General features: G+C 73.0%; 195 protein-coding genes, 5 tRNA genes, 1 pseudogene and 1 riboswitch (2 of these 202 cut by a window edge). Of the genes and pseudogenes, 78 read left to right on the top strand and 123 right to left on the bottom strand.

The window, feature by feature from the left end; genetic code table 11:
• Window positions 1-353: the end of a spermidine synthase gene (locus BLQ67_RS05310; protein ID WP_092503121.1), read on the top strand. The gene continues 469 nt to the left of window position 1, outside the view; the window shows 353 of its 822 coding nt (coding positions 470-822); its start codon lies beyond the left edge, outside the window; it ends in the stop codon at window positions 351-353.
• 264 nt (window positions 354-617) lie between these two features.
• Here the strand turns inward: BLQ67_RS05310 and BLQ67_RS05315 are convergent, their stop codons facing one another.
• Together BLQ67_RS05315 and BLQ67_RS05320 are read right to left on the bottom strand one after the other, a co-directional pair.
• Complete coding sequence (locus BLQ67_RS05315) at window positions 618-1,064, bottom strand: hypothetical protein (protein WP_157674680.1); 447 nt, start codon at window positions 1,062-1,064, stop codon at window positions 618-620.
• Between the two features lie 172 nt (window positions 1,065-1,236).
• The gene (locus BLQ67_RS05320; RefSeq protein ID WP_092503123.1) at window positions 1,237-1,776 is read right to left on the bottom strand and encodes an NUDIX hydrolase family protein; all 540 of its coding nucleotides are present in this window, start codon (window positions 1,774-1,776) and stop codon (window positions 1,237-1,239) included.
• A 290-nt stretch (window positions 1,777-2,066) separates the two neighbouring features.
• Between BLQ67_RS05320 and BLQ67_RS05325 the strand changes: the two genes are divergently transcribed.
• Both BLQ67_RS05325 and BLQ67_RS05330 read left to right on the top strand, forming a co-directional pair.
• Window positions 2,067-2,498, top strand: a complete 432-nt coding sequence (locus BLQ67_RS05325) for a YdeI/OmpD-associated family protein (RefSeq protein WP_092503125.1) — start codon at window positions 2,067-2,069, stop codon at window positions 2,496-2,498.
• On the top strand, window positions 2,495-3,154 hold the full coding sequence (locus BLQ67_RS05330; protein WP_092503127.1) for an alpha/beta hydrolase: 660 nt from the start codon (window positions 2,495-2,497) through the stop codon (window positions 3,152-3,154). Before BLQ67_RS05325 ends, BLQ67_RS05330 begins: the two co-directional genes overlap by 4 nt.
• Window positions 3,155-3,370: 216 nt before the next feature.
• On the opposite strand, the gene BLQ67_RS05335 is transcribed toward BLQ67_RS05330, so the two are convergent.
• Together BLQ67_RS05335 and BLQ67_RS05340 are read right to left on the bottom strand one after the other, a co-directional pair.
• A complete protein-coding gene (locus BLQ67_RS05335; RefSeq protein ID WP_197674633.1) occupies window positions 3,371-4,051 on the bottom strand; it encodes a LysR family transcriptional regulator substrate-binding protein in 681 nt (226 codons plus the stop codon).
• The gene (locus BLQ67_RS05340) at window positions 4,048-5,064 is read right to left on the bottom strand and encodes a GNAT family N-acetyltransferase (RefSeq protein ID WP_172802253.1); all 1,017 of its coding nucleotides are present in this window, start codon (window positions 5,062-5,064) and stop codon (window positions 4,048-4,050) included. Before BLQ67_RS05340 ends, BLQ67_RS05335 begins: the two co-directional genes overlap by 4 nt.
• Window positions 5,065-5,104: 40 nt before the next feature.
• Here BLQ67_RS05340 and BLQ67_RS05345 point away from each other — a divergent pair, with 40 nt between their 5' ends.
• The 3 genes from BLQ67_RS05345 to BLQ67_RS05355 all read left to right on the top strand — a co-directional run bounded on the left by BLQ67_RS05345 (window position 5,105) and on the right by BLQ67_RS05355 (window position 6,446).
• Complete coding sequence (locus BLQ67_RS05345) at window positions 5,105-5,623, top strand: metallophosphoesterase family protein (protein ID WP_092503131.1); 519 nt, start codon at window positions 5,105-5,107, stop codon at window positions 5,621-5,623.
• A gap of 21 nt (window positions 5,624-5,644) precedes the next feature.
• Window positions 5,645-5,995, top strand: coding sequence for a hypothetical protein (locus tag BLQ67_RS05350; protein ID WP_092503132.1), 351 nt, complete (start codon window positions 5,645-5,647; stop codon window positions 5,993-5,995).
• A 124-nt stretch (window positions 5,996-6,119) separates the two neighbouring features.
• Window positions 6,120-6,446 (top strand): hypothetical protein, encoded by a 327-nt coding sequence (locus BLQ67_RS05355; RefSeq protein ID WP_092503134.1) that lies wholly within the window; start codon window positions 6,120-6,122, stop codon window positions 6,444-6,446.
• Window positions 6,447-6,497: 51 nt separating this feature from the next.
• On the opposite strand, the gene BLQ67_RS05360 is transcribed toward BLQ67_RS05355, so the two are convergent.
• The 4 genes from BLQ67_RS05360 to BLQ67_RS05375 all read right to left on the bottom strand — a co-directional run bounded on the left by BLQ67_RS05360 (window position 6,498) and on the right by BLQ67_RS05375 (window position 8,166).
• Window positions 6,498-6,588, bottom strand: a tRNA-Ser gene (locus tag BLQ67_RS05360).
• A 57-nt stretch (window positions 6,589-6,645) separates the two neighbouring features.
• Window positions 6,646-7,197 carry a GNAT family N-acetyltransferase gene (locus BLQ67_RS05365; RefSeq protein ID WP_092503136.1) on the bottom strand — a complete coding sequence of 184 codons (552 nt, stop codon included), beginning with the start codon at window positions 7,195-7,197 and terminating at the stop codon, window positions 6,646-6,648.
• Window positions 7,194-7,742, bottom strand: a complete 549-nt coding sequence (locus BLQ67_RS05370) for a GNAT family N-acetyltransferase (RefSeq protein WP_092503138.1) — start codon at window positions 7,740-7,742, stop codon at window positions 7,194-7,196. Before BLQ67_RS05370 ends, BLQ67_RS05365 begins: the two co-directional genes overlap by 4 nt.
• 31 nt (window positions 7,743-7,773) lie before the next feature.
• Window positions 7,774-8,166, bottom strand: a complete 393-nt coding sequence (locus BLQ67_RS05375) for a VOC family protein (protein ID WP_092503140.1) — start codon at window positions 8,164-8,166, stop codon at window positions 7,774-7,776.
• Window positions 8,167-8,290: 124 nt separating this feature from the next.
• On the opposite strand from BLQ67_RS05375, the gene radA reads away from it, so the two are divergent.
• Window positions 8,291-9,646 carry a DNA repair protein RadA gene (gene radA / locus BLQ67_RS05380; protein ID WP_092503142.1) on the top strand — a complete coding sequence of 452 codons (1,356 nt, stop codon included), beginning with the start codon at window positions 8,291-8,293 and terminating at the stop codon, window positions 9,644-9,646.
• Window positions 9,647-9,985: 339 nt separating this feature from the next.
• On the opposite strand, the gene BLQ67_RS05385 is transcribed toward radA, so the two are convergent.
• Window positions 9,986-11,530, bottom strand: coding sequence for an APC family permease (locus BLQ67_RS05385; protein ID WP_092503144.1), 1,545 nt, complete (start codon window positions 11,528-11,530; stop codon window positions 9,986-9,988).
• Window positions 11,527-12,924 carry a flavin monoamine oxidase family protein gene (locus BLQ67_RS05390; RefSeq protein WP_092503146.1) on the bottom strand — a complete coding sequence of 466 codons (1,398 nt, stop codon included), beginning with the start codon at window positions 12,922-12,924 and terminating at the stop codon, window positions 11,527-11,529. Before BLQ67_RS05390 ends, BLQ67_RS05385 begins: the two co-directional genes overlap by 4 nt.
• 132 nt (window positions 12,925-13,056) lie before the next feature.
• On the opposite strand from BLQ67_RS05390, the gene BLQ67_RS05395 reads away from it, so the two are divergent.
• Both BLQ67_RS05395 and BLQ67_RS05400 read left to right on the top strand, forming a co-directional pair.
• Window positions 13,057-13,353, top strand: a complete 297-nt coding sequence (locus BLQ67_RS05395; RefSeq protein WP_092503148.1) for a hypothetical protein — start codon at window positions 13,057-13,059, stop codon at window positions 13,351-13,353.
• A gap of 101 nt (window positions 13,354-13,454) precedes the next feature.
• Window positions 13,455-13,733 (top strand): endonuclease VII domain-containing protein, encoded by a 279-nt coding sequence (locus BLQ67_RS05400; RefSeq protein WP_197674634.1) that lies wholly within the window; start codon window positions 13,455-13,457, stop codon window positions 13,731-13,733.
• Window positions 13,734-14,078: 345 nt separating this feature from the next.
• On the opposite strand, the gene BLQ67_RS05405 is transcribed toward BLQ67_RS05400, so the two are convergent.
• Window positions 14,079-14,540, bottom strand: coding sequence for a hypothetical protein (locus BLQ67_RS05405; RefSeq protein WP_092503152.1), 462 nt, complete (start codon window positions 14,538-14,540; stop codon window positions 14,079-14,081).
• Window positions 14,537-15,685 (bottom strand): hypothetical protein, encoded by a 1,149-nt coding sequence (locus BLQ67_RS05410; protein WP_092503154.1) that lies wholly within the window; start codon window positions 15,683-15,685, stop codon window positions 14,537-14,539. Before BLQ67_RS05410 ends, BLQ67_RS05405 begins: the two co-directional genes overlap by 4 nt.
• A gap of 89 nt (window positions 15,686-15,774) precedes the next feature.
• Here BLQ67_RS05410 and BLQ67_RS16830 point away from each other — a divergent pair, with 89 nt between their 5' ends.
• On the top strand, window positions 15,775-15,852 hold the full coding sequence (locus tag BLQ67_RS16830) for a hypothetical protein (protein ID WP_231945221.1): 78 nt from the start codon (window positions 15,775-15,777) through the stop codon (window positions 15,850-15,852).
• A 127-nt stretch (window positions 15,853-15,979) separates the two neighbouring features.
• On the opposite strand, the gene BLQ67_RS05420 is transcribed toward BLQ67_RS16830, so the two are convergent.
• Window positions 15,980-16,645, bottom strand: coding sequence for a hypothetical protein (locus BLQ67_RS05420; RefSeq protein WP_092503156.1), 666 nt, complete (start codon window positions 16,643-16,645; stop codon window positions 15,980-15,982).
• Window positions 16,646-16,672: 27 nt separating this feature from the next.
• Complete coding sequence (locus BLQ67_RS05425) at window positions 16,673-17,173, bottom strand: amino-acid N-acetyltransferase (protein WP_092503158.1); 501 nt, start codon at window positions 17,171-17,173, stop codon at window positions 16,673-16,675.
• 231 nt (window positions 17,174-17,404) lie between these two features.
• On the opposite strand from BLQ67_RS05425, the gene BLQ67_RS05430 reads away from it, so the two are divergent.
• Window positions 17,405-18,352 carry a sensor histidine kinase gene (locus BLQ67_RS05430; RefSeq protein WP_092503160.1) on the top strand — a complete coding sequence of 316 codons (948 nt, stop codon included), beginning with the start codon at window positions 17,405-17,407 and terminating at the stop codon, window positions 18,350-18,352.
• A 10-nt stretch (window positions 18,353-18,362) separates the two neighbouring features.
• On the opposite strand, the gene BLQ67_RS05435 is transcribed toward BLQ67_RS05430, so the two are convergent.
• Both BLQ67_RS05435 and BLQ67_RS05440 read right to left on the bottom strand, forming a co-directional pair.
• Complete coding sequence (locus BLQ67_RS05435; protein ID WP_092503162.1) at window positions 18,363-20,117, bottom strand: hypothetical protein; 1,755 nt, start codon at window positions 20,115-20,117, stop codon at window positions 18,363-18,365.
• Entirely contained in the window at window positions 20,114-20,785 is a 672-nt protein-coding gene (locus BLQ67_RS05440; protein WP_092503164.1) for a response regulator transcription factor, read from the bottom strand. Before BLQ67_RS05440 ends, BLQ67_RS05435 begins: the two co-directional genes overlap by 4 nt.
• Window positions 20,786-20,914: 129 nt before the next feature.
• On the opposite strand from BLQ67_RS05440, the gene BLQ67_RS05445 reads away from it, so the two are divergent.
• Together BLQ67_RS05445 and BLQ67_RS05450 are read left to right on the top strand one after the other, a co-directional pair.
• Window positions 20,915-22,888 (top strand): Hsp70 family protein, encoded by a 1,974-nt coding sequence (locus BLQ67_RS05445; protein WP_157674681.1) that lies wholly within the window; start codon window positions 20,915-20,917, stop codon window positions 22,886-22,888.
• A 129-nt stretch (window positions 22,889-23,017) separates the two neighbouring features.
• Window positions 23,018-23,563, top strand: coding sequence for a sigma-70 family RNA polymerase sigma factor (locus BLQ67_RS05450; protein WP_092503168.1), 546 nt, complete (start codon window positions 23,018-23,020; stop codon window positions 23,561-23,563).
• 270 nt (window positions 23,564-23,833) lie between these two features.
• Here the strand turns inward: BLQ67_RS05450 and BLQ67_RS05455 are convergent, their stop codons facing one another.
• From BLQ67_RS05455 to eccD, 12 genes are all read right to left on the bottom strand, one after another.
• Window positions 23,834-26,824 carry an AAA family ATPase gene (locus tag BLQ67_RS05455; protein WP_092503171.1) on the bottom strand — a complete coding sequence of 997 codons (2,991 nt, stop codon included), beginning with the start codon at window positions 26,822-26,824 and terminating at the stop codon, window positions 23,834-23,836.
• Entirely contained in the window at window positions 26,809-27,429 is a 621-nt protein-coding gene (locus tag BLQ67_RS05460) for a hypothetical protein (RefSeq protein ID WP_157674682.1), read from the bottom strand. Before BLQ67_RS05460 ends, BLQ67_RS05455 begins: the two co-directional genes overlap by 16 nt.
• 10 nt (window positions 27,430-27,439) lie before the next feature.
• On the bottom strand, window positions 27,440-30,289 hold the full coding sequence (locus BLQ67_RS05465) for a hypothetical protein (protein WP_092503175.1): 2,850 nt from the start codon (window positions 30,287-30,289) through the stop codon (window positions 27,440-27,442).
• An 80-nt stretch (window positions 30,290-30,369) separates the two neighbouring features.
• The gene (locus BLQ67_RS05470; RefSeq protein WP_092503177.1) at window positions 30,370-41,019 is read right to left on the bottom strand and encodes a WXG100-like domain-containing protein; all 10,650 of its coding nucleotides are present in this window, start codon (window positions 41,017-41,019) and stop codon (window positions 30,370-30,372) included.
• Between the two features lie 63 nt (window positions 41,020-41,082).
• Complete coding sequence (locus BLQ67_RS05475; protein WP_092503179.1) at window positions 41,083-41,400, bottom strand: WXG100 family type VII secretion target; 318 nt, start codon at window positions 41,398-41,400, stop codon at window positions 41,083-41,085.
• Window positions 41,390-41,791: a YbaB/EbfC family nucleoid-associated protein gene (locus BLQ67_RS05480; RefSeq protein ID WP_092503181.1), complete on the bottom strand. Its 402-nt coding sequence runs from the start codon at window positions 41,789-41,791 to the stop codon at window positions 41,390-41,392. Before BLQ67_RS05480 ends, BLQ67_RS05475 begins: the two co-directional genes overlap by 11 nt.
• Window positions 41,791-44,940 (bottom strand): hypothetical protein, encoded by a 3,150-nt coding sequence (locus tag BLQ67_RS05485; protein ID WP_092503183.1) that lies wholly within the window; start codon window positions 44,938-44,940, stop codon window positions 41,791-41,793. The genes BLQ67_RS05480 and BLQ67_RS05485 overlap by 1 nt, the downstream gene beginning before the upstream one ends.
• Before the next feature lie 45 nt (window positions 44,941-44,985).
• Window positions 44,986-45,318, bottom strand: a complete 333-nt coding sequence (locus BLQ67_RS05490) for a hypothetical protein (RefSeq protein WP_092503185.1) — start codon at window positions 45,316-45,318, stop codon at window positions 44,986-44,988.
• 63 nt (window positions 45,319-45,381) lie between these two features.
• On the bottom strand, window positions 45,382-45,666 hold the full coding sequence (locus tag BLQ67_RS05495; RefSeq protein ID WP_092503187.1) for a WXG100 family type VII secretion target: 285 nt from the start codon (window positions 45,664-45,666) through the stop codon (window positions 45,382-45,384).
• Window positions 45,667-45,695: 29 nt separating this feature from the next.
• Complete coding sequence (locus BLQ67_RS05500) at window positions 45,696-45,989, bottom strand: hypothetical protein (protein WP_092503189.1); 294 nt, start codon at window positions 45,987-45,989, stop codon at window positions 45,696-45,698.
• Between the two features lie 91 nt (window positions 45,990-46,080).
• Window positions 46,081-47,352, bottom strand: a complete 1,272-nt coding sequence (gene eccB / locus BLQ67_RS05505) for a type VII secretion protein EccB (protein ID WP_092503191.1) — start codon at window positions 47,350-47,352, stop codon at window positions 46,081-46,083.
• Between the two features lie 55 nt (window positions 47,353-47,407).
• On the bottom strand, window positions 47,408-48,865 hold the full coding sequence (gene eccD, locus BLQ67_RS05510; protein ID WP_092503193.1) for a type VII secretion integral membrane protein EccD: 1,458 nt from the start codon (window positions 48,863-48,865) through the stop codon (window positions 47,408-47,410).
• Window positions 48,866-48,995: 130 nt separating this feature from the next.
• Between eccD and eccCa the strand changes: the two genes are divergently transcribed.
• The gene (gene eccCa / locus BLQ67_RS05515; RefSeq protein WP_092503195.1) at window positions 48,996-52,976 is read left to right on the top strand and encodes a type VII secretion protein EccCa; all 3,981 of its coding nucleotides are present in this window, start codon (window positions 48,996-48,998) and stop codon (window positions 52,974-52,976) included.
• The gene (locus BLQ67_RS05520; RefSeq protein ID WP_092503197.1) at window positions 52,973-54,127 is read left to right on the top strand and encodes a S8 family serine peptidase; all 1,155 of its coding nucleotides are present in this window, start codon (window positions 52,973-52,975) and stop codon (window positions 54,125-54,127) included. Before eccCa ends, BLQ67_RS05520 begins: the two co-directional genes overlap by 4 nt.
• Window positions 54,128-54,341: 214 nt before the next feature.
• Here BLQ67_RS05520 and BLQ67_RS05525 read toward each other — a convergent pair whose 3' ends face one another.
• Complete coding sequence (locus BLQ67_RS05525; RefSeq protein WP_092503199.1) at window positions 54,342-56,825, bottom strand: ATP-dependent Clp protease ATP-binding subunit; 2,484 nt, start codon at window positions 56,823-56,825, stop codon at window positions 54,342-54,344.
• 154 nt (window positions 56,826-56,979) lie between these two features.
• Between BLQ67_RS05525 and BLQ67_RS05530 the strand changes: the two genes are divergently transcribed.
• Window positions 56,980-58,578, top strand: a complete 1,599-nt coding sequence (locus BLQ67_RS05530) for a CPBP family intramembrane glutamic endopeptidase (RefSeq protein WP_172802254.1) — start codon at window positions 56,980-56,982, stop codon at window positions 58,576-58,578.
• A 46-nt stretch (window positions 58,579-58,624) separates the two neighbouring features.
• Here BLQ67_RS05530 and BLQ67_RS05535 read toward each other — a convergent pair whose 3' ends face one another.
• From BLQ67_RS05535 to tilS, 23 genes are all read right to left on the bottom strand, one after another.
• Window positions 58,625-58,801: a hypothetical protein gene (locus tag BLQ67_RS05535; protein WP_172802255.1), complete on the bottom strand. Its 177-nt coding sequence runs from the start codon at window positions 58,799-58,801 to the stop codon at window positions 58,625-58,627.
• 235 nt (window positions 58,802-59,036) lie between these two features.
• Complete coding sequence (locus BLQ67_RS05540) at window positions 59,037-60,767, bottom strand: lysine--tRNA ligase (protein ID WP_231945176.1); 1,731 nt, start codon at window positions 60,765-60,767, stop codon at window positions 59,037-59,039.
• 61 nt (window positions 60,768-60,828) lie between these two features.
• Window positions 60,829-62,067, bottom strand: coding sequence for a hypothetical protein (locus BLQ67_RS05545; protein WP_092503204.1), 1,239 nt, complete (start codon window positions 62,065-62,067; stop codon window positions 60,829-60,831).
• 118 nt (window positions 62,068-62,185) lie between these two features.
• A complete protein-coding gene (locus BLQ67_RS16685) occupies window positions 62,186-63,034 on the bottom strand; it encodes a hypothetical protein (protein WP_092503206.1) in 849 nt (282 codons plus the stop codon).
• Entirely contained in the window at window positions 63,031-63,615 is a 585-nt protein-coding gene (locus tag BLQ67_RS05555) for an RNA polymerase sigma factor (RefSeq protein WP_231945177.1), read from the bottom strand. Before BLQ67_RS05555 ends, BLQ67_RS16685 begins: the two co-directional genes overlap by 4 nt.
• A gap of 63 nt (window positions 63,616-63,678) precedes the next feature.
• Window positions 63,679-64,380 carry a hypothetical protein gene (locus BLQ67_RS05560; RefSeq protein WP_092503210.1) on the bottom strand — a complete coding sequence of 234 codons (702 nt, stop codon included), beginning with the start codon at window positions 64,378-64,380 and terminating at the stop codon, window positions 63,679-63,681.
• 101 nt (window positions 64,381-64,481) lie between these two features.
• A complete protein-coding gene (panC, locus tag BLQ67_RS05565) occupies window positions 64,482-65,330 on the bottom strand; it encodes a pantoate--beta-alanine ligase (RefSeq protein ID WP_092503212.1) in 849 nt (282 codons plus the stop codon).
• Window positions 65,330-66,040, bottom strand: a complete 711-nt coding sequence (locus tag BLQ67_RS05570; protein WP_092503214.1) for a DUF2520 domain-containing protein — start codon at window positions 66,038-66,040, stop codon at window positions 65,330-65,332. The genes panC and BLQ67_RS05570 overlap by 1 nt, the downstream gene beginning before the upstream one ends.
• Complete coding sequence (locus BLQ67_RS05575; RefSeq protein ID WP_092503216.1) at window positions 66,037-67,932, bottom strand: PH domain-containing protein; 1,896 nt, start codon at window positions 67,930-67,932, stop codon at window positions 66,037-66,039. The genes BLQ67_RS05570 and BLQ67_RS05575 overlap by 4 nt, the downstream gene beginning before the upstream one ends.
• A complete protein-coding gene (locus BLQ67_RS05580) occupies window positions 67,929-68,417 on the bottom strand; it encodes a PH domain-containing protein (protein ID WP_092503218.1) in 489 nt (162 codons plus the stop codon). Before BLQ67_RS05580 ends, BLQ67_RS05575 begins: the two co-directional genes overlap by 4 nt.
• A 269-nt stretch (window positions 68,418-68,686) precedes the next feature.
• Window positions 68,687-69,136 (bottom strand): DUF3180 family protein, encoded by a 450-nt coding sequence (locus BLQ67_RS05585; RefSeq protein ID WP_092503220.1) that lies wholly within the window; start codon window positions 69,134-69,136, stop codon window positions 68,687-68,689.
• A complete protein-coding gene (gene folK / locus BLQ67_RS05590) occupies window positions 69,133-69,639 on the bottom strand; it encodes a 2-amino-4-hydroxy-6-hydroxymethyldihydropteridine diphosphokinase (protein WP_092506791.1) in 507 nt (168 codons plus the stop codon). Before folK ends, BLQ67_RS05585 begins: the two co-directional genes overlap by 4 nt.
• Window positions 69,639-70,814: a dihydropteroate synthase gene (folP, locus tag BLQ67_RS05595; protein ID WP_092503222.1), complete on the bottom strand. Its 1,176-nt coding sequence runs from the start codon at window positions 70,812-70,814 to the stop codon at window positions 69,639-69,641. Before folP ends, folK begins: the two co-directional genes overlap by 1 nt.
• On the bottom strand, window positions 70,811-71,380 hold the full coding sequence (gene folE / locus BLQ67_RS05600) for a GTP cyclohydrolase I FolE (protein ID WP_092503223.1): 570 nt from the start codon (window positions 71,378-71,380) through the stop codon (window positions 70,811-70,813). Before folE ends, folP begins: the two co-directional genes overlap by 4 nt.
• A 2-nt stretch (window positions 71,381-71,382) precedes the next feature.
• Window positions 71,383-73,356, bottom strand: a complete 1,974-nt coding sequence (gene ftsH / locus BLQ67_RS05605; protein WP_092503225.1) for an ATP-dependent zinc metalloprotease FtsH — start codon at window positions 73,354-73,356, stop codon at window positions 71,383-71,385.
• 126 nt (window positions 73,357-73,482) lie between these two features.
• Window positions 73,483-74,049: a hypoxanthine phosphoribosyltransferase gene (gene hpt, locus BLQ67_RS05610; RefSeq protein ID WP_092503227.1), complete on the bottom strand. Its 567-nt coding sequence runs from the start codon at window positions 74,047-74,049 to the stop codon at window positions 73,483-73,485.
• Window positions 74,050-74,094: 45 nt separating this feature from the next.
• Window positions 74,095-74,289 (bottom strand): hypothetical protein, encoded by a 195-nt coding sequence (locus BLQ67_RS05615; protein WP_092503229.1) that lies wholly within the window; start codon window positions 74,287-74,289, stop codon window positions 74,095-74,097.
• A gap of 68 nt (window positions 74,290-74,357) precedes the next feature.
• A complete protein-coding gene (locus BLQ67_RS05620; RefSeq protein ID WP_092503231.1) occupies window positions 74,358-75,095 on the bottom strand; it encodes a hypothetical protein in 738 nt (245 codons plus the stop codon).
• Window positions 75,096-75,130: 35 nt separating this feature from the next.
• Window positions 75,131-75,922: a hypothetical protein gene (locus BLQ67_RS16690; RefSeq protein WP_092503233.1), complete on the bottom strand. Its 792-nt coding sequence runs from the start codon at window positions 75,920-75,922 to the stop codon at window positions 75,131-75,133.
• A 59-nt stretch (window positions 75,923-75,981) separates the two neighbouring features.
• A complete protein-coding gene (locus tag BLQ67_RS05630) occupies window positions 75,982-76,710 on the bottom strand; it encodes a hypothetical protein (protein WP_092503235.1) in 729 nt (242 codons plus the stop codon).
• 17 nt (window positions 76,711-76,727) lie between these two features.
• A complete protein-coding gene (locus BLQ67_RS05635; protein WP_092503237.1) occupies window positions 76,728-77,474 on the bottom strand; it encodes a hypothetical protein in 747 nt (248 codons plus the stop codon).
• Window positions 77,475-77,502: 28 nt separating this feature from the next.
• On the bottom strand, window positions 77,503-78,243 hold the full coding sequence (locus tag BLQ67_RS05640) for a hypothetical protein (RefSeq protein ID WP_092503239.1): 741 nt from the start codon (window positions 78,241-78,243) through the stop codon (window positions 77,503-77,505).
• Window positions 78,244-78,549: 306 nt separating this feature from the next.
• A complete protein-coding gene (gene tilS / locus BLQ67_RS05645; RefSeq protein ID WP_092503241.1) occupies window positions 78,550-79,545 on the bottom strand; it encodes a tRNA lysidine(34) synthetase TilS in 996 nt (331 codons plus the stop codon).
• Window positions 79,546-79,590: 45 nt separating this feature from the next.
• Here tilS and BLQ67_RS05650 point away from each other — a divergent pair, with 45 nt between their 5' ends.
• Window positions 79,591-80,082, top strand: coding sequence for an inorganic diphosphatase (locus BLQ67_RS05650; protein ID WP_092503242.1), 492 nt, complete (start codon window positions 79,591-79,593; stop codon window positions 80,080-80,082).
• Between the two features lie 76 nt (window positions 80,083-80,158).
• On the opposite strand, the gene BLQ67_RS05655 is transcribed toward BLQ67_RS05650, so the two are convergent.
• Window positions 80,159-81,508, bottom strand: a complete 1,350-nt coding sequence (locus BLQ67_RS05655; RefSeq protein ID WP_157674683.1) for a M23 family metallopeptidase — start codon at window positions 81,506-81,508, stop codon at window positions 80,159-80,161.
• Window positions 81,509-81,828: 320 nt separating this feature from the next.
• On the opposite strand from BLQ67_RS05655, the gene BLQ67_RS05660 reads away from it, so the two are divergent.
• From BLQ67_RS05660 to BLQ67_RS05670, 3 genes are all read left to right on the top strand, one after another.
• A tRNA-Glu gene (locus BLQ67_RS05660) sits at window positions 81,829-81,901 on the top strand.
• Window positions 81,902-81,917: 16 nt separating this feature from the next.
• A tRNA-Asp gene (locus BLQ67_RS05665) sits at window positions 81,918-81,992 on the top strand.
• Between the two features lie 65 nt (window positions 81,993-82,057).
• A tRNA-Phe gene (locus BLQ67_RS05670) sits at window positions 82,058-82,130 on the top strand.
• Window positions 82,131-82,220: 90 nt separating this feature from the next.
• Here the strand turns inward: BLQ67_RS05670 and BLQ67_RS05675 are convergent.
• Window positions 82,221-82,616, bottom strand: a complete 396-nt coding sequence (locus BLQ67_RS05675; protein WP_092503245.1) for a hypothetical protein — start codon at window positions 82,614-82,616, stop codon at window positions 82,221-82,223.
• Window positions 82,617-82,655: 39 nt separating this feature from the next.
• Between BLQ67_RS05675 and BLQ67_RS05680 the strand changes: the two genes are divergently transcribed.
• Complete coding sequence (locus BLQ67_RS05680; RefSeq protein WP_092503247.1) at window positions 82,656-82,883, top strand: DUF1653 domain-containing protein; 228 nt, start codon at window positions 82,656-82,658, stop codon at window positions 82,881-82,883.
• Window positions 82,884-82,893: 10 nt separating this feature from the next.
• Here the strand turns inward: BLQ67_RS05680 and BLQ67_RS05685 are convergent, their stop codons facing one another.
• The gene (locus BLQ67_RS05685; RefSeq protein WP_092503249.1) at window positions 82,894-83,478 is read right to left on the bottom strand and encodes a 1-acyl-sn-glycerol-3-phosphate acyltransferase; all 585 of its coding nucleotides are present in this window, start codon (window positions 83,476-83,478) and stop codon (window positions 82,894-82,896) included.
• Between the two features lie 116 nt (window positions 83,479-83,594).
• On the opposite strand from BLQ67_RS05685, the gene BLQ67_RS05690 reads away from it, so the two are divergent.
• On the top strand, window positions 83,595-84,050 hold the full coding sequence (locus tag BLQ67_RS05690) for a hypothetical protein (protein ID WP_092503251.1): 456 nt from the start codon (window positions 83,595-83,597) through the stop codon (window positions 84,048-84,050).
• 121 nt (window positions 84,051-84,171) lie between these two features.
• Here the strand turns inward: BLQ67_RS05690 and BLQ67_RS05695 are convergent, their stop codons facing one another.
• The 3 genes from BLQ67_RS05695 to BLQ67_RS05705 form a co-directional block, all read right to left on the bottom strand.
• Window positions 84,172-84,462, bottom strand: coding sequence for an SHOCT domain-containing protein (locus BLQ67_RS05695; RefSeq protein WP_092503253.1), 291 nt, complete (start codon window positions 84,460-84,462; stop codon window positions 84,172-84,174).
• A 204-nt stretch (window positions 84,463-84,666) separates the two neighbouring features.
• On the bottom strand, window positions 84,667-85,332 hold the full coding sequence (locus BLQ67_RS05700) for a response regulator (protein WP_092503254.1): 666 nt from the start codon (window positions 85,330-85,332) through the stop codon (window positions 84,667-84,669).
• Complete coding sequence (locus BLQ67_RS05705) at window positions 85,329-86,492, bottom strand: sensor histidine kinase (RefSeq protein ID WP_092503256.1); 1,164 nt, start codon at window positions 86,490-86,492, stop codon at window positions 85,329-85,331. The genes BLQ67_RS05700 and BLQ67_RS05705 overlap by 4 nt, the downstream gene beginning before the upstream one ends.
• A gap of 207 nt (window positions 86,493-86,699) precedes the next feature.
• Here BLQ67_RS05705 and BLQ67_RS05710 point away from each other — a divergent pair, with 207 nt between their 5' ends.
• The gene (locus BLQ67_RS05710) at window positions 86,700-87,710 is read left to right on the top strand and encodes an isopenicillin N synthase family dioxygenase (RefSeq protein WP_092503257.1); all 1,011 of its coding nucleotides are present in this window, start codon (window positions 86,700-86,702) and stop codon (window positions 87,708-87,710) included.
• 45 nt (window positions 87,711-87,755) lie between these two features.
• Here the strand turns inward: BLQ67_RS05710 and BLQ67_RS05715 are convergent, their stop codons facing one another.
• Complete coding sequence (locus BLQ67_RS05715; RefSeq protein WP_092503259.1) at window positions 87,756-88,898, bottom strand: pyridoxal phosphate-dependent aminotransferase; 1,143 nt, start codon at window positions 88,896-88,898, stop codon at window positions 87,756-87,758.
• A 182-nt stretch (window positions 88,899-89,080) separates the two neighbouring features.
• Between BLQ67_RS05715 and BLQ67_RS05720 the strand changes: the two genes are divergently transcribed.
• Window positions 89,081-89,446, top strand: a complete 366-nt coding sequence (locus BLQ67_RS05720; protein WP_092503261.1) for a hypothetical protein — start codon at window positions 89,081-89,083, stop codon at window positions 89,444-89,446.
• 56 nt (window positions 89,447-89,502) lie between these two features.
• Here the strand turns inward: BLQ67_RS05720 and BLQ67_RS05725 are convergent, their stop codons facing one another.
• The 3 genes from BLQ67_RS05725 to BLQ67_RS05735 all read right to left on the bottom strand — a co-directional run bounded on the left by BLQ67_RS05725 (window position 89,503) and on the right by BLQ67_RS05735 (window position 93,393).
• Complete coding sequence (locus BLQ67_RS05725) at window positions 89,503-90,417, bottom strand: tetrahydrofolate dehydrogenase/cyclohydrolase catalytic domain-containing protein (protein ID WP_092503263.1); 915 nt, start codon at window positions 90,415-90,417, stop codon at window positions 89,503-89,505.
• Window positions 90,414-91,025: a cyclodeaminase/cyclohydrolase family protein gene (locus BLQ67_RS05730; RefSeq protein ID WP_157674684.1), complete on the bottom strand. Its 612-nt coding sequence runs from the start codon at window positions 91,023-91,025 to the stop codon at window positions 90,414-90,416. The genes BLQ67_RS05725 and BLQ67_RS05730 overlap by 4 nt, the downstream gene beginning before the upstream one ends.
• A 325-nt stretch (window positions 91,026-91,350) precedes the next feature.
• Entirely contained in the window at window positions 91,351-93,393 is a 2,043-nt protein-coding gene (locus BLQ67_RS05735) for an acyl-CoA dehydrogenase family protein (RefSeq protein ID WP_231945222.1), read from the bottom strand.
• A 231-nt stretch (window positions 93,394-93,624) separates the two neighbouring features.
• On the opposite strand from BLQ67_RS05735, the gene BLQ67_RS05740 reads away from it, so the two are divergent.
• Window positions 93,625-94,254, top strand: a complete 630-nt coding sequence (locus BLQ67_RS05740) for a phosphatase PAP2 family protein (RefSeq protein WP_092503266.1) — start codon at window positions 93,625-93,627, stop codon at window positions 94,252-94,254.
• Here the strand turns inward: BLQ67_RS05740 and BLQ67_RS05745 are convergent.
• The 3 genes from BLQ67_RS05745 to BLQ67_RS05755 all read right to left on the bottom strand — a co-directional run bounded on the left by BLQ67_RS05745 (window position 94,251) and on the right by BLQ67_RS05755 (window position 97,131).
• Window positions 94,251-95,669 carry an amidohydrolase gene (locus BLQ67_RS05745; protein ID WP_092503268.1) on the bottom strand — a complete coding sequence of 473 codons (1,419 nt, stop codon included), beginning with the start codon at window positions 95,667-95,669 and terminating at the stop codon, window positions 94,251-94,253. The genes BLQ67_RS05740 and BLQ67_RS05745 overlap by 4 nt on opposite strands.
• A 134-nt stretch (window positions 95,670-95,803) precedes the next feature.
• Complete coding sequence (locus BLQ67_RS05750) at window positions 95,804-96,790, bottom strand: EamA family transporter (RefSeq protein WP_092503270.1); 987 nt, start codon at window positions 96,788-96,790, stop codon at window positions 95,804-95,806.
• Window positions 96,791-96,849: 59 nt separating this feature from the next.
• Window positions 96,850-97,131: a hypothetical protein gene (locus BLQ67_RS05755; protein WP_092503272.1), complete on the bottom strand. Its 282-nt coding sequence runs from the start codon at window positions 97,129-97,131 to the stop codon at window positions 96,850-96,852.
• A 94-nt stretch (window positions 97,132-97,225) separates the two neighbouring features.
• Between BLQ67_RS05755 and BLQ67_RS05760 the strand changes: the two genes are divergently transcribed.
• The 3 genes from BLQ67_RS05760 (at window position 97,226) to BLQ67_RS05770 (ending at window position 100,282) form a co-directional block, all read left to right on the top strand.
• Window positions 97,226-98,203, top strand: a complete 978-nt coding sequence (locus BLQ67_RS05760) for a GlxA family transcriptional regulator (protein WP_092503274.1) — start codon at window positions 97,226-97,228, stop codon at window positions 98,201-98,203.
• Between the two features lie 241 nt (window positions 98,204-98,444).
• Window positions 98,445-99,794 carry a hypothetical protein gene (locus tag BLQ67_RS05765; protein WP_092503276.1) on the top strand — a complete coding sequence of 450 codons (1,350 nt, stop codon included), beginning with the start codon at window positions 98,445-98,447 and terminating at the stop codon, window positions 99,792-99,794.
• An 89-nt stretch (window positions 99,795-99,883) separates the two neighbouring features.
• On the top strand, window positions 99,884-100,282 hold the full coding sequence (locus BLQ67_RS05770; protein ID WP_092503278.1) for a VOC family protein: 399 nt from the start codon (window positions 99,884-99,886) through the stop codon (window positions 100,280-100,282).
• A gap of 6 nt (window positions 100,283-100,288) precedes the next feature.
• Here the strand turns inward: BLQ67_RS05770 and treZ are convergent, their stop codons facing one another.
• The 10 genes from treZ to BLQ67_RS16320 all read right to left on the bottom strand — a co-directional run bounded on the left by treZ (window position 100,289) and on the right by BLQ67_RS16320 (window position 111,270).
• Window positions 100,289-102,070, bottom strand: coding sequence for a malto-oligosyltrehalose trehalohydrolase (treZ, locus tag BLQ67_RS05775; RefSeq protein WP_092503280.1), 1,782 nt, complete (start codon window positions 102,068-102,070; stop codon window positions 100,289-100,291).
• A 63-nt stretch (window positions 102,071-102,133) separates the two neighbouring features.
• A complete protein-coding gene (locus BLQ67_RS05780; RefSeq protein ID WP_092503282.1) occupies window positions 102,134-102,523 on the bottom strand; it encodes a hypothetical protein in 390 nt (129 codons plus the stop codon).
• 68 nt (window positions 102,524-102,591) lie between these two features.
• Window positions 102,592-103,092, bottom strand: coding sequence for a hypothetical protein (locus BLQ67_RS05785; protein ID WP_092503283.1), 501 nt, complete (start codon window positions 103,090-103,092; stop codon window positions 102,592-102,594).
• Between the two features lie 62 nt (window positions 103,093-103,154).
• The gene (locus tag BLQ67_RS05790) at window positions 103,155-103,982 is read right to left on the bottom strand and encodes a hypothetical protein (RefSeq protein ID WP_092503285.1); all 828 of its coding nucleotides are present in this window, start codon (window positions 103,980-103,982) and stop codon (window positions 103,155-103,157) included.
• On the bottom strand, window positions 103,979-104,545 hold the full coding sequence (locus tag BLQ67_RS05795; protein ID WP_092503287.1) for a hypothetical protein: 567 nt from the start codon (window positions 104,543-104,545) through the stop codon (window positions 103,979-103,981). Before BLQ67_RS05795 ends, BLQ67_RS05790 begins: the two co-directional genes overlap by 4 nt.
• Window positions 104,546-104,812: 267 nt before the next feature.
• The gene (gene treY, locus BLQ67_RS05800) at window positions 104,813-107,146 is read right to left on the bottom strand and encodes a malto-oligosyltrehalose synthase (RefSeq protein WP_092503289.1); all 2,334 of its coding nucleotides are present in this window, start codon (window positions 107,144-107,146) and stop codon (window positions 104,813-104,815) included.
• Entirely contained in the window at window positions 107,146-109,407 is a 2,262-nt protein-coding gene (gene glgX, locus BLQ67_RS05805) for a glycogen debranching protein GlgX (protein WP_092503291.1), read from the bottom strand. Before glgX ends, treY begins: the two co-directional genes overlap by 1 nt.
• Window positions 109,408-109,562: 155 nt before the next feature.
• Entirely contained in the window at window positions 109,563-110,045 is a 483-nt protein-coding gene (locus BLQ67_RS05810; RefSeq protein WP_092503293.1) for a YbaK/EbsC family protein, read from the bottom strand.
• 17 nt (window positions 110,046-110,062) lie between these two features.
• The gene (locus BLQ67_RS05815; RefSeq protein ID WP_092503295.1) at window positions 110,063-110,509 is read right to left on the bottom strand and encodes a DoxX family protein; all 447 of its coding nucleotides are present in this window, start codon (window positions 110,507-110,509) and stop codon (window positions 110,063-110,065) included.
• 104 nt (window positions 110,510-110,613) lie between these two features.
• Complete coding sequence (locus BLQ67_RS16320; protein WP_157674685.1) at window positions 110,614-111,270, bottom strand: pentapeptide repeat-containing protein; 657 nt, start codon at window positions 111,268-111,270, stop codon at window positions 110,614-110,616.
• 351 nt (window positions 111,271-111,621) lie between these two features.
• On the opposite strand from BLQ67_RS16320, the gene BLQ67_RS05820 reads away from it, so the two are divergent.
• The 4 genes from BLQ67_RS05820 to BLQ67_RS05835 all read left to right on the top strand — a co-directional run bounded on the left by BLQ67_RS05820 (window position 111,622) and on the right by BLQ67_RS05835 (window position 117,616).
• A complete protein-coding gene (locus BLQ67_RS05820; RefSeq protein ID WP_157674686.1) occupies window positions 111,622-114,603 on the top strand; it encodes an alpha-mannosidase in 2,982 nt (993 codons plus the stop codon).
• On the top strand, window positions 114,600-115,985 hold the full coding sequence (locus BLQ67_RS05825; RefSeq protein ID WP_092503299.1) for an MFS transporter: 1,386 nt from the start codon (window positions 114,600-114,602) through the stop codon (window positions 115,983-115,985). The genes BLQ67_RS05820 and BLQ67_RS05825 overlap by 4 nt, the downstream gene beginning before the upstream one ends.
• Window positions 115,986-116,219: 234 nt before the next feature.
• Entirely contained in the window at window positions 116,220-117,107 is an 888-nt protein-coding gene (locus BLQ67_RS05830; RefSeq protein WP_092503301.1) for an EamA family transporter, read from the top strand.
• A 77-nt stretch (window positions 117,108-117,184) separates the two neighbouring features.
• Complete coding sequence (locus tag BLQ67_RS05835) at window positions 117,185-117,616, top strand: hypothetical protein (protein ID WP_092503303.1); 432 nt, start codon at window positions 117,185-117,187, stop codon at window positions 117,614-117,616.
• 96 nt (window positions 117,617-117,712) lie between these two features.
• On the opposite strand, the gene BLQ67_RS05840 is transcribed toward BLQ67_RS05835, so the two are convergent.
• Window positions 117,713-118,279: a DUF4352 domain-containing protein gene (locus tag BLQ67_RS05840; RefSeq protein WP_092503305.1), complete on the bottom strand. Its 567-nt coding sequence runs from the start codon at window positions 118,277-118,279 to the stop codon at window positions 117,713-117,715.
• Between the two features lie 150 nt (window positions 118,280-118,429).
• On the opposite strand from BLQ67_RS05840, the gene BLQ67_RS05845 reads away from it, so the two are divergent.
• Both BLQ67_RS05845 and BLQ67_RS05850 read left to right on the top strand, forming a co-directional pair.
• Window positions 118,430-119,725: a sensor histidine kinase gene (locus BLQ67_RS05845; RefSeq protein ID WP_092503307.1), complete on the top strand. Its 1,296-nt coding sequence runs from the start codon at window positions 118,430-118,432 to the stop codon at window positions 119,723-119,725.
• Window positions 119,691-120,359, top strand: coding sequence for a response regulator transcription factor (locus tag BLQ67_RS05850; RefSeq protein ID WP_172802257.1), 669 nt, complete (start codon window positions 119,691-119,693; stop codon window positions 120,357-120,359). The genes BLQ67_RS05845 and BLQ67_RS05850 overlap by 35 nt, the downstream gene beginning before the upstream one ends.
• Window positions 120,360-120,376: 17 nt before the next feature.
• Here the strand turns inward: BLQ67_RS05850 and BLQ67_RS05855 are convergent, their stop codons facing one another.
• Window positions 120,377-120,913, bottom strand: coding sequence for an RBBP9/YdeN family alpha/beta hydrolase (locus BLQ67_RS05855; protein WP_157674687.1), 537 nt, complete (start codon window positions 120,911-120,913; stop codon window positions 120,377-120,379).
• Window positions 120,914-120,991: 78 nt separating this feature from the next.
• Here BLQ67_RS05855 and BLQ67_RS05860 point away from each other — a divergent pair, with 78 nt between their 5' ends.
• Complete coding sequence (locus BLQ67_RS05860) at window positions 120,992-121,378, top strand: VOC family protein (RefSeq protein ID WP_092503312.1); 387 nt, start codon at window positions 120,992-120,994, stop codon at window positions 121,376-121,378.
• Between the two features lie 133 nt (window positions 121,379-121,511).
• On the opposite strand, the gene BLQ67_RS05865 is transcribed toward BLQ67_RS05860, so the two are convergent.
• The 8 genes from BLQ67_RS05865 to BLQ67_RS05900 form a co-directional block, all read right to left on the bottom strand.
• Window positions 121,512-122,093: an antibiotic biosynthesis monooxygenase gene (locus tag BLQ67_RS05865; protein ID WP_092503314.1), complete on the bottom strand. Its 582-nt coding sequence runs from the start codon at window positions 122,091-122,093 to the stop codon at window positions 121,512-121,514.
• 120 nt (window positions 122,094-122,213) lie between these two features.
• Window positions 122,214-122,287: transfer RNA gene (locus tag BLQ67_RS05870), tRNA-Gly, on the bottom strand.
• Between the two features lie 268 nt (window positions 122,288-122,555).
• Window positions 122,556-123,710, bottom strand: coding sequence for an ABC transporter permease (locus BLQ67_RS05875; protein WP_092503316.1), 1,155 nt, complete (start codon window positions 123,708-123,710; stop codon window positions 122,556-122,558).
• Between the two features lies 1 nt (window position 123,711).
• Window positions 123,712-124,692, bottom strand: coding sequence for an ABC transporter permease (locus BLQ67_RS05880; protein ID WP_092503318.1), 981 nt, complete (start codon window positions 124,690-124,692; stop codon window positions 123,712-123,714).
• Window positions 124,689-125,480 (bottom strand): ABC transporter ATP-binding protein, encoded by a 792-nt coding sequence (locus BLQ67_RS05885; RefSeq protein ID WP_092503320.1) that lies wholly within the window; start codon window positions 125,478-125,480, stop codon window positions 124,689-124,691. The genes BLQ67_RS05880 and BLQ67_RS05885 overlap by 4 nt, the downstream gene beginning before the upstream one ends.
• Entirely contained in the window at window positions 125,477-126,361 is an 885-nt protein-coding gene (locus tag BLQ67_RS05890) for an ABC transporter ATP-binding protein (RefSeq protein ID WP_092503322.1), read from the bottom strand. The genes BLQ67_RS05885 and BLQ67_RS05890 overlap by 4 nt, the downstream gene beginning before the upstream one ends.
• A 102-nt stretch (window positions 126,362-126,463) precedes the next feature.
• Complete coding sequence (locus BLQ67_RS05895) at window positions 126,464-128,119, bottom strand: ABC transporter substrate-binding protein (protein ID WP_092503324.1); 1,656 nt, start codon at window positions 128,117-128,119, stop codon at window positions 126,464-126,466.
• Window positions 128,116-130,668 carry a beta-glucosidase family protein gene (locus tag BLQ67_RS05900; protein WP_092506793.1) on the bottom strand — a complete coding sequence of 851 codons (2,553 nt, stop codon included), beginning with the start codon at window positions 130,666-130,668 and terminating at the stop codon, window positions 128,116-128,118. Before BLQ67_RS05900 ends, BLQ67_RS05895 begins: the two co-directional genes overlap by 4 nt.
• 78 nt (window positions 130,669-130,746) lie before the next feature.
• On the opposite strand from BLQ67_RS05900, the gene BLQ67_RS05905 reads away from it, so the two are divergent.
• On the top strand, window positions 130,747-131,370 hold the full coding sequence (locus tag BLQ67_RS05905) for a TetR/AcrR family transcriptional regulator (RefSeq protein ID WP_092503326.1): 624 nt from the start codon (window positions 130,747-130,749) through the stop codon (window positions 131,368-131,370).
• Between the two features lie 354 nt (window positions 131,371-131,724).
• On the opposite strand, the gene BLQ67_RS05910 is transcribed toward BLQ67_RS05905, so the two are convergent.
• Both BLQ67_RS05910 and BLQ67_RS05915 read right to left on the bottom strand, forming a co-directional pair.
• Window positions 131,725-132,231, bottom strand: a complete 507-nt coding sequence (locus BLQ67_RS05910) for a DUF1990 family protein (RefSeq protein ID WP_231945180.1) — start codon at window positions 132,229-132,231, stop codon at window positions 131,725-131,727.
• Between the two features lie 112 nt (window positions 132,232-132,343).
• On the bottom strand, window positions 132,344-133,228 hold the full coding sequence (locus tag BLQ67_RS05915) for a TerC family protein (protein WP_092503328.1): 885 nt from the start codon (window positions 133,226-133,228) through the stop codon (window positions 132,344-132,346).
• Window positions 133,229-133,287: 59 nt separating this feature from the next.
• On the opposite strand from BLQ67_RS05915, the gene BLQ67_RS05920 reads away from it, so the two are divergent.
• Window positions 133,288-133,683: a hypothetical protein gene (locus BLQ67_RS05920; RefSeq protein ID WP_092503330.1), complete on the top strand. Its 396-nt coding sequence runs from the start codon at window positions 133,288-133,290 to the stop codon at window positions 133,681-133,683.
• A gap of 52 nt (window positions 133,684-133,735) precedes the next feature.
• Here the strand turns inward: BLQ67_RS05920 and BLQ67_RS05925 are convergent, their stop codons facing one another.
• The 5 genes from BLQ67_RS05925 to BLQ67_RS05950 form a co-directional block, all read right to left on the bottom strand.
• Window positions 133,736-134,785, bottom strand: a complete 1,050-nt coding sequence (locus BLQ67_RS05925) for a lipoate--protein ligase family protein (protein WP_092503332.1) — start codon at window positions 134,783-134,785, stop codon at window positions 133,736-133,738.
• A gap of 79 nt (window positions 134,786-134,864) precedes the next feature.
• On the bottom strand, window positions 134,865-135,428 hold the full coding sequence (locus BLQ67_RS05930) for a hypothetical protein (RefSeq protein WP_092503334.1): 564 nt from the start codon (window positions 135,426-135,428) through the stop codon (window positions 134,865-134,867).
• Window positions 135,429-135,520: 92 nt separating this feature from the next.
• Window positions 135,521-136,429 carry an alpha/beta fold hydrolase gene (locus tag BLQ67_RS05935; protein WP_231945181.1) on the bottom strand — a complete coding sequence of 303 codons (909 nt, stop codon included), beginning with the start codon at window positions 136,427-136,429 and terminating at the stop codon, window positions 135,521-135,523.
• A gap of 286 nt (window positions 136,430-136,715) precedes the next feature.
• Entirely contained in the window at window positions 136,716-138,293 is a 1,578-nt protein-coding gene (locus BLQ67_RS05940) for an MFS transporter (protein WP_092503336.1), read from the bottom strand.
• Between the two features lie 267 nt (window positions 138,294-138,560).
• Window positions 138,561-139,247, bottom strand: coding sequence for a copper homeostasis protein CutC (locus BLQ67_RS05950; RefSeq protein WP_092503340.1), 687 nt, complete (start codon window positions 139,245-139,247; stop codon window positions 138,561-138,563).
• An 81-nt stretch (window positions 139,248-139,328) separates the two neighbouring features.
• On the opposite strand from BLQ67_RS05950, the gene BLQ67_RS05955 reads away from it, so the two are divergent.
• Complete coding sequence (locus BLQ67_RS05955) at window positions 139,329-139,583, top strand: hypothetical protein (protein ID WP_092503342.1); 255 nt, start codon at window positions 139,329-139,331, stop codon at window positions 139,581-139,583.
• Between the two features lie 19 nt (window positions 139,584-139,602).
• On the opposite strand, the gene BLQ67_RS05960 is transcribed toward BLQ67_RS05955, so the two are convergent.
• Both BLQ67_RS05960 and BLQ67_RS05965 read right to left on the bottom strand, forming a co-directional pair.
• Window positions 139,603-141,090: an MFS transporter gene (locus BLQ67_RS05960; RefSeq protein WP_092506796.1), complete on the bottom strand. Its 1,488-nt coding sequence runs from the start codon at window positions 141,088-141,090 to the stop codon at window positions 139,603-139,605.
• A 141-nt stretch (window positions 141,091-141,231) separates the two neighbouring features.
• Window positions 141,232-141,588: an A1S_2505 family phage non-structural protein gene (locus tag BLQ67_RS05965; protein ID WP_231945182.1), complete on the bottom strand. Its 357-nt coding sequence runs from the start codon at window positions 141,586-141,588 to the stop codon at window positions 141,232-141,234.
• Window positions 141,589-141,829: 241 nt separating this feature from the next.
• Here BLQ67_RS05965 and BLQ67_RS05970 point away from each other — a divergent pair, with 241 nt between their 5' ends.
• The 7 genes from BLQ67_RS05970 (at window position 141,830) to BLQ67_RS06000 (ending at window position 148,267) form a co-directional block, all read left to right on the top strand.
• Window positions 141,830-142,984 (top strand): LLM class flavin-dependent oxidoreductase, encoded by a 1,155-nt coding sequence (locus BLQ67_RS05970; protein WP_092506798.1) that lies wholly within the window; start codon window positions 141,830-141,832, stop codon window positions 142,982-142,984.
• Between the two features lie 221 nt (window positions 142,985-143,205).
• The gene (locus tag BLQ67_RS05975; RefSeq protein ID WP_092503343.1) at window positions 143,206-143,829 is read left to right on the top strand and encodes a CE1759 family FMN reductase; all 624 of its coding nucleotides are present in this window, start codon (window positions 143,206-143,208) and stop codon (window positions 143,827-143,829) included.
• Window positions 143,830-143,891: 62 nt separating this feature from the next.
• Window positions 143,892-144,362 carry a MarR family winged helix-turn-helix transcriptional regulator gene (locus BLQ67_RS05980; protein ID WP_231945183.1) on the top strand — a complete coding sequence of 157 codons (471 nt, stop codon included), beginning with the start codon at window positions 143,892-143,894 and terminating at the stop codon, window positions 144,360-144,362.
• 65 nt (window positions 144,363-144,427) lie between these two features.
• Window positions 144,428-144,856, top strand: coding sequence for a MarR family winged helix-turn-helix transcriptional regulator (locus BLQ67_RS05985; protein ID WP_092503345.1), 429 nt, complete (start codon window positions 144,428-144,430; stop codon window positions 144,854-144,856).
• An 88-nt stretch (window positions 144,857-144,944) separates the two neighbouring features.
• Complete coding sequence (locus tag BLQ67_RS05990; RefSeq protein WP_231945184.1) at window positions 144,945-146,210, top strand: MFS transporter; 1,266 nt, start codon at window positions 144,945-144,947, stop codon at window positions 146,208-146,210.
• Window positions 146,211-146,510: 300 nt separating this feature from the next.
• Window positions 146,511-147,086, top strand: a complete 576-nt coding sequence (locus tag BLQ67_RS05995; protein WP_092503347.1) for a nitroreductase family protein — start codon at window positions 146,511-146,513, stop codon at window positions 147,084-147,086.
• A gap of 140 nt (window positions 147,087-147,226) precedes the next feature.
• Window positions 147,227-148,267, top strand: a complete 1,041-nt coding sequence (locus BLQ67_RS06000) for a glutathione S-transferase family protein (protein WP_092506801.1) — start codon at window positions 147,227-147,229, stop codon at window positions 148,265-148,267.
• A gap of 25 nt (window positions 148,268-148,292) precedes the next feature.
• Here BLQ67_RS06000 and BLQ67_RS06005 read toward each other — a convergent pair whose 3' ends face one another.
• Window positions 148,293-149,111, bottom strand: a complete 819-nt coding sequence (locus BLQ67_RS06005) for an LLM class flavin-dependent oxidoreductase (protein ID WP_092503349.1) — start codon at window positions 149,109-149,111, stop codon at window positions 148,293-148,295.
• A 100-nt stretch (window positions 149,112-149,211) separates the two neighbouring features.
• Between BLQ67_RS06005 and BLQ67_RS06010 the strand changes: the two genes are divergently transcribed.
• Window positions 149,212-150,354, top strand: coding sequence for a phosphotransferase (locus BLQ67_RS06010; RefSeq protein ID WP_092503351.1), 1,143 nt, complete (start codon window positions 149,212-149,214; stop codon window positions 150,352-150,354).
• Window positions 150,355-150,679: 325 nt separating this feature from the next.
• Here BLQ67_RS06010 and BLQ67_RS06015 read toward each other — a convergent pair whose 3' ends face one another.
• Both BLQ67_RS06015 and BLQ67_RS06020 read right to left on the bottom strand, forming a co-directional pair.
• Window positions 150,680-151,795 (bottom strand): alcohol dehydrogenase catalytic domain-containing protein, encoded by a 1,116-nt coding sequence (locus BLQ67_RS06015; protein WP_092503354.1) that lies wholly within the window; start codon window positions 151,793-151,795, stop codon window positions 150,680-150,682.
• The gene (locus BLQ67_RS06020; protein WP_092503356.1) at window positions 151,792-153,141 is read right to left on the bottom strand and encodes an MFS transporter; all 1,350 of its coding nucleotides are present in this window, start codon (window positions 153,139-153,141) and stop codon (window positions 151,792-151,794) included. Before BLQ67_RS06020 ends, BLQ67_RS06015 begins: the two co-directional genes overlap by 4 nt.
• Before the next feature lie 243 nt (window positions 153,142-153,384).
• Between BLQ67_RS06020 and BLQ67_RS06025 the strand changes: the two genes are divergently transcribed.
• The 10 genes from BLQ67_RS06025 to BLQ67_RS06070 all read left to right on the top strand — a co-directional run bounded on the left by BLQ67_RS06025 (window position 153,385) and on the right by BLQ67_RS06070 (window position 161,876).
• Complete coding sequence (locus tag BLQ67_RS06025) at window positions 153,385-154,797, top strand: MFS transporter (RefSeq protein WP_092503358.1); 1,413 nt, start codon at window positions 153,385-153,387, stop codon at window positions 154,795-154,797.
• Window positions 154,798-154,808: 11 nt separating this feature from the next.
• Window positions 154,809-155,624, top strand: a complete 816-nt coding sequence (locus BLQ67_RS06030; protein WP_092503360.1) for an N-acyl homoserine lactonase family protein — start codon at window positions 154,809-154,811, stop codon at window positions 155,622-155,624.
• A 49-nt stretch (window positions 155,625-155,673) separates the two neighbouring features.
• Window positions 155,674-156,555: an SDR family NAD(P)-dependent oxidoreductase gene (locus BLQ67_RS06035; protein WP_092503362.1), complete on the top strand. Its 882-nt coding sequence runs from the start codon at window positions 155,674-155,676 to the stop codon at window positions 156,553-156,555.
• The gene (locus BLQ67_RS06040) at window positions 156,552-157,472 is read left to right on the top strand and encodes an NAD(P)-dependent oxidoreductase (protein WP_092503364.1); all 921 of its coding nucleotides are present in this window, start codon (window positions 156,552-156,554) and stop codon (window positions 157,470-157,472) included. The genes BLQ67_RS06035 and BLQ67_RS06040 overlap by 4 nt, the downstream gene beginning before the upstream one ends.
• Window positions 157,469-157,882 carry a cupin domain-containing protein gene (locus tag BLQ67_RS06045; protein WP_092503366.1) on the top strand — a complete coding sequence of 138 codons (414 nt, stop codon included), beginning with the start codon at window positions 157,469-157,471 and terminating at the stop codon, window positions 157,880-157,882. Before BLQ67_RS06040 ends, BLQ67_RS06045 begins: the two co-directional genes overlap by 4 nt.
• Window positions 157,872-158,306 (top strand): carboxymuconolactone decarboxylase family protein, encoded by a 435-nt coding sequence (locus BLQ67_RS06050; protein ID WP_092503368.1) that lies wholly within the window; start codon window positions 157,872-157,874, stop codon window positions 158,304-158,306. Before BLQ67_RS06045 ends, BLQ67_RS06050 begins: the two co-directional genes overlap by 11 nt.
• Window positions 158,303-159,196, top strand: coding sequence for an NAD(P)-dependent oxidoreductase (locus BLQ67_RS06055; RefSeq protein WP_092503370.1), 894 nt, complete (start codon window positions 158,303-158,305; stop codon window positions 159,194-159,196). The genes BLQ67_RS06050 and BLQ67_RS06055 overlap by 4 nt, the downstream gene beginning before the upstream one ends.
• A 10-nt stretch (window positions 159,197-159,206) precedes the next feature.
• Window positions 159,207-159,902 (top strand): GntR family transcriptional regulator, encoded by a 696-nt coding sequence (locus BLQ67_RS06060; RefSeq protein ID WP_197674635.1) that lies wholly within the window; start codon window positions 159,207-159,209, stop codon window positions 159,900-159,902.
• Between the two features lie 121 nt (window positions 159,903-160,023).
• The gene (locus tag BLQ67_RS06065) at window positions 160,024-160,797 is read left to right on the top strand and encodes a carboxymuconolactone decarboxylase family protein (protein WP_092503374.1); all 774 of its coding nucleotides are present in this window, start codon (window positions 160,024-160,026) and stop codon (window positions 160,795-160,797) included.
• Complete coding sequence (locus BLQ67_RS06070; RefSeq protein ID WP_197674636.1) at window positions 160,794-161,876, top strand: Ldh family oxidoreductase; 1,083 nt, start codon at window positions 160,794-160,796, stop codon at window positions 161,874-161,876. The genes BLQ67_RS06065 and BLQ67_RS06070 overlap by 4 nt, the downstream gene beginning before the upstream one ends.
• A gap of 598 nt (window positions 161,877-162,474) precedes the next feature.
• Here the strand turns inward: BLQ67_RS06070 and BLQ67_RS06075 are convergent.
• Window positions 162,475-163,701, bottom strand: a complete 1,227-nt coding sequence (locus tag BLQ67_RS06075; RefSeq protein WP_092503376.1) for an amidohydrolase — start codon at window positions 163,699-163,701, stop codon at window positions 162,475-162,477.
• A gap of 72 nt (window positions 163,702-163,773) precedes the next feature.
• The gene (locus BLQ67_RS06080) at window positions 163,774-165,318 is read right to left on the bottom strand and encodes an AbgT family transporter (protein ID WP_092503378.1); all 1,545 of its coding nucleotides are present in this window, start codon (window positions 165,316-165,318) and stop codon (window positions 163,774-163,776) included.
• A 129-nt stretch (window positions 165,319-165,447) separates the two neighbouring features.
• Here BLQ67_RS06080 and BLQ67_RS06085 point away from each other — a divergent pair, with 129 nt between their 5' ends.
• Both BLQ67_RS06085 and BLQ67_RS06090 read left to right on the top strand, forming a co-directional pair.
• Complete coding sequence (locus BLQ67_RS06085) at window positions 165,448-166,470, top strand: Lrp/AsnC family transcriptional regulator (RefSeq protein WP_172802258.1); 1,023 nt, start codon at window positions 165,448-165,450, stop codon at window positions 166,468-166,470.
• Window positions 166,471-166,530: 60 nt separating this feature from the next.
• Window positions 166,531-166,830: a DUF4287 domain-containing protein gene (locus BLQ67_RS06090; protein ID WP_092503382.1), complete on the top strand. Its 300-nt coding sequence runs from the start codon at window positions 166,531-166,533 to the stop codon at window positions 166,828-166,830.
• 193 nt (window positions 166,831-167,023) lie between these two features.
• On the opposite strand, the gene efeO is transcribed toward BLQ67_RS06090, so the two are convergent.
• Together efeO and efeU are read right to left on the bottom strand one after the other, a co-directional pair.
• Window positions 167,024-168,277, bottom strand: coding sequence for an iron uptake system protein EfeO (gene efeO, locus BLQ67_RS06095; protein ID WP_092503384.1), 1,254 nt, complete (start codon window positions 168,275-168,277; stop codon window positions 167,024-167,026).
• Window positions 168,274-169,149 carry an iron uptake transporter permease EfeU gene (gene efeU / locus BLQ67_RS06100; RefSeq protein WP_092503386.1) on the bottom strand — a complete coding sequence of 292 codons (876 nt, stop codon included), beginning with the start codon at window positions 169,147-169,149 and terminating at the stop codon, window positions 168,274-168,276. Before efeU ends, efeO begins: the two co-directional genes overlap by 4 nt.
• Before the next feature lie 93 nt (window positions 169,150-169,242).
• Between efeU and efeB the strand changes: the two genes are divergently transcribed.
• The gene (gene efeB / locus BLQ67_RS06105) at window positions 169,243-170,508 is read left to right on the top strand and encodes an iron uptake transporter deferrochelatase/peroxidase subunit (RefSeq protein ID WP_231945185.1); all 1,266 of its coding nucleotides are present in this window, start codon (window positions 169,243-169,245) and stop codon (window positions 170,506-170,508) included.
• Window positions 170,509-170,581: 73 nt separating this feature from the next.
• Here efeB and BLQ67_RS06110 read toward each other — a convergent pair whose 3' ends face one another.
• The 9 genes from BLQ67_RS06110 to BLQ67_RS06150 form a co-directional block, all read right to left on the bottom strand.
• Window positions 170,582-188,059 carry a CshA/CshB family fibrillar adhesin-related protein gene (locus tag BLQ67_RS06110; RefSeq protein ID WP_157674688.1) on the bottom strand — a complete coding sequence of 5,826 codons (17,478 nt, stop codon included), beginning with the start codon at window positions 188,057-188,059 and terminating at the stop codon, window positions 170,582-170,584.
• Between the two features lie 342 nt (window positions 188,060-188,401).
• Entirely contained in the window at window positions 188,402-189,346 is a 945-nt protein-coding gene (locus BLQ67_RS06115) for a hypothetical protein (protein WP_092503390.1), read from the bottom strand.
• The gene (locus BLQ67_RS06120; RefSeq protein ID WP_092503392.1) at window positions 189,343-190,920 is read right to left on the bottom strand and encodes an SPFH domain-containing protein; all 1,578 of its coding nucleotides are present in this window, start codon (window positions 190,918-190,920) and stop codon (window positions 189,343-189,345) included. Before BLQ67_RS06120 ends, BLQ67_RS06115 begins: the two co-directional genes overlap by 4 nt.
• A 166-nt stretch (window positions 190,921-191,086) precedes the next feature.
• A complete protein-coding gene (locus BLQ67_RS06125) occupies window positions 191,087-191,905 on the bottom strand; it encodes a hypothetical protein (RefSeq protein WP_092503394.1) in 819 nt (272 codons plus the stop codon).
• A gap of 326 nt (window positions 191,906-192,231) precedes the next feature.
• Complete coding sequence (locus BLQ67_RS06130) at window positions 192,232-193,638, bottom strand: sugar porter family MFS transporter (RefSeq protein WP_092503396.1); 1,407 nt, start codon at window positions 193,636-193,638, stop codon at window positions 192,232-192,234.
• Window positions 193,639-193,893: 255 nt separating this feature from the next.
• On the bottom strand, window positions 193,894-194,838 hold the full coding sequence (locus BLQ67_RS06135; protein ID WP_092503398.1) for a sugar kinase: 945 nt from the start codon (window positions 194,836-194,838) through the stop codon (window positions 193,894-193,896).
• A complete protein-coding gene (gene eda / locus BLQ67_RS06140) occupies window positions 194,835-195,455 on the bottom strand; it encodes a bifunctional 4-hydroxy-2-oxoglutarate aldolase/2-dehydro-3-deoxy-phosphogluconate aldolase (protein ID WP_092503400.1) in 621 nt (206 codons plus the stop codon). The genes BLQ67_RS06135 and eda overlap by 4 nt, the downstream gene beginning before the upstream one ends.
• Complete coding sequence (locus BLQ67_RS06145) at window positions 195,452-196,204, bottom strand: SDR family oxidoreductase (protein WP_092503402.1); 753 nt, start codon at window positions 196,202-196,204, stop codon at window positions 195,452-195,454. The genes eda and BLQ67_RS06145 overlap by 4 nt, the downstream gene beginning before the upstream one ends.
• On the bottom strand, window positions 196,201-197,226 hold the full coding sequence (locus BLQ67_RS06150) for a zinc-dependent alcohol dehydrogenase (RefSeq protein WP_092503404.1): 1,026 nt from the start codon (window positions 197,224-197,226) through the stop codon (window positions 196,201-196,203). Before BLQ67_RS06150 ends, BLQ67_RS06145 begins: the two co-directional genes overlap by 4 nt.
• Before the next feature lie 131 nt (window positions 197,227-197,357).
• On the opposite strand from BLQ67_RS06150, the gene BLQ67_RS06155 reads away from it, so the two are divergent.
• Genes BLQ67_RS06155 through BLQ67_RS06175 form a run of 5 tightly spaced genes read left to right on the top strand, consistent with a single transcriptional unit; the run spans window position 197,358 to window position 201,850 of the window.
• The gene (locus BLQ67_RS06155; protein ID WP_092503406.1) at window positions 197,358-198,371 is read left to right on the top strand and encodes a TRAP transporter substrate-binding protein; all 1,014 of its coding nucleotides are present in this window, start codon (window positions 197,358-197,360) and stop codon (window positions 198,369-198,371) included.
• 2 nt (window positions 198,372-198,373) lie between these two features.
• On the top strand, window positions 198,374-198,901 hold the full coding sequence (locus BLQ67_RS06160; protein WP_092503407.1) for a TRAP transporter small permease: 528 nt from the start codon (window positions 198,374-198,376) through the stop codon (window positions 198,899-198,901).
• A complete protein-coding gene (locus tag BLQ67_RS06165; RefSeq protein WP_092503409.1) occupies window positions 198,898-200,205 on the top strand; it encodes a TRAP transporter large permease in 1,308 nt (435 codons plus the stop codon). The genes BLQ67_RS06160 and BLQ67_RS06165 overlap by 4 nt, the downstream gene beginning before the upstream one ends.
• A 17-nt stretch (window positions 200,206-200,222) precedes the next feature.
• Window positions 200,223-201,056 carry a 5-dehydro-4-deoxy-D-glucuronate isomerase gene (kduI, locus tag BLQ67_RS06170; RefSeq protein ID WP_092503411.1) on the top strand — a complete coding sequence of 278 codons (834 nt, stop codon included), beginning with the start codon at window positions 200,223-200,225 and terminating at the stop codon, window positions 201,054-201,056.
• 14 nt (window positions 201,057-201,070) lie between these two features.
• Window positions 201,071-201,850, top strand: coding sequence for an IclR family transcriptional regulator (locus BLQ67_RS06175; RefSeq protein ID WP_197674637.1), 780 nt, complete (start codon window positions 201,071-201,073; stop codon window positions 201,848-201,850).
• Between the two features lie 25 nt (window positions 201,851-201,875).
• Here the strand turns inward: BLQ67_RS06175 and BLQ67_RS06180 are convergent, their stop codons facing one another.
• The gene (locus BLQ67_RS06180; protein WP_092503413.1) at window positions 201,876-202,193 is read right to left on the bottom strand and encodes a DUF7882 family protein; all 318 of its coding nucleotides are present in this window, start codon (window positions 202,191-202,193) and stop codon (window positions 201,876-201,878) included.
• A 22-nt stretch (window positions 202,194-202,215) separates the two neighbouring features.
• Complete coding sequence (locus BLQ67_RS06185; RefSeq protein ID WP_092503415.1) at window positions 202,216-202,449, bottom strand: hypothetical protein; 234 nt, start codon at window positions 202,447-202,449, stop codon at window positions 202,216-202,218.
• 122 nt (window positions 202,450-202,571) lie between these two features.
• On the opposite strand from BLQ67_RS06185, the gene BLQ67_RS06190 reads away from it, so the two are divergent.
• From BLQ67_RS06190 to BLQ67_RS06205, 4 genes and pseudogenes are all read left to right on the top strand, one after another.
• The gene (locus BLQ67_RS06190; protein ID WP_157674689.1) at window positions 202,572-203,072 is read left to right on the top strand and encodes a MarR family winged helix-turn-helix transcriptional regulator; all 501 of its coding nucleotides are present in this window, start codon (window positions 202,572-202,574) and stop codon (window positions 203,070-203,072) included.
• Between the two features lie 118 nt (window positions 203,073-203,190).
• Window positions 203,191-203,610, top strand: a complete 420-nt coding sequence (locus tag BLQ67_RS06195; RefSeq protein WP_092503419.1) for a hypothetical protein — start codon at window positions 203,191-203,193, stop codon at window positions 203,608-203,610.
• Between the two features lie 13 nt (window positions 203,611-203,623).
• Window positions 203,624-203,878, top strand: a pseudogene (locus tag BLQ67_RS06200) (hypothetical protein); the annotation flags it as partial.
• A complete protein-coding gene (locus BLQ67_RS06205) occupies window positions 203,875-204,219 on the top strand; it encodes a type II toxin-antitoxin system PemK/MazF family toxin (protein WP_092506805.1) in 345 nt (114 codons plus the stop codon). The pseudogene BLQ67_RS06200 and the gene BLQ67_RS06205, both read left to right, overlap by 4 nt.
• Window positions 204,220-204,225: 6 nt before the next feature.
• On the opposite strand, the gene BLQ67_RS06210 is transcribed toward BLQ67_RS06205, so the two are convergent.
• Together BLQ67_RS06210 and BLQ67_RS06215 are read right to left on the bottom strand one after the other, a co-directional pair.
• Window positions 204,226-204,585, bottom strand: coding sequence for a hypothetical protein (locus BLQ67_RS06210; RefSeq protein WP_092503423.1), 360 nt, complete (start codon window positions 204,583-204,585; stop codon window positions 204,226-204,228).
• Between the two features lie 291 nt (window positions 204,586-204,876).
• Window positions 204,877-207,849, bottom strand: a complete 2,973-nt coding sequence (locus BLQ67_RS06215) for a cytochrome P450 (RefSeq protein WP_092506806.1) — start codon at window positions 207,847-207,849, stop codon at window positions 204,877-204,879.
• A gap of 227 nt (window positions 207,850-208,076) precedes the next feature.
• Here BLQ67_RS06215 and BLQ67_RS06220 point away from each other — a divergent pair, with 227 nt between their 5' ends.
• The 4 genes from BLQ67_RS06220 to BLQ67_RS06235 all read left to right on the top strand — a co-directional run bounded on the left by BLQ67_RS06220 (window position 208,077) and on the right by BLQ67_RS06235 (window position 210,703).
• The gene (locus tag BLQ67_RS06220; protein WP_092503425.1) at window positions 208,077-209,000 is read left to right on the top strand and encodes a LysR family transcriptional regulator; all 924 of its coding nucleotides are present in this window, start codon (window positions 208,077-208,079) and stop codon (window positions 208,998-209,000) included.
• Window positions 209,001-209,236: 236 nt separating this feature from the next.
• Window positions 209,237-209,752: an HtaA domain-containing protein gene (locus tag BLQ67_RS06225; RefSeq protein WP_092503427.1), complete on the top strand. Its 516-nt coding sequence runs from the start codon at window positions 209,237-209,239 to the stop codon at window positions 209,750-209,752.
• A gap of 11 nt (window positions 209,753-209,763) precedes the next feature.
• Window positions 209,764-210,144 carry a VOC family protein gene (locus BLQ67_RS06230; protein ID WP_092503429.1) on the top strand — a complete coding sequence of 127 codons (381 nt, stop codon included), beginning with the start codon at window positions 209,764-209,766 and terminating at the stop codon, window positions 210,142-210,144.
• A 97-nt stretch (window positions 210,145-210,241) separates the two neighbouring features.
• Window positions 210,242-210,703 carry an SRPBCC domain-containing protein gene (locus tag BLQ67_RS06235; protein WP_092503431.1) on the top strand — a complete coding sequence of 154 codons (462 nt, stop codon included), beginning with the start codon at window positions 210,242-210,244 and terminating at the stop codon, window positions 210,701-210,703.
• A gap of 3 nt (window positions 210,704-210,706) precedes the next feature.
• On the opposite strand, the gene BLQ67_RS06240 is transcribed toward BLQ67_RS06235, so the two are convergent.
• The 4 genes from BLQ67_RS06240 to BLQ67_RS06255 all read right to left on the bottom strand — a co-directional run bounded on the left by BLQ67_RS06240 (window position 210,707) and on the right by BLQ67_RS06255 (window position 212,551).
• Entirely contained in the window at window positions 210,707-210,961 is a 255-nt protein-coding gene (locus BLQ67_RS06240) for a hypothetical protein (protein WP_092503433.1), read from the bottom strand.
• A gap of 78 nt (window positions 210,962-211,039) precedes the next feature.
• Window positions 211,040-211,315 (bottom strand): DUF1905 domain-containing protein, encoded by a 276-nt coding sequence (locus tag BLQ67_RS06245; protein ID WP_092503435.1) that lies wholly within the window; start codon window positions 211,313-211,315, stop codon window positions 211,040-211,042.
• Between the two features lie 217 nt (window positions 211,316-211,532).
• Entirely contained in the window at window positions 211,533-211,895 is a 363-nt protein-coding gene (locus BLQ67_RS06250) for a VOC family protein (protein ID WP_092503437.1), read from the bottom strand.
• A complete protein-coding gene (locus tag BLQ67_RS06255) occupies window positions 211,892-212,551 on the bottom strand; it encodes a dihydrofolate reductase family protein (RefSeq protein WP_092503439.1) in 660 nt (219 codons plus the stop codon). Before BLQ67_RS06255 ends, BLQ67_RS06250 begins: the two co-directional genes overlap by 4 nt.
• Before the next feature lie 402 nt (window positions 212,552-212,953).
• Between BLQ67_RS06255 and BLQ67_RS06260 the strand changes: the two genes are divergently transcribed.
• Both BLQ67_RS06260 and BLQ67_RS06265 read left to right on the top strand, forming a co-directional pair.
• Window positions 212,954-214,378: a hemolysin family protein gene (locus BLQ67_RS06260; protein ID WP_407922486.1), complete on the top strand. Its 1,425-nt coding sequence runs from the start codon at window positions 212,954-212,956 to the stop codon at window positions 214,376-214,378.
• On the top strand, window positions 214,375-215,394 hold the full coding sequence (locus tag BLQ67_RS06265) for a CNNM domain-containing protein (RefSeq protein WP_092503442.1): 1,020 nt from the start codon (window positions 214,375-214,377) through the stop codon (window positions 215,392-215,394). The genes BLQ67_RS06260 and BLQ67_RS06265 overlap by 4 nt, the downstream gene beginning before the upstream one ends.
• Window positions 215,395-215,525: 131 nt before the next feature.
• On the opposite strand, the gene BLQ67_RS06270 is transcribed toward BLQ67_RS06265, so the two are convergent.
• Complete coding sequence (locus BLQ67_RS06270) at window positions 215,526-216,047, bottom strand: NINE protein (protein WP_092503444.1); 522 nt, start codon at window positions 216,045-216,047, stop codon at window positions 215,526-215,528.
• Window positions 216,048-216,205: 158 nt separating this feature from the next.
• Window positions 216,206-217,189 (bottom strand): D-erythronate dehydrogenase, encoded by a 984-nt coding sequence (gene denD, locus BLQ67_RS06275; RefSeq protein ID WP_092503446.1) that lies wholly within the window; start codon window positions 217,187-217,189, stop codon window positions 216,206-216,208.
• Between the two features lie 269 nt (window positions 217,190-217,458).
• Between denD and BLQ67_RS06280 the strand changes: the two genes are divergently transcribed.
• Complete coding sequence (locus BLQ67_RS06280) at window positions 217,459-218,409, top strand: hypothetical protein (protein ID WP_157674690.1); 951 nt, start codon at window positions 217,459-217,461, stop codon at window positions 218,407-218,409.
• Window positions 218,410-218,412: 3 nt separating this feature from the next.
• Here the strand turns inward: BLQ67_RS06280 and BLQ67_RS06285 are convergent, their stop codons facing one another.
• Complete coding sequence (locus BLQ67_RS06285; protein ID WP_231945186.1) at window positions 218,413-219,411, bottom strand: diacylglycerol/lipid kinase family protein; 999 nt, start codon at window positions 219,409-219,411, stop codon at window positions 218,413-218,415.
• A 269-nt stretch (window positions 219,412-219,680) separates the two neighbouring features.
• Between BLQ67_RS06285 and BLQ67_RS06290 the strand changes: the two genes are divergently transcribed.
• On the top strand, window positions 219,681-220,325 hold the full coding sequence (locus tag BLQ67_RS06290) for a hypothetical protein (protein ID WP_092503452.1): 645 nt from the start codon (window positions 219,681-219,683) through the stop codon (window positions 220,323-220,325).
• A 24-nt stretch (window positions 220,326-220,349) separates the two neighbouring features.
• Here the strand turns inward: BLQ67_RS06290 and BLQ67_RS06295 are convergent, their stop codons facing one another.
• Complete coding sequence (locus tag BLQ67_RS06295; RefSeq protein ID WP_092503454.1) at window positions 220,350-222,365, bottom strand: FAD-dependent monooxygenase; 2,016 nt, start codon at window positions 222,363-222,365, stop codon at window positions 220,350-220,352.
• Window positions 222,366-222,482: 117 nt separating this feature from the next.
• Complete coding sequence (locus BLQ67_RS06300; RefSeq protein WP_092503456.1) at window positions 222,483-222,890, bottom strand: hypothetical protein; 408 nt, start codon at window positions 222,888-222,890, stop codon at window positions 222,483-222,485.
• 67 nt (window positions 222,891-222,957) lie between these two features.
• A riboswitch (SAM riboswitch) is annotated at window positions 222,958-223,073 on the bottom strand.
• A gap of 131 nt (window positions 223,074-223,204) precedes the next feature.
• Between BLQ67_RS06300 and BLQ67_RS06305 the strand changes: the two genes are divergently transcribed.
• A complete protein-coding gene (locus tag BLQ67_RS06305; protein WP_157674691.1) occupies window positions 223,205-224,854 on the top strand; it encodes a DUF726 domain-containing protein in 1,650 nt (549 codons plus the stop codon).
• A gap of 399 nt (window positions 224,855-225,253) precedes the next feature.
• A protein-coding gene (locus tag BLQ67_RS06310) for a DEAD/DEAH box helicase (RefSeq protein WP_092503457.1) crosses the window boundary here: on the top strand, window positions 225,254-228,073 show its 5' portion. It continues 1,839 nt past the right edge of the window; 2,820 of the gene's 4,659 nt are visible here — the first part of the coding sequence; its start codon is at window positions 225,254-225,256; its stop codon lies beyond the right edge, outside the window.

Raw genomic sequence — 228,073 nt, forward strand, 5'->3', positions numbered from 1 at the left:
CCCGCGCTGCGCTCGTACCCGGCGGCCTGCTCGTGGTGAACGGCGTCGCCGGGCCCGAGCTGGACTTCACCGCATCCCACCTCGCGACGCTGTCGGCGGCGTTCGGCCATACGGCGCTCATCGTGCAGGGATCGGTGCTGGCCGGCGCGCGGTTCGGCAACGCGGTGCTGCTCGCGAGCACCTCGCCCATCGCACCCGACGCCATCCGCGCGGCGCTCGCGGGCGACGCGTCGCGGGGCGCGTTCGTGGGCGACGTCTCGCGCATCGTCGGCGACGCCGTGCCGCTGCAGGATGCCGACGAGCGGTGGTCGCCGGAGCCGATCCGCGCGGCGTTCATCCCGCCTGCGGGGTGAGTGCCTCGGGCGTCGCGCATCCGCTGGTCGGCGGCGACCCGTGGCGTGATTGGCGACTTCGACCAGGGTGATCGGCGAGTCGGACACGGTCGAAGTCGCCGATCGGTGGCGGAAGTCGCCGATCCCAGGTCGATTGGCCACTTCGTGTGGTGATTGGCCACTTCGTGCGGTGATTGGCCAGTTCCCGTAGGTGCGCACCGGTCGATTGGTCCACAACTGGACCAATCGGCGTCCGGCATGCAGCACGCGGGAGGCGCCGAGACGTCAGGCGGTCGCCGCGACCTCGCGCGTCGCACGCTCCGCGCGCACGAGGTGGCCCGTGGCGCCCCGCAGCGTGACCGCCGCAGCGCACGCGACGGCGGCCTGCGGCGAGTGGAAGTCGATGCCGCGATCGGCGAGCGCGTCGACGACTCGGCCGGCGACGAGGGTGTCGGCCACGCTCACGCGCAGCGAGCCGTCGGGCCACGCGTCGCCGGCGGCGGCGATCGTGATGGATGCGCGGCGACCGAGCCGCGTCTGCTCGACGAGCACGATCTCGGCGATCTCGTCGGCCGTCTCGAGCGTCGCGGCGAGCACGAGGCCCGCATCCGCGGCGCGCAGCGCGTCGCCCGACTCGCCCGCATCCGCGTCGGCGACGATCACGACGTCGGCGGGGTGGGCGCGCAGCGCCTGCACGCCCCACTCGAACTGGATCTGGTAGTCGGCGGACACGATCGCGAGCGTACGCGCGCACGGTGCGGCGCCGAGCATCCGCATGTCACGCAGCGTCACGGACGCGCGGGAGTCGTTGTGGGGTGCGCTTCTCCTGCTCAGGTGCGGCTCTCGGCGCACCTCAGCAGGAGAGGCGCACCTCGCAACGAGGCACGCCCCACGAGGCGAAGCGTCAGCGCAGCGCGCCGAGGTGCGCGAGGGCCGTGCGCACGAGCGCGCCGCGGCCGCCCTCCATCTCGGAGGTGACGAGCTCGGATGCGGCCTGGTCGGGCGAGAGCCACGTGAGCTCGAGCGCATCCTGCCGCGGCTCGCACGTGCCCGTGACGGGCACGATGAACACGAGCGACACGGCGTGCTGCCGGTCGTCGTGGTACATGCCGTCGCCCGGGATCGGCAGGTACTCGGCGACGTGGAACGGCGTCGGGCACGGCGGCAGCTGCGGGAACGCCATCGGCCCGAGGTCCTTCTCGAGGTGCCGGTCGAGCGCGTCGCGCAGCGTCTCGCCGTGCATGACGCGGCCCGAGACGATCGTGCGCGCGATGCCGCCCGAGGCGCCGACGCGCAGCAGCAGGCCGACGTCGGTGACGCGGCCCTGGCCGTCGAGGCGCACGGGCACGGCCTCCACGTAGAGCATCGGCAGTCGGCGCCTCGCGTCGGCGAGGTCGTCGTCGCTCAGCCATCCGGGATTGCGGTCGGGAGTGCGCACGGACATGCCTCCATCGTGGCATCCCGCGGGCGTCGCGGGCCGTCATGTCGCTCGCGGCGCGCGGATGCGGTCGCGTCGCGGCGGGACTGGTCGCAGATGCACGGGACCGGTCGCAGATGCACGCATGACTGGTCGCAGTTGCACCGAAGCTGCGACCAGTGCGGTGCAACTGCGACCAGTCATCGCCGAACGTGACCCCTCGAGCCAGCCAGGCACCGCATCCCACGTCACCCGGCGGCAACGCGTGCCGCCTATGCTGGCGCCGACAGCGCCGCGTGCGCGCGAGAGGAGCGGGGATGCCCACCTTCACCACGACCCTGCTGACCCAGGGCAACAACGTCGGCATCGAGGTGCCCGAGGACGTCGTGCTCGGCTTCGGCGTCGGCAAGCGCGTGCCCGTCACGGTCACGCTCAACGGCTGCGTCTACCCGTCGACCATCGCCGTCATGGGCGGGAGGTACCTCATCCCGGTGTCGGCGCAGATCCGCGAGGATGCGGGCGTCGCCGGCGGCGAGGAGCACGCCGTGACGCTCGAGCACGACACGTCGAGCCGCGACACCCCCGTGCCCGACGACCTCGCCGCCGCCCTCGACGCCGCCGGCGTGCGGGCCGCGTTCGACGCGCAGTCGCCGTCGAAGCGCAAGGAGCACGTGCGCCAAGTGGAGTCGGCGAAGGCCGAGGACACCCGCGCCCGCCGCGTCGTCAAGGTCGTGGAGTCGCTCGCGTGAGCGCCGACGCCGCACGCGCGACGCATCCGATCGACGCCGACGCCGTGCTGTGGCGCGACGGCGCCGACGGCCGCCCTGGCAGCGACCTGCTCGTCGTCATGCACGGCATCGGCAGCCACGAGGGCGACCTGTTCGCGCTCGCGCCGTTCCTGCCCGACCGCCTCACCATCGCCGCGCTGCGCGCCCCGCTGCAGTACGGCCCCGGCTTCGCCTGGTACGCCGCCGGCAGCCAGATGTCGACCGACTCGTCGCTCATCGACGCATCCGCCCGCGGCGTGCTCGCGTGGCTCGACGGGCTCGGCGACGAGTTCCGCTCGGTCACGCTGCTCGGCTTCTCGCAGGGCGGCGCCATGACGCTGCAGCTGCTGCGCCACGCGCCCGAGCGCTTCGCCGCCGTCGTGCAGCTGTCGGGCTTCTCGTTCGCGGGCACGGCCCCCGGGGATGCGGCGCTCGCCGCCGCCGAGCCGCGCGTGCCCGCGTTCCAGGCGTACGGATCGGCCGACGAGATGATCGCCCGCGAGGCGACGACCCGCACGATCGAGTGGATGCGGGCGCACACCGACGTCGAGGTGCACGAGTACCCGATGGGGCACTCGATCGTGCAGGACGAGCTGCAGGACGTCGTGGCGTTCCTGGATCGGGTGCTGCCGGGCTGACGGAGGCCGCCGTCACGGCTGGCGGCAGCTTCGATTGGTCCACGTGTGGACCGATGAGCGGCGCGCCACCGCAGAAGGTGGCCAATCGACGCAGAAGGTGGCCAATCGACGCAGGAAGTGGCCAATCGATGCGGCGAGGACGGCGCCGGTGGGGCTCGCTTCGAGGCTCGCTGCGCTCGCACCTCACCGAGCGGTCTTGGGGACGAAGCGTCTCGCCTAGCGCGACGACCGGGCCGAGCGGCCGCGCGTGATCGCGACGAGCGCCTGCACGTCGTCGCCGTCGCGCTCCAACCGCCACACGAGCGCGACCGTCGTCGGCGGCAGGTCGGCGACGGGCAGCGAGGCGACGTCGCGGCGCTGGTGCAGGCGCGCGAGCGACTGCGGCATGAGCGCGATGCCCGCACCCGACGCGACGACCTCGACGAGCTCCGACCACGTCATCGTGCCGCGCGCGATCATCGACTCGTCGGCGAGGTCGGCGACGACGACCGACTCGAGGTCCGCCGCCGCGTGGTCCTCGGGCACGACGACGAACGCGCGCTCGTCGTAGAGGCGCACGACGTGCAGGCCGGCCTCGTCGATCGGCAGGCGCACGATCGCGGCATCCGCCTCGCCGGCGCGCAGCGCATCCAGCTGCTGCTCCTCGGCCACGAGCTCGTGCTCGAGGCGCTGCGGCATGCGGTCGACCCACGCGCGGATCCACTTCGCCGGCGTCGCACCCTCGACGTATCGGAGCCGGAACGGCTCGAGCGCGACGGGCTCGGATGCGGGCGCAGCCTCGGCCGCGCGGCGCGCGGGCTTCGGCCTCGCCCGCTTCGCAGCGCCCGCCCCCTGGGCGCGCTTCGCCCCCGGCCGCCCGGGTCGGGCGGGCCGCGGCGCGCGCCCCTTCGGGCTCACCAGGCGCGCTCCAGCACCACGGTCTGCTTCGCGGTCGTGAACCCGAGGCGCTCGTAGAGGCCGACGGCGCCGGTGGGCGACTCGGAGTCGACGTCGAGCACCGCCTTCTCGAGCCCCGCATCCCGCGCCGCCTCGAGCGTGCGCGTGAGCAGACGCGGGGCGATGCCCTGCCCGCGGTGGTCGCGCACGACGCCCACGAGCGCGATGTAGACCGACGAGTAGCCGGCGACCTCGGCGTCGTCGGGGTCGTGCTCGGCGAGGCAGAAGCCGACGATGCGGTCGCCCTCGATCGCGACGGCCGACAGGTCGGAGCGCATGACGTCGCGGTTCGTGAACCGACCCCAGCGCTCGGGCGTCGTGGGCTGCGAGCCCCAGTGGTCGCGGAACGCGTCGTTGCGCGCGATGCGGCCGGCCTCGAACAGGTCGGGCGTGAACGGCACGATCGTGAGGCCGCCGTCGTCCATCGGCACGATCGGCTGCGACAGGTCGCGGTGCAGGTCGGTGAAGTAGCGGGCGATCGTGAAGTCGACGCCCGTCAGGAACGGCACGACCGCCGAGTCGGCCTCGGTGTACGTGTGGATCTGCGCAGGCAGCTCGGAGTCGCCGTGCGCGTGCAGGCGCTCGGCCGCTCGCCGCTCCTCCCACGCGAGCAGCACGGCACCGATGCCCTGCCGCCGCGCCTCGGGCACGACGGTGCCCGCCAGGTACACGCGGCGCACGTCGACCTGCCCGTCGGGCATGACGGCGCTGCCGATCGCCACGATCTCGCCGTCGCGCTCGCCCACGACGAAGTCCTGGGCGACGTCGACATGGCTCGCCTCGAAGTCGTCGAGCACCTCCTGCAGCGGCACCTGGAACTCGGGGTGGTCGACGCGGCCAGACAGGTTGTACGCCGCGTGCATCGCCGGCGCATCCGCGATCGTCGGGCGGCGCCATGCGACGCCCGCGACCGCATCCGGCAGCCCGGACTCGCCGAGGTCGGGGACGCGTGCGGAGATCGGGGCCGTGCTCATGCCTGAAAGCCTACGGGCGCGCACCCACCAGACTGGCCGCATGGCCACGCGCATGCTGCTGCTGTCGGACACGCACCTGCCCGCGCGGGCGAAGGCGCTGCAGCAGCAGGTGTGGGCGCTCGTGGATGCGGTCGACGTCGTCGTGCACGCGGGCGACTGGGTCGACGTCGCCACGCTCGACGCCCTCTCGGCTCGCGCCGCTCGCCTCGTCGGCGTCGCGGGCAACAACGACGGCCCCGAGCTGTGGGCGCGACTCGGCGAGGTCGCGCGCGTCGAGGTGGAGGGAGTGCGGTTCGCGGTCATCCACGAGACGGGAGCCTCCGCAGGTCGCGAGCGCCGCATGGACGAGCGGTTCGGGCCCGGCTCCGACGCGCCTGCCGACGTGCTCGTGTTCGGGCACTCGCACATCCCCTGGGACTCGACCGCCCCATCCGGCCTGCGGCTGCTGAACCCCGGATCCCCGACCGACCGCCGCCGCCAGCCGGTCGGCACCGTCATGACGCTCACGGTCGACGACGGTGCGGTGCGCGACGTCGCGCTCGTCGAGACGCCGCGGTAGCGGCCGCGTACCGTGGGACGCATGCCCCTCATCCTCGTGCCGGCGCCCGGGCTGCCCGCCTGGGCGAGCACCGTGATCATGCTCGTCGTCGTCGCGGCCGGCGTCGTCGGCATCGTGAGCATGATCATGGCGATGCGCCGCAACCGCGACCTGCAGGACGGCGCCCCGCCGCTGCCGCCTCGGCCGTGGTCGCAGCCGTCGGCCGAGACGCCGCTGCCCGGGCCGCCCTCCCCCGTCGCACCCGACGACGTGCCGCTCGAGCAGCGGCTCTCCGAGATCGACGACGCCTACTTCTCGGGCCGCATCGACGCGTCCGAGCGCGAGCGGGCGCGGCGGGCGCTGCTCGGCGACGATCCCGACGAGGAGCGCTGAGGCCTCGAGCCCGCGCGGAGCGATGCGCAGCGCCGCCTCGAGCGCACATCGCAGACGAACATCCTCACAGCATCGCTCGGTGCGCCGTCGGCGACGCCGACCGCACTCGCGAGAGGGTGGAGGCATGACCGACCTGGACGACGCATTCGTGGAGGCGGTCGCCCAGACCGCGCTCGAGATCGACCACCGCGGCACCGACGTGCTGCTGCGAGCCCCCGAGGCGGAGGCCGCCTACGAGGCGGCGACGAGCGGCGACGACGACGAGGCCTCGGCCTTCACGCTCGACGGCGGCGCGGATGCGGTGCTCGAGGTCGTCGTCGGCGGCGAGGTCGTCGGGCTCATCGTGCCCGTCGGCGACGGCTACGGCGTGCTCATGGTGCCCGAGGACGGCGAGGAGCCGTCGGGCGAGCTCGAGACGCTCGAGGACGCGCTCGACGAGCTCGGCGTCTGACCCGAGCCCACACATGCAAGAAGCCCCGACCAGCTGGTCGGGGCTTCTTCGTGGCGGTGACGGTGGGATTTGAACCCACGGTGGAGGGTTACTCCACACAACTTTTCGAGAGTTGCACCTTCGGCCGCTCGGACACGTCACCGCCGACGAGAATACACACGTCGGGGCCGCTCCCCCAAAACGGCGGCCTCGCGAGCCGTCAGGGCGCGGGCAGGATGCGCACGCGCGCGTGGTCGACGAGGGTGCGCGTGGGGTCGGTGTCGGGGTCGTCGAGCGTGGCGCCGTCGGGCTCCCAGCCGTAGCGCGAGTACGCCGCCTCGGCGGGTGCGTTGCCCTCGAGCACCCACAGGTACGCGCGCTCGAAGCCGGCTGCGGCGAGCCGCGCCTCGACCTCGGCCATCATCGCCCGACCGATCCCCGACCGCGCCGCGAGCGGGTCGACGTAGAACCCGGCGAGCTCGCCCCATCCATCGCGCTCGCGTCGGCGCGCGGGGCCGTACGTCGCCCATCCCACGACCTCGCCGTCGCGCTCGGCGACGAGCATCGCGTGGCGCACGTCGCCATCGGTGCCCTCGCCCGCGAGCGAGCGCTCGAGCCAGCGGGTCCACGACGCGGTGCGGTCGGCGACGTCGAGGGCGTCGAGCACGGGCTGGTGGATGAGGCCCGCGTACGCCTGCCGCCAGGCGGTGACGTGGATGCGCGCGACGGCCGCGGCGTCGGCGACGGTCGCGTCGCGGAACGCGAGCGTCACAGCGCCTCCCCCAGGTCGCGGATGCGGCGGCGCTCGAGCAGCGGCACGAGCACGCCGCCGTAGCCGAAGCGCTCGTCGATCCACGTGTGGCCGTCCTCGCGCCAGCCGTGGCGCTCGTAGAAGCCGGCGGCGCGGTCGTTGCCGTCGAGCACGTACAGGCACGCGCGGTCGAAGCCGCCGTCGCGCAGCCGCTGCTCGGCCTCCTGCACGAGGGCGTGGCCGACGCCCGACGACCACGTCGCGGCGAGCGCGTAGATCGCGAAGAGCTGGCCGTGGCCGGGCAGGTCGTCCTGGTCGGTCGGGCCGACGCACGCCCAGCCCACGACGTCGCCGCCGCGCTCGGCGACGAGGTCGACGACGCGCGGGTCGCGGTGGCGCTCGGCCCACGTCTCGGCGCGGCGCTCGGCGTTGCGGTCGACGTCCATGCGGCGCAGCAGCGCCTCGGGCATGAGGTCGGCGTAGGCCGAGCGCCACGTCTCGACCTGCACGATCGAGATCGCGCGGGCGTCGTCGACGGTCGCGGTGCGCACGGTGGTGTCGGCCATCGTTCGACGCTAGCGGGATGCGGCTGGGCGGTCAGGCGCGCGCGACGCGGTGCCGCACGAAGCCGTCCCACCCGGCGGCGTCGATGACGCAGAAGCGGTTGCCCTCGGGATCCTGCATGATCACGTAGTCGGCGTCGTCGGGCTGCTTGTCCCATGGCACGACCTCGGCGCCGAGCGCCTCGAGCCTGGCGACCTCCGCACGCTGATCCTCGGCGTACAGGTCCAGGTGGATGCGCGGCGGCAGCACCCGCTCGCTCGGATGCGCGTCGAGCGACACGTTGGGGCCGGCGCCCGATCGCGAGCGCAGCAGCGCGAAGTCGACGTCGATCGGCTCGCGGGCGACGTAGTCGAGCGCGGCGGTCCAGAACGCGAGTTGCGCGTGCAGGTCGGCGACGCGGATGACGATCGATCCGACCACGAGCATGTCGTCACCCTACGCGCCGCGACGTTCTGAGGTTCTCGGCCCCTTCTGACATCGGAAAGGGCCGAGATCCTCAGAACGTCGGGTGCGAACGGCGGTGTCGGCGGCGGCCGGTACCGTCGGGAGCATGCCCAAGACCGACGCGCGCTTCCGCTGCTCCGAGTGCGGCTGGCAGGCCGCGAAGTGGGTGGGCCGCTGCGGCGAGTGCCAGCAGTGGGGCACGGTCGAGGAGGTCGGCGCGCAGGCTGCCGAGCGCGTGAAGGCTGCGAGCATCCCCGCGTCGCGCATCGCCCGCCCGATCACCGAGATCGACGTGTCGGATGCGCCGCGCTGGGCGACCGGCATCGGCGAGTTCGACCGCGTGCTCGGCGGCGGCATCGTGCCCGGCGCCGCCGTGCTGTGCTCGGGTGAGCCGGGCGTCGGCAAGTCGACGCTGCTGCTCGAGGTCGCGAGCCGTGCCGCGCAGTCGGGGCGGAAGGTGCTGTACGCGAGCGCCGAGGAGTCGGTGGCGCAGGTGCGGCTGCGCGCCGAGCGCACGGGTGCGCTGCAGGATCGCCTCTTCCTCATCGCCGAGACCGACCTCGCGCAGATCATGGGGCAGGTCGCCGCCGTCGAGCCCGACCTGCTGATCGTCGACTCCGTGCAGACCGTCTCGAACGCCGACAACGACGCCATCGCCGGCGGGCCGAGCCAGGTGCGCGACGTCGCGAACGCGCTCACGCGCCTCGCGAAGACCACCGGCATCCCCGTGCTGCTCGTCGGCCACGTCACGAAGGACGGCACGATCGCCGGTCCGCGCGTGCTCGAGCACCTCGTCGACGTCGTCACGCACTTCGACGGCGACCGGCAGACGGCGCTGCGGTTCGTGCGCGCGACGAAGAACCGCTTCGGCCCGACCGACGAGATCGGCTGCTTCGAGATGACCGGCGAGGGCATCGCCGAGGTGCCCGACCCCTCGGGCCTCTTCCTCTCGCGGCAGACGGCACCCGACTCCGGATCGTGCGTCACGGTCGCGCTCGAGGGTCGCCGCGCGATCCCCGTCGAGATCCAGGCGCTCACGGTCACGTCGACGGCGCCGAACCCGCGCCGCGTCGTGAACGGGGTCGACTCGTCGCGCGTCGCGATGCTGCTGGCCGTGCTCGAGAAGCGCGTCGGCCTCAAGCTCGGCGAGCGCGACGTCTACGTGTCGACCGTCGGCGGCATGCGCCTGCGCGAGCCGGGCGTCGACCTGGCGATCGCCCTCGCCATCGTGTCGTCGGTGCGCGACGTACCGCTGCCCGCACGCCTCGTCGCCGTGGGCGAGCTGTCGCTCGCGGGCGAGATCCGACCCGCATCCGCATCCTCGAAGCGCGTCGCCGAGGCCCGCCGCCTCGGCTACGAGCACGTGCTCGACGACTCCGCGGTGCACCTGCGCGGCGCCGTCGAGACGATCACGCTGCTGTCGGATGCCCTGCGCGAGCCCGTGGGCGTGCGCGAGTTCTGACGCGGGCGTCGGGGCTGAGCGCCCGAGTGCCCGCGACGGCGTCGGAAGCCTCGGCCCCCTCCTGGCAGGCGCTCCGTTGCGTTCTGCAGGCGATCCGGGTGGGCGGAGGGAAGATGCCCCTCTGCCACCCCTGATCGCCTGCACAACGCAAGCCACCCGACCCGGACGTTGCGTTTCGCAGGCGATTCCGGGTCTTGAGGGAAGATTCCCCTCCAGAGGCGGAATCGCCTGCAGAACGCAGGAGCGCGACACGAGAGTGGGCCACGGTCCGCGCGACGGGAGATCGCTGCGGAGCCGTGGCCCGGGTGCCCGAGGAGCCGACCCGCTCCTCGAGACGTCTCAGTCCTGCACGCCCTGGGAGGTGACCTCCGTGTCGATCATGCCCGTGGCGGTGCCCGCATCCAACGTCTGCCCGCGGAAGAAGCCGGGCTCGCGGATGCGCTGCACCACCATGACGATCGCGCCGAGCACGAGCACGACGACGCCGAGCACGAACACGAGCCCGAGGCCGCCGATCGACGAGCCCGAGCCGTAGTCGGGGTCCATCGAGTCGACGAGCGTCGTGACGAAGAGCACGCCCAGCACGACGCCACCGACGAGCGGGAAGACGAGCTGGAAGAACACGTTGCGCACGGACGCGAACCAGGTGGTGCGGAAGTACCAGACCGTCGCGAACGCGGTGAGGCCGTAGTAGAAGCAGATCATCATGCCGAGGGCGGTGATGGTGTCCCACAGCACGTTCTCGCTCACGAAGCGCATGACGGCGTAGAACACCGACGCGACGATCGCGGCGACGAGCGTCGCGTAGCCGGGCGTCTTGAAGCGCGACACCTCCGAGAACCGCGACGGCAGCGCGCCGTAGTGGCCCATCGCGAGCAACGTGCGCGCCGGCGACACGAACGTCGACTGCAGCGAGGCCGCCGACGACGACAGCACCGCGAGCGACACGAACGCCGCGAGCGGGCCGAGGATGGGGCCGGCGAGCGCGAAGAAGACGTTGTCCTGGATGTCGGGGTTGCCGAGGCCGAACTCGCCCTCGCCCGTGCCCGCGAACGCGAGGAGCCCCATCGTCAGCAGCAGGTACAGCGCGACGATGACGACGACGGTGATCGTCGCGGCGCGGCCGGGCGTCTTCTCGGGGTCCTTCGTCTCCTCGTTCATCGTGAGGGTGACGTCCCAGCCCCAGAAGATGAAGATCGAGAGCGAGAGGCCCGCGACGAGCGCCGAGACCGAGTCGACCGCGAACGGGTCGAACCACGACAGCGAGACGGGCGTCGCGTCGAACGCGGTGCCGTTCGCGACGTGCACGAACGCCGCGATCGCGAACACGACGAGCACGAGCACCTGGAAGCCCACGAGCACGTACTGCACGCGCTGCGTCGTCTGCATGTCGCGGTACGCGATGAACGTCGCGGCTGCCATGAACGCGAGGCACGTGACGACGTTGACGAGCGGATTCGTCGCGAGCGCCGCGATCTCGGAGGCCCCGGTGATCTGCGCGATGAGCAGGTACAGGAAGTCCACCGCGATGCCGGCGAGGTTCGACAGCACGAGGATCGTCGCGGCGATGAGGCCCCATCCGGCCATCCACCCCACGTACGGGCCGAAGGCGCGCGTCGCCCACGTGAACGACGTGCCGGAGTCGGGGATGACCGAGTTGAGCTCGCGGTAGCCGAACGCGACGAGCAGCATCGGGATGAACCCGAGCAGGATGATCGCGGGCGCCTGCGAGCCGACCGCCGACACCGTGGGCCCGAGCGCCGCCGTGAGCGTGTACGCAGGGGCGATGCACGAGATGCCGATGACGACCGCGCCGACGAGGCCGACCGAGCCCCTGGCGAGGCCCTTCTGGGCGACCTTCTGCGCCGCGATCTGGCCGCTCACGAGCCGACGCCCGCCGAGGTCGAGGCGAGCGCTGCGGCGACGTCGGCCGCGGCGGCCCAGCCCGAGCGGATGCCGCCGTCGACGTGCTGGAAGCCGAGGCCGGCGAAGTCGGAGCAGGCCCAGTGGATGGGGCCGACGGGCGTGCGCTGGTCGGCGCCGTAGCGGCTGAGGCCGCCGAGGTCGTACGAGGCGCCGTACGCGCCGCGCGTCCACTCCTCCGTGCCCCAGTCGGACTCGTAGTAGACGACGGGGTTCGCGGCCTCGGGGCCGTAGTACTCGGCGAGGTCCGCGAGGATGCGCGCCTTGCGCTCCTCGGCGGGCAGGGCGAAGACGCCGTCGGCGTGCTCGTCGGAGACGAAGCCGACGAGCGTGCCGCGCGCATCCTCGTGGTTCGTGTTGTCGTACGCCTCGTGCACGAGCCGGTAGGGGCTGAAGGCTGTGCCCGAGAGGCCATCGGCGCGCCAGAACGGCGTCTCGTAGACGGCGTGCACCTTGATGACGAGGCCGAGGGACAGGTGCTGGTGCAGCTGGTGCTGGCGGCGCGGCAGCGGCGGCTGGTAGTCGATGCGGCCGAAGAGGTTCGGCGGCATGGCGACGATGGCGCGGCGGGCGCGCACGACGACGCGGTCGGACGTGACGACGACGCCGGCGTCGGAGTGCTCGAGGCGGCGCACGGGCGTGCCGGTGCGCACGCGGTCGCCGAGGTTCGCGGCGAGGGTGAGCGGCACCATCTGCAGGCCGCCGACGACGCGCTTGTCGAGGATGAACTCCGAGTCGACGAGGTTCGAGAACGAGCCCGCGGATGCGGCCATGAGCACGGCCTGCAGCGCCGAGAAGGCGTGCGCGGGCTTCGTGAGCATCGCCTCGCCGATGAAGAGGGAGATGTGGCGGCGGGCGACCTCGTCGTCGGACTGCTGCTCGAGCCAGCGCGAGAACGAGACGGTGTCGAGCTCGCGCGCCTTCGGGTGCGCCCACGGGGCGTCGGCGCCGATCTCGGCGACGAGCTCGTCGAGCAGCACGGTGAGGCGCTCCATCTCGGCGACGGTCGCCTCGGCGACGGGCAGCTGCTCGCCGGTGAAGCGGATGCGCTCCCCCGACTCGTCGACGTACACGGAGTCGCCGTCGCGGTAGCGCGAGAACGTCTCGAGCCCGAGGGTCTCGAGGGTCTCGAGCAGCGCGTCCTGGTCGGGCGACACCCACTGGCCGCCGAGCTCGAGCATCGCCCCGTCGATCGTGTCGGTCCAGAGGCGACCGCCGACGCGCTCGCGAGCCTCGAGCACGACGACGTCGTGCCCCGCCTCGACCAGCCTCGTGGCTGCAGAGAGCCCGGCGACGCCGGCTCCGATCACGACGACGTCGGCCTCGACGGTCTCGACCTGCTGCGGATCGCTCATCCGAGATGCTCCTTCACGATGGATGTCGTGGCAGCATACGCCCAGGACGACGGATTCGGTAGCCCCGAGCGCACGCGGCCACCGAATCCGCACTCAGGTTCGGTTGATGCGACACCGCGTAGCCTTCGAGGCATGAAGCCACTCGAGCACACGTCCGCCCTCGGGTGGATCATCGCCCTCTCCGTCATCGGAACGCTGATCTTCCTGTTCGCCACCGTCGCGAGCAATGGGTACGGCGGCCCCTCGCCGGTTTGGATCGGCCTCACGGCATTCTGCGGAGCGTTCTTCGTCCCCGCCGTCGTCGGAAGCATCGTGCTGCACGGCGTCAAGCAGATGCTGACCCAGACCCGTGGCTCCGAGACCGTGGCGACGAGCATCGCGGACTCGACGGTCGCCCCTCCCACGACCGAGCCGCCCGCTGCGATCTGAGATTCCGAGCCGACCCAAGGATGCCGGAGAACCGCATGCCCCGCCCACGTCGTCACGGAACCGTCTACTCGCGGCGGAAGGGATGCACCTGCGAGCCCTGCATGGACGCGGCCCGTGACTTGCAGCTTCGACGCCGATACGGCATCAGCATCGAGCGCTACCGGCAGATGATGACCAATCAGGATGGTCGCTGCAACGCGTGCGGTCTGGAGTGGGAAGGCTGGGAGCAGCGCTTCTCCGTCGACCACGACCATGCCACCGGCAACGTACGCGCCCTGCTCTGCCAGCCGTGCAACCTCGCGTTGGGACACGTCCAGGACGACCCTGAGCGATTGCAGCTCCTGATCGACTACCTCCGCCGCCATTCCTTCGGCTACTGATCGATCTCGGAGCCTGACGGGGAGCACCGTACCGCCGACTTTTCGCCCACAGACTCCGCCCGGGTTTCGACTGCCGGGAAGCGGCTCGCTCTCGCAGCGAGTCGACCTCAGTAGAGAATGACCTCTCCCCCACCGACGGCCGGGCAACAAGAAGGACCACGATCCCCGGAATGACGCGGATCGTGGCCCTGTGGGCTACGAGCAGGAACGACCCTTCGTCACTGATGCTGCGGACTCCTTGCGGACTGAGCGGCGCGCTCGGCGTCCTCGTGCGCGATGCGCACTGCCGCACGTTCCAGCACGCGAGCGGCCCGCGGATCGCCTCGTCGCGGGACATCGCGAACATCAGAACAAGGTCGACGCCTCGGCCTGATCGACCGTGGGGATCAGGCCGCGCTCGGTGGCCTTCTGGAAGAGCCGGAACCGGATCGAGCGCTCGAGTACCTTGGGCGTCTCGCGGTAGTCGATGAAGCAGTGACCGGGTGCGCGGATCTCGTCCGGCTCGAGCGGCGCCGCGGTGTCGTCGATCACGAACACCTCTTCCTCGAGGATCTCAGCAACGGTGAGGCCCATCACAGCGATCGACTCACTCTTTGCGTGCTCGTTGTGCCAGTCCCGGGCATCCTGCGCTGACGCCACGCTCTCGCGCGAGTACGACGGCATCCCCGCGTCTGCAGTGCTTGACCCGAATGCGCTCGTCTGCAGAGCACCGCCCTGCAGCATCCATCCGCAGATCTGCCGCAGGACCAACTCGCCGTCGGGAACGAGCGTCTCGCCCTCACCGAGCTGCAGCGCGACGTCGGTCACGAAGTCTCTCCAGTCACGAAGGCGGCGACAGCACGACGGTTCCGCTCGGGCCTTAGGGTGCCGACGCGGTCGTTCGCGCGCATCTCAAAGAGCTCGAAGGAGCCATCATCGAGGACTTCCACGGCGCGGATCCCCTCGTTGCTGATCCACTCGAACTGCACTCCACCCTCGGGAGTGGGTGCCATCGTCCGAGTGGGGTCGTCCTCAGGCAGTAGACGCAGCAGCGAGTGCGCTGCCTCGAGCGCGTCGGAAGTAATCGCGACACCGCGGCCACCAGCCCAACCGTCCACGAGGGTCGCGAAGCCCGACAAGGCCACGCCTCCCTCCGTGTCGTCGAACTCGACGACGTCGACCGCGGTCGTTTCCCAGAATCGCCAAGGCTCACCCGCCTTGAAACGCATCTCGCCCGTTACGCGAGTCAGCGGCCCCTGCTCCGCCTCGTCGAGAACCTTTTTCAGGTCGGCCAGCGTCTCCGGCGCCGTCTTGTAGTGGGCGAGGATCGGACCGTAGGCATCCGTGTCGAGCGTGAATCGATGCTTGTCGGCGTCGATCCGCGTTACTCGACCCACCACGGTCATCTGCTTGGGGTCCACCTCGACAGCGACTGCCAACGTGGGCGCTTCGAAGAAGTCGTCGCTGAGGACGAGTCGCCCGCCCGCATCCTCGCGCGTCACCGGGGTGATCTCGACGGCGACCGCAGGCTCGCCCTCGAGCTCGACATAGAACTCGATGGCTTGATCGGGCGCGAGAGTCGATCCGATCTCCGCAATCGCGCTTCGGATCTCGTAGGCAGACCCAGGCGGCAAGTCCGGGAGCGACTGACCCGAGTAGGCCGCGGCGATCTGCTCATCGACGGCGTCCTGAGCCTGCTCGATGTACTCGCGGTGCTCCGAGACCTGTTCGAAGGCCAGGAAGACGTCGGCGCTGCCGTCCTCGATGCGCTCGATCGTGAGCGCGAGGGAATCGTCAAACCCGGGAGGCAGGGGCTCCTTCGGGTGGTCCCGCATCCACTCCTGCTCGGCCACGAGACGAACAGCCGCCTGGTACTTCTGTAGCTCGACCAGCGAATCGACCGGGAGCCGGCCACCCTTGAAGCGCTCGCCGGTCAGCCTGATGCGCTTGCTAGAGCGAGCGTCATCAGCCATGCGGTCATGCTAGAGGACACCACCCCGCCGAGATCCTGGGAGCGCGACTGCCGCACCACGACCTCCGGCACCTCTACGCGTCCGGCCTCATCGCCGCCGGCTGCGACGTCGTGATCGTGCAGCGTGCGCTCGGACACTCGACGCCAACGATCACGCTCAACACGTAGCCACCTCTCGCCGACCGCAGAGGACCGCAGAGGACCGCACGCGCGCCGCGGCGGAGGACCTGGCGCGCGCGGTTTGCGGACCATCTGCGACCGGGCCCCGTGCTGCCCAGTGTTTCCGAGGTCAGCGCTAGTACAGGATGACCTGCTGCTCCGACGCGCTCGCGATGCCGGAGACCGTGATCGACAGGTGGTAGCTCGCGCCACCGCCGACGACCTGCTCGCGCGGCGACGCGCACGTCTCGGGCGACGAGGCCGTGCGGTCCCACGTGACCGGCAGCGTGCGCTGCGGCACGCCTGGCGCGAGCTCGACGATCTGGTCGACCTCGTCGACGGGGCAGTCGTCGGAGCGGTAGACGACCTGGTCGCCCGTGCGCACCTGGTACGACTGCTGCGTCGTGCCCACGTTGAGCCTGCACGGGTCGCCCGACACGTTCTGGATCTGGAACGACATCTGCACCTGCTGCCCCGCCGCGTACGTCACCGCATCGGTGATGGGCGTGATGAGCAGCTGCTCGGGCGTGCACGCGGCCGAGCCGTCGCCCTCCTCGGGGATGCCACCGATCGGCGTGTACGGCGGCGCGTCGGTCGGGCTCGGCGTCGGCGTGGGGGTCGGCGAGGGCGTCGTGGATGCGCTGGGCGCGGGATCGGCGGATGCGTCGCCCGACGCATCCCACGGCCGCCACATGAGCGCGATCACCACCAGGGCCGCGACCACGAGCAGCGTCAGCAGCGCGAGGGTGCGACGTCGACGAGCGACGGCCTGCCGCCGCCTGCGCTCCCGATCCGTCGTCACCTGCCAAGGGTAGGCGGCGACAGGGCTCTAGAGGCGCTTCACCATGCGGGTGTTGCCGAGCGTGTTCTGCTTCACGTGCGCCAGGTCGAGGAACTCGGCGATGCCGTCGTCGTTCGAGCGCAGCAGCTGCTGGAACACGTCGGGCGGCACGATCTCCTCCGCGACGGCCTCGAAGCCGTGGCGGCCGAAGAAGTCGGTCTCGAACGTGAGGCAGAAGAGGCGCGTGAGGCCCAGGTCGGCGGCGCGCGCCTGCAGCGCCTCGAGGATGACGTGGCCCACGCCCTTGCCGTGCACGTCGTCGGTGACGGCGATCGTGCGGATCTCGCCGAGGTCCTCCCACATGACGTGCAGCGCGCCGCAGCCGACGACGCGGCCGTCGACCTCGGCGACCACGAACTCCTGCACCGCCTCGAACAGCGTCACGAGCTCCTTGCCCAGCAGGATGCGTCGCTGCACGTACGGCTCGATGAGGTCGCGCATGGCGCGGACGTCGCCCGTGCGGGCATGGCGGACGGCGACTTCGGGCATGCATCCACGCTAGCCCCGGTGGGATGCGGGGGCGGACACCCCAGCAGCTGGTCGAGGAGCGCGCGAGCGCAGCGAGCACGCGTCACGAGACCTCGTGACGTGCGCGCTCGACGCGACCATGCGCATGGCTGGGCGGGAGCGGCGAGTCGCGTGGTCTCGTGACGCGGGCTCGCCCAGGGGCTCGCGCGCTCCTCGACCAGCTGGAGGAAGGGCGGCTGCTAGCGTCGCCGCATGCGCGTCGTCGACCGGGTGGGGGCTGCCCTCACGGCGGCGCTCGTCGCATCCGAGACGCCTCCGCCACCGTCGACGCTCGTCGGCATCGTGGGCGAGGCGATCGGCGCCGACCGGTGCGAGCTGCGCCTCGGCACGAAGGCGCTCAGCTGGAGCGCGCACGATGCCCCGGCGCACGCGCAGGAGGCGACGCTCGTGCTCGGCACGAGCCCCGACGTCGTCGCGACCGTCGCGCCCGCGCACGTCATGCCGTCGCCCGAGGCGTGGCAGCCGCTGCTGCTGCTGCTCACGCCGTACGCGGCCGAGGACGCCACGTGGCATGCGCGGCGCAGGCAGCAGGAGGCCGCGGGCCGCATCGACGACGTGCGGTGGCGCGCATCCGCCGACATGGAGCACGAGCGTCGGCGCCTCGAGCGCGACCTGCACGACGGCGCCCAGCACCACCTCGTGGCGTTGCGCATGGCGCTCGCGCTCGCCGACCACCGGCGCGACCAGCCCGACGCCGAGGCGCGCATCGCGGCGCTCGGCGCGCAGCTCGACGCCGCCGAGGAGCTGCTCATCTCGACGGCGCGCGGCGTGCTGCCGAAGTCGCTCGCGAGCACGGGCCTGCACGGCGCGCTGCGTGCGCTCGAGGCGACCGACGTCATCGTGCAGGCCGACATCCCCCGGCTCATGCCCGCGGTCGAGTCGGCGCTGTACTACCTGGCGCTCGAGGCCGTGAGCAACGCGCACAAGCACGCGCCCGGCGCGACGATCGTCGTCGAGGCGCGGCTCGACGCCGAGCGGGCGCTCGTCGAGGTGCGCGACGACGGCCCCGGCTTCGTCGTCGGCGACGACGTTGGCGGCCTGTCGTACCTCGCGGATCGGATCGAGGCGATCGACGGCACGCTCGAGGTGCGGTCGGCGCCCGGCGCGGGCACGACCGTCACCGCATCCGTGCCGTACTGAGCCGCGAGCCTCAGCGCACCAGCAGGCCGACGGCGCTGCGCTCGAGCACCTCGACGGCCCTGCGACCCGCGCTGCCGAGTCCCGGCCGCGCGGCGACGCGCTGCCAGTGCTCCACGGCCGCGAGCGCCGCGGCGCGCACGCGCTCCTGCTCGGCGTCGACCGGCAGGCCGAGCCGCGTGTGCAGCTCGCCGCCCTCGGCTCCTGCGAGCCGGGCGGCGGATGCGTCGACCACCGCGGGCGCCTCGCCGCGCGCGATCTCGTCGAGCAGCACGTCCTCGACGAGCTCGTGCGCGCCGGCGCGCACCTCGTCGATCTGCCACCGCAGGTCGACGGCGTCGTCGTCGGCGGCGTGCTCCGCGAGTCGTTCGAGCACGCGACGCGCGGCGAGCACGGGCGCGCGGGCCGCGAGCTCGGCGACGGCCTCGGCGGGCGCGATGCCGTCGCGGAACAGCAGCTGCCCCGGTCGCAGCCGAGCGGCGAATCCCGGTCGCGGCGCGAGCGCGCACACCACGGCGTCGATCGCGCCCCAGCGGCCGTCGCGCGCGCGGATCTCGTCGGCGAGCGCCACGTCGGGCGCCGCATCGCACAGCACCGTCTGCACGCCGGGCATCGGCGCGGGCAGCGGCCCCTGCACGACGAGCAGCACGATCGGCGCGACGAGCGCGTCGCGGCACGCCTCGCGCTCGTCGTCGCCGAGCGCCGCGACCTCGACGAGCGTCGCGACCCTGCCGTGCACGGGCCGCGCGGCGATCTGCCGGTTGCCGATCGGCAGCGACGTCACCTCGCCGCGGTCGGGCATCGTCACGGTGACCTCGACGCCGGCGTCTCCCTCGCGCACGCGGGCGACGAGCTCGCCGCCGAGCGACGCGATGCGCTCGGCGTCGGCGACGAGCAGGCGCGCGACGGCAGGGCCATCGAGCGGCGTCGTGCTCGCGACCGTCGCGACGAGCGCGGCCCCGTGGTGCAGCGCCACGGTCGCGGAGGCGCCGGTGCGCGCGATGGCCGTGAGCGTGCCCGCGACCGCGTGGTAGAAGCCCGACTCGATGTCCCAGCCCGCGCGGCGGCCCAGGTCGCCGACGACGTCGACGGGCACCGGCAGCGCCGCGGCGAGCTCGCGCAGCGTCTCCTCGACGCCGCGATCGGGCAGCATCGCAGGGAACACGCCGCGCACGGCGTCGCGCAGGTCGTCGATCAGCCGGTCGGCGAACGCGTGGATGGCAGGCCACTCGAGCGAGTCGGCCGGAGCGGCGAGCATCTCGCGCAGACCGGCGAGGTCGTGCACCGTCGCCGTCGTGATGGTCTCGACGAGGCGGATGCGCTCGCCCTCGCGCACGCGCGCGGCGCGCACCTGCGCGCGCTCCGCATCCGTCTCGCGCTGCAGCGCGTCGCGTCGTGCGCGATCGAGCGTGCGCATGCTGCGGGCGGCGCGCACGGTGGCGCCGAGCCACGCGCACGTCTCGTCGACGAGGCGGCGACGACGCGCGGCCGCGAGGTCGGGGGCGGGCCGGATCTCGAGCACGCCGACGCCGGGCACGAGATGCCGGTCGGGCTCGGCGTGCGACGGGACCGCGCCCTCCTCGATCCACGCGGCGATCTGCTGGTGGTGACCGTCGGCGAAGCGGCGCAGCAGCCGCAGCTGCGGTGCCACGGCCCCGCGCACCGTCAGCCCGCGCGCGAGGTTCTCGAGCAGCGCGAGCGCCAGCGCCTCGCGCGGGGTCGTCGCGAGCACCTCGACGACGTCGCGCGGGGCTGCCTGCGCCGTCATCGGCCCGAGCCGTCGACCTTCTGCGCCTGCAGGTAGCTGAGCACGGCGAGCACCCTGCGGTGGTGCATCGTCGCGTCCTCGGGGATGCCGAGCTTCACGAACAGCGACGCGACATGCTTCTCGACGGCCTTCACCGACACGAAGAGCTCCTCGGCGATCGAACGATTCGCCCGGCCCTCCGCCATGAGTCGCAGCACGTCGAGCTCGCGCTCGCCGAGGGCGCCGATCGCGCCGTCGCGGTGCTCGCCGATCTCGACGAGCCGCGACGCGAGCACCGGCTCGATGACGATCTCGCGGGCGAGGATGCGCTCGAGGGTGTCGTTGAGCATCTGCACGCTCGCGATGCGCTCCTTGAGGCGGTAGCCGATGCCCTCGGTGCCGATCGACAGCATCGTGCGCAGGTAGTGCGACTCGGCGTAGTGCGACAGCAGCAGCAGCCCGATCTGCGGGTGCTGGGCGCGGATCCGCGCGGCCGTCGACAGCCCGCCCTCGTCGCCGGGCGGCATGCGGATGTCGAGCACGGCGATGTCGACGTCGTGCTCGCCGAGCATCGCGAGCAGCTGGTCGCCGTCGTCGAGCGCCGCCACGACCTCGTGGCCGGCGGCGTCGAGCAGCATGACGAGGCCCTCGCGGAAGAGCGTGCCGTCGTCGGCGATCGCGACCCGCATCGCAGCCCCCTCCGCAGCCCTCGCATGCCCGCGGCCACGGGCCCGAAGTTCAGCCTATGGGGACCCTGCCTCGGGAGAGACGCCACACCCGCGTCACATCGGTCGTCTATCGTCTGCTCCGTGGGACCCATGCGATATTCCATCGGCGTAGACCTCGGCACGACCTCCCTCGCGGTCGCGATCGGCGACGACCTGGGCACGCGCGCCGCCCAGCTGTCGCCGGTGCTCACGGAGCCGTCGGTCGCCTTCTGCTCCGCCGATGGCACGATCCTCACCGGCCAGGCAGCGCTCGACGCCGCCGACGGCGACGGCGACGAGACGAGGCTCGTGCGCGGGTTCAAGCGCCGCCTCGGCGACCCGACGCCGATCATCGTCGGCGGCGTGGGCTTCGCACCCGAGGCGCTCATGGCCGCGCAGCTGCGCGACGTCGTGACGCAGATCACCGAGCTGCAGGGCGAGGCGCCCGCGCACGTCGTGCTCACGTGCCCGGCCGCGTGGGGCCCCTACCGACGCGAGCAGTTCGCGCAGATCGCCGAGCTCTCGGGCGTCGCGATCGACGAGATCGTCACCGAGCCCGTCGCGACCGCGACGTCGGTGTCGCGCGAGCGGCCCCTCGACGACGGCGCGATCGTCGCCGTCTTCGACCTCGGCGGCCGCACGTTCGACGCGACCGTGCTGCGGATGGGCGCGGAGGGCCTCGAGGTGCTCGGCAGCCCCGAGGGCGTGGAGCACCTCGGCGGCGACGACTTCGACGACGCCGTGCGCGGCCTGCTCGACCAGCGCGTCGGCGGACGCATCTCGGCGCTCGACGCCGCGAAGCCCGACGAGGCGGCGACGCTCGCCGCGATCGACGAGGCGTGCACGCTCGCCAAGGAGGCGCTGTCGGTGCGCGAGGAGACGGTCGTGCGCCTGCCGCTCGACGGCGCCGACCATCCGATCACCATCATGCGCGCCGACCTCGAGCGCGCCATCCGCCCCGCCGTGGGCCTCGCGGTCGCCGCACTGCTGCGCACGATCCACTCGGCAGGCATCGACGCGGATGCCGTCTCGACCGTGATCCTCGCGGGCGGCTCGTCGCGCATCCCGCTCGTGGCCGAGGAGGTCGCGAGCATCGGCAGGCCCGTCGCCGCGACGCACCACCCCAAGTTCACCGTCGCGCTCGGCGCGGCCGAGCGGGCGCGCACGATCGCGGCGCAGGCGCTCGCCGGCGACGGCGAGGTCGCGCCCGTCGCGGCGCCCACGTTCACGTCGTCGATCACCGTGCCGACCTCGGCGCCCACGGCCCCGGCGGCTGCGCGCGGGCCGTGGCGCCCGCGCATCCACCGCGGATACGCGCTCGTCGCCGGCGTCGCGGTCGCCGCGCTCATCGCCGGCGCGATCGTCGTCGGCGCCATGCTGGGCCGCGCGGGCGGCCTCGACGCCGCGACGCCCGACGCCAACGCGCAGCCGCAGTCGAGCGAGCAGGCCGGCGCCGAGCCGAGCGTGCCGCCCACCCTCACCGCCACGGCGGCGCCCGTGCCCGCGAGCGCGCAGGACGAGACGGAGGCGACCGTCGCGTCGCCCGTCTTCACCGGCGGCAGCTCGACGGCTGGGCTCGACTGGTTCATCCAGTCGGCCGACCCGTCGGGCGCGTGGGGCCTCACGCCCCTGCTCGACGGCGAGGCCATCCGCCCGAACCTCACCCTCACGCAGTCCGACGGCGGCCTGCGGGCGCAGTGGACGAGCGGCGGCCCCGCCCAGCTCTACGCGCAGACGCTCGGCGAGCCCCTCGACCTCAGCGAGATCGCCGACGACGACGGCGCGCTCGTGTTCGACGTCACGATCAACGCCGGCACCGCCGAGCACCTCGAGATCGCCACGCACTGCGGCTACCCGTGCGGCGGCTCCGTCGACATGACGAGCGTGGTCGCCGGCATCGGCCAGGGCGAGACGGTGCACGTCATCATCCCCGTCGAGTGCTTCACGGCGTCGGGCCTGCTGCCCGAGGCCGTCGACACCCCCTTCCTCGCCCTCGGCTCGGGCGACGTCGACATGACGTTCCGCGAGATCCGCTGGGAGAACCTCGCGGGCGCCGACCCTGCGGCGGTGCGCTGCGGGCCATGACGGGCAGGTAGGGACACCCCTACCCGCGGCGTCGGGATGACAGCCCGAGCGGGGGGATGAGCCCAGAGACACCGCCTTCGCGCGGTCGGACGATCGAGAGAGACGTCGACCGACGGGAAGGACGCGCTCATGGCCATCGCCGCAGCACCCCGCAGGACCACCACCGAGGACACGAGGGCGTTCGACGCACTCGTCGCCACGCACCGACCGGGGCTCGTGCGCTACGCCACGCGGCTCATGAGCGGCGACGTCGCCGCCGCCGAGGACGTCGCGCAGGAGACCATGCTGCGCGCCTGGAAGCACCTCGACCGGCTCACCGAGCAGCAGGGATCCGTGCGCGGCTGGCTCACGCGCGTCGCCCACAACATCGCCATGGACCAGCACCGCGCCCGCCGCTCGCGCCCGACCGAGATCGCCTGGACCGAGTTCGACGAGGAGCGCGCCGCGTCGCTCGACGACCCTGCCCGCGAGGTCGAGGACCGCGTGCTCGTGACCGAGCTGCTCGCGCACGTCTCGCCCATCCACCGCTCGACCCTCGCCGAGGTGTACCTCAGCGACCAGACCGCCGCCGCGGCCGCCGCGCGGCTCGGCGTGCCCGTGGGCACCGTGAAGAGCCGCGTGTTCCACGCGCTGCGCACCATGCGCACGCAGGGCGGGGCGGCGCTGGCTGCCTGACGCGACTCGCTCGACGGATGCCCGCCAGGTGCGCCTGGCGGGCATCGTCGTGTGCGGGGGGTCGCCGCTCCCCCACCAGCTGGTCGAGGAGCGCGCGAGCCGCCAGGCGAGCACGCGTCACGAGACCACGCGACCGCCGCTCCTGCCCAGCCGCGCGCCTGGTCGCGTCGAGCGGGTGCGTCGCGTGGTCTCGTGACGGCTCCTCGCTGCGCTCGGGGCCCCCTCGACCAGCTGCTGGGGCGCTCCGCCGCGACGGCAGCGATCAGCGGCTCACGCGCCGATCGCGTCCGGCGACGGCACGTCCTCGGGCAGCAGCAGCACGAGGTCGTCCATCGTGGGGTCCTCGATCGTACGGGTGCGGCGTGCGTGGTTCGCGATCGCCGCATCCATCACCTGGCGCGCGTAGCGGCCGTTGCCGAACGACGCCGTGCGGTCGACCGACGTGAAGTGGCCGCGCAGCGCCGCGACGGTCGAGCCCGTGCACTCGTAGCCCGAGCTCGTCGCGTGCTGGTTCACGATCGTCACGAGCTCGTCGGGCGTGTAGTTCGCGAACCGCACGCGGTGCGAGAAGCGCGAGTCGAGGCCCGGGTTCGTGGCGAGGAACTGGTCCATCTCGCGCTCGTAGCCGGCCGCGATGACCACGACCTCGTCGCGGTGGTCCTCCATGAGCTTCACGAGCGTGTCGACCGACTCCTTGCCGAAGTCGGCGCCGTTGCCGCCGCCCGAGGCGAGCGTGTACGCCTCGTCGATGAACAGCACGCCGCCGCGAGCGCGGTCGAACGCCTCGGTCGTGCGCCTGGCCGTGTGGCCCACGTACTCGCCGACGAGGTCGGCGCGCGACACCTCGGTGACCTGGCCCTGCGCGAGCACGCCGAGCGCCGTGAGCAGCGACCCGTAGAGGCGCGCGACGGTCGTCTTGCCGGTGCCGGGAGGGCCCGCGAAGATCAGGTGCCTGCTGAGGGATGGCGCGGGCAGCCCCGCCGCCTGCCTGCGGCGCGCGGAGGTGAGCAGGTCGACCATGCCCTGCACCTCCTCCTTCACGCCGTCGAGGCCCACGAGCTCGCGCAGGGTGCCGAGCAGCTGCTCGACGCGCTCCTCGTCGACGCGGCCGACGCCGGCGCCGATCGACGAGCCGGGCAGCGGTCCGAGGTCGTCGGGCACGAGGCGCGTGAGGGTGAGCGAGTCGACCTCGGCGGCGTTGCCGAGCCGGTACGCCTGCCTGCCGAGCATCTCCTCGAACACCTTGCGCGCCGTGCGGCCGTTGCCGAACGTCTCGTCGCGCGGCAGCTTCGTGAAGTAGTCGTGCAGCGCAGCGCGCGTCTCGAACTCGAGGCTGTAGTGGTTGCCGCGGCAGAGGTTCTCGACGATCGTGACCATCTCGGCCGACGAGTAGTCGGCGAACTCGATCGTGCGCGAGAAGCGCGACGACAGGCCGGGGTTCGCGGCCATGAACGTACGCATGTCGTTCGTGTAGCCGGCGACGATCACGACGACGTCGTCGCGGTGGTCCTCCATGAGCTTCACGAGCGTGTCGATCGCCTCGCCGCCGAAGTCGTTGCTCGAGCCGCCGTCCTTCGACAGCGCGTACGCCTCGTCGATGAACAGCACGCCGCCGAGCGCCTTGCCGAACTGCTCGGAGGTCTTGATGGCCGTGCCACCGATGACGGCGGCGACGAGGTCGGGGCGCGCGACCTCCACGAGCTGGCCGGTGCGCACGACGCCGAGGGCGGCGAGGATGCGGCCGTACAGGCGCGCGACGGTCGTCTTGCCGGTACCGGGCGAGCCCGCGAACACGAGGTGGCGCGACACGGGCGGCGACGGCAGTCCCGCCTCGGCGCGGCGCTCGGCCATCTGGTGCATGCGCACGAGCGTCTCGACCTGGCGCTTGACGCTGTCGAGGCCGACGAGCTCGTCGAGCTCGGCGAGCAGGCGCTCGAGCTCGTCCTGCCCGGGGCGCTCGGGCGCCTCGCCCGGAGCCTCCTCGCCGCGCGGGCGGGCGGGTGCGCCGTCCTGCGCGTCGTCGTCGTCGACATCCTGGGGCTGCTCGACCTCGACCTCGGCGTCGGGCCCGATGCGCACCTCGTCGGCGACGTCGACCATGCGCGTGCGTCGCAGCGCACCCGTCGCGGAGTCCTGCCAGTCGACGCCGACGCTCGAGCCGCGCACCGAGCCGCCCTCGAGCACGAGCCGCGACGCGTCGCGCGCGACGGCGCCCTCGCCGTCGGCGTCGACGATGCGCACGTTCCTGAGCGACGCCGTCGCGTCGTCGGATGCCGTGACCCCCGTGCCCGCGGCGCGCTCGATCGTGGAGTCGAGGAGCGTGAGCGACGCCGTGCCCGCGACGACGATGGCGTCGTGGCCGGCGCCGCGCAGCTCGCACGCCTCGGCCGTGAGCCGGGCGCGCTCGATGAGGTGCAGCGCGTGCGTCGCGCCGTCGTCGATGCGCACGCGCGACAGCTCGACGACCGCATCCGCCATGCCGACGACGCCCTGGCCGCCGAGGCGCTGCATCGCGACGTCGCGCAGCGTCGCGGATGCGCCGGTCGTGACGAGCAGGCCGATGCCCTCGCCGTCGGCGATGAGCGTGCCGGTGGCGTCGAGGCTCGCGCCGCCCTCGACGGTGACGGCGGCGTTCTCGACCGAGCCGATCGTGCCGCGCACGAGCGTCAGCTGCCCGCCGTCGGCCACGAGCAGGCCGCCCTGCACGGTGTCGACGGCCGCGTCGGTGAGGTGCGCCGAGCTCGGGCCGCGCACGACGAGCGCCGTCGTGGCGATGTCGTGCAGGCGTCCGCCGACGATCTCGGTCTTGCCGCCCTCGTACACGAGCACGCCGGCGCCGGCGTCGTTCATGACGTTCGTGTCGTGCATCGACAGCTGCGCCTCGGCGCGCACGACGAGCGCGACCTCCGTCGACGCCTCGACGGTGCAGTCGTCGAGCGACAGCGCCCCCGACTCGACGTCGACGGCCACGTCGCCGCCCGCGCGCGCGATCGTGACGCCCGAGACGCGCACCTCGACGGCGGCGCCGCGGATCGCGGGGCCCGTGCCGCTCTCGATGCGCACCTCCCCGGCGTCGCCGACGCCCGAGAGCGAGACGACGCGGTCGATCGTGAGCGACTCCCGGTAGAGGCCGGGACGGATCGAGATGACGTCGCCGTCGTTCGCGGCGGCGAGCGCCGACGCGATGGACTGGTGGCAGTCGGGGTTGTCGGCGGCGACCGTGAGCACCGCGCGCTCGGGGGCGATCAGTCGAGTGGCCATGTCGTGCCCTCCCAGGCGTCGGGGCGGATGGCGGCCGACACGCGCCGCCAGGTCTCCGCGTCGATCGGCGCCGCCGGCCCCGCCGCCCGCAGGTGGGCGACGAGCTCGGGGTCGGGCGCGATCCAGTGGTGCTCGAGGTAGTAGGCGACGGCGTCGCTCCAGATCCAGGCGCCGTCGGATCGCAGGTCGGCGGGCACGGCGGCGTCGACGTCGCCGAGGTCGTCGCGCAGCGGCTGCGAGGCGCGCACGACGATCGAGCCGGAGCGCAGCAGCGCGAGCAGCTCCTCGCGCTCGCGCTGGTCGACGATGACGGGGTGGTCGGCCGCGAACCACGGCTTCCCGTCGCGCTGCCCGTCGAAGACGCGGGCGACGCACGGCGGCGGCATGCGACGCCGCGTCGAGAGGCGGCCGGCCACGTCGCGCAGCAGGGTGCGGATGCGGTGCGCGCCGCTCGCCGCCGTCGGCGTCGCGGATGCGGGAGCCGCGGGTGCGGCGGTCGCCGCGTCGGGTGCCGCGGCCTCGACCGGCGCATCCGGCACGTCGGGCTCGACCTGCGACGGCATCGGCTCGTCGTGCTGCTGGGATGCGGGGAGCTCGTGCGTCATGCGATCCACCTCAGGCCGCCAGGGGAAGGTCGCCGAACCAGCGATCGATGGCATGCGTGCCGACCTCGCCGCGAGCCTCCGCTGCCGCCTGCAGTCGCGCGAGCGCCTGCTCGGCATCCGCGCTCTCCTCGGCGAGCAGCAGTCGCGGCGACGGACCCTCGGCGCTGCCGAGCACGCGCAGCCGCACGCCGGCGGGCAGCACGACGTCGGCGGCGCCCGGCGTGCCGTGCAGCACGCGGTCGAGGCGGCGTCCGCTCGTGGTCCAGATGAGCGCCTCCGACGGGCCGGTCGCGGGACCGTCGGCCGCGGCGGCGACGAGCGGCGTGCGCAGCCGCAGGAGCGAGCCGGGCGTGGCGTCGACGCCCGCGGGGATGCCGCGCACCACGACCGAGCGCGCCGTCGGCAGCATCGCGAGCCCCTCGGCGAGGCACGTGTGGAAGTCGAGGTCGTACTCGGCGTGCGGCTCCGTCGCGAACACCCGCACGAGCGAGAGGCCCGTGAGCATCGCGGAGCGGTCGGTCGCGACGCGCATGCCGGGCTGCTGCGCGAGCAGCTGCGCGACGGTGCGGCTCGCGACGTCGTACCGGGAGCCGAGCGCCGAGCGCACGCGATGGCGCTGGTCGGCCGTCGAGCGCACGCCGAGCGGCACGTCGATGGCGGATGCGGTGGGGCGCGGCGCCGGGGCCGGAGCCGGTGCCTGCGCGGGCTCGGGCGCGACGGCGGCCGTCGCGACGACGGGCTCGACCTGCGCTGCGAGGGCGGGCGTCGCCGCCGGCTGGGCGGGCGCCGGTGCCGCGACGCGCTCGGGCGCGGCCTCGCGCTGCTCGCCGACCTCGGTCGTCGGTCGCGCCGTCGCGCCGCGGGTGCCGCCGCCGAGCAGTCGTGTCGCGGCCGATCCCTGCAGCGCCCGCGAGAGCGCGTCGTTCGCTGCGCCGGCGGCGGCCCGCGTCGGCGCTGCGGGGGCGCCGGCCGCAGCGGCCGCGGCAGCGGCGGGCTCGGCCTCCTTGGGCGCGGCCGGTCGCGCCCGCGGCGCCGCAGGAGCTGCCGCCTCGGGCGCGATGGTCGGTGCGGGTGCCGGCGCGGCAGCGGGAGCGGGCGTCTGCTGCGCGTCCGAGGGCAGCGCCGCGTCGTCGGATGCCTCGGCCGGGGTCGGGCGCCGCACGGCGGCCGCGTACCAGGCGGCCGCCGCCGTGTCGACGGTCGGCACGTTCGTGACGTGGGCGTCGCGTGCGCGTCGCGACGCGGCGCCTGCGCTCTCCTCGGGCGCCGGGGCGTCGTCGTCGCCGCCGATGACGGCGTCCACGGTCGCGGGCGCGAGCGATGCGGGCACCGCTGCCGCACGGACGGGGGTGCGCGAGGGCTGCTCGGTCGCGTCGCTACGGCGCTGCGCCCGCGTGCGCTCCGGCTGCACCGTGCGCTCCGGCTGTGCAGGCGCGACGTCGTCGGCCGCTGCGGCATCCGGCTGCTCGGCACGCAGCGACGCGACCGCGACGGCGACGGCGATCGTCGCGAGCTCGACGGCCTCGACCTCGGTGGCGGGCGTCCCCTCGGCGACGGCCTCCGTCGTCGCGGCAGGCGCGACCGGCACGTCGGTGTCGCCGCTCGCGTCGGCCGCGGCGGCGACGATGCGCCCGTCGGCCGTGATCGCGAGCGACTCGGTCGGCGCCCACTCGCCCGGGTACGCGTCGCGCACCACGCGCCTCGCGGCGCCGTCGACGGGATGGATCGTCACGGCGCTGCGCTGCTCGAGCCGCTCGCGCAGCGGCGCGAGCAGCGCGGGCAGCGCCGCGGGCTGCTGCGCGCCATCGCACTGCACGAAGATGCCGAGCGACGCTGCGGGCGCCTCGAGCGCCGCATGGTCGACGAGCGGCTGCCCGGCGGGGCGCACGACGAGGCCGGCGGAGACGACGTGCACGACCCACCGGTCGCCCGCGCGCCGCCTGGTCGTGGGGGTCTCGCCGAGGCGGTACTCGACGGCGTTCGCGGCGACGAGCCCGGGCGGCGGCGCCCACCGCTCGAGCGTCACGGTGCCGTCGGGGGCGCACACGCTCTCGAGGGCGAGCGTCGTCGGCAGCGCATCCTCGTCGCCGTCGATGCGCACGGGGGCGCCGTCGAGCTCGACGCCGTGCGCGACGCGCAGCGGCTGGTCGAGCGCGGCCGCGAGCGACCGCACGACGTCGAGCGGCAGGCTGCCTTGGCCGAAGCCCGCCAGCACGACCGCCGAGCGCGTCTCGACGGGCAGGGATCGCAGCACCGCGAGCAGACGCTCCTCGGTGGGCGCGGGCTCTGAGGGGCTGCCCGCGACGACGAGCAGCTGCCGCTCGCGCACCGCGATGCCCGCGAGCCGCATGGCGTGCCTGGGCGCGGTGCCTGCCGTGATCCACAGGCCGGCCGGGATGTGGGCGGCGCCGCGCAGCGACTCGGGCAGCTGCGACTGCCAGGCGGGCGCGGGGTAGCGTCGCCCGGCGCGCACGCGACCGCCCAACGGGCTCTGCGCGATCCATCCGTCGCCGCCGCCGACCGAGAACAGCGTGCCCTCGCAGCGCACGATGCGCCCCTCGGGCGCGACGACCGAGACGCCGAGCGCCTGCGCGAGGCGCGTGCTCTCGGCCTCGCCGTCGTCGCCGCGCTTCGCGAGGCCCGCCTCGGGCACCACGACCTCGCCGTCGAGGTGCGGCAGCACGGCGTCGACGACCTCGGCGTCGGCGCTGCGCAGCGCATCGCGCAACGCGGGCGTCGCGGTGAGGTACCGGGCGGCGCGCAACGGCGGCAGGCCCTCGAGGACCGCCGTGGCCTCCGCGTCGTCGCTCTCGGCGACGACGATCCCGAAGCCGGTGCGCTGCACGGTGATCGACGTCACGGCACTTCCTTCCCTCAGCACGATCACGCGCCGAGCGTCGGCGGCGGTTCACCGCCGCGCGGCGCGTCCCCCGCGCGTCGTCAGGAGCGGCTGAGCGCGTCGTCGAAGAAGGCCTGCGCGTCGAACGTCGAGCCGTCGCCCGTGAGCGTGCCGTCGGGCAGCACGATGCGGTCCTCGAGCTCGTCGTCCTCCTCGGGCACGAAGCCGCCCGTGGGCGCGTCGGGGATCCAGGTGTCGTGGTGCGGTCGCTCGGGCGTCGTCGGCTCGTCGGTCGCGAGCTCCGGCTCGCGGGGGCGCTCGGTCGACGCGTCGTCGTGCACCGACTCGACGTCGGCCGCGTCGGCCGCGTCGGATGCGTCGGATGCGGGCGCGGGCTGCGCCGACGCCGGCGGCTGCGCCGGGGTCGGCGTCGGCGTCGGGATCGGCGCGGGCGCGACGGGCGGCAGCGGCTCGGATCGCACGGGCGGCACATCCCTGGGGCGCGGCGGCGCGGGGCGCGCCTGCGGCTCGTCGTCCTCGCCCTCCGACGCCGTGAAGTACTCGTTCGCGGTCTCGTACTCGGAGGTGGACTCCGTCTCGACGGCGTCGTCGGCGGCGTCGACCTCGACGTCGCCCTCCTCGGCCGTGAGGTATTCGTCGGCGGTCTCGTACTCCGAGGCGGCGTCGTCGCGGGCGGTCTCGACGGCGGGCGCGGGCGTGGTCGGCGGCGTCGGGGTCGTCGTCGGCGCGTCGTCGTCGGCGAGCGACGCGAGCTCGTCGTCGACCATGCGGTCGGCGTCGTCGTCGGCCTCGTAGCCGTCGTCGACCCGGTCGCTCGGCGCCGGGCGCTCGTCGAGGGCCGTCTCGGTCGCCTGCTCCTCGCGCTGCGCAGCCTCGCGCTCCTGGGCCCGGCGGCGCTCGGCAGCGTCGGCGCGCTCCTCGGCCCGCGCCCTCCGCTCGCGCTCGGCGGCGTCGCGCTCGGCGGCCTCGCGCTGCTGGTCGCGACGCTGCTCGGCAGCCTCGGCACGTCGGCGACGCTCGGCCTCCTGCTCCCTGCGCTCGACGGCCTCGGCGCGGCGGTCGCGCTCCTCCTGACGCTGCTCCTCGCGCTGCTGGTCGTCGGCCTCCCGCTGCTCGGCGTCGCGGCGCCGCTCCTGCTCGCGCCGATCGGCAGCCGCCGCGCGGCGCTCGCGCTCGTCGCGCACCTCGCGCTCCTGACGCTCGACCTCCCGCTGCTCGGCCTCCGCGCGCTCCGCGTCCTGGCGATCCCACTCCCGGCGCTCCGCATCCAGACGCTCCTGCTCGCGGCGCTCCGCGTCCTCGCGCACTCGCTCGCGACGCTGCGCCGCCTCGCGCTCCTGGCGCTCCAGCTCCCGACGCTCCCGCTGCTGGCGCTCGCGCTCCCTGCGCTGCTCCTCCTCGCGGCGGAACCGCGCCAGGCGCTCCTCGGCCTCGCGCCGCTCCGCGTCGCGAGCGCGCTGCGCCGCCGCCTCGCGCTCAGCGCGCGCCGCATCCTCGCGGGCCGCGGCCTCGGCGCGCTCGCGGTCGGCCTCGGCGGCGCGCGCGGCGTCGCCGGCGGTGTCGGCGGGCACCGCGAGCCCGAGCGCCGAGAGCTGCTGCTCCCACACCTGCAGCACGACGGGCACGTCGACCTCGCCGGGCTGCCGCGGTCCCCCACTGCTCACGATCGTCGACGTGCCGGCCGTGATGCGCAGCCGCAGGTGGGCGTCGACGATGAACGAGCGGCCCTTGTGCGTGATCTTCTCCGACGTCTTCACGTCGGTGCCCTGCTCGTCGGTGCGGCTCGTCGAGCTCTTGAACGACGGCGCGAGCACGCCCGCGAGCAGCCCGGCGTCGGTCATGCCCGAGAGCCCGAACGGCAGCGACATGCCGGCGTCGTCGGCGCGCTTCTTCGCCTCCGCGATGCCGACGCCCAGGTCGACGGTGTGCTGCAGCGTCGTCGAGGGCGACGTCGAGCCTGGACGGATGGAAGGCTCGACGAGGCCGCCCGAGATCGACAGGTCGGAGCGCAGGTCGCGGAACGCGCCGCGGCGCGCGATGAGCTCGTCGATGCTGAACGTCTCGCCCGACACGATCCTGGGGATCGCGTTGAACAGCATCGGGTTCGAGATCGCGGTCTGCAGCGCCTCGTCGTAGACGTCGCCCCGACGCGCCCGACCGCCCTTCGCGGCGAGCTTGTCCTCGACCATCGTGCGCACGTCGTCGACGCCGGCGTGGTCCCAGCGCACGGGTCGCCATGCACCGACCGCGGGCAGCTGGTGCTGCTGCGCGGCGCGATCGGGGGCCGGTGGCGAATCGAGCGCATCGGGCGAGTTCGTGGGCTCGAGCATGTCGACGGTGCCGCCCACGGAGATCGGCGCGAGCGGCGTGTGCGAGCCCTTCGTGATCGCACGCGGCAGCAGCGAGTCGAGGGCGCCGCCGACGTGCTCGTGCAGCTCGAGCCGCACGTCGTAGGTCACGGGCACGTGGTGCTGCTCGAGCGACTCGTGCTCGGCCGTCGTGGCGAGCTTCGGCGACTCGGGCCCCGAGGCGCTCGTGTCCCACCGACGGTTGAAGACGGTCCAGTCCTGCTGGGTCGCGGCCTCGCCGCCCGGCAGGTCGTCGACCTCATCGGGCCTGGTGAAGAAGCCGATCCGGCCGTCGGCGCCGATGTTGACGAGGTGGAATCGACCCCGCTTGCGCGTCGCGCCGCCCGAGCGCTCGGTCGAGAGCGTCTCGCCCTGCAGCGACTGCTGCGTCGCCGGGTCGGTGGCGTCGGGCCGATGCGAGACGTCGAGCTCGATCGTGACGGTGCGCTGCGTGAACGGACCGGCGGGCAGCGGCACGGTGATGCGGGTCGGGCCCACCATGGCGTCGCGCACGAAGCCCGAGCCGGAGCTCTGGGTGAGCACGCGGCGCACCTCGCCGAGGATCTGCTGGCGCGTGCGCTCGTCGATGCCCACGGGACGCCAGTTGCGCTCCATGCGGGCGAGCGCATCCTTGGTGATGCGGCTCTCTCCCACGACGGCGTCGGAGTCGTCGCGGAAGGGCGCGAGCGGGTCGGCGGCGGGGGCGGCAGGCGGATTCGCGGGGTTCGCGGGCGGGTTCGCAGGCGGATTCGCGGGGTTCGCGGGCGGGTTCGTCGGATCGCGGGGCGGCAGCGAGCCCAGCTCGATGCCCGCGGGCGTCACGACGGGCGGGGTGGCGACGACGGGCGGGGCGGGGGTCACCGGCGGCGCCGCGGGCGGCGTGGGCGCGTGCTTGACGAGCTCGGGCGGCAGCTCGATGCCGTGCTTCTGCAGCAGCGCGGCGGCCTCGCGCACGGGCAGCTCGACGTCGACGGATGCGGGCTCGTAGCGCGTGTACGACGGGTTGGCGAAGCCGCTGCGCCACCGCCAGCGACGCAGCTCGACCGTGGGCCTGTAGCTGCGCTCGGCGTCGAACCGCAGCACGGCCGTCTCGCCGACCTTCGACCGCTCGCTCGCGGTGCCCGACGAGCGCTCCGCCTCCTTCGACCGGCCGTGCGTGTAGCCGAGCTTCGCGCCGATCTGGGCGAGGAAGTTGTCCTTGCCGCCCGGCGCGGTGGCGCGCACGATGCCGTCGAGCCCGCCGTTCAGGCTCCACTCCTTCGACGTGCCGACGGCGCGGTCGTCGGCCGAGCCGCGCATGAGCGTGCGGTTGTCGCGCGTCGTGACGAACGAGGGGTTGCCGAGCCGCTGCTTGACCTCGACCGAGCCGTGCATGTCGCGGATCTTGCCGGACAGCACCATGTCGCCCGTCGTCACGCCGCGATCGCCGAGGCCCTCGTTCGCGATCGTGCGCAGACCCGCGTCGGAGCCGAGGCCCTGCACGGTCGCGGCCGTCACCTCGCCGGGCTTCGTGAACGGCGAGCGCGTGATCGTCGGGCCCGCGACGGGATCGAACGCGCGCGATCCCCAGCTCGAGAAGTTGCCGCTGCCCAGCGGGCTGCGGTGCTTGGCACCGGTGCCGCTCGTGACGTCGGCTCGCTTCGACAGCGAGGCGTCGAGCAGGCTCGCGTGCGCCTCGTGGCCGCTGACCCGCTCGACCTTCGCGTAGGCACCGAGGTCGGCGGCGTCGATCTCCTGGAACCGCGGGTCGCCCACGTCGCCGACGAACGTCCGCGGACTCGTCGCGTCGGGCGTCGTGCCGTCGAGCTGCGGTCGGCGCACGGCGACGCCATCGATGTCGATCGACTGGCCGAGGTCGGGGCGCTCGACGGTGTGCCGGTCGGCGGTCGGGCCGCTGCCCAGCAGCCTGCCGCCCGCGAGGCCGCGCTGCAGGAAGCTCGGGTCCTTCGTCGACTCGTGCACGACCTTGAGCGTCGTCTTCGTCGGGTGGTAGCCGGCCGGACCGATGCTCGATGCGGCGCGGGTGTCCTTAATCGTGTGCTGCGCGGCGTTCTTCGCCGTGCGCTGATGCCCGCCCGAGAGCTGCAGGATCGCGTTGCCCCAGTTCTTCTCGGCCGTCGGCGATGCAGCCGCGGCCTGCGAGGTGGTCGAGGCGAAGGATGCGATGGCCTGCGACCCGAACGTGAAGCCCTGCGTCGCCTTCGAGTCCATCGTGATCTCGCGCTTGCTCGACACCGACTCCTCGTGCTTCGACGTGCGCGAGTCCGCCGTCGTGCCCACGTCGCCGAGCGTGACGTCGGCCGTGATCGTGATGCGGTGCGTGCGGCCGCCCTCGTGCCACACGGCCGTCGTGCCGTCGGTGGCCGCGTCCTGCATCGAAGCCTTGGCCTTGGCGTCGTCGGCGAACTTCCTCGCCACGGCCTCCCTGCCCTTGTCCGAGAGCTCGAGCCCGTCGCCGATCCGGGTCGACAGGTCGGGCGGCACGGACACGAACGAGTCGCGCGACGGGTCGAAGGTCGACTCCGGGCGGAACGGGCCCTCGTGCATCGTCATGCCCTCGGGCCGCACGGGTCCCGGCAGCCAGAGGCCGCGCGCCGCGGCGTCGGCGATCGGCACCGAGAACGTCGTCTGCACCTCGACCGACCGCGGCGAGCCGAGGCCGAAGCGCGGCTGCACCTGCACGGTGCGGCTGAGGGAGTAGATCGCGACCTTGTCGTCGTCGCTGCGCGCCGACGAGTGCTTCGTCTCCTTCGAGCCGCCGATCTGGCCGCTCGACGTGACGGTGAGACCACCGCCGATGCGCAGGAAGCTGCGCAGGCGGCCACGTGCGCCCGCCGTGGCGCTGAGGTCGACGCCCTTCGACCATCCCGACGAGAACGCCGTGCCGCGCGTAGTCTTGCTACCCCCGTCGGCGATGCCGAGGTAGGCGGTGCGCGGGGCGTCGTCGGTCACCGAGAACGTCGACCGGTCGCCGCGTGCCTTCGCGTCGCCGGATGCGGTGAGGATGCCCGTGAGCGCGTCGACGTCGCGCTGCGAGCGGGGCCGCACCGTGCCGTCGGCGAGGGTCGTGACGCGGCGCGGCCCGATGCCGCGCAGGTCGGCGTTCTGCCACGTCGACGCCTCGCCGGGGACGCGCCCGTCCTGCCTCGGGGCGGTCGCGGACGCGTGCGAGACCTCGGGCATCGTGAGGTTCGCCTCGACGTCGACCTGCGTCGTGCGTCCGTCGGTCGTCAGGTCGAAGGTGACGTCGGCGTGGGCGGGCGTCAGCCCCGCCTTGGGCGCCGCCGTGTCGCGCAGCGTCGACTTGAGCCCGAGGTCGGCGCCCGTCGTCGCCCCGATGCCGAAGGTCGCGGCGGGGAAGCCGGGCGTCGGTCCCATGGCGACCGTGAGCTGCAGCTCGGCCTTCGCGGAGTTGCTCACCGAGGTCTTGTCGGAGCGCTCGACGTCCTGCGTGCGGCTGAAGACGTCGGTGGGCTCCTGCACCTTCGGCGCGGGCTCGGGCTTGGCCTCGCCGTCGGCCGTCGCGTCGGTGCCGCTCGCGCGGTTCGTGCCGTTCGTGCCATCGGCGTCAGTCGCGGCATCGGTCGACGGCTTCGGCGTGACGGCCGCGACCGGCGTCACGGCCGGCATCTGCACGTCGGCCGTGCGCACGGTGGCCGTGCGGCCGTCGACCGTGATCGACCCGGCGTCGAGCACGCCGCGCCAGGCCTCGGCGACCTGCGCATCCGTCGACGTGTCGGTGAGGCCGAGCGCGTCGCGCACGCGGTCGGGCGTGACGCCGAGGTGGTTCGCGACCTGCGTGTGCATGCCGTCGGGATTGCGGATGGACGCGAGCGGCAGGGGCTGCCCTTGCAGCAGGTCGTTCGCCGGGTACGTGTGCTCGGGCAGCTGGCGCTCGCCGTCGGCGATGCGCTCGATCATCCAGAGGTTGCGCGGGTAGAGCGCTGCCCCGTCGCGGTGCACGGCGTCGCCCATGATGCCGTCGTCCGTGTGCACGGCGCTGCGGGTCGCATCCTGCTGGAACACGCGGCGCGGGTCGACCGACTCGTCGGCGAGGCCGAGGGAGTGCAGCAGCTCGTGCGTGTAGACGCTGCCGCGCTCGTCGCTGCGCCAGTGGCGCTGGTCGGTGCCGGTGGGCCGTCGACCGTCGGGGCCGCGTCCCGTCTCGCCGATCTCGTCGACGGGGGCGACGACCTCGATCGTGCTGTGGGCCTCGGCGGCGGTGTCGACGAACTGCACGTCGAGGTGGAACTGGTCGCCGCTCGGCAGGCGGTAGCCCTGGTTGGCGATCGCCTCGACGCTCGTGCGTGCGCGCTCCTTGGCTGCGGTCACGTCGGCGTCGCTCACGCCCTGCCCGCGCTCGAGGTGCACGCGCACCGTGTAGACCTGCACGGCGCGACCGTCGGGCACGACGACGCGGGCGCGGTCGTAGCCGAGGATGCCCTCGAAGCGTGCGAGGCGGCCGCCACGGCCGTCGGTGCGCACGTCGGCCACCCGCAGCGAGACGGTGTGCGGCGTCGCGGATGCGAGCCGCGACCGCCAGTCGGTCTCGGCGATGGGCGTCGCGGTCGGGTCGGCCCAGGGCGCCCTGCGGTCGGGCGCGTGGCGCCATCCCTCGTCGCGCGTCGCGGGGATGCGCGGGTCGGGTCCGCGTCGCGGCGGGGTGGGGCGACGGCGACGGGGCGGCCCCTGCTCGTCCCTCGCACGCAGGCGCGGCGCAGGACGCGGCAGCGGCGGCGGCGTGGGCGCCGTCGAGGTCGGGATGGGCGTCGCGGTCGCCGGCGTGGGCGTGGGCGTCGCGGACTTCGAGGGTGTCGGCAGCGGCGGTGCGGGCGGCACCGTGCTGGGCCGCTGCGACGCCGGCGCCTTCGAGGGGTCGACCTTCGACTCGCGGATCGGGTCGGGCTTCGTGGTGCCGGCGGTGGCCGTCGCCGTCTCCGGACCCTTGCGGCCGGGCACGGGCGCCTGGGCGGTGGACTGCGTCGCGGGCTGCGTCGTCGGCCGCTGCGGCGACTGCTTCGCGGGGGGCGTGGCGCCCTTGGCCGTGCCGGTGGTCGCCGGGGACTGGGTACCGGTCTGGCCCGGAGCCTGCGTGCCGGGGGCCTGCGTGCCGGGGGCCTGCGTGCCGACCGCGGCTGGCGTCGTCGTCGGCGACTGCCCTGCGACCGGCACGGGGGTCGGCGTCGGCGCGGTGCCCGAGGTGCCGTCGTCCGATGCCTGCGCGTCGGTCGCGACGTCGGTGGAGTCGACCGTCGTGATGCTCGACGCGTCGCTGCCGTCGTCGCTGAAGATCGAGTCGACGTCGGTCTCGGTGTCGCTGTCGCTGTCGCTGCGGGCGTCGGCGTCGGCGTCCGCGTGCGTGGCGTCGGGAGCCGGCGCGTCGTCGCGCCGCGGCTGTCCGTCGACGTCGGTGGCCGGATCCTGCGTCGACGGGTCGCGCGCGTCCTGCTGTCCGTCGGGCGTCGTGTCGGTCGTGACCGGCGCGTCGGACGTCGCGTCGACGTCGACGGTGGACGTCGTGTCGGTGGACTGCCCAGGCGTCGGGGTCGGCGCCGGCGTCGTGTTCGACGGCGACGTGCTGCCGGGCGTCGAGGCGGGAGGCGTGGCTGCGGGCGACTGCTCGGTGTCGGTCTGCTCGGTGTCCGACTGCGTCGTGTCCGACTGCGTCGTGTCCGTCGTCGTGTCGGCCTGCGTCGGCGCATCCTGGTCGACTGTGGAGTCCTGCCCGACGGTCGAGTCCTGGCCCACCGTCGGATCCTGGCCGACCGTCGAGTCCTGCCCGACGGTCGAGTCCTGACCCACGGTCGAGTCCTGACCCACGGTCGAGTCCTGACCGACCGTCGAGTCCTGACCCACGGTCGAGTCCTGACCCACCGTCGAGTCCTGCCCGACCGTCGAGTCCTGACCCACCGTCGAGTCCTGCCCGACCGTCGAGTCCTGACCCACCGTCGAGTCCTGACCCACCGTCGAGTCCTGACCCACCGTCGAGTCCTGACCCACCGTCGAGCCCTGACCCACCGTCGAGCCCTGACCCACGGTCGAGTCCTGCCCGACCGTCGAGTCCTGACCCACCGTCGAGTCCTGACCCACCGTCGAGTCCTGACCCACCGTCGAGTCCTGACCCACCGTCGAGCCCTGACCCACCGTCGAGCCCTGACCCACCGTCGAGTCCTGACCCACCGTCGAGTCCTGACCCACCGTCGAGCCCTGACCCACCGTCGAGCCCTGACCCACCGTCGAGCCCTGACCCACCGTCGAGCCCTGACCCACCGTCGAGCCCTGACCCACCGTCGAGCCCTGACCCACCGTCGAGTCCTGACCCACCGTCGAGCCCTGACCCACCGTCGAGCCCTGACCCACCGTCGAGCCCTGACCCACCGTCGAGCCCTGACCCACCGTCGAGCCCTGACCCACGGTCGAGCCCTGACCCACGGTCGAGTCCTGACCCACGGTGGAGTCCTGCTGCGAGCCCGGCGTGGTCGGCCCCTGCTGCTGCGATCCGGGCGGCGTGGCGCCCTGCTGCTGCGCGCCAGGAGGCGTCGATCCTTGCTGCTGCTGCGCGCCATCCTGCTGCGAGCCCGGCGTCGACGGGCCCTGCTCCTGCTGTCCGGACGGGGTCGACGATCCTTGCTCCTGCGACCCGGGGGTCTGGCCGCCGGGCTGCTGCCCTGCCGGAGGGGTCTCGCCCGCGGCGGCCTGCGCCTGCTGTCCCTCGGGATCGGGGCGGCCACCGAGGGGATCGGGCGCGTTCGAGGTGCTGCCCGCGAGCGGGTTCGGCGCGTTCGTGGTGCCGTCGCCCTGCTGGCCACCGGCATCCTGCTGCGAGTCGTCGCGCGGACCCTGCTGCGACCCCGAGCCGTCGACGGGCCCCTGGCCGTCACCCGCGCCCTGGCCGTCGCGCGGTCCCTGGCCGTCACCCGCGCCCTGGCCGTCGCGCGGTCCCTGGCCGATCCCGGAGCCCTGGCCGTTGCCCGAGCCCTGGCTGTTGCCGGAGCTCTGGCCGTTGCCCGGGCCGGACCCGTTCGCGGATCCCTGGCCGCCTCCGAGCCCGGGTCCCGCGCCGAGCCCCGGACCTGCACCGAGACCCGGACCGGCACCCAGGCCGGGGCCGGCGCCGGTGTCGGTGATGGGGGTCTGTCCCGCGCCGGGGTCGGAGCGCGTGCCGCCGTCGCCGCCCGAGCCGCCATCCGACGGTCCCGGGCCCCCGAACGCGGTGCCGGCGTGGTAGCCGGCCGCGGTGCCGAGCCCCGTGCCGATGCTCGACGACGCCGCCGAGAGCACCCCACCGACGCCCACCTGGAAGCCCTCGCCCTGGATGGCGCTGTAGGTGCCCTCGGTCATGACCTCGACGAACGCCTCACCGACGAAGTCGGTCGCGATGTCCTGCGCCGTGTCCTTGATGCCGTGCGGCTTCGGCGCGTCGTTCGAGCCCGTCGTCGGCGGCAGGTCGCCATCGGCGCCCTTGCCCGGCGGCGGCACGTCCACGCCGTCGCCGCCGTCGGCGCCCTTGCCGGGTGGAGGCGTGCCGATGCCATCGCCGACGTCGTCGCCCACGCCCTTGCCGGCGCCCGACCCGATGCCATCGCCGACGTCGTCGCCGATGCCCTTGCCGGCCCCCGAGCCGATGCCGTCGCCGACGTCGTCGCCGACGCCCTTGCCGACGCCCGACCCGACGCCATCGCCGATGCCGTCGCCCGCGCCCTTGCCGAACGCCTTGCCGAGGCCCGCGCCGCCGACGATGACGACGCCGCCGAACATGCCGGCGAGCGCGCCGCCCGCCGCGGCGCCCGACGTCTTGTCGCCATCCCACTCGGTGCGGTTCCCCTCGGCCATCTGCACGAGCTGCGCGACGGCGTCGATCGCGACCTCGCTCAGCACGTTGAACGCGGCACCCTTCGCGATCTCGGCGAGCAGCTTGCGCAGGATCGTGCGGAACAGGATGGTGTACATCGCCTTGCGCGCCGCGAGCCAGGCCATCGACGCGCCGAACGACGGCACGGCCATCGCGATCGCCCACGCGATCTCGGCGATGAGGGCGATGAGCGCGCCGATGAGCGTGTACTTGGTGTACTCGACGTCGAGCGCGAGCTTCTCGAGGAACTGCGAGCTCGACAGCATCGACTCGGCGACCTCGCGCAGCGCGTCGCCCTCGGTGAGCGACGCCACGTACTGGTCGTAGGCGTCGGCGCTCATGCCCGAGAAGCCCTGCTGCGTGGCGGCGAGGTCGCGGCGCATGTCGCCGTCGAGGTCGTTCAGCTCGCGGGCCGCGAGCTCCCAGCCCTGCGCGAGCGCGCGCAGCTGGTCCTCGTTGGCCATGGGGAAGCGCTCGCCCGCGAGCACGAGGAAGAGGTTGGCGGCCTCGTTGCTGACCATGAGCGCCATCGCATCCTCCTCTCCCTCGAGCCCGAGCGGGCATCCCTCCGGGTCCGGCGGACCCGGGTCGCCCTACATCTGGTGCCGGCTCTCGCGCGTCGCGGTGTCGTCGGTCTGCGCGAACTCGCGCGCCACGGTCGCCGTGTCCTCGGCGATCTCCTCGACCGACGACGAGAGCGCGGTCATGAACTCCTTCGCCGCAGCGGCGGCCGGCACGTAGTTCTTGTCGTACGACTCCTTGAAGTCGCCGTCGCCTGCTGCCTGCGGATAGCGCGAGGCGAGCTGGTCGACCGTCGACGAGAGCCCGTGCACGCGGCTCTGCAGCGCGCGGAGCCGCTGCGCGCTCTGACGCAGGCGATCGGGGTCGGCGGCGAACGGCTCAACGCTCATGACGCACCTCCCCGAACTGCGCCACGAGGCCCTGCATCATCGCCGTCATCTCGTCGGCCGACGGCAGGCCGGCCATCGGGTCGAGGCCCTCGGGGCCGTCGCCGTCGGCGAGGAGCGCCTTCGCCTGCTCCTGCACGTCCTGCTGCGCCTGCGCCACGATGGCGACGATCTTCGAGCACAGCTCCTTGGGCGCGAGCTCGCGCCAGGACTGCCCCGTGATCTTGAGCTCGGTGAGCACGCCCTGGGCGTCGACCGTCGCGCTCAGCACGCGATCCTTCGACGTCGCGGTCGCCGTGAGCGCGTCGACCTCGGCCGCACGCTCGGCGAGGTCGGCGCGCGTCTGGCGCACCTCGGCCATCATCTGCTCGATGTCGTCTCCGGTGAGCTGCATCACGATGCTCCCTCCCGCTGCGCTGCCGCAGCCTGCTCCGTCGCGCCGGACTCGGCACGCCGCTTCGCCTCCGGTGCGCGGCCACCGGCCACGCCCGCAGGCACGTGGGCCGGCTGCACCGGCTCGCGCTCCTCGCCGAGCCCGATGACGCCGTTCCCGTCGGCGTTGGTCGTGCCCCAGATCGACTCGTCCTCCGCGAGCCAGGTGTTGCGCTCGCGGTCGCGATCCTTCGACCCCTGCGAACCCGGAGCCATGGGCATCATCGGCATGCCGCCGCCGCCCATGCCACCGCCGGCCATGCCGGCGTTCGAGCCTGCGCCATTGCCTGCGCCGTTGCCCGCGCCGCCGCCGGCACCGAAGGCGCCGTCGTCGCCGCCAGCGCCGCGCGCGCCGAACGCGTCGCTGCTGCCCGCGGCCTCCCCGCCGGGGGTGCCGAAGGATGCGCTGCCGCCGAGGCCGTCGCCCAGACCCGTCCCGGCCCCGCCGAGCGCGCTCGAGGGTAGGCCGCCGAGACCGCCGCCGGGCGAGAATCCGCCTCCGCCTCCGCCTCCGCCTCCGCCGGCGCCGGAACCCGAGCCGGACCCGGACCCGCCGAACGCGGCATCGCCGCCGCTGCCAGCACCGCCGCCAGCCGCGAAGTCGTCCCATGCGCCGGCGCCCGAGCCACCCCACTCGGAGCCCGCACCGTCACCGCTGCCGCCCGCGCCGAACCAGTCGTCGCCGCCCGCGCCGGAGCCACCCCACTCCGAGCCGGCACCGTCGCCGCCGACACCCGAGCCACCCCACTCCGAGCCGGCACCGTCGCCGCCGACACCCGAGCCACCCCAGTTCGAGCCCGCACCGTCGCCGCCCACGCCAGGGCCACCCCACTCCGAGCCGGCACCGTCGCCGCCGACACCCGAGCCACCCCAGTTCGAGCCCGCACCGTCGCCGCCCACGGCAGAGCCACCCCATTCGGAGCCAGCACCGTCGCCGCCGACACCGGAGCCGCCCCAGTTCGAGCCCGCACCGTCGCCGCCCACGCCAGAGCCACCCCATTCGGAGCCAGCGCCATCGCCACCCGCGCCAGAGCCGCTCCAGTCCGAGCCGGCGCCATCGCCACCGACGCCGGAGCCGCCCCACTGCGAGCTCCCACCGTCGTCCTGGCCGATGCCCCCGGAGCCGTCGGACCCCAGAGCGCCATCGCCGCCGAGGCCGCCATCGGGGGTCCACGCCGAGCCGTCGGGCATGACCGAGCCGCCACCGCCGGCGGTGGCCTCCTGGCCGCCGCCGTCGGTGCCGCCGCCACCGCCTGCGCTCGCGCCGCCGCCGTCCTCGTCAGGCGACGTCAGCTCGGAGAACACGTCGTTCGGGTCCGCGAGGTCGGGCATGTCGACGTCGCCGAACGCTCCCGAGCCGCCGTCCTCCTGGTCGGTCGAGCCGGAGCCGCCGTTCTGACCGCCCTGACCGCCGTTCTGGCCGCCGCGGGAGCCGCCGAAGCCGCCACCGCCTCCGCCGCCACCAGCGACGAAGCCCCCGCCGCCCCCGGCGCCGCCGCCGCCCGCGCCGTCCTCGGCCGACCACGAGCCCGCGCCGTCGCCGCCGAGCCCGTCGCTGCCGAGCCCGTCGCCGCCGCCGAAGTCGCCGCCACCGGCGCCGCCGCCACCGACGTCGCCGAACACGCCATCGCCGTTGCCGCTCACCCCGTCGCCGCCACCACCAGCGCCGCCACCGCCGAAGTCGCCAGCGCCACCGCCGCCAGCGCCACCGCCGCCGGCGCCGTCGCCACCGACGTCGCCGAACACGCCATCGCCATTGCCGCTCACGCCGTCGCCGCCACCGCCGGCACCGTCGCCACCACCGCCGATGCCGTCACCGCCGCCGATGTCGCCGCCGAGGCCGTCACCACCGCCGGGACCGTCGCCGAAGACGTCGTCGCCATCGCCACCGATGCCGTCGCCGCCGGGCCCGTCCCCGCCCGCGCCGTCGCCACCGACGCCGTCGCCGCCAGGCCCGTCGCCGAAGATGTCATCCCAGTCGATGTCGGGCGGGCCGTCGCCGCCCGCGCCGTCGCCGCCGATGCCGTCGCCGCCGTCGTAGTCGGCCGTCGTGTCCTCGGGCATCGCAGTCGGGTCCTGCATGTTCTTGAGCGCGCGCAGCGAGGTGCGCATCGTCGTCTCGAGGGTCTGCTGCGCCGTGAACACCTCGGCGGCCATCGTCGCGACCGCGTCGCGGACCAGCTGCGAGATCGCTCGGTTGATGGCGCCGTAGGTCGCCTCGCTCTGCAGGTTGCCGCCGACGCTCGTGAAGCCCTCGGGCGCGAGCCCGCCGCGATCCGCCCACGTGTAGGCGGCGTACACGCCCTTCGCGTGGTCGACCGTCATGCCGTTGCGGCCGCTCGCGCCGGCGCGCCACTTCTGGTCCTCGTCCTCGATGTACTGCACGATGTCCGCCATGACGGCGTTCTTGGCATTCCAGGCCAGGTTGCCCATCGTCGGCCCGTGCGTGTTCCACGTGTTGAGCACCGACGTCATGAAGGTGCGCACCGCCTCGGCGACGGTCTCGAGCCCGGCCGCGACGCCGCCGTCGTCGGTGAGCTGCCGGTGCATGGCCTCGAGCGACTTCTGCTGCGCGGTGAGCTGCGCCAGCAGGGCGGCCGCCGCGGATCCGCGGATCGACGAGTCGTCGGCGCCGAGCGCCGTCGCGAGCGCCGAGATCTGCTCGGCGTTCTGGCCCGTGACCGTCGTGAAGTTCGCGAACAGGGATGCCGCGGTGTCCGTGCGCCTGGCACTGAGGCCGGGCGCGTTGTCGTCGGCGATCGTCTGGACGTTGCGGCGCAGCGCCTGGAATGCATCCGAGAACTCGGGCTGCGGGCCAGGGTTGTCGATGAGCTCGAAGCTGCGGACGTCGTCCTCGTAGTGGTAGTACCCGTACCGCATGTTCGCCGACCATGCGTCGCGGCCGTCACCGCCTGCCGTGCCGGTGATCCATCCGCTCTTGGGATCCTGGTTCGTCTCCAGCACGGCCGCGAGGCCGCTGTCCGGCACGCCGGTCACGAGGCCGAGGAGCGCCTCGAGACCCATGTCGCCCGTCGCGGTCGACCCGGTCGACGAACCCCCTCCGCCCGAGGCTCCGTGGTCGCCCGAGCCGGTCGTCTCGTCGTCGGCCATGTCGTCTCCTCGTGCGCAGGGGGTTCGTGTTCGATGGGTGGGCCGTCAGGCCTGGGCGTCCGCGACGCTCAGGTCGTCGGTCTCCTCGAAGAGCTTCTCCGCCTTCTCCAGCTGGTCGCGGAAGTTCGGGAGCGTCTTGTCGGTGAAGGTGTCGGTGAACGTGCGCACCTGGCCTGCCAGGGCCGACACGTCGTTGCCGACCTGCACGGCGACCTCCCAGCGGGCCTCCGCGGGCTGCGCCCGCAGGTCCGAGCTGATCGCGTAGCCGTCGGTGCCGTAGAGGGCGTCGTCGTTCGTGCGCTCGACGTCCGTGACGAGCTGCTGCACCTTGCGGTACTGCTCACGGTCGAACGCGACTCTCGTGCCTTCGTCTGCCATGGGGTTCTCCTCTCTCGAGAGCGGCCGAGGGGTGCCCGCGAGGTCGCGGGCACCCCGTCGGGCTCAGCTGAAGACGGCTGCGCCTCGCACGTCGCCGTCGAAGAACTCCTCGCGCACGCGCACGGCGGCGTTCTTGATGTTGACGCCCGCCTGCTGCACCTCGGTGTACTCGGTGTTCCAGCGCTGCTGCAGCTCGCCCCACACGGGCAGCGAACGACCCCACTGGGCCTCGCCCATCGGACGGATGGTGTCGTAGATGTTCTGCAGGATCTGCTCCACCTCCTGGCACGACGCGTTGAGCGACTGGTTGGCGGTCTCGAACTGGACGAGGTCGACGTTGAAGGACATTGCGGTTCCTTTCGTGGAGGGGTCGGGGATCAGGCCGCCGCGGAGGCCGCGGTCGACTCGTCGGTGTTGGTGCGCTGCGTGAGGAGCGTCTGGACCTGGGTGTTGAGGACGTCCAGCTTGTTCTTGATGTCGCTGTACTCGCTCTGCCACTCGGTCAGGCGCTGGCGGAGCACCATGCCTGCCTGCGCCTCTGCAGCGGCGGCCATGGTCTGGGTCGCGTCCTCGACGCGGCCGCGGGCGGACTCCATCGCGGAGACCTGCTCCATCGTGCGGGTGATGATCTGTCGAAGCGTGTTCGCCTCGAAGCCGGTGAGCTGTGCCATTGCGTTCTCCTTGGTGTTGGTGTTCTCAGAGTCGTTCGATGGTCAAGGGGTCGGGGTCGGGGGTACGTGCGTCGAAGGGCGGTCTCCTCTCCTACGTCGCGATCGTGGGCCCCGTCGGCAGCAGCGCGAGCAGCGCTGCGGGCACGGCGGGGGAGCTGGTGGCGTCGAGCCCGAGGGCTCCCGCGGTCTCGGCGTCGGCGACGGGGTACTTCGTGCCGTCGTCGCCGACGAGGTAGAGGCCGGCGCCGCTGACGCCGGGGGCCGCGGCGGTCGCGACGAGCAGGCCGGAGCCGGGCGCGACGGCGACGACGCCTGCCGACTCGGCGAGCGCGGCGCCGTCGACGGTCGTGATGCTCGTCTCGCCGTCGGCCCACACCGAGCACGGGGCGAGGCCCGCTGCGATGGCCGTCGGCGGCGTCTCGGGCAGCTCGGACTGCCAGGCGGCCGGATCGGACACCGTCGTGGCGACGAGGTCGCGCGGCGTGATGGTGCGCGGCTCGGGGAGGCCCTGGTCGGGCACGGTCGTGAGCAGCGCCGCGACGGTCTCGGTGATCGGCATGAGGCCGTCCTGCGTGACGACGTAGCGGGCGCCGTCGTCGGTCTCGACGACCTGGCCGAGCGTCGTCGGCTCGCCGGCGATCGCGGGGCCCTCGCCGCCGAGCGTGAGCGCCGACAGGTCGAGGTCGCGGCCGCTGGGGATGGTGTCGAGCCATGCGGCGTCGACCGACAGTGCAGCGTTGGGCTCGAAGCCGATCGCGCGTGCCGCCCACGGGCCGCCGAGCTGCGAGCGCACGCCCTGCCAGACGAGCGACAGCTCGCCGTCGGCGGTCACGAGCACGGCCTCGTCGGCGGCGATGGGCTCGCCGTTCTCGACGGCGCCGATCGCCAGGGTCGTGCCCTCGACGGCCGCGCACGCGGCCCACTCGGGCGACGTCTGCTGCGCACCGGGCAGCTCGTCGGGCAGGCCCGGCGCACCCAGGGCCTCGCCGCGCGGCACCGATGCGAGGTCGTCGCTCGACACCTGGATGACGGCGGGCGGCGCGCCGGCGAGCAGCGCGGCCGACGCGAGGTTCATGACGGGGTGCAGCGTGCCGTCGATGAGCATGTAGCGGCTGCCGGTCGACTCGTCGACGAGCAGCGCGCCGGGCTGCTCGCGCCAGCTGTCGTTCGTGGTGAACAGGAAGATGTTCAGCACCACCACGACGACGAGCGCGGCGGCGGCGACGGCCACGCCGATGCCCATGCCGGTCGACGTGCGACGCAGCGGACGGTCGGGGGCGTCGGGGTCGGAGCGCAGCACGGCGGCCGAGAGGCGCCCGCGCAGGAAGAGGTGCGCATCCACGAGATCACGTCTGCCGTACATGCTCAACCCTCCTTCCTGCCTTCGCTTCGACCACGACCGGACGGCCGCGGATGGTTCACACGAGGTCGGCGACCCACGCGTAGAGGCCGACGACCGCGAGCGCGAGCGCGGGCACGGCGATGGCGCAGAGCCAGTGCATGACGTCGCCCGCCCGGCCCCACGTGGGCGCGAGGCGCTTGCGGGGCAGCAGCAGCGCCGCGACGCACGCGTTGGCGGCGACGACCACGAGGCCGCCGGCGATGAGGATCTGCCACAGCGTGTCGAGGCGCGTCGCCTGCGCGACGGCGAGCACGACGATCGGCATGGCCGCCGCGACGAGCACGGCACCGCGCTGCAACGTCGCGTGCAGCTCGCGCGCCTGCAGCAGCACGCCGAGGCTCGCGGCGACCGAGAGCGCGATGCCCGACCAGTGCGTGTCGAGGGCGAGCACGCACATCGCGGCGCACAGCACGGTCGCCCACGCCATCCACAGCGCGGTCGCCATCGCCTGCGCGATCGTGGCCTTGCGCTCGACCTCGCCGGCGGGCACGGCGTCGAGCCCCGTCTGGAACTCCTTCGTCGACAGCGGCACGGGGTCGACCGCGAGACCGCCCACCCAGGCGGCGAGGCCAGGGATGCCGCGGGCGACCGCGAGGGCGATGAGCACGACGATCGCGGCGCCGGCGACGAGCTCGAGCCGCAGCACGAGGGGCGCGGCGAGGCCGATGACGACGATGATCGACGCGCCCGCGACGGCGAGCAGGGCGGGGCGGATGCCGCCGCGCGCGTAGGCCGCGGCACCGGAGGCGACGCCGGTGGCGGCTGCGGCGACGGCGACGGCTGCGACCGCGGGCGTGCCTGCGTCGGGGAAGAGCGCGGCGGGCAACCCTGCGCCGGCGACGGCGGCGCCGACGACGCCGCTGCCGATGAGCAGCGAGCCGATCGCGTCGTCCCAGAGCCTGCCGACGAGCGAGCCTGCAGCGAGCAGCACGAGCGCGAGCGAGCCGACGACGATCGGCGCGACCGCGCCCGTCGAGGCTGCCGCCGCGACGGCCGCGAGGCATGCGATGGCGCCGGCGGCGAGGGCCGCGCGGCGCGTCCACGTCGCATCCCACGCATCCTCGCGCGCGTCCAGCACCGACTGCACGCCGTCGACGAGGTCGTCGTACTGGGCTTGCGCGAGCGCGCCGGTGCGCGGCCGCAGGTAGAGCACGTCGCCGTCGAGCAGACCGGCGGCGGCGGTGCCGAGGTCCTCGTCGAGGGGCGGATGCCCGAGCCGCTGCAGCACCCAGCCGCCGTGGTCGAGGCCGCGCGTCGCGAGCATGGGGTCGAGGTGGCCGACGATCGTCGGCAGCAGCTCGGCGATGGGGATGTGCGACGGCACGGCCAGCTCGACGCGCGACGTGGGCCCCACGACGCTCAGTCGGCACATGTCGCCGGCGCCGGCCGCAGCCGTGACGGCAGCCTCCGCGGACTGCGCCCGGCCGAGGGCCGGGGTCGAGCTGCTCTCCATGCGCTGTTCGAGCGTCGTCATGCTGTGCACACGCCTCTGCGCTCACCGACGGTTCATCGCATCCGCCGATCCATCGATCCGCTGCGTCGGTGAACCGCAGGAGGGGGTGCCGCGCGTGCTCACGGTGACGCATCCATCGAGGAGACCCGAGATGAGCACCATCCCCTTCCGCAGGCAGCAGCGGGCGAAGCCGCCCGAGATGCCCTCCGGCGACATCGAGCTGCAGGAGCCGCCCTCGCTGCCCGAGCTGCAGCCGAAGGACCCGCTGATGATGCTCATGATGGTGCCGATGATGCTCATCAGCGGCGTCATGATGCTCGTCTTCCTCGGCCAGCGGAACCCGGCGCTCGCCGTCGGCCTCTTCCTCGGCATGCTCGGCCTCGCCGTGCTCATGGTGCTCGTGCAGCTCACGCGCGCCGCCGCCGAGCGCCGCAACACCGTGCGCGGCGACCGCCGCGACTTCATGCGCTACCTCGCGCAGATGCGCGCCAAGGTGCGCGGCGCCGCGGCGCAGCAGCGCTCGTCGCTCACGTGGCGGCACCCCGACCCGGCGTCGCTGTCGAACCTCGCCATGACGGCGCGCCTCTGGGAGCGCCGCGGCAGCCACGGCGACTTCGGCGAGGTGCGCATCGGCACGGGCTCGCACAGCCTCAGCCAGCGCATCACGCCGCTCTCGACGAAGCCGATCGCCGACCTCGAGCCGCTCTCCGCTCGCGCGCTGCGTCGCTTCATCGCCGTGCACGGCTCCGTGCCGCAGCTGCCCGTCTCGCTCTTCCTGCGTCGCCTCGCCGACATCCGCCTCATGGGCGACGACGACGCCGCGCGAGCCATGGTGCGCGCCATGGTCGCGCAGGCCGTCACGGCCCACGCACCCGACGAGCTGCGCATCGCCGTGTGCACGACGACCGAGCGCGCCGACGACTGGGACTGGGTGAAGTGGCTGCCGCACGCGCAGCACCCCAGCAGCCAGGACGGCGCAGGCTCGACGCGCCTGTTCGACGTCGACGTCGCCGACTTCACCGAGCTGCTCGACGGCGACCTCAACGGCCGCTCGCGGTTCGAGCCCGGCGCCGCCCCCACGGCCGACGAGCCGTACCACCTCGTGATCTTCGACGGCGTCGCGCCGCCGCCCGGCTCGCGCATCGCCTCCGCCGGCTACCGCTGCACCACCACGCTCACGCTCGGCGTCGAGGTCGACGAGACCGACACGTCGGGCCTGCTGCTCGACGTGCAGCCCGACGTCGTGCACATGCTGCGCACCGACCGCACCGAGGGCGTGCAGCGCACCGTGCTGTGCACGCCCGACGCGCTGAGCCTCGCAGCGGCGACGGCGCTCGTGCGCGTCATCGCGCCCTACCGCACCGGTGGCCGGTCGGCGGATGCGAGCGAGCCGATGGTCTCGGACTTCGAGCTGCCGACGCTGCTCGGCATCGACGACGTCGACCGCTGGAGCCCGCAGGGCTTCATGCGCGAGCAGCTCGACCGCTCGCGCCTGCGCATCCCCCTCGGCGTCGACGAGCGCGGCCACCCCGTCGACCTCGACATCAAGGAGGCCGCGCAGGGCGGCATGGGCCCGCACGGCCTGCTCATCGGCGCCACGGGATCCGGCAAGTCCGAGCTGCTGCGCACGCTCGTGCTCGGCATGGCGATGACGCACTCGTCGGAGACGCTGAACTTCGTGCTCGTCGACTTCAAGGGCGGCGCGACCTTCCTCGGCCTCGACGAGCTGCCGCACGTGTCGGCGCTCATCACGAACCTCGCCGACGAGGCGACGCTCGTGACCCGCATGCAGGATGCGCTCGCCGGCGAGCTCAACCGCCGCCAGGAGTACCTGCGCGCGGCCGGCAACTACTCGTCGCTGCTCGAGCACGAGAAGGCGCGCCTCGCCGGCGCGCCGCTCGAGGCGATGCCGACGCTCTTCGTGATCGTCGACGAGTTCAGCGAGCTGCTCGCATCCAACCCCGACTTCGCAGAGCTCTTCGTCATGATCGGCCGCCTCGGCCGCTCGCTCGGCGTGCACCTGCTGCTCGCGAGCCAGCGCCTCGAGGACGGCCGCATGACGAAGCTCGAGAGCCACCTCTCGTACCGCATCGGCCTGCGCACGTTCTCGGCGATGGAGAGCCGCAGCGTCATCGGCGTGCCCGACGCGCACCAGCTGCCGAACGCGCCGGGCAACGGCTTCCTGCGCAGCGACGTCGCCACGCTCACCCGCTTCAAGGCCGCGTACGTCTCGGGCACGTACCGACGCCGCACGCGCGAGCAGCGGCAGGAGGAGGTGCGCCAGCAGGTCGTCGTGTTCCGCGCCGAGCGCGTCGCACCGCCCGCGATCGACGAGTCGCTGCAGCCCGCGCTCGAGGATGCGGTGGTGGCGCCCGCGCCCGCCGCGGCCGAGTCGCCCGACGAGACCGTCATGGGCATGATCGTCGACCGCCTCGTCGGCTTCGGCCCGCCCGCGCACCAGGTGTGGCTGCCGCCGCTCGCCGACCCGCCCACGCTCGACCAGCTGCTCCCGCCGCTGCTGCCCGACCCCGACCGCGGCCTGCACGCGATCGGCTGGACCGGATCCGGCCACCTCGCCGTGCCGATCGGCGTCGTCGACAAGCCGTACGAGCAGACGCGCGAGCTGTACGAGATCGACCTCGCCGGCGCGGGCGGCAACGTCGGCGTCGCCGGCGGTCCGCAGTCGGGCAAGACGACGATGCTGCGCACGATGGTCAGCGCGCTCGCGCTCACGCACACGCCCGCCGAGGTGCAGGTCTACTGCATCGACTTCGGTGGCGGTGGCCTCTCGACGCTCGAGTCGCTGCCGCACGTCGGCAGCGTCGCCACCCGCCGTCAGGGCGAGCAGGTGGCGCGCACGATCGCCGAGGTCAGCACGCTGCTGCGCGACCGCGAGCAGTTCTTCACCGACGCATCGCTCGAGGGCATGGCCGAGTACCGTCAGCGCCGCGCGGCGGGCGAGTTCGCCGAGCAGCAGTTCGGCGACGTCTTCCTCGTGGTCGACGGATGGGCTGCGCTGCGCGCCGAGTTCGAGCAGCACGACATGGCGCTGCGCGAGATCGCACGCCAGGGCCTCGCGTACGGCGTGCACGTCATGATCTCCACGAACCGGTGGACCGACGTGCACAGCTCGCTGCGCGACCAGCTCGGCACGCGCGTCGAGCTGAAGCTCGGCGACCCGATCGACTCGGTGCACGGCATGCGCAAGGCCGCGACCGTGCCGCAGCTGCCCGGCCGCGGCATCAACGCCGACGGCATGCACTTCCTCGCCGGCGTGCCGCGCATCGACGGCGCGACGACCGTCGACGGCCTCGCCGCCGCATCCCGCGACCTCGGCGACGCCGTGCGCGAGGCGTGGAGCGGCGTCGTCGCTCCCGAGGTGCGCATGCTGCCCGCCGTGCTCGACGCGGCGCTGCTGCCCGCGCCGACGGCGCCCGGACCGCGCATCGCGCTCGGCCACGGCGAGCAGGACCTCGAGCCCGTGTGGCACGACTTCGCCGCCAAGCCGCACCTCAGCATCGTCGGCGACTCCGCGAGCGGCAAGACGGGCGCGATGCGCCTCATCGCGAGCGGCGTCGTCGACGCGTACTCGGCGGAGGACGCCCGCGTGACGATCATCGACCCGCGCCGCGGCGTCGTGGAGTCGGTGCCCGAGGAGTACCAGTTCGCCACGGCGTTCTCGACGTCGGCGACCGAGCAGGTCGTCGCGAAGCTCGTGGCGGAGCTGCGCGAGCGCGTGCCGAGCGCCGACGTCACGCCCGCGCAGCTGCGCCGCCGCGACTGGTGGAGCGGCCCCGAGCACTTCGTGTTCGTCGACGACTACGACCTCATGCTCGGCACCATGGGCGGGCCGCTCACGCCGCTCGTCGAGCTCATCCCGCAGGCGGGCGACATCGGCCTGCACCTCATCCTCGCCCGCGCGGGCGCCGGATCGAGCCGTACGGCGATGGATGCGGTCATCCGCCGCCTGCACGAGTCGAACACGCCGGAGCTCACGCTGTCGCTGCCCGCATCCGAGCCGCTCACGTTCACGCCCGGTCGCGGCAAGCCGCTGCCTCCCGGCCGTGCGGCGCTGCTCACGCGTCGCGGCGGCGAGGGACTGCAGATCGGCTGGACGGAGCCCGTGGCATGAGGCGCGCAGGGCTCGTCGCGGCTGCGTCGACGCTCGCGGTCGTCGCGAGCGTGCTGCTGCCCGCCGCGACAGCGACGCCCGCCGTCGCGTCGTGCGCGGCGACGTCAGGGTCGCCGGTCATCGAGACGGCGTCGTGGGGCCAGCAGCGGATGGGCGCAGAGCGCGCGTGGCCGCGCACGACGGGCGACGTCGTCGTCGCCGTCGTCGACTCCGGCGTGAGCGCGGCCTCGGCGTCGCTGCAGGGGTCGGTGCTGCCCGGCACCGACCTCGCGGGCGGCACGGGCGACGTCGACTGCTACGGCCGCGGCACGTTCGTGGCGTCGCTCATCGCGGGTCGGCAGGTCGACGGCACCGAGTTCGCCGGCGTCGCGCCCGGCGCGACGATCCTGCCGGTACGCGTCACGAGCGACCCCGACTCCCTCTACCTCTCGAACGACCTGCCCGGACTGCTCGCGCAGGGCATCACGGCCGCCGTGCAGGGCGGCGCACGCGTCATCGCGATGCCGCTCACGTCGGCCGCGAGCTCTGCGGAGCTCGAGCAGGCCGTGCAGGCGGCGGTCGCGGCCGACGTGCTCGTCGTCGCCGCCGCCAACGCCCCCACGACCGACGCGCTCGCGTTCCCCGCGAGCATCGACGGCGTGCTGTCGGTCGCACCGCTCGACGAGGAGGGCGGCGCCGACCCCTCGCAGCTGGGCGCCGTGCCCGATCTGGCTGCGCCGTCCGGTGGGCTCGTCGGCGCGGTGCCGGATGGCGCGGGCCACGTGACGGGCGACGAGGCCGACCTCGCGGTCGCCTACGCCGCCGGCGCCGCTGCGCTCGTGCGCGCCGAGCAGCCGAGCCTCACGGCCGCCGAGGTCGCCGAGCGGCTCATGGCCACGGCCGACGCGCCGACGGCGCCGCTCGCCGAGGGCATGACGAGCGACCCGTCGATCGGCCACGGCGTCGTCGACCCGGTCGCCGCCGTCTCGCGCCTCGACCCCGAGTCGGTCGTCGTCGCGTCGGGCGAGACGCCCGTGCTCGACATGCCCGCCGAGCCCGACGAGCGCCCGTCGGACCTCGCGCTGCTCATCGGCATCGGCCTGCTCGCCGTCGCCGCCGCGGTGCTGGGCCCGGTCGTCGGCATCGTCTCGGTGCGCCGGAAGTCCCAATGACCGTTCCTTGAGATGCGAGCGAAGCGAGCCTCGAAGGGATCCCGACCGAGGTCATCGGCAGGGATCCCTTCGAGGCTCGACCTTCGGGCTCGCACCTCAGGGAGCGGTGGGAACGACCCCTGGAGGCGGGGCGGCGCTCCTCGACCAGCTGGCGGAAACGCCAACGCCCCCGCATCCATCGGATGCGGGGGCGTCGTGCGTGCGAGGGAGCGCGTCAGCTCGCGGTGGCCTCCACGGCCTCCGCAGCGCCGCGCTTGTCCTCGACCGAGAACGTGAACGCGCCGTCGACGAAGTCGACCAGCACGTGCGCGCCCGCGGTGAGCTCGCCGTGCAGGATCTTCTCGCTCAGCACGTCCTCGACCTCGTGCTGCACCGCGCGCCGCAGCGGGCGGGCGCCGAGCGCCGGGTCGTAGCCGAGGTGGATGAGTCGCTCCTTGGCCGCCGTCGCCAGCTCGATCGTCATGTCGCGGTCGAGCATGCGGTCGGCGAGACGCTTCACGAAGAGGTCGACGATCTGCAGCAGCTCCTGCGGCGTCAGCTGCGGGAACACGATCGTCTCGTCGACGCGGTTGAGGAACTCGGGGCGGAAGGACTTCTTCAGCTCCTCGTTGACCTTCGCCCGCATGCGGTCGTAGTCGTTGGCGGTGTCGCCCTCGAGCACGAAGCCCACGGGGCCGCCGGCGATGTCCTTCGTGCCGAGGTTCGTCGTCATGATGATGATCGTGTTCTTGAAGTCGACGACGCGACCCTGACCATCGGTGAGACGACCCTCCTCGAGGATCTGCAGCAGCGAGTTGAAGATGTCGGCGTGCGCCTTCTCGATCTCGTCGAACAGCACGACGGAGAACGGCTTGCGGCGCACCTTCTCGGTGAGCTGGCCGCCCTCGTCGTAGCCGACGAATCCGGGAGGGGCACCGAAGAGGCGCGAGACGGTGTGCTTCTCGCTGTACTCCGACATGTCGAGCGAGATGAGGGCGTCCTCGTCGTCGAACAGGAACTCGGCGAGCGCCTTGGCGAGCTCGGTCTTGCCGACGCCCGTGGGGCCGGCGAAGATGAACGATCCGCCCGGGCGGCGCGGGTCCTTGAGGCCGGCGCGCTGGCGTCGGATCGACTTCGCGAGCACCCCGATGGCCTCGTCCTGGCCGATGACGCGCTCGTGCAGCGCCTTCTCCATGAACACGAGGCGAGCGGACTCCTCCTCGGTGAGCTTGAAGACGGGGATGCCGGTCGCGTTCGCCAGCACCTCGGCGATGATGCCCTCGTCGAGCGTGCCCGTGGGGCCGCCGTCGCCCGAGCGCCACTGCTTCTCGAGGCGCAGGCGCTCGCCGAGGAGGTTCTTCTCCTCGTCGCGCAGGCGTGCGGCACCCTCGAAGTCCTGGTCCTCGATGGCGCGCTCCTTGCGCATGCGCACGTCGGCGATCTTCTCGTCGAACTCGCGCAGCTCCGGCGGGGCCGACAGGATCGACAGGCGCAGGCGGGCGCCGCCCTCGTCGATCAGGTCGATGGCCTTGTCGGGCAGGAAGCGGTCCTGCACGTAGCGGTCGGCGAGGTTCGCCGCCGCCACGAGGGCGCCGTCGGTGATCGTGACCTTGTGGTGCGACTCGTAGCGGTCGCGCAGGCCCTTGAGGATGTTGATCGTGTGCGCGACCGACGGCTCGTTGACCTGGATCGGCTGGAAGCGGCGCTCGAGCGCGGCATCCTTCTCGAAGTGCTTGCGGTACTCGTCGAGCGTCGTCGCGCCGATCGTCTGCAGCTCGCCTCGAGCCAGCAGCGGCTTGAGGATGTTGGCGGCGTCGATCGCGCCCTCGGCAGCGCCGGCGCCGACGAGCGTGTGGATCTCGTCGATGAAGGTGATGATGTCGCCGCGCGTGCGGATCTCCTTCGTCACCTTCTTGAGGCGCTCCTCGAAGTCGCCGCGGTAGCGGCTGCCTGCGATGAGCGAGCCGAGGTCGAGCGTGTAGACCTGCTTCTCCTTGAGCGTCTCGGGCACCTCGCCCTTGACGATCGCCTGCGCGAGGCCCTCGACGACGGCGGTCTTGCCGACGCCGGGCTCGCCGATCAGCACGGGGTTGTTCTTCGAGCGACGCGAGAGGATCTGCATGACCCGCTCGATCTCCTTCTCGCGCCCGATGACGGGGTCGAGCCGGCCCTCGCGTGCGGCCGCCGTCAGGTTGCGGCCGAACTGGTCGAGGATCTGCGACCCCTTCTGCTCGCCGCCCTGCTGCTGCGACTCGCCACCGACGGTGGTCGACTCGCGCGACTGCGTGCCCGAGAGCAGCTGGTTCACGGTCTGGCGCACGCGGTTGAGGTCGGCGCCCAACTTGACGAGCACCTGCGCGGCGACGCCCTCGCCCTCGCGGATGAGGCCGAGCAGCACGTGCTCGGTGCCGATGTAGTTGTGGCCGAGCTGCAGCGCCTCGCGCAGCGACAGCTCGAGCACCTTCTTCGCACGCGGCGTGAAGGGGATGTGCCCGCTCGACTGCTGCGCACCGGTGCCGATGATGTCCTGCACCTGCTCGCGCACGGCGTCGAGCGAGATCCCGAGCTGCTCGAGGGCCTTCGCGGCGATGCCCTCTCCCTCGTGGATGAGGCCGAGCAGGATGTGCTCGGTGCCGATGTAGTTGTGGTTGAGCATCTTCGCCTCTTCTTGGGCGAGGACGACCACACGGCGGGCGCGATCGGTGAACCGTTCGAACATCGCATGCCTCCTGACGTTGGATTCGAGGCTAGACCGAACGCGGGCGTCGCGGAGGCCTGTTCGCTGTCGGCATCGCGCACGGCGTCGCCGCCGGGCCGTCGACGCACAGGTGCGACCGATGCGGGCTGGATACCCTGCCACGCGAGGAGGTCCCGTGAGCCTGGACGACCCGAGTCGAGCCGGCGCGCCGACGCCGCTCGGCCGCCCGCAGCAGCCCGCCGACCCGACCGCAGCGGTCGAGAACCCGGCGACGACCGCCGATCGCGCGCCCGATCGCGTCGTGCCGTCGGGCTTCAGCCGCGGCGAGGATGCGATCTACCAGGCGCAGTGGGGCTCGCAGCAGGCGTGGCAGCCGCCCGTCGCCGCAGCCGCGCCGCCCGCGTGGCAGCAGCCGGCTCCGCCGCCGTCGCGCGCTCGCGTGCCCGCGGCGCTGCCGCTCGAGGGCCAGGTCTACGCGCAGGCGCTGCGCCCGCTCCCCCGCCGCGTCGGTCGCTGGTTCCTCGCGTGGGCGATCGCGATCGGCTTCTTCGCGCTCGGCCAGGTCGTCGCGCTCGCGCTCATGATGCCGAGCATCCTCGCGCTCTTCGACGACCCGCTCGCCGCCGCGAACGATCCGGCGTTCGTCATGGACGCCGTCATGGGCTCGCCCATGGCGTTCCTCGGCATCAACCTGTCGTGGGCGGCGATGATCCCGGGCGCCGTCGTGGCGCTCGCGGCGTACGGCGACAAGGCCATGGGCTTCGCGTTCTCGGTCGCCGGCCGTTGGCGCTGGGGCGCCGTGGGTCGCACGGCGCTCGTCGTCGCGCCGATCTTCGCCGCGTACGTGGGGCTGACGTTCCTCATCGACCCGTCGATCGAGTGGCGCTTCCAGCCCGACTGGCTGCTCGTCGCGATCGTGCTGCTCACGACGCCGCTGCAGTCGTCGGGCGAGGAGTTCGCCTTCCGCGGCATCGTCACGCAGCAGCTGGGCTCGTGGATGCGCAACCCGTGGGTGTCGTCGCTCGTGACGGGCGGCGCGATCGGGCTCGTGTTCGGCCTCGCGCACATCGGCTACCCGCCGCTCGCGATCCTGCAGGTGTCGCTCGTCGGCTTCACCTGCGCCATGCTCACGTTCCGCACCGGCGGCCTCGAGGCCGCGTGCGTCGTGCACACGGCGAACAACGTCTTCATCATGCTGCCGCTCGCGCTCATGGGCGTCTCGCCGTTCTCGACGTCGACGGGCGAGGAGGGACCGTTCTGGATCCAGCTCGTCGCGTTCGCCGCGTGCCTCGCAGCGCTCGGCCTGTCGTACGTCGCGGTGCACCTCATGTCGAAGCGCTGGCAGCGCCGCACCGAGGGTGCGCCCGGCGCCGAGCTGCTGCTGCTCCCGAAGCCGCAGCCGATGCTCGTCGCGCCGGCGATGGCGGGCGCGCCCGCGTACGCGGCGCCCGGGTACGGCGCTCCCGGCTACGGGATGCCGCAGCAGGCACCCGGGTACGCAGCGCCCGGATACGGGATGCCGCAGCAGGCCTGGCAGCAGCCCGCGCCGCAGCAGTGGGCGCCGCAGGCGACGCCGCAGCAGCCATGGGCGCAGCAGCCCGCGGCTCAGCCATGGGCGCAGCCCACGGCACCGCAGCAGGCTTGGCAGGCTGCGCCGGCTCCGGCACCGCATCCCGCCCCCGAGCAGCCCGGATGGGGTGCGCCGGTCGAGGCGACGCCGCAGGAGCCGCCCGCCGAGACGCCGCCGCCCGAGCAGCCTCGCGACGACCGCTGACGCACGAACGCCCGCACCTCACGGTGCGGGCGTCGTCGTCCAGGCGTCAGGCCTTCGGCGGCAAGCCGGCCTTCTCGCGCTCCTCGGCCTCGATCCGGTCGTAGACGCGGCGGGCCGTGCGGTCGGCGCGGAAGATCGAGCGCAGCACGAACCAGAAGACGACGCAGATCACGATGGTCGGGATCAGCGAGAAGATCGCGTTCCCCCAGAAGTCCTGCGGCATGGGTCCATGGTACCGCGCGGCGTGCGACCGGTCCCCGACCAGCTGGTCGAGGAGGCCCCGAGCGCAGCGAGGAGCCGTCACGAGGCCTCGCGACGTGCCCACCCGACGCGACCAGGAGCGCGGTCGAGCAGGAGCTGCGGTCGCGTGGTCTCGTGACGCGTGCTCGCCTGGCGGCTCGCGCGCTCCTCGACCAGCTGGTGAGGAGTCGACGCCTGATGGGACGGGGCCGAGACCGCTACGCCCCCAGCAGCGCCCGCAGGCGCTCCTCGCCGATCGCGAGCAGCAGCGTGGGCAGGCGCGGGCCGGCGTCGCGGTCGACGAGCAGGCGGTAGAGCAGCGTGAAGAACGCGCGCTGCTCGGCGGCGATCTCCTTGTCGCCCTTGACGATGGCCGTCGGCTCGAGGCCGCGCTGCACCTTCACGACGCCGTAGACCTGGTTCGTGAGGCCGTCGATCGACCACGCGTCGCCGATGGCGGGCAGGCCGCCGCCGCCGTCGAGCAGCAGGCCGATCGCCGCACGCTGGCCGGGCTCGAGCGCGTCGAGCGTGTCGGCATCCGGCGCCGCGCGCACGACGGTGCGCTCGTCGGCGGGCATCTGCGTGGCGACCCACGTCTCGACGCGGCCGAGGCGCGGCTGCAGCGTGCCGAGGTCGCCGATCGTCGCATCCACCTGGCGCACGAGGCGCACGAGCTGCTCGGAGTCGCCCGTCGACAGGTCGACGAGCGATGCGAGGGTGCGGAAGGCGACGCGGTGCGGCGTCGACTCGAGCGTCTCGTCGGCCGTGCCGATCGCGCGAGCGTGCGCGGCGATCTCCGCCGCGCCGGCGGTGCCGGCGTCGAGCTTGCGGCCGAGCGCATCCCACTCGTCGTACAGGCGCTGCAGCTCCGAGCCGAAGGCGACGTCGAACGACTGGTTCATGCGGCGGCGCGCGTACTGCCAGCGCAGCACGGGGCCCTCCATGACCTGCAGGGCGTCGATGGGCGCGGGGGCGCCGCCGCGCGACGACGACATCTTCGCGGCGCCACCGAAGCCGACGAACGCGTACATGGGGCCGTAGGGGCGCTCCCAGCCGAACAGCGGCGCGAGCTCGAGGCCGACCTGGAACGACGAGCCGGGCGACTGGTGGTCGACGCCCGAGGGTTCGAACACGACGCGCTCGTACGCCCAGCGCATGGGCCAGTCGACCTTCCACACGAGCTTGCCCGAGCGGTGCTCGCGCAGCAGCACCGTCTCGACGTGGCCGCACTGGCACGTGTACGACAGCTCGGTCGAGTCGTCGTCGTAGGCCGTGATCGTGGTGAGGTCGGTGCCGCACGCCGTGCAGTACGGCTTGTACGGGTAGTACTCGGCGCCGCCCGAGCCGTCGTCCTCCGACGCGGCGCCCGAGCCGGCGTCGAGCGCCTTCTGCAGCTCCTCGTCCTCGTCCTTCGCTGCGGGCAGTGTGCGGAACTGCGCGAGGATCGCGTCGATCTCGCGGCGCTTGCGCATGGCGTCGAGGATCTGCTCGGTGTACGCGCCCGACGTGTACTGCTCGGTCTGCGAGATGCCGCGGTAGCGGATGCCGAGGGCTGCGAAGCCCTCCTCGGCCTGCGTGCGGAAGTGCGCGGCCCACGAGTCGTGCGGCGATCCGGGAGGGGCGGGCACCGACGTGAGCGGCTTGCCGATGTGCTGCGCCCACGACTCGTCGACGCCCTCGATGCCGGCGGGCACCTTGCGGAAGCGGTCGTAGTCGTCCCACGAGATGATGTGCTCGACCTCGAGGCCGCGGCGGCGGATCTCGTCGCCCACGAGGTGCGGGCTCATGACCTCGCGGAAGTTGCCGAGGTGGATGACGCCCGAGGGCGACAGGCCCGAGGCGACGATGGGCGTCGTGCCGAGGCGCGCGGCCTTCTCGATGACCTCGTCTGCGAGCCGCGAGACCCAGTCGTCGCGGACGTCGGCTGCGTTCGGGGTGGGCTCGCTCACGGACATCGATCCTACGGCGACGGGCGGATGCCGACCGCATCCGCCCGTCGCCGCCGTCGCGTCAGACGTTGACCGCCACCGATCGCGCCACCTCGAGCATGACGCCGTGCTCGTACGAGCCGACGAAGCCGACGCCGCCCGGGTAGCGGTGGTAGATGAGTCCCTGCATGTCCGTGCCCCACGGCGTCGTCACCGACAGCAGTCCGCTGCCCGCCAGGATCGAGGGGTCGTAGCAGCCGACCGCGACGTCGGGGGCGCGCAGCAGCGCGACGCCCGTCGTGCCGCCGCCGAAGTCGAACGTCACGAGCTGGATGTCCGCTCCCGGATCGATGGATGCCGTCGCGAACGGGTCGACCGCCTCGCCCGACAGCACCTCGATGGGCACCGGCGAGCCGTTCGGCTGCGCGGGATCGCACCCCCACGGGCCCGACGCCATCCCCGTGCGGATGTCGAGCGCCTGATAGCCGTCGGGCGTCACGAGCGTGACGAACGTGCCGCCCGGACCGCCTGCGACGACGTCATGCGTGACGAGCGACCATGACGACGGGTACGAGAACGTGAGGGCGCCGTCGGGCGTCGTGTGCTCGATCCACGGCGCATCCGCGACGGGGTCGACGCCCTCGGGCATCGCATCCCACGGCAGCGGCTCGAGCTCGAGCGTCGCGAGCAGCTCGAGCGCCTCGGTCGTGCCGGGCGCATCGAGGCATGCGGTCGCGGTCGCTCGGTCGACGACGCTGGCGCACTCTGGCACGTTCGTGAGCGTCGCGACGAAGGTGTGCAGACGGTCGAAGCCCTCGGGGACGACCGTGGAGAACGGGGCCGCCGGGTCGGCCACGACGCCGGTCTCCATCCACACCGACCCGCTGCCGTCGACCGGGCTCGTCCACCAGACGGCGGCGTGCAGCCCGTCGGCCGCGGGGATCGAGCGCACGTCGCCGAGCTCGGACGCCGCGCGCACGTCGTCGCCGTAGCCGTCGAGGTACGCCGCGCGTCGCACGCCGTCCTCGTCGACCAGCGCGACCGAGTTCTGCCAGATCGGGCCGCCGTGGTTGCTGCGGGGCTGCAGCGCGCTCGTGTCCTCGACCGTCCATCCCGCCGGCACCTCGAACGACGCCGTGCCGTTCCGCGTCGTGAACCTCGTCGGCTCGGGCGTCGGCTCCGGGCTCGCGCTCGGCGTCGGCGTCGCGCTCGCGCCGACGGTCTCGTCGTCGACGTCGACGGCCGGCGTGCACGACGCCAGCAGCGTCGCGAGCGCGATCGCGCCGATGGTCGTGGCGATGCGGGATGCGCGTGCGGCCATCGCCGCCTCCTCTCGTGCGGCCATCGCCGCTCACCCCGTCATGTCCGGGATGCGACGGGGGTCACGCCTGCGAGGTCACGAATCGATCACGACTCGACGTCGCATGCGACCGACGCGATCACGGCTGCGGGTCGAGCACGAAGACGAGCTCGATCACCGACGAGCGATTCGGCTGATACGTGACGGGCGGCACGAGCTGGTCGGGGCCGTACGGGATGCCCCATGCGGCCTCCTCGCTCGCGCGGAGCGTGCCCGACTCCCACGTGCACGTGAAGGGCACGCCGCCCACCGTGTCGGCGCCGGGGCACGGCACCCAGACCGCTGCGACGCCGCCCACGCCCGTGCCCGCGGGGGTCTCGCCCGGTGCGGTCACGCGCACGACCCCGGTGAAGTCGCTGCTCCACGTCGGCTGCGGCGCACCCACGGACTCCTCCGTGTAGACGCCGAGCATGGCGATCACGGTGCCGTCCTGCAGTTGCGAGCAGTTGACGGTGCGCGTCGGCGTCTGCACGACGCCCTGCGAACGGCACAGCACGTAGACGTCGTGCTGCACGTACACGGTGCCGTCGCCTGCGGCGCCCGTGTCGCCGAAGCCGCCGACGGCCTCCAGGTCGTAGGTGTCGACGACGACGGGCTGGCCAGCGGCCACGCCCTCGAAGCCCGGCGGCGGCGTGGGCTCGGGGGTCGGCTCTGGCGTCGGCTCGACGCTCGGCTCGGGCGTCGGCGTCGCCGTGACCGACGGCGTGGGCGTCGGCACGGCCTCCACGCCGCCCTGCCCGCCCGCGCCGACCACCTGCACGCCGAGCACCGTCACGACGGCGATCGCCATCGCGCCGAGCGCGCCGCCGGCGATGCGACCGCGGATGCGTCGCGTGCGCGCCACCTCGCGGGGCGCCATGGCCGCGAGGCCGCTGCGCATGCGCCGCGCGAACTCGTCGTCCATCTCGGGACCGGTCTCGTGGCTCATGACACCTCCTCGAGCGTGGGGGCGACGCCTGCCGCCTCGAGGTGCGCGCGCATGCGTCCGCGTGCGCGATGGATGCGGGTCTTGGCGGCGCCGTAGCCGATGCCGAGCGCGCGGGCCGCGTCGGCGAGCGGCATCTCCTCGAGCATCACGAGCGCGATGAGCGATGCGTCGGCCTGCGGCAGCGCGCGCAGCGCCTCGGTGACCGCGGTCTTCGCCGCGTCGGCCTCGCTGCGATCGCCGACGACGTCGGCGGCGTCGGGAGCGTCGTCGGCGCGCGGGATGTGCGCGATGAGCCGCTCGAGACGCCGCTTGCCGCGGCTGGCGTTGCGGGCGCAGTTCGTGGCCGTGACGAGCAGCCACGGCAGCAGCGAGTCGTCGACGATGCGCACGCTCGAGCGCTTGCGCCACGCCTCGGCGAACGTCGCCGAGACGACGTCCTCCGCATCCTGACGGTGCTGCATCATCCTCCAGACGTGTCGCCACACGCGATCGCCGTGCCGGTCGAAGACCGTGGCGAACGCGACGCCGTCACCGCGCACGACGGCAGCCCACAGCTGCTCGTCGGTCTGCTCGGTGGTCACGCCCTGGATTGTCCATGAGTCGACCTGCGGTCACGCTGGACGCATCCCGGGCGTGTCGGGTGGTCACGGCATGGCGTCCCAGGGCACGTCATGCCGTTCGAAGGTCGCGAGCACCTCGAGGGTCTCGGCGACCATGTCGGACTCGAGGCACGCGGTGGCGGTCTCCTCGGAGTCCACGACGGCGCACTCGGGGATCCCCGTGAGCACGCCGTCGACGTTGGCGCTCCGACCCGACATCGTGACGATCGAGAGCGGCATGCCCGGGTCGTCGACGAGCGCGACGTTCGCCATCCAGAAGGGCGTCGAGCCGTCGGACGTGCCTGCCGACACCCACCACGCGACGGCCGTGAGCCGGTCGGGCGTGGGGATGGCGTCGACGATGCGCACCTCGGCGGTGCCGGTGCCCGTCGCGTCGGCCATGCCGTCGTAGTAGCGGATGCGCTCGACCCCGTCGGCATCGACGATGAGCAGCGCGTTCGACCAGATGTCGCGCCCCTCGTAGTCGATCGCAGGGCCGCTCGTGTCCTGCACGACCCAGTCGGCCGGCAGCGTCAGCGAGGACGTGCCGTTCTGCGTCGTGAAGTCGACGCCCTCGGGCTCGGTCGTCGCGACGGGCTCGTCGGTCGGCGACGGGGATGCGCTCGGGTTCGTGCCCTGGTCGACCGGCGCCGGGTCGTCGTCGACGTCGCCGGTCGAGCAGCTCGTCGCGAGCGTGAGCGTCGCGGCGGCGCCGACCGCTGCGATCCAGGTTCGCGTGCTGCGCATGCGACCCTCCTCCCGGGCCCGCACGGTGCGCACCCTCGACCAGTCATGTCCGGCGCGCGGCGATGGTCACAGACGGATCTCGGCAGGGCGAGTCGCGCGCGTCAGGGGATGGCGTAGGTCGCGTTGTCGATGAGGCGCACGTCGCCCACGCGCGCGGCGACGAGCACCTGCACGGAGCCGTGGTGCGCCTCGCCCACGAACGCGAACGTCGCGGGGTCGACGACCGCGAGGTAGTCGAGCTGCACGCCCGTGTTCGACTGGATGACGCCCTGCGCCGCCGCGATCATCGCCTCGACGCCGCGGTCGGCCGACGAGCCGGCCGCCTCGAGCGCGCGCGACAGGTTGAGCGCCGTGCGGCGGTCGTGGTCGGAGAGGAAGCGGTTGCGGCTCGACAGCGCGAGGCCGTCGACGTCGCGCACCGTCGGCACGCCGACGATCTCGACGGGCATGTCGAGGTCGCGCGCCATGCGCTGCACGAGGAAGAGCTGCTGCGCATCCTTCTCGCCGAAGCACGCGACGTCGGGGCCGACGATGTGCAGCAGCTTCGACACGACCGTGAGCACGCCGTCGTAGTGGCCGGGGCGGCTGCGGCCCTCGAGCACCGTGCCGAGGTGACCGGCGGTCACGATCGTCGGCGACGTCGCGCCCGACGGGTACATCTCGTCGGCGGTCGGCGCGAACACGGCTGCGACGCCCGCCTCCGCGAGCCGCGCGCGGTCGGCGTCGAGGTCGCGCGGGTAGCGCGAGAGGTCCTCGCGAGGGCCGAACTGCATCGGGTTCACGAAGATCGACACGATGACGGTGTCCGCATGCTCGCGCGCGGCGTCGACGAGCGCGACGTGGCCGTCGTGCAGCGCGCCCATCGTGGGCACGAGGGCGACGCGCTCGCCGCGGCTCCGCGCCGCCCGTACCGCATCGCGCACGGCGGCGATCGTGGTCAGGGTCTCCACTACAGCGCCTCCAGGTCGTCGCCGATCGTATCCGCCTCGGGATGCGACGGCGCGCGCGAGAGCGCACGCTCGACGCTCGATCGCACGATGGGTCCCAGCAGCCGCACGGGGCGTGCGACGCCGATCTCGGCGAGGCGCGAGAGCGCGTCGGTCACGACCCGCTCCCCCACCTCGGTCGCCATCGCGACGGCGGCGGCGTAGTCGGCGCGGTCGGCCTCGGCGACGACGACGGGCTCGGCGCCCAGCTCGACGACGAGCGCCTGCGCGATGGGCAGCACGGGCGCTGGCGCCGTGACGGCGCACACCGCGTCGCGCAGTCGCGTGAGGTCGAGCGTCGTGCCCGTGAACGCCATCGCCGGGTGGATCGCGAGCGGGATGGCGCCCGCGGCACGGGCGGGCTCGAGCACCTCGACCCCGTGCTCGGCGGCCGTGTGCACCACGAGCTGGCCCGGCTGCCACGCCCCCGTCGCCGCGAGGCCCGCGACGAGCCCCTCGAGCTGGTCGGTCGGCACGGCGAGGATCACGAGCTCGGCGCGCTCGACGATCGTCGGCACGTCGAGCACCGGCAGGTCGGGCAGCATGACCTCGACGCGATCGCCGCCGCCCGAGATGCCCACGAGCGCGTGGCCGGCGCCCGCGAGCGCTGCACCGAGGACAGGGCCGACGTGGCCGGCGCCGACGATGCCGACGCCGAGACGAGCAGGCTTCACCGCTGGTGCTCGTCGCCGCGCGCCTCGGCGCCCGGGTGCTGCTGCGGAGCCGGCGCCGTCGGGGCGGCCGCGTCCGTTCGATTCGTCACGTGCTGCTGCTCCACGTCGATGGGTCCTGCGAACCCATCGACCGTACCCGGTCGCACGGGCTCGCCCGGCATCGCGGGCTCGGGCTCGCGCACGTGCCACGTCTCGGTCGTGTCGGCGCCGATCGCCGCAGGCACGACCTCGCGGGCGTGCGCGAACGTGCGCTGCGCATCGTCGACCGCGAGCGCGCCGATCGTCGGCGAGAACGCGTTGCCCACGACGTGCACCGCGAGGTGCGCGACCCCCAGCGCGCCTTCGAGCGGGCCCTGATGCATCGCGAACGACTGCGTGCGCGCGAGCGGCACGATGCCGAGCGACCGCCAGATGCGGCCCTTGCGCAGCAGCACGGCGTCGTCGGCGATCGCGACGCCGTTGCGCCGCCACGACAGCGGGCGCAGGATGCGCGCCGACCGCGGCGTCGTCACGAAGCCGTCGTGCGCCGGGGCGGGGGCGTCGCCGTCCTCGGCGACCGCATCCGCATCCGCCTCCACGACGCCGCGACCCACGAGGCCGTCGCGCAGCAGCCGGGTGCCGCGCAGCTCGGGCAGCACGAGGCCGATGACGGTGTCGACGTCGGCGAGCGACCCGACGGGCAGCAGCATGTTCGCGTACTGCCGCTGCTGGCCCGACGACGCATCCGTCGTCTTCGTCGCGCGGGTGAACGCGATCTTCCACCAGCCCATCGGCCGCCACAGCAGCGGCTGGCTCACGGTGATCGAGAACACGCGGCCGGGCGGCAGCACCTCGGTCGTCGTCGACAGCAGCCCGTAGGCGAGGCGGATGCCGTCGGGCGTCTGCGCGATCGAGTACCGCAGCTTCTGCGACAGCGTGCGCACCGTGATGCTCACGACCGAGATCACGGTGGGGATGAGCGTGAAGAGCAGCCACGGGATGTCGAGCACGACCATGACGACGACGGCTGCGACCGAGACGAGCACGCCGATGACGAGCCCCAGGTCGAGCAGCGACGACACGATGACCGTGCCGGGCTTGAGGCGCACGAGCGACGTCGGCGCGATGCCGGCGAGCTCGGCGTCGGGGCGCAGGAAGTCGTCGACGACGCGCTGCGTGCGCGAGCCCGTCTGCTGCTGGTGCTGCTGCGACGACGTGCGGCCGGCTGCTCGCGCGAGGATCTCGTAGCGCAGCGCGTCCGCGAGCCCGTTCGACAGGTAGGCGAGGTCGACGTTCGCGTCGGCACCCGCCGACTGGATCTCGAGCTTGCAGGCGCCGAAGATGCGCGCGAACCACGGCTTCTCGAGGTTGACGCCCTGGATGCGGGCGAGCGGCGCGCGCCGGTGCGAGCGGAACAGGATGCCCTGCCGCACCTCGACGACGTCGCCCGTGACGCGGAACGTGTGCACGCGCCACGCGAGCCAGAAGCCCAGCACGCACAGCGCGAGCACCGCGACGAGTCCCAGCAGCACCCAGATGAGCGTGCCGCTGCGCGCCAGCTGCTCGGCCGCCTCGATCGCATCGGGTGCGTCGCCGTCGTAGTCGAAGTCCTCCGGCAGGAAGAGCGCGACGACGCGGTCGCGCAGCGTGTTCAGCAGGAAGAAGGCGGCGACGATCACGGCGAGGCCGCCGCGCAGCAGCGGCGTCGCGGGGTGCAGGCGGTGCCACTCGCCGTCGACGAGCGAGCGGGCGCGCTCCTGCGCCTCGACGGGCGGCTGCTCGGCGGGCGGCACCATCGTCGCCGCGGCCGGCGGCGGCAGGATCCGCTCGCGCTGCCCGTCGCCGGGCGGCGGCGGCAGGATCCGCTCGCGCTGCCCGTCGCCGGGCGGCGGCGGCGCGAGCGGGTCGGTCACAGCCCCGCCCGACGGGACTCCGCGACCGCCACGAGCTCGTCGCGCAGCACCTCGGCATCCGACCCGGGCAGGCCCGGGATCGTGACGGCGCTCGTCGCCGCCGCCGTGACGAACTTCAGCGTCTTGAGGTCGAGCATGCGCTCGACGGGGCCCTGCGTCACGTCGACGACCTGCATGCGGCCGTACGGCACGCTCACGAAGCGGCGGAACAGCATGCCGCGGCGCACGAGCAGGTCGTCGTCGCGCATGAGGAAGCCGATCGTGCGCACGCGCAGGAAGCCGAAGAGGCCCGTGAGCACGAAGAAGACGAGCACGCCCGCACCGATCGCGATCGGCACCCAGCGGGGCCAGTCGCTCACGAGCCAGAGGAAGACGCCGACGGCGGCCGCGATGATCGCGCCCCAGATGGCGGAGGTCCACAGCTCTGCCCACGCGTACCGCGGGCTCACGCGGCGCCAGTCGGCGGCCAGGTCGATGCGCTCCATGCGTCCAGGCTAGGCCGCGGGGCTGCACGGCGGCTCCCGCTTGCGGCGGACGCCGGGCGGGGGATGCGGTGCAGCCGATCGAGCGGGGCCGGGAGGTTCGCCCGTCAGCTGGTCGAGGAGCGCGCGAGCGCAGCGAGCACGCGTCACGAGACCACGCGACGTGCCCGCCCGGCGCGACCATGCGCGTGGCTGAGCAGGAGCCGCTGTCGCGTGGCCTCGTGACGCGTGCTCGCCCTTCGGGCTCGCGCGCTCCTCGACCAGCTGTCGGGTCAGGCCGGCGACGCGCCGTCCTCGTCGGGCGGCAGCATGCACCACGACTCGGCGAGCAGCGCCGCGACGAGCAGCAGCACCGCGCCGCCCATCGTCGCGAGCGACATCGTCACGGCATCGCCGGACACGGCGGCGCGCGTGAGCAGGAACAGCAGCGCGCCGCTCGCCCAGCCGCCGAGCACGCCCGCGACGAGCGCCGACGCCTTCGCGCCCGCGAGCACGCCCGTCGCGTGCCGGAAGCCGACCTTGCGGCCGCCGCGCACCATCTGCCGCACGGGCCACGCGAACGCCACGAGCACGACGGCGATGCCTGCCATCACGACGCCGATCGTCGGCGGCAACGGCAGGATGGGCCGCCCGGCGCTCGCGAGCATCGCATCCACCGCGAACCCCGCGGCGGCCGCGACGATCCACGTGACGACGAGGGTCGTGGTCGACGTGCGCGTCATGCGCGCCCCTCGCGGTACGGCCACACGTCGCCGTGCGCGCACTCGGCGAGCTCGGCGATGCCGCCGTGCTCGGGCAGCTCGGCGTCGGGCTGCACCTCGAGCCACGGCTGCAGCACGAACTGCCGCTCGTGCGCGCGCGGATGCGGCAGCGTCAGCACCGGGTCGGAGGAGACGACGCGGTCGTAGGCGACGACGTCGACGTCCATCGTGCGGTCGCCGAAGCGCTCCACGCGCACGCGGCCAAGCGCATCCTCGATCGCGTGGACGGCGTCGAGCAGGTCGAGCGGCTCGAGCACGGTGCGCACGATCGCGACGGCGTTGACGTAGTCGGGGGCGCCGTCGGCGCCGTCGGGCTTCCAGGCGGGCGACTCCCACAGCCCCGAGCGAGCGGTGACGCGGATGCCGGGGGCGCGGTCGAGCAGGTCGATCGCCTGTCGCACGAGCACGGCCCGATCGCCGAGGTTCGCACCGATCGACAGCACGGCCTCGGCCTCGCGCAGCATCACGCGCGCCCGCGCTCGATCGTGACGGCCACGTCGCCGAACGGCACCGCGATGGGCGCGCTCGGCTTGTGCACCGTGACGCGCACGCGTTGCGCGGCGGCGAAGCCGAGGGCGACGGCGGCGACGCGCTCGGCGACGGTCTCGATGAGGTCGACGGGGTCGCGCTCGACGGCGGCGACGACGGCCTCGGCGAGCTCGCCGTAGTGCACGGTGCGGGCGAGCTCGTCGCCGCGCGCGGCGGTGGCCAGGTCGACCTCGACGTCGAGGTCGATGACGAAGCGCTGCCCGTCGCGGCGCTCGTGCTCGAAGACGCCGTGGTGCGCGAAGGCCTCGAGCCCGCGCAGCTCGATGCGGTCGGCGACGCCCACGACGGGTGCGGGTCGGCGCTCGACGGCACCGACGGCGTCGAGCACGTCGAGCACGCGCCTGGTCGACACGACGTCGTGCACGCGCACGCCCCACGCGCCCGCCTGCGCCGCGAGCACCGACAGCGCGGCCGTGCCGTGGTCGCGCGCATCCATCGGCGCGTCCGCCGGCAGCAGCGCGCCGAGGAACCGCTTGCGGCTCGCACCGACGAGCACGGGCAGCCCGAGGTCGACGATGCGGTCGAGGCCCGCGATGAGCCGCCAGTTGTCGTCGGCGTCCTTCGAGAAGCCGAGGCCCGGGTCGAGCACGATCCGGGCCGGGTCGATGCCCGCGGCGACGACGGCGTCGACGCGTGCCGAGAGCTCGTCGCGCACGTCGGCGACGACGTCGCCGTACGTCGTGCCGAGCGCGAGGTCGTGGCCGCGCCAGTGCGTGAGCACGTACGTGACGCCGAGGTCGGCGACGACGGATGCCATGCGTGCGTCGGCGAGGCCGCCCGAGACGTCGTTCACGATCGTCGCGCCCGCCTCGACCGCCGCACGGGCGGTGTCGGCGTGCATCGTGTCGATCGACACGGCGATGCCGCCCGACGACAGTGCCTGCACGACGGGCAGGATGCGCGCCAGCTCCGCCTCGACGGCGACGGGCGTCGCACCCGGCCGCGTCGACTCGCCGCCGACGTCGACGACGTCGGCGCCCTGCAGCCGCAGGCGGCGGGCGTGCGCGATCGCGGCCCCCGCATCCTCGAACCTGCCGCCGTCGCTGAACGAGTCGGGCGTCACGTTGAGCACGCCGAGGATGCGCGTCACCGCGACTCCCCGATCAGCGCCATGATCTCGGCGCGCTCGATCGGCTCGGCGAGCACGCCGCGGCTCGCCATCGTCACGGTCGACGACCGCACCTGGCGGGCGCCCCGCGCCGTGACGCAGCCGTGCGTCGCCTCGACCACCACGAGCACGCCGCGCGGCTCGAGGCCGCGCACGAGCGCGTCGGCGATCTCGTCGGTGAGCCGCTCCTGGATCTGCGGTCGCGACGCGACCGTGTCGACGACGGCGGGGATGCGGCCGAGGCCGACGATGCGCTCGCCGGGCAGGTAGGCGACGTGCGCCGTGCCCGTGAACGGCAGCAGGTGGTGCTCGCAGATCGAGCGCAGCTCGATGCCGCGCACGAGCACGAGCTCGCCCGTCTCGCCCTCGAGGCTCGTGGTGTCGGCGAGCTGCTCGGCGGCGTCGACGCCGACGCCCGAGAAGTAGTCGGCGTACGCCTCGGCGACGCGGCGGGGCGTCTCGGCGAGGCCCTGCCGCGTGGGGTCGTCGCCGATCGCGGCGAGCAGCTCGCCCACCGCCGCGGCGACGCGTGCCCGATCCACCGCCATCGTCAGGCTCCGCTCGCGCCTTCCGCGCCCGGTTCGTCGGCATCCACCTCGACGGCGGCGTCGACCTGCTGCGACACGGGCAGCGAGATCGGCGGCTGGTCGCTCACGGGCCGGCCGGTGCTCGAGAGCCACTGCTCGCGCGGCGTGAGCTTCTGCACGTCCTCGAAGATCGCGGCGAGCTGGATGTGGTCGAGCGTCTCCTTCTCCATGAGGTCGGTCGCGAGGCGGTCGAGCACGACGCGGTTCGCGTTCAGCACGGTCCAGGCCTCGTCGTGCGCCTGCTCGATGAGCGCGCGCACGGCGGAGTCGACCTCGCGCGCGACGTCCTCGGAGTAGTCGCGGCCGTGGCCCATGTCGCGGCCCATGAAGACCTCGCCGCTGCCGCCGCCGAGCTTTACGGCGCCCAGCATCGACGTCATGCCGTACTCGGTGACCATCTTGCGGGCGATGCCCGTGGCCTTCTCGATGTCGTTCGACGCGCCCGTCGTGGGGTCGTGGAAGACGATCTCCTCGGCGACGCGGCCGCCCATGGCGTAGGTGAGCTGGTCGAGCAGCTCGTTGCGCGTGACCGAGTACTTGTCGTTCACGGGCATGACCATCGTGTAGCCGAGCGCGCGGCCGCGGGGCAGGATCGTGACCTTCGTGACGGGGTCGGAGTGGTTCATCGCCGCGGCCGCGAGCGCGTGACCGCCCTCGTGGTACGCCGTGATGAGGCGCTCCTTGTCGTTCATGACGCGCGTGCGGCGCTGCGGGCCGGCCATGACGCGGTCGACGGCCTCGTCGAGCGACTCGTTCGTGAGGTGCTTCTGGTTCGTGCGCGCCGTGAGCAGCGCGGCCTCGTTGAGCACGTTCGCGAGGTCGGCACCCGTGAAGCCGGGCGTCTTGCGCGCGAGCACGGCGAGGTCGACGTCGTCGGCCATCGGCTTGCCCTTGGCGTGCACGCGCAGGATCGTCTCGCGGCCTGCCATGTCGGGTGCATCCACGCCGATCTGGCGGTCGAAGCGGCCGGGGCGCAGCAGCGCGGGGTCGAGGATGTCGGGGCGGTTCGTCGCCGCGATGAGGATGACGTTCGTCTTGACGTCGAAGCCGTCCATCTCGACGAGCATCTGGTTGAGCGTCTGCTCGCGCTCGTCGTGGCCGCCGCCCATGCCTGCGCCGCGGTGACGACCGACGGCGTCGATCTCGTCGACGAAGATGATGGCCGGCGCGTTCTGCTTCGCCTGCTCGAACAGGTCGCGCACGCGGCTCGCGCCGACGCCCACGAACATCTCGACGAAGTCCGAGCCCGAGATCGAGTAGAACGGCACGCCCGCCTCGCCGGCGACGGCGCGCGCGAGCAGGGTCTTGCCCGTGCCGGGAGGGCCGTACAGCAGCACGCCCTTCGGGATGCGGGCGCCGACGGCCTGGAACTTCGCCGGGTCCTGCAGGAACTCCTTGATCTCCGACAGCTCCTCGACGGCCTCGTCGGCGCCGGCGACGTCGGAGAACTTCACCTGCGGCATGTCCTTCGAGACCATCTGGGCCTTCGACTTGCCGAACTGCATGACGCCGCGGCCACCGCCGGCCATGCGGGTCATGATGAAGTAGAAGAGCGCGCCGAGCAGCAGCACGGGCAGCAGGATGCTCAGCAGCGTCATGAACCAGCTGGACTGCGGCACGGTGTCGTCGTAGCCGTCGGACGGATCGGCGTCGGTGATGGCCTGCACGATCGCCTCGCCGCGCTGCGAGACGTAGTAGAACTGCACGCGATCGGTGCCGAGGTCGTCGTCGACGTCGGAGAGCACGAGCGTGACGCGCTGCTCGCCGTCGATGATCTCGGCCCGCTGCACCGCTCCCGACTCGATGAGATCGATGCCCTGATCGGTGTCGATCTCGCGGTACGTGTCGGAGTTGAGGAGCGTGAATGCGAACACGCCGATGATGAGGGCGAGCACGACCCACGGGATGGGGCCGCGCAGCAGCTTCTTGATGTTCAACACACGTCCTTGCGTCGCGTCGGTGCCCATCAGGCTACCCGTGCGCCGCCGGGCGTCCCGCCGCTGTTCGCTGCAGGCGACGGAGCCTGTGGCGACGCCCAGCGCAGCCGTGGAGCGGCCGGTGGCTCAGGCCTCGTCCGCAGGCGCGTAGACGTGCGGCGCGAGCACGGCGACGCCCCGCAGGTTGCGGTAGCGCTCGGCGTAGTCGAGGCCGTAGCCGATGACGAAGTCGTTGGGGATGTCGAACCCGCAGTAGCGCACGTCGACCTCGACCTTGAGCGCATCCGGCTTGCGCAGCATCGTGCAGATCTCGACGGATGCGGCGCCACGCGAGCGCAGGTTCGCCTGCAGCCACGAGAGCGTGAGGCCCGAGTCGATGATGTCCTCGACGATGAGCACGTCGCGGCCGGTGATGTCGGTGTCGAGGTCCTTGAGGATGCGCACGACGCCGCTCGAGGTGGTGCCGGAGCCGTACGACGACACGGCCATCCAGTCCATCTCCAGATCGCGCTTCAGCGCACGCGACAGGTCGGCCATGACCATGACGGCGCCGCGCAGCACGCCGACGAGCAGGATCGACCGGCCCTCGTAGTCGCGCTCGATCTCGCGTGCGAGCTCCTCGAGGCGAGCGTGCAGCTCCTCTTCGGTGTGGAGGACGCCTGCGAGGTCCTGCTCGATGTCCTTGAGGTCCATGTGCTGCGCTCCTGGCGGTGGGCTGGCGGGCTCGGGGCTCCCAACCTACCGGCGGCGCGAGCGGCGCAGCGTCACGAGCAGCACGACGAGGCCGCCGAGGGCGATGAGCGGGCCGAGCACCGTCCACGTCGTCGTGTTCGTCATCGACGAGCCGCCGACGACCCCGATCCCCTGCAGGAAGAACAGACCGCCTGCCGCGATGAGGATGGCGCCGAGCACGAGGCCGAGGATGCGGGTCATGCGCCCACCGTAGGCGCTCGTCGGCGCTCCGGCCAGGGCTGCCGCCCGCATCCCGGCGAGTGCGTCCGTCAGGCCCGCAGGCGCAGCGACTGCACGACCTGCAGCAGCTGCTGGCCCTCGGCCGACTCGACGTACGCCTGCGCGTCGGGGAACGACGCGAAGCCCCACGGCTGCTCGCTGCCGGCTGCGTCGGGGTCGACGCCCGACTGGAAGGCGGTCGCGAACGACACGGTGCGCCCGTCGGCAGGGTGCTGCCCGATGTTGTAGACGAGGCACCGCGGCAGCGCGTCGTCGAAGGCGGTGTCGGGCACGACGCCCACGGTCAGCACGACCGAGCCGTCGGGCTGCTCGACGGCGTAGGCGGCGTCGACGAACGCCTCCTCGCCGAGCGGCGCGAAGCCCGCCTGCGACGGCTCCGACGCGAACGTCTCGACCGCGGGGTAGGTGTCGCAGGCGCCACCGATCCCGCCGACGCCCCCGAGGTCGTGCGAGTACGACAGCACCGTCGCGCCGTCGGCATCCGCCACGTCGACCTGCAGGACGCGACCGACCTGGTTCTCGACGCTCGTGTCGGTCGTCGTCCAGTCGGCGGGCATCGACCAGGTCGTGCCGTCCTCGAGCTCGACGGTCTGCCACGGCTCCTCGGTCGCCGAGGGCTCGGGCGTCGCGCTCGCCGACGGGCTCGTCGAGGGCGACGTCGACGGCGCGGTCGACGCGTCGGCGTCGGCATCGGTGGTCGTGCAGCCCGCGAGGGCGACGGCGGCGATGGCGATGGCGGCGAGCGGGGCGAAGCGGATGCGGCGCATGGGTGCCTCCTCGGGTGCGGGCTGGATGGGGTGGGTCAGGCGATCTGGAGCGAGCGCACGATCGACCAGGCGACGTCGAGCGTCTCGAGGTCGACGAGCGCGAGCGGGCTCACGGAGTCGGGGAAGGGGCCACCGAGCGAGGGCGGCGAGCTGGTGCCGGGGCCGGGGTGCCCGGTCGAGAACTGGATCGCGACGGTCCCGGTGCTCGTCGGCGCGACGTCGATCTCGGCGTCGCGCGCGCACATGCCGCCCGGCGTCCAGCCGTCCACGAGCGAGACCGACACGGCCATGCCGCCGTCGATGCGCAGCTGCGTCGAGGTCGGGCCGCGCGTGCTCGCGATGCCGATGTCGACGGGCTGCTCGTACAGCACCTCGAACTCGGCGGGCGGCCCGTCGGCGCAGTAGTCGTATCCGAAGGGCTCGTCGGCGAGGTGGAGCGTGAGGACCTGCTCGCCGTCGGGCGCATGCACGTAGGCCCAGTCGTCGAGGTCGTCCCGCGGCGGCAGTCCGGGGTAGTCCTGCGCCAGCTCGATCGTCCAGTCGGTCGGGTGACGGAACGTCGCGGTGCCGCCCGGCATCGTGAAGGTCGGCCAGCCGCTCGTGTCGAGCCCGCTGGGCGTCCACGGCACGATCGCCGGCGGAGGCGTCCGAGTCGGCTCGGGCGTGGGCTCGGGTGTGGGCGTCGCGCTGGGCGTCGGCGACGGCGCGGCCTCGGCGGTCGGCTCGGGCGTGGGCGAAGGTGCCGCCTCGAGCGCCCCGGGCGCGCATCCCGTCAGCGCGAGCGCGAGCACGCCTGCGAGGGCGGCGACGCGGGCGGTGCGGTGCATGGGGTCCTCTCGGATGGGTGCGGCATCCCGTCATGTCCGGCAGACGGGAATCGGTGAGGTCAGCGGATGCGGATGCCCTGCAGCAGGTCGGTGAGCGTCTGGTGCTCGGCGGTGTCGAGGTAGGCGAGCGCCTCGTCGCGCGTGTCGAACCGCAGGCCGTCTGCGGGGTCCTCGACGACGTAGATGCCCGTGGGGATGCCATCGGCGGGGTAGGTCACGAAGAACGGCTCGCACGACTCGGCGCCGAGGAAGACCTCCTCGGTGATGCCCAGCTCGACGACGTACGCGACCTCGTCGGCGAAGCCGATGCCGATCTCGCGCACGGTCGTGCCGACCTCGACGACCGTGCCGGCAGCGGTCCACGCGTCGGCCGTCGCGCCCTCGGCGCCGGCGTAGGGCAGGTGCTCGACGGCCTCGAACGCCGGCAGGTCCTCCGGCATGCAGACGAAGTCCTGCGCGTACTGCCCCTCTGGCACGCGGAACACGCTGACCATGTCGAGCCCGCGGTCGCTCACGACCATCCACGCGGTGTCGCCGCGCTGCTCGAGCGTCCACCCGTCGGGCAGCGGGATGCTCGCCCAGCCGAGATCCTCGCGCGCCCAGTCGGCGGTCGGGTCGGCGGGCTCGGTCGGGTCGGGCGTCGGCTCGACGCTCGGCTCGGGCGACGTCGACGGGCTCGCCGACGGCGAGGGCGACGTCGACGAGTCGGGGTCGGTGGCCGTGCCGCAGCCGACCAGCACGACGAGCGCGAGCACGGAGGCGGCGATGGAAGCTGCGGTGCGGTGCATGACGTGCTCCTTCGGGGTCAGACGGTGCGCACGGAGCGCAGGATCTCGAGGATGGTGGCGTACTCGTCGGTCTCCATGTACGCGGTCGCGTCGTCGAGCGAGGCGATGTTCCACAGCGGGTCCTCGCTGCCGAGGTGGAAGTGCGTGCCCATCGCGACGCCGCCGTCGCTGGACGCGAAGATGAAGTTGATCATGCACGCCGGCAGCATCGTCTGGCCGTCGAAGTGGTCGCCCGTGATGCCGATGCCCATCGAGAAGGTGCCGTCGTTCCACGCCATCGCGAGCGTCGCGATGACCACCGACTCGCCCTCGATCGACCGCACCGCGGCGGGCTCGGTCGCCAGCACGTGCAACGTGGGAAGGGCAGCGTCGCCGCAGGCGCCACCAACGTCGACGAAGTCGCTGGAGTGCAGCAGCTGCTGGCCGTTGGGCGCGGTCAGCGTGGCGGTGTCCATCCACCGCTGGTAGCGATCCTGCACGTCGGTGCGCTCGGCGTCGGGGTCGAAGAACTGCGCGTCGCTCGTGATCGTCCAGTCGGCCGGGTAGCGGTAGGTCATGTCGCCGTCGTGCGTCGAGTACTCGAGCCAGTCGCTCGTGTCGATGCCCTCGGGCTCCTCGGATGCCGAGGGCGTCGGCTCGGCGCTCGGCGCAGGCGTGGCCGACGGGCTCGCCGAGGTCGACGCCTCGGGCGCGGCGGCGGTGGCGCAGCCGGCGAGCGCGACGAGCGCGAGCGCGGCGACGGCGAGGGAAGCGGTGCGGGTCATGGGGTGCGGGTTCCTCATCGGTGGCGGATCAGGCGGTGCGCACGGAGCGCAGGATCTCGAGGATGGTGGCGTACTCGTCGGTCTCCATGTACGCGGTGGCGTCGTCGAGCGAGGCGATGTTCCACAGCGGGTCGTCGTTCGAGACCTGGAAGTGCGTGCCCATCGAGGTGCCGCCGTCGCTCGTGCCGAGGACGAAGTAGAACGGGCAGCCGAACGTTCCGTCAGGGCCGATCCTCTCTGCTGCCGTGATGCCCATCGCGAAGATCATCGGGTCGCCGTCGAACGCGATCGCGGCGATGACGGGCGTCTCGTCTCCCGTCGGCGACTCGAGGCCGATGGGCTCGGAGTGCAGCAGCTCGCCGGTCATCGGCGCATCGCACCACCCGCCGATGTCGACGAAGTCGTACGAGGTCAGCAGCTGCTGGCCGTTGGGCGCGGTGATCTCGACGGAGTCGAGCGAGCGGTTGCCCGTCGGCCCCACACCGGACATGGGCTCGGAGCGCGTCGTCTCGAGCGTCCAGTCCGAGGGGTGCCGGAACGTGAGGTCACCCTCGGGCGACGCGTACTCGACCCAGTCGCTCGTGTCGATGCCCTCGGGCGCCTCGGATGCCGACGGCGTCGGCTCGGCGCTCGGCTCCGGCGTCGCCGTGGCGCTCGGCGCGGGCGACGCCGAGGCATCGCTCGCCGACTCGGCATCGGCCGGGACGCAGCCGGCGAGCGCGACGAGCAGGGCTGCGGCGATGCCGACGAGGGGGGCGGTGCGGGCCAAGGGCGGGTCCTCTCGGAGGTGCTGCACGGATGCGGAGGCGGTCTGCCTCCACCCCGTCATGTCCGGCTCAGGGCGATGGTCACATCTCGATCGCCCGGCGCGTCGGCCGAGCATGCACGGCTCGGCATGTCGACGATCCCGGGGCGCGGATCGGACGTCGCGATCCGTGCAGGCACCACGCTTCCGGGTCGCGCTGGACGCCCGCTGCGACAGCGGGAGCCGTGACCGAAGCGTGACGTCACGGTTCGATCACGCGCGCATGCTCGCGACGGCATCGACGTGCGACCGGGCGCACGTCGGGAGACGTCAGGCGGCGGTGAAGAGCAGCAGCGAGCCCTCGCGCGCCACGCGGATGCCCGGCAGGTGGATGGGCCCCTGGCCGTGCCAGTCGGTCACGAGTCGCGAGACCTCGAGGGTCTGCTGGCGGGTGAGCGACGTGTGGAACTCGCTCTGCACCGCGAGGCGGATGATGCGCTGGCGCAGGGCGGGCGGGTTCGACGCGAGCGCGCCGGCGTGCAGCGACAGGCCGCCCTCGGCATGCTCCACGAGATCGCCGATCTGCTCCTGCGCGAAGTGCGCGAGCGCCTCCGCGTCCTCGCGCAGCTGGTCGGCAGTGCGCGTGAGCGCCTCGACGACGCCGCCGCCGAGCTCCTGGTCGAGGATCGGCAGCACGCGGTCGCGGATGCGAGCGCGCAGGAAGCGGTCGTCGTGGTTGTGCGGGTCGTTCCACGGCTCGAGGCCCTGGTCGCCGCACGCGGCCTTCGTGTCGGCGCGGCGCACCGTGAGGAACGGGCGGCGCAGGAAGCCGATCGCGGGGTGCATGCCCCACAGGCTCTCGGGGCCCGAGCCGCGGGCGAGGCCGATGAGCACGGTCTCCGCCTGGTCGTCGAGCGTGTGCCCGAGCAGCACCGCGGCCGCGTCGACCTCAGCGCGCGCCTTGAGCAGTGCCGCGTATCGGGCCTGGCGCGCGGCAGCCTCGGGGCCGCCGTGGCCATCCACCGTCACGCGGCGCACGAGCACGGGATCGAGGCCCAGGTCGCGCGCCTGCTGCGCAGCGGTCTCGGCGATCTCCGCCGAACCCTCCTGCAGCGCGTGGTCGACGACGACGCCGCCGACGCGCATGCCGGCGCGAGGGCCCTCGAAGGCCGTCGCCGCGGCGAGCGCGAGCGAGTCGGGGCCGCCCGAGAGCGCCACGAGCACGAGCGATCCCTCGTCGAGGCCGGCGAGCGACTCACGCACGGCGCGACGCGTGTCGGCGACCGCGGGGGTCAGCCGCGGGCGGCGGTCGTCGTTCGAGGGCATGCCATGATCCTATTGCCGATTGGAACACGCGAGACAGGAGCGCCCGTGGCCGCCTACGACGTCGTCATCGAGATCCCCAAGGGGAGCCGCAACAAGTACGAGGTCGACCACGAGACCGGTCGGGTCTACCTCGACCGCGTGCTCTTCACGACCTTCGTCTACCCGACCGACTACGGATTCTTCGACGAGACCCTCGGGCTCGACGGCGACCCCGTCGACGCCCTCGTGCTGCTCGACTACTCGGTGCCGCCCGGCGTCTTCGTCAAGGTGCGCCCCGTCGGCCAGCTGAACATGGAGGACGACGGCGGCATCGACACGAAGGTCATCTGCGTGCTCGAGAAGGACCCGCGCTGGGCCCACATCCAGGACATCGACGACGTGCCGAAGCAGACGCGCAACGAGATCGAGCACTTCTTCGTGCACTACAAGGACCTCGAGCCCGGCAAGTGGGCCAAGGTCGGCGGCTGGGAGGGCGCGGCTGCGGCCGAGGCCACCGTGCAGGCCGGCATCGCGGCCTACGTGCCCGCCGCGCACTGACGCGACCCGCACGCCACGAGGGCGGCGCATCCGATGGATGCGCCGCCCTCGTCGTGCGTGCGGGTGCGTGCGTGCGTCAGATGTTGACGCCGCGTGCGCGGAGGAACGCGAGCGGGTCCTGCGCGACGCCGCCGATGCGGACCTCGAAGTGCAGGTGGCAGCCCGTCGACCAGCCGGTCGAGCCCTCGTAGCCGATGACCTGGCCGGCGGCGACCGACTGGCCGTAGCCCAGCGGCGACGGCGCGGCCATGTGGTAGTACCGCGACTGCACGCCACCACCGTGGTCGATCCAGATCATGTTGGCGCCGTACGAGTCCTGACCGCGCACGGCGACGGTGCCCGCGGCCATCGAGTAGATCGGCGTGCCGCAGCCGGCGACGATGTCCGCGCCCGCGTGCAGCTTCGAGAACGAGCCCGTCACGGGGTCGGTGCGCCAGCCGAAGGTCGACGAGATGCGGCCGTAGTGCGGGGTCGTCCAGCCGCTCGCCGAGGTGCCCGGGCCGACGTAGCCACCGCCGCCACCGCCTCCGCCGCCGTTCTGGGCGGCTGCCGCTGCTGCTGCGGCGGCTGCCGCAGCCGCGGCGGCCTCGCGCTCCTGGCGCTCGCGCTCCTGGCGCAGGCGCTCCTGCTCGGCGAGGTAGGCGTACCAGTTCTGGCCGGCGTTGTAGTCGGCCTCGGTCGCTGCGCGGTTCTCCTCGAGCACGCTCAGCTGCGCCTCGAGCTCGGCCTTGTGCGCGTTCGTGCGGTCGACGGCCGCTGCGGCCTCGGCGGCTGCGGCGGTCGCGGCCTCGAGCGCGGCGTTGGCCTCGTCGCTGAGGCGCTGGCGCTCGTCGCGGGCGACGCTCGCCTGGTCCTGCAGCGACGACGCGGTGTTCGCATCCTGCTGCGCCTGCGTGTAGAGCGTGTCGGCCGTCGACGCGGCGCTGTCGAGCAGGCTCAGACGGTAGAGCCACTCGTCGGCGCTGCCCGGGTTCGCGAAGAGCTCGACGCTGAGGTCGCCTGCACCTCCCGTGCGGGCGAGCTGGGCCGCGAGCTGCGATGCCGCGCGCTGCGAGTCCTCGGCGACGCGCTGGGCGGCCGCAGCCTGCTCCTCGAGCTGCGATGCCGTGAAGGCGGCCTCGTCGTAGCGCTCCTGCGCCTGCGCGGCCTCGCCGGCGCGCTGGTTCGCGAGCGCCTCCGCGGCAGCCTGCTCGGACTCGAGCCGCGAGATGAGGTCGCGGATCTCGCCGATCTGCGCCTGCTGCGACGAGACGTCGTTGCGTGCCGCCTCGACCTCGTTCCACGTCGGGAAGCCCCACGCATCCTCAGCCTGCGCCGGGCTGCCGGGCGTCACGATCGTGATCGCGAGCGTGGTGACGGCGATGGCGGCGACGATGCCGAGGCGCAGTCGCGACGGACGTCGCTGCGGCTGCGCGATGCTCTGCATGTGGGGGACCTCGCCACGAGATGGGGGATGGAGCGGGCCGCAGCAGACTATCAACCAGAGGTTGAGAGTCAAGGATGCGCGCCGCCACCGTGCGTTCGGATGCCGGGGCGGCGATGGATTGCGCGCGTCGGCGGCGTCCATGGTCGCACGCGTCCCCCAGCGACACGCAGGAGGTGTTCGGGATCCATCCAGACAAGCGCGCGGATCCCCGTCGCGGGGGTCGCAGGCGACACGCGCGGCGAGGCTCGGACGCGCGGATTTGCAGCGCGGCGCATCGTGACGTAGAGTCTTCCCTCGGTAGCCATGAGTCCTGGACACATGGCCCCATCGTCTAGCGGCCTAGGACATCGCCCTTTCACGGCGACAGCACGGGTTCGAATCCCGTTGGGGTCACTGGTCGATGATGCAAGGCCCTGTAGCGCAGTTTGGTTAGCGCGCCGCCCTGTCACGGCGGAGGTCGCGGGTTCAAGTCCCGTCAGGGTCGCGGTGCGACCCCTCGCGAGAGCGAGGGGTTCTCGCTAGGTCCGGGAGGTTCGCCTCCCGGCCTCAGGCTCTGTAGCTCAGTTGGTAGAGCGCACGACTGAAAATCGTGAGGTCACGGGATCGACGCCCGTCGGAGCCACGTAGCGGTCATTACGCCGCTGCTGAACCCTCGTGAGGCTTCTACTCGCGGGGGTTCCTTCATGTCCGGGTGCCTGCCGCGCCTCGGCCGTCAGCGCAGCCAGGTCCACTCGTCGACCGGCGGCAGCTCGGGCAGCGCGGGCTTCGCGTCGTTCTCGGTGACCTCGATCCAGAACGGCACGCCGTCGACGATCCGCACGTGCAGGTGCACGGACCCGCTCATGGCGTCGAGGTCGCGATCCTCGCCTGGCACGCCCGCGGTCGCATCCGACGGGAGCAGAGACACCGACGCGCATCCGCAGGCGCAGTTGGACACGGCCTGGAGCACATCGAGCCGCGACAGCCATCCGCGGCGCATCGCCGGCGTGATCTCCGGTCCGGGGCGCCCGTGGTATCCGATCGACGAGCCCTGCGTGATCGCCGCGTGCAGCGTGCTGCGCTCGCGCTCGGTGAGCGCACGCGCATCCGCGGGGTCGAAGAGGGCCACGCGGCGAGCCTACGAGCGCGGCGCTGAGAGGATGACGGCATGACCGACGAGCCGACGCCCGGGCAGTACGCGCACTTCAAGGGCGCGCCCTACGAGGTGCTCGAGGTCGCGACGCACTCCGAGACCGGCGAGCGCGTCGTCGTCTACCGGCAGGGCTACGGCGACCGCGCGCTGTGGGTGCGGCCCGTCGCGATGTGGTCGGAGCGCGTCCAGCGCGACGGCTACGACGGCCCGCGGTTCCGGCGCGTCGAGCCCGACGCATCCTGAGCCCTCGGCGTCAAGCGGGGACGGCGTCCTCGCTGCGCAGGCGCGGCTCGGTGCGCAGCTCGGGGCGCACGCCCGCCTTGTCGGCGTAGAACGCGCGGATGCGGTCCATGTCCTTCGACACGTCGCCTGTGAGCGAGAACGTGGGGCCGAGGCCCGCCGTCATCGTCGTGACGTCGGGGTAGCCGAGCGTGACGGGCAGACCCGTCGCCACCGCGATGCGGTGGAAGCCCGAGCGCCAGTGCGTGCCCGTGCCGCGCGTGCCCTCCGGCGTGACCACGAGCACGATCTCCTCGCCGTGCTCGATGAGCGCTACGACCTCGTCGACGATGCGCGACGGATCGCGACGGTCGACGGGGATGCCGCCGAGGCGACGCATGATCCAGCCCGCCGGTCCGCGGAACAGCTGGTGCTTGCCGAGGAACCGCGGGCTGATGCCGAGGTCCCACGCGATCGCGAGCATGAGCACGAAGTCCCAGTTCGACGTGTGCGGGGCGCCGATGACGATGCGCGAGCCGTGCACCTCGGGGCTCTCGCGCACGTGGGTCCATCGGCTGAGGCGCCAGTACGTCCTGGCGATCGCCCGCCGGACGGGCATGCGTCGTCGCGTCATCGTCTCCCCCGAGTCGTTGCGACCACGGTACGCGGCGGCGCATGCCGTGTCACGACCTTGCGCCCCTTCCACGTCCCAGGTCGGCGGCGTAGCGTGCGCGCATGCGGTTCGCCTGGGTCGACGACGTGATGCTGGCCGACGGGCGCGCCGCCGCGACGTTCGCGCAGGAGTGGTTCCGCGATCGAGCGACCGTCGCCGTCGGCGGCGAGACGTGGCTCTTCCGCAAGGAGGGCTTCGGCGGCGACTGGGCCGCGGCGCTCGACGGGGTCGACCGCATCCACGCGCGCAGCATCTCGATGTGGCGGATGCGGTGGGAGGTGTCGGCGCCGAGCGGCACGTACGAGGTGCAGCGGTCGGGATCGTTCCCGCAGGCGACGTTCTCGCTGCTCGCGGACGGCGTCGTCGTGGGCGACATCCGCTCGACGGGGTTCTGGACCTACAAGCCCGAGATGCACGCGCCCGACGCGATGCCCGCCGTCGAGGCCGCGTTCGTGCTGTGGGTCGTGCGCCGGGCGATCGGCCGCGCGTCGTCGGCGGCTGCGGCGTCGGCCACGTAGCTCGCCGCCGGCCCTCGTTGCGAGGTGCGCCTCTCGTCGCGAGGTGCGCCTCTCCTGTCGAGGTGCGCGGATAGCCGCACCTCGACAGGAGCAGCGCGCCTCGCAACGGGTACGCGACGCGTCAGCGGCGGTCGCGCTCCGCGCGCAGCACCGCGAGGCGCGAGCGGTACTCGGTCTCGTCGATGTCGCCGTTCGCGAAGCGGGTCGCGAGCGCCTGCTCCCCCGCCGCCGCGGCGTGCACGAACGGGCGGCGCCGCATCGAGCGGCGGAACAGCAGCACGAACGTGACGATGAGCGCGATCCAGAGCAGCGGGATGAGGAAGCCGAAGCCCCAGAGCGGGCCGCCGCCGGGTCCCCAGCGCGTGACCTGCTCCGCGAGCACGGGCGCTGCCTGCGTGATGGTGGTGAACATGCGTGGCTCCTTCTGCCGAGCGGCCGTCTGACCGCACCATCAGGCTCGCGCCGCGCACCCCATCCCCGCGTCCGGCGGCGGGATGCACGTGCCGCCTCCCGTGGGAGGTCTGACCGGTTGCGAGGTGCGGTTGCTGCGGTGAGGTGCGGGTGCAACCGCACCTCAGTGCACGAAGCGCACCTCGCAACGGCTCGGCGAGGCGCGTCAGCCCTGCGACCACCCGGGGCGCACGAGGCCCGTCTCGTACGCGAGCACGACGAGGCGCACGCGGTCGCGGGCGCCGAGCTTGCCCATCATGCGCGACACGTGCGTCTTCGTCGTGAGGGGGCTGAGGAAGAGGCGGCCGGCGATCTCCTCGTTCGTGAGCCCCTCGCCGACGAGGGCGAGCACCTCGCGCTCCCGCTCCGTGAGCTCGGCGAGCGGGGCGTCGTCGACGGGGCGGATGCCCTGCGCGACGCGGTCGAGCAGGCGCCGGGTGACCGACGGGCTGAGCAGCGCATCCCCCTCGGCGGCCACGCGCACGGCGCGCAGCAGGTCGACGGGGTCGGCATCCTTCACGACGTAGCCGCTCGCGCCCGCGACGATCGCATCGCCTACGAGCTCGTCGAGCTCGAACGTCGTCACGACGACGATGCGCGTCGCGGCGAGGGCAGCGTCGGCGACGATCTGCCGTGTCGCCCACAGGCCGTCGCGGCCGGGCATGCGGATGTCCATGAGCACGACGTCGGGCCGCTCGGCGCGCACGAGCGCCACGGCCGCCTCGCCCGTGGCTGCCTCGCCGACGACCTGCATGTCGCCCTCGGACTCGACGAGCGCGTGCAGGCCGGCGCGGATGAGCGCCTGGTCGTCGACGATCGCGACGCGGATCATGCGAGCCCTTCCGGGAACGTGGCGACGACCGCGAAGCCGCGGCCGCGCGGGGCGGCGTCGAGCGTGCCGCCGAGCAGGGCCGCGCGCTCGCGCATGCCGAGGATGCCCGTGCCAGCGCCCGGGCTCGACTGGCCCGCCGATGCGGGGCCGTCGTCGACGATCGCGGCGCGCACCGCATCCGCCTCGCGCGCCAGCGACACCGTCACGTGCGCGCCGGGCGCGTGGCGGGCGGCGTTCGTGAGGGCCTCGCGCACGATGCGCACGATCGCCGACTGGGTCGCGGTCGACGGCCGCGGGTGCAGCGCATCGTCGAGCTCGACGCGGATGCCCATGCCGGTCGCGCTCGCGACGATGGCGTCGAGCGCGTCGAGGCTCGCCTCGGGCACGAGCGGCCCGTCGGCCTCGCCGCGCAGCACGCCGAGCATGTGGCGCACGTCGTCGAGCGCCTGCCTGCTCGTGTCGCGGATGGTCGAGAGCGCCTCGGTCGCGCGCGCGGGCTCGCGGTCGGCGAGGTGCAGCGCGACGTTGGCCTGCACCGAGATCGACGACAGGGAGTGGGCGAGCACGTCGTGCAGCTCGCGCGCCATCGCCTCCCGCTCGCGTGCGTGGCGCGTGCGCGCCTGCTCGTCGGCCTGCTCGCGAGCCACGCGATCCTGCTCGCGACGGGCACGCCTCGCGGTCGAGATCACGAGCACGATCGTGAGCGCGACGCACGTCATGACGGTGCCGACGATCCAGCCGCGCGACAGCCCCGTGACGGCGATCGCGACGACCGTGACGGTGAGGGAGCCGACGATGCCGCCGACCGCCCACATCGCGGCGCCGCGGCGCACGGCGAGCACGATCGCGAACGCGTACGGCAGGGCGCCGAGCGGCGGCGGCCACGGCACGAGGATCCACGTCGCCGTCGCCGCGACGACCACGACGAGCGTCGCGGCGCGCGGCCAGCGGTCGATCGCGAGGAGGCCGAGGGATGCGACGGCGCCGGCGCCGATGCTCGCGACGGCGAAGGCGGGGACGAGGTGCGCGAGCTCGACCTGGCGCCACGTGGCATCCATGCGCGAGAGGACCGCGACGCGGCCGATGCCGGCGCTCGTGACGAGCACGAACGAGACGACGGCGCCCACGATCGCGAGTCTCGACGGGCGCAGGTGCGGCATGGCGTCAGCGTAGCCAGCGGCGTGCGGTGCGGGCGTCCGCTCGTGGGAGGCGCGTGCCACCTCCCCCGGGAGGCCGTTGCGAGGTGGACCTCGCAACGGCCCTGGGCCTCAGGCAGACGCCGGCGTGACGAGATGTGACGCCTCCGACGCGTCACATGACGACGCGTCCCTGCCATTCGTCGGGGGACGCCGCTACGGTTCCAGGCCATGGCGAACCTCCCCGTCCTCGACCTCTCCGAACTCGACCGCGGCGAGGCATCCGCCGCGTCGTTCCGCACCCGCCTGCGCGAGGCGACGCGCGACGTCGGCTTCCTCTACCTCGTCGGCCACGGCATCGACCCCGACCTGCAGAGCCGCGTGCACGGGCTCGCCCGCGCGTTCTTCGCGCTGCCCGAGGAGCAGAAGCTCGCCATCGAGAACGTCGGCAGCCCGCAGTTCCGCGGCTACACGCGCGTCGGCGGCGAGCGCACGGAGGGCAAGGTCGACTGGCGCGAGCAGATCGACATCGGCCCCGAGCGCGCGGCGGGCGACCGCGACGGCGCCGACTACTGGCGCCTCGAGGGCCCGAACCTGTGGCCCGACGCGCTGCCCGAGCTGCAGGTCGTGATCGACGAGTGGCACGACCGGCTGCGCGACGTCGGCAGGCGACTGCTCGCCGCATGGGCCGAGTCGCTCGGCGCTCCCGCCGACGTCTTCGACGCTGCGTTCGCCGACCCCTTCACGCTCATCAAGGTCGTGCGCTACCCCGGCTCCGACGCCGGCCGTGCGGGCCAGGGCGTCGGTGCCCACAAGGACTCGGGCGTGCTGACGCTGCTGTGGGTCGAGCCGGGCAAGGACGGCCTGCAGGTCGAGGTCGACGGCGAGTGGGTGGATGCGCCGCCCATCGAGGGCGCGTTCGTCGTGAACATCGGCGAGCTGCTCGAGCACGCCACCGGCGGCTACCTGCAGGCGACGCGCCACCGCGTGCTGTCGCCGCCGGCCGGCAGCGACCGCGTCTCGATCCCGTTCTTCTTCAACCCGGCGCTCGACGCGCAGATCCCGCTGCTCGACCTGCCGCCCGAGCTCGCCGCCGACGCGCGCGGCGTCTCGCAGGACCCGACGAACCCCATCCACTCGACCTACGGCGAGAACGCCCTGAAGTCGCGCCTGCGCGCGCATCCCGACGTCGCAGCGATCCACCACGCCGACCTCGTCGCCGCCCGGGCTGCGGCCGCGTGAGTTGAGGTCTTCGGCCCGATGTGAGGTCACATCGGGCCGAAGACCTCAACTCCGCGCGGGCGGGAGGGCTCGGAGGCCGCGCTCGAGCGTCTCGGGGCGCGCGGCGAGGCAGACGCGGACCCAGCCCTCGCCCGAGCGCCCGAACGCCGAGCCGGGCGCGACGGCGACGCGATCCTGCAGCAGCAGCCGCTCGGCCCACGCCGCGACGTCGCCGCCCGACGCGTGGGACACGTCGATCCACAGGTACATCGCGCCGGCCGGCACGAGGTGCGGGATGCCCGCCTCGGCGAGGATGCTCGCCGCGAGCTCGAGGTTCGCGCGGTAGTGCTCGCGCGCGACGGCCACGGCATCCTGCGGTCCCGTGAGCGCAGCGAGCGCCGCCCGCTGATCGGGCGAGGCGACGCACGAGATGATCGCCTCCTGCAGCGTGCGCATCCGCTCGGCGAGCCCCGACGGCACGGTGAGGAACCCGACGCGAGCACCCGTCATCGCGTACGACTTCGACACCGAGTGCACGCCGAGCACGCGCCCGTCGACGTCGAGCGCCTGCGGGCTCACGTGCTCGCCCGCCCACACGAGGTGCTCGTAGACCTCGTCGCTCACGACCCACAGGTCGTGCTCGCGCGCGAGGTCGAGGATCGCCTGGATCGTCTCGCGCGGCAGCACGACGCCGAGCGGGTTCGAGGGCGTGTTGAGCACGATCGCCCGCGTGCGATCGGTGACGAGCGCGCGGATGGCGTCGACGTCGGGCAGGAACGCGGGCGACTGCAGCGCGTACGGCACCGCGTGCGCCGACAGCATCGCGGGCGCCATCGAGAAGGTCGTGTAGCCGGGGTCGGGCACGAGCACCTCGTCGTCAGGCTGCAGCACGAGCGTCATGGCGAGGTGGATGGCCTGCGTGCCGCCGACGGTGACCCACACGCGCTCGCGGTCGAGCTCGACGCGCTGCTCGCGGCGCTGCTGCTCGACGAAGGCGTCGCGCAGCGCGGGCAGGCCGCCGTTGGGTCCGTACGACGTGTCGTCGGCGAGCCAGGCCGCGGCGCCGGCGTCGAGGATGTGCTGCGCGACGGGCTGGTCGGGCTCGCCGACGGCCAGCATGGCGACGTCGTCGAGCTGCAGCGCGATCTCGAAGACGCGGCGGATGCCCGAGGCGGGCACGGCGTCGATGTGATGGGCGATGCGGGGCACGTCGCCAGCCTAGGTTCGCGGCGGCGCTGCGCCGTGCAGGGCATGACTGGTCAGAGTTGCACCACAGTGGTCGCAGCTTCGGTGCAACTGCGACCAGTCATGGGTGCATCTGCGACCAGTGGGGTGCAACTGCGACCAGTCATGGGCGAACCGGAGACGCCACGCGCGCCTACCCTGGAGGGATGTTCACGCGTCGCGAGGCCGCCATCCGGCTCGACATCCCGGTCGAGATGGCCCAGCGCCACGGCATCCCAGCCACGATCTCCGACGCCGCGATCGGCGCGCTCGAGGCCGAGCCGCCCGCATGGCTCGTGCAGTCGCGCGCCAACCGCCGCCCCGGCGCCCGGCCCGTGTGGATGCGCCTCGAGTGCGTCGTCTGCGGGCTCGAGGAGTGGGAGCGGCCGAAGAAGTGGTGGCCCGAGTTCACGATGCTCGTGTGCGACCGCCACGACCCGTCGGAGGCGCCGCGTCGTGCCGCGGGCACCGTGCGGTCGGAGGTCGACGGCGTCGGCACGCGGTTCGTCGGGATCGTGGACTCGCCCGCCTGACGCGCTGAGGCGACGCTCCCCCACCAGCTGGTCGAGGAGGCCGACGGCGCTCGAGGTCAGCTGCCCAGCGTCTCCACGAGGCGCACGAGGTTGCGGGTCGCCATCGTCACGGTGAGCGGGCCGACGCGCGGCACGAACGCCGACGCGACCTCCATCGCCGACTCGTCGAAGTTGCGGCGCTCGGCGACGTTCACGAGCAGCGCGCCCGGCTTCAGCTCGGCACCCGTGATCGGCTCGAACGCGGCGGCGGGCACGGCCGACACGACCACATCCGCCTCTGCGAGCGCCTCGGCGCGCGTCGCCGTCGAGTCGCGCACGTCGTGCGTGTGGCGGCCGATGGCCGGCTCGAGCACGAGCGAGCCGTGCACGTCGAGCGAGTGCACGCGCGCGCCGTCGTTCGCGAGCATCGCCGCGAGCGGGCGGCCGACGATGTCGGAGCGGTTGATGACGCACGCCGTGAGCCCCTCGAGCGGCGCCTCCGAGCCCTCGCCCCGCATCCCCGCGTGCTGCAGCAGCTTGAGGATCGCGAGCGGCGTGCACGGCAGGATCGCGCGGTGCGCGCCGGCGTCGTCGACGAAGCGGCGGTTCTCGTAGAGCAGGCGGCTCCAGAACGAGTGCATGCCCTCGATGTCCTTGCGCGGGTCGACGAGCTCGCGCAGCCAGCGGTCGGCGATCGGATCGATGAGCGGGTAGTAGAGGAAGATGCCGTCGACGCTCGGGTCGGCGTTCGCGGCCGCGATGGCCGCCTCCACCTGGTCGGGCGCGACGTGCCGCACCTCCATCGCGATGCCCACGGCCTCGCAGCCCTTCACGGCGTAGCGCGCGTAGGTCGCGGCGGGGCCGTCGGCCTGGCTGAGGATGCCGACGACGCGCAGCGAGCGGTCGCGCTCGGCGAGCGCGGAGACGGAGGCGCGCACCTCGTCGCGGTAGGCGCGGGCGACCTCGGACGGGTCGACGACGATGGCGGTCATGCGGATTCCTCGCTCTGCAGGGCGGTGACGATGGCGTCCCACGCGCGCTGCCTGCGCTCGTGGAGCGCGGGCTCGCCATCGAGGCCCGCGAGGTTGACGTCGGCGGTGCGGATCGCCGCGCGTGCGGCGCCCAGCAGCAGGTCGCGGCCGGCGAGCACGTCGCTGCGCACGCCCGGCTTCACGAGCGGCTCGACCGCGACCGAGAACGCGACGGCCTCGAGCGCCGCATCCGCGACGTCGAGCGGCGCGACGGTCGCGACGACCGTCTCGACGCGGATGGCGGCGGTGCGGTCGGCGCGCTCGGCGTCGTCGCCGCGCGGCATCCGGTACGCGTCCATGAGCGCCTCGAACACCTCGACGTCGGCGTCGACGGCGGCGTGCAGCGTGGCGAGGATGCCCTCGCCGCGCCCGCGCGCCTCGCGCAGCGCTGCGGCGGCATCCTCGTCGGTGCCCTTCGCGCCGAGCGTGACGTCGATCGCCATGAGCACGAGGCCTGCGCCGAGCGACGCCGCGTGGGCGGCGATCGAGCCGCCGCCGGGCGTCGGATCGGCGGATGCGGTGCGCCGCAGCAGCTCGTCGCCGGACGCGGCCCACAGACTCTCGCTCACGTGCTGCGACGATACCGGGCGGCGAGGGTGGTGGATGCGCGGTCGGGTCGCTCGCATCGATTGGCCATCTTCTGCGATGCGGCTGGATCGATTGGCGCCAATGTGCGCCAATCGACAGGGTCCGGTCGCAGAACGTGACCACTCGATCGCAGAAGTTGGCCAATCACCGCAGAAGTTGGCCAATCACCGCAGAAGTTGGCCAATCACCGCAGAACATGGCCAATCACCGCAGAAGATGGCCAATCGATGCGGCGGGGATGCCTGCACCACGACGAAGGGCGGGCGCATCCCATGGATGCGCCCGTCCCGCCGAGAGCGTGGAGCGTCAGCCCCGCTTCGCCTGCTTCTCGGGCGTCGGCAGCGTGCCGGCGGCGCGCTGCTCCTCGTAGTACGCCATCGCCTCGGCCTGGCGCAGGCCCTCGGCGCCCGACGCGATCGGCGCGCGCAGGTGCTCGTCCTCGAGGCCGAACGCGGCGACGAGGTCGAGCGCGTGCGGGCGGATCTTCACGAGCAGCCGCTCGATCGTCGACGTCACGACCTTCGCGCGGGTGCCCGAGAGGCGCCCGTTGGCCAGGTACCAGGCGAGGTGCCGCTCGAGCAGCGTGAGCGCGAACAGGTCGCGCACCCACGTCATGACGCGCGCCGTCTCGCCCGTCATCCGCTCGACGGCCTCGGTGAGGGCCTTCCACTGCTGCAGCTCGGCCCACGCGCGCGCGGCCTCGATGAGCTCGTTCTGCACGTTGTTGAACGCCTTGGCCGTCTTCGCGGCGTCGCCGCGCGGCACGTGCCGCAGGCGGCCCGCGATCTCGGCGACCATCGTCTCGACGCGGTCGGTGAGCAGCTCGCGCTGCACCGCCGTGGTGCGCAGGGCGCGGGATGCGGGCGCCGGCTGGCCGAGGTCGCGCACGTCCTGCGCCACCTGGTGCAGGCCGACCTGCGCGGCGGCGCGACCGGCGAACTCCTTCGCGGCGAACTGCGCGAGGTGCGCGGCCGAGGCGCCGCGGAACTGCTTCGCGAAGTCGCCGAGCAGACGCTTGCCGACGAGCTGCAGCAGCACGGTGTTGTCGCCCTCGAAGGTCGCGTAGATGTCCATGTCGGCGCGCAGCAGCGTGAGGCGGTTCTCGGCGAGGAAGCCCGCGCCGCCGCACGCCTCGCGCGCCTCCTGCAGCGTGTCGAGCGCCGCCCACGTCGACAGCGACTTGAGGCCGGCGGCGAGCGTCTCGAGGTCCTCGCGCGCCTCGGGGGTGTCGGTGCGGCCCGAGAAGACGCCGTCGAACTCGGTGAGCAGGCGCTCGTGCGCGTACGACATCGCGTACGTCTCGGCGACGCGCGTGAAGAGGCGCTTCTGGTGCCTGCGGTAGTCGAGCAGCACCTCCTCCTCGACGTCGCTCGCAGCGTTGAACTGGCGGCGCTCCGAGCCGTAGCGGATGGCGATCGCGAGCGCGGCCTTCGACGCGACGGCCGAGGCGCCATCCAGGGAGACGCGGCCCTGCACGAGCGTGCCGAGCATCGTGAAGAAGCGTCGGCCGGGGCTCTCGATCGGCGAGGAGTACGTGCCGTCGGCGGCGACGTCGCCGTAGCGGTTCAGCAGGTTGAGGCGCGGCACGCGCACGTGGTCGAAGTGCAGGCGGCCGTTGTCGATGCCGTTGAGGCCGCCCTTGAAGCCGTCGTCCTCGCCGCCGATGCCGGGCAGGAACTCGCCGGTCTCGGGGTCGCGGATGTCGACGTAGAACGCGTGCACGCCGTGGTCGACGCCCTGGGTGACGAGCTTCGCGAACACGACGGCGGCGATGCCGTCGACGGCGGCGTTGCCGAGGTAGTCCTTCCACGCGCCGCGGAAGGGCGTGTGGATGACGAACTCCTCCGCGCCCACGTCGTACGTCGCGGTCGTGCCGATCGAGGCGACGTCGGAGCCGTGGCCGGTCTCGGTCATCGCGAACGCGCCGGGCACGTCGAAGCGCATGATCGGCGGCAGGAACGTCTCGTGGTGGTACGTGGTGCCGAGGTGCAGCACGGCGGCGCCGAAGAGGCCGTACTGCACGCCCGACTTGATCTGCAGCGACGGGTCGGCGAGCACGAGCTCCTCGAACCCGGCGATGTTGCCGCCGTGGTCGTCGCCGCCGCCGAGCTCCTTGGGGAACGCGACGAGCACGGCGCCGTCGTCGACGAGCAGCTGCAGCTGCCCGAACGTGCGAGCGCGGTGCTCGGCCATCGTCTGGTTCGGGATGCGCTGGTAGTCGGGGTTCGCGGCCTTGGCGCGCGCGGCGAGGCGACGCTCGGCCCATGTGCCCAGCAGGTCGCGACCGAGCCAGTCGACGTCGATCGCGGCGGTGCGCGGCTTCGGCTCGAGATCGAGGGGCGTGTGCACCTCGTCGGCCTCGAGCGGCTCGGATGCGGACAGGGTGTCGACCACCGGTTCCTCCTGCAGAATGCCTTCGTCGGACGCTGTGGCAGCGACGGTACGCCTGGATGCTCCACGCGTGGCGAGCGTTGACGGGGGCGACAGATCGGCCTCGACACGGGTCGTGCACGGTTGTGGGATGTCCACGACCACGAGCCGAATCCATGGTGCCGACCCTCCAAGCCCTACGGTGGCAGGATGCGCCCACCTCGCCCCGCTCCGCTCGCGCTGGGCGGGCTCGCGTGCGTCGTGGCGCTCGTCGCCCTCGCCGCTGCGGTCGGCGCGGGTGCGACCGAGCAGCTCGACGTCGCGGTGCACGCGTGGGCCGTCGACGCGCGCACCGAGTGGATGGCGTCGGCCGCGACCGCACTGGCGGTGCTCGGCGGCACCACGGGCGCCGTCGTGATGGGCGCCGTGGTCGTGCTCATCCTGCTGGCCGCCAGGCGTCCGTGGGCCGCGATCGCCGTGGCGGCGAGCGCGCTCGGCGCCTTCGCGCTCAGCGAGACGATCAAGGCGGCCGTCGGCCGGCTGCGACCGGAGGACGGCCTGCTCAGCGTGCCCGGCGCATCCTTCCCCTCCGGGCACGCGACCGAGGCGGCCGCTCTCGCCGTCGCCCTCGCCATCGCGGCCGGCACGCGCTGGTGGGTGCTGCTCGCGGCCGCATGGATGACGGCGATGGCGGCGTCGCGCCTCGTGCTCGGCGTGCACTGGCTCAGCGACGTCGCCGGCGGACTGCTGCTCGGCACCGCGACGGCACTGCTCGTCTGGGCGCTCGTGACGGCGCTGCGCCGCGTCGGCCGGCGACCGCGCGAGGCCTCGACCGCCTAGAGCGTCGAGTGCAGCACGTCGCCGCCGACCATCGTCAGCGCGACGGGCATCGATCGCAGGCGCTCGGCCTCGAGCGGGCCGTCGATCGCGACGAGGTCGGCGGGCAGCCCGACGGCGATCGTCGAGCGCACCGAGCATGCGAGCGCCGTCGCCACGTCGATGCCCTCGTGCGGCTGCCACGGCACGTCGCCGTCGCGCGAACGCGTGACCGCCGCCGCCATCGACACCCACGGGTCGAGCGGCGCGACCGGCGCATCCGAGCCCAGGATCACGCCGACGCCCGCATCCAGCAGCGAGCGGATGCGGTACGCGAGCCGCTCGCGACCCGCCCAGTAGAGGGCGATGAGCTCACGGTCGTCGAGCATGTGCTCGGGCTGGATGGATGCGGTGACGCCGAGCGCCCCCATGCGGGCGACGTCGGCGTCGGTCGCGAGCTGCGCGTGCTCGATGCGGCCCGTGATGCCCGTGGCCTCGAAGACGTCGAGCACGTGCGCGAGCGCGGCGTCGCCGATCGCGTGCACCGCGGGGCGCAGACCCATGCCCGCGCCGCGGGTCAGCACGGCGGCGAGCTGCTCGGGCGGCACCTCGAGCAGGCCGCGGCCGCCGTCGGGGTAGGGGTCGTGGCAGTAGGCGGTGCGGGTGCCGAGCGAGCCGTCGGTGATGACCTTGAGGGGCCCCACGTGCACGCGGTCGTGGATGGCCCGGCCCGTGCGGTCGCCGCGCGCCTCGGCGGCGTCGAGGTCGTGCGGGTAGACGCCCACCTCGACGCGGATGGGCGAGCCCGAGCGGCGCGACCAGGCGCCGACGGCGTCGTCGAGGTCGAGGTCGGTGATGCCGACGACGCCGCGCGACGCGGCGGCTGCGAGCGCGTCGCGGATCCAGCGCTCGCGCGTCGTGTCGTCGACCGTCGCCTCGAGCGTGCGCATCGCGGCGAAGCTCGGCGCCTCGCGCAGCATGCCGTCGCCCGGCAGCTCGACGCCGAGCATGCGCCCCATCGCGCTGCTCGACCACGTCGCGTGCAGGTCGGCGCTGATCGCCGTGACGGCCCGGTCGCCGGCGACGGCGTCGAGCAGGGCGCGGCTCGGCGCGTCCGACCACAGCCCCTCGCGCATGCCCACGGCGACGAGCGGCTCGTCGGCCGGCTGCGTGCGCAGCGCATCGCGGATGCGCGCGGCGGCCTCGGCGGCCGAGCCGACGTCGAGGATCGAGATGCGGCGGCGGTGCGCCGCCCACTGCCCGAGGTGCACGTGCTCGTCCCACAGGCCGGGCACGAGGATGCGGCCGTCGAGATCGAGGTCGCCGTCGGCGGTCGCCGCGGCGGCGCTGCCCGCCGGCGTCACGGCGGCGATGCGCCCGTCGGCGACCTCCACGTCGACGAGGGAGTCGTCCTGCAGGCGTGCGCGCGTGATCCTCACCTCGTCACGCTAGCGCCGCGTCGCCTCCCCACCCGGCCATGCCGCTTGCGTTTCGCAGGCGATCAGGGGTGGCGGAGGGAAGATGCCCCTCTGACCCCCGCGATCGCCTGCAATACGCAAGCGGCAGCGCGGCGTCAGGCGGTGCCGGGGCGCGCGGCCGGGTCGACGTCGCGCTCGGCGGGCGGATCCTCGACGACCGACGCGATCGTGATGGGCGCCGTCTCGGGCTGCGGACCGCGACGTCGCCCGCGCGCGACGTCGGCGATGCGCGTCGCGACGCCGTTCGCCACCGCGATGCCCACGAGCAGCACGCCGCCGCCGACGAGCTCTGCCGCCGACGGCCGCTCGCCGCGCAGAGCCACGCTCGTCGCGATGCCGATGACGGGCACGAGCATCGCGAAGGGCACGACGTCGGATGCGGGATGCCGCGCGAGCAGCGAGTTCCAGATGCCGTAGCCGACGAGGCTCGCGAGCACCGCCGTGTACACGACCGAGCCGATGCCGAGCGGGCTCACGTGCGTCAGCGCATCCACGATCCGCTCGGGGCCGTCGACGACGAGCGACAGCGCGGCCATGGGCACGGGCACGACGAGCGCCGACCACACCGTGAGGCCGAGGCCGCTCGACGCGCCGGCCTTGCGCGTGATGACGTTGCCCGTCGCCCACGTCGCCGCCGACGCGAGCACGAGCAGCAGCGCCACGAGCGGCACGTCGCCCGAGCGGCCGAGCGCCACGATCGCGACGCCTGCCACGGCGATGCCGATGCCGACGAGCTGCATGCGCCGCGGCCGCTCGCCGAGCACGAGCGCCGAGACGCCGATCGTCACGATGACCTGCACCTGCAGCACGAGCGACGCGAGACCCGGCGGCATCCCGAGCGACAGGCCGAGGTAGAGCAGCGCGAACTGGCCGAGCGACATCGTCGCGCCGACGCCGAGGATCGTGCGCCACGGCAGGTCGGGCTTCGGCACGAGGAAGATCGCGGGCACGAGCACGAGCACGAAGCGCAGCGCGAGCAGCAGGAACGGCGGCAGCTCCTCGAGGCCGACGTCGATCACGACGAAGTTCGAGCCCCACAGCAGCACCACGAGCAGCGCGAGGGCGACGTGACGGGGAGGCATCCGACCATCCTCACGCACCAGTGGCCCGCGCTCGGCGGGCCACTGGTGCGGTCGTGGCGTCAGCGTGCGACGCGCTGGGCTCGGATGCGGGGGCGGCGGGCCGCGACGTGCGGCGCCTGGCGCCAGGCCGCGAGCTCGGGCGGCACGGTCGGGGTGTGCGCGGCAGCGGCCGCGTCGCGGGCGTCGTCGAGGGTGCGCTGCACCTCGAGACGGTCGAGGAGCCGCTGACGCAGCTCGGGGTCGACAGGGTGGGCGCGGTAGCCGTCGGTGCGCACGTCCCACACGACGGCGACCACGGCGGCGATGCCGAGGACGATGACCAGGATCAGGAATGCGTTCATGGCAGCAATTCGACACCTTGCAAGATCCGGCCACCAGTGGCATGATCGCCAGCATCCGACAAGATCCCGCCAAGGGTGCGAGCGAGGAGCCAGCATGAAGGTCGCGTGCATCGTCGACGATCTCGTCAACCCGTTCGAGCTCGGCGTCGCCTGCGAGGTGTTCGGCGACGACCGCTCGGCGTACGGCGTGCCCCGCTTCGACTTCCGCGTCGTCGCGCCCACGCCCGGACGCGTCGCGGTCGACTACCAGGGCGGGTTCTCGCTCGACGTCGCGCACGACCTCGCCTTCGTCGACGAGGCCGACATCGTCGTCGTGCCCGCCTTCCGCGACTGCGCCCGCGACACGTGCGGCATCGCGGTGCTCGACGCCATCCACCGGGCGCACGCGCGCGGCGCCTGGATCCTCTCCCTCTGCACCGGCGCCTTCGTGCTCGCGCGCGCCGGCCTGCTCGACGGCGGCCGTGCCACGACCCACTGGCGGCACGCCGACCGCATGCAGGACGAGTTCCCGGCCGTCGACGTCGCCTGCGACGCCCTCTACGTGCAGCACGGTCGCGTCATCACGAGCGCGGGCACCGCCGGCGCGATCGACGCGGCCCTGCATCTCGTCACCGTCGCGATCGGCGCGCAGTCGGCGTCGACGATCGCGCGAGGCATGGTCATGCCCCCGCAGCGCGACGGCGGCCAGAGCCAGTACGCGACCGGCCCCGTCGCCGAGCGTCGCGCCGAGACGCTCGCGCCGCTCGTCGCGTGGGTGTCGGCGAACCTCGAGCTCGACCACTCCATCGCCACCCTCGCCGCGCGGGCGCACATGAGCGAGCGCACCTTCGCGCGCCGCTTCAAGGACGAGCTCGGCACGACGCCCGCCGCCTGGCTCGCGAGCCGCCGCGTGCGGCGTGCGCAGCAGCTGCTCGAGGCGACGGACCTCACGCTGGATGCCGTCGCCGCCGAGGCAGGGTTCGGCACGGCAGCGCTCATGCGCCACCACTTCCAGCAGCACCTGTCGACGACGCCGAGCGCCTACCGCCAGCGGTTCCAGGTCTCGCGCCCCGAGCTCGAGTCCGTGGCCTGACGCGGGCGGTCGGCACGCGGTGACGCGCAGCGGCGCACCGAGGGCGATCTTCCCTAGGCGCGCCGCTGGGCGTCACTTCGTGGCTGCAAGGACCTTGGGAGCGACGAAGCGCCGGCTGTCGCTGTCGGGATCGAGCCGCGACCCGCATCACGCACCCCGCCCACCGACCGCGCACCCCACGTCCCGACGGCGGCCAGGCCGCGCGCACGCCACGTCCAGCGCGGCATGCTGCACTCGACGCATGCATCGCCGCTCCACCGCCGTCGTCGTCGCCGCGCTCGCCGCGGCCCTCACGGGCTGCGTCATCCAGCCGCCCGAGCTCGCCGCCGTCACCGAGGTGTGGCGCGTCGACGACCGCCTCGTGACCGCTCCGGTCGAGGAGTCGGGCACGCTGCTCGCGTACACGACCGCCGGCCCCGACTCCCTCGACGTCGTGGCGTGGGACGGCGTCGCAGGCACCGAGCTGTGGCGCGCGGCGAGCGTGCCGATGTCGAACGGCGACATCGTCGACCTCGAGCCGATGGACGACGGCTCGGGCCGCCTCGTCGTGCCGATGCTCGTCGCCGAGGGCGACGGCGTGCGCTGGTCGGTGCGCGATCTCGCGACGGGCGAGGAGCAGGCGTGGTCGACGGCCTCGGCCGACGGCACCCAGACCACGTGGGACCTCGTCTACTACGCGTGGAGCTGCAGCCCCGACGTGCCGACGACGTCGATCTGCTTCTCGGTGCCCGACGGCACCGAGACGACCGCCGAGTTCCTGCGGCTGCGGCCGGGCCACGGCGTCGACGCGCTGCCGATCCCCAACGAGGGCACGGTCTTCGCCACCGACCTCGGCCTCTACACCGACCAGGCGACGCAGACGATCGACCTCATCGTCGACGGCCAGATCCGCTGGTCGCGGCCGTGGTCGGATGCGTTCGGCCACGTGTACGAGGACGGCGCCATCGAGCCGCTGCGCTCCGGCGACCTGCTGCTCGTGACGTCGGGACCGGCGTGGTGGTCGTCGACGCTGCAGTTCGAGTCGGTGGACACCGTCGCGCTCGAGGCGTCGTCGGGCGCCGTGCGGTGGACGGTCGAGGGCGCGTTCCCGTGCGCGATCGAGGATGCCGACGTCGTGATCCTCTGCGCGCTGGCCGGCGCGCGCACCGGCGCCGGCACGACGCTCACGGGCGTCTCGATCGTGGGCGTCGACGCGGCGACGGGCGCCGAGCGGTGGCGTGTGCCGTACTCGGATGCGGGCGTCGCGATCGAGAACGGTGCGGGCGCGTGGTCGTGGTTCAGCGGCTCGGCGGCGCTCGTGCCCGACGCGTCGGGCGCCCCCGTGGTGCTCGACGCCGCCGACGGCACGCCGCAGCCCATCGCGGCGGATGCGCCGCTCCCCTGCTCGCAGGGCGCCGAGGGCAGCGTCGCGTGGACCGACGGCGGCCTGTCGATCCCGATCGAGGAGCTCGCCGAGTGGTGCAGCCTCGACGGCGCGCGGCTGACGGATCCCGAGCTCGACGCCGACGTGCTGGCCGTCGTGGGCATCCCGGTCGGCGACGTGCGCGTCGTCGCGATGGCATCGGGCATCGCCGCCTACCGCATCGGCTGACGCACGACGCCGAGCCGCGACGCGACCCGCGCAACCCGTCGCCGATGTCGGTCGTGGGGCGCAGCATGGAGGCGATCGAAGGAGATCGCATGCTGCGTGGACTCGCGAACCTCAACCTCGTCGCCGACGACATGCCCGCCGCCGTCGCCTGGTACGCCGACGTGCTGGGCGCCGAGCCGTACTTCGTGCGGCCGGAGGACGGCCCCGTCGAGTACGCCGAGTGGCGCTTCGGCGACGACGACGACGAGCTGGCCCTCATGTCGAGCGCCTACCGCCCGGCGCTGGCGAGCCCCGGCGGCGCCGTGGTGTCGCTGCACGTCGACGACGTGGAGGCAGCCCTCGCGTCGCTCGTCGAGCGCGGAGCAGCGGTGTTCGAGCCGCTCATCGACCGCGGCGGCGGCTTCGTGACGGCGTCGATCGTCGACCCGTTCGGCAACGTGCTCGGCCTCATGCGCAGCCCGCACTGGGCTGCGCAGCACGACGGCTGACGCGCGTCAGGCGATCGGCAGCGCCACGATCGCGCCGCTGCCGGGCGGCAGGTGCACGGCGGCGTCGTCGAGCGCGACCGACGGCGACGTGCCGAACAGCAGCGTCGCGCCCAGCGGCACCGCTGCCTCCCACACGGCGTCGCCGACGTTCACGAGCACGTCGACCGGGCCCGTGCCGGGCGCAGCCTCGGCATCCGACGATCCCGCGACGCGCAGCGAGCCGCCGCGCGTGAGCCGCAGCGTGCGCGTCTCCTCGTCGACGACGACGCGGTTGGCGTGGAACGACGGATCGGTGAGCGCCGCCCAGTCGCGCCGCAGCTCGGCGAGCCGCCGGTATCCCTCGAGCACGACGGCGTGGCGGCCCGAGCCGAGCTCCTCCCACCGCAGCACCGAGCGCCGGAACGTCTCGGGATCCTGCGGGTCGGGCACGACGTCGGCATCCCACCCCATCGACGCGAACTCGGCGATGCGGCCCTCGGCCGTCAGCCTGCCGAGCTCCTCCTCGGGGTGCGACGTGAAGAACTGGAACGGGCTCGACGCCGCCCACTCCTCGCCCTGGAACAGCATCGGCGTGAACGGGCCCGCGTACAGCAGCATCGCCGCGACGAGCAGCTGCGAGTCGTCGAGCACGTCGACGATGCGGTCGCCCACGGCGCGGTTGCCGATCTGGTCGTGGTTCTGCGCGCTCACCACGAGCCGCCACGACGGCATGCGGTCGACGTCGATCGGATGCCCGTGCTCGCGCCCGCGGAACGTCGACATGGTGCCGTCGTGGAAGAAGCCGCGCTCGAGCGCCTTCGCGAGCGCGCCGAGCGGCTCGAAGTCGCCGTAGTAGCCGGTCGTCTCGCGCGTGAGCGCGACGTGGATGGCGTGGTGGTAGTCGTCGCTCCACTGCGCGTCGAGGCCGTAGCCCCCGCCCTCGCGCGGCGTCACGAGCCGCGGATCGTTGAGGTCGGACTCGGCGATGAGCGTGAGCGGCCGACCCTGGTGCGCCGACTCCGACGCGACCGCGACCGTGAGGGCCTCGAGGATGTGGTCGTCGGCATCGTCGACGAGCGCGTGCACCGCATCCAGTCGCAGCGCATCCACGTGCATCTCGCGCAACCAGTAGAGGGCGTTCTCGACGATGTAGCGGCGCACCTCGGGCTCGCGCACCTGCACGACCTCGCCCCACGTGTTGCGCTCGTCGCCGAGGTACGGACCGTAGAGCGGCAGGTAGTTGCCGCTGGGGCCGAGATGGTTGTAGACGACGTCCTGGATGACGGCGAGGCCCGCGGCGTGGCAGGCGTCGACGAAGCGCTGGTAGCCGGCGGGGCCGCCGTACTCCTCCTGCACCGCGTACCAGAGCACGCCGTCGTAGCCCCAGTTGTGCGTGCCGTTGAACGCGTTGACCGGCAGCAGCTCGACGTGCGTGACGCCGAGGGATGCGAGGTGCTCGAGCCTGCCTGCGGCGGCATCGAAGGTGCCCTCGGGCGTGAAGGTGCCGACGTGCAGCTCGTAGATCACGCCGCCCGCGAGGCGCCGGCCCGTCCAGTCGCCGTCCTGCCAGTCGTGCTCGTGCGGGTCGAAGGTGTGCGACCGGTCGTGCACGCCGCGCGGCTGCCTGCGCGAGCGCGGGTCGGGGCGCACGGCGTCGTCGTCGCCGATCTGGAAGCCGTACTCTCCCGCGGGCCCCGACTGGCGCCACCAGCCGCCGCCGGCATCCTCCATCTCGGTGGATGCGCCCTCGGAGACGAGGCGCATGCGGGTCGCGCGCGGTGCCCAGACTCGGTACTCGTGGTCGGCCATGCCCCCATGCAAGCAGAGGCGGGCGGCGGTGCGCCGACGGTTGCGCACCGTCGACGGCGGCGACTAGGCCGGGCGAGCGCGCTCCTGCGCACGCAGCCGAGCCTGGTCGGCGTACCAGGCGTTCGACGACGGCACGCACAGCAGCACGACGGCGACCACGGCGACGACGCTGCCGAGGTTCAGCCCCTCGCCCGACAGCAGGCCGGGGGCGACGCCGAGCACCGTGACGACGGTGAGCACGACGCGCGCCCACCCGTAGCCGTTGCCCGCCGCCAGCAGCAGCCCGGCCTGAAGCAGGCACACGATGCCCGCGATGCCGAGCACGAGGAACGTGAAGGCCGGGTCGACGGCGACCCCAGCCGCCGCCGCGCCGACGACGGCGACGGCGACGGTGAGCGCCAGACCGATCCACAGGATCGTGACGCCCCAGCGCACGGTCGAGGGCTTCGGCACCGCCCGAGGCGTCCACGGACGGTGCGGCCGTGACGGCGACCCGCCTGCCGCTCGGGCGTCGTCGACGCTCATCGCGTGGCGGTGGTGCGACGCTGCGCGTCGTACCACTCGTTCGACGCCGGCAGGAAGAGCAGCACGACGGCGACGATCGTGAGCACGGCACCGAAGTTCACCGAGCCGTTCGTGACGACGCCGATCACGAGGCTCGCGACGCACGTGATCGCGAGCGCCATGCGGGCCCACGCCTTGCCCTTGCCTGCCTCGACGAGGAACCAGATCTCGACGCCGACGAGCACGACGCCCACGACGAGCGCGACCGTCGCCAAGCCCACGACGGCGCCATCGCCCGCGGAGCCGGCCTGCGCGCCGGCACCGGCCAGCAGCAGGAAGGCGAAGCCGCCCAGCACGAGCGTCAGCACGACGCCGACCCAGAGGATGCCGAGCCCCCACTTCACGGTCGCGGGCTTCTCGACGCGGCGCGGCGGCTGCGGCGACGACGACCATGCGGGCTGCGGCGTCGGGCTGGCGGAGGAGCGGTCGTCGCCCGAGGCGTCGTAGGGAGAGGTCATGCCGCGACCCTATGCATCCGCCGTGCACGCACCCTGGTCGATGGCTGCACGCCAGCCGAGCCCTACGGCTCGCCCAGGAGGCGGCGGATGCGCTCGGGGTGGATCGTGAGCCATGCGCGCGACGTCGGCAGCAGCAGCAGGATGAGCGCCGCGACGGCCGCGGGCAGCGGCGCGATCGTGAGGAACGCCACGCCCGAGAACGAGACGAAGGCGAGCAGCGCGGCGGCGGCGATCGCCCCCGAGCGGCGACGCTTCGCGAACGCGGCGCCCAGTGCGGCGAGGCCGACGTAGATGGCGGTGCCGCCGAGGTTGCGCAGGATCGACGCGGAGTCGGGCGCGACGTCGAGCACGGCCGCCGCGGACAGCTGCCTGCCGATCGTGATCGCGACGCCGACCCCCGCGAGCCCCATGGCGATCCACAGCGCGCGACGGGCGAGGCGGATGGTGCGCGGCATGCCCGTGGGCTCGGCGGGTCGTTCGACGCGGCCGGCGGCGAGCCAGGCGGGCGGATCCGGCTGCGCGGATCGAGCGGGCGGATCGGCGGTGGGCGTGGGAGCGACGGCGGCGGGCGGATCGGGCTGCGCGGGCGCCACCGGGGTCGGTGGCGCGGGCTCGACGGGAGCCCGCGGCGCGGGCTCGACCGCCGGCGCGGCGGCGGGCGGCGCGGGCTGCGGCGTCGCGGGCGTTGCCCAGCTCGTGGTCGGCGCCGCCCAGTCGGTCGTCGGCCACGCGCTGCCCGAGGCCGAGTCGAGGCTCTGCGGCGCCCACGGCGTCGTGGGGCCGGGGCCGAGGTCGGTGCCCGCGCGCCAGTCCCACGTGGGCACCGCGCCGACGCCGGGCTCCTGCCGCGGCGCATCCGCCGCATCCTGCGGCTCCCTCGGCTCGCTCATCGGGCCGTGCCGCGGGCGCGCACCTCGCGGAACCACGCGCTCGACGACGGCACGAAGAGCGCCGCGACGGCGACGACGAGCACGACGGCGCCGAGGCCCGCGCTGCCGCCGCCGATGAGCGCCAGCACGCCGACGGCGCCCGCGACCAGGGCCAGCCACACGCGGGCCGCGTCGCTGCCGCGCGCCACGAGCACCGTGAGCACGAGCTGCACGACGAGCACGATGGCCGTCACGACCACGACGGTCGTCGCGATGGCGTTCGCCGCAGGGGCATCGACGCCCGCAGCCGTCGCCGCAGCCGCCGCGAGCCCTGCGCCGACGAGCACCGCGATCGCCGCGCCGACCGAGAGGGCGAACGACACCCACAGCAGGATCACCGCGAACGCGAGCGCATCCGGCCGATCGAGGCGCGTGACGCGCGGCGGCCGCGAGCGGCCCTCGCGCGCGGTCGCGACGGCCGGGGCCACCTGCGTCTCGTCGCCGCGGGGTGCGACGCTGCCGACCGGCACGGGCACGATGAAGCGGGGCGCGCTGCGACGCGGCTCGTCGGGAGGCGTGGTCATGCCGCGACGGTAGCCCTGCTGCGGTCGCGGAGGCTGGACTCCGCGTGCGAGCGGGCTGGATCCCCACAGCTGGTCGAGGAGGCCCCGAGCGCAGCGAGAGCCGTCACGAGACCACGCCACCCCAGGGACCGCTCCTTGAGGTGCGAGCGCAGCGAGCCTCGAAAGGTGCCCTGCGACTGACGGCTCTTGGACGGCCCCTTCGAGGCTCACCCTTCAGGCTCGCACCTCAGGGAGCGGGTTGGTGGGCGTCTCGAGGGACGGCGGGTCTCACCCGCGCGGCTGCTCCGCCGGAGCCAGCAGGGCGACCGGGAGGTCGCGCAGCAGGTCGCCGAGGCGCACCGTGCCGCCGTCGAACGCGCGGCCCGACAGCAGCTCGACCCAGCGGCCCTCCGGCACGGGGAGCAGCGTCTCGCCCCAGCCGCCGCGGCGCTCGAGGCCCAGCGGCAGGCGCGTCACGACGGCGATCGCACCGCCGCGGTCGAACGCGAGCGCGTGATCCGCAGCCTCGCCGCGCGCCATGACCTGCGCGTACGAGCCCCACAGCGCACCGCGGTCGCGCCGCAGCCGCAGGGTCTCGCGCACGAGGCGCACCTTCGCGTGCTCGAGGTCGTCGACGTGCGCCGGCTCGGCAGCGGCACGCGCGCGCAGCGCATCCGCCTCCGCCCAGTCGATCGGGCGACGGTTGTCGGGATCGACGAGCGACAGCTCGCGCACCTCGGACCCCTGGTAGACGTCGGGCACGCCCGGCATCGCGAGCGCGAGCAGCTTCGCCGACAGCACGTTCGACCGCCAGCCGGCGTCGACCGAGTCGACGAACGCCTCGATCGCGGCTCGCCCCTCCCCGTCGAGGCAGGCGTCGACGAACGACGACAGCGCATCCTCGTACGACTCGTCGGGGTCGGTCCAGTGCGTGCGGGCGTCGGCCTCGCGCGCCGCCTTCTCGGCGTACGCGTGCAGGCGGTCGCGGCTCGCGGGCCACGCGCCGACCACGGCCTGCAGCAGCAGGTTCGAGAACGCGCGGTCGCGCAGCGGCGCGTGCGCGAGCATGCGCTCGAGCAGCGCATCCCACTCGTGCGGCGCCTCGGCGATGGTGGAGATGCGGGCGCGCACGTCCTCGCCGCGCTTCGTGTCGTGCGTCGACAGCGTCGTCATCGCGTGCGGCCACTGCCCCTGGCGACGCGCCATGGCGGCGTGGAACTCGATGGGCGAGACCGCGAAGACCGACGGGTCGCCGCCGACCTCGTTGAGCGACGTCAGACGGCCGTAGCGGTAGAACGCCGTGTCCTCGACCCCCTTCGCCATGACCATGCCGCTCGTCTGCTGGAAGCGGCGCGCGGCCTCCTCCGACGGGTCGAGCAGGATCGGCAGCAGCCACGCGACCGTCTCGGAGAGGTCGGGGCGCCAGTGCGCCGACTGGTCGGCGGCGTGCTGCAGGTGCTCCGCGCCCTGCGGCAGGTACGAGCGGTAGACGGGGAAGCACGCGAGCAGCTCGGCGAGCGCGTCCGCAGAGTCGTCGGGAGCGTCGGCGTGCGCGGCGCGCACCTCGCGCTCGATGCGCAGCACCTCCGCGTGCAGGATCGAGTCGGCGATGCCGCGCTTCGTCTGGTGGATGAGCGCGTGCCAGTCGATCGGCAGCCCGCGCATGCGCGCGTCGATCGCGTCGAGCGCCTGCTCGGCGGCGGGATCGGTGAGCACGCGGTCGACGAGCGCGAGCGCGTCGTAGCCCGTCGTGCCTGCCGTCGGCCACGCGGGCAGCTCCTCGCCGGGCTCGAGGATCTTCTCGACGAGCACGTACGCCCCGCCGGTCAGCTCGGCGAGGTCGCGCAGGTAGCCCTCGGGATCGCGGAGGCCGTCGGGATGGTCGACGCGCAGGCCGTCGACGAGCCCCTCGTCGAACCAGCGGCGGATCTCGACGTGCGACGCGTCGAACACGGCGCGGTCCTCGACGCGGATGGCCGCGAGGGTCGTGACGGCGAAGAAGCGTCGGTAGGCGAGCTCGTCGTCGCCGCGCTGCCAGTGGCCGAGCACGTAGTGCTGGCGGGCGAGCACGGCGTTGGCGTCGTCGGACTGCGTCGCACCGTGCTGGGCACCCGTGCCCGGCGCGATCGGCAGCGCCGTGTCCCAGTAGCGCAGCACGTCGCCGTCGACGGTGAGGTGCGCGATGCGGCCGTCGTCGCCGAGATCGTCATCGCCCACGATGGGCAGCAGGATGCGGCCGTCGTGCTGCGTCCAGTCCACGTCGAACGCATCCGCGTGCTCGGAGTCGCGCCCGTGCTGCAGCACGTCCCACCACCACGCGTTCTGGTCGGGCGTCGCGACGCCCACGTGGTTCGGCACGATGTCCACGAGCACGCCCATGCCGAGCCGCCTCGCCTCGGCCGAGAGCGCAGCGAGCCCCTCTGCCCCGCCTCGCGACGCGTCGACGCGGTCGTGCGCGACGACGTCGTAGCCGTGGCTCGAGCCCGGCTCGGCCGCGAGGATCGGCGAGAGGTACACCCAGTCGACGCCGAGGTCGTGCAGCGCCTCGAGCCGCGCCGCGGCGTCGAAGAGCGTCTGCTCGGCGGTGATCTGCAGGCGGTACGTGCTCGACGGAGCGCGCATCACTGCTCCTCGTCGTCGGCCGATGCGGGGCGGTGGCTCTGGCCGATGGGGATGACGCCCGTCGAGACGTCGGGCTCGGGAGCGGGCACCGACTGCGACAGGCTCGCGATCGACGCCGCGACCGACGAGTCCTCGCTCTCGGCAGGCGGGTGCGCCTCCTGCAGCAGCACGAGGCTGCGCGCCATGATCGTCGCGGTCGCACCGGGCGCGAGCGGCTGCGCGCCGACCTCGCCGCCCGTGTCGATCGCGACCGACCAGCGGGCCGAGTACTCCTCGGTCGGCAGCGTGACCTCGACGTCCTGGTCGGAGGCGTTGCAGTAGAGCAGGAAGTGGTCGTCCTCGATGCGCTCGCCGCGCACGCCGCGCCCGGCGATGCCGTGGCCGTTGAGGTACATGCCGATCGTCTTGTCGGCCGGCGACTGCCAGTCGTCGGACTCCATCGGCTGCCCCTCGGGCGAGAGCCAGACGATGTCGTTGAGGCGCTCGCCGTCGCCGGTGCGCACCGTCGAGCCCGTGAAGAAGCGCTTGCGGTGGAATGTCGGGTGCTCGTGGCGCAGTCGCGCCACCGCGGCGGTGAACTCGACGAGCGGATGGTCGGCCGACTCCCAGTCGATCCACGACAGCTCGGAGTCCTGCGCGTACGTGTTGTTGTTGCCCTGCTGCGTGCGGCCCAGCTCGTCGCCGTGCAGGATCATCGGCACGCCCTGGCTCAGCAGCAGCGTGGCGATGAGGTTGCGCTGCTGCCGTGCGCGCGTCGAGAGGATGAACGGGTCGTCGGTCGGGCCCTCGACGCCGTAGTTGTACGAGCGGTTGTGGCTCTCGCCATCCTTCGAGTCCTCGCCGTTCGCCTCGTTGTGCTTCTCGTTGTACGAGACGAGGTCGCGCATCGTGAAGCCGTCGTGCGCCGTGACGAAGTTGATGGATGCGAAGGGTCGGCGACCCGAGTCCTCGTACAGGTCGGCCGAGCCTGCGAGGCGGCTGGCGAAGTCGCCGACCGCGCCGGGCTCGCCGCGCCAGAAGTCGCGCACGGTGTCGCGGTACTTGCCGTTCCACTCGGTCCACTGCGGCGGGAAGTTGCCCACCTGGTAGCCGCCGGGGCCGACGTCCCACGGCTCGGCGATGAGCTTCACCTGGCTGATCACCGGGTCCTGCTGCACGAGCTCGAAGAACGTCGACAGGCGGTCGACGTCGAAGAACTCGCGCGCGAGTGCCGAGGCGAGGTCGAAGCGGAAGCCGTCGACGTGCATCTCGGTGACCCAGTAGCGCAGCGAGTCCATGATGAGCTGCAGGGCGTGCGGCGTGCGCACGTTGAGGGTGTTGCCCGTGCCCGTGTAGTCCATGTAGTGCTGCAGGTCGCCCTCGACGAGGCGGTAGTAGGCGGCGTTGTCGATGCCGCGCATGCTGAGCGTCGGGCCCATGTGGTTGCCCTCGGCGGTGTGGTTGTAGACCACGTCGAGGATCACCTCGATGCCCTCGGCGTGCAGCGCCTTCACCATGCCCTTGAACTCCTGCACCTGCTGGCCGAGCGTGCCGGAGGCGGCGTAGTCGGCGTGCGGCGCGAAGAACGCGAGGGTGTTGTAGCCCCAGTAGTTGCGGAGGCCCTTCTCCTCGAGCGTGGAGTCGTGCACGAACTGGTGCACAGGCATGAGCTCGACGGCCGTGATGCCGAGCTTCTTGTAGTGCGCGATGAGGCTCGGATGCGCGACGGCCGCGTAGGTGCCTCGCTGCGCCTCGGGCACGTCGGGGTGCAGCTGCGTGAGGCCCTTGACGTGCGCCTCGTAGATGACGGACTCGTTGTAGGGCGTCTTCGGCGCACGGTCGCCCGACCAGTCGAAGAACGGGCTGATGACGACGGACTTCGTCATGAACGCGGCGGAGTCGTCGTCGTTCCGCGTCTCGGGATCGCCGAACTCGTACGAGAAGAGCGGCTGGCCCCAGTCGATGTCGCCGCTCGTCGCCTTCGCGTACGGGTCGAGCAGCAGCTTCGACGGGTTCGCCCGCTGCCCCTGCGCCGGGTCGTAGGCGCCGTGCACGCGGTAGCCGTACCGCTGGCCGGGCTGCACGTTCGGCAGGTAGCCGTGCCACACGTAGGCGTCGACCTCGACGAGGTCGACCTTCGTCTCGGTGCCAGCCTCGTCGAAGAGGCACAGCTCGACGCGCTCCGCCACCTCGGTGAAGAGGGCGAAGTTCGTGCCGTTGCCGTCGTACGTGGCCCCCAGCGGATAGGCGGTGCCGGGCCAGACCTCGGGTGCGTCGCTCACCTCGTCGACACTACGGGTGCGCGGCGGTGCGCTCGCTGGACTTGCGCGGAGAGGCTGGTGGCTCTAGCGGGTGGTTGCGAGGTGCGGTTGCTGCACTGAGGTGCGGTTGCAACGGCACCTCACTGCAGCAACCGGACCTCGGAACGGGGATGGGGTCAGTCGCCGACCCGCATGACCGTGCCGCCCGTGATGTGCACGAGCTCGTCGAACGTCAGCAGGAAGACCGTGTCGGGCGTGCCCGCCGCCGCCGAGATGCGGTCGTAGTCCGCGAGCGCCGCGTCGACGATCGTGCGCACCGGCGCCGGGTGGCCGATCGGGGCCACGCCGCCGATGACCTGGCTCGTCGCCGCACGCACCTGCTCGGGCGTCGCCCGCCCGATGGGTCCCTCGCCGAGTGCGGACGCGAGCGCGTCGGTGTCGACGCGGTGGCGTCCGCTCGTCATCACGAGCAACGGCGCATCCGCCATCCAGAAGATGAGCGAGTTCGCGATCTGCCCCACCTCGATGCCCAGCGCATCCGCCGCCGCCTTCGCCGTGTGCACGCCACCGGGGAAGTGCACGATGTCGCGCTCGACGCCGAGGTCGCGGAGCTGCTGCTGGAGGGCGAGGGCCTTGGCGGGGATGGTCACGGGGTCCATCCTGCCGACCCGCAGGGTCAGGCGGTCGCGACGCGGCGGCGCGAGCGGCCCGACAGGGCCCCGTCGAGGCCGAAGCGGCCCCCGCCCACGACGGCGAGCGCGAGGGCGCCGGCGCCGAGGGCGGCGACGAGCTCCCAACCGCCATCGCCGGCGAAGACGCCGAACGGCGCGTGCACGAGCACCGCCGCCACGAGCATGTCGATCGCCACGAGCACGCCCACGATCGGCAGCGCGGCACCCAGCACGATGAGCGCGCCACCGATGAGCTCGACCCCGATCACGAACGGCGCCGTGATCTCGGGCGCCGGCACGCCCATCCCCGCGAACCCGCCGACCGTCGCCTCCAGTCCCTGGTCGAACAGCTTCTGCGCGCCGTGCGCGACCATGACGCCGCCCACGACGAGCCGCAACGCGAGCAGCGAGACGTCGGCGGCGAGCGGAGCGGATGCGGACAGCGGACGCATGGGGGAACCCTTCGAGTCGCGGATGGGGGCTCGCGGCAGTCTTCCGACCGCGCCTCTGTCGCGGCTATGCGCGGTCGGGCATCCGCCGATCCGTCGCCGAGTCGTCAGACGACGCGGATGCCCAGGTGCGCCGCGAAGGCGGGCGCGAGGAGGGACAGCTGCACGTCGTCGATGACGGCGCCCGCGAGCGACTCGACGGGCGTGACGACGCGGGGCTCGAGGCCGCGCAGGTCGACGTGCCGCAGGGTGGCGCGCGGCAGCTCGAGCGTGTGCACGCTCGAGCCGGGGAACGCGGCGCGCTCGAGCTCGGCATCGCCGACGTCGAGCGTGTCGATCGTGCAGTCGCGGAAGGTGAGGTCGCGAGCGCGCGCCGCCCGCAGGTTGACGTGGCCGAGCTTGCAGCCGACGAACGCGACCGAGCGGATGCTCGCATCCGACAGGTCGATCGACCCGATGCGGCTCGCGACCACCTCGACGTCACGCCACACGCTGCGACTCGCATCGAGCTCGGCGGCGTCGAGACGCTCGACACGCGACTCCACGAGGTGCGCGTGCCGCAGCACCGCGCCCGTCGCCTGCCAGCGCTCGACGTGGCACTCCGACAGCGCGATCTCGGCGAGGTCGGCACCCGTCGAGTCGACGTCGACCAGGTGCGCGCGGTCGAGCACGGCTGCGTCGTGCACGGCGGAGGGCGCGGCGTCGTCGAGCGGCGGCAGCGCGACCCGCGGCTCGGTGGGCGCCTGCAGTCGATCGGTCGGCATCCGCATCCCCTCGTGCGCGTCGGTCGCGCGCGGCCCATGGTGGCATGCGGGGGCGATGCCGGGTGGGGCATGCGTCCGCTTCGTGGGACGCCTTCCCTCTCGCTCCCTGAGGTGCGAGCGCAGCGAGCCTCGAAGGGTGCCCGGCGGTCCACGGTGCTCCTTTCGAGGCTCACTCCGTTCGCACCTCAAGGAGCGGTTGGGAGTGCTCGCGACGGAAGGGTGGAGGGCGGGAGACGGACGAGCGGCACCGCTCTGACGACACACCCAGCCGCTCGACGGGTCGCGGGCCTACGCTGGCGCCCGTCGCCGGATGAAGCATGTTCGGCGCCGTCGGGATCCACGGGAGGTGTCGTGCGCGCTGCCGCGAGCTGGCTCCTCGGCCTCCCGGTCGAGCAGCCGACGGCGTATCGCAGGCTGCGGGCGATCCGCGAGCGCATCTGGACGCGCCTCGCGCCGCTCGAGGCGAGCATCCTCACGTCGCCAGAGCCCACGCCCTTCGGCCACTGGCGTCCGAGCGACTTCCGCCCCCTCCGCCCCGGCACGGCGTGGGGCCACGTGTTCGAGTGCGGCTGGATCCACCTCACCGGACCGGCCGCGGCCGACCGGCGCGCCGAGGTGCTGCTGGGCATCCGCGGCGAGAGCCTCGTGCACGACCCGACCGGCACCGTGGTCGACGCGACGACGACCGTGTACCTGCAGGGCGACCTGCCGCATCCCGGCGGCCGCTTCCGCACGGTGCGCGGCGTCGACACGAGCCACCCGATCGACCTGTACGCCGACGCCACGCACAACGGCGTGCTGCTGTGGCCCGTCGGCCGGGCGCGCTTCGACGGCGCGCACCTCGCCGTGCGCGACGACGACGCGTACGCCCTCTACTTCGACGTGCTCACGCTCACGATGCTCGCGGGCCACACCGACGACGCCGCGCTGCGCGGCAGCCTGCGCGCCGCGCTCGACGACGCGTGGCGCGCGTTCCGCGCCGACGACCTCCGGGCCGCGCGCGCATCCCTCGCCCCCGCGCTCGCCGGGCCCGCCACCGACCCGCTCGAGTACACGGCCGTCGGCCACGGGCACCTCGACATGGCGTGGCTGTGGCCGCTGCGCGAGACGCATCGCAAGTCGGCGCGCACCTACGCACGGCAGCTCGCGTCGATCGAGCGGCACCCGGGATTCGTGTACGGCACGAGCCAGCCGCAGCAGCTGCAGTGGATGCGCGACCAGCACCCCACGCTGTTCGCGAGGCTCGAGGATGCGGTCGCGGCCGGCGGCGTCGAGGCGCAGGGCTCGTTCTGGATCGAGCCCGACACGAACCTGCCGAGCGGCGAGTCGCTCATCCGCCAGGCCATCGTGGGCCGCCGCTTCTGGCAGCGCGAGCTCGGGCTCACCGACGCGCAGCTGCGGCTGTGCTGGCTGCCCGACACGTTCGGCTACTCGGGGGCGCTGCCGCAGATCCTGCGCGGCACGGGCATGGAGTGGTTCCAGACGATCAAGCTCGCGTGGAACGAGGTCAACGACTTCCCGCACCGCACGTTCCGGTGGGCGGGCATCGACGGCTCCGAGGTGCTCGTGCACATGCCGCCCGAGGGCGACTACAACGCGAGGGCGGCGGCCGACGGCCTGCTGAAGGGGCTGCGGCAGCATCCCGAGCGCGACATGGGCACGGCGCTGCTCGTCTACGGCGGCGGGGACGGCGGCGGCGGGCCGAGCGAGGTGCACCACGAGGTGCTCGACCGCGAGATCGGGGCCGACGGCGCGGGCATCGCGGGCCTGCCGCGCGTGCGGCGGGGCAGCGCATCCGAGTTCTTCTCCCGCCTCGCCGAGCACGACGTGCCGCATCGGCACGACGGCGAGCTGTACCTCGAGAAGCACCAGGGCACGTACACGACGCAGGCGGCGACGAAGCGGTGGAACCGCACGCTCGAGCGGCTGCTGCACGACGTCGAGGCGCTCGCCGCAGCGCTCGGCCCGGAGGTGCGCGAGCGGGTGCGCGGCGAGCTCGAGCCCGTGTGGCAGGAGGCGCTGCTGCAGCAGTTCCACGACATCCTGCCCGGGTCGTCGATCGCACGGGTGCACCGGGAGTCGGTCGCGGCGTTCGAGCGGCTCGCGGGGGTCGTGGAGGCGCGGATCGCGTCGCTCATCGACGACCTGCCGGCCGCCGACGGCGTCGCCGCGCTCAACCTCGCGCCGGTCGCGCGCGACGAGCCCATCCGCGTCGACGGCGCGTGGATGCGCGCGGTCGTGCCGCCGTACGCGACCGCTGCGCTCGTGCCCGAGCCGGAGCATCCGGAGCTCGTGGCCGACGCATCCGGGCTCGCGAACGGCGTGCTCACGGTGCGGTTCGACGACGCGACGGGCGCGATCGTGTCGATGGTCGACGCCGACGGGGTCGAGCACGCGGGCGACGGCCTCAATCGGCTCGTGCTGCACCGCGACCCGTTCCAGTTCCCGTTCGACGCGTGGGACATCTCGGCGAAGGCCGCAGCGTCGCCGGGGCGGCCGCTGCGCGTCGTCGAGCGGTCGTGGCACGTCGAGGGGCCGCGCGCCGTGCGGCGGCACGTGCTCGAGGGACCGAAGGTGCGCATCGAGCAGCGCGTCGTGCTCGAGGCCGGCTCGACGCTCGTGCGGTTCGAGACGCACGTCGACTGGCAGCAGACGCACCGCATGCTGCGCGCCGAGCACCGGCCCACCCGCTACGGCGACGAGGCGCTGTGCGAGATCCAGATGGGGCACATCCGCCGCCCCACGACTGAGCGCGACAGCGTCGAGCGCGCCCAGTTCGAGGTCGTCGCGCACCGGTGGCTCGCCGTCGAGGACGAGGCGGGCGCCGGCTTCGCGATGCTCAACGACGGCAAGTACGGGCACCGCGCGAAGCACGGCCTGCTGTCGCTGAACCTGCTGCGCTCCCCCACGTTCCCCGACCGCACGGCCGACCGCGGCGAGCACGCGTTCACGTACGCGATCCGCCCCTACGCGCCGGGTGCGCTGCACGAGGTGATCGCGGATGGGTACCGGCTGCAGGCGCCCGCGCGCGTCGTGCGCGGGCGCGCGCTCGCACCGCTCGTGCGTGCGTCGTCGCCGGGCGTCGTCGTCGAGACCGTCGCCCCCGCGTACGACTCCGACGGCACGGTCGTGCGCGTGTACGAGTCGCTCGGGGTCGCGACGTCGACCGCGATCGAGACCTCGATCCCGCACCGCGCCGCGTGGCGCACCGACATGCTCGAGCGGCGCGTGGATGCCACGGGCGCGCTCGCGCCGCACGCCGAGCCCGCCGACCTGTCGGCGGTCGCGCTGCGGCCGTTCGAGATCGCGACCTTCGTGCTGGAGTCGCCGTGAGCGACGCGGCTGCGGCGCCCGCGACCGCATCCGCAGCCGTCCCCTGGCTGCAGCGCGACCTGCCCGCGCGCACGCAGGCCACCGCGATCGTCACCGCCGGCATCGGGCAGAACCTCGTGCTCACGACCGTGACGACGTTCATGCTCGTGTACCTCATCGAGCACGCCGGCCTCTCGGCGGGCGGCGTCGCGGTCGTGACGGCGCTCGTGACGGTCACGCGCATCGTCGACGCCGTCGCCGACCCCGTCATGGGCTCGATCGTCGACGTCACGCGCACCCGCCTCGGGCGCATGCGGCCGTACGTGCTCGCATCGACGCTGCCGCTGATCGTGCTCACGACGCTGCTCTTCGCCGTGCCGCCCGACCTCGCCGAGCCGTGGCAGCTCGCGTGGTTCGGCGTCGCGTACGTGCTGTGGGGCTTCGCCTACGCGATGTGCGACGTGCCGTTCTGGGGGCTCATCGGCTCGGCCTTCCCCGACCCCGAGCGGCGCACGCGCGTCATCGCGAACGTGCGCGCGTTCGGCGCGATCTCGCTCGGGGCGGCGACGCTCGGCATGCCGTGGCTCGCCCGCGTGCTGTCGCCCGGCGACGGCACGAGCGCCTCCGGCTGGACCATCGCCGTCGCGCTCGTGTCGATCGTCGGCATGGCGCTGTTCGCGCTCGCGTTCACGCACACGCGCGAGCGCGCCGTGACGGCCGAGCGCGTGCCGCTGCGGGTGCTCGCGCGCACCCTCGTCGGCAACCGGCCGCTCATGCTCGTGCTGCTCGGGTCGCTGCTCGGCTTCGCGCGCTTCGTCGTGCAGTCGGGCGGCGCCGTGTTCGTCGTGATCGCGTACGGCAACGAGTCGGTCTTCACGCTCGTGGGTGCCGCGATCATCCTCGGCATGGTCGTGTCGGCGTTCCTCGCGCCCGTGCTGCTGCGGCGGGTGCCGGCGCGTGCCGTCGCGGTGGGGTCGGCGCTCGCCTCGGCGGTCGTGTCGACGGCGATGTGGTTCGTGGGCTTCGCCGACGTGTGGGGCCTCGTGGCGTGCATCTTCGTGAACGGCCTCACGCTGGGCCTGTTCCTCGTCGTGCAGGCGACGATGATCGCGGATGCGGTCGACGACGCCGAGCGGCGCACGGGCGTGCGGGGCGACGGCATCTCGTTCGCGACGCTGACGTTCATCTCGAAGGTGATGACGGCGCTGTCGCTGCTCGTCTTCGGGCTGTTCGTCGCCGGCGCCGGCTACGAGGCCGGCGTCGACGTGACGCCGGCGATGCAGCAGACGGTGTTCGTGGCGATCACGCTCGTGCCCGCCGCGAGCGCGCTGCTGTCGGCGGTGCCCTTCGCGATGGTCCGAGTGGGGGCGTCGGCGACCCGTGAACCCGCGTCTCGGTCCTGAGTCGGGTCTCGCCCAACAGCTGGTCGAGGAGGCCCCGAGCGCAGCGAGGAGCCGTCACGAGACCACGCGACGTGCCCTCCCGACGCGACCATGCGCGTGCCTGTGCGGGAGCGGCGAGTCGCGTGGTCTCGTGACGCGGGCTCGCCAAAGGGCTCGCGCGCTCCTCGACCAGCTGGTGGGGAGCGCAGCGGTCTTCGAGCGACTCCCGCATCCCCTAGCGTCGACAGGGTGCGGATGGATCGTCGTGGCGGCTCGGGCATCGCCCTCGTGCTCGCGGGCATCTGCTCGGTGCAGGCCGGCGCGGCCGTGGCGAAGCTGCTGTTCGAGCACCTCGACCCCGCGTCGATGACGTGGCTGCGGCTCGCGTTCGCGTCGCTCATCCTGCTCGCGATCGCGCGCCCGAAGGTGCGCTCGTGGGATCGCCGCACGTGGCGGGCCGTGCTGCTGCTGGGCGTCGCGCTCGCCGGCATGAACCTCATGTACTACCTGGCGATGGATCGCATCCCCATCGCGCTCGCCGTCACGCTCGAGCTGCTCGGACCGCTCGTGCTCGCGCTCGTGCTGTCGCGTCGCTGGGTCGATGCGGCGTGGGTGCTGCTGGCCGGCGCGGGCGTGGGCATCATCGGCGCGCAGTCGCTCACGGGCGCGCTCGACGCGATCGGCGTGCTGCTGGCGCTCGCGGCGGGCGCGTGCTGGGCGGGCTACATCCTGTCGTCGCATCGCGTCGGCGAGCTCGTGCCGGGCGTCGGCGGGCTCACGGCGGCGATGTGCGTCGCGGCGGTGCTCACGACGCCGTTCGGCGCCGTCGGGGCGATCGCGGGCGTGACGGCGCAGCCGTGGCTGCTGCTGCCGGCGCTCGGCGTCGCCATCCTGTCGAGCGCGCTCGCGTACGCGTTCGAGCTCGCGGCGCTGCGCCGCATCCCGCCGCGCGTGTTCGGCGTGCTCATGGCGCTCGAGCCCGTCGCTGCGGGCCTCTTCGCCCTCGCGATCGTGGGCGAGGGCATCGGCCCGGTGCAGATGCTCGCGCTCGGCGTCGTCGTGGTCGCAGCCGCCGGCGTCGCGCTCACGGCTGCGAAGGATCCGCCGGTCACGCCCGACACGGGCGCGATCGTGCAGCAGTAGCGCGCTCGGCCGCCCGTCGCGGGGTGCGCACCCCGCAACGGGGATCGACGCCGACGCCGACGCGGGATGATGGATGCGTGAGCGACGACCGGTGGCGCGAGCGCGGCGAGGAGATCGAGCGCCTGCGCCGCGGCGACCTGCCCGTCATCCGCGTCCCGTTGCCGCAGCGCATCGAGCTCGACCCCACGTCGCAGGCGGCCGACGACGTCGACGCCCTCACCGCGGCGGCGCACGCCGACCGCGCGCCGTGGCCCGCGATCGTCGGCGCGGTGGTGCTCGCGGTGCTCGCGTGCATCCCGCACCTCGTCGCCCCGTCGGTCGCGCTGCTCGTCGCCCTCATCGCGGCGCCGCTGTCGTGGAGCATGCAGCGCATCACGTCGGGGCGCCGCCGTCGCGCCTACCTCACGCTCGCCGGCACGTTCGTGCTCGTCGCGGCGCTCGCGATCGCGGCGCCGATCATCTGGGTGCAGCTCGGCGTGATCGAGTGGCCGACGCTGCCGACCGGCTGAGCCGGCGCATCCACCACGCGCGGGTGCGTCCCGCGCCGCCGACCCGCGGCACGGGACGCTGGCGTCGGATGCCGTGGGAGCGGCATCCGACGCCGGTCAGAGGGTGACGGTGACGGTCTGGCCGCCGAACAGCCCGCCCGTGAACGTCACCGACGTCGGCACGGTGCCGTCGGGCACGTCGAAGTAGACGGGGCCCGTGAGCGTGATGCCGGGGTTGACGTCGCCGAGCGGGATCGCCGACTGGTCGTAGACGCTCGCGACGGAGTCGGCGGAGTACTCGGCGCCGTTCGCGTCGACGATCGTGACGGCGTCGCTGCCGAGGAACTGCGCCTCGTTCGACGTGTTCACGATCGTGACCGTGACGGGCACGTACACGCCCTGCGCCGGGCTCGACAGCGCGCCGCTGCCCACGGCCTCCTGCGCGGCGCCCACCGAGACGACGGTGAAGTCCCATCCGTCCGAGGACACGACCTCGCCGACGCCCGGCTGCGCGGCCTCCGCGGGAGCCGTGGTCTCGGTGGCCTGGTCGGTGGCTGCCGGCGCCGGGGCACCGGTGTCGCTCGAGCTCGATGCGCCGCCGCAGCCGACGAGCGCGAGGCTCGCGACGACGATGGGGATGGTGGCCGCGAGGCTGCGGCGGATGGTGCTGGATGCGATGTGCATGGGGTGTTCCCTCCTGGTCGAGCACCAGCGTGCTGCGAGGGCATGTCGCGTCGGCAGGTCGCGACGGTCGGCATCGGCGACCGATCCGGTCACGGTTCGCGACCGGCGCGGACGCGCTGCGACGTGGGTGGCCGCGGCTAGCCTGCAGACGTGTCCGAGCCGTCCTCTTCGAGCCGCGGGCGGCGTGCGCTGCGCGTCGCCGCGTTCGTCGCGACGTCGATCGTGGGCGTGCTGCTCATCGCGCTGTCCGCGACGGCGTCGGTCTCGGCCGTGCCGGGCGCGACGGAACGCGATGGCGCATCGCTCGGCATCACGGGCGTCGGCGCCGCGCTGTGGCTCGGCTCGCTCGTCGTCTCCGGCTCGTTCGTCGCGCGGCGGCGCTGGCCGTGGGTCGCGCTCGCCGGCGCGGGCGTGCTCGTGCTCGCCCTGCAGCTCGACGCCATGGCGCCGCTGCTCGTGCTCGCGAGCGTGCTCGCCCACGGCGCCGGCCGCATCCGCTGGGTGCAGGCGGGCGTCGCGCTCGCGCTCGCCGTCGTCGCCACCGTGCGCGACGTGCTGCGCGGCGACGACGCCGTCGTGGCGCTGCTGCTGCGCGACGAGTCCACCGACACCGCCCGCGTCCTCACGCTCGTGCTCGCCGGCACGGGCCTCTCGCTCGCCGTCGCCTACGGCCTCATCGTGCACGCCTCGACGCGAGCCCTGCGCGCCGAGGGCGACGCAGAGCGGCTCGAGCATCGGGCGGATGCGCTCGCCGATCGCCTCGACGTCGTCGACCGCCGCGCGGAGCTGTCGCAGGCGATGCACGACGGCGTCGCCCGCACGCTCACGCACATGCACCTGCAGGCGGCCGTGCTGCGCGACCAGCAGGGTCTGACCCCCGACGCGCGCGCGACCGCCGACGAGCTCGTGGCGCAGGCGCGCAAGGCGTCGATCGAGCTGCAGGACGTGCAGCGCGCGATCGACGCCGACTTCGGCCCGGCCGGCGGCGGCGCGCTGCTGCCCGAGCGCGGCCTCGGCGACGCGATGCAGCTGCTCGACGACGTGCGCTCGGCGGGCCACCGCGTCGACGCGGGCGTCGTGCTCACCGGCACGTCGCCGCTCACGCCGGCCGTCGACCGCACGGCGTACTGGATCCTCAGCGAGGCGCTGACGAACGCCGTGAAGCACGCACCTGGGGGCGACGCGATCGGCGTCGCCGTGTCGGGCGACGAGCGCGTCGGCATCCGCATCCGCGTCGACAACGCCGTCGGGTCGGGCACGGCGATCGGCTCGGGCACGGGCATCGCGCGCATGCGGGCGCAGGCGGCAGCGGCCGGCGGCACGCTCGACGCAGGCGCGGATGCGCGGCGTCGGTTCCGCGTCGAGGCGCACCTGCCGTGGGCGCGTCCGGGGTCCGACCTAGGATCGGATGGTGCCGCCCGTCAGGATCGCGATCGTCGAGGATGACGCGTTCGTCGCGGGCATGCTGCGCCAGCTGATCGAGGCGAGCGAGGGCTACGACGTCGTGGGCGACGCCGCGGATGCCGCGGGCATCGCACCGCTCGTCGCGGCGCACTTCCCCGACGTGCTGCTCGTCGACGTGCGGCTCGGCGAGGCGAGCGGCATCGTCGCGATCGACGCGCTGCGGCGCTCGGGCGCCGCGCGGCCGCGGGTGGTGTTCATGACGGCGCAGCTCGACGATCGCGTCGTGCGCGACGCGCTCGAGGTGGGGCTCGACGGCTTCCTGCACAAGTCCGACGTCGCGGGCAGCTGGCGCGCCGCGGTCGACGCGGCCGTGCGCGGCGAGGTCGTGCTGTCGCCCATCGTGGGGTCGTTCATCGCGCGGCAGGCCGCCGACGCCGACCGGCTCGCCGAGCGGCGCCGCGTCGAGGCCGCGGTCGCGTCGCTCACCGACGCCGACCGCGCCGTGCTGCGCGTGCTGCCCGAGGGGCTGCCGGTGCCCGAGCTCGCCCGCGCCGTGCACGTGGGTGCGACGAGCGTGAAGCAGTCGCTCGCCCGCATCCAGCAGGCGCTCGGCGTCGACAACCGCACGCAGGCGACGGTGCTCGTCGTGCGCCACGGCATCCTCGACGAGCGCTGACCCGGGCCGGGCGTCGGTCAGGCCGGCGCGAGCATCCCGAGCACGGCGTCGCGTGCGGCCGGCAGCGTCGTCCAGCCGTCGCGGTCGAGGAAGTGGCCGCCGCGCGGGACCGTCTGCACGGGCACGCCGAGCAGCGCCGCGGCTCGGGCCGACAGCTCGGGCGGCACGATCGGATCGTCGTCGCTCGCGATGACCACGACCGGCAGGTCGCCGAGGTCGGGGATCGGCGGAAGGTCGAGGAAGGCATCGAGGTCGGGCAGCGGCGGCACGCGCTCCCAGAACGGGGCGACGAGCACGACTCCGCGCACGCGGGCGCGCTCCACGCCGTCGACCGCGAGCAGCGCCGCGACCGTGCCGAGCGAGTGGCCCACGAGCACGAGCTCGTCGTCGCCCGCCATCGCCTGCCGCGCCGCCGCGACCCACGCATCCCTCGTCGGCGCATCCGAGTCGGGCAGCGCGGGGATGTCGACGTCGCCGCCGATCTCGTCGCCGAGCCACGTGAACCAGTGGGACGTCGGCATGGCGCCGTAGCCGTGGAGGATGACGAGTCGCATGCCGGATGCAACCGGGCCGGGCGCGCGCGATTCCCGATAGCGTGCGATCGGACGCGATCTCCGAGCGAAGGTGCTGCCGTGCGACTCCATCATGTACAGGTCTCGATGCCGGTCGACGGCGACGACGAGGCGAGACGCTTCTGGCGCGACACGATCGGGCTCACCGAGGTGCCGAAGCCCGAGCCGATGGCGGGGCGGGGCGGATGCTGGTTCCGCGCGTTCGACGACGCCGGTGCGGTCGTGGTCGAGATCCACATGAGCAGGCAGGAGGGGTTCGTGCCGGCGAGCAAGGCGCATCCCGCCCTCGTGCTCGACGCGATCGCCGAGCTCGAGACGCTCGCCGCGGCCGTGGTCGCCGGCGGCTACGAGGTCGTGTGGGACGACCGCCTCACGTTCCCCGGCTACGAGCGCTTCCACTGCTTCGACGGCTTCGGCAACCGCGTCGAGGTGCTGGCGCCGGCCTGAGCGCTAGGCCGTCGGGCGTCCGAGCCGTTGCGAGGTGCGCTTCTCCTATTCAGGTGCGGCTCTCCGCGCACCTCAACGGGAGCAGCGCACCTCGTAGGCGCGGAGTCCACCTCGCAACGAGCGCGGACCTCGGTCAGTCGCGGCCGCGCAGCAGCCACGGGCGGAAGAGCCGCGTGACGGCGGGCAGCACGAAGCCGACCATGATCGGCGTGAGCACGAGGCTCGTCACGAGCAGCCGCAGCACGACGGGCACGTCGGCGAAGCCGGGGATGAGGCCGAGCAGCAGCGTCACGACGACGTTGACGGGGAAGAAGCCCAGCCACACGACGACGCCCTGCTTCCAGCGCGGCGGCACGGGCTCGGCGGCGCGCACCTCGACGCGGTCCCCCTCGACGCCCTCGCCTGCGGCGGAGTCGAACCAGCCCTCGATGCCGCTGCGGCGCTCGACGCTCGCCTCGCGAGCGAAGTCCGCGCCCGCATCCACCCAGAGCCGACGCTCGTCGCTCGCCTCCCACGCGTGCAGGTTCGCGGCGGTGTCGAACCGGTAGAGCATGTGCCACGTGTCGCTGCCGGGGCGCACCTGCACCCACCCCGACCCGAGGAACCCCGGGTACGTGTGGGCGAGGTCGATGCCCTGCCGCACCCAGCTGAGCGCGTAGCGCTGCTTCGTCGGATCGACCTGCCGCTCGATGGCGACGGTGATCGGCTCGGACATGCATCCCCCTGCTGGTCGAAGGCGTTCGACGGCGGATGCGGATCCGCGAGGAGGGTGTGCCACGCGGCCAGCGACCGCGTCGTCAGTCGGGCCGGATCGGGTCGCGATCACGGGCACCGCTGGAGGGGATGACGGGAATCGAACCCGCGCTGGGTGCTTGGGAAGCACCAGTTCTGCCATTGAACTACATCCCCAGCGCCGCCTTTCGGCAGCGAGAGCCATCGTACGGCACCCGGGCTGGATGCGGGCGAGCGGGTCGGATGGGCAGGAAGTGACGCTGAGCGCACCCCGGAGGGAAGATCGCCCTCGACGAGCCGCTGCACGTCACGACGTGGCGAGCATCCCGTGGGACATGTGCACGTGAGCGACGCGGCAGGGCCGCATGCGGGATGCCGGCTCGCTCGGGTGCACATCTCCTACGCGCGAGCACCCGGGCGGCGGCACGCAGCCGCCGCCCGGGCGTCACGGCCGCGACGCGTCGTCCGACGACTCCCCAGCGTCGGACGTCGCGGCCTCCCCCTCGCGGGGGCGGGATGCGGCGGGAGGAGTGCCGGGGTCGCCACTGCGTGCACCACCACCCGCGTCGACCCCCTCCCCTGCGCCTGCATCCACGTCCTCAGGGTCCGCCGAGCCGACCCCGTCGCCGAGGTCCGCGGTCGACACCACGGCCGCCTGGGTCGCCCGCACCTTCAGCCCGCGGCGGCGCAGCGCGCGAGCGGTGTCGGCGGCGGAGCGCAGGCGCGGGTTCACGATCTCGTCGATGCCGAAGTTCAGCAGCGCCAGCGCGGTGCCGAGCAGCGCGATCGCGAGGCCGGCGGGCACGAACCACCACCACGCGCCGCGCGCGAGCGCCTGGTTCGACTGCGCCCAGAAGAGGATGGTGCCCCAGTTCCAGTCGCTGATCGACGTGACGCCGATGAACGCGAGCGTGATCTGCGCGAGCACGGCAGCGGTGACGGTGCCGACGAAGCTCGACGCGATGAGTGCCATGAGGTTCGGCAGCATCTCGACGACGATGATGCGCCACGTCGACTCGCCGCTCGCCTTCGCGGCGAGCACGAAGTCGCGGCGCCGCAGCGAGAGCGTCTGGGCGCGCAGCACGCGCGCGCCCCACGCCCATCCCGTGATGGCGATGACGACGGCGATCAGCAGGGTCGATCCGCCGACCTGCGACGCGACGATGATGACGAGCGGCAGGCCCGGCAGCACGAGGAACACGTTCGTGAGGGCTGAGAGCACGTCGTCGGCGGCGCCCGACAGGTAGCCGGCGGTCACGCCGACGAGCACGGCCATGACGGTCGCGATGACGCCCGAGATGAGGGCGACGAGCGCGACGCCGCGAGCGCCGACGAGCAGCTGCGACAGGATGTCCTCGCCGAGGTTCGTCGTGCCCAGCAGGTGCGCGGGGCTCGGCGGCTGCAGCGAGTCGGGTCCGGTCGCCGACGGATCGTAGGGCGCGACGATCGGGCCGAGGACGGCCATGAGCGTGAAGAGCGCGAGCATGATCAGGCCCGCCATGGCCTTGCGGTTGTGCAGCAGCAGCGCGAGGCCGTTGCCGGCACGGCGCGGGGGCGCGGGCGTCGCGGCCTGCGCGGCGGTCGACTGGGGCATCACCATGTCAGGCCTCCTGCCGGGTGCGGGGATCGAGGATGGCGTAGGCGATGTCGGCGAGCACGTTGGCCACGAGCACCGACAGCGTGATGCAGAGGAAGATGCCCTGCATGAGCGGGTAGTCCTTGGCGCCGACGGCCTGGAACAGCACGAAGCCGACGCCGGGATAGCTGAACACCATCTCCATCACGAGCGTGCCGCCCACGATGAAGCCGAGCGACAGCGCGAACGACGACACCTGCGGCAGGATCGCGTTGCGCGCCGCGTAGGCGGTCGCGATGCGGAAGCGGCGCAGGCCCTTCGCCTCGGCGACGGTGATGTAGTCCTCGTCGAGGACGGTCACCATCATGTTGCGCATGCCGAGGACCCAGCCGCCGAGCGACGACACCACGATCGTGAGCGCCGGCAGGATCGCGTGCTCGATGACCGAGGCGATGAACGGCCACGAGAACGACGGCAGCAGCCCGGGGTCGTAGCCGTGGGATGCGGGCAGGATCGGCCAGACGACGGCGAATGCGAGGATGACGATGAGGCCGAGCCAGAAGTACGGGATGGCGCCGAAGAACGTCGAGATCGGCACGATGGCGTCGGCCCACGTGCCGCGTCGCCAGCCGATGTACGTGCCGATGGCGGTGCCGAGCACGAACGACAGCAGCGTCGCGATGCCGACGAGCCCGAGGGTCCACGGCAGCGCCTGCGCGATGACGTCGCCGACGGGCGTGGGGAAGAACGTGAACGACAGGCCGAGGTCGCCGCGCAGCAGCAGCCCGAGGTACTCGACGTACTGCTGCCAGATCGACGCATCCTCGTCGAGTCCGAACAGCACGCGCAGCGCCGCGATCGAGTCGGTCGACAGCTGCCCCTGGTAGCGGGCGATGAGCGACTGCACGGGGTCGCCGGGCATGAGGCGCGGCACGAGGAAGTTGATCGTGAGCGCTGCCCAGAGAGCGATGACGTAGAAGATGGCGCGGCGGGCGAGGAACCTCATGCGGCACCTCCCGCGAAGTGGCGCGCGGGGTCGGGCGACGCGTCGCGCAGGCGGCGCGTGTACTCGTGCTGCGGGTCGAGGATGACGTCGTCGGCCGGGCCCTGCTCGACGATGCGCCCCTGGTGCATGACGGCGATCTCGTCGGAGAAGTGCCGCGCGGTCGCGAGGTCGTGCGTGATGTAGAGCATCCCGAGGCCCTCCTGCCGCTGCACGTCGGCGATGAGGTTCAGCACGCCGAGGCGGATGGAGACGTCGAGCATCGAGACGGGCTCGTCGGCGACGAGGTAGTCGGGCTCGGCCGCGAGGGCGCGAGCGATGGCGACGCGCTGCCGCTGTCCGCCCGAGAGCTCGTGCGGGCGGCGGGCGGCGAACGTGTCTCCGGGCGTGAGGCGCACGCGCTCGAGCAGCTCGATGACGCGGGCGTGCACGTCGGCGGCGGGCACGCGACGGTGGATGCGCAGGGGCCGCTCGAGGTGGTGGCCGACCGAGTGGTACGGGTTGAGCGACGCGAACGGGTCCTGGAAGACCATCTGCACGCGGCCGCGATAGGCGCGGGCACCGCGGCCGCGCGAGCGGGGGCGCTCGCCGTCGAGCAGCAGCCGCCCCGACGTGGGCCGCTCGAGCAGCGTGAGCATCTTCGCGATCGTCGACTTGCCGGAGCCCGACTGGCCGACGAGCGCGAGCGTACGGCCGGGCTCGAGGCGCACCGAGACGCCGTCGACGGCGGCGACGCGACCCGTGCCCGGCACGCGGTACGTCTTCGAGACGTCGACGAGCTCGAGCGTCATGCTGCGCCTCCCTCGGCCGCGCGCGACGCATCCGCCGCCACCCGCGGCCCGCGGTCGATGAGCCGCTCGGCGCCCGTGAGCGACGGGAACGACTGCAGCAGGCGCTGCGTGTACTCCGACTGCGGCGCCCGGTACAGGTCGGCGGCGGTCGAGAGCTCGACGATGCGGCCCTGCAGCATCACGGCGATGCGGTCGGAGATCTCGAGCAGCAGCGGCAGGTCGTGGGTGATGAAGACGATCGAGAACCCGAAGCGCTGCCGCAGCTCGGCGATCTCGTGCAGGATGTCGCGCTGCACGAGCACGTCGAGCGCCGTCGTGGGCTCGTCCATGATCATGAGCTGCGGGCGCAGCGACAGCGCCATCGCGATCGTGACGCGCTGCCGCATGCCGCCCGAGAGCTCGTGCGGGTACGAGCGCAGGCGGTCGGCGCCGACGCCCGTGAGCTCGAGCAGCTCGGCGCAGCGGTCGCGCCGCTCGCGTCGCGACATCGACGGGCGGTGCCGAGAGAGGACGTCGGCCATCTGCGTGCCGATCGACAGCACGGGGTTGAGGGCGTTCATCGCGCCCTGGAACACCATCGACACCCGATCCCACCGGTAGTCCGACAGCTCGGCGTCGGTCATGGCGTTGACGTCGACGTCGGGGTGCTCGTCGTCGCCGTGCAGGATCGTCGTGCCCGAGCGGATGACGGCGGGCGGCCGCAGCAGGCGGTTGATGCCGTAGGCGAGCGTCGTCTTGCCCGAGCCGGACTCGCCGGCGAGCCCGAGCAGCTCGCCGCGACCGAGGTCGAACGAGACGTCCTGCACGGCGTGCACGGGCTCGGCGGTCTCGTACACGATGCTCAGGTCGCGCACGCTGAGCAGCGGGGATGCGGTGGTCATGATCGCCTTCGATCGAGAAGTGGCCAGGTGCGAGGGGCCCGGGTGGCGGCGGGCAGGAGGTGGATGGGGCGCCGCAGCCCGCGGCGCCCCATCCGGTGCGGGTCAGTCGCCCGCGGGCTGCAGCTCCATGAGGATGCGCGACACCTGCGTGCCGGTCGGCTGCGGCTGCGCGTACGGGTTGGACTCGTCGGGCCAGCCCTCCCAGTGCAGCGTCGAGTACTCGGCCGCGAACGGCTTCACGACGATCGGGATCGCCGGCACCTGGTCGACGAACACCTGCTGCAGCGTGGCGAGCGCGGCGGTCTGCGCCGCCTCGTCCGACGACGTCGCGTAGGTCTGCAGCGCCTCGGCGGCCGAGGCGTCGTCGAAGCGACCGAAGTTCCACGTCGCCTGCTCGCCCATGGGCTGCAGGTACTGGCCGCCCATGACGTTCGCGTACACCTCGTACGGCGTCGAGCCGGTCTCGGTCCAGTGCATCATCGCCTGGAAGTCGCCGTTGCCGATCGCCTCCATCCAGCCGTCGACCGTGGTCGCGTCGACGTCGGCCGACATGCCCAGCTGCGACGCGGCATCCACGATGAGCTGGTCGGCGGTGAGGTAGTCGTTCCAGCCCGACGGGTTGGTGATCGTGAACGTCACGGCCTCGCCCGACGGGTCGAGCAGCTGCTCGCTCGCGTCCCACGTGTAGCCGGCGGCCTCGAGCACGTCGCGTGCGCCCTCGACGTCGACCGAGAGCGTCGCATCCAGGTACTCGGGAGCGAGGAACGGGTCGCCGACGGGCTGCGCGATGCCCGTGGGGTTCGTGACGGGCGGGAAGAGGTCGCTCGTCGCCTGCGCCGAGATGACGTCGCGGTCGATGACCATGTTGAGCGCCTGGCGCACGGCGAGGTCGTCGAAGGGCGCCGCCTGCGTGTTGAGGAACAGCGCGTCGATCGCGAGGCCCGGGGCCGCCCAGTACTGCAGGTGCTCGGGGTCGTTGGCGACGTAGACCGACTCGATGTCGGCGATGAACGTCCAGCCCCACTGCACCTCGCCGTTCGACAGCGCGGTCGTGAGGGCGTTGTTGTCGGTGTACGACGTGTACCGCAGCTGCGGCACGGCGGGCTCGCCGCCCCAGTACTCGGGGTTGACGTCGAGGATGGCCGCCTGGCTCGTCCACGAGGAGAGCGTGTACGGGCCGGTGCCGACGGGCTCCTGGTTGAGCTCGGTGGCGGGGTCGTCGATCTCGCTCCAGATGTGCTCGGGCACGACGATCATCGACAGCACGCGGTCGCGGTTCACGAACTGCGGCTCGGTGAACGTGATGGTGACGGCGTCGCCGTCGACGGTCACCTGGTCGTAGGGCAGGCCGGCGGTGTTGAGGCCCTCGGCGTCGCGCAGCAGCTCGGCGGTGAAGGCGATGTCGTCGGCGGTGAAGTCCTCGCCGTCGCTCCACGTCACGTCCTCGCGAGCCGTGAACGTGAACGCCGTGTAGTCGTCGTTCCACTCGTACGCGGAGGCGAGCCACGGCTCGGGGTCCGCGGTGAAGTCGACGGGGTTCACCTGCACGAGCGGCTCGTACATGGCCCAGGCGTAGCCGAGCGACAACGCCGACGACGTGCCGGTGAAGGGGTTCTGGTTGTTCGTCTGCGTGCCGTTGGGCATGCCGATGGTGAGCACGTCGCCTCCTTGCGCCGCACCTCCACCATCGCTGCAGCCGGCGACGCCGACCGTGACCGCGAGGGCCGCTGCGGCGGCCACCCATCGTCGAGAGATCATCGTGCTCCTCCTGGTAGTGCGCTCGCCCCCACGGCGAGCTGCTCCCGGGCGCACCCGGGGTGGTCGATGGCGACGGTCGTGCCCGTCGCGGGGTCGAGGGCGGCGGCGAGGCTGCCGCCGATCGCGAGGCGCACGCGGCCCGCGGGGATGCGCCAGCCGCCGTCCCAGCGGCGCAGCGCGTCGGTCTCGACGCGCACGGTCGCGTGCACGGTCTCGCCCGCGGCGACCTGGACCCGGGCGAAGCCGGCGAGGGATGCGACGGGCCGGTCGGCGTCGTCGGGGTCGCTCGGGTCGGCGAGCAGGTAGGCCTGCACGACCTCGCTGCCCGCGCGGCCCGCGGTCTCGGCGAGCTCGACGTCGACGACGATCGCGTCGCCGTCGAGACCGGCGGATGCGCCGCGATAGGCGACGTCGGTCCAGCCGAGTCCGTGGCCGAACGAGGCGGCCGGCACGGCGCCGGAGCGCAGCCAGCCGCGGTAGCCGACGTCGAGCCCGTCGGCGTAGTCGACGCGCAGGCCCGCGTCGGGGATCGCGTGCGGCACGGGCACGTCGGCCTCGCTCGCCGGCAGCGTCCACGGCAGACGGCCCGCGGGCTCGGCGACGCCCGTGAGCACGTCGGCGAGCGCGCCGCCCCACTCCTGGCCGCCGAACCATCCCCACAGCACCGTCCGCGCGCGGTCGAGCCACGGCAGCAGCACGGGCGCGCCGGCGTTGACGACGACGATCGCGTCGGGTGCGACGTCGAGGATGCGGGTCACGAGCTCGTCCTGGCGACCGGGCAGCGCGAGCGTCGTGCGATCCCAGCCCTCCGACTCCGACTCCTCCGTCGTGCCGACGACGACGATCGCGACGTCGGCGTCGCGCGCGGCGGCGACGGCCTCGGCGATCTCGGTCTCGACCTGCTCGCTCGGCGGCCGGTGCCGCAGCACGCCGCGGGCGAAGCGACCGTAGCCGCCGGCGCGGATGACGTCGAGCATGACGCGGATCGTGACGGTGCGCGGCTCGTCGACCTCGATGGCGTGCTGCACGCCGTCGGGGTTGTTCACCGACGAGTCGAGCACGACCTCGTGGCTCGCGCGCTGCTCGGACTCGGAGACGACGACGCCGTCGACCTCGACGCGGTGGCGCCCGACGGTGCCGAGCTGCAGCACGTGCGTGCCGGGCTCGGCGAGCAGCGCCTCGCCCACGAGCTCGACGTGGTCGACGCCCTCGGCGATGTCGTGCAGCCAGCCCTCCCACGGGCCGGCGATCGGCTCGTCGACGCCGTCGCCCACGAGACGCGCGTGCAGCACGACGCCGCCGGGCACGGGCACGTCGACCTGCGGCATGGGGTCGGGGAAGCGGCGGCTCGAGCCGCCGCGGCGCACGTGCACCTCGGCGTCGGGCAGCGCCGCGACGATGCCCTGCTCGGGCGTGACGATGCGCTCGGGATGCACGGTCGACGAGCCGCCGCCCAGCACGTGCGGGCGCACGGCGTTCGGGCCGATCAGCGCGACCGAGCGGGCGCCGACGATGCTCGGCAGGCCGGATGCGGGGCGCCGCAGCACGACGACGGCGCCGGATGCCGACGCGCGCACGAGCGCGCGGTCGCGGTCGTCGGCGGGCGGCGGCACGGGAGAGGTGCCGTCGAAGCAGCCCGTGCGGGCTGCGACGCGCAGCACGTTCCGCACCTGCGCATCCACGACCTCCTCGGGCACGCGGCCCGCGCGCACGGCGGCGACGAGCGCCTCGCCCCACGGGCCACCCGGGCCGGGCATCGTCACGTCGAGGCCGCCGAGCGCCGTCTCGTCGGTCGTCGACGCGGCGAGCCAGTCGCTCACGACGATGCCGTCGAAGCCCCACTCGTCGCGCAGCACGTCGCGCAGCAGGTGGCGGTGCTCGGTCATCGGCGCCGACTCGGTGCCGTCGTCGACGTCGTTGTACGCGGCCATGATCGCCCAGGCGCCCGCGCGCACGGCGGCCTCGAACGGCGGCAGGTACGCCTCGCGCAGCGTGCGCTCGTCGACGTCGCTCACGTACTCGGTGCGCTGCGTCTCGGAGTCGTTCGCGACGTAGTGCTTGATGCACGCGGCGACGCCGCCCGCCTGGATGCCCGCGACGAACGCCGCGCCGAGCACGCTCGTGAGCAGCGGATCCTCCGACAGGCACTCGAAGTGGCGGCCGCCGACGGGCGTGCGCTGCAGGTTCACCTGCGGTGCGAGCACGACGTCGACGCCCTTGCGCCTCGCCTCGGCGGCGATGAGGCGACCGACCCGATCCATGATCTCGGGGTCGAAGTGGGCGGCGAGCGCCGTGGGCGACGGCAGCAGCAGCGAGCGCTCGCCGTCGACCTCGCCCGTGCCGCGCACGCCGACGGGGCCGTCGGACATCGTGAGGCCGCGCAGGCCGATCGCCGGGATCGCGGGCAGGCGCCAGGCGGTCTCGCCCGTGAGCAGGCCGACCTTCGTCGGCAGGTCGAGGAGGGCGATGCGCTCGTCGAGCCATGCGTCGGTCGGCTCGCGGTGCGGCTGCGGCAGCGCGGTCGACCAGGCGGCCGGCTTCGGGGTCATCGTCGACTCCATCCATCCTCGGATTGGAAGCGACCATAACTTACTGACCTGTCAGTAACAAGTGCTAGGTTCGCAGGCATGGTCGACGACGCCGCAGCCAAGCCCACGCGCACGCGTCCCGTGGCCGCCGATCGCAAGCGCGCGATCCTCGAGGCCGCCATGGTGACGTTCGGCATGCGCGGCTACCTCGGCGGGTCGCTGCAGGACGTCGCGAAGCAGGTCGGCATCACCCACGCGGGCGTGCTGCACCACTTCGGCTCGAAGGAGCAGCTGCTGCTCGACCTGCTCGAGTACCGCGACGCCGTCGACGTCGAGCCGCTGCCCGGCGGGCACATCCCCGAGGGCGCGCAGCTGCTGCCGCACCTGCAGACGACCGCGCACCGCAACGCGTCGCGGCCGGGAGCCGTGCAGGTGTTCACGGTGCTGTCGGCCGAGGCCGTCACCGAGGGGCATCCGGCCGGCGAGTACTTCCGCTCGCGCTACGAGCACCTGCGCGGCGTCGTGCGCGCCGCGCTCGTGGATGCGGGCATGGATGCGGCGGATGCGCGCGTGCCCGCCGTCGCCGCGTCGATCCTCGCCGTCATGGACGGCCTGCAGGTGCAGTGGCTGCTCGACCCCGACGCCGTCGACCTGGGCGAGGCGACGTCGGTCGCGATCGACGCGATCCTCGCGGGCGTCGGCGTGACGGTGGCGGCGCTGTAGCGATCGCCCCACGGGCGCCCGCTGCCCAAGACCGCTCCTCGAGGTGCGAGCGAAGCGAGCCTCGAAGGGTGCCCATCGGATGCCGCGCCCCCAGCAGCTGGTCGAGGAGCGCGCGAGCCCCTGGGCGAGCACACGTCGCGAGACCACGCGATCGCCGCTCCCACCCAGCCACGCACACGGTCGCGTCGAGCGAGCACGCACACGGTCGCGTCGAGCGAGCACGTCACGAGGTCTCGTGACGGCTCCTCGCCTGCGGCTCGGGGCCTCCTCGACCAGCTGTGGTGAGGATCCGCTCCCCATGACCGCGCCTCGAGGTGCGAGCGGAGCGAGCCTCGAAAGGTGCACCGCGCCGACTCAGCGCAACGCCCGCAGGTAGCGGCGCAGCGCCACCTCCTGCACGGCGCGCAGCGCGGGGAAGGCCGCCCGCCACGGCCCCGACGGCGCAGCGCGCGTGAGCGCCCGCACCGTCAGCACCACCGCATCCCCGTCGACGTGCACGACGAACGCCTCCTCGCTGGCGACGGGATGCCCCGCGAGCGTCGCGTAGGCGAAGCCCGCCCGCGTCGGCTCGTCGACGACCTCCACGACCTCGATCGGCTCGCGCACGACCACGGGGCCGACGCGCGCCGTCACGAGCAGCCGCTCCCCCGCCGTCGCGGGCCCCGGCGGGATCGCGAACCCCGAGCGCCGCTTCACGACCCAGTGCAGCACGGCGTCGCGCAGCCGCGACCAGTCCTCGGCCCCGCCGACGACCGCCGTGCGCTCGATCGCGCGCCACCCATCCGGCGGCGCCCACGCGGCCGAGGCTGGCTGCGTCGACGACGCAGCCGGCCCCGTGCGCGCGAGCGCGTCGAGCATCATCGGAAGTCCGCGCCGTCGTCCCACGCGTGCAGCCGTGACGAGGTTCGAGGGCGTCGGATCCGTAGGCGCAGGGCTGCGGCCATGACGGAGCCAACCGATCCGAGTCGCGTGCTCACTGCTTGGGCGTCGGCTCCGCCGTCGTGGCCTTCGACGACGACTGCAAGGCGCCCTGCTCCTCCTCGACGGTGTAGCCCGAGTGCAGGCGCACCTTCTCGGGCTCCGCAGCGTCGCCCTTCGCAGCGGCGGTGCGCTTGCGCTTGCGCGCCGCGTACGCGAGGTTCAGCACCTCGACGAGCACGGCGAACACCATCGGGCCGTAGATGAACGCCTTCTCGATGTGGAACCCGAAGCCCTCGGCAACGAGGAAGACGCCGATGAGCACGAGGAACGCGAGCGCGAGCATCTTCACCGTCGGGTGGTTGTTCACGAACGTGAAGATGTGCTTCGCGGCCACGAGCATGAGGCCGAACGACAGCACGACGACGGTGATGATCACGACGATGCGGTCGGTCATGCCGACGGCCGTGATGACGGAGTCGAGCGAGAAGACGAGGTCGAGCGCGAGGATCTGCGCGATGACGGCGCCGAACGTCGCCTTCGCCGCGCCGCCGCTCGACCCGTGGTCGTCGGCGCCCTCGAGCTTGTGGTGGATCTCGGTGACCGCCTTGTAGAGCAGGAAGCCGCCACCGAGGATCAGGATGAGGTCCTTGCCCGAGAACTCGGGATCGAACGGCGTGCCCTCGAGGAAGCCGATCGTGAACAGCGGCTGCGTGAGCGTGATGATCCAGCCGGCGAGCAGCACGAGCAGCACGCGCATGACCATCGCGAGCGTCAGGCCGAGGTTGCGGGCCTTCGCCTGCTGGTCGGCGGGCAGCTTGGCGGCGAGGATGGAGATGAAGATGACGTTGTCGACGCCGAGGACGACCTCGAGCACGAAGAGCGTGAGGAACACCGCGACGAGGTCGGGCGTGAACTCCAGGGAGAAGTCGAGGGGCATGGCTCGATCCTGGCCGAACCTCGCTGGGAACACGCGGGTGCGCGTGCGACGATGACGCGGTGACGACTCCCCCGCCGTACCCCGGCCAGCAGCAGCCCGCACCGCAGGGATGGCCGCAGCGTTCGTTCGCCCCGCCGCAGCAGTTCCAAGCGGTGCCGGACTCGATGCTCGCGTCGCAGCGATCGACGCGCGTCCCGACGCGCGCGCTCGTGTGGGGCATCGTGGCGATCGTCGTGTCGACGCTGCCGCTGCTCAACTGGTTCACGCTCGCGCCCGGCATCGTCGCGATCCAGTACGGCATCGCGGCGCGTGCGCAGCGCCTCGCCGGCGGCGGTCGGGCCGTGTGGGCGATCGTGCTCGGCGCGCTCGCGATCCTCGGATCCGTCGGCTGGATCATCGTGCACTTCGTGGCGTTCGTCAGCCTGCTCGGCGCGGGCGCCTCCACCCAGTACTGAGTCGAGGGTTTCGGCCCGATGTGACCTCACATCGGGCCGAAATCCTCAACTCTCAGGGGACGCGGTGCAGCCAGGTGTCCGTCGAGAACTTGGATGCGACGAGCTCGTCGGCCGCCGCGAGCTCGGCCGCCGACAGCTCGCCGTCCGCCGCCTTCGTGAGCCTGCGGAACGTCGCCTTCAGCGCCTCCTGCACGGCCTCGCGCGTCATGCCCGTCTGCGACCGCAGCGGGTCGACGCGCTTCTTGGCGCTCGTCGTGCCCTTGTCCGACAGCTTCTCGCGGCCGATGCGCAGCACCTGCACCATCTTGTCCGCATCCATGTCGTACGACATCGTCGCGTGGTGCAGCACGCCACCCGAGCCGAGGCGCTTCTGCGCGGCGCCGCCGATCTTGCCCTGCGGCGAGGTGATGTCGTTGAGCGGCGCGTACGACGCGTCGATGCCGAGTCCCTGCAGCGCCTCGATGACCCACGCGTCGAGGAACGCGTACGAGTCGGGGAAGCTCATGCCCTGCACGAGGTCGGCGGGCACGTACATCGAGTACGTGATGGCGTTGCCCGGCTCCGAGAACATCGCGCCACCGCCCGAGATGCGGCGGATGATGGGGATGCCGAAGCGCTCGGCGTTCTCGGGGTCGACCTCGTTGCGGTACGACTGGAACGAGCCGATGTAGACGGCCGGGCCCGACAGGTTCCAGAAGCGCAGCGTGGGGCCGCGACGACCCTGACCGACCTCGTTCGCGAGCACCTCGTCGAGCGCGACGTGCTGGATGGGCAGCCGCGGCTCGTCGTCGATGAGCTGCCACTCGTAGTCGGCGAACGACGTCGCCTTCGCGAGCGCCCGGCGCACGGCGACGCCGACGGACTCGGGCGTGAGGCCCATCATGGTCACGCCCTCGGGCAGCGCCTCGCGGATCGCGGTGCCGATGTCGGCGGCCGTCGCCGTCGCGGGCAGGCCCAGCACGGCGGCGTCGATCTGCTCGAGCGCCTCGTCGGGCTCGAGGAAGAAGTCGCCCGAGAGGCGGAACTCGGTGATGCGCTCGGCATCCGTCTCGACGTCGACGACGACGAGCTTGCCGCCGGGGACCTTGTACTCGCCGTGCATGCTGGTGCCTCCTCAGCGTGGGACCGCATCCCAGCCTAGGCGGCGCGCGCGCCGACGGGCCGTCGCCGATCGGCGCTCGTCAGCGACCCGGGGGCTCCGCGTCGTCGGAGTCGTGCGGCGACGGGTCGACGAGGTCGCGGATGGGGTCGGTCGCGTACACGGGAGCGTCGCCCGGGTGCAGGTCGCGGTGCGGCGGCTGCTCCTCGCGCCAGTGCACCTCCGACGAGCGGAACGCGAGCCCCAGCATGACGACGCCGATGAGCAGGCCGACGACGAGCGCGAACGGTCGGATGCCGTCGGGCAGGATCGGCACGAGCAGCGCCGCGACCGCGACGAGCGCGCACACGGCGACGCCCGCGACGATGCCGCGCACGAGGGTGCGGGTCGTGGGCCTGCGGCCGCGCGCGAGCACGAGCGTCGCGCCGCCGAGCAGACCGCCGAGCGCGCCGAGCATCGCGGCGACGAGCACGACGAGCACGACGAGCGACGCGGAGTCGGGCACGACGTCGGATGCGCTGCCGCTCGATGCGAGCACGACGGGCAGCACGACGGCGATGCCGCCGATGGCGCCGCCGAGCACGTTCCATCCCAGCAGGGCCGGCGCCGCGATGCGCCACGACCGTGGGTGCTGGACCTCGTCCATGCACCCCATGGTGCTCCTGTCGCGGGCGGATGCGCTGCACATCCGCTCCGCGCGTGCCGCGCGAGGCAGCGGGCGTCGGGGGGGGGGGGGGGCTACGGCGTCGGCGCGGAGCGACGCCCGATGCGGCCGCGCTCGACCGCGAGGTGGTCGTCGAGCCACGACGTGACGTCGTCGAGCACCTTCGACTTCGTGATCTCGTTGAAGATCTCGTGCCGCGCGCCCGGATAGACGCGCAGCGTGACGTCGGTGAGGCCCGACCGCTCCTCGTACGCGCGCACGAGCCTGCGGGCCGACGCCTCGCCGCCGAGGGTGTCGTCGGAGCCGACCGCGACGAGCAGCGGGATGTCGATGCCGAGCGAACGCGCGGGCACGCCCAGCAGGCGTGCGGCCTCGATGGGGCCGAACAGGCGCACGACGTCGGCGGGGAACGTGAGCGGGTCGGCGACGAACGCCTCCTGCACGGCAGGGTCGCGCGAGAGCCACTCGAAGCCGGTGTCGCCGAGGTGCTTGTGGCGCACGTTCAGGTCGCCCGCCGTCATCCATCCGGGCATGCGGTACGCGGTGCCCGACAGCACGGCGGCGTCGATGAGCGCCGCGTGGCGGTTGAGGAATCGCTGCATCGTGAGCGAGCCCCACGAGTGGCCGATGACCGCGAGCGGCAGCTGCGGGTGCTCGCCGCGCAGGCGCTTCACGAGCGAGACGACGTCGCCGACGACGGCCATGCCGCCGCCGGGCCCGAGCCTCCCGAGCCCGTTCGCGTCGCCGCCGGCCTGCTCGAGGCCCGTGGCGCCGTGGCCGCGCTGGTCGAGCGCCGCGACGCCGTAGCCGGCGTTCACGAGGTGCTGCGCGACGTGCTCGTAGCGCAGCGCGTGCTCGCCCACGCCGTGCACGATGAGCACGATCCCCTTGGGCTTGCCAGGCATCCACGTGTACCAGTGGATGGTGACGCCCTGCAGGTCCACGAACGTGTGGTCCTGCCGGATCACGGCGAACTTGGGCACTGCTGACCTCCGGATGCTCCGGCGTGCAGCGTACTCCTCGCGCGTGACCCGAATCCATCCGGCGCCTGTGCGGCGCCCATGCGCGCGTGCCCCGATGCGTGGCTCCCATGGGCCACGTCCGACCGATGAGGGGCCACTTCCTGCCGAAGAGGGGTCACTTCCGAACAGGAGGGGTCACGTCCTGCCACGACACGCCGCTCGCTTCGGCAGCACGTGACCCCTCATCGCACGAGAGTGGCCACTCCCCGACAGGAAGTGGCCACTCCAGCGCAGGCGAGGACGCGGATCAGGCGGGCGTGAGCTCGCGATCCTCGTCGCGCTCGCGACGATCGTCGTCGTCGGATGCGGATGCCGCAGCCAGGTCGATGAGGTCGAGCGGCATCGACGACAGGTCGATGTTCGGGTCGGTGTCCTGGCGCTCGACGACCGCAGCCGCCTCGGCCTTCGTCTCGACCGTCGGCACCGAGCCGACGAGCGGACGGTTCGACGACTCCCGCATCGACAGCAGCGCGACGCCACCGGCGGCGGCGAAGAACATGATGTAGAACGCCGGCATGAACGTGTTGCCCGTGAGCTCGATGAGCGCCTGCGAGAACAGCGGCGTCGTGCCGCCGAAGAGCGACACCGAGATGTTGAACGCGATCGCCATCGCGCCGAAGCGCGTCGCGGTCGGGAACATCGCGGGCAGCGCCGACGCCGACACGGCGATGAACAGCGCGGCCGGCACGGCGACGATGCACAGCGCGATCATCACGGCCCAGATCTCGCCGATCTGCATGATCGCGAACGCGGGCACCATGACGGCGAGGGTCGAGATGACGGCGACGAGGTAGATGGGCTTGCGGCCCACGCGGTCCGAGATGCGGCCGATGACGGGCAGCAGCGCCGAGAGCGCGAGCAGCACGGGCACCGTCGCGATCGCCGCGAGCAGGTTCGAGACGCCGACCTCGGTCTCGAGGTACGTCGGCATGTAGCTCGTCAGCGCGTAGCCGACCGTGTTGGTGGCCGCGGCGAGCGCGACGACGACGAGCATCGCCTTCCAGTGGTGGCGGATGGTGCCGAGGATGCCGTGGCGGGCAAGCGGGTCGTTCGGGCGCTCGGCGCCCTCGGCGTGCACGGCCTCGAACGCGGGCGTCTCGGGGATGCGCAGGCGGAACCAGATGGCGACGGCGCCGAGCGGGATCGCGAGCAGGAACGGGATGCGCCAGCCGAAGTCGACCATGGCGCCCGGGCCCACGAGCCACTCGGTGATGACGGTGGTGACGGCGACGACCGAGGCGCCGGCGGCGAAGCCGACGTACGAGCCGACGTCGAGCCACGAGGCCCAGAAGCCGCGCGACTTGTCGGGCGAGAACTCGGTGACGTAGGTGGAGGCGCCGGCGTACTCGCCGCCGGTCGAGAAGCCCTGCACCATCTTCAGCAGGTACAGCGGCACGATCGCCCACAGGCCGATCTGCGACGACGTCGGCAGCAGGCCGATGAGCGCCGTGGCGCCCGCCATCATCGCCATCGTGATGAACAGCACCTTCTGACGACCGATCCTGTCGCCGAGCGGGCCGAGCACGAGGCCGCCGAACGGGCGCACGAGGAAGGAGATCGCGAAGCCGAGCAGCGTGACGAGCAGGCCCCAGGGCTCGGGGAGGTCGGCGGTGAAGACGACGGCGAGCGTGACGGCGAGGTAGCCGTAGATGCCGAAGTCGAACCACTCCATGAAGTTGCCGACGACCGTGCCCGAGATCGCGGTCTTGACCTTCTTCCTCGGCACGACGATCACGTCGTCGACCTCGAGGCGACGCCCTCCTGGTCCGACCCCCGCCTGCGGTGCATCGGGGGTCGAGGGATGGTGCGCGTCGCCGTGGGGCATGGCTCTCCTGGAAGGCAAGGGATGGGCGTGAAGCCCCGGACGAACACGAGACGTTACCGAGGCCCGGGAGGTCCTACCAATCGGTCATGCGGATTGCCGCATGCATCCCGGGCGTGTCGCGACTCGCCGACATCCCAGTCAGCACAAGGGCAGTCGAGGGCTCGATCGCGCCGCGACACGCCCGGGCCGACATGCAGGTCGTTCGCGACGCCTCCGTGGCGCGGTTCGCGGCATGCGCGCGCGAGCGACCGACCTCCGTCCGCGACCTCAGCGGATGACGCGCGCGAGCACCGCCGGGTCGGTGCGGTGGCGGGCGCCGAAGCCCTCGTCGGGCGCGACGAGCGAGCGCCCCGACAGGTGCACGTCGGCGATGCCGGTGCGGGCGACGAGGTCGTCGACGAACTCGGGCCGGATGCCGCCGCCCGCCATGACCGTGAGCCGGCCGTCGGCCGCCGCGACCGCGCGCGCGATGCGCTCGACGCCGTCGTGCGCCGACGCTGCTCCGCCGGAGGTGAGGATGCGGTCGACGCCCACCTCGACGAGGTCGGCGACGGCATCCTCGACGTCGGTGCGCACGTCGAAGCCGCGGTGCGCCGTGAGCTGCGCGTCGCCGGCGAGGTCGCGCAGCCGCGCCATCGCCGCGAGGTCGAACCGGCCGCCGGCGAGCAGCGGCCCCACGACGATGCCCGCAGCGCCGGCGGCGAGCACGAGCTCGGCGTCGCGCAGCGTGACGTCGAGCTCGGCGGCGTCGACGACGAAGTCCCCCGGCCGCGAGCGCAGCAGCACGTGCACGCCCATGCCCTCGGCCGCCGCGACGGCGTGCTCCACGAGGGCGAGCGACGGCGTCAGACCGCCGACCTCGAGCGCGACGCACAGCTCGACGCGATGCGCACCCGCCTCGCGGGCGACGCGCACCCCATCCACGTCGGACACGGCGACCTCGACCCGCAGCATGCCTCCACCCTGCCAGCGGCGACGCAGGCGGCGCACGTACCGTGAGCGAGCGCCGCCCGGCGCGTCGACGAAGGAGCACGCATGGCCCTCGACCCGCAGCAGCAGATCGTGACGATCACCGCGCCGACCGCGAACGACGGCGTGCGTGCGCTGCTCGGTCACCTGGATCGAGGCCCTGGCGCATCCATCGTGAGCCTGTCGTTCGACACGGCCACGTACCGCAACTCGGGCACGACGGTCGTCACGTCGAGCGGGGTGGTGCTCGTCGCCGTCGTCGCGCACACGGCCCCGGTGCCGCCCGGCACCGTGCCGCCGCACATCCAGATCGACGTGTGAACAGCCCGGCCGCTGACCCTCAGCCGCGCGCCGTCACCACCGGCATCTGCGACGTGTCGATGAGCGGGTCGGCGTCCTGCCGCTCGACGACCGCCTCCGCCTCCTCGCGCGTCTCGACCGCGGGCACCGAGCCGATGAGCGGCCGGTTCGCCGACTCGCGCATCGTGAGCATCGCGACGCCGCCGAGCGCGGCGAAGAACATGATGTAGAACGCCGGCATGAACGTGTTGCCCGTCAGCTCGATGAGGCCCTGCGAGAACAGCGGCGTCGTGCCGCCGAAGAGCGATACCGCCACGTTGTACGCGATGCCCATCGCACCGAAGCGCGTCGCGGTCGGGAACAGCGCAGGCAGCGCGGATGCCGAGATCGCCACGTAGAACGCGACGGGGATCGCGACCATCGCGAGCGCGATGAACACCGCCCACTCCTCGCCGATCTGCATGATCGCGAACGCCGGCACCATCAGCACGATCGTCGACACGACGGCGATGCCGTACACGGGCTTGCGGCCGATGCGATCGGACAGCCGCCCGATGAGCGGCAGGCACGCCGACATGAGCACGAGCACCGGCACGGTCGCGACGGCGGCCATGAGGTTCGACACGCCGACCTCGGTCTCGAGGTACGTCGGCATGTAGCTCGTGAGCGCGTAGCCGGCGGAGTTCGTCGCCGCGACGAGCGCGATGGCGATGAGGATCGCACGCCAGTGGTGGCGCAGGATGCCGCCGATGCCGTGGCGGGCGAGCGGGTCGTTCGCGTCCTTCGACGTCGAGCCGGCCTGCTCGGCCACCTCGAACGACGGGGTCTCGGGGATGCGCAGGCGGAACCAGATCGCGACGGCGCCGAGCGGGATCGCGAGCAGGAACGGGATGCGCCAGCCGTACTCGGTCATGGCATCCGGACCCGAGATCGCCTGCGTCGCGAGCGTCGTCAGCGCGACGACCGACGCACCGGCCGCGAAGCCGACGTACGAGCCGACGTCGAGCCACGACGCCCAGAACCCGCGCTTGCGGTCGGGCGAGAACTCGGTGACGTACGTCGTGGCGCCCGCGTACTCGCCGCCCGTCGAGAATCCCTGGATCATCTTCAGCAGGTACAGGGGCACGATCGCCCACAGCCCGATCTGCGCCGACGTCGGCAGCAGGCCGATGAGCGCCGTCGCGCTCGCCATCATCGCCATCGTGAGGAACAGCACCTTCTGCCGACCGATGCGGTCGCCGAGCGGTCCGAGCACGAGCCCGCCGATCGGGCGCACCATGAACGAGATCGCGAAGCCCAGCAGCGTCACGAGGATGCCCCACGGGTCGGGCAGGTCGGCCGTGAACACCGCGGTGAGCGTGACCGTGAGGTAGCCGTAGATGCCGAAGTCGAACCACTCCATGAAGTTGCCGACGACGGTGCCCGAGATGGCGGTGCGCACCTTCTTGTTCTCGACGACGATGACGTCGTCGACCTCGAGGCGAGGGTGGGATGCGGTGCCGTCCGGCTCCGTCTGCTGCGTGGTCACGGGATGCTCCTTCCGCGGGCGGGGCGCGTCGCGGCCGGCTGCCGCGAACGCACGCACAGGGGTACGGGACAGGGACGGTACTCGCGTTCGGCCGCGCGCGCAGTCGCTTGCCAGGACGCGTCGCCCGTGCTTCGGGACCGCTCAGAGCAGGTCGGCGAACTCCGGAGGCAGCACGACGTTGGCGGGCGCACCGGCGAAGAGCGGGGCGACGTCGTGGGGCTGGTGGCCTGCGATGCCGGTGCCGATGGGCGTCACGAGGAACCGCAGCTCGGCGTGCTCGGCGGCGAATCGCAGGAAGGCGGCGACGCGCTCGGCCATGACGGCGGCGCCGCTCATGGTGTCGATCGCGTACGACTGGCCGTGCAGGCCGTCGCCCTCTCCCCACACCGCGCCGAAGCGCTCGTGCGCCGCCCTCGCGGCGCCGGCGGCGTGCACGCCGCGCGCGTTCGAGCCGAAGACGAACACCTCGTCGGGGCCGAGGTCGGTGATGGGCTGCACGACGGCGACGATGCCACCTCGCCTCGCTCGCGTCGAGGTGCGCGTCGAATCCGCACCGGACAGCGACCTCGCCTGCATCCTGCACCCGGGACCTCGCGCACGTGCGGATTCGCCACGCCGCCACGCCCGGGATGCACCCCCGGCCCCGTGCCCGGGAATGGATGCGCCGCATCCTGGTTCAATTCCTTCAGATTCGAAATACTTGGATCGAAGGACCCAGCAGGAGGCGGCCATGAGCAGCATGCAGTTCGGCATCTTCACGGTGAGCGACATCACCCGCGACCCCACGAACGGCACGACGCCGTCGGAGGCGAAGCGCATCCAGGACGTCGTGCGCATCGCGAAGAAGGCCGAGGAGGTGGGCCTCGACGTCTTCGCGCTCGGTGAGCACCACAACCCGCCGTTCTTCTCGTCGAGCCCCACGACGACGCTCGCGTACATCGCCGCGCAGACGACGACCCTGCAGCTCTCCACCGCCACGACGCTCATCACCACGAACGACCCGGTGAAGATCGCCGAGGACTACGCGATGCTGCAGCACCTCGCCGACGGCCGCGTCGACCTCACGCTCGGCCGCGGCAACACCGGCCCCGTCTACCCGTGGTTCGGCTACGACATCCGCGATGGCCTGTCGCTCGCGATCGAGCACTACGACCTGCTGCGCCGCCTGTGGCGCGAGACGAACGTGAACTGGACGGGCAAGCACCGCACGCCGCTCACGGGCTACACCTCGACGCCCGCGCCGCTCGACGGCGTCGCGCCGTTCGTGTGGCACGGCTCGATCCGCACGCCGCAGATCGCCGAGCAGGCCGCGTACTACGGCGACGGCTTCTTCCACAACAACATCTTCTGGAACAAGGAGCACACCCAGCAGATGGTCGAGCTGTACCGCCGGCGCTTCGAGCACCACGGCCACGGCGCGAAGGAGGAGGCGATCGTCGGTCTCGGCGGCCAGGTGTTCATGGCCGAGACGGAGGCCGAGGCCAAGCGCCGCTTCCGCCCGTACTTCGACGAGGCGCCCGTCTACGGTCACGGACCGAGCCTCGAGGACTTCACGGCGCAGACGCCCCTCACGGTCGGCACGCCCGAGCAGGTCATCGAGAAGACGCTGTCGTTCCGCGACTACGCGGGCGACTACCAGCGCCAGCTGTTCCTCATCGACCACGCGGGCCTGCCCGTCGAGGTCGTGCTCGACCAGCTCGAGATGCTCGGCCGCGAGGTCGTGCCGGTGCTGCGCGCCGAGTTCGACCGACTGCGCGCGCCGGGCGTGCCCGACGCGCCGACGCACGCATCCCTCGTCGCCGCGCGCGACGCGGCCGAGGCGGCGCCCGCAGCCGACGCCGTGGTGCGCGACGACGTCGACACCGCCGCCGCGATCGCCCCCGACCGCGCCTGACCGAAGGAGTTGAGGCTCTCGGCCTCTTGTGACGTCACAAGAGGCCGAGAACCTCGACAGGATTCCCGCGCAGCGTCGCGCAGACAGACCGCCGGGCCCGTCGACCCCACCAGGGCCAACGGGCACGGGCCCGGCAACCCAATCCCTGCAACCGCAGGACCATGCGGATGCGGCGCGGAAGATCCCGCGCCGCATCCCGGTTGGACATCCAGGAGGACCCGATGACCGACACCACCCCGACCCGCATCGCCATCGTGAGCGCGGGCCTCGGCGACCCCTCGACCACGTCGATGCTCGCGACCCGCCTCGGCGAGGCGACGCAGCGCGCGCTCGCCGACTCCGGCCGCACCGCGACCGTCGACCTCATCGAGCTGCGCCCGCTCGCGCACGACGTCGCGACGCACCTCGTGACGCGCGTCGCGCCGCCGGCGCTCGAGGACGCGCACCGCCGCGTCACGACCGCCGACGCGATCGTGGCCGTGACGCCGGTCTTCACGATGTCGTACTCGGGCCTGTTCAAGTCGTTCATCGACGGCATCGCCGAGCGCGAGCTCGCCGGCATCCCCACGCTGCTCGGCGCGACGGGCGGCACCGTGCGCCACTCGATGGTCGTCGACACCGCGCTGCGCCCGCTCTTCGCGTACCTCGGCGCCGTCGTCGCCCCCACGGGCGTCTTCGCCGCGACCGAGGACTGGGGCCAGGATGCCGCGCTGCAGTCGCGCATCGACCGCGCGGGCCGCGAGCTCGCTCGCCTCGTCACGCAGATGCCGCGTGCGGCGAAGGTCGACCCGTTCGACGCGGACAGCGACGACTTCGAGGACTTCGCGTCGCTGCTCGGCCGATGAGCCTCGACGTGGCGCCCGCCGAGACGCAGCCGATGGACAGCGGCGAGCCGTACGCTCGTCGCATGACCGCGGCGTCCGAGGCGTGGCGCACCTACTTCGAGGGCAGCGCCATGCTGGCCGCCGCCCTCGAACGGCGCCTCAAGGACGCGTGCGGCCTCGACCTCGCCGACTTCAACATCCTGCTGCTGCTGTCGGAGGCCGACGACGAGCGGATGCGCATGGGCACGCTCGCCCGCCAGCTCGCCTTCGCGCCCGGCCGCCTGACGTACCGGATGCAGCAGATGGAGGCGAAGGGCTGGGTGCAGCGCGAGGCGTCGGTCGCCGACCGCCGCGGCACGGATGCCGTGCTGACCGACGCCGGTCGCCGCACGCTGCGCAAGGCGCGGCCGCTGCACGCGCGGCACGTCGAGGAGCTCTTCCTCTCGCGCATCTCCGACGCCGACGCGGCGCAGCTCGAGGGCATCTTCGCCCCCGTGCGATCGACGCTGCTCGGCGAGTGCGAGACGGTGCAGATCGCCGACGACGAGGCCTGACGCCTCGGCGTCGCGGGCAGGCGCGCTGGCGCGTCGCAAGAACATTCGTTAGGCTAACGAATGGCATGCCTCGATCCCTCGTCCTCTCCAACGACCTCCGCATCGCCGTCGCGCGCCTCTCGCGCCGCCTCCGCCGCTCCGTCGCCGACGAGACGCTCGGCTTCCCGCACATGTCGGCGCTCGGCACGATGCAGAAGTGCGGCCCCATCACGCTGCAGGAGCTCTCGACGAAGGAGCGCGTGACGCCACCGAGCATGCTCCGCACGGTGCAGGGGCTCGTCGACCACGGCTACGTCGACCGCGTGCCGCACGAGACCGACGGCCGCAAGCAGCTGCTCGTCATCACCGACGACGGCCAGCAGATGATCGACGAGACGCGCCGCCGCCGCAACGCGTGGCTCGCCGCCCGCCTCGACGCCCTCACCGCCGACGAGCGCGCCACGCTGCAGCAGGCCGCCCAGATCATGGAGCGCATCGCCGAGGCCGACGCATGACGCGGCCCACGCACTCGAAGACCCCTCCCACCCGCCCGCTCCGCGACGACATCCGCAGCCGCCGCCCCGCCCCTTCGGAGGCCCGCGCATGATGTTCCGCTCGCTCAAGCTCTTCAACTACCGCACCTGGTTCGTCGGCGCCCTCATCTCGAACGTGGGCGCCTGGATGCAGGCGACCGCGATCTCGTGGATCACGCTCACCGAGCTCACCGACCAGGACGCGACGTCGGTCGGCGTCACGATGGCGCTGCAGTTCGGCCCGCAGCTGCTGCTCGTGCCGCTCTCGGGGCTCGTCGCCGACCGCTTCCCCAAGCGCAACGTGCTGTTCGTGACGCAGTCGATGCTGGGCATCCTGTCGCTCATGCTCGGCGTGCTCGCCGTCACGGGCGTGCTCGAGCTGTGGATGGTGTGGACGTTCGCGGCGCTGTTCGGCTCGACGCAGGCGTTCGACAACCCCGCGCGCCAGGCGTTCGTGTCGGAGATCGTCGGCCAGGACCACCTCTCGAACGCCGTCGCGCTGAACTCGGCGTCGTTCCACGGCGCGCGCCTCGCGGGCCCCGCCGTCGCCGGCCTGTCGATCGCGCTCATCGGCGCCGGCCCGGTCTTCCTGCTCAACGCGCTGACGTTCGTCGCGATGATCGTCGCCCTCGCGAGGCTGCGGCGCGACGAGCTGCAGCCCGCGCCGCGCGGCGCCCGCGGGTTCGGCGACATCGTGCAGGGCATGAAGTACGTCGGCAGGCGGCACGACATCGTCGTCGTGATGGTCATGGCGTTCACGCTCGGCACGTTCGGCCTGAACTTCCCCATCTTCATCTCCACCATGACCGTCGAGTTCGGCGCCGACGCCGACACGTTCGGCCTGCTGTCGTCATCGATGGCGATCGGCTCGGTCACGGGCGCGCTGCTCGCCGCCCGCTCCGAGCGACCACGGTGGACGCTCGTGATCGGCGGCCTCGGCGCCTTCGCCCTCGCATGCACCGTGCTCGCCTGGGTGCCGAACCTCTGGCTCTTCGCCGTCGGCCTCGCCCTCGCGGGCTTCACGGCGCAGCTGTTCATGACGAACGCCAACTCGACGGTGCAGCTGTCGACGGCCCCCGAGATGCGCGGCCGCGTCATGGCCCTCTACTCGGCGGTGTTCCTCGGCGGCACGCCCATCGGCGCCCCGATCGTCGGCTGGGTGGCGGATGCGTACGGCCCCCGCTGGGCGATCATGGTCGCCGTCGCCACCGCGCTCGTCGCGTTCGCGATCGGCGCCGCGTGGTGGTCGCGCCAGCGCCGCGCCGACCGCATGAGCCGCACGGGCACGCTCCGCCTCACGGAGCTCACCGAGGAGCTGCAGACGACGAAGTCGTAGGGCTCCGGACCGCCCTTCCCACCAGCTGGTCGAGGAGCGCGCGAGCCCTGGCGAGCCCGCGTCACGAGACCACGCGACCGCCGCTCCTGCCCAGCCACGCGCATGGTCGCGTCGAGCGAGCAGGTCGCGTGGTCTCGTGACGGCTCCTCGCCTGCGGCTCGGGGCCTCCTCGACCAGCTGGCCGCACCCGGTCACAGTCCTTCACATTCGAACGAATCGGGAATGCCCGCACGCACGCAGCGTTGGAGTCCTCGGGTCAACGTCGACCACTCCATCCGTCCACTCGAAGAAGGAGCCGACATGACCATCGTCGACCGCACCGCCCCCACCGACCACGCCATCCTCGACGTGCTGCAGGAGCGCTGGAGCCCCCGCGCCTACGAGCCCGTCGTCATCGACGAGGCCCTGCTCTCGAAGGCGCTCGAGGCCGCACGCTGGAGCCCCTCCGCGTACAACGCGCAGCCGTGGCGCTTCGTCGTCGCGCGCCGCGGCACCGAGGCGTTCGACCAGGTCGTCGCCGCACTCGCCGAGTTCAACCAGCTCTGGGCGCCCAACGCCTCCGTGCTCATCGTCGCGATCGCCGAGGTCGCCAACGAGGAGGGCCGCGCGAACCCGACCGCCGTCTACGACCTCGGCCAGGCCGTCGCGCACCTCACGATCCAGGCGCACGCCGACGGCCTCGTCGTGCACCAGATGTCGGGCTTCGACGCAGCAGCGGCGGCGCAGTCGTTCGGCCTCGAGGACCGCCTGCAGCCCGTGACGGTCGTCGCGCTCGGCTCGCTCGGCGACGCCGCCGCGCTCGACGCGATGCTGCGCGAGCGCGAGCACGCCCCGCGCGCCCGCAAGCCGCTGTCGGAGATCGTGCTCGGCTCCTGACCCCCGCATGACTGGGCACTTGATGTCGTGGATCGGGCCCGATCCACGACATCGAGTGCCCGTTCGCGTGCATCTACTGCCCGATCGCCGTCTGCGCACCCCATCGGTGCCGCAGAGGATGCGCCCGTAGCGTGGGCACCATGCCCTCCGACTACGTGGCCCCCGGCCAGGAGTACACGCGCGACACCGCGTACATCGAGTCGCGCATCACCGCCGACGGCGCCGACGGCTGGCGCGTCGAGCCCGACCGCTACCGGCTGATCGTCGCGCGCGCGTGCCCGTGGGCGAACCGCATGCTCATCGTGCGCCGCCTGCTCGGGCTCGAGGATGCGCTGTCGGTCGGCATGTGCGGGCCGACGCACGACGAGCGGTCGTGGACGTTCGACCTCGATCCCGGCGGCGTCGACCCCGTGCTCGGCATCGAGCGCATCCAGGATGCGTACTTCGCGCGCGTGCCCGACTACCCGAAGGGCATCACGGTGCCGGCGATCGTCGACATCCCCTCGGGTGCGGTCGTCACGAACGACTTCGCGCAGATGAGCCTCGACCTGTCGACCGAGTGGCGGCCGTTCCACCGCGAGGGCGCGCCCGACCTGCTGCCCGCGGCGCAGCGGGAGGAGATGGATGCGGTCATGCGCCGCGTCTACACCGAGGTGAACAACGGCGTGTACCGCTGCGGGTTCGCAGGATCGCAGGCGGCGTACGACGACGCGTACGACCGGCTGTGGACGGCGCTCGACTGGCTCGAGGAGCGCCTCGCGACCCGCCGGTTCCTCATGGGCGACGCCATCACCGAGGCCGACGTGCGCCTCTTCACGACGCTCGCGCGCTTCGATCCCGTCTACCACGGCCACTTCAAGGCGAATCGGCAGAGGCTCACCGAGATGCCGGCGTTGTGGGGCTACGCGCGCGACCTGTTCCAGACGCCCGGATTCGGCGACACGATCGACTTCGCGCAGATCAAGGAGCACTACTACGTCGTGCACGAGGACGTGAACCCGTCGGGCATCGTGCCGAAGGGTCCCGCGCTCGACGGCTGGCTCGAGCCGCACGACCGCGAGGCGCTGTCGACGGGCGGGTCGCCGTTCGGCGACGGCACGCCTCCCCCGCCGCCGCGCGACGCCGAGCTCGTGCCGCAGCACGCGACGCCGCTGCCCGGCGGGGTGGCTCCGGTTCGCTGAGCCCGGGCAGCGGCGACCAGGGGGCTCAGCCGCGTACGAGCGCGCGGGCCGCCGCGACGGTGTCGACCGCGGCGAGCAGGCGCGCGTCGCCGATCGGCGGGCCTCCGACCTCGTCGACGAGGCACACCGCGACGCTCGTCGCCCCGACGTCGGCGAGCGCGCGGATCTGCGCCGCGATCGTCTCGGCCGACGCGTCGACAGGCACCGACAGGAAGACGACCGCAGCGGGCACGCCATCGCGGCCGGCCGCATCCCACGCCTCGCGCACGGTCGCGATGCGCTCGCGCGCCGCATCGACGTCGGCGCCCTCGGTGAGGATCACGCCGTCGCCGAGCTCGCCCGCGAGCGCGAGCGTGCGCTCGCGGATCGCGCCGACGAGCAGCGGCGGGACGTCGGCGGGCGGCCAGCGCAGCTGCACGGCGTCGAGCTGCACGTAGCGGCCGTCGCGCGACACCTCCTCGCCCGCGAGCAGCGGCCGCAACGCGTCGACGTGCTCGCGCAGCAGCGTGAGCGGCGACTGCGCGCGCACGCCCGCCTGCCCCATCCAGTCGAGCACGCCGTGCCCGAAGCCCGGCAGCAACCGCCCGGGGAAGAGCCGCGCGAGCGTCGCGACCTCCATGGCCTCGAGCGCGACGGTGCGCAGCGGCACGGGCATGAGGCCGATGCCGACGCGGATGCGCGGGGTCCAGGCGAGCGCTGCCGCCGCGGCGGCCACGCCCGACTCGGCGAAGCAGTCCTCCCACACCCACAGCTCGTCGAGGCCCGCGGCATCGGCGGCGAGCGCCACGTCGCGGTAGGCCTCGGGCGGCTGATCGGGCGGGACGATGAGGGCGACGGCAACCATGGCTCGACGCTAGCGCCGACCACCGACGCGCACATGCCACACGGGCCCGCCGCGCTGCAAGGCCAGCGGGCGCCCAGCGCTGCCTGCCAGGATCGAGGGCATGGAGTCGCGGCTGGCCGAGCACGTGCTGCTCGAGGAGGCGCTGGGTCGCCCCGGGCGCCTCATCTCGCGCGACCCGTTCGGCGCGGGCGTCATCGCAGGCTTCGAGGTCGACGACGACGGCACGTCGCTCACGTACTTCGTCGACACGTCGGGCGAGTCGGTGCCCGAGGAGACGGGGCTCGTGCTGAAGCAGGGCGACGCGTTGCAGGCGCGCGTCTGGCTGCATCCCGCCGATCCGCGACTGCCGACCCTGCCGGTCGCCGCGTTCGGCGAGTCGGCCGCGCGACTGCTCGAGCGCTTCGGCATCGCCGGCACGTTCGAGTCCGAGATCGTCGCGTACCGGCCGGGCAAGCGCGCCGTGCTGCGGCTGCGCGGCGCCGAGTCGGAGCACTTCCTGAAGATCGTGCCGCCCGGCGTCACCGAGCACATCGCCGGCCTGCACTCGGCCCTCGCGAAGGCCGGCGTGCCCGTGCCGCGCATCCCCCGTTGGGCGCCGCAGGGCTGCATGCTCATCGAGCAGGCCAAGGGGCTCGCGGGGCCGAAGGCTGCGCTGACGCTCGCGCCGGATGCGCTGCTGCAGGCCGTCGACGTCGTGCGACTGGGGCTCGAGCGCGCCGAGATCACGGGTGCCGCCCGGCCGGCGCTCGCGTCGCGCATCGACTGGTACGCCGCGCGGCTCGCGCAGGCGTCGCCCGAGCGCGCGGGTCTCGCGATGGCGCTGCGCGACGCCGTGCACGCGCGCCGCCGCGACGTGACGCTGCCGGTCGTCGTGCACGGCGACCTGCACCTCGGCCAGCTGTTCTTCACCGACGACGTCGTGACGGGGCTCATCGATGTCGACACCGCCGGCGTGGGCGACCGCGACGAGGACTCCGCCGCGTTCATCGGCCACGCCCGCACGAGCGCGCTGCTCACCGCGGCCGCCGGCCGGTCGGAGGCGGCGCTCGCGCTGCACGTGCTCGCCGACGTCGCATCCGAGCGCTGGCTCGACGGCCCGCACTCGCGCTCGCTCACGGCCGCGCACCTCATGGCGCATGCCCTGTCGGCGGTCGAGCAGGGCGCCGTCGACCGCGCCGACCGGATGCTCGACGAGGCCGCGTCGCTCGTGAGCGTCGCGCCGAGGGCGGCGAGCGCGGGCTGAGCCGCGGTCGGCCGCGGCTGACTGGTCGAAGATGCACGCATGACTGGTCGCAATTGCACCGAAACAGCGACCAGTGCGGTGCAATCGTGACCAGTCATCGACCATCTGTGACCGCTCGGAGTGCAACTGCGACCAGTCGGTTCGCTGAATCGACTGGTCACTCGTGGCGTCGACCGGTCACTCGTTGCGATCGACTGGTCACGATTCGGGCCCACGAGCGACCGATCACCCCAACGAATGACCACTCATCCTCACGAGTGACCGGTCACCCCTACGAGTGACCAGTCACCCCCACGAGCGACCAATCACCGCAACGAGCGACCGGTCAGGGCTCGGGGAAGCGCACGATCTGGCGGATGGCCTCGCCGCGGTCGAGGCGGTCCATCGCCTCGGGGAGGTCGTCGAGGGCGACGTGGCCCGTGATGAGGCGGTCGATGCGCAGCGTGCCGTCGAGCACCATCGCGGCGGCGCGGGCGATGTCGGCGTCGGGGTCGCCCGAGCCCATGTACGAGCCGACGAGCGTGCGCGCCTCGGTCACGAGCGCCAGCGCATCGACCGCGACCTCCGTGCCGGGCCGCGGCAGGCCCACGGCGACCGTGCGGCCGCCGACGTCGGTCGCCGCGACGGCCGTCGACAGCGCCGCGGCGTTGCCGACGCACTCGACCACGAGGTCGAACCGCGCCCCGCGAGCCGCTGCCTCGTCGGGCGTCAGCGCATCCGTCGCGCCCATCCCCCTCGCCACGTCGAGTCGGGCGACGTTCGCGTCGATCGCCGTGATCGAGCCGGCGCCGAGCGCCTCGGCCATGAGCGCCGCCGCCATGCCCACGCCGCCGAGGCCCACGATCGCCACCGACTCCCCGCGCTCGAGTCGCCCGGCGTTCGCGACCGCCCCGCCGCCCGTGAGCACGGCGCAGCCGAGCAGCGCGCCCACGTCGGCGGGCACGGCATGCGGGATGCGCACGAGGCTGTGCTCGCTCGTCACGATGCGCTCGGCGAACGCCGAGACGCCGCTGTGGTGATCGATCGGCACCCCGTCGCGGCGGAAGCGGCGCTCGCCGCTCAGCAGCGCGCCCGCCGCGTTGGCGACGAGTCCGCGCTCGCACAGCCGCCACCGGCGGCCCGTGCAGGCCGAGCATGCGCCGCACCGCGGCATGAACGTGGCGGTGACGCGGTCGCCGACCGCCACTCGCCCGACCCCCGGCCCGACGGCCTCGACGATGCCGCATCCCTCGTGCCCCAGCACGAGCGGCACCGCCACGGCGCGCACGCCCGTGAGCCGCGAGAGGTCGGAGTGGCAGACGCCCGCCGCCTCCATGCGCACGAGCACCTCGCCGGGCCCCGGATCGGAGAGCTCGAGCTCGGCCACGACGACCGGCCGGCTCGTCGCGAACGGTCGCGGCGCATCCGCCCGCTCGAGCACTGCGGCGCGCACGCGCCTCACGCGGCAGCGCCTCCCTGCGCCGAGGACGCACGCGCCTCGACCTTCGCAGGCGCCGTCTCGGGCGCGAGCCACGCGGCGACGCCCGACACGAGCGCCGTCACGGCCACGAACGCACCGATCGCGACGGTGGTGCCGAACGTCGTGAGCAGCGCGATGCAGACGACGGGCACGAGGCCGCCGAGCGCGCTCGTGAGCTGGAACGCGAGCGACGAGCCCGTGTAGCGCAGCTGCTGCGGGAAGAGCTCGGGCAGGAACGCGCCCTGCACGCCGTACATGATCGCCCACGTGAGGATGCCGATCGAGACCGCCATGACGATGAGCGGCGCCGAGCCGGTGTCGAGCAGCGGGAAGAACGCGAAGCCCCAGATGGCCGTCGCGATCGCGCCCACCCAGTACAGCGGGCGGCGGCCGATGCGATCCGAGAGCCGACCCGTGCACAGGATGACGGGGATCGACAGCGCGCTGCCGACGACGAGGCCCGTGAGCACGATCGACGTATCGGCGCCGATGCGGCCGAGGTACGTCACCGAGATGATCGTGAAGACGTAGTAGCCCGAGAACACGACGGCCGTCGCCCCCATGCCCAGCAGCAGGCGGCGCCACTGGTGGCGGAACACGTCGGCGACCGGCACCTTCGCGACCTTGCCGGCCTCCTCGAGCTGCTTGAACACCGGCGTCTCCTCGAGACGCAGGCGGATGTAGATGCCGACGACGAGCAGCACGGCGGAGGCGATGAACGGCAGGCGCCAGCCCCACTCGAGGAACTGCTCGTCGGTCGTCGCGGTGACGGTGAGCAGCACGGCGCCGTTGGCGAGCAGCAGGCCGAACGGCGAGCCGAGCTGCACGAAGCTCGTGCCGCGGCCCGCGTTCCGCGGGTGGCCCGACTCCGAGATCATCAGCACGGCGCCGCCCCACTCGCCGCCGACGGCGAAGCCCTGCACGAGGCGCATGACCACGAGCAGGATGGGCGCGACCACGCCGACCTGTCCGAAGACGGGCAGGCAGCCGATGACGATGGTCGCGACGCCCATGATGACGAGCGTCGCCATGAGCGCGCGTCGGCGACCGATGCGGTCGCCGAGGTGACCGAAGACGGCGGCGCCGACGGGGCGGGCGAAGAAGCCGACCGCGAAGGTCGACAGCGACAGCAGCAGGCCGATGGCCGGGTCGCCGCCCTGTGGGAAGAACAGCACGGGGAAGACGAGCGCCGCGATGGTGCCGTAGACGAGGAAGTCGTAGAACTCGAGCGTGTTGCCGACGACGCTCGCCACCATGACGCCGCGTGGCGAGAGGCCTCTGCCCGATGGATTGTCGGACATCGTGCTGGGATCGATCGTCGCGCTCATGGCGTCCTCCGCGTCGTTGCGAATGCTCCGGGCCCGGACCAGCCGCGAGTCGAGCCACGCGAACTGTCCGATTGTCAGGCAATCATACGGATGCACTCCGCACCGAGCAACCGGCGGGGCACGAAGCCCTAGGCTTCGAGCGAGGAACGACGAGCCGAACGCCGACAGTTGCACTTTGTCGGACAATCAGGCATTGTGGCTCCGCACGCTCCTCGGGGAGCGCAGCAGTACAAGGAGGTACTCGTGAGCACGAGCACGACGACGGCCGCAGCGCCGTCCAAGGCGAAGGTGGCGGTCGCGGTCGCGGTCGGCAACTTCATGGAGTGGTTCGACTTCGCCGTCTACGGCTTCTTCGCCGTCATCATCGGTCAGCTGTTCTTCCCGCCGGACACCTCGGAGTTCGTCGCGATCCTGTCGTCGCTCGCGGTCTTCGCCGTCGGCTTCTTCATGCGACCGCTCGGCGGCTTCATCCTCGGCCCCATCGGCGACAAGTACGGCCGCCGCACGGCGCTCGCCGTCTCGATCCTCGCCATGGGCATCGCCACGACGATCATCGGCCTGCTGCCGGTCTACGCGACCGTCGGCATCCTCGCGCCGATCCTGCTCGTGCTGTGCCGCTGCATCCAGGGCCTCTCGGCCGGCGGCGAGTGGACCGGCTCGGCCGCGTACCTCATCGAGTCGACGCCCACGGCGCACCGCGGCAAGTTCGGCTCGGTCATCTCGGCCACCGCCGCCCTCGCGATCATCGTCGGCAGCCTCTTCGCGCTGCTGCTCAACTCGATCCTCAGCGCGGAGGACCTGCAGACGTGGGGCTGGCGCGTGCCGTTCCTCATGGCGGCCCCGCTCGCGCTCATCGGTCTCTACATCCGCATGCGCCTCGGCGAGACGCCCGTCTACAAGGCCGTCGAGGCCAAGGACGAGAAGGAGAAGGCGCCGGTGCTGCGCGCCTTCAAGGAGAACTGGCGCCCCATCCTGCTCACCGTCGCGATCGCGGCCGTGCAGGGCACGGGCTTCTACTACCTCGCGACGTTCATCGTGAACTACCTCATGACGGTCGTCGGCATCGAGCGCCCGCTCGCCCTCGCGATGAGCGCCACGGGCCTGTCGGTCTACATGGTGCTGTGCCCGATCGCGGGCGCGCTCTCCGACCGCTTCGGCCGCCGCCGCCTCAACATCATCGGCACCATCGGCTACGTGCTGCTGCCCATCCCGGTGTTCATGATCATGTCGGGCGCCGACGGCGCGTTCGCGCCCGTCGTGCTCGCGATGATCCTGCTCACGATGACGCAGGCCCTCGTGTCGGTCACGACCGTCGTGATGCTCGTCGAGCTCTTCCCCGCCTCGAACCGCTCGAGCGCCAGCGCGATCGGCTTCAACTTCGCGCTCGCGTTCATCGCCGGCCCGGCCTCGTACGTCGGCGTGTGGCTCGCGGGCACGACGGGCAACCCCGTCTCGCCCGCCTGGTACCTCGTGGTGCTCGCGCTCATCGCGCTGCCCTTCATCTGGAAGTGGCTGCCCGAGACCGCCGGTCGCGACATCACGGCCGACCACCAGGCGGAGCGCGGCGACGCCCTCGGCCTCGACCTCGGCCACCTCGAGGACCACGTGCCCGGCGCGACGTCGGCGCAGCCCACGGCCACGACCGAGCAGCGGTAGGAGCGCGACGGATGACGAACCCGGTGTCGACGAGCGGTGCGAACCGCGTCACGATCGTGCAGTACGGCACGCGTCAGGGCCACAAGTCGGAGGTGTACCTGAACTGGGGCATCTACGGCCGGCCCGACGAGCCGATCGGCATGGACTACTTCCTCTGGCTCATCGAGACGCCGAGCGGTCCGATCGTGGTCGACACCGGGTTCTCCGTCGAGGGCGGCGCGAACCGCTCGCGCACGTTCCTCGCGCAGCCCGTCGAGGCGCTCGCCGCCCTGGGCGTCGACGCCGCGACGGCGCCCGAGGTGCTCATCACCCACGCGCACTACGACCACATCGGCAACGTCGACGCGTTCGACGCCGCCCGCGTCACGATCTCGGCCGCCGAGCGCGACTTCTGGTCGAGCGGCATGCAGCACCGCGCGCAGTTCCACCACTCGGTCGAGGATGCGGAGCTCGAGACGCTGCGCCGCGTCGAGTCCGAGGGGCGTCTGCGCACCTTCGACGACGAGCTCGAGATCGCGCCCGGCGTGCGGATGGTGCGGGTCGGCGGGCACACCCCCGGCCAGTCCATCGTGCTCGTCGACACCGCCGACGGCGTCGTCGCGCTCGCGTCCGACGCCATCCACTACTACGAGGAGCACGACGACGACGTGCCGTTCGCGTTCGTCGCCGACCTCCCAGCGATGTACGCGGGCTTCGACCTGCTGCACGCCATGGTCGCCGACGGCCGCGTGCAGCACCTCGTGTCGGGGCACGACCCCTCGACGCTCGACCGCTTCGGCCGCATCGCCGACGGCCCGCTGCCCGGCCTCACGGCCCGCATCGGCTAAGCCGGCCATCCACCCCAGACTTCCCCACGCAGACAGGAGCGCGCACACCATGACCGCAACGCAGAGGTTCGAGGGGCTCGTCGCCGTCGTCACGGGCGCGGCAGGCGGCCTCGGCGCCGCATCCGCCCAGCGGCTCGCCGCCGAGGGCGCCCGCGTCGTCGCCGTCGACCGCGACGAGCGCATCGTCGAGGCGGCGAAGGCGCTGCCGGGCGAGGCGATCGGCGTCGTCGCCGACATCGCCGACGAGGCGTCGGTCGACGCGTACATGGCCGCGGGCATCGAGGCGTTCGGCCGCATCGACCGCTTCCACCTCAACGCCGGCATCTTCGGCTCGTTCGCGTCGATCCCCGACCTCGGCGTCGACGACTTCGAGCAGGTCATGCGCGTGAACGTCACGGGCCAGTTCCTGGGCCTGCGCGCCGCGTTCCGCCACTACCGCGACCAGGTCGCCGCGGGCTCGTTCGCAGGCGGCGCCGTCGCGGTCACCGCATCGATCGCGGGCCACCGCGGCTCGGCCGACCTGCTGCCGTACCAGACCTCGAAGCACGCCGTCGTGGGCCTCGTGCACGGCGCCGCCGTCTACGGCGGCCCGCTCGGCATCCGCGTGAACGGCGTCGCGCCCGGCATCGTGCCGACGCAGCTCTTCGCCGCCGCCGCGACGCAGACGGGCGGCGGCAACGACATGGTGCGCCGCGCCTCGACGACGCCGCTGCGCCGTGCGGGCGCCGCATCCGAGATCGCCGGCGTCGTCGCCTTCCTGCTCTCCGACGACAGCTCGTACACGACGGGCGAGATCGTGACCGCCGACGGCGGCGCATCCATCGTGAACACCGTGCGCCCCGCCGGCGGCGCCGGCGCATGGGACACCGCGCCCGTCGACGCCCCGCTCTTCGCGGAGTGGCCCGGCTTCGACCCGGAGGCCGCCCGATGAGCGGCACTGCGACGCTGCGGGTCGGCTTCGTCGGCCTCGGCAACATGGGCGGCCGCATGGCGCGCTGCATCACGGGCGCCGGGGATGCGCTGCTCGGGTTCGACCCGCGCGAGGCGGCGATCGGCGAGGCCGGCGCGACCGCCGCGGCCACCGCCGCCGACGTCGTGGCCGGCAGCGACGTCGTGCTGCTGTCGCTGCCCGACTCGAAGGTCGTCGAGGCCGTCGTCTACGGCGACCCCGCCTTCCTCGCCGCCGTGCGCGAGGGCCAGGTGATCGTCGACCTGTCGACCGCCGCCCCCGAGTCGACGCGGCGCATCGCCGCCGACCTCGCCGAGCGCGGCGCCGTCTACCTCGACGCCGGCATCTCGGGCGGCGCCGCCGCGGCGGAGGTCGGCACGCTCACGCTCATGGTCGGCGGCGACGCCGAGGCCCTCGAGCGCGTGCGCCCCGTGCTGGGCCGCTTCGCGAAGCAGGTCTTCCACTGCGGTGCCTCCGGCGCAGGCCACACCGTGAAGCTGCTCAACAACTTCCTCAACGCCATCGCCCTCTCGGCCACGGCCGAGGTCATGGTCGCCGCGAAGAAGGCCGACCTCGACCTCGCGACCGTGCTCGACGTGCTCAACGCCTCCTCGGGCGTGAACTTCGCGACCATCAACCGGTTCCCACGCATCATCCAGGGCGACTACCTCGAGGGCGGCCTCACGAACACGCTCATGCTCAAGGACGTGTCGCTGTACCTCGAGCTGCTCGGCACCCTCGGCGTGCCGAGCCTCAACGCCGCCGGACCCGTCGCATCCTTCGGGCTCGCGCGCCAGCTCGGCTACGCCGACCGCATCTCGAACACCGTCGTCGACGCGCTCGGCGACATCGCAGGCGGCGTGCGCCTGCACGCACCCGACGAGGAGGCCCAGGCATGAGGATCAAGCATCCCCGCGAGTTCGACGGCACCGCAGGCAAGCCCGGCTCGCAGTTCACCGGCTCCGTCTACCCGTACGTGACGATGGCGCAGACCGACGGCGTGACGATCAACACCGTCGACTTCACGCCTGGCGCCCGCACCTACTGGCACCACCACGAGCAGGGCCAGATCCTGCAGGTGCTCGCCGGCCGCGGCCTCGTGTGCGCGAACGGCGAGGTGCACGTCATCCGCGCTGGCGACACCGTGTGGTGCCCGCCCGGCGAGCGCCACTGGCACGGCGCCGCCCCCGACTCGTTCATGGTCCACACCGCGATCTCCCTCGGGCAGACCGTGTGGGCCGACCCCGTCGGCGACGACGAGTACGCGCAGCAGCCGATCGATGGAGAGGAACCGACCGATGTTCGCTGAGGGAACGCACCTGGACACGTACGAGGAGGGCCTCGCCATCCGCAAGGAGGTGCTGGGCGCCGAGCACGTCGAGCGCTCGATGGCGAAGGTCAGCCCGTTCTCGCGGCCCATCCAGGACTACGTCACCGAGTTCTGCTGGGGCGGCATCTGGTCGCGCGACGGCCTCGACCGGTCGCAGCGCAGCCTCGTGAACCTCGGCATCCTCGTGACGCTCAACCGCAGCCACGAGCTCGCCGTGCACGTGCGCGGCGCCGTGCGCAACGGCGTCACGATGCAGCAGATCCAGGAGGTGCTGCTGCAGACCGCGATGTACGTCGGCGCTCCCGCGGCGCTCGAGGCGTTCCGCATCACCGAGCGCGTGCTGCGCGAGGAGCTCGGCGACGAGGCGGTCGACGCCTACGAGGCGCAGGCGGCGCAGGCATGAGCAACGTCGCGCTCATCGGCCTCGGCAACATGGGCACGCCCATGTCGCGGCGGCTCGTCGACGCCGGCAACCGCGTGCGCGGCTTCGACCTCGTGGAGGCGGCGCGCGAGCGGCTGCGCGACGGCGGCGGCGAGCCCGCCGCGACGGCGGCGGAGGCCGCGGCCGAGGCGACCGCCGTCATCCTCATGCTGCCGAGCTCGGCGATCGTCGAGTCGGTCGTCGACGAGCTGCTCGCCGCTGGCGCCATCGGTCCGCAGACGCTCGTCGTCGACATGTCGTCGTCGGAGCCCACCCGCACGCAGGCGCTCGCCGAGCGCCTCGCCGCCGAGGGCATCGCGTTCGCCGACGCTCCGGTCTCGGGCGGCGTGCGCGGCGCCGAGCGCGGCACGCTCACGATCATGCTCGGCGCTCGCGATGCGGATCGCGAGCGCGCGCACGCGCTGCTCGCCCCGCTCGGCCGCGTCGTCGACTGCGGCGACGTCGGCGCCGGCCACGCGCTCAAGGCCCTCAACAACCTCCTCTCCGCCACGCACCTGTGGGCGACGAGCGAGGCGATGCAGGCAGGCATGCGCTTCGGCCTCGACCCCGAGGTCATGCTCTCGGTGTTCAACGGGTCGAGCGGCAAGTCGGGCTCGACCGAGAACAAGTGGCCGAACTTCGTGCTGCCCGGCACGTTCGACTCCGGATTCGGGCTGCGTCTCATGCTCAAGGACATGCGCATCGCGACGGGTCTCGCCGAGCAGGTCGGCACCCCGTCGCGCCTCGGCGCCGACGCCGTCGACCTGTGGGCCGAGGCCGCCGAGGGCCTCGCGCCCGACGCCGACCACACGCGCGTCGCCGAGTGGATCGCCGCCCGCGAGGTGGCGCTCGCGGAGCCGCGCGATGAGTAGCATCCCTGATGTGACCGAGACGGCTGCGCAGCGCTGGGGAGTCTCCCCCGTCGGCCGCGTCGCCGCGCCCGTCAAGGAGCAGGTCGTCACGGCCATCCGCGACGCCATCCTCGACTTCAAGCTGCGGCCAGGCGACCGGCTCGTCGAGCGGGAGATCATCGAGTCGATGGAGGTGTCGCGCGCGACCGTGCGCGAGGCCATCAGCGTGCTCGCCTCCGAGGGCCTCGTCACCGTCGTGCCGCAGAAGGGCGCGCACGTCACGCAGCCGTCGCTCGAGGACGCGGAGGACCTCTACGAGGTGCGCGCGTCGCTCGAGTCGCTCGTCGTGCGCCGCTTCATCGACCGCGCCACCGACGTCGACGTCGCCCACCTCGTCGCCACCGTCGACCGCATGGCCGAGCGGCTCGACGAGCCGCCGACGATCGTCGACTTCCTCAAGGCCAAGGACGAGTTCTACGACGTGCTGCTCGCCGGCGCCCGCTCGGCGTCGCTCACGCAGCTGCTCGGATCCATCCAGGCCCGCGTGCGCCTGCTGCGCGTCACGTCGCTCTCGACCGCCGACCGCCTCCCCCACGTCGTGACGGAGATGCGCGAGATCGTCGAGGCCATCGAGGCCCGCAACCCCGACCGTGCCGCGCGCCTCATGGCCGAGCACATCCACATGGCGTCGCGGCTCGCGCTGCGCGCCCTCCGCGCGCAGGGCTGAGCCCCGGGCGGGCTCGCGCCCGCCTGCTCGACCGGCGTCCGCACATCCATCCCGGATGCGCACCCGCGCATCCGCATCCGCATCCGTTCCGCATCCGCATCCGCTCGCGAAGGAGCAGCACATGACCCTCACCCCCCGTCAGCAGCAGTCCAAGGACCAGTTCGTCGAGCAGCGCGGCGAGGGTGCGTGGAGCCCGCTGTGGGAGTCGATCGCGAGGATCGATCCCGAGTTCCTCGACGCGTACCGCGAGATGTCGATGGTGCCGTGGCGCAAGACGCACCTCGACGCGAAGACGAAGGAGCTCATCTACATCGCGGTCGACGCCAACGCGACCCACATGTACCTGCCGGGCGTGCGCCAGCACATCCAGGCCGCGTTCCGCCACGGCGCGACGGTGCAGGAGATCATGGAGGTCATCGAGTGCGCCTCGACCCTCGGCATCCACGCGATGAACATCGGCGTGCCGATCCTCGTCGAGGTGCTCGAGGAGCAGGGCCTGCGCACCGGCCCCGCCGAGCTCGACGCGAAGCAGCAGGCGATGAAGGACGACTTCACGGCGACGCGCGGCTACTGGCACTCGTTCTGGGACGAGATCCTCGAGCTCGACCCCGAGATGTTCGAGGCGTACACGGCGTTCTCGTCGGTGCCGTGGCGCACCGGCACGCTCGAGCCGAAGGTGAAGGAGTTCGTGTACATCGCGTTCGACACCGCCGCGACGCACCTCTACAAGCCGGGCCTCAAGCTGCACCTCGAGAACGCGCTCGGCTACGGCGCGACCGTGGGCGAGATCCTCGAGGTCATGGAGATCGCGAGCGTCATCGGCATCCACGCCGCCACGTCGGCCGTGCCGATCCTCGTCGAGGAGGCCGAGGCGGCCGGCAAGCCGCTGCCGTGAGCGAGCGGTCGGGTTCGGGGTCGGGCGGCGTCGCGGGGTCGGTCTCGCTGTCGGTCTCGGGCGCTCGCGCCCTCGCGGTGCGGGCGCTCGTCGTGCTCGGCTACTCCCCCGCCGACGCGGCGACGATCGCGGATCACCTGCTCGACTGCGAGCTGCGCGGGCTCGGGATGAGCGGGCTCGCGCGCATCGTGAGCATCGCCGAGCGCCTGGGGTCGGCGGGGCCCGTGGTCGGGCCGTCTGCCGCGACCGTGACCTCGCCGTCGTCGACGCGCATCGACGGCCGCGACCGCATCGGCTACCTCGTCGCCGACGAGGCCACGACCGCGGCGATCGCGCACGCCGAGTCGAGCGGCATCGGCCTCGTCGGCGCGCACGGCACCTGGTACACCGGCATGCTCAGCCACTACGCCGAGCGCATCGTCGAGCGAGGGCTCGTCGCGATGCTCGCGTCGAGCGCGACACCCTGGGTGGCGCCGCACGGCGGCACGCAGCCCGTCGTCGGCACGAACCCCATCTGCTTCGCGTTCCCCTCCGACGGCGACCCGTTCGTGTGGGACATCGGCACGTCGTCGATCATCCACGCCGACGTCGTGCTCGCCGAGCGGCTCGGGCTGCCGCTGCCTTCCGGCGTCGCCTTCGACGCCTCGGGCGCGCCCACGACGTCGCCGACCGAGGCGCTCGCCGGCGCGTTCACGACCTGGGGCGGACACCGCGGCAGCGGCCTCGCCCTCGTCGTGCAGCTGCTCGGCGCGCTCGCCGGCGCCCCTGTCGCGCCCGGGCACCTGCAGGACTTCGGCATGGTCGTGCTCGCGATCGACCCGGGGGTGCTGGGGGCGGGTGCTGATGCTGGTGCTGGTGCCGCCTCGCTCGGTGGCGCCGCCGCCTTGCGTGCGAGCGTGGCCGAGCTGCAGGCATCCCTCGCCGACACCGCCCCGGTCGACCCCGCGCATCCCGTGCGCGCCCCCTTCGCCCGATCGATCGCCGAGCGCCGCCGACGCCTCGCCGCCGACGCGATCGAGGTGCCGACCGCGGTCGTGGATGCGGTGCGAGCCCTCGCCGACGGCGTGGCCCGCGCCTGACCCTGTGCGGGCTCGCGTCGGCTCCCGACTGGGCACAGATGCACCCGACTGGTCACAGATGCACGCCTGACTGGTCGCAGTTGCACCGAAGCTGCGACCACAGTGGTGCAATTGCGACCAGTCAGGAACCGAGCGGCCCGCATCGACTGCAAGGGCCCGCTGACTGGTCAAGCGTTGCGCTGGCGGGTCACTCGTTGGAGTGATGCGGCCCCGGCCCCTGCTCCCGCCTCGACGCCGCTCCTGTGTCGGACAGCGCGCCGTCGGCGGCCAGCCCCGTCTCGCCCGTCTCTGCCCCCTCGGGCGACTGACGAGGGCTGGAGGGGTCGGCGTCCGACCGTCGGACGCCGGCCCCTCCGCACTCCCCCGGCGCCGCCGACGCATCCCGCGTCGGCGGCGCCTTCGCGTGCGCGGGATGCTGACTGGTCACTCGTGGCCGGGACTGGTCGCAGTTGCACCACACTGGTCGCAGTTTCGGTGCAACTGCGACCAGTCATGGATGCATCTGTGACCAGTGGCCAATCGGGAGCCCTGACCGGGGTCCTGCAGCCGCCCGCGGCCAGGCGCTCCGCCCGCGAGCGGACATCCGCCCGAACGACCCTCAGCCCTCGAACGTCGCCTTCGCGTCGGCGACGATCGCCGGGTCGCGGAACGCCGAGAGGGCGGTCGCCGCGAGCATCACGGCACCGTCGGCGATCGCCGGCGGTGCGAGCGCCGGATCCCCCGCCGCCGCCGCGAACTCGCGCGTGTGCGGCGCGACGTCGCGGGCGAGGCAGATCATCGGGTGGATCGACGGCACCACGTGCGACACGTTGCCCATGTCGGTCGAGCCCGCGAGCGTCGGGTCGGGCTCGAGCTCGCGACCCAGCACGCCGTACGCCGCCTCGGCGACGTCGACGAGCGTCACGTTCGACCGCAGCGAGAAGTACGGCGGCGTGTTCTCCGCGATCTCGACCGTCGTGCCCGTCGCGAGCGCGGCACCATCGAAGCAGGCGCGCACGCGCGGCACGACGTCCGTCAGCAGGTGCTCGCGGTCGCCGGCGCGCACGAAGATGCGCAGCGCCGCGTGCTCGGGGATGATGTTCGGCGCCTGACCGCCGTTCGTGATGATCGCGTGGATGCGCACGTCGTCGGTCATCTGCTGGCGCAGCAGGCCGATCGCCGTGAGCGACAGCGTCGCGCCGTCGAGGGCGTTGCGGCCGATCTCGGGCGCGCCGGCCGCGTGGGCCGCCTTGCCGTGGAAGTCGACGTCGAGCGCGACGCGCGAGAGCGACGAGCCACGCACGGCATCCGATCCCGACGGGTGCACCATGATCGCGAGGTCGACGCCGTCGAGCACGCCGCCGTCGATCATCGGCACCTTGCCGGCCGCCCCCTCCTCGCCGGGGCTGCCGATCACGACGAGGTGCGCCGGCACGGGCGACGCCTCGAGCGCATCCTTCACGAGCATCCCCGCGCCGAGCCCGGCGGCGGCGATGACGTTGTGGCCGCACGCGTGACCGATCTCCTCGAGCGCGTCGTACTCGCAGAAGATCGCGATCGTCGGGGCGTCGGCGCCCGCATCCGGCGTCGACCACCGGCCGACGAACGCGGTGTCGAGGCCGGCGAAGCCGCGATCGACGGCGAAGCCCGCGAGCTCGAGCTCGGCCGTGAGGCGCGCGGCGGCGTGCGTCTCGGTGAAGCGGATCTCGGGATGCGCGTGCAGGTCGGCGGCGACGTCGACGAGCGTCGTGATGCGCGCCTCGAGCAGCGTCTGCAGCTCGGCGATCGTCGCGGGCATCGCGGCGATGCCGGCCTCGGTGGCGGGACGCACGGTGGTGATGGACACGGGGAGGACCTCCTTGGGTCGGTCGGGGTGAGCGGGTGTGGCGGGCGGGTCATCGAACGGGCATGGCGGCGGTCACAGGTTCAGTCCGTGGCCGGGCCCGACGGGCAGGCCGAGCAGACCCCACACGAGGAACTGCAGCAGCCACACGCCCCAGATGACGAGGGTGAAGGGGATGACGAGGCTGAAGAGCGTGCCGAGGCCCGCCTTCGGCGACCAGCGCTGCAGCAGGCCGAGCACGACCGGCAGCATCGGGTTCATCGGCACGAGCGGGTTCGTCGCGGAGTCGGTGATGCGGAACGCGGCCTGCACGTACGCGGGGTCGATGCCGGCGAGCATGAACATGGGCACGAAGATCGGCGCGAGCAGGGTCCACAGCGCGGATCCCGATGCGAGCAGCAGCGCAGGCAGGGTGCAGAAGAGGCTGAAGAGCAGCAGGCCGCCGATGCCGCCGAGGCCCGTGGCCTCCATGCCCTGCGCGCCGGCGGTGGCGATGAGCAGGCCGAGCTGCGACCAGTTGAACCACGCGATGGCCTGCGCCGCCGTGAAGATCACGACGATGAACGGCACGAGGTCCTTCACGGCGGCCGTCATGTGCTCGGGGATCTGCGTCGCCTTCGTCAGGGTCCTCGCGCCGAGGCCGTAGGCGACGCCCGCGATGAGGAAGAGGAACAGGATGAAGATCGGCAGGGCCGTCATGAAGGGCGAGCGCAGGATCTGGCCGCCCTCGCCCTGCAGCGGCGAGCCGGGCACGAGCAGCGCGACGGCGACGAGCGCAAGGTAGACGACGACCGAGATCGCGGCGATGCGCAGGCCGCGACGCTCGATGGGCTCGAGCGGCTTCGACGCGTCCTCGTCGGCGAGCCCGCCCTCGTAGGGGGTGAGGCGCGGCTCGACGTAGCGCTGGCAGACGACGGTGATGACGACGGCGAGGATGAGCGTCGACGTGGCCATGAAGAAGTAGTTGGCGACGGGCGAGACGGATGCCTCGGGGTCGACGATCTGCGCCGCCGACGTCGTGATGCCCGAGAGCAGCACGTCGGTGCCGGCGGGCACGATGTTCGCCGAGAAGCCGGCGACGACGGCCGCGTACGAGGCGGCGAAGCCCGCGAGCGGGTGGCGGCCGGCGGCGAGGAACGCGGCGGCGGCGAGCGGCGGCAGGATGACCATGGCCGAGTCGGAGGCCAGGTTGCCCATGAGGCTCACGAGCACGACCACGAACGTCACGGCCCAGGCCGGTGCCGCGAGCACGGCGCCGCGCATCGCGGCCTTCAGCAGCCCGAGGCGCTCGGCGACGCCGATGCCGAGCATGACCGTGACGATGAGGCCGAGCGGCGGGAAGGTCACGAAGTTCGTGATGGCGTTCGTGAGCGCGTAGACGGCGCCTTCGCCCGAGAGGATGCTGCGGATCGGCACCGCCTCGCCCGTCGCCGGGTCGGTCGTCTCGGCGCCGAGCAGCGCCGCGACGCCGGAGGCGACGGCGACGAGGCCGGCGATGATGAGGAACAGGTAGAAGGGGTGGGGCAGCGTGTTGCCCACCCGCTCGATGCCGCGCAGGATGCGTCCGCCGACGCCCTTGGCGTCGGCGAGCGTGAGCGTCGTGGTGGTGTCGGTGGACATGTGGTTGCTCCGTGGGATCGGCGCCGCGCCGTTGCGGCGGACGGACGTTGCGTGGCATCTTGCCGATCGCATGTCACGAACCGTGTTGCATGATCGATCCGAACCTCGGATGGTGCGATCATGTTCGACATGCATCCCACGGTCCCGCCGCATCCGCACGACCTGTCGGATTCGGACCTGGCCCTGGTGGCCGCCCTGCAGGACGCGCCACGGGCATCGTGGGCGGCGATCGGCCGCGTCATCGGCACGAGCGCGCCGACCGCGAGACGCCGCTGGGAGGCGATCGCCGAGTCGGGCGCCGCGTGGACGACGACCTACGCGGGCTTCTCGGCGGGACTGCTGTTCGGCCTCGCCGAGGTGCGCTGCCGACCCGGCACGGTCGACGCCGTGGCCGCGACCCTGCGGCAGCATCCGAAGATCATCTCCGTCACCGGCATGACGGGCGACCGCGACCTGTCGCTCACGATCCTCGCCGACGACATGGCCCAGTTCCGCAGGCTCATCCAGTCGTGGCTCGGCACCCACGAGGCCGTGACGGGCGTGCGCACCACCGTCGTCACGCGCATGATCTCCGACGGCTCGCGCTGGCGCGCCGTCGGCCCGCCGCACGACCGTCCGCCGCAGGCGACGCTCGACGAGGGACGCACCGACGGCGACGCCGCGACCGGCGAGCAGTGGCGCGCCGTGCTCACGGAGCTCGAGCGCGACGGCCGCGCGAGCGCTCGCGACATCGCCGCCCGCATCGGCACGTCGGAGGCGCACGCACGCCGCGTCGTGCGGCGCCTGCTGGCGAGCGGATGGATCCAGCAGCGCATCGACGTCTCCCTCGAGCAGCGCATGTGGCCGCACGCGCTCGCGCTGTGGCTCGTCGTGCCCGCCGCCCGGCTCGAGGCGACGGCGATGCAGATCGCCGACATGCCGATGACGCGCATGTGCGCGGCCCTCGCGGGCGGCGCCTCGAACCTGTACGTCATCGTGTGGCTGCGCGAGATCGCCGACGCCGCGACGATGGAGGCCGAGCTCGCCCGCAGCCTCGAGCTGCGCGTGCTCGACCGCGCCATCCTGCTGCACTACTACAAGCGCGTCGGGCACCTCTTCGACGACGCCAACCGGCGCGAGGGGCACGTGTCGTGGCTGGCGGAGCTGCCGTAGGCCCGACCAGCTGCGGGTGGTGGCAGGATGCGAGCAGCGCATCCGAGCAGAGGAGCATCCATGTCGTTCCAGGCCTACCTCGACGCCGTGGAGGCGAAGACCGGCAAGACCCCGCGCGCGCTCGTCGCCGAGGCGACGGAGCTCGGGTTCGGCGCCGACACGAAGGCCGGCCCCATCCTCGAGTGGCTCAAGGATGCGTACGGCCTCGGACGCGGGCACGGGATGGCGATGGTGCACGTCATCACGAAGGGCCCGGGCATCGGGTCGAAGCACGTGGGCTCGACGGGCTCGCACCGCGACGAGTCGGACACGCTCTGGCTCGACGGCAAGGACGCGAAGCCCGCCGACTGGGGCGCCTGACCCGCCAAGGCCCGCTCCTCGAGGTGCGAACGCAGTGAGCCTCGAAAGGAGCCGCCCGTAGAGGGCACCCTTCGAGGCTCGCTTCGCGGATCCTGAGGAGGCCGCGAGCGGAGCGAGCAGCCGTCTCGAAGGGCGCACCTCAGGGAGCGGGTGGGGGACGCGTCCCGCTCGTGGAGAGCGGGGCGCGACCGCGCTACTCGACGATGACCGCCGTCAGCTGCGACAGCGGCTCGGCCAGCGCATTCAGCTGCGCCGCGAGCGCGTTCCGCTCGTCGTCGCCGACCGTGTCGTACGAGACGAAGCCCTCGTCGAACGAGCCGTAGGTGGCGAGCAGCGCCGTCATGGCATCGAACTCGGTCTCGAGGTCGTCGGCGAGCGCCGTGCCGTCGTCCGAGGCCTCGGCGAGGTCGCGCACCGACTCGAACGCGACCTGGGCACCCTCGACGTTCGCGAGGAAGTCGTAGAGGTCGGTGTGCGAGAACTCGTCCTCCTCGCCGGGCAGCTTGCCGTCGGGTGCGGCGACCTCGTCGAGCAGGCCGACGGCGCCGTTCGAGATGTCGGAGATCGACAGCGTGAAGTCGTCGCTGAAGACGAGGTCGTACAGCGACTGCACGTCGGCGACGAGGCGGTCGGCGTAGTACGCGCGGCCGTCGGCGTCGAGCGGCGCGAACACCTGGCGACCCTCGAGGTCGGTCAGGTCGAGGTACGCGAGCTGCGCGCCGGCCTCGTCGACGTACGTCTCGCCCTGGTAGTTCGACAGGCCCTCGTCGAGCCACAGGTCGAGCTCGATGCGGTGGAAGCCGGTGAACTCATCGAGCTCGGCGACGGCGCCGGGCAGGCGGTAGTCGATCGCGGGGTCGAGGTCGCCGAACTGCTCGGCGGTCGGCTCGATGCGCTCGTAGTACTGACGAGCGAGGGGGAAGAGGCGGCGGGCCCCGTCGTCGTCGCCGGCGACGTACGCGTCGGTGAAGGCGGCGACGGCGGTGACGAGCTCGCTCACCTGCGACTTCGTGTACGCGACGTACGCGTCGATCGCGGTCTGCTCGTCCGCATCCACCGCGAACGCCTCGCCCGAGACGGTGAACTCGGCGATGCCCTGCGGCTGGCCGACCATGCCGGGGCGGCACGCCGTGTAGTAGGTGCCGGGCTGCAGCTGCACGCGCAGCGAGACGGGCTGGCCGTCGTTCGCGAGGTTCTCGCGCTCGGCCACGATCTGCAGCTGGTCGTCGGCGAAGATCTCGAACTCGTCGACCTGGGATCCGGAGTTCACCATCGTGAACTCGACGGTCCCTGCAGTGGCCTGGGCGACGGCGACGTCGCAGGCGCCGTCGGCGATCGCGACGTCGATGGCCTCGGCGTCGGGCTGGTTGGGCACGCATCCGGCGAGGCCGAGGCCGATGGATGCGGCGAGCGCGGCCGCGAGGACGCGCTGGGAGGGGCGGTTCATGCATGCTCCTGGGTGCTGGTGCTGGTGCTGGTGCTGGGTATGGGTGGCGGGGTGGTCGGGGCCTGGCGTCGCCGCAGTGCGATGCGCAGGAAGATCGTGAGCGCCGGGACGACGTAGAGCCACCAGGCGATGACCTGCAGCCACGTCGGCTCCGACGTGTAGCCGACGAGGCCGAACAGCAGCGCGCCGAGCACGGAGCCGTGCTCCGACAGCACGGCCTCGAGGCTGTAGGCGATCATCGAGCCGCCGGGCAGCACGCCCGCCTCCTGCAGGTCGCCGACGCCGTAGGCGAGCACGCCGGCGGCGACGACGACGAGCACGGCGCCCGTGATCGTGAAGAAGCGACCGAGGTTCAGGCGCAGGGCGCCGCGGTAGACGAGCCAGCCGAGCACGACGGCGACGAGGATGCCCGCGGTCGCCGAGAGCGTCGCGAGACCGATGCCGCCCGCGGCGTCGACGGTCGCCCAGATGAACAGCGTCGTCTCGACGCCCTCGCGGATCACCGAGAGCGCGGCCATGAGCACGAGCGCGAGGCCGCCGCGCGCGAGCGCCTTGCCGACCTTCTCGACGACCTCCGTGCGCATGCTGCGCGCCGTCTTGGCCATCCACACCGTCATCCAGGTGATGAAGCCGACGGCGACGATCGAGAGGATGCCGCCGAGCAGCTCCTGCCCCTGGAACGAGAGGCCGTACGGGCCCCAGGTGAGCACGGCGCCGAGGGCGAGGGTGCCGGCGACGGCGAGGCCGACGCCGAGCCACACGTGGCGCAGCAGGTCACGGCGGTCGGCGCGCACGAGGGTGGCGACGATGATGCCGACGACGAGGGCGGCCTCGAGGCCCTCGCGCAGGCCGATGAGGAAGTTCACGAACACGGACGGGACTCCGACGATCTCAGGAGCCGCGTCGCATCGGCGGCGCAGCAGGGAAGGCAAGCCTTACCTCAGCAGCGAACCTACACTGAGTCCGTGACGGATGACAACGCGCCCGATCGGGGCGCTCGCGGGCTCTCGCGCCGCGGCATGCTCGGCCTGATCGGCGCCGGTGGCGCGGGACTCGCGCTCGGTGGCGTCGGTGGCGCGTTCGCGGGTGCGCAGACCGTGCGCGGCGAGCGAGCGGCGCGCGCGTACGACTTCCACGGCGAGCACCAGCAGGGCGTCACGACGCTCTCCCCCGACGCGCTCGTGCTCGCGAGCCTCGACATGGTCGACGGCGCCACGGTCGACGATCTGCGCGAGCTGCTCGCCGACTGGACCTACGCCGCGTCGCGGCTCGCGCAGGGGCTCGAGGTCGCCGAGGACGGCGCCATCGGCGCGAGCCCCGAGGCGCCGCCGCCCGACTCCGGCGAGGCGCTCGGCCTCGACGCCGCGGGCCTCACGCTCACGTTCGGCGTCGGCCCGACGCTCTTCGACGACCGCTTCGACCTGGCCGAGCGGCGCCCCGCGGCACTCGTCGACCTGCCCCTCTTCGCCGGCGACCTGCTCGAGCCCGCCCGATGCGGCGGCGACCTCGTCATCCAGGCGTGCGCGGCCGACTCGCAGGTCGCCCTGCACGCCGTGCGCAACCTGCTCCGCATCGGCTTCGGCCGCGCGCAGGTGCGCTGGCTGCAGACGGGCTTCACGCATGCCGAGGGCAGCGCCGAGCGCACCATGACGCCCCGCAACCTGCTGGGCTTCAAGGACGGCAGCGCCAACCTGCGCGTCGACGACGCCGCGCACCTCGGCGAGTTCGTGTGGGTCGGCGACGACGCCGACCAGCCGTGGATGGCGGGCGGCACGTACCTCGTCGCGCGCCGCATCCGCATGACCGTCGAGTCGTGGGACCGCACGCGCCTGCGCGAGCAGGAGCGCGTCATCGGCCGCACGAAGGTCGAGGGCGCACCGCTGTCGGGCGGCGAGGAGCGCGACGACGTCGACCTCGACGCCACCGACGACACGGGCCAGCCCGCGATGGATGCCGACGCGCACGTGCGGCTCGCGCATCCATCGGTCACGGGCACGCGCATCCTGCGCCGCCCCTTCAACTACGTCGACGGCGTCACGAGCGTCGGGCAGCTGGATGCGGGGCTCGTGTTCCTGTCGTTCCAGCGCGATCCCGAGCAGTTCGTCACGATCCAGCGGTCGCTGCGCACCGATCTGCTCAACGAGTACATCCGCCACGTCGGCTCTGCGGTGTTCGCGATCCTGCCGGGCGTCGCCGAGGGCGAGTCGCTGGGCGATCGCCTGCTCGGCTGACGCCGCCGCGCCCCCCGCACGCAGGAGGGCCGGTCGACCCGCAGGTCGACCGGCCCTTCGCGTGCGTCGGGCGTCAGCCCTCGCCGCGGCGGCGGCGGATGCCGAGCACGAGGCCCACGCCGATCGTGAGCAGCGCCGCGAGGGCGAGCCAGCCGGCGACCTCGACGCCCGTGCGCGGCAGGTCGCTGCCCGCCTGGCCGCCCTCGGCGCCCGACTCGGGGTCGCCGATGTCGGAGCCGGGGTCGCTCGGCGCCGGCGCGCTGGGCTCGGGCGTGCCGGGGTCGGACGGGCCGGGCTCGCTGGGCTCGGGCGTGCCGGGCTCGCTCGGGCCGGGGGTGCCCGGATCCTGCGCGAACTCGATGACGATGTCGCCGGAGACGACCGTGCCGTCCTCCTCGACGCCCGTCCAGCGCACCGGCGTCGGGTCGCCCGTGAAGCCGTCCTCGGGCGTGAAGGTGATGAGACCGGTGGTCGCGTCGACCTCCCACAGGCCCTCGCCGGGCACGACGAGGCGCATGACCTGCGCGCCGAAGGCGTCGAGCAGGCGCACCGAGGCGCGCTGCAGCGTGGGCGACTTCGAGCCCGGGTCGACCGTCACGGGGCTGCCCGCCGGGGCGGTGGCGACGATGTCGGCGACCTGCTCGGCGGCGCCGGCCGTGACCTGCGGGCGGTACGTCGCCGCAGCCGCGGTGCCGTTGGCGTCGAGCACGCGGTACGCGACGCCCGTCGCGGTGCCGACGAAGCCGGCCTCGGGCGTGAACTCGATGCGGCCGTCGACGAGCGCGTACGATCCCTCGCCCGGCACGACGACGACGGTCGCGGGGGCGCCGACGGCGTCGAGCAGCGTGAGCGAGTCGCGCACGAGCGGCACCGCCGCGTCTCCGGCGGCGTCGTTCGCGAGCGGGTCGACGGACTGCGTCGCGCGCTGCACGCCCGTCGACGAGTCGTCGGCGGCGACGGGCGTCACGGCCGTGACGGCCGCGCGCGCCGTGCCGACGGCGGGGATGCCGTTGGCGTCGCTCACGCGGTAGCCGACGGCGGGCGTCGTGCCGACGAAGCCGGGCTCGGGCGTGAAGACGAGCACGGGCACGTCGCCCGAGCGGTCGATCGTCCAGACGCCCTGACCGTCGACGACGACGCGGTCGACGGGCTGGCCGGCGTCGTCGAGCAGCTGCAGCGTCGCGGGGCGCAGCGGCACGTCGGCGTCGCCGGGCTCGTCGTTCGCGAGCACGTCGACCACGACGGGCGCGCCCTGGCGGCCCGTGCCGAGGTCGGGGCTCGCGATGGGCGTGACGGCGCCGATCGTGGCGCCGACCGTCGCGGTCGCGACGGTGCCGTTGGCGTCGGCGACGCGGTACGGCACGGGCGTCGCGTCGCCCGAGAACGTCGCGGCCGGCGTGAACGTCACGACGGGAGCGGCGGGCGTCGAGCGGTCGATCGTCCACACCCCCTCGCCCGCGACCTCGAGGCGGTCGACGCCGACGCCATCCGCATCCACGAGCTGCAGCGTCTCGGGGCGCAGCGGCACCGTCGGGTGGCCGGCGGCGTCGTTCGCGAGCACGTCGATCGTCGCCGCGGCGCCCTGGCGGGCGGCGCCGACGTCGTTCGTCGCGACGGGCTCCACGGCCGTGACGGTCGCGCCGAGGGATGCCGTCGCCTTCGTGCCGTTGGCGTCGGCCACGACGTAGCCGACGGGCGACGCGTCGCCCGAGAACGTCGGGAGCGGCGTGAAGACGACGCGCGGCGTGGCGGGGTCGGAGCGGTCGATCGACCAGGTGCCCTCGCCGTCGACCTCGCGGGTCGCGACGGGCGCGCCTGCGGCGTCGAGCAGCATGAGCGACGCGGGGTCGAGCGCGACGGCGGGGTGGCCGGCGCGGTCGTTCGCGAGCGGGTCGATGCGCACGGGCGAGCCCTGCAGCGCCGATCCGGCGTCGTCGGTCGCGACGGGCGTCACGGGCGTGACCTCGGCGATGACGATCGCGGCGGTCGTCCACGTGCCGTTCGCGTCGGCGACGGCGTACTGCACCGAGGCGCTGCCCGTGAACGTCGGGTCGGTCGCGAACACGATGCGTGGCTCGGCACCTGCGCGGTCGATCGTCCACGTGCCGACGCCGGGCACGGCGACCTCGTCGACGTGGGCGCCGTTGGCGTCGAGCAGCGTGAGCGACGACGCGACGAGCGGCACGCCCGGCGCACCGGCGCGGTCGTTGTCGAGCGGCGAGACGGCGACGACGGCGCCCTGGCGGGCCTCGCCCTCGTCGTCGACCGCGATGGGCGTCACGGCGGTGACGCGCACGGCGACCTCGGCCGTGACCGCCGTGCCGTTGGCGTCGGCGATCCGGTACGACACGGGCGTCGCGTCGCCCGTGAACGTCGCGAGCGGCTCGAACACGACTCGCGGGGCGGCCGCATCCGTGCGATCGATGCGCCACGTGCCCTGCTCGGGCACCTCGAGCGTCGACACGGCGTCGCCGGCGGCGTCGAGCAGCGTGAGCGTCGACGGGCGCAGCGGCACCGACGGGTGGCCGGCGTCGTCGTTGGCGAGCACGGCGATCGAGGCCGCGCGACCCTGCGTCGTCGTGGCCTGGTCGTCGGTCGCGATCGGCGTGACGGCCGTCGCGGTGGGCGTGAACGTCGCCCGCACGGTCGTGCCGTTCGCGTCGGCGACGCGGTACGTCACGGGCGTCGCGGCGCCGACGTGGTCGGCCTCGGGCGTGAAGACGATGCGCGGGCCGCCCTCGGCGGCGCGGTCGATGGCGTAGCGGCCCTCGCCGGCGACGACGAGCACGTCGACGGGCGCGCCGGCTGCGGTGAGCAGCGTGAGCGTCGACGGCACGAGCGGCACCTCGGTGCGGCCGGGCACGTCGTTCGCGAGCGGCGCGGTCGAGATGGGCGAGCCCTGCAGGCCGGATGCGACGTCATCGACCGCGACGGGCGCGACGACGGCGACGGTCACGACGACCTCGGCCCGCACGAGGGTGCCGTTGGCGTCGGCGACGCGGTAGGCGACGGGCGCCGCGTCGCCGCGGAAGCCTGCGGCGGGTGCGAAGCGCACGACCGGCTGGTCGTCGGCACCGAGCTCGATCGTCCACGTGCCCTCGTCGAGCACGAAGATGCGGTCGGTCGGCTCGCCGTCGGCGTCGAGCAGCGTGAGCGTCGACGGCACGAGCGGCACCTCGGGGTGGCCGGCAGCGTCGTTCGCGAGCACGTCGACGGTCGTCGGCGCGCCCTGGAACGTCTCGCCGCGGTCGGCCTCGGCCGTGGGCGCGACGGCCGCGATGGTCGCGGCGATCGTCGTGCTCGTGCGCGTGCCGTTGGCGTCGCGCACCTCGTAGTCGATGGTCGCGGTGCCGCGGAAGCCGGCCTCGGGCGCGAACGTGACGGTGGGACCGTCGGTGCCCGTGCGGTCGATCGACCACGTGCCCTCGCCCCGCACCACGAGGCGCTCGACGGGCTCGCCGTCGGCGTCGAGCAGCATGAGCGAGTCGGCGTCGAGCGGCACCTCGTCGAGGCCCGCGACGTCGTTGGCGAGCGGCGCGACCGTGACCGGTGCGCCCTGGCGCGCCGAGCCGGCGTCGGCGACGGCGACGGGCGCGACGCCCGTGATCGTGGCGGCGAACGCGGCCTCGACGGTCGTGCCGTTCGCGTCGGCGACGCGGTAGCGCACGGCGTCGGCCGTGCCCGTGAAGCCGGGCAGCGGCGTGAACACGATGCGCGGGCCGCCCTCGGCGTCCAGGTCGAGCTCGTAGGTGCCCGCGTCCGCGATCGTCACGCTCGTCGCATCCGCGCCGTCCGCGTCGAGCAGCGTGAGCGTCGACGGCACGAGCGGCACGTCGGGGTGACCGGCGGCGTCGTTCGCGAGCGGAGCGACGGAGGCGGGGGCACCCTGGCGCGCGGCCGCCTCGTCGTCGTGCGCGACGGGCACGACGGGCGCGACGCGCACGCCGACGGTCGACGCGGCGGTCGTGCCGTTGGCGTCGGCGACGCGGTAGGCGACGGTCGTCGCGGGGCCCGAGAAGCCCGGCTCGGGCGCGAAGCGCACGACGGGCGCTGCCTCGACGGTGCGGTCGACGCTCCACGTGCCCTCGCCGGTGACGACGAGCTCGTCGACGGCGGTCTCGCCGTCGAGCAGCACGAGCGTCGACGGCACGAGCGGCACGTCGGGGTGGCCCGCGGCGTCGTTGGCGACGACGTCGATCGTCACGGGCGCGCCCTGGCGCGTGCCTGCCGAGTTGGGGTTCGCGACGGGCAGCACGGCGCCGATCGTCGCGGTGGCCGACGACGTGGCGGGCGTGCCGTTGGCGTCGGCGACGCGGTACGCGACGGTCGACTGGCCGACGAAGCCCGGCAGCGGTGCGAAGACCAGCACGGGAGCCTCGACCGTCGAGCGGTCGACCGTCCAGGTGCCCTGGCCCTCGACGAGCAGCTCGTCGACGGCGGTCTCGCCGTCGAGCAGCGTGAGCGTCGACGGCGCGAGCGGCACGTCGGGGTGGCCCGCGGCGTCGTTCGCGACGGCGTCGATCGTCACCGACGCGCCCTGGCGGGCCGAGCCGCCATCAGGGGCGGCCGTCGGGGTGACGGCGTCGATCCTCACGTCGACGACGGCGGATGCGTGGGTGCCGTTGTCGTCGGAGATCCGGTACGAGATCGCGGTCGCGTCACCCGTGAAGCCGGCGAGCGGCGCGAAGACGACGAACGGCCCGCCCGCGGTGGTGCGGTCGATCGTCCACGTGCCCTCGTTCGCGACCTCGATGCGGTCGACGGGCGCGCCGTCGACGAGCAGCATGAGCGTCGACGGGTCGAGCGGCACCTCGTCGAGGCCGGCCTCGTCGTTCGCGAGCACGGCGATCGACACGGGCGCTCCCTGGCGCCCGGTGGCGGCGTCGGGGTCGGCGACGGGCGTCACGGCGATCGACGTCGGGGTGAACGTGGCGCTCGTGCGCGTGCCGTTGGCGTCGGCGACTCGGTAGGTCACGGGCGTCGCGGCACCGACCCACGTGTCGAGCGGCGTGAAGACGATGCGCGGGCCGCCCTCGGCGTCGGCGTCGATCGCGTACGTGCCCTGGCCGTCGATCGTGACGGTCTCGGCCGGCTGGCCGTCGGCGCCGAGCACCTCGAGCGTGGCGGCGTCGAGCGGCACGTCGGCGTGGCCGGCCGCGTCGTTGGCGAGCGGAGCGACCGAGACGGGCGCGCCCTGGCGAGCGGAGGCGACGTCGGCGGTCGCGACGGGCGTCACGGCCTCGACGACGGCGGTGACGGTCGCGATCGCGATCGTGCCGTTGGCGTCGGCGATCGCGTAGCGGGCGGGCGTCGCGGTGCCCGCGAAGCCCGGCTCGGGCGCGAACGCGATGCGCGGCGTCGTGTCGTCGGCGACCACCGAGTAGGTGCCCTGGCCGGCGACGGTCACGGCCTGGACGGGGGTGCCGGCGGCGTCGACGAGCGTGAGCGTCGTCGGGTCGAGGGGCACGTCGTCGTGGCCGGCCGCGTCGTTCGCGAGCGGTGCGACGGATGCCGTGGCACCCTGGCGCGACGTGGCGACGTCGGGGCGCGCGGTGGGCGTGACGGCGTCGATGATCGCGGTCGCCGTCGAGGTCGCGACGGTGCCGTTGGCGTCGGCGACGCGGTAGGACACGGTCGAGGTGCTCGCGAACGACGGCAGCGGCGTGAAGACGAGCACGGGCGCGTCCTCGTCGTCGCGGTCGACGCGCCAGGTGCCCTGGCCCTCGATCTCGACCTCGTCGGCATCCGCGCCCGCGGCATCCACGAGCGTGAGCGTCGAGGCGACGATCGGCACGGCGGGGTCTCCGGCGTCGTCGTTCGCGACGGCGTCGATCGTCACGGTCGCACCCTGGCGGGCCTCGCCGGAGTCGGCGACGGCGATGGGCGTGACGGCCGCGATCGTGGCGGTGACCTGCGCGGTCGCGGTCGTGCCGTTGGCGTCGGCGACGACGTACGTGACGGCGTCGGGCGTGCCGACGTAGGTCGCGACGGGCGTGAAGACGATGCGCGCCGCGACGAGGTTGGCGCGGTCGATCGACCAGGTGCCGACGCCGTCGACCTCGATGGTCGTGACGGGTGCGCCGTCGACGAGCAGGCGCACGGACGCGGGGTCGAGCGCGACGTCGGGGTGGCCGGCGGCATCGTTCGTGAGCACGGCGACGGATGCCGCGGCACCCTGGCGGGCGCTCGCGACGTCGTCGGTCGCGGTGGGCGTCACGGCGACGAGCGTCGCGGTGGCGGTCGATGCCGCGGTCGTGCCGTTGGCGTCGGCGACGCGGTAGGCGACGGTCGACGAGCCGGCGTAGGTCGGCAGCGGCGCGAACGCGAGCACGGGGGCGCTCTCGACGCGGCGGTCGACGGTCCAGGTGCCCTGACCCTCGATCGCGAGCTCGTCGACGGCGGTCTCGCCGTCGAGCAGCGTGAGCGTCGGGCGGTCGAGCGGCACGTCGGCGGCGCCGGCACGGTCGTTGGCGAGCGCGTCGATCGTGACCGTCGCGCCCTGGCGGGCCTCGGCGGCATCCGGCGTCGCGACGGGCGTGACGGCGCCGATCGTCGGCGTCATGGTCGAGGTCGTCGTCGTGCCGTTGGCGTCGGCGACGCGGTAGGTCACGGGCGCGGCGGTGCCGACGAACGACGGCGCGGGCGTGAACACGACGCGCGGGGCAGACGCGGTGGAGGCGTCGATCGTGTACGTGCCGCCGACGACGCGCACGGTCGTCACGGCTGCGCCGGTGCCGTCGAGCAGCGTGAGCGTCGAGGGCACGAGGCGCACGTCGGGGTGGCCGGCGCGGTCGTTGGCGAGCACGGCGACGGATGCCGCTGCACCCTGGCGCGCGGAGGCGACGTCGGGGTTGGCGACGGGCGTCACGGCGTCGATGGTCGGGGTGACGGATGCCGTGGCACGCGTGCCGTTGGCGTCGGCGATCGAGTACGTCACGGCCGTGGCCTCGCCCGTGAAGGCGGCCAGGGGCGTGAAGACGACGCGCGGCGCGGATGCGGTGGCGCGGTCGATCGTCCAGGTGCCCTGGGCCTCGACGACGAGCTCGGTGACGAGCGCGCCGCCGGCGCCGACGAGGCGCAGCGATGCGGGGTCGAGCGCGACGGCGGGGTCGCCGGCGACGTCGTTGCCGAGCACGGCCAGCGACACGGGCGCGCCCTGGCGGGCGGAGCCGGCGTCGGGGTTGGCGACGGGCGTCACGGCGGTGAGCGTCGGCGTGAAGGTCGCGGTCGTCGTCGTGCCGTTGGCGTCGGCGACGCGGTAGGCGACGCCGGTCGCGGCGCCGACGAAGGCGGGCAGCGGCGTGAAGACGACGCGCGGTCCGCCGGCGGCGGCGCGGTCGAGCGCGTAGGTGCCCTGGTTCGCGACGACGAGCATGTCGACGGCGGTCGTGCCGTCGAGCAGCGTGAGCGAGCCGGGCACGAGCGCGACGGCGGCGTCGCCGGGCACGTCGTTGGCGAGCGGCGCGACCGACACGGTCGAGCCCTGACGCCCGGTGGCGGCGTCGTTCGCGGCGACGGGCGTCACGGCCGTGAGCGTCGCGGCGTACGTCGCGATCGTCGTGGTGCCGTTGGCGTCGGCGACGCGGTAGCGCACGGCCTCGGCGGTGCCGACGAACGTGGACTCGGGCGTGAAGACGATGCGGGGGCCGCCCTCGCCGCCGCGCTCGATGGCGTAGGTGCCCTGGCCGGGCACGCGCAGCGCATCGACGGCGGTCGTGCCGTCGAGCAGCGTGAGCGTGGATGCGTCGAGCTGCACGTCGGCGTGGCCGGGGATGTCGTTGAGCAGCGGCTCGACGGCGACGGCGGCGCCCTGGCGACCCGAGGAGGCGTCGTCGATCGCGACGGGCGTGACGGCGGTGAGCGTGGGCGTCGCGGTCGACGTCGTGCGCGTGCCGTTGGCGTCGGCGACCGAGTACGTGACGGCGTCGGCGGTGCCGACGAAGGTCGCGTCCGGCGTGAAGACGACGCGCGGCGCTGCGGCGTTCCTCGCGTCGATCGCGTACGAGCCTCCCGTGACCGCGACGGTCGTCGCGGGCTGACCCTGGGCGTCGAGCAGCTGCAGCGTGCTGGGACGCAGCACGACCGCCGGGTCGCCGGCGAGGTCGTTGGCGAGCACGGCCATCGACACGGGCGCGCCCTGGCGAGCGGTGCCGGCGTCGGGGTTGGCGACGGGCGTCACGGCCGTGATGGTCGGGCGGAACGTCGCGGTGGTCGTCGTGCCGTTGGCGTCGGCGACGCGGTAGGTGACGACGGTGGCGTTGCCCGTGAAGCTCGACACGGGGGTGAACACGATGCGCGGTCCGCCCTCGGCGGCGCGGTCGAGCGTGTACGTGCCCTGGCCGGCGACGGTGACCTCGTCGACGACGGTCGTGCCGTCGAGCAGCTCGAGGGTCGAGGCGTCGAGCGGCACGTCGGGGTGGCCGGCGTCGTCGTTCGCGAGCGGTGCGACGGATGCGGCGGCACCCTGGCGTGCGGTGGCGAAGTCGGGGTCGGCGCCCGGCGTGACGGGGGCGATGGTCGCGGTGATCGTCGTGGTCGCGACGGTGCCGTTCTCGTCGCGCACCTCGTAGTCGATCGTCGCGTCGCCCGTGAAGCCGCGCTCGGGCGCGAACGTCACGGTCGGCGCTGCGGGGTCGGTGCGATCGACGGTCCACCGGCCCACGCCGGCGACGGCGAGCTCGGCGACTGGCTGGTCGTCGGCGTCGAGCAGCGTGAACGTCTCGGGGGCGAGCGGCACGTCCTCGATGCCGGGCGCGTCGTTCGCGAGCGGTGCGACGGTCACGGAGGCGCCCTGGCGGGCGGCGCCGCCGTCGGGGGCGGCGACGGGCTGCACGCCCGAGATCGTGGGCGTGAAGGCCGCGGTGGCCGTGGTGCCGTTGGCGTCGGCGACGCGGTAGCGCACGGGGTCGGCGGTGCCGACGAACGACGCGAGCGGGGCGAAGACGAGCGTGGGAACGCCGGCGACCTGCTCGATGCGGTACGTGCCTGCGGTCACGTCGACGGTCGTCGCGGGCTGGCCGTTCGCGTCGAGCAGCTGCAGCGTCTCGGGGTCGAGCGGCACGTCGGGGTGGCCGGCGGCGTCGTTCGCGAGCGGTGCGACGGATGCCTCGGCACCCTGGCGCGCGGCGGCCTGGTCGTCGGCGGCGACGGGCGTGACGGCCTCGAGCATCGCGGTGGCGCGCGCGGTCGTCACGGTGCCGTTGGCGTCGGCGACGGCGTAGGTGACGCGCGAGGTCGCGCCGCCGAACGACGGCAGGGGCGTGAAGACGAGCACGGGGGCTGCGACGGTCGTGCGGTCGACGCGCCAGGTGCCGCGGCCGTCGACGACGAGCTCGTCGACGTCGTTCCCTGCGCCGTCGCGCAGCGTGAGGGTCGACTGCACGAGCGGCACGTCGGGGTGTCCTGCGGTGTCGTTGGCGACGGCGTCGATGACGACGGCGAGGCCCTGACGCTCGGACTCGCGGTCGTTCGTCGCGACGGGCACGACGGGCGTGATCGTGGGCGTGAACGTCGACGACGTGCGGGTGCCGTTGGCGTCGGCGACCGAGTAGGTCACGGGTGCCGCCTCGCCGGTGAACGAGGCGGCGGGCGTGAAGACGATGCGCGGCGCGGTCTCGGAGGCCGAGATCGCGTAGCGGCCGCCGGCGACGTCGACCGTCGAGGCGGGGTTGCCGGCGCCGTCGAGCAGCACGAGCGTCGACGGCACGAGCGGCACGTCGGCGAGGCCCGGGCGGTCGTTCGCGAGCGGGGCGACGGATGCGGGGGCACCCTGGCGCGCGGCGGCGACGTCGGGTGTCGCCGCGGGCGTGACGGCGGTGATGGTCGCGGACGCGACCGACGTCGCGGCGGTGCCGTTGGCGTCGAGCACTCGGTAGCCGACGGGGTCGGTGGTGCCGACGAACGACGACTGCGGCGTGAAGACGAGCACGGGTGCCTCGACGACGCCGCGGTCGACGCGCCACGTGCCGGCGGCCGTGACGACCTCGTCGGTCGGCGCGCCCGCGCCGTCGAGCAGGGCGAGCGTCGCGGGCGCGAGGGGCACGTCGGCGTGGCCGGCGAGGTCGTTGGCGACGGCGTCGATGCGCACGGCTGCGCCCTGGCGTGCGGAGGCCCAGTCGGCCTCCGCCGTCGGGATGACGGCGTCGATCGTCGGCGTGACGGTCGCGGTCGTCGTCGTGCCGTTCGCGTCGGCGACGCGGTAGGTCACGGGCGTCGCCTGGCCGGTGAAGGTCGGCACGGGCGTGAAGACGACGCGGGGTGCTGCCGCGTCATCGCGCGTGATGGCGTACGTGCCCTGGCCGTCGATCGTCACGGTCGCGGCGGGCTGACCGTCGGCACCGAGCAGCTGCAGCGTCGAGGGCACGAGGGGCACGTCGGCGTGGCCGCGCGCGTCGTTGGCGAGCACGGCGACCGAGGCGGGAGCGCCCTGGCGGCCGGCGGCGACGTCGTTCGCGGCGAGCGGCGTGACGGTCGTGATGGTCGCGACGGCCGTCGAGGTCGCCTGGGTGCCGTTGGCGTCGAGCACGCGGTAGCCGACGGCGGTCGTGAGGCCCGAGAAGCCGGGCAGCGGCGCGAAGACGAGCTCGGGGCCGCCCTCGGCCTCGAGGTCGACGGTCCACGTGCCCTCGTTCGCGACGACGAGCTCGGCGACGGGCGTCGCGCCCGAGAGCAGACGCAGCGTCGCGGGCTGCAGGGGCACGTCGGCGTCGCCGGCCTCGTCGTTCGCGAGGGCGTCGATGCGCACGGTCGCGCCCTGACGGCCGTCGCCGGAGTCGGGGGCGGCGATGGGCGTGACGGGCGTGAGGATGGCGCGGGCGGTCGCATCGGCGGGCGTGCCGTTGTCGTCGCGCACGCGGTAGTCGACGGCGGCGGTGCCGGTGAAGCCGGGCAGCGGCGTGAAGACGAGGCTCGCCGTGGCGCGGTCGATCGTCCAGGTGCCCTGGCCGTCGACGACGGCCTCCGTCACCTCGGCGTCGCCGGCGAGCAACGTGAGCGAGGCCTCGTCGAGCGGCACGTCGGCGTCGCCGGGCTCGTCGTTGGCGAGCGCGTCGATCGTGACGGTGGCGCCCTGGCGCGCGGTGCCCTCGTCGTCGGTCGCGACAGGGGTCACGGCACCGATCGTGGCGATGGCGGTCGAGGTCGCCTGCGTGCGGTTGGCGTCGAGCACGCGGTAGGCGACGGCCGTCGTCGTGCCCGTGAAGGCGGCGAGCGGCGTGAAGACGAGCACGGGGGCGTCGCCGTCGCGGTCGACGGTCCAGGTGCCCTCGTTCGGCACGACGATCTCGTCGACGAGGGCGCCGTCGGCGAGCAGCGCGAGCGTCGCGGGGTCGAGCGGCACGTCGGCGTGGCCGGCGGCGTCGTTGGCGAGCGCGTCGATCGTCGCGGGCGCACCCTGGCGGGCCGAGCCGGCATCGGGGCGCGCGATGGGCGTGACGGCGCCGATCGTGGGCGTGAAGCGGGCCGTGGTCGTCGTGCCGTTGGCGTCGGCGACGCGGTACGTCACGGGCGCGGCCTCGCCGGCGAACGCGGCGTCGGGCGTGAAGACGATGCTCGGCTGCGCGCCGGCCTGGATGGCGTAGCTGCCGCCGGCGACGGTCACGGTCGCGGTCGGGGCGCCGTTCGCGTCGAGGAGCTGGAGCGTGCTGGGCACGAGCGGCACGTCGGCGTCGCCCGCGCGGTCGTTGGCGAGCGGCGCGACGGATGCGGGCGAGCCCTGGCGTGCGCTGGCGACGTCATCGACGGCGACGGGCACGACGGCGCCGATCGTCACGGTGACGAGCGCGGTGGTCGTGGTGCCGTTGGCGTCGGCGACGCGGTAGGTCGCGGCCGTCGGGGTGCCGACGTACGAGGCGAGCGGCGTGAACACGACGCGCGGCGCGGATGCGGTGCGCGTGTCGAGCGTGTAGGTGCCCGCGCCATCGACGAGCACGGAGCTCGCGGGCTGGCCCTGCGCGTCGAGCAGCGTCACGGATCCGGGTGCGAGGGGCACGTCGGGGTGGCCCGCGGCGTCGTTGGCGAGCACGGCGACCGATGCGGGCGCGCCCTGGCGTGCGCTGGCGACGTCGTCGACGGCGCGGGGCACGACGGCGCCGATCGTGGGCGTGACCGTGGCGGTCGTCGTCGTGCCGTTGGCGTCGGCGACGCGGTAGGTGACGGCGGTCGCGGTGCCCGAGAACGCGGGCAGCGGCGTGAAGACGACGCGCGGCGCCGCAGCGTCGGCGCGGGTGATCGTGTAGGTGCCCTGGCCGGCGACCACGACCTCGGTCGTCGCGGCGCCGGCGCCGTCGAGGAGGCGCAGGGTGTCGGGGCGCAGCGGCACTGCGGCGTCGCCTGCGGCGTCGTTCGCGAGCACGGCGACCGATGCGGCCGCGCCCTGGCGTGCCGACGACGTGTCGTTCGCGGCGACGGGCGTCACGGCCGTGATCGTGGGCGTGAAGGTCGAGGTCGCGGTCGTGCCGTTGGCGTCGGCGATGCGGTACGTCGCGGGCGTCGCGGTGCCGGTGAAGGCGGGCGCGGGGGCGAAGGCGAGCACGGGGCTCGCGGCGACGGTGCGGTCGACGCGGTAGGTGCCCTGGCCGGGCACGACGAGCAGGTCGACGGCGGCGCCGTTCGCGCCGAGGAGCGTGAGCGACGAGCGCACGAGCGCGACGTCGGCGTGGCCGCGGGCGTCGTTGGCGACGACGTCGACCGACACCTCGGCGCCCTGACGGGCGGTGCCGGTGTCGGGGTTGGCGACGGGCGTGACGCCGGTGACGGTGATGCGGATGCTCGCGGTCGCGGTCGTGCCGTTGGCGTCGGCGACGCGGTAGGGCACGGGCGTGGCGACGCCCGTGAAGCCGGGCAGCGGCGTGAAGGTCACGATCGCACGGCCGTTGGCGGCGAACGAGAGCGCGTAGGTGCCCTGGCCGGTGATGACGCGCTCGGCGGTCGCCTGCCCCGTGGGGGTGAGCAGCGTCACCGACGAGTCGACGAGCGGCACGGCGGGGTCGCCGGCGTCGTCGTTGCCGATGGGCACGACGGCGACGGCGCCGCCCTGGCGCGTGGTGGCCGAGTCGTCGGTCGCGGTGGGCGTGACGGGCGTGATCGTGGGCGTCACGGTGGCGTCGGCGGTCGTGCCGTTGGCGTCGGCGATGCGGTAGCGCTGCGCCGTCGCCTCGCCCGTGAACGCCGGCAGCGGCGTGAACACGATGCGCGGCGCGCTCGCCGTCGATCGGTCGATGCTCCAGGTGCCCTGGTTCGCAACCGTGATGGTGGTCGCGAGCTGACCGTTGCCGTCGACGAGGCGCAGCGACGCGGGGTCGAGCGGCACGCCGGCGTCGCCGGCGGCGTCGTTCGCGAGCACGGCGACGGAGGCCGGGGCGCCCTGGCGCGCCGACGACGTGTCGTTGGCGGCGGTGGGCGTCACGGGGGTGATCGTGGGCGTGATCGTGGAGGTCGCGACGGTGCCGTTCGCGTCGGCGACGCGGTACGTGACGGGGTTGGCCTGGCCCGTGAAGGCGGGCAGCGGCGTGAAGCGCACGACGGGCATCGTCGGCGTCGTGCGGTCGACGCGGTAGGTGCCCTGGCCGGCGACGACGACCTCGTCGACGGAGGCGCCGTTCGCGCCGACGAGCGCGAGCGTCGTGGGCTGCAGGGGGCGGCGGGCGTCGCCGGCGGCGTCGTTGCCGAGCGGCGCGACGGCGACGGGCGCGCCCTGGCGAGCGGTGCCTGCGTCGGGGTTGGCGACGGGCGTCACGGCCGTGAGCGTGGGCGTGTAGGCCGCGGTCGTCGTGGTGCCGTTGGCGTCGGCGACGCGGTACGAGACGGGCGTCGCCGAGCCGACGAACGTCGACTCGGGCGTGAAGACGATGCGCGGGGTCGACGGCGTCGAGCGGTCGATCGTGTAGGTGCCCTGGCCTGCGACGACGACCTGGTCGGTCGCCTGGCCGCCCGAGAGCAGCGTGAGCGTCGCGGGCGCGAGCGGCACCGCGGCGTTGCCCGCCTGGTCGTTCGCGAGCGGTGCGACCGACAGCGCGAGGCCCTGCGCGCCGGTGGCGGCGTCGTTGGCCGCGACGGGCGTCACGCGCACGAACGTGGGCGTGTACGTGGTCGTCGCGGTGGTGCCGTTGGCGTCGGCGACGCGGTACGAGACGGATGCGGGCGTGCCGATGAACGTGCGGTCGGGCGTGAACGTGATGGTCGTGCCGCTGAGCGCGTAGGTGCCGCCGGTGACGGCGAGCGAGGTGACGGCCTGGCCGGAGCCGTTCAGCAGCGTGAGCGTCGAGGGCACGAGCGGCACGTTCGGGTTGCCGGGGGCGTCGTTGGCGAGGGACTGCGTCGACTGCGCGACGCCCTGCGGGCCCGTGGTGGTGTCGGGCTGCAGCGCGGGGTTCACGGCGGTGACGGTGACGGCGAGGGTCGTGCGGCGGTGGTTGCCGTTCGTGTCCTCGACGTCGTAGGTCACGGGCGTCGCTGCGCCGCGGAAGGCGGCGACGGGCGTGAAGACGATCTGGCCGTTCTGCACGGCGTACGTGCCTTGGCCCGAGACGGTGATGGAGGTGGCGAGCTGGCCCGTCGACGGGTCGACGAGGCGCAGGGTGGAGGCGACGACGTCGGTCGCGTCGTTCGCGAGCACGGCGACGGTCTGGGCGAGGCCCTGCGGGCCGGTCGAGGCGTCGGGGCTCACGCCCGTCTGCACCGTCGCGGTCCACGTCGCGGTCGTCGTCGTGCCGTTGGCGTCGGCGACGCGGTACGGCGCCGCGGTGGCGACGCCCGTGAAGCCGGGCAGCGGCTGGAAGGTCAGCTGCCCGTCGACGACGCGCCAGGTGCCTTGGGCTCCGACGGTCAGCTCGGAGACGGCCGTCGTGCCCGACAGCAGCGTGAGCGTGGAGCGCACGAGCGGCACGGCCGCGTTGCCCGCCTGGTCGTTCGCGAGCGGGTCGATGCGCTGCAGCGCGCCCTGCGCGCCCTGCGACACGTCGTTGGCCGCGGTGGGCGTGACGGCGGTCGTCGTCGCCGTGTACGTCGAGGTCGCCGAGGTGCCGTTGGCGTTCGTCACGCGGTAGGTGGCGCTGGGCGCGGTGCCGACGAACGTGCTCGTGGGCGTGAAGACGAGGGTCGAGCCGCTCACCGAGTAGGTGCCGCCCGTGACCGCGAGCGTCGAGACGGCCTGGCCCGAGCCGTTGAGCAGCGTGAGCGCGGATGCGTTCCAGCCGACGTTCGCGTTGCCGGTGGAGTCGTTGGCGTAGGGGTTCACCGACTGGGCGACGCCCTGCGGGCCGGTCGTGGCGTCCGCGTTCGCCGCCGGCGTCACGGGGGTGACGGTGGCGGCGATCGTGGCCTGCACCGTCGTGCCTGCCGTGGTGCCGACGCGGTAGTCGATCTGCGTCGCGGCGCCCGTGAAGGCGGCGACGGGCGTGAAGACGACGTTCGTGCCGCTGATCGACCACGTGCCCTGACCCGACACCGTGTAGGAGGTCACGGAGGCGCTCGTCGTCGGGTGGACGAGCCGCAGCGTGGAGCCGTCGAGCGTGACGCCCTGCGCGCCGTCGTTCGCGAGCACGGCGATGGTCTGCGCGACGCCCTGCGGGCCCGTCGACGCGTCGTCGACGGCGACCTGCGTCACGGTGGGCGTGTAGCGGGCGGTCGCGGTGACGCCGCGCGAGTCGGCGACCTGGTAGCGCACGCCCGAGGCCTGGCCGACGAAGTCGGCGACGGGCACGAACGCGATCGCGCCGGTCGAGGTGTTGACGGTGTACGTGCCCTGACCCGCGACGGTGAGCGACGTCACGGCCGAGGTGCCGTCGAGGATGCGCACGCTCGAGGGCACGAGAGGCACGGAGGCGACGCCGGGGGCGTCGTTCGAGAGCACGGCTGCCGTCTGCGTCGCGCCCTGCGCGCCGGTCGTGGCGTCGTCGCTCGCGGTGGGCGCCGCGGGCGCCGTGACCGTGACCGTGAGGGTCGCGGTGGTCGAGCGGCCGGCCTCGTCGGTGACGCGGTACGTGAGGGCGGGCGCCGTGCCGACGTAGCCGGCGGCGGGCGTGAAGGTGATGGCACCGTCGGAGGTGCGCACCGTGTACGTGCCCTGCGCGGTCGTGAGCGTCTGCACCCAGCTGGAGCCCGACTGCAGGCGCACGCTCGAGGGCGTGAACGCGACGCCGCCCGTCGTGTCGTTGTCGAGCACCGGCACGGTCGTGGCGGTCTCGAACGCCGTCGTGCGGGCGTCGTTCGCTGCCGAGGGCTGCGGCACGGTGATGGTGAAGGCGTGGTCCTCGACCTCGCCGCGCTGCGCGACGCCCGTGGGGTTCGCGACCATCGCGGCGGTCGAGCCGATGCGCAGGCGCGCGTACGTCGGTGCGGCGCTCGTCGAGCTCGCGGCGTCGTCGGGCACGACCCACGACAGCCACACGTTGCCGCTCGAGCACGTGCCGAGCGCGCGCTCGTCCGAGTCGAACGTGCCGTTGCCGTCGAAGTCGATCCACGCGCCGACGCTGTTCGTGCCCGACGACGACGCCGCGCACGCGATCGGATACGTGATGGTCTGCCTGGGTGCGACGGTGATCTCGAAGCCCGTCGGGACCGCATCCTCGTCGTCGAGGCCGTCCTGGTCGTCGCCAACGGCGCCCGCGGTCGTGAACGGGCCGCGCTCGGCGTCGACGAGGCTGCCGAGGCGCGGCGTGGACTGCTGCCGGGTCGCGAGCGCGAACGACGAGCTGCTGACGTTCGTCGCGTTCGTCGTGGTGAGGGTGCCGCCCGAGAACGGGTTCTCGAGGCCGTGCGTCGCGGTGCCGTACGACGCCGGGGCGTCGCTGTGGTCGAACGAGGCGACGACGCCGAACGCCGCAGCCTGGACGCCGCCGCCGTAGAGCTCGATGTTCGTGATCGACGTCGCTCCGTCGGCCATGGCGACGACGATGTTCGTGCCGCTGCCACATTCGCCCGTCGTGGTCATCGTGAGCTGGTTCGACGCGTTGCGCTGCGCGTTGACGTTGTACGCCGAGCAGACGCCCGCGGGCGTGCGGTCGAGGATGCGCCACGTGGCGCTCGACGCGATGGTGCCGCGGATGCGCTCGCTCGAGGCGAGGCTCTCGGCGTCGGCCATGACGAGGCCGTCGAGCGGGTAGGCGACGCCGCCGAGCGTCGCGGAGCACGCGATGTCGAAGTACGCGGTCGCGGCGTTCTGCGTCGCGAGGCCGATGGAGCCCGTGCCGGGATACAGGTTGTCGAGGTAGTCGCCGCTGTAGGCGCCCGGCGTGTAGGGCGTGAGGATGCGGCCGGTGCCACGGCTCGAGTCGCGGCTGATGTTCGAGAGCGTGCACGTGGTGATGAACGGCTGGCCGTTGACCTGCACCGTGTTCGTCTGCGTCGTCGAGCCCGAGTTCGGGATGGTGCCCGACCACTGGAACCAGTTGATCTCGTCCTGGTGGATGCCGGTGCCGCCGGTCGCGTAGGCGGCTTCGGCAAGGGCGGGCGGCGTGACGAGCGGTGCCGCGAGCGCGCCGAGCAGCACCGCCACGAGTCCGACGAGGAGTCCGTGGCGGAGCTTGCTGGGGCGCTGGCGGCGGGAGAGCACGGCGAGGAGACCTCTCGGAGGGCATGGGGGAAGGGATTGCGATGAACGCAGAGATGCTCCGGCGGCACTGATCCGCAGCCTCACGATTGTATGAGGGCCACGACGCAATCCGTGAGGATTCGTCAAAGCTGAAGATGCTTCCAACCTGTCGCAACGCGGGTTGCCCCTTGTCCCCCAAGGAACTGAGGACACTTCATGTCGACACGGTTGGCCGCGACCGGGGTACAGACCCGGCGTGTCGCCGCACGGCGACTGGGCGAGATCCCTCGATCGACGTACGAGACGCCTGACGCGTCCGGACACGTCGATGCCCTCCCCGCGGGGAGGGCATCGAGGGCGGGACTACGAGGCGGAGGGGTCGGGGAACGCCGTCGGGTAGACGAGCGGCGGCGCCGTGCCCTCGAGGGGCGTCAGCAGGCCCTGCACCGCCGCGAGTGCCGCGAACGAGACGAGCCGCGTGCCGCCGTCGGCGCGCACGAGCTCGACCTCGTCGACGCGCGGCAGCACCGTGCGCTGCCCTTCGACGAACCGCGCCCGGGTCGCCGCGCCGCCATCCGCCGCCGGCACGAGCACGGCCTCGGCGATCACCGCGGACTCGTCGGTGCGGTCGTAGTGGGCCTGCAGCAGCTGCCGCAGTCGCGCGTGCTCGAGCACCGTCAGCCGCGCGCGCAGCGCACGACCGGCCGCCTGCGCGGCCTGCGGCCACGCCCCGATGGCCCATCCCTCGCCCGAGCGCACGAGCGGAGCGGCCGAGAGCGGATGCTGCGTGCCGGCGAGCACGCGGTCGGCGATCTGCGCGGCGGCGAGCACCGCCTGCGGGTCGTCGGCGGGGGCGACGACCATCGTGTCGACCGCCGGCGCGACGACGAGCGGCGCGCGCGAGCCGAGCACGCGCTCGACGAGCGCCGCGCGGTGCAGCACGGCCGCGACGGGCGCGGCGCCCTGCACGACGACGACGGCGCCGACCTGCGACAGCGCCGGCGGGTGCTCCGCCGACGTCGCGGCGGCGACGACCTCGCTCGCCACGACGCCCCACCGCGTGCGCAGCTCGGAGGACACGGGCACGTCGCTCGTCGGCAGGTCGAGCACCGCACCCACGTACAGGTCGTCGACGACGACCGCGGCGGCCTCGAGGTAGCCCTCGACGCCCTGCAGACGCAGCTCGCGCACGCGCAGCGCGTGCCCGACGCCCGTGAACGCCCGACCGACGAGCAGCGGCCGCGCAGCCTCGAGCGTCGCGGGCAGCCCCGACGGCATCGGGGTCGGCGCGGTCGCCTCGACGGTCATCGCGTGTCGGATGCGTCGGTCGAGCCGGAGGCCTCGCCGCCGAGGATCGACGACGCGGCAGCGGCCGCGTCGCCCGTCGAGCGGCGCTGCGCGCCCGCGACGGCCGAGCCTGCCGCGTTGCCCTGCGCCGTGGCGTTGATGACCTGCTGCAGGTCGATGCCCGTCGCGTCCTTCATCATCGTCGTCATCGAGGCGATGTTGCCCACCATGTCGGCCGTGAGCTTGTTCGTGCCGTCGGCCGAGACGACCGTGATGTTCGACGACGCGTAGGCCTTCGCGAACGCCTCCGCGACCTCGGGCAGGCGCTCGAGCAGCTCCTGCGCGAGCACGAACTGGCTGTTCTCGGCGAGCGCCGCGGCGCGGGCGGCGATGGCGTCACCCTCTGCTCGACCGCGGGCCGAGATCGCCTCGGCCTCGGCGCGACCCTTCGCGGCGACGGCGACGGCCTCCGCCTCGCCCTCCGCCTTCTGCGCCTCGGCGGCCGCGATGCGCGACGTGCGCTGCGCGTTGCCTCGCGCCTCGGTGACGCTCGCCTCGGCGACACCCTCCGCCTTCTGCGCCTCTGCGCGCGCCTCGCGCGCCGCACGCTCGGCGTTGGCCTCCGTCGACTTCGCGACGGCGTTCGCCTCGGCCGTGATGCGGATGCGGTACGCCTCGGCGTCGGCGACCTTGCGCACCTCGGCGTTCAGCGTCTGCTCCTTGAGCTCGGCCTCGCGCTGCGCCGTGATCTCCTCCTGCGCGACGATCGCCTGACGCTGCACCGCATCCTCGAGCGGCTTGGCGGCGTTCGCCTGCGCGAGGGCCTTGTCGGTCTCGGCCTGCACCGCGGCCTCCTGCAGCTGCAGCACGCGGTTCGCCTCGAGGATCTGCTTCTTCGCCTCGATCGACGCCTGCTCGGCGGCCTTCTGCGCCTCGGTGTTCGCGATCGCCGCCGCACGCTGCACGGCCGCCGACTCGGGCACGCCGAGGTTCGCGATGTAGTTCTGGGTGTCGTTGATCTCCTGGATCTGCAGGGTGTCGACGTTGAGGCCCTGCTTCGTCAGCGCATCCTCGGCCGCCTGCAGCACCGCATCCGCGAGCGCCTTGCGGTCGTGGATGATCTCGAGCACCGTGAGCGAGCCGATGATGCCGCGGAGCGAGCCCGACAGCACCTCCTGCGTCGACGACTCGATCTCCTCCTGCTGCGAGAGGAATCGCTGGGCTGCGTGGCGGATCATCTCCTCGGAGCCGCCGACCTTGATGACGGCCACGGCCTGCGCGTGGATCGTGATGCCGTTGCGCGTCTGCGCCGTCGTGTTGAACAGCAGTCGGCGCGAGCGCAGCGACATGCGGAAGTGCTTCTGCACGAACGGCATGACGAAGATGCCGCCACCCGTGACGACCTTCTGGCCCGAGAGGTCGGTGACCTCCTCGCCCTTCGCGTCGATGTACGTGCGGCCCTTGCGACCCGTGACGATGATCGCCTCGTCGGGCTCGGCGATGCGGTAGCGGCGCACGGCACCGAAGACGAGCAGGAGGAGGACGATGACGGCGAGTGCGATGAGCACGACGAGGCCGATGTCGAGACCGAACACGAGGGTCCTTCGTTTCGAGGAAGCGGATGCTCGCTCAACCTATGGATGCCGTCTGGACGGCTCCTGGTGGGCGCCTCCGCGGCGGCTCGGTCGGCACTCCTCACCCGTTGGAGCGCCCGCTCGGGACCGCTCCCCCACCAGCCGGTGGGGGATGCCCCGATCGGCGTCAGCTCGAGTGCGTCGCCGCCGGGCGCGACAGGCCGTCGAACGGGGCGATGCCGTCGCGATACGCCTGCTCGTCGGCCTCCGCGATGACGGTGCCGCCGATGAAGAGGCTCACGCCGTCCTCCTCGTCCTGCCAGGTCTCGGCGGGCGCGGTGTCGCGGCGCGCGTCCCAGATCGACACCCACACCCACATCGACCCGTTCGTGGCCGTGCCCGACCACATCCACATCTCGTCGGGGTCGAGCGAGCCGAACTGCTCCTCGACCTGCTCGTCGCGCTCGGCGACCGACTCGTGGCCGAAGGGTGCGCGGTCGTACTCCCACTCGAGCGCGCCGTAGCCGAGCTCGGCGAAGCGCGTGTCGAGCGCGTCGACGATCGCCGTCCAGTCGGCATCCTCGGCCAGGCCCTCGCCGAGGTTGGTCGGCGAGTTGTAGACCTGGTGCAGCGACGGCCCGCCGTAGTCGTTGCCGCCGACGGGGAACGTGTCGAAGGTCGTGTCCTCGGGCAGCACGAGCCCCCAGTCGAGCTCGGGCGCGACGGGTTCGACGGCCGACTGCAGCGCGAGCAGCTGCTCCTCGCTCACCGCCTCGACGTCCTCCGCGCGCGGCGCGGCGAGCACGTCGGCGGGGTCGTCGTACGAGCTGCCGGGGTAGTCGGCCCAGTCGAGCACGACCTCGGTGCCGTCGTCGGCGGTCACGGTCGTCGTCGGGCTCGGCGGATCGACCATGCGGGCCATGAGCACGCCGCCGGTCGCGAGCCCTGCGACGACGATCGCTGCGACGCCGCCTGCGGCGATGACGACTCGGGTGGGGCGGGACATCGTCTCGACGGTAGCCGCGTCCCCCTGGCGGGCGCGTCGTCCGAGCGGATGATGCTGCGGATGCCGCGCGAGGTGACGCTGAGAAGGCCTTCGTCTGCGACATGGCCTCGAAGGCCTTCTCAGCGTCACTTCGTGCCGGGATCTCCGCGCGAAGTGCTGCTGAGCGGGCCTGCATCTGCGATATGCGAATGCACCCGCTCTCAGAGACATCTCGTGCGCAGATCCGTCGCCGCGAGGCCTTCGCGAGGACGCCGGGACCGACCACCGTCCCCTGCGTCCTTCCGCGCGCTCCGCGCGCGAGGCCGACATCCCCGCCCGCCGAGGAGCTACCTCCGCGTCACATCCCGCTCCAACGCCTCCAGCGTGCGCCCGCGCGACTCGGGCAGCCGCCACAGCACGAACGCGAGCGCGCACGCGCCGAGCACGGCGAAGCCGAAGAACGTGCCCGAGATGCCGACGGAGGCGACGAGCGTCGGGAAGGCGAGCGCGAGGGAGGCGTTGGTGATCCAGTTCGCGAACGCGCCGACGCCGACGCCGAGGCCGCGCATCCGCATGGGGAAGATCTCGGACAGCGTGACCCAGAACGCCACGTTGAGGAACGTCTGCATCGCGCCGACGAACGCGACGACGAGCACGAGGATCACGATCGGCCGCGCGGGGTCGCCCGGCTGCAGCACGAGCGATGCGATGCCGATGAGCACCTGGCAGATCGTGGTGAGGCCGAATCCGAGCACGAACGTCGTGCGGCGGTCGACGCGGTCCATCATCCACAGCGCCACGATGCCGCCGAGCACGGCGATGACGCCGGGGGCGACGTTGGCGACGAGCGCCGCCTGCCGCTCGAAGCCCGACTCCACGAGCACCGTCTGGCCGTAGTACATGATCGCGTTGATGCCGGTGACCTGCTGGCCGATGCCCAGTCCGATGCCCGTGAGCAGGATCGCGAGCAGGCGGCGATCGCGCAGCACGTCGGCCAGCCTGACACGGTCGTGCTGCCGCATCGCTGCGATGGCCTCGACGTCGGCGAGCTCGGCGGCGGCGCGCTCGGGCGTGCGGATGCGCTGCAGCACCGCGAGCGCCTCGTCGCGGCGGCCGTGGTCGACGAGCCAGCGGGGCGACTCGGGCATGCGCAGCATCCCGAGGAAGAGGGCGGCGGCGGGCAGGGCGCAGACGGCGAACATGATGCGCCACACGCCGTCGAGGTGGCCGAGCTGCGCGCCGAGGATGGCGTTGACGACGAACGCGGCGAGCTGGCCCGAGACGATCGCGAGCTCGTTGCGGCCCGAGAGCGAGCCGCGGATCTCGTGCGGTGCAAGCTCGGAGAGGTAGACGGGCACGACCGTGGATGCGCCGCCGACGGCGAGGCCCAGCAGCACGCGGCCGACGACGAGCGCCTCGAGGCTCGGCGCCGCGACGACGACGAGCGAGCCGACGAAGAACAGCACCGCGAGCGCGACGATCGTCGTGCGGCGGCCGCGCGCATCCGAGACTCGACCGCCGACGAGGGCGCCGATCGCGGCGGCGAAGACGAGCGACGACGTCGCGATGCCCTGGGTCAGCGGCGTGAGGCCGAGCTCCTGCGTCATCGGCAGCAGCGCGCCGTTGATGACACCGGTGTCGTAGCCGAACAGCAGGCCGCCGAGGCACGCGACGACCGCGACGAGGCCGAGCCTGCGCCGATGCGGTCCGTCGCCGAGCGGGGGCAGCGTGGCAGGGGCGATCGGCGCGGTCATGGGCCTCCTCGGTCCGACCCTCCATCCAAGCACCGGAAGGATGTTCGGGATGCGAGCCGCTCACCCAGCAGCTGGTCGAGGAGGCCCCGAGCGCAGCGAGGAGCCGTCACGAGGCCTCGCGGCGTGCCCGCTCGGCGCGACCATGCGCGTGGTTGGGCAGGAGCGGCGGTCGCGTGGTCTCGTGACGCGGGCTCGCCCAGGGGCTCGCGCGCTCCTCGACCAGCTGGTGGGGTGGTGCGCTCCGGAGAGGAGCCCCTACCGCTCCACCGGGTCGCCGCCGCCGTGCACGAGCTCGGCGACGTCGGCGGGGGTCGGCATGGCCTCCCAGTCGCCCTCGGCGCGGCACGCGCACGCGCCGGCGGCGGATGCGGTGCGCAGCCGGGTCGCGTGGTCGGCGCCGCGCACGAGCTCGGCGAGGTAGCCGCCGACGAACGCGTCGCCGGCGCCCACGGTGTCCGCGACGGGCACCCGGTACGCATCCACCCGCAGCACCTCATCCCCGTCGACGCCCAGGGCGCCGCGGTCGCCGAGCTTCACGACGGCGCGAGCGGGTCCGAGCGCCTGCAGCGCGAGCGCGAGCGCCTCGTCCGACTCCCCCGACACGAGGATGCGCGCCTCGTCGTCGCCCGCGAACACGACGTCGGCGAGCGCCGCCACCTCGCGGTACCGCGGCGCAGCATCCTCGGCCGACCACAGCTTCGACCGGTGGTTCACGTCGAACGACACGAGCGTGCCGACCGACCGCGCGTGGCGCACGGCGTGCAGCACGGCCTCCGCCGACGTCGCCGACAGCGCGAGGCCGATGCCCGTGACGTGCAGCACGTCGGCCGCCGCGATGGCGTCGAGGTCGACGTCGGCGGGCGACAGGCGCGAGCCGGCGTTGCCGTCGCGGTAGTAGGTGACGCGGCTGCGGCCGAGGTGCGGCCGGTCCTTGAGCATGATCGCGGTCGGCACCTCGGCGTCGACGGCGACGTGCGCCGCCACGTGCTCGGCGCGCAGCGTGCGCAGGATGCGGCGGCCCACGGCGTCGTCGCCGACGCGGCCGATCCACGCGGTGGGGATGCCGAGGCGTGCGGTCGCGATGGCGACGTTCGTCTCGGCGCCGCCGAACGACAGCTCGGCGTCGCCCACGACGTCGAAGCCGCCCGTGCGGCGCGCGAGCACGAGGCCGAGCGCCTCGCCGAGGGTCACGACGCTCATGCCGGCACCCCCTCGGCGATCGCGACGGCGCGTGCGGCGATGGCCGCGACGGCATCCGCGCCCTCGCGCATCGCGGGGCCGGCGGCGAGCCACGAGCCCGACACGGCGAAGACGGCGGGATGCGCGAGGTGCGTCGCGAGCGTCGACTCGCTGACGCCGCCGGAGGGCATGAACGTGACGTCGGCGAACACCGACGCGTAGGCGTCGAGCAGCGCGAGGCCGCCGGCGACGCCGGCGGGGAAGAGCTTCAGCTGCCGCAGGCCGAGGTCGCGGGCGACCATCACCTCGGTGGGCGTCATGACGCCGGGCAGCACGTCGACGCCTGCCGCCTGCGCGACGGCGACGACGTCGGCCGAGAGGCCGGGCGACACGAGGAACCGCGCGCCGGCGTCGAGCGCCGCGCGCGCCTGCTCGGCGTCGAGCACGGTGCCGGCGCCGACCACGAGGTCGCCGCGCGCCGCGATCGTGCGCAGCGCCTCCATGGCGTGCGGCGTGCGCAGCGCGACCTCGACGATGCCGATGCCGCCCGCGACGAGGCCGTTGGCGAGCGCCGCCGACTCCCCCGCGGTCGCGGGGGCGGCGAGCGGCACGAGGCGATGCCCGGCGACGGCGCTCATCGTGCCAGCCACCCGCCGTCGACGGGCAGGATCGCGCCCGTCACGTACGCGGCAGCGGGGCTCGCGAGGAAGACGGTCGCGCCCGCGAGGTCCTCCGCTCGGCCCCAGCGGCCGGCGGGGATGCGCTCGAGGATCGCCTGCGAGCGGTCGGGGTCGTCGCGCAGCGCCTCGGTGTTGTCGGTCGCGATGTAGCCGGGGGCGATGCCGTTCACGGTCACGCCGCGGCCGGCCCACTCGTTCGACAGCGCGTGCACGAGGCCCGCGACGCCCGACTTCGCGGCGGCGTAGCCGGGCACGTTGATGCCGCCCTGGAACGTCAGCAGGCTCGCGGTGAAGACGATGCGGCCGTGGCCGCGCTCGAGCATCCCGTTCGCGACAGCCTGCGAGAGCACGAACTGGCTCGACAGGTTCACCTGCAGCACCTCGTCCCACCATTCGAGCGGGTGCTCGGCGGCGGGCGCGCGGCGGATGGTGCCGGCGTTGTTCACGAGGATGTCGGCGCCGCTGACCGCGGCGCCGAACGCCTCGACGGCGGCGCGGTCGGAGAAGTCGACGGCGTGGCCCTCGAACGAGCGGCCGAGGTCGCGCACGCGGCGTCCGATCTCGCCGCCGTCGGCCTCCTGGCTCGACGAGGCGGCGACGATGTCGGCGCCCGCCTCGGCGAGCGCGAGCGCCATGGCGAAGCCGATGCCGCGGCGGGCGCCGGTGACGACGGCCGTCTGGCCGGTCAGGTCGAACGAGACGGTCATGCGCGGGCTCCCTGCACGTCGACGAGGATCTTCATGGCGTCGCCGACGGCGAGCGCCTCGAACGCGGCCTGCGTGTCGTCGAGCGGCACGACGCGCGTGATGAGCTCGTCGGCGGGCACCTGGCCCGAGGCGAGCAGGTCGACGGCGCGCTCGAAGTCGGCGCGCTCGTAGACGCGGGCGCCGATGAGCTCGAGCTCGCGCCAGAAGACGCGGTGCAGGTCGATCGGCACGGGCTGCGCGTGGATGGCGACCATGACGACGCGGCCGCGCACGCGGGCGAGGTGCGGGCTCGACAGGGCGGTGGCGGCGACGCCGGCGACCTCGAAGACGACGTCGGCACCGGCGCCGCCGGTGCGCTCGTCGACGATGGCGGGCACGTCGGCGCCGATGGGGTCGAGGGTGTCGGCGCCGAGACGCTCCGCGAGCGCGCGGCGCTCGGCGTTGGGCTCGACGACGAGCACGTGCGCGCCGGTCGCGCGGGCGACGAGGGCGATGAGCTGGCCGATGGGGCCGCCGCCCACGACGACGACGTGCTCGCCGGCGGCGACGCGCCCGCGGGCGACGTCGTGGCAGGCGACGGCGAGCGGCTCGACGAGCGCCGCGTGGCGCAGCGAGAGGGATGCGGGCAGCGGCACGATGAGCGACGCATCCACGTTCCACCGCTCCTGCAGCGAGCCGGGGCTGTCGATGCCGACGAAGTTGAGGCGCTGGCAGACGTGGCCGTTGCCGGCCTCGCACGCGGGGCACGAGCCGCACGCGTCGAGCGGCATGACGGTGACCTGGTCGCCGACGGCGATGCCGGTCACGCCCTCGCCGACCGCGGCGATCGTGCCGCTCATCTCGTGGCCGATCGACTGCGGCGTCGTGACGCGCGAGTCCATCGAGCCGTGCAGCACGTGGAGGTCGGTGCCGCAGATGCCGGTGTAGGCGACGGCGATCTGCACCTGGCCCGCTGCGGGCTCGGTCGCGGCGACCTCGTCGACGGTGATGCGGTGCTCGCCGCGGTACTGCGCTGCCCTCATGCGCGGATGCTCCCTCGGATCCGTGAAACTTGCTTCCATTCGAAGGTCCACGTTGCGGAACTTCGTTTCGTGACGCTACCGTACCCGAAGCGGTCGTCCCACGCACCGCGGAACTTCAACGAGGAGGATCCATGCGCAGCATGAGGGTCGGCGCCATCGCCGGCATCGCGACCGTCGGACTCGCCCTGGCGGCGTGCTCGGGCGGCACGGGCGGCGAGGGCGGCTCCGCCGACCAGACCGTCTTCCGCGTCGCGTTCAACCAGGACATCGACCACCCGCAGGCGCAGGCGCTGCTCGAGGTGTCGGATGCGCTCGAGGAGGCCACCGACGGTGCCTACCGCTTCGAGCTGTTCACCGACGAGACGCTGGGCGACCAGGCCGCCACGATCGAGCAGGTGCAGTCGGGCACCCTCGACTTCGCGATCGTCGCAGGCTCGCTGCTCGAGAACTTCGAGCCCGACTTCTCGGTCGTGAACCTGCCGTACCTCTACGAGTCGCCCGAGCACCAGATGTCGGTGCTCAACGACCCCGAGATCATGGGCGACCTCTACGAGACCGTCGTCGACGACAACATCCAGGTGCTCACGGCGTACCACGGTGGCGTGCGCAACGTGTACACGACCGAGGGCCCCATCGAGACGCCCGAGGACCTCGCGGGCCTCAAGATCCGCGTCATCGGCTCCGACACCAACGTGCTCATGATGGAGCTCATGGGCGGCGTCGGCACCCCGATGGCGCAGGGCGAGGTCTACACGGCCATCCAGTCGGGCGTGCTCGACGGCGCCGAGAACAACGAGCTCATCTACTCCACGCTGAGCCACGACGAGATCGCCGGGTACTACTCGTACACGCAGCACCTCATGATGCCCGACTACCTCATCGCGAGCCCCGCCATCTGGGACGGCCTCGACGACGAGACGCGCGGCATCCTCGAGGGCCTGCTCGCCGACAGCGTCGACACCGAGCTCGAGCTCTTCGCGACCGCCGTCGACGAGGCCGTCGCCGCCGCCGAGGAGGCCGGTGCGACCTTCTCGGAGGCCGACGTCGACGCCTTCCGCGAGGCCGTGCTGCCCATCCACGAGGAGCGCGTCACGAGCGACCTCACGCAGTCGATCTACGACGCGATCGACGCGGCGCGAGGCTGACGATGGCGAACGCCGTGACCACGTTCGAGACCTGGCTCACCAGGGTGCTCCGCGTCATCTGCGCCACGTTGTTCGCGGTGCTCGTGGCGCTCGTGACCTGGCAGGTCTTCACCCGGCTCGTGCTCGGGGCTCCGAGCCCGTGGACCGAGGAGGCTGCTCGCTACGCCTTCGTCTGGGTGAGCCTCATCGGCATCGCGATCGCGGTCGCCGAGAAGGCCGACGTGGTCATGGAGTTCGTCGTCGAGCGCCTGCCGAAGGCGCTGCAGCGCGTCGCCGACGTGCTCGCCTACCTCTCGACCCTGTCGTTCGTCGTGTACGCCATGATCATCGGCGGCTTCGAGCTCGTCGACCTCGCGTGGGGGCAGCGCAACCCGCTGCTGCCCCTCACGCAGGGCCAGCTCTATCTCGTCATCCCGATCTCGGGCATCCTGCTCGCGCTCTTCCTCGTCCTGCACCTGGGCCGCACGCTCGCGCCCGGATACGCGGGGCGCGAGGGCTTCCACGAGGACCCCGCGGCGGCCGGCGCATGATCGATCCCGGCCTCATCGGCGCCATCCTCATCGGTGGCCTCGTCATCCTGCTCGCGGTCGGCGCTCCCGTGTCGATCTCCATCGCGCTGCCGTCGGCGGTGTGCATGCTGCTCATCTCGGACTTCGACCGCGGCGCCATCACGAGCGCGCAGCAGATGGTGCGCGGCGCCAACTCGTTCGCGCTGCTCGCCATCCCGTTCTTCGTGCTCGCCGGCGTCATCATGAACAACGGCGGCATCGCCGAACGGCTCATCAACCTCGCCCGGGTGCTCGTGGGCAGGATGCCGGCGCCGCTCGTGCAGACGAACGTGATCGCGAACGCGATCTTCGGCACCGTCTCGGGCTCGGCCGTGGCCTCGGCGGCCGCCGTGGGCTCGACCATGGCGCCGGTGCAGCGGCGCGAGGGCTACGACCCCGCGTTCGCCGCCGCCGCGAACGTCGCCTCGGCGCCGTCGGGCATGCTCATCCCGCCGAGCAACACGCTCATCGTCTACTCGCTCGCCGCGGGCGGCACGTCGGTCGGCGCGCTCTTCCTCGCCGGCTACGTGCCCGGATTCCTGTGGGCGCTCGCGTGCGCGGTCGTCGTGTTCCTCTACGCCCGCAAGCACCCGGAGCTCAAGGGCAAGCCGTGGCCCGCGCCGTCGGTCTTCCTCACGACGTTCCTCAAGGCGCTGCCGTCGCTCGGCCTCATCGTCGTCGCCATCGGCGGCATCGTCGCCGGCTTCTTCACGCCCACCGAGGGCTCGGCCATCGCGGTGCTCTACGCGCTCGCGCTGTCGTTCGCGTACCGCACCATCTCGGTCCGCGACCTGCCGCGCATCCTGCTCGAGGCGTGCCGCACGTCGTCGATCGTGATCTTCCTCATCGCGGTGTCGACCATCATGGGCTTCGTCATGACGTACGCGCGGCTGCCGCAGCTCATGGCGGATGCGCTGTTCGGCTGGACGGACTCGAAGGTCGTCGTGCTGCTCATCATGATGCTGCTGCTGCTCATCATCGGCATCCCGCTCGACCCGACGCCGGCGATCCTCATCTTCACGCCGATCTTCCTGCCCATCGCGGTCTCGTACGGGATCGACCCCGTGCACTTCGGCATCATGATGGTCTTCAACCTGTCGATCGCGGTGATCTCGCCACCATCGGCGCCCGTGCTCTTCGTGGGCGCGCAGGTGGCGAAGGTGCGGCTCGAGCCCGTCATCAAGCACCTGCTGCCGTTCATGGCCGTGCTCATCGTGCTGCTGTTCGTCATCGTGTTCGTGCCCGAGATCTCGCTGTGGCTGCCGCAGCTCGCCGGCCTCCTGTGACCGAAGAAAGGACTCCCATGCCCTCCGCCTACCGTCCCGGCCGCCCCGAGGACATCCCCGGCCTCGACCAGGCTGCGCTGCGCGACCGCTACCTCGTGCAGGGGCTGCTGACGCCCGGCGAGGTGCGCACGGTCGTGACGCACTTCGACCGCGTCGTCGCGGTCGGCGCGGTGCCGACGGATGCGCCGCTCGCCCTCGAGGCGGTGCCCGAGATCCGCTCGGAGCGGTTCCTCGACCACCGCGAGATCGGCATCGCGAACGTGGGCGGCGCCGGCGCGATCGTCGCCGACGGCGAGCGGTTCGCGATGGCGCCGGAGGCGCTGCTGTACCTGGGGCGCGGCACGAAGGAGGTCGTGTTCGAGTCCGACGACGCGGCCTCGCCCGCCGCGTTCTACGGCTTCTCGGCACCGGCGCACGCCGCGTTCCCGAACGCGCTCGCGACGCCCGCCGACGGCACGATCCGCGAGCTGGGCGACCAGGCGACGTCGAACCGGCGCACGCTGCGCCAGGTGATCCACGAGGACGGCATCCGCTCGTGCCAGGTCGTCATGGGCATCACGCGTCTGCACGAGGGCAGCATGTGGAACACGATGCCGGCCCACACGCACGACCGCCGCACCGAGCTGTACCTCTACTTCGACCTCGCCGCCGACGCCCGCGTGGTGCACCTCATGGGCGAGCCCGACGAGACGCGCCACCTCATGGCGGCGTCGGGCGACCTCATCCTGTCGCCGTCGTGGTCGCTGCACTCGGGCGTAGGCTCGTCGAACTACGCGTTCGTGTGGGCCATGGCGGGCGAGAACCAGTCCTTCGACGACATGGACTCGGTGCCGATCGCCGCGATGCGGTGACGGGAGGGAGTCACGTGGTGCTGGAGCAGATCGACCGCTCGGCCGCCCCTGCGGCGGGCGCGAGCGAGAAGACCCTGCGCGTGCTGCAGGCCGCGCTCGAGCACCCGCGCTTCACCGACATCGTCGCGGAGGCTGGGCTGGCCAAGGCGACCGTGCACCGCATCCTCGCGACGCTCGTCGAGCAGGAGTTCATCGCCGGCGACGCCGACCACGGCTACCGCGCCGGCCCGAGCCTGCTCGCGCTCGCCGGCCGCGCGCTCGCATCCGTCGACATCTCGTCGATCGCCGACCCGATCGTCACCGAGCTCGTCGAGCGCGTCGACTGCACCGTGCACGTGGGCGTGCTGACGGAGTCCGAGATGGTCTACGTCATCCGCAAGGACGCGTCGAAGCCGTACCGCATGCGCTCGCGCGTCGGCCTCGGCATCCCGCTGCACTCGTCGGGCATGGGCAAGGCCGTGCTCGCCACATGGGCGCCGGAGCGGGTGGATGCGCTCGTCGCCCGCGAGGGGCTGCCCGCCCGCACGGCGGACACGATCACGACGGCCGAGGGCCTCCACGAGGAGCTCGCCCGCGTCGCGGCCCGCGGCTACGCCATGGACCTCGGTGAGAACGAGGTCGGCACCGTGTGCGTCTCGGCAGCGATCCGCGACCACACGGGCGAGGCCCGCTACGGCCTGTCGATCTCGTCGATCGCGCTCGAGCACCCCGGCACGACGATCGAGTCGCTCGCCCCCGCAGCCGTCGAGGCGGCGGAGGCGATCTCGCGGATGCTGGGCGCGCCGGGCGCCTGACGTCGCGCCCCGGGTCCGCCGCGGGCTATGCGGCCGCGCGTGCCACCGCGGCGACCGCGGCGGTGGCCTCGACGACGAGCCCCGCCGGGCGGTTCGCGTGACGCATCATGTCCTCGAGCCGATCGCGGTCGAGCCCGGTCTGCGCGCCGGCCGCGAACGAGTAGCGCAGCATCGCCGACGGGTGGATCCAGAGCGACTCGCGACCCTCGCCGGCGTCGACCGAGAGCATGAACGCCTCCTGCCGCCGCAGCTTCGCGACGACGATCGCCGACACGTGCAGCAGCGTCTCGTCGTCGATGGCGAAGGAGGCCTCGCCGCCCGTGCCGTAGTGCAGGGTGCCCATGGGTGCTCCTCGGTGTCGGTGGTCAGGCCGCGACGGATGACGCGGTGGCGAGCTCGAGGCGGCACGCCTGCGAGCCCTGGCGGTACGCGGCGTGGAGCCGGCGTGGCGCGCTGCGCTCGACGTCGCCGACGTCGGACGTGACGACGAGCGCCCAGAGCGCTGCGACGGACAGCGCGAGCGAGGGGTCGCCGCGCAGCCCCGCCCGCACGCCGAGCGTCCTGGCGGTGGCCAGATGCGCGGCGGTCGGCGTCTGCATGAGGTCGACTCAACCAGAACGCCCAACATTTAGCAAGTTTGTCAAGATGAATGATTGGCTTTCTGAGCGATCCTCGCTGCACTAGGGTCGAGACGTACCGGCCACGATGCGAAGGAGGGGCCATGACCGACGGCGGACCACAGGAGTCGACCGGGTTCACCTACGACGCCTCCGCATCGGACGACGGCCCCGAGGCCATGCTCAACCTGCTGCTCGACTACCGCGAGGAGGAGGCCGCGTTGCGGCGACGCGTCGCCGATCGGCTCGAGATCGGCGACCTCGACCTGCTCGGCCTGCGCTACATCGCGCGAGCGAGCGAGCGAGGCGCGATGCTGCGCCCCTCGGACCTCCGCGACCTGCTCCTCATCACGACCGGCTCCACCACGACGCTCCTCGACCGCCTCGAGGCGCGCGGCCTCGCGACCCGCGTGCCGCATCCCACCGACCGTCGCTCGTCGACGCTCGCGCTCGACGAGGCCGCGACCGCGATGGTCCGCGAGGCGCTCGACGGCATGCAGGCGAGCGTGCTCGAGGTCGCCGAGTCCCTCGACGACGACGACCGGGCGACGGCCATCCGCGTGCTGCGCGAGCTCATCGCGGCGACCCGCGCCTCGAACCGCTAGGCACGCGCCGCCTCGCGCGCCGATAGCCTGCGTGCATGAGCGCCGAGGCCCGCACCGCTGCCGCGCGCGCACGTGCCGGGATGCCCACGACCCCGTCCGTCGCATCGATGGGCACGGCATGAGGATCGTGCGGGGCCGGGTGCACCTCGCCGTCGGCGGGCCGATCGACCCGGCGCTCGCGTGGGAGCGCTACGCGCGCGTCGACCGGTGGACGTGGTGGTCGCGCCACCTCGACCGCGTCGACGTCGACGGCGACGAGCTGCGCATCCGCCCCGGCCTCACGGGTCGTGTCGCGTCGGGCCCGCTCGTCGCGCGCTTCCGCGTGGATGCGGTCGACGAGGCCGCGCGCACGTGGACGTGGACCGTGCGCGTCGGCCTGCTGCGGCTACGGCTCGAGCACGCGGTGCTGCCGGCGACGCAGATCGGCACGCAGCGCGAGGGCACGCTCGCGCGGCTCGTGCTGCGCGGCCCGCTGCCCGTGACGATGGCGTACGCGCCGATCGCCGCGGTGGCGCTGCAGCGCCTCGTGCGCCGCTGACGTTCGCGATCCTCCACGGTATACTTCGAGTATGACCACGACGATCAAGGTGAGCGACGAGCTGCGCGATCGCCTCAAGGCGCAAGCCGGGCGCGACGGCCTCACCCTGGGCGCGCACCTCTCGCGGCTCGCCGATGCCGAGGACCGACGTCTGCGCCTCGCCTCGCTGCGCGTGGCCGTCGCCGACACGAGATCCGCAGACCTCGACTCCCATGCCGCGGAGACCGCCGCGTGGGAGCGCACGGAGTGGTCGGACGCCCAGGCGTGACCGGCACCGACCTCGCGCCGGGCGACGTCGTCTGGCTCTCGCTCGACCCGGTGCGCGGACGCGAGCAAGGCGGCCATCGCCCCGCGCTCGTCGCCGCGTCGTCGGGCTACCTCGACGCCGTCACCACGCTCGCGATCGTGCTGCCGATCACGACCACCGATCGCGGTTGGCCCAACCACATCCCGGTCGACGGGCTCGGCGTCCTCGACCAGCCGTCGTGGATCATGACCGAGCAGCCGCGCACGGTGACGCGCGAACGGATCACGTCGGTCGCCGGGCGCGTCTCGCCGGAGACCCTCGCCTCGGTGCGGCTCTGGCTCGGGGACTTCCTCGACCTCTGACCCGGGTCAGGCGCGCGGGGCGTCGTCGCCGAGGTCGGCGAGCGCGACCGCGATGGCACCGGTCGCGGCGTCGATGTGCGCGTCGAACTGCAGCTGCGCGATGGGCCGCAGGATGGGTCGCCGTGCGTGGTTCGCGGCCGCCTCGCGCGCCTCGTCGGTCGCCTGCGTCGCGGCGAGCAGGCACATCGACACGGAGCGGTCGAGGTCGGTGTCGCCGAGGTGCCGGTTGGCGGATGCGGCGCACGCGCCGATGCGGTCGAGCTGCGCGGCGTCGCGGATGCCGATCGTCTCGTCGTCGAAGCGGCGCAGCAGGCTCTGCATCTCGAGGAGGTCGGTGGTGACGTCGTTCGGCACGGAGACGATCATGCCCCCATCCCCCGTCGCTGCGCGAAGCGGCGGCTGCGTGTCTGCTGGGATGCGGGGACGCGACGGCCTCCCCAACAGCTGGTCGAGGAGGCCCCGAGCCGGAGGCGAGGAGCCGTCACGAGACCTCGCGACGTGCCCGCCCGACGCGACCACGCGCGTGGGCAGGAGCAGCGCGCGTGGTCTCGTGACGCGTGCTCGCTGCGCTCGCGCGCTCCTCGACCAGCTGATGGGCGACCCCGCCCTATTGACCGGCCGTCGAGGTGCGAGCGCAGCGAGCCTCGAAGCGGCCCGTCAGGAGACGGCAGCCACCGCATCCGCCAGCACCCCGTCCGCCCACTCGCGGGCGACGTCGCCGACGTCGAGCGGGCCCGACGCGTCGTGCCTGCCGTACTCGCCGACGCGCGTCGCGCCGCGGGCGGCGAGCGCCTCGTCGACGAGCTCCGAGCCGCGCGAGTACGTCTTCACGTAGCTCTTGTCGCCCATCCCGAACACCGCGTACCGCAGACCGTCGAGCCCACCGACGCCGGCGACGAGCGCCTCGTGGAACGGCCGCGCCGCGGTCGGCACCTCGCCGTCGCCGTACGTCGAGCAGACGACGAGGTGGATGCGCGACGCGTCGAGCGCGTCGGGATCGGCGTCGGCGAGGTCGACGACGCGCACGTCCGCGCGTGCGGAGAGGTGCTGCGCGAGGTCCTCGGCGATGAGCTCGGCACCACCGGACTCCGTGCCGAACAGGATCGTCACCGGCACGCCGTCGCCCGCTCCCGCATCCGCGACCGCCGTGATCTCGGGCAACGCGATCGACGCATCCGCGGCGGCAGCGCGCAGGGCGTCGAGCGTGCGCAGCTTCGCGCGGCGACGCCCTGGTGCGGCGGCGAGCGTCTCGGCCGCGTCGATGCGCCGCCACCCGTCGAAGTCCGTCGCGCCCTCGAACGCGTCGATGCCGGGCCGCCCGATCGCGACGGCCCCCGATGACAGGTCGTCGAGCACGAGCGCGGCGAGGCCCTTGGCGTCGGCGCGCTGGTCGGGGATGGTGCCGCGGGGTCCGCGGCGCAGCCAGCCGGCGACGTAGAGGCCGGGCTCGACGCGGCCGTCGGCGTGTGCGCCGGGCTCGACGAGGCATCCGTCGCCGGCCGCGAAGCCGATCGCGGTGACCACCGACGAGGCGTCGAGCACCCGCTCGCCCGCGGGCGTCGCCACGCGCAGCCCCTCGACGGCGTCCGCACCGAGCACCTCGACGGGCGTCGCAGCGAACCACCAGTGGATGCGCACGCGCACGTCGCCGACGGCCGCGGCCGAGCGCGCGGCGAGCGCACGCACGGCGTCCATGCGCGCATCCTTGCCCTCGGGCACGGCGTCGAGGTCGACGTCGTGCACGACGTGCTCGACGCCCGCGAGCGTGGCGAGCTCGCGCACCATGACGGGGTCGAAGCGCGCGGCACCGGGTGCCGAGCGGCCGACGAGGTGCACCTCGCGCACGTCGCTCGCGAGGGCGTGGTGCACGGCGTCGTCGACGTCGGTGCCGTCGAAGTCGGCGGCGTCGCGGGCGACGAGGCGTGCGACGTCCATCGCGACGTTGCCGTGACCCACGATCGCGACCGCGCGACCGAGCGACGGCACGTCGGCCTCGTCGGGATGCCCGTTCAGCAGACGCGTCACCGCGCCCGCGCCGACCACCCCCGGCAGCGCGGCGCCCGGGATCGCGAGCGCCGCATCCGCCGACAGCCCCGTCGCCAGCACGACCGCGTCGTACGACGACCGCAGCCGCGCGAGCCCCGCGGCATCCACCTGCACCCCGCCGACGAACCGCACGCCCTCATGCAGGAAGAGCCGGTCGAACTGCCGCGACACGGCCTTCGTGCCCTGGTGGTCGGCGGCGACGCCGTGCCGCACGAGCCCGTACGGCACCGGCAGGCGGTCGATGACGTCGAGGGGCGCCGCGGGCAGCGCGCGCCGCAGCGCCTGCGCCGAGAAGCAGCCAGCCGGGCCCGATCCGACGATCGCGATGCGCGGCGCGAGGGCGGGTGCCGCGGCATCCCGTGCGGCGTCGACCGCGACCGATGCGCCCGCTGGGGCCACCGCATCCCACCCGATCGGCATCGACAGCATGCCGCGGAACACCCACCCGCCGACCTCGGCGGGCCGCTCGGGCACGAGGGACAGGCCGCGCAGCCGGTCGAACAGCATCGGCAGCGCCACGTCGGCGACGGCCGAGCGCGCGGCCCAGTTGCCGAGGCACACGTGCACGCCCTTCGAGAAGGCGAGGTGCGGCTTGACCTCGCGGCGCACGTCGAACGCCTCCGGCCGATCCCACACCGTCTCGTCGCGGTTCGCGGAGAGGATGCAGATGCCCAGCCTCGCGCCCTCGGGCAGCGTGACGCCGGCGAGCTCGACCTCGCGCGTCGTCTGCCGCGAGTACAGGCCGATGGGCGAGATCCAGCGGATCGTCTCCTCGAACACCGTCGGCCACAGGCTCGCATCCGCCTCGGCCATGCGCCGCTGCTCAGGGTGCAGCAGCACGGCCCACGCGGCGACGCCCAGCGCGTCGCGCGGCTCGTTGAGCCCGCCGCCGATCGTCATCTTGATGTTCGCCCTGATGCGCTCGATGGGCATCCGGTAGTCGGGGATGCGGATGAGCTGCGAGATGAGCGAGTGGTCGGGGTGCTTCGCGTGCCACGCGAGCATCTCGTCGAGCGCGGCGTCGACCTCGTCGAACGAGCGCTTGCCCTTCGCCCACACCTCGGGGTCGTCGGCGTAGTTGCCGGTCGCGTCGATGAGGGTCTGCGACCAGCGCTGCAGGTCGGTCTGGTGCACGTTGTGGAAGCCGAGCATCTCGCGCAGGTTCTCGGCGGCGAACGGGGCGGCGAAGTCCCAGATGAGGTCGGCCTCGCCGGGACCCTTCGCCACCATCTCGTCGAGGTAGCGGGCGGCGTTGCGCTCGAAGACGCTGCGCCACACGCGCTTCACGACGCCGGGCCGCAGCGTGGGCTGCCACGCCGTGCGCTCGAGGTAGTGCTCGGGGTCGTCGCGCCGCAGCATCGAGTGCCCCATGGCGCGGATCTGCAGCGACCCCTCCTCGTCGGCCGAGAACGTCTGCTGGTCGACCTCGGTCGCGTGCACGGCGTCGTAGGTGGTGATGAGGTAGCGGCCGACGGCGGGTACCCAGTGCACGCCGCCCTCGGCGCGCAGGCGCTCGTAGATGGGGAAGGGGTCGCGGTAGAGGTCGGCGATCTGCACCCAGTCGGCGACGGGAGGGGTCGGCATCGTTCGCTCCGCTTCCACGCGCGGCACCGTCGCTGCGCGTGCATCCAGCATGGGTTGCACGCTTCTTCGTGAAAAGCGGAGAGATGCGGGATGCTTCTGCGGTAGAACCGAGGAATGAACGCCAGCGAACCTGACTGGGCAGTAGATGCGCGCGAGCGGGCAGTAGATGCCGCGAATCAGCCCGAATCACGACATCAAGTGCCCAGTCTTATGGGACGAGGCCCCGCATGAGCCCCGACTCCCCCATCCCCGACTTCACGCTGCGCCAGCTCGCGTACCTCGTGGCGGCGGCCGACGACGGCACGATCGCGGCGGCGGCGGCGCGGCTGCACGTGTCGGCGTCGGCGATCTCGGATGCGATCAGCGAGCTCGAGCGCTCCCTCGGCGCGCACCTCGCGATCCGTCGCCGCGCGCACGGCCTCACCCTCACGAGCGCCGGCGCGCACGTGGTCGCGCAGGCGCGTCCGCTGCTCGCAGCCGCCCGGGAGCTCGCGACGAGCCTCGCCGCCGACGGCGCCCTCGTGGGCCCGATCACGATCGCGTGCTTCCCCACGCTCGCGCCCACGATCCTGCCGCCGCTGCTCGCGGGGTTCGCCGCCGAGCATCCTGGCGTCGACCTGCGCGTCGTCGAGACGACGCAGGACGGCCTCGCCGGACGCATCGAGTCGGGCGAGATCGACGTCGCGTTCGTGTACGAGACGCTCGTGCCGGGCAACCCGCGCCGCCGGCGTCTGTACGCGCTGCCCGCGCACGTGGTGCTCGCCGCCGACGACCCGCTCGCGGCGCAGCCGACGGTGCGGCTCGAGACGCTCGTCGACCGCGACCTCATCCTGCTCGACGCGCCGCCGTCGAGCGAGCACACGCTCTCGCTCTTCGCCGCGCGCGGCCTCACGCCGCGCATCCGCCAGCGCGTGCGCAGCTACGAGGCGGTGCGCACGCTCGTCGGCCGCGGGCTCGGCTACGGCATCCTCGTGCAGCGCCCGGCGAACGCGGCGAGCTACGAGGGCTTCCCCCTCGCGCTGCGCGAGATCGAGCCGGCGGTCGGCCCGGTGGGCGTCGACGTGCTCTGGTCTGCGGATGCGGATGCCCCGCCCCGCGTGCGCGCGCTCATCGACTTCGCGACGTCCTTGGAGTGGCCGGCGCCCCGCTGACGTCGGCTCGCAGCGAGACGCTCCCCCACCAGCTGGTCGAGGAGCGCAGGCGCGCAGCGCCTCCGCGTCACGAGACCACGCGACAGGCCCGCGCGACGCGACCAAGCACGCGGCTGGGCAGGAGACGCGGTCGCGTGGTCTCGTGACGCGTGCTCGCCTGGCGGCTCGCGCGCTCCTCGACCAGCTGCTGGGGCGCACCAAGCCATCCCCCACCCCACCCCGGCTACGCTGAGGCGATGCCCGACTCCGCGCCGACGCCGGCCCCCGACGCCGCTGCGACCGCATCCGCGAGCAGCGCATCCGCGGCCACCGCATCCATCGCGCCGGGCTCGCTCGTGTGGCGCATCAAGTCGTCGCTCATCGGGTACGTGCGCGGCATGTCCGACGGCGAGGTGCTGCTCGACGACGGCGTGCTCGACACCGCCGAGGGCTTCGCGTTCCCGGCGAAGGGCGTCGACGGCGACACGCTGCGCTTCGGTGGCGTCGTGACGTTCCAAGGCCACAACGGCATGATGCACGTCGAGCTGTCGGAGCCGTCGCTCACGCCGGTCGGCGACGGCTGGCGCGTGGAGTTCTCCGACCCCGACGCCCCGACCGTGCGGCTGCACTTCGCCGACGTCGCCTCGGTCGTGACCGGTCGCGACGGCACGCAGCACGGCACGGGCACGTTCCTCGCCGCCGACGGCGCCGACCTCTTCTTCGGGCCGTACGAGCAGGGCACGCCCCTCGACGACCCCTTCGTGCAGGGCTGAGGCAGCCGGCCGTGGTCGATCTCGCGTGGTGGGAGGTCGAGACGCCGTGGCCGGATCGGTTCCGCGAGTTCCACGGCGCGATGTGGGGCTGGACGTTCGATCCCGAGTTCGAGGACGCCGGGATCGGCCGCTACTGGATCGTGAAGGAGCACACGTCGGCGACGATCGGCGGGCTCTGGGAGTCGTCCGCCCTGCGTCCGCCGGCCGCAGGCGCGCGCATCTACCTCGTCGTCGAGGACCTGGAGGCGACGCTCGCCTACGCGGTCGGGCACGGCGCGAGCATCGAGCGCGAGCGCACCGGACTCGGCGGCGACGACAGGTGGTTCGCGACGTTCCGCGACCCGTCGGGCGTCTCGTGGGGCCTCTGGACGGAGCACGAGGCGGCGTCGTAGCGACACCTCGATCCGCTCCCCCAGGCCCGCTCCTCGAGGTGCGAGCGAAGCGAGCCTCGAACGGCGCCCCCGAATGACTCCCGCGTACGCTCGCCGCATGACCCGCACCGACCGCGCCAGCCTGCTCGTGCACGTCGACCGCGCGACGGCCTTCGCGGCGCTCACCGACCGCGTCGCGCTCGAGGCATGGCTGAGCCCCGAGGGCATGTCGGGCCGCTTCGAGCGCTTCGACATGCGCGCCGGCGGCTCCTACCGGCTCGTGCTGACGTACGACGACGCGTCGGATGCGCCTGGCAAGACGACGGCCGCCGAGGACGTGTCGGAGGTGCGCATCGCATCCCTCGATCCGGGCCGGTCGATCGTGCAGCTCGTCGACTTCGAGTCCGACGACCCGGCGTTCCAGGGCACGATGACGATGGAGTCGACGGTCGTCGACGACCCGCACGGCGCGGTCGTGACGATCGAGGCGCGCGACGTGCCACCGGGCGTCGGCGCCGCGGATCACGCGCTCGGCATCACGAGCTCGCTCGCGAACCTCGCGCGCTACCTCGAGGGCTGAGCGTCAGGCGACGACGACGCCCGCGCCAATCGCCATGACGAGCAGGAGGAAGCCGACGATCCCGGCGGCCGAGGCCACGATCGTGACGACCTTCGGGAAGGCCCGATCCCGCCGACGTGCCCGGAACCTCGCGACGAGCACCACGATCGCGAGCGCGACGGCGATGGCGCCGAGCACGCCGAGCGTCTGGAAGACGGGTGTGAGGTCGGCGGTGAGCGGATCGGAGGGTCCGGCGCCGTCGCCTGCGAGGAAGAGCATGGCGACAGGCTGCCCGCCGCCCTCGCCGCGGCGCGCTGCCTGGACAGCGCGCGGCGGCGGGCGCTATGCGACGGCGTCTCAGGCCGGCGGTGCGATGCGCACCGTCACCGCATCCCCCACGTCCTTGCCGAGCTGCTTCCGCACCTTCGCGCTGATCGACACCATGTGCCGGCCGGTGCCGGTGGGCACGGCGCCGACGTTCGCCAGCACGACGTCGTCGATCGTCGCGTCGACGCGCGTCGAGCGGCCGCTGCCGAACAGCTCGGCGGAGTCGGGGATGGCGACGCACGACCACACGTCGCCCTTCACGTCGACGCCGATCGTCGTCTCGAACTGCACCGCATCCCACGTCATGCGGTCACGGTAGCCCGGACCCCTCGACGCCGCGCCGCTCGTTGCGTTTTGCAGGCGATTCGGGTGGGCGGAGGGAAGATACCCCTCTGCCACCCCGAATCGCCTGCAGAACGCAACCGCCGCATCCGGGTCGGTGCGTATTGCAGGTGATTCCGGCTTTCGAGGGAACATTCCCCTCAGGAGGCGGAATCGCCTGCACAACGCAACCCGCGAGCAGCTACCCGGCGTCCTCCACGAGGTTCAGCTGCGTGCCGTCGAGGTCGACGAGGTAGCCGATGCGCAGGCCGCTCGCCTCGCGCCGCACGGGGTGGAGGCGCGGGCAGCCGACCGTCGCCTCGGGCACGCCGGCGGCGCGGATGTCGGCGACGAGCGCATCGACGTCGGCGACGCGCAGCACGCACATCGCGTCGCTCGTCGCGGGGTCGGCGTCGGGAGCATCGTAGAACTCGAGCTGCACGGTGCCGCGGCGCAGGATGAGCCAGCCGTCGTCGTGCACGGCCTCGAACCCGAGGCGCCCGTAGAACGCGATCGTCGCGTCGAACGACCGCGACGGCAGCACCGGGATGGCGCGGTCGGTCATCCGGGGTCGACCCCGAAGTCGCCGCCGTCCGCCGCCCGCTCGGCCTGGGGCACGTACTCGCGCGCATCCTCGTACGCGGCGGGCGTCGCCCCCTCGGCGGTGGGGCCGGGCGACGGCCGGTAGATCGTGCGCAGCATGCCGGTGGGCAGCGCCTCGGCCGAGACGAGCGCGAAGTGCTGGATGGCACCGTCGTCGAACAGCCGCTCGCCGGCGCGGGCGGCGACGGGGTGGATGAGCAGGCGCAGCTCGTCGAGCTGGCCCGCCTCCAGCAGCTGTCGCACGACCGAGATCGACCCGGCGACGAGCACCTTCGACAGCCCTTCGGCGCGCAGCGCTCGTGCTGCGGCCACGACGTCGTCGGTGCGCTCGACGGCACGCCAGCCGAGATCCTGGTCGCCGCGGGTGGCGACGACCTTGCGCAGGTCGCCGAGCTCCTTCGCGAAGCCCGCATCCTCGCCGCCCGCCGCTTCGCGATCGGGCCACGCGCCGGCGAACGAGTCATAGGTGACGCGGCCGAGGATGAGCGCGTCGACGCCCGCGTAGTCCTCGCCGACCGCGGCGCCGACGGCGGCGTCGAAGTAGGGGAAGTGCCAGTCGGGGTCGATCTCGGCGACGCCGTCGAGCGAGATGAACAGGGTCGAGACGATCGTCGTCACGCTGACCTCCGTGGTCGGATGCGCTCGACCCTACGCGCGGCGACCGACGGCATCCACCCCGACCGCGCCCTCCAATGCCCGCTCCTTGAGGTGCGAGCGGAGCGAGCCTCGAAAGGAGCCGCACCAAGGCCTCCTCGCAGGGAGCCCTTCGAGGCTCGCTGCGCTCGCACCTCAGGGAGCGTCTTCGCGTCAAAGCCGCCCCACAGCCCCGCCCCGTAGACTCCTCGCACCCATTCCCTGACCCACGAGAGAGAACCCCGTGAGCCATCGAAGCCCCGCCTCCGACTCGGAGTGCCACAGTCCCAGCCCCGACTCGGAGGGACATAGTCCCGACTCCGACTCGGAGGGTCACAGGCCGAGCCTGACCCGAACGCGACGCCCCCGAGGGGGTGAGGACCAGTGATGGAGGCAGTGCTCACGCTGCTGCTGGGCGTGCTGCTGACGTTGGCGATCATCGCCGCGTGCGGCTTCTTCGTGGCGCAGGAGTTCGCCTACATGTCGGTCGACCGCTCGCGGATCGCCGCGAAGGCATCCGCCGGCGATGCGCAGGCGAAGCGCGTGCAGGCGATCACGAAGCGCACGTCGTTCATGCTGTCGGGCGCGCAGCTCGGCATCACCGTCACGGGTCTGCTCATCGGCTACGTCGCGGAGCCGCTCATCGGCGAGTCCCTCGGCGTCCTCCTGGGCGGCGTCGGCATCCCCATGGGCGTCAGCGTGCTCATCGGCACGACCGGCGCCCTGGTGCTGGCGACGATCGTCACGATGATCTTCGGCGAGCTCTATCCGAAGAACTACGCGATCGCGAACCCCGAGCCGCTCGCTCGCGCCCTCGCGATCCCGACGCGCATCTACCTGCTGGCGTTCGGCTGGCTCATCACGGTCTTCGACCATGCGGCGAACGCGCTGCTGCGCCTCGTGCGCATCGAGCCGCTGGAGGACGTGGATGCGAGTGCCACCGCTCGCGACCTCGAGGCGATCGTCGAGGAGTCGCGCGTCAGCGGCCACCTGCCTGCCGACCTGTCGATGATGATCGACCGCATCCTCGACTTCCCGCAGCGCGACGTCGAGCACGCCATGGTGCCGCGGTCGCGCGTGGATGCGGTCGCCCCGGACGCGACGATCGGCGAGGTGCGGGCGCTCATGGCCGTCGGCCACACCCGCTACCCGGTCGTCGACGAGCACGACTCCCCCGTTGGCGTCGTCGCGCTGGTCGACGTGCTGCGCTCGACCGCGTCGCCCGACGCTCCGGTCACCGAGGTGATGCGGGATGCCGTGGTGCTGCCCGCGACGATGCTGCTGCCGCAGGCGCTCGACCGCATGCAGCGCACGCGCAACGAGCTCGTGTGCGTCGTCGACGAGCACGGCTCGTTCGACGGCATCCTCACGATCGAGGACCTCACCGAGGAGGTCGTGGGCGAGATCGTCGACGAGCACGACACCGACGAGATCGCCGTCGTCGCGAGCGGCGACCACGCGTGGGTGCTGCCGGGCGACGTGCACGTCGACGAGGTCGAGCGCCTCATCGGCCACGACCTGCCCGAGGGCGACGACGAGACCATCGCGGGCGTCGCCATCCGTCACCACGGCGACCTGCCGGTGATCGGCGACCTCGTGCGCGTCGACCTGCCCGAGGAGGCCGGCGAGATGGTCGAGGGCATCGAGATCGACCGATGGCTCGAGATCGAGGTCACCGAGGTCGAGCGGCACGTGCCGTCGCAGGTGGTGCTGCGGCTGCTGACGTTCGACCGGAACGCGGATGCTGGTTCGGCGGATGCGGATGCCGATGCGGTCGACGCCTCGGCCGCGAACGAGGAGGTGACCCGATGAGCTGGTGGCTCGTCGCGCTGATCACGACGGCGCTCATCGTCGCGAGCGCGTTCTTCGTCATCGTGGAGTTCGCGCTGCTCGCCGCGCGCCGCCACCGGCTCGAGGAGGAGGCGCCTCGCAGCGCATCCGCCCGTGCCGCGCTGCGCGGCGTCAACGAGCTCACGGTCATGCTGGCGTTCGCGCAGCTGGGCATCACGCTGTGCACCTTCCTGCTCGGCGCGATCACGAAGCCGGCGATCGACTACGCGCTGTCGCCGGTGTTCGAGGCGTGGGGGCTGCCGTTCTGGGCCGCCGACGTGCTCGCGTTCATGCTCGCGCTCATCGTCGTGACCTTCCTGCACCTCGTGATCGGCGAGATGGCGCCGAAGTCCTGGGCGATCGCGCACCCCGAGACGGCCGCGAAGGCGACCGGCATCCTCGCGCGGGCCATGACGTGGCCGCTGCGTCCGTTCCTGCTGTGGATCAACCACATCGCGAACCGGCTGGTGAAGGCGTCAGGCGTCGAGCCCGTCGAGAAGGCTGCGGCGGGCGGGCAGGACGTCGACACGATCCGCGAGCTCGTCGCCCACTCGAAGGCGGCCGGCGTGCTCGAGACGCAGTACTCGGAGCCGATCGCGAAGGCGATCTCGCTCACGACCCTGACGATCGCGGACGTGGTGCAGACGGATGCGGCGCCGACCGCGGTGCCCGCCTCGGCGTCGGCCGCCGACGTGCAGGCAGCCTCGGCCGCCTCGGGCCACCTGCGGGTGCTCGTCGGCTCGGGTGCGGGAGCGCGCGTCGTGCACGTGCGCGACACCCTCGCCGTGGCGGCGTCGACCCCGGTCGAGTCGCTGGCCCGGGATGCGTTCGCGGTCACGCCCGAGACGTCGGTGCACGACGCCCTCACGCGCATGCGCCGCGAGCGCGTGCAGCTGGCGACGGTCGTCTCGTCGTCGACGCTCGTCGGCGTCGTGACGCTCGACGACCTGCTGCGCGAGGTGCTCCCCGGCCCGGCCGACCCCGTCCTCCAGAGTTGAGGTTTTCGGCCCGAGGTGAGGTCACATCGGGCCGAAACCCTCGACTCTCCCCTGGCCCGCTCCCCAAGCCCGCTCCTTGAGGTGCGAGCGAAGCGAGCCTCGAAAGGTGCCCGCCCAGGGGCTCGAACTCCCTACGCGAACCGCCGCCGATTCGCCGAGCGCACCATCCTCTTCACCAGGAACAGGTCGACCACCCACCAGACGCCGAGCGCCGCGAGCCCCGCGACCGGCAGCATGCCGAAGCCCACGATGGTGACGGCGTTCGCGATCGCGGCCAGGAGCATGAGGATGCCGCTCGCCGTGCGCTCCACGTAGATGCGGTGGATGCCGAGCAGGCCGAGGAAGATGGCGAGCGCGAGCGCGACCGCGACCCCGACGCGCTTCCCGGTGGCCGCGACGGCTTGCGGCTGCGTCGGCGGGAAGTAGAACGCGGGCGCCGTCGGTCGCGCATAGGGCGATGGTGACTTGACGGCGGGCGGTCGCGTGAAGGATGCCGACGGCATGATCGGGCTCGACGGCGCGGACGAGACGCCTCGCGGTCGCGTCACGACGTCGCGCCCCTGGTCGCGTGCGTCATGCCACTTGGCACCGTCCCACCAGCGCTCGACCCCATAGGGGTCCTTGCGCCATCCGGCACGACTGTCGGTCGTCATGCTGGGATGCTACGAGCAAGTTCCTGAGCGGAAACCTTTCGCCCGGCGCGTCGTTGCGAGATCGTGACGCAATGTCGGGCAAGGCGTCGAGGTCCACTCGCTGAAGGGCGAGCGCAGCACACTTCGAGTGGTGTCTCGCCGAGGACGCACGTCGGCCGCTACGCGACCGCCGGCACCCCGACCAGCTCGAGGTACTCGCGGATCACCGCATCCACCGAGTCCGGCGCCGTGATGCCGAGCGCGAGCGCTCGCTCGGGCTCGAACGCGCCGGGCCACGAGGCGACGATCGCGACGATCGCCGGGTCGATCTGCTCGTCGACGAGGTCGGACAGCGGCTGCCCCGACACCCGATCCATCGCCTCGAGCATGAGCGCGGGCGTCGTCGAGAGCCCGGGCAGGATCACCGCGGTCGGGCTGCCCCACGCCTCGGCCGACGCCGACGCGGCGCGCACGAGCGCATCCACCGTCTTGACGGGCGACGAGAGGCAGATCGGGGTGTCCGCGGGCACGGGCAGCGGCGCGCGCACGCCGGCGACGGGCTCGCGCACGATGCCCGACACGAACGACGACGCGGCGGCGTTCGGAGCGCCGGGGCGCACGGCGACGGTCTGCAGGCGCACGGTGCGGGCGTGCACGAGGCCGCGGCGTCCGTAGTCGCCGACGAGCAGCTCGGCGATGTACTTCTGCGCGCCGTAGCTCGACTGCGGGCGCGGCAGGGTGTCGTCGCGGATGACGGCGGGCTGGCCGAGGAACGGGTCCTCGCCGAAGACGGCGAGCGAGCTCGTGAAGACGAACGTCGCGGGCGCGGCGCCCGCCTCGGTCGCGGCGCGGAGGTGGTCGAGCAGCGCACGCGTGTCGTCGACGTTGGTCTGCATGCCGAGGTCGAGGTCGGCCTCCGCCGCTCCCGAGACGACGCCGGCGAGGTGGAACACGAGGTCGAGCGGCCCGAGGTTCGCGACCTGGTCGCCGATGGGCCCGACGAGAGCGTCGACCCGCTCGTCGGCGAGCAGCTCGGCCCGCGGCTCGGCGATGTCGAGCAGCGTGAGCCGCTCGACCTGGCCGACCGGTGCCTCGTGCTCAAGGATGCGGTGAGCGAGCTGCGTGCCGACGAACCCGGCCCCGCCGGTGATGAGGATGCGCATGGGTCCATCCTCTCGGACCGCGCCCGAGCGCCGGCCGCGCGAACCCGCGCGAAGTGTCTCTGAGAGCACGAGCACGTGCGATGCGCGCATGCCATCGCTCTCAGAGACATTCCGCGCACGCGGGGCCCGACCGCCGATCCGTCAACGCGACACGGTCGGCTCGTCGGATGCTCGGTCGCGTGCCGCGAGCCACGAGGCCCGACTCGACGCGTCCGGCATCCACCCGCGACGCCCAGCCTGCGACGCGATGCCGCGTCTATGGTGCGAGCGTGAGCGCTGTCGCACCTGCACCCCATCCCGCCGTCGATGCTCCCGTCGAGCGCGCGCGCACCTCGCCGCTGGTGGCGCTCGGAATCGGCGCCGCCGCCGCGGTCGTCGCCCTGCTGCCGTGGATGCTCACGGGCATGCGACTGCCGCTGCAGAACCTGTGGGCCACGGCGACGCTGCCCGACGACATGCCGTTCTCGCTGTGGCCGTTCAACCAGTACCTGCTCGAGCTCGTCTTCGCGATCGCCGGGTTCGCCGGCGCCGTCGCAGCGGTCGTCGGCAGGATCCTGCGGTGGGGCGCGCGGGGCGCGTGGCTCGCAACGGCCGGGATGGCTGGCGTGCTGGTCGTGGCGCTCGCGCAGTCGGCGATCGTGACCGCGGGCGGACTCGACGGGTCGCGAGCCGCGACGCTGTACCTCGTCGCGTTCTCCGGCGCCTCGCTGCTGCTCATCGCGTGCGGGGCGACGCTCGCGGTCATCGGCGTCACTGGGCGCCGCATCGCAGTCGTCGCCGGCACGTTCGGCGCGATCGCCGTGGGCTCGTGGCTCGGGTCGGTCGTGCATCCGTGGGGCGTCGTCGTGCTCTCGCCGGTGCAGCAGGTGCTGCTGCTCGCCGTCACGTGGGTGCCGGCGGTGCTCGTGGGCGCGCTGCTCGCGTGGTGCGGACTGCGCGCGCGGGATGCGGCCGCATGGGTGGTGAGCCTCGTGGTGCTGGCCGTGCTGCCGGCGGCGATCGTCGCGGTCGGCACGGCCATCGGCTACCGCGTGTACTGGACGATGCCGGGCGAGCTGGTCGCGATCGCAGGCGAGACGTTCGTGCGTGGGCTCACGACGGATGCGGCCCTGCTGGCCGTGCCGAGCGTGGCCATCGCGCTCGTGATCGGCCTGCTCGGCGTGGGCGCGCGTGCGTGGGCTCGGCGGCGGAGCGCATCCGCTCCGTCTGCGCAGCAGTAGGGGTCAGCGTCCTCGCGCCGCCGGCATCCGCAGCGTGAGCCCGTGGTGCTTGACGCTGAGCGCCACGCCCACGACCTCGCCGACGGTGTCGCCGTCGAGCTGCAGCAGCTGCGGCTCGTCGAAGCGCGCCTCGAAGCGCTCGGCCTGCGCGTACCGCAGCGCCCGCAGGTCGGGGGTCCTGCGCAGCACCCAGCGGCCGGCGCGCGACGCCTGGAACATGCCGTTCGTGGTGAAGCGCGAGGCGATCTGCGTCCATCCCCATGCACCCTTGGGCTTGAAGACGACGACATCGAGCAGCCCGTCGTCGACGACGGCGTCGGGCAGCAGCAGGAGACCCGCGGTGAGCGTGCCGACGTTGCCGACGATGATCGTGTGCGCCCGGAGCGGCCGAGAGCGACCGCGATCGATGCGGTACCGCAGGTCGAACTTCGCGTTGCCGATGATGGAGCGGGCGATGGGATCCACGTAGGCGCCCCAGCCGAAGCGGCGCTTGAGCTCGGGAGTCGCGTCGGCCGCCATGCGCGCGTCGAGGCCGATGCCGGCCATGACGAGGTACGCCTTGCGGGTCACCGTGCCGTCGGGCGCGCGCATCGCGGCGAAGGCGATGTCGACCGCGCGGTCGGTGCCGGTGAACGCCGCCGCCACGGCTCGGGGGATGCCGGTGCGGGGCAGCCGCAGGTTGCGGGCGAGGAGGTTGGCGGTGCCGATGGGCAGCAGCGCGAGCGGGATGCCCGACTCGTGCATCGCCTCCGCCACGGCACGCACGGTGCCGTCGCCGCCCGCGACGAGGATGACGTCGGGGCGCTCTTTGGCAGCGTCTCGCGCGGCCTGCGCGCCCGAGTCGTCGGCCGCGGTCTCGAACCAGAGGGAGGGGGCCCAGCCGTGGTGGGCCTCCGCTTGCTCGACTGCGTGCCGCAGCTTCTCGACGGGGACCTTGACCGGGTTGTGGACGATGGCGGCGACGGGACGCTGCGGGGTCGTCTCATTGAGGTCGCCGGTCACGCCTTCGACGCTAGAGCGTGCATCTCTGCGTGGATGCCGATTCGCGCGTGAGCGGGCCATGTGCTGTGTACGGATGCGTGGGCCCTCGCGGACGGGGCACGCGCGAGGGAGCCGAGCGGACCGCCTCAGCATCGTCGGCTTGAGCCCCGTAGATCGGATCCCCTCGTGCGGAATCACCGCCCGCTGTCAAGGAGCGCCAGCGAGGGCGTCGGCGGATGTCGGTGGCAACGGCAAGAGTTGAGACGAGACGTTGCACCCAAGGAGCAGCAATGGAGATCACGGCCCACATTCCTTCCCTGACACATCTGCGCGAGCATGCGAACGCCCGCGCTCGTGGCCGAAGGGGCCACGTCCAAAGGGATCGCGCACAGGTTCTCGCTCCCAAGGAAGGGCGCATCTTCAGCTTCGTCTACGAGAAGTTCATCAGCGCCACCATCGCCTACGTCGAGGCAGGGTGTCGCGGAGGCGCATTCGCGCGCGCAATCGACGAGGCAAGCGACAGGATGCGCCCGAGCTACACCGCATGCGCGAAGGGCATGACTCAGATCTTCGCGATCATGCGCCCAGTTGCAGCGCGACGCCGGCAGCGGAACGTGGTCATCTCGTCCGGCGGTGTCGAACTCGTGAGCCTCCGTCTGCATCTCGTGATCACCGACGAGCATCACCGCGACTACGCCGCGTACGTCCACTTCCCGGGGGCCCCTCTCAGCGACGTCGAGTTCAACCTCGTCGAGACGTCGGTGGCGCTTGCATGCGCCGCGCACGAGCCAAAGGCGGCTCCTCTGCTCCTACTCCCCCGAACCGGCGCGATCCATACGATCGACGTCGCCGAGGCAACCCGCCCCGAACGGGTCGCGACGCTCAAGGACGCGTCGCTCGCGTACCGGGCCGAATGGCTCAATCCTTCAGAGTGAACCCGCCGGCTGCGCCGCGTCGCGTCATCCCGGGAGGACAGAGCCCGTAAGGAACTCCTCCAGCTCCCCCACCGCATCCAGCGGCAGCACGTGCGCCACGTACATGTCGGGGCGCACGAGCACGAGCGCACCGTCGCGCGACACTGAGCGCGCATCGAAGATGTCGGCATCCATGTCGGTGCCGACCGCCATCTTCGGCGCCGCCGGCTGGCAGTCGCGCGGGGCGATCGCGGCGTAGACCTTCTCGTAGTCGACGAGTCCGAGCGAGCCGGTGCGCGGCAGGAAGATCGGCGGCACGGCGCCGAGGTCCACGTCCTGCCACGCATCCTGCAGCACGACCTTCACGTCGAAGACCGCATCCTCATCGGAGTCCGCGGGAGTGAAGCGCGAGAGCACCACCGGCGCCGCCTCCGCGAACCGCGCGAGCGCCTCCCCCGACGCATCCGCGAACGCATACAGCCGCCATCGACCATCCGCCCGGTGGTGGTGCCCGAGCTGCACGAAGTTCGCATCCGCCACGCGCGCGACCGGGTACGACTTGAAGCGCTTGCCGATCGGGAAGCCGGCCGCGAGCGCCTGATGCGTCGCAGACCCGGTGATCATCGACGGCTCGTACTGCGTGCGGAAGCCGTAGAGGAACTCGGCCTGGTCGACGTAGAAGCGCGTCATCTCGTCGGGGTCGGTGAGCTCGGCGGTCTTCTTGGCCATGAGGCTCGACCACTGCTTGTCGTAGTCGATGAGGTTCTGCGCCACCACCTGCCGCTCGGCGGAGTAGGTGGCGAGCAGCGCGTCGGGGCTCTGGCCGGTGAGCACGGCGCCGAGCTTCCAGCCGAGGTTGAAGCCGTCCTGCATGGACACGTTCATGCCCTGGCCGGCCTTCGCGGAGTGGGTGTGGCACGCGTCGCCCGCGATGAACACGCGAGGCTCCCGCTCGCCGCCCGCCGCATCCACGCCGTCGTCGAACCGGTCGCACAGCCGGTGCCCGACCTCGTAGACCGAGTACCAGGCGACGTCCTTCACCTCGAGCGTGTACGGCGAGAGGATGGCGTTCGCGCGAGCGATCGTGTCGTGGATGTCGGTCGTGCGCACCTTGCCGGCGTCGTCGGTGGCGACCTCGCCGAGGTCCACGTAGAAGCGCGCCAGGTGGCCGCCCTCGCGCGGGATGAGCAGGATGCTGCCCGCCGCCGACTGGATGGCGCACTTCATGCGCACGTCGGGGAAGTCGGAGACGGTGAGCACGTCCATGACGCCCCACGCGTGGAACGCCTGGTCGCCCAGCAGCTGGCGCCCCATCGAGCGGCGCACGGCGCTGCGCGCGCCGTCGCAGCCGACGACGTACTTGGCGCGGATCTGCTGGGTGGGGGCTTCGCTTGCCTGCGTTGCGGGGGCTGCAGTCGCCTCGTTCACCGCGAGCCGCGCCGCCTCGGCCCCGAGCCCGGTGGCGGCGGCGAGCGCCGCATCCTCCTGCTCGCGCGTCGCACCGGAGTCGCGGATGGTGACGAGCACGGGATGCGTCGGGTGGTCATCCCGCTGCTGACTCACGAACTCGATGCCGAAGTCGGGCTCGATGCGCGCCGGCCCGTGCAGGGCTGCCTCGGCGAAGTAGTCGAGCACGCGCGCCTGGTTGACGATGAGGTGCTCGAACTCGCTGATGCCGTTGGGGTCGTCGTCGGTGCGCTTGGTGCGGTGGATCTGCGCGGGGTCGTCGTCGCGCGGCCCCCAGAAGCTCGTGGAGGTGATGCGGTACGCCTCCTGCGTGATGCGCTCCGCGAAGCCGAACGCCTGGAACGTCTCGACGCTGCGCGCCTGGATGCCGTCGGCCTGCCCCACCTTCAGCCGCCCCGCGCGCCGCTCGATGATGCGCGTCGTGACCGACGGGTACTGCGAGAGCTGCGCCGCGAGCAGCATGCCGGCGGGCCCGGAGCCGACGATGAGGACGTCGACCTCGTCGGGGAGGTCCTCGGGTCGATTGACGCCCGTGCCCTGGGCGGGCTGGATGCGGGGGTCGCCGGAGACATACCCGTCGTGATGGAACTGCATCGGTCCTCCGTCGACTGCGTTGTCGGTGGGCTTGGCGCGCCGTTCTCTATATGAGCACTGCGTTCTGCTTCTGAGTCGAGAGTAGCGAGCGGGATGCGCAGCGGCAAGAGCAAGCAGCTACGGCGCGAGCGCGTGCGACGCAGCTCGCCGAGAGAGCGCTCTCGTGCCAAACGCCGACGGCCTGAACCCGTCGGCGATTGCGTGATCGATCTGGTCGCGATACGCGTCGCGGAAGGCCGAGTGGATGCCGTACGCGGCGAGGCGACGCAGTTGTCGGTTCACTGCCCCGGATCGCCGCACGACCCCGGCGAACTCGAACGCTCGGAACCACGCAGCCAGATCGCTCGGGTCGCTCGCATCGCCGCAAGGAGGATTCGGCACGATCGCCGGCAGTCGGTGCGACAGGCAGAGATCGTGATCGAGCGCGGGCGTGAGCATCACCTCGCACCACTCGCCGAGCCGCGCCTGCACGCATCCCACGTCGCCGTTCACGATGTCGACCATCTGACCGTCGCGCACCACCATGCGTCGGTGCGCAACACGCGGCTTCGTTCGTCCGCTCACGGCAGAGCCCTTCGAGAGGCGACCGGAAGCCGCCGACTTGCCGCACGCGGGATGCACGCGACCGGCTCTTCCCCTGGGGCACCCCGCTCGGCGAGGAGGGTTGCCGCGCAGCCGGCCAGGTACCGAAGGCTGCGACTCGTGAGCCTGCCGTAACACTAGGACGCGCCACCGACAGCACGACCCGGCGTGTCTGCCACGGTCACAGGGAAGCGCCGCGACGCCCCATTACGCTGCAAGCGACCCCGTGTGCCGTGGGTCATCCCTCAGGAGGTCGCGTGGATTCCTACCAGTACATTCCCGTCGGCGATGTCGGCTTTCGGTGCACCGTCGTCTCGACGCACGAGGGATCGAGTCGCCACATCGAGCTGACCGTCGACGACGTGAACGTCGTTGCCGAGCCAGCACTCGTCGGCGACGCCGAGTTCATCGCGAGCGATGCGCTCCGCGAAAACCTCTTGAACTTCGGCGTCAACGAGTTCGGAGCACGTCACGCCGACGACGACGAGCAGCGCAAGGCGTTCTCGAAGGCGGCCGAGCGTAACGCGAAGGTCGCGCTGCAGCTGGCCGAGTTCATGCACTTCGGCTCGTACCAGACCCGGCGAGGCTGGTGCTCGTGCTGCTTCGTCGAGACGACTCATAACGAGGTCGACGGGCAGTTCTCGCCCGCGGTCTTTCTCTGCTCGGGATGCGGTGCGGCGACGACGCCGTGCTTCGCTGCCGGCTGTCGCTACATGGCCCGTCGTCATCACTTCTCGGTCGGCCTCGCGGCGTTTTGCGGCGAGCACCGCCACGAGATCCGCAGCTTCGAGCGGGCGAACGAGCGCTACGCCGGCCTTGATGCGATCGACGACCTGAGAACCTTCGACGCTCCGAACCTCGCTCGCCTGACGACGACCGTGATTGTCGCAGGGGCGGGGGTCGCTGTCGTCGCACCAATGGTGTTCTTCGCTGCACCTGCGATCGGTGGCGCGCTCGGAGCGAGCGGACTCATCGGGCCAGCACTCAGCGGAGCCGCTGCCTCGAGCCACGGCCTCGCATTCCTCGGCGGAGGCGCGATCGCGGCAGGTGGCCTTGGCATGGCTGGCGGCACTGCGGTGGTCACGGCCTCGGGGGCCGCGCTCGGTGGCGCGCTTGGCGCGGTGACCGCCACGGCGTATCTCGAGGACGACTCGTCCTTCGCCATCACGAAGCTCAAGGACGGGGTCGGCTCGCCGGTGCTCGTCGCGTCGGGCTTCATGACCGAGAAGCAGGGCGAGTGGCACGACTGGCAGCGGATCGTGCTGCAGCGCTATCCCGAGAACCCTGTCTACCGCGTGCACTGGGGCGCGAAGGAGCTCGCAGCCTTCGGCCTCATGGCGGGCGTCGCCGGCGCGAAGGCCGCAGCTGGCGGCGTCGTGCGCGCATTCGCGATGCAGGCATGGAAGAAGGGCGCAAACATCATCCCGCCGCTCGGCGCCGCGCTGATCGCTGCCGACGTCGCAAAGAACCCCTGGACCGTCGCGAAGAATCGCGCGGCCCAGACCGCGGCCGTCCTCGCCGACCTTCTCGCACGCGTCGACGACACCTCGTTCGTCCTCGTCGGGCACAGCCTCGGCGCTCGCGTGATGCTCGCCACGGCCGAGCTGCTCGCGACGAAGTCCGGCGGCCCCCGTATCGAGGACGTGCACCTTCTCGGCGCTGCAGTCGGCGTCGGCGGTGACTGGAAGCTGCTCAACGAGTCGGTCTCGGGCTCGGTGTACAACTACCACTCGTCGAAGGACCAGGTGCTGGCGAAGGTCTATCCGACCGCTGAGCTCGGCAAGAAGGCGATCGGCAAGGTCGGCTTCGGCACGTCGTTCCCGAAGATCGTCGACGTCGACGTCAGCGACGACGTCGCGACGCACTTCATGTACCACGACTTCGTCGACCTGCAGCGGCCTGCGTAGCGCTCGATCAGCGCAGCACCAGGCGCGCCTTCGGCACGGAGCGTCTCGGCGCACCCACCCTGTGCGGGGCCTAAGGCCGGAGATGGAGTGGCCGTGACGGCGCTCCTGACGAAGTGTCAGGTTTCTGTCGGAGCTTCGGACTACTGTGCAAGCAACGCGATGTTCCGTCGCTCAAGCGCAGAGGCCAAAGGCATGAGCACCGACAGTTTCACCTTCGAAACTCATCAGCTTTCGGCCGCAGTCTGTGCCGCAGCGCTCCCGGGCTTCGATCCGACGTCCGGGCGACAGTCGCGTGTCGAGAAGCGCGCGCGGAACTCCGCCAGGCCTCGGCGCGTCGACCCACAGGCGCCGGGTCGACGCTGAGAGTCAGCATTGCCAAACAAGACAGGAGTTAGCACGGTGTGGCCCGATCCCGACCCAAACCTCGTCGCGCACGTCGAGCGTCTCTACGCGAATGCGATGAACGCGTATCGCGCGAATCCGGTGCTCGTCGAGCAAGACAGCAACCATGAGGAGAACATCCGGGTCGGCGGCTACTCAGAGCGCACGCTCATGGAGCTAGTGCAGAACGCGGCGGACGCGCTGAAAGGCGCCAACTCACGCGGACGGGTCGAGATCGTGCTGACCGATGACGCTCTGTACTGCGCCAACGAGGGTCGCGAGTTCTCAGCGCGCGGTGTCGAGGCCGTGTCGCACGCATTCCTCAGCGTGAAGCAGGGCGATGAGATCGGGCGCTTCGGCCTAGGGTTCAAATCGGTGCTCGCTGTCACGGATGCGCCCCAGGTACTGAGCAAGTCGGTCGCTTTCGAGTTCAACACGGAGCGGTCGACGAACGAAATGCAGTCGATCATCGGATCGCAGCGATCGACTCCGAAGCTGCGCACGCCCGTGCCGATCGACGCTAACTCTGTCTTCGCGGCGGACCCGGTGGCTTCAGAACTGGCGACCTGGGCAACGACCATCATCAAGATGCCGGGAGTGAAGATCCCCGGTCAGCTGATCAAGGAGCTCCGCGAGTTCGGCTCCGAGTTCCTTCTCTTCGTTGGCGCCGTCAAGGAGATCCGGCTTCGCTCGACCCGAACAGATGAGCCCATCGACGTCAGTCACGTATCGCGCGATCTCGGTGGCGATCGCATTCGCATCGAGAGCCCGGATGGGACGGGTGAGGACTGGTACGTGCTGCACAAGTTGCACCGCCCGTCTTCGAGGGCGAAGGAGGACGTGGGCCAAGCCGTCTCCCGCAGCGAGATCCAGATCAGTGTGGCGGCGCCCGTGAACCGCAGCCAAGCCGTTCGCGGACGATTCTGGTCATACTTCCCGCTCCAGGATGAGACGACGGCATCGGCGCTCTTTAACGCGCCGTGGTCGGTGAACGACGATCGCACGACGCTGCTGCCGAAGGAGTACAACCGGGAGATCCTGCGATCCCTGGCGGATCTCTTCGTCGATCTGCTGCCACGGCTCAGCGGCGACCACGACCCCGCCCTGCACTTCGACTACATGCCAGCGCGTGGTCGGGAGGCTCTGGGATTCGGTGACGAACTGCTGAGTGATGCCATCCCACGCGCGGCAGCAAAGCGTCCTAGCATTCCAACTGCGGATGGGCGGCTCGAACTCGGCAGCGCCTTCGCACCGCTCGCCTTCGATGCCCTCGCACTTCCGGTCGACCTCGGGTCGATCATCGAGGTTCGCAACTTTGCCCTCGGTCCGGCATCGAAGGATCCCCACCACACCGCCTATCAAACGCCGCAGAGGCGCACGCGTTTGCAGGACCTGTTCATTTACGAGCTTGACGAGGCCTTCGCGATGAAGCGCGCCGACCGCGACAAGCTTCTCACGAGTGTTCCGGTGACCCAGTTCCCGAGTTGGCTCACGGCGTGGGCCTCAGTCTCCGACCACGAGGCTGCAAACGCGCTTCGTGCCGCAGACGAGTTCCGCAGCAAGGGCGCTCCTAGCGCCGCTGATGCCCGCGTCATCCCACTTGCCGACGGCCGGCGGGCGACCCTAAAGGATTCGGGTTCCGTTCACCTTCCCTCTGGCGCCCATGGAGTGACTTCAGAGTTCGTCGCGCAAGATTTCCTCAAGCACGATGGCGTCCTGCGAATCCTTCAGTCCGCAGGCTTTCGCGAGCTCACGCCAGCCGTTCGACTCGAGCAGCTCGTCGCCAATGCTGGTGAAGACGGCGACAGCTGGAGCCAGATCTGGGACCTTGCCCTGGATCTGCGACCCGGCGAAGCAGTTCACGCGATCAATTCGGCTCAGAGCCGCGTGCTCGTACCCACACTCGATGGCGGCTGGGCTCCTGCGGAGACCACCTGGGATGTCCCCGACCTCGCGAACGTGCGGCCCGATCGCACGCTGGACCGCACACGTTGCGTTCCGCAGATCGCCGCCCGCCTCGGCGTTGCTGATCGCGTCCAAGACGAGTACCCCGTCGCATCCGAGTCCCAGTGGGACGCGTACGTCAGCCACGTTCTACAGATGGTGAATCTTGGCCTAGGCCCAGGCGAGCGCTCCGTCACCAGCCTCGAGATCAACGACGGGTTCGGGCCTGGCCCGTTCTCGGTCCTCGCAGACCTCGCGCCCGACTCGGACGCGTCGATCCTCTGGACAAGGAACCTTCTTGCCGCTCGCGGCAGCGAAACCTGGGACGCCGAAGATGCGGCGTCCAACCGCGTGTTCGAGGTCGAAGCGCCGCACCTCTGGGCGGTGCGCGTGTGGGGACGTCTCGACACGAAGGTCGGCGCCGTCCCAGTCGATGCAGCAGTGTCGCCGTTGTTGACGAACTTCGATGACGCCCTGCCCGTCGGACGGGTCGACCTGCAGCGTTCGAAGTCGCTTGGCCTTCCGGAGACCCTCGCGGAGGTCGACACCAGGAGGTGGCGCGACTTCCTCGACCGCAAAATGCTTCCGACCGTGTCGGACGACAATCTGGCCGAATTGACGTGCCATGCCGTTCGCGCGCTCGGCCCCGATGCTCCGCGTCAGCTCCACGCGCGCGTTGGTCTCGCGATCGAGAAGGTGACAGCGTCCACGATCATCGTCGCCCGCGATGCGGAGCAGACGGAATTCCTCCGCCGACGCCAGAAGCCGTACATCGCCGTCGCGGACGACGACGCAGCGTCGACGCTCGTGGAGGTGGCAGGTCTCAAGCCATTCGAGCAGTCGTTTAACTTCTCGTGGATCTTTGAGGGCGAGTCCGAGGCGCAGCCTGCCCTC

This window comes from Agrococcus jejuensis (assembly GCF_900099705.1).
GTDB classification, from domain to species: domain Bacteria; phylum Actinomycetota; class Actinomycetes; order Actinomycetales; family Microbacteriaceae; genus Agrococcus; species Agrococcus jejuensis.

What these genes read in the sequence shown, in the direction of transcription:
- BLQ67_RS05320 (WP_092503123.1), bottom strand. Translation starts at nt 1,776, where the DNA reads ATGTCCGTGCGCACTCCCGACCGCAATCCCGGATGGCTGAGCGACGAC.
- BLQ67_RS05325 (WP_092503125.1), top strand. Translation starts at nt 2,067, where the DNA reads ATGCCCACCTTCACCACGACCCTGCTGACCCAGGGCAACAACGTCGGC.
- BLQ67_RS05340 (WP_172802253.1), bottom strand. Translation starts at nt 5,064, where the DNA reads ATGAGCACGGCCCCGATCTCCGCACGCGTCCCCGACCTCGGCGAGTCC.
- BLQ67_RS05345 (WP_092503131.1), top strand. Translation starts at nt 5,105, where the DNA reads ATGGCCACGCGCATGCTGCTGCTGTCGGACACGCACCTGCCCGCGCGG.
- BLQ67_RS05350 (WP_092503132.1), top strand. Translation starts at nt 5,645, where the DNA reads ATGCCCCTCATCCTCGTGCCGGCGCCCGGGCTGCCCGCCTGGGCGAGC.
- BLQ67_RS05355 (WP_092503134.1), top strand. Translation starts at nt 6,120, where the DNA reads ATGACCGACCTGGACGACGCATTCGTGGAGGCGGTCGCCCAGACCGCG.
- BLQ67_RS05370 (WP_092503138.1), bottom strand. Translation starts at nt 7,742, where the DNA reads ATGGCCGACACCACCGTGCGCACCGCGACCGTCGACGACGCCCGCGCG.
- BLQ67_RS05375 (WP_092503140.1), bottom strand. Translation starts at nt 8,166, where the DNA reads ATGCTCGTGGTCGGATCGATCGTCATCCGCGTCGCCGACCTGCACGCG.
- radA (WP_092503142.1), top strand. Translation starts at nt 8,291, where the DNA reads ATGCCCAAGACCGACGCGCGCTTCCGCTGCTCCGAGTGCGGCTGGCAG.
- BLQ67_RS05390 (WP_092503146.1), bottom strand. Translation starts at nt 12,924, where the DNA reads ATGAGCGATCCGCAGCAGGTCGAGACCGTCGAGGCCGACGTCGTCGTG.
- BLQ67_RS05395 (WP_092503148.1), top strand. Translation starts at nt 13,057, where the DNA reads ATGAAGCCACTCGAGCACACGTCCGCCCTCGGGTGGATCATCGCCCTC.
- BLQ67_RS05400 (WP_197674634.1), top strand. Translation starts at nt 13,455, where the DNA reads ATGGACGCGGCCCGTGACTTGCAGCTTCGACGCCGATACGGCATCAGC.
- BLQ67_RS05410 (WP_092503154.1), bottom strand. Translation starts at nt 15,685, where the DNA reads ATGGCTGATGACGCTCGCTCTAGCAAGCGCATCAGGCTGACCGGCGAG.
- BLQ67_RS05425 (WP_092503158.1), bottom strand. Translation starts at nt 17,173, where the DNA reads ATGCCCGAAGTCGCCGTCCGCCATGCCCGCACGGGCGACGTCCGCGCC.
- BLQ67_RS05430 (WP_092503160.1), top strand. Translation starts at nt 17,405, where the DNA reads ATGCGCGTCGTCGACCGGGTGGGGGCTGCCCTCACGGCGGCGCTCGTC.
- BLQ67_RS05435 (WP_092503162.1), bottom strand. Translation starts at nt 20,117, where the DNA reads ATGACGGCGCAGGCAGCCCCGCGCGACGTCGTCGAGGTGCTCGCGACG.
- BLQ67_RS05440 (WP_092503164.1), bottom strand. Translation starts at nt 20,785, where the DNA reads ATGCGGGTCGCGATCGCCGACGACGGCACGCTCTTCCGCGAGGGCCTC.
- BLQ67_RS05445 (WP_157674681.1), top strand. Translation starts at nt 20,915, where the DNA reads ATGCGATATTCCATCGGCGTAGACCTCGGCACGACCTCCCTCGCGGTC.
- BLQ67_RS05450 (WP_092503168.1), top strand. Translation starts at nt 23,018, where the DNA reads ATGGCCATCGCCGCAGCACCCCGCAGGACCACCACCGAGGACACGAGG.
- BLQ67_RS05455 (WP_092503171.1), bottom strand. Translation starts at nt 26,824, where the DNA reads ATGGCCACTCGACTGATCGCCCCCGAGCGCGCGGTGCTCACGGTCGCC.
- BLQ67_RS05460 (WP_157674682.1), bottom strand. Translation starts at nt 27,429, where the DNA reads ATGACGCACGAGCTCCCCGCATCCCAGCAGCACGACGAGCCGATGCCG.
- BLQ67_RS05470 (WP_092503177.1), bottom strand. Translation starts at nt 41,019, where the DNA reads ATGGCGCTCATGGTCAGCAACGAGGCCGCCAACCTCTTCCTCGTGCTC.
- BLQ67_RS05475 (WP_092503179.1), bottom strand. Translation starts at nt 41,400, where the DNA reads ATGAGCGTTGAGCCGTTCGCCGCCGACCCCGATCGCCTGCGTCAGAGC.
- BLQ67_RS05480 (WP_092503181.1), bottom strand. Translation starts at nt 41,791, where the DNA reads ATGCAGCTCACCGGAGACGACATCGAGCAGATGATGGCCGAGGTGCGC.
- BLQ67_RS05485 (WP_092503183.1), bottom strand. Translation starts at nt 44,940, where the DNA reads ATGGCCGACGACGAGACGACCGGCTCGGGCGACCACGGAGCCTCGGGC.
- BLQ67_RS05490 (WP_092503185.1), bottom strand. Translation starts at nt 45,318, where the DNA reads ATGGCAGACGAAGGCACGAGAGTCGCGTTCGACCGTGAGCAGTACCGC.
- BLQ67_RS05495 (WP_092503187.1), bottom strand. Translation starts at nt 45,666, where the DNA reads ATGTCCTTCAACGTCGACCTCGTCCAGTTCGAGACCGCCAACCAGTCG.
- BLQ67_RS05500 (WP_092503189.1), bottom strand. Translation starts at nt 45,989, where the DNA reads ATGGCACAGCTCACCGGCTTCGAGGCGAACACGCTTCGACAGATCATC.
- eccB (WP_092503191.1), bottom strand. Translation starts at nt 47,352, where the DNA reads ATGTACGGCAGACGTGATCTCGTGGATGCGCACCTCTTCCTGCGCGGG.
- eccD (WP_092503193.1), bottom strand. Translation starts at nt 48,865, where the DNA reads ATGACGACGCTCGAACAGCGCATGGAGAGCAGCTCGACCCCGGCCCTC.
- eccCa (WP_092503195.1), top strand. Translation starts at nt 48,996, where the DNA reads ATGAGCACCATCCCCTTCCGCAGGCAGCAGCGGGCGAAGCCGCCCGAG.
- BLQ67_RS05520 (WP_092503197.1), top strand. Translation starts at nt 52,973, where the DNA reads ATGAGGCGCGCAGGGCTCGTCGCGGCTGCGTCGACGCTCGCGGTCGTC.
- BLQ67_RS05525 (WP_092503199.1), bottom strand. Translation starts at nt 56,825, where the DNA reads ATGTTCGAACGGTTCACCGATCGCGCCCGCCGTGTGGTCGTCCTCGCC.
- BLQ67_RS05535 (WP_172802255.1), bottom strand. Translation starts at nt 58,801, where the DNA reads ATGCCGCAGGACTTCTGGGGGAACGCGATCTTCTCGCTGATCCCGACC.
- BLQ67_RS05545 (WP_092503204.1), bottom strand. Translation starts at nt 62,067, where the DNA reads ATGGCCGCACGCGCATCCCGCATCGCCACGACCATCGGCGCGATCGCG.
- BLQ67_RS16685 (WP_092503206.1), bottom strand. Translation starts at nt 63,034, where the DNA reads ATGAGCCACGAGACCGGTCCCGAGATGGACGACGAGTTCGCGCGGCGC.
- BLQ67_RS05560 (WP_092503210.1), bottom strand. Translation starts at nt 64,380, where the DNA reads ATGCGCAGCACGCGAACCTGGATCGCAGCGGTCGGCGCCGCCGCGACG.
- BLQ67_RS05580 (WP_092503218.1), bottom strand. Translation starts at nt 68,417, where the DNA reads ATGGAGCGCATCGACCTGGCCGCCGACTGGCGCCGCGTGAGCCCGCGG.
- BLQ67_RS05585 (WP_092503220.1), bottom strand. Translation starts at nt 69,136, where the DNA reads ATGACGCGCACGTCGACCACGACCCTCGTCGTCACGTGGATCGTCGCG.
- folK (WP_092506791.1), bottom strand. Translation starts at nt 69,639, where the DNA reads ATGCTGCGCGAGGCCGAGGCCGTGCTGTCGATCGGTGCGAACCTCGGC.
- folE (WP_092503223.1), bottom strand. Translation starts at nt 71,380, where the DNA reads ATGGCGGTGGATCGGGCACGCGTCGCCGCGGCGGTGGGCGAGCTGCTC.
- hpt (WP_092503227.1), bottom strand. Translation starts at nt 74,049, where the DNA reads ATGGACCTCAAGGACATCGAGCAGGACCTCGCAGGCGTCCTCCACACC.
- BLQ67_RS05615 (WP_092503229.1), bottom strand. Translation starts at nt 74,289, where the DNA reads ATGACCCGCATCCTCGGCCTCGTGCTCGGCGCCATCCTCATCGCGGCA.
- BLQ67_RS05620 (WP_092503231.1), bottom strand. Translation starts at nt 75,095, where the DNA reads ATGCGCCGCATCCGCTTCGCCCCGCTCGCCGCCATCGCCATCGCCGCC.
- BLQ67_RS16690 (WP_092503233.1), bottom strand. Translation starts at nt 75,922, where the DNA reads ATGCACCGCACCGCCCGCGTCGCCGCCCTCGCAGGCGTGCTCGCGCTC.
- BLQ67_RS05630 (WP_092503235.1), bottom strand. Translation starts at nt 76,710, where the DNA reads ATGCACCGCACCGCAGCTTCCATCGCCGCCTCCGTGCTCGCGCTCGTC.
- BLQ67_RS05635 (WP_092503237.1), bottom strand. Translation starts at nt 77,474, where the DNA reads ATGACCCGCACCGCTTCCCTCGCCGTCGCCGCGCTCGCGCTCGTCGCG.
- tilS (WP_092503241.1), bottom strand. Translation starts at nt 79,545, where the DNA reads ATGCCCTCGAACGACGACCGCCGCCCGCGGCTGACCCCCGCGGTCGCC.
- BLQ67_RS05655 (WP_157674683.1), bottom strand. Translation starts at nt 81,508, where the DNA reads ATGCAGAGCATCGCGCAGCCGCAGCGACGTCCGTCGCGACTGCGCCTC.
- BLQ67_RS05680 (WP_092503247.1), top strand. Translation starts at nt 82,656, where the DNA reads ATGACCGACGAGCCGACGCCCGGGCAGTACGCGCACTTCAAGGGCGCG.
- BLQ67_RS05685 (WP_092503249.1), bottom strand. Translation starts at nt 83,478, where the DNA reads ATGCCCGTCCGGCGGGCGATCGCCAGGACGTACTGGCGCCTCAGCCGA.
- BLQ67_RS05690 (WP_092503251.1), top strand. Translation starts at nt 83,595, where the DNA reads ATGCGGTTCGCCTGGGTCGACGACGTGATGCTGGCCGACGGGCGCGCC.
- BLQ67_RS05695 (WP_092503253.1), bottom strand. Translation starts at nt 84,462, where the DNA reads ATGTTCACCACCATCACGCAGGCAGCGCCCGTGCTCGCGGAGCAGGTC.
- BLQ67_RS05700 (WP_092503254.1), bottom strand. Translation starts at nt 85,332, where the DNA reads ATGATCCGCGTCGCGATCGTCGACGACCAGGCGCTCATCCGCGCCGGC.
- BLQ67_RS05705 (WP_092503256.1), bottom strand. Translation starts at nt 86,492, where the DNA reads ATGCCGCACCTGCGCCCGTCGAGACTCGCGATCGTGGGCGCCGTCGTC.
- BLQ67_RS05710 (WP_092503257.1), top strand. Translation starts at nt 86,700, where the DNA reads ATGGCGAACCTCCCCGTCCTCGACCTCTCCGAACTCGACCGCGGCGAG.
- BLQ67_RS05720 (WP_092503261.1), top strand. Translation starts at nt 89,081, where the DNA reads ATGTTCACGCGTCGCGAGGCCGCCATCCGGCTCGACATCCCGGTCGAG.
- BLQ67_RS05725 (WP_092503263.1), bottom strand. Translation starts at nt 90,417, where the DNA reads ATGACCGCCATCGTCGTCGACCCGTCCGAGGTCGCCCGCGCCTACCGC.
- BLQ67_RS05740 (WP_092503266.1), top strand. Translation starts at nt 93,625, where the DNA reads ATGCGCCCACCTCGCCCCGCTCCGCTCGCGCTGGGCGGGCTCGCGTGC.
- BLQ67_RS05750 (WP_092503270.1), bottom strand. Translation starts at nt 96,790, where the DNA reads ATGCCTCCCCGTCACGTCGCCCTCGCGCTGCTCGTGGTGCTGCTGTGG.
- BLQ67_RS05755 (WP_092503272.1), bottom strand. Translation starts at nt 97,131, where the DNA reads ATGAACGCATTCCTGATCCTGGTCATCGTCCTCGGCATCGCCGCCGTG.
- BLQ67_RS05760 (WP_092503274.1), top strand. Translation starts at nt 97,226, where the DNA reads ATGAAGGTCGCGTGCATCGTCGACGATCTCGTCAACCCGTTCGAGCTC.
- BLQ67_RS05765 (WP_092503276.1), top strand. Translation starts at nt 98,445, where the DNA reads ATGCATCGCCGCTCCACCGCCGTCGTCGTCGCCGCGCTCGCCGCGGCC.
- BLQ67_RS05770 (WP_092503278.1), top strand. Translation starts at nt 99,884, where the DNA reads ATGCTGCGTGGACTCGCGAACCTCAACCTCGTCGCCGACGACATGCCC.
- treZ (WP_092503280.1), bottom strand. Translation starts at nt 102,070, where the DNA reads ATGGCCGACCACGAGTACCGAGTCTGGGCACCGCGCGCGACCCGCATG.
- BLQ67_RS05785 (WP_092503283.1), bottom strand. Translation starts at nt 103,092, where the DNA reads ATGACCTCTCCCTACGACGCCTCGGGCGACGACCGCTCCTCCGCCAGC.
- BLQ67_RS05790 (WP_092503285.1), bottom strand. Translation starts at nt 103,982, where the DNA reads ATGAGCGAGCCGAGGGAGCCGCAGGATGCGGCGGATGCGCCGCGGCAG.
- BLQ67_RS05795 (WP_092503287.1), bottom strand. Translation starts at nt 104,545, where the DNA reads ATGACCACGCCTCCCGACGAGCCGCGTCGCAGCGCGCCCCGCTTCATC.
- treY (WP_092503289.1), bottom strand. Translation starts at nt 107,146, where the DNA reads ATGCGCGCTCCGTCGAGCACGTACCGCCTGCAGATCACCGCCGAGCAG.
- BLQ67_RS05810 (WP_092503293.1), bottom strand. Translation starts at nt 110,045, where the DNA reads ATGGACCCCGTGACCATCCCCGCCAAGGCCCTCGCCCTCCAGCAGCAG.
- BLQ67_RS05815 (WP_092503295.1), bottom strand. Translation starts at nt 110,509, where the DNA reads ATGCGTCCGCTGTCCGCATCCGCTCCGCTCGCCGCCGACGTCTCGCTG.
- BLQ67_RS16320 (WP_157674685.1), bottom strand. Translation starts at nt 111,270, where the DNA reads ATGCCGACCGATCGACTGCAGGCGCCCACCGAGCCGCGGGTCGCGCTG.
- BLQ67_RS05830 (WP_092503301.1), top strand. Translation starts at nt 116,220, where the DNA reads ATGGATCGTCGTGGCGGCTCGGGCATCGCCCTCGTGCTCGCGGGCATC.
- BLQ67_RS05840 (WP_092503305.1), bottom strand. Translation starts at nt 118,279, where the DNA reads ATGCACATCGCATCCAGCACCATCCGCCGCAGCCTCGCGGCCACCATC.
- BLQ67_RS05855 (WP_157674687.1), bottom strand. Translation starts at nt 120,913, where the DNA reads ATGCGACTCGTCATCCTCCACGGCTACGGCGCCATGCCGACGTCCCAC.
- BLQ67_RS05865 (WP_092503314.1), bottom strand. Translation starts at nt 122,093, where the DNA reads ATGTCCGAGCCGATCACCGTCGCCATCGAGCGGCAGGTCGATCCGACG.
- BLQ67_RS05875 (WP_092503316.1), bottom strand. Translation starts at nt 123,710, where the DNA reads ATGGTGATGCCCCAGTCGACCGCCGCGCAGGCCGCGACGCCCGCGCCC.
- BLQ67_RS05880 (WP_092503318.1), bottom strand. Translation starts at nt 124,692, where the DNA reads ATGAGGTTCCTCGCCCGCCGCGCCATCTTCTACGTCATCGCTCTCTGG.
- BLQ67_RS05885 (WP_092503320.1), bottom strand. Translation starts at nt 125,480, where the DNA reads ATGACGCTCGAGCTCGTCGACGTCTCGAAGACGTACCGCGTGCCGGGC.
- BLQ67_RS05890 (WP_092503322.1), bottom strand. Translation starts at nt 126,361, where the DNA reads ATGACCACCGCATCCCCGCTGCTCAGCGTGCGCGACCTGAGCATCGTG.
- BLQ67_RS05895 (WP_092503324.1), bottom strand. Translation starts at nt 128,119, where the DNA reads ATGATCTCTCGACGATGGGTGGCCGCCGCAGCGGCCCTCGCGGTCACG.
- BLQ67_RS05900 (WP_092506793.1), bottom strand. Translation starts at nt 130,668, where the DNA reads ATGACCCCGAAGCCGGCCGCCTGGTCGACCGCGCTGCCGCAGCCGCAC.
- BLQ67_RS05905 (WP_092503326.1), top strand. Translation starts at nt 130,747, where the DNA reads ATGGTCGACGACGCCGCAGCCAAGCCCACGCGCACGCGTCCCGTGGCC.
- BLQ67_RS05910 (WP_231945180.1), bottom strand. Translation starts at nt 132,231, where the DNA reads ATGATGCTCGACGCGCTCGCGCGCACGGGGCCGGCTGCGTCGTCGACG.
- BLQ67_RS05915 (WP_092503328.1), bottom strand. Translation starts at nt 133,228, where the DNA reads ATGCCCCTCGACTTCTCCCTGGAGTTCACGCCCGACCTCGTCGCGGTG.
- BLQ67_RS05925 (WP_092503332.1), bottom strand. Translation starts at nt 134,785, where the DNA reads ATGCACGGCGAGTACAAGGTCCCCGGCGGCAAGCTCGTCGTCGTCGAC.
- BLQ67_RS05930 (WP_092503334.1), bottom strand. Translation starts at nt 135,428, where the DNA reads ATGGACGAGGTCCAGCACCCACGGTCGTGGCGCATCGCGGCGCCGGCC.
- BLQ67_RS05940 (WP_092503336.1), bottom strand. Translation starts at nt 138,293, where the DNA reads ATGCCCCACGGCGACGCGCACCATCCCTCGACCCCCGATGCACCGCAG.
- BLQ67_RS05950 (WP_092503340.1), bottom strand. Translation starts at nt 139,247, where the DNA reads ATGCTGCGGGTCGAGGTCGCCGTGTCCGACGTGGATGGGGTGCGCGTC.
- BLQ67_RS05955 (WP_092503342.1), top strand. Translation starts at nt 139,329, where the DNA reads ATGGCCCTCGACCCGCAGCAGCAGATCGTGACGATCACCGCGCCGACC.
- BLQ67_RS05970 (WP_092506798.1), top strand. Translation starts at nt 141,830, where the DNA reads ATGCAGTTCGGCATCTTCACGGTGAGCGACATCACCCGCGACCCCACG.
- BLQ67_RS05975 (WP_092503343.1), top strand. Translation starts at nt 143,206, where the DNA reads ATGACCGACACCACCCCGACCCGCATCGCCATCGTGAGCGCGGGCCTC.
- BLQ67_RS05980 (WP_231945183.1), top strand. Translation starts at nt 143,892, where the DNA reads ATGACCGCGGCGTCCGAGGCGTGGCGCACCTACTTCGAGGGCAGCGCC.
- BLQ67_RS05985 (WP_092503345.1), top strand. Translation starts at nt 144,428, where the DNA reads ATGCCTCGATCCCTCGTCCTCTCCAACGACCTCCGCATCGCCGTCGCG.
- BLQ67_RS05990 (WP_231945184.1), top strand. Translation starts at nt 144,945, where the DNA reads ATGATGTTCCGCTCGCTCAAGCTCTTCAACTACCGCACCTGGTTCGTC.
- BLQ67_RS05995 (WP_092503347.1), top strand. Translation starts at nt 146,511, where the DNA reads ATGACCATCGTCGACCGCACCGCCCCCACCGACCACGCCATCCTCGAC.
- BLQ67_RS06000 (WP_092506801.1), top strand. Translation starts at nt 147,227, where the DNA reads ATGCCCTCCGACTACGTGGCCCCCGGCCAGGAGTACACGCGCGACACC.
- BLQ67_RS06005 (WP_092503349.1), bottom strand. Translation starts at nt 149,111, where the DNA reads ATGGTTGCCGTCGCCCTCATCGTCCCGCCCGATCAGCCGCCCGAGGCC.
- BLQ67_RS06010 (WP_092503351.1), top strand. Translation starts at nt 149,212, where the DNA reads ATGGAGTCGCGGCTGGCCGAGCACGTGCTGCTCGAGGAGGCGCTGGGT.
- BLQ67_RS06020 (WP_092503356.1), bottom strand. Translation starts at nt 153,141, where the DNA reads ATGAGCGCGACGATCGATCCCAGCACGATGTCCGACAATCCATCGGGC.
- BLQ67_RS06030 (WP_092503360.1), top strand. Translation starts at nt 154,809, where the DNA reads ATGACGAACCCGGTGTCGACGAGCGGTGCGAACCGCGTCACGATCGTG.
- BLQ67_RS06035 (WP_092503362.1), top strand. Translation starts at nt 155,674, where the DNA reads ATGACCGCAACGCAGAGGTTCGAGGGGCTCGTCGCCGTCGTCACGGGC.
- BLQ67_RS06040 (WP_092503364.1), top strand. Translation starts at nt 156,552, where the DNA reads ATGAGCGGCACTGCGACGCTGCGGGTCGGCTTCGTCGGCCTCGGCAAC.
- BLQ67_RS06045 (WP_092503366.1), top strand. Translation starts at nt 157,469, where the DNA reads ATGAGGATCAAGCATCCCCGCGAGTTCGACGGCACCGCAGGCAAGCCC.
- BLQ67_RS06050 (WP_092503368.1), top strand. Translation starts at nt 157,872, where the DNA reads ATGTTCGCTGAGGGAACGCACCTGGACACGTACGAGGAGGGCCTCGCC.
- BLQ67_RS06055 (WP_092503370.1), top strand. Translation starts at nt 158,303, where the DNA reads ATGAGCAACGTCGCGCTCATCGGCCTCGGCAACATGGGCACGCCCATG.
- BLQ67_RS06065 (WP_092503374.1), top strand. Translation starts at nt 160,024, where the DNA reads ATGACCCTCACCCCCCGTCAGCAGCAGTCCAAGGACCAGTTCGTCGAG.
- BLQ67_RS06080 (WP_092503378.1), bottom strand. Translation starts at nt 165,318, where the DNA reads ATGTCCACCGACACCACCACGACGCTCACGCTCGCCGACGCCAAGGGC.
- BLQ67_RS06085 (WP_172802258.1), top strand. Translation starts at nt 165,448, where the DNA reads ATGCATCCCACGGTCCCGCCGCATCCGCACGACCTGTCGGATTCGGAC.
- BLQ67_RS06090 (WP_092503382.1), top strand. Translation starts at nt 166,531, where the DNA reads ATGTCGTTCCAGGCCTACCTCGACGCCGTGGAGGCGAAGACCGGCAAG.
- efeO (WP_092503384.1), bottom strand. Translation starts at nt 168,277, where the DNA reads ATGAACCGCCCCTCCCAGCGCGTCCTCGCGGCCGCGCTCGCCGCATCC.
- BLQ67_RS06115 (WP_092503390.1), bottom strand. Translation starts at nt 189,346, where the DNA reads ATGACCGTCGAGGCGACCGCGCCGACCCCGATGCCGTCGGGGCTGCCC.
- BLQ67_RS06125 (WP_092503394.1), bottom strand. Translation starts at nt 191,905, where the DNA reads ATGTCCCGCCCCACCCGAGTCGTCATCGCCGCAGGCGGCGTCGCAGCG.
- BLQ67_RS06130 (WP_092503396.1), bottom strand. Translation starts at nt 193,638, where the DNA reads ATGACCGCGCCGATCGCCCCTGCCACGCTGCCCCCGCTCGGCGACGGA.
- BLQ67_RS06135 (WP_092503398.1), bottom strand. Translation starts at nt 194,838, where the DNA reads ATGAGCGTCGTGACCCTCGGCGAGGCGCTCGGCCTCGTGCTCGCGCGC.
- eda (WP_092503400.1), bottom strand. Translation starts at nt 195,455, where the DNA reads ATGAGCGCCGTCGCCGGGCATCGCCTCGTGCCGCTCGCCGCCCCCGCG.
- BLQ67_RS06145 (WP_092503402.1), bottom strand. Translation starts at nt 196,204, where the DNA reads ATGACCGTCTCGTTCGACCTGACCGGCCAGACGGCCGTCGTCACCGGC.
- BLQ67_RS06150 (WP_092503404.1), bottom strand. Translation starts at nt 197,226, where the DNA reads ATGAGGGCAGCGCAGTACCGCGGCGAGCACCGCATCACCGTCGACGAG.
- BLQ67_RS06155 (WP_092503406.1), top strand. Translation starts at nt 197,358, where the DNA reads ATGCGCAGCATGAGGGTCGGCGCCATCGCCGGCATCGCGACCGTCGGA.
- BLQ67_RS06160 (WP_092503407.1), top strand. Translation starts at nt 198,374, where the DNA reads ATGGCGAACGCCGTGACCACGTTCGAGACCTGGCTCACCAGGGTGCTC.
- BLQ67_RS06165 (WP_092503409.1), top strand. Translation starts at nt 198,898, where the DNA reads ATGATCGATCCCGGCCTCATCGGCGCCATCCTCATCGGTGGCCTCGTC.
- kduI (WP_092503411.1), top strand. Translation starts at nt 200,223, where the DNA reads ATGCCCTCCGCCTACCGTCCCGGCCGCCCCGAGGACATCCCCGGCCTC.
- BLQ67_RS06180 (WP_092503413.1), bottom strand. Translation starts at nt 202,193, where the DNA reads ATGGGCACCCTGCACTACGGCACGGGCGGCGAGGCCTCCTTCGCCATC.
- BLQ67_RS06185 (WP_092503415.1), bottom strand. Translation starts at nt 202,449, where the DNA reads ATGCAGACGCCGACCGCCGCGCATCTGGCCACCGCCAGGACGCTCGGC.
- BLQ67_RS06190 (WP_157674689.1), top strand. Translation starts at nt 202,572, where the DNA reads ATGACCGACGGCGGACCACAGGAGTCGACCGGGTTCACCTACGACGCC.
- BLQ67_RS06195 (WP_092503419.1), top strand. Translation starts at nt 203,191, where the DNA reads ATGAGGATCGTGCGGGGCCGGGTGCACCTCGCCGTCGGCGGGCCGATC.
- BLQ67_RS06210 (WP_092503423.1), bottom strand. Translation starts at nt 204,585, where the DNA reads ATGATCGTCTCCGTGCCGAACGACGTCACCACCGACCTCCTCGAGATG.
- BLQ67_RS06215 (WP_092506806.1), bottom strand. Translation starts at nt 207,849, where the DNA reads ATGCCGACCCCTCCCGTCGCCGACTGGGTGCAGATCGCCGACCTCTAC.
- BLQ67_RS06220 (WP_092503425.1), top strand. Translation starts at nt 208,077, where the DNA reads ATGAGCCCCGACTCCCCCATCCCCGACTTCACGCTGCGCCAGCTCGCG.
- BLQ67_RS06225 (WP_092503427.1), top strand. Translation starts at nt 209,237, where the DNA reads ATGCCCGACTCCGCGCCGACGCCGGCCCCCGACGCCGCTGCGACCGCA.
- BLQ67_RS06235 (WP_092503431.1), top strand. Translation starts at nt 210,242, where the DNA reads ATGACCCGCACCGACCGCGCCAGCCTGCTCGTGCACGTCGACCGCGCG.
- BLQ67_RS06240 (WP_092503433.1), bottom strand. Translation starts at nt 210,961, where the DNA reads ATGCTCTTCCTCGCAGGCGACGGCGCCGGACCCTCCGATCCGCTCACC.
- BLQ67_RS06245 (WP_092503435.1), bottom strand. Translation starts at nt 211,315, where the DNA reads ATGACGTGGGATGCGGTGCAGTTCGAGACGACGATCGGCGTCGACGTG.
- BLQ67_RS06250 (WP_092503437.1), bottom strand. Translation starts at nt 211,895, where the DNA reads ATGACCGACCGCGCCATCCCGGTGCTGCCGTCGCGGTCGTTCGACGCG.
- BLQ67_RS06260 (WP_407922486.1), top strand. Translation starts at nt 212,954, where the DNA reads ATGGAGGCAGTGCTCACGCTGCTGCTGGGCGTGCTGCTGACGTTGGCG.
- BLQ67_RS06265 (WP_092503442.1), top strand. Translation starts at nt 214,375, where the DNA reads ATGAGCTGGTGGCTCGTCGCGCTGATCACGACGGCGCTCATCGTCGCG.
- BLQ67_RS06270 (WP_092503444.1), bottom strand. Translation starts at nt 216,047, where the DNA reads ATGACGACCGACAGTCGTGCCGGATGGCGCAAGGACCCCTATGGGGTC.
- denD (WP_092503446.1), bottom strand. Translation starts at nt 217,189, where the DNA reads ATGCGCATCCTCATCACCGGCGGGGCCGGGTTCGTCGGCACGCAGCTC.
- BLQ67_RS06290 (WP_092503452.1), top strand. Translation starts at nt 219,681, where the DNA reads ATGGAGATCACGGCCCACATTCCTTCCCTGACACATCTGCGCGAGCAT.
- BLQ67_RS06295 (WP_092503454.1), bottom strand. Translation starts at nt 222,365, where the DNA reads ATGCAGTTCCATCACGACGGGTATGTCTCCGGCGACCCCCGCATCCAG.
- BLQ67_RS06300 (WP_092503456.1), bottom strand. Translation starts at nt 222,890, where the DNA reads ATGGTGGTGCGCGACGGTCAGATGGTCGACATCGTGAACGGCGACGTG.